At 54.7% G+C, this 189,942-nt stretch carries 151 protein-coding genes and 1 tRNA gene; 99 read left to right on the plus strand and 53 right to left on the minus strand.

The window, feature by feature from the left end; all coding sequences use genetic code 11:
* The first annotated feature begins 536 nt into the window (after positions 1 to 536).
* From VGH19_12150 to VGH19_12185, 8 genes are all read left to right on the plus strand, one after another.
* Positions 537 to 1,208: a transglutaminase domain-containing protein gene (locus tag VGH19_12150; GenBank protein HEY1172116.1), complete on the plus strand. Its 672-nt coding sequence runs from the start codon at positions 537 to 539 to the stop codon at positions 1,206 to 1,208.
* Positions 1,209 to 1,220: 12 nt separating this feature from the next.
* A complete protein-coding gene (locus tag VGH19_12155; protein ID HEY1172117.1) occupies positions 1,221 to 2,339 on the plus strand; it encodes a CHASE3 domain-containing protein in 1,119 nt (372 codons plus the stop codon).
* A gap of 29 nt (positions 2,340 to 2,368) precedes the next feature.
* A complete protein-coding gene (locus VGH19_12160; GenBank protein HEY1172118.1) occupies positions 2,369 to 2,947 on the plus strand; it encodes a DUF1802 family protein in 579 nt (192 codons plus the stop codon).
* Between the two features lie 19 nt (positions 2,948 to 2,966).
* The gene (locus tag VGH19_12165) at positions 2,967 to 3,569 is read left to right on the plus strand and encodes a Maf family protein (protein ID HEY1172119.1); all 603 of its coding nucleotides are present in this window, start codon (positions 2,967 to 2,969) and stop codon (positions 3,567 to 3,569) included.
* 245 nt (positions 3,570 to 3,814) lie between these two features.
* Complete coding sequence (locus VGH19_12170; protein HEY1172120.1) at positions 3,815 to 8,011, plus strand: TIR domain-containing protein; 4,197 nt, start codon at positions 3,815 to 3,817, stop codon at positions 8,009 to 8,011.
* A 47-nt stretch (positions 8,012 to 8,058) separates the two neighbouring features.
* Entirely contained in the window at positions 8,059 to 8,916 is an 858-nt protein-coding gene (locus tag VGH19_12175) for an ABC transporter permease (GenBank protein HEY1172121.1), read from the plus strand.
* Between the two features lie 3 nt (positions 8,917 to 8,919).
* The gene (locus VGH19_12180) at positions 8,920 to 9,717 is read left to right on the plus strand and encodes an ATP-binding cassette domain-containing protein (GenBank protein ID HEY1172122.1); all 798 of its coding nucleotides are present in this window, start codon (positions 8,920 to 8,922) and stop codon (positions 9,715 to 9,717) included.
* 8 nt (positions 9,718 to 9,725) lie between these two features.
* On the plus strand, positions 9,726 to 10,964 hold the full coding sequence (locus VGH19_12185) for an MlaD family protein (protein HEY1172123.1): 1,239 nt from the start codon (positions 9,726 to 9,728) through the stop codon (positions 10,962 to 10,964).
* Positions 10,965 to 10,967: 3 nt separating this feature from the next.
* Here the strand turns inward: VGH19_12185 and VGH19_12190 are convergent, their stop codons facing one another.
* A complete protein-coding gene (locus VGH19_12190; GenBank protein HEY1172124.1) occupies positions 10,968 to 12,782 on the minus strand; it encodes a sulfurtransferase in 1,815 nt (604 codons plus the stop codon).
* Positions 12,783 to 12,963: 181 nt separating this feature from the next.
* Between VGH19_12190 and VGH19_12195 the strand changes: the two genes are divergently transcribed.
* Both VGH19_12195 and VGH19_12200 read left to right on the plus strand, forming a co-directional pair.
* Entirely contained in the window at positions 12,964 to 13,338 is a 375-nt protein-coding gene (locus VGH19_12195; protein HEY1172125.1) for a hypothetical protein, read from the plus strand.
* A 111-nt stretch (positions 13,339 to 13,449) separates the two neighbouring features.
* Positions 13,450 to 13,534: transfer RNA gene (locus VGH19_12200), tRNA-Leu, on the plus strand.
* 45 nt (positions 13,535 to 13,579) lie between these two features.
* Here VGH19_12200 and VGH19_12205 read toward each other — a convergent pair.
* Together VGH19_12205 and VGH19_12210 are read right to left on the minus strand one after the other, a co-directional pair.
* Positions 13,580 to 15,517, minus strand: coding sequence for a response regulator (locus tag VGH19_12205; protein ID HEY1172126.1), 1,938 nt, complete (start codon positions 15,515 to 15,517; stop codon positions 13,580 to 13,582).
* Positions 15,518 to 15,727: 210 nt separating this feature from the next.
* Positions 15,728 to 16,231 (minus strand): MarR family transcriptional regulator, encoded by a 504-nt coding sequence (locus VGH19_12210; GenBank protein HEY1172127.1) that lies wholly within the window; start codon positions 16,229 to 16,231, stop codon positions 15,728 to 15,730.
* Between the two features lie 164 nt (positions 16,232 to 16,395).
* On the opposite strand from VGH19_12210, the gene VGH19_12215 reads away from it, so the two are divergent.
* The 6 genes from VGH19_12215 (at position 16,396) to VGH19_12240 (ending at position 24,484) form a co-directional block, all read left to right on the plus strand.
* Positions 16,396 to 18,756, plus strand: a complete 2,361-nt coding sequence (locus tag VGH19_12215; GenBank protein ID HEY1172128.1) for a PQQ-binding-like beta-propeller repeat protein — start codon at positions 16,396 to 16,398, stop codon at positions 18,754 to 18,756.
* A 13-nt stretch (positions 18,757 to 18,769) separates the two neighbouring features.
* Positions 18,770 to 20,350: a PQQ-binding-like beta-propeller repeat protein gene (locus tag VGH19_12220; protein ID HEY1172129.1), complete on the plus strand. Its 1,581-nt coding sequence runs from the start codon at positions 18,770 to 18,772 to the stop codon at positions 20,348 to 20,350.
* A 103-nt stretch (positions 20,351 to 20,453) separates the two neighbouring features.
* Positions 20,454 to 21,536 carry a hypothetical protein gene (locus VGH19_12225; GenBank protein HEY1172130.1) on the plus strand — a complete coding sequence of 361 codons (1,083 nt, stop codon included), beginning with the start codon at positions 20,454 to 20,456 and terminating at the stop codon, positions 21,534 to 21,536.
* Positions 21,537 to 21,549: 13 nt separating this feature from the next.
* Positions 21,550 to 21,801, plus strand: a complete 252-nt coding sequence (locus VGH19_12230) for a hypothetical protein (GenBank protein ID HEY1172131.1) — start codon at positions 21,550 to 21,552, stop codon at positions 21,799 to 21,801.
* Positions 21,798 to 23,234: an aldehyde dehydrogenase family protein gene (locus VGH19_12235; GenBank protein ID HEY1172132.1), complete on the plus strand. Its 1,437-nt coding sequence runs from the start codon at positions 21,798 to 21,800 to the stop codon at positions 23,232 to 23,234. The genes VGH19_12230 and VGH19_12235 overlap by 4 nt, the downstream gene beginning before the upstream one ends.
* Before the next feature lie 56 nt (positions 23,235 to 23,290).
* Entirely contained in the window at positions 23,291 to 24,484 is a 1,194-nt protein-coding gene (locus VGH19_12240; GenBank protein HEY1172133.1) for an iron-containing alcohol dehydrogenase, read from the plus strand.
* A gap of 62 nt (positions 24,485 to 24,546) precedes the next feature.
* Here VGH19_12240 and VGH19_12245 read toward each other — a convergent pair whose 3' ends face one another.
* The 5 genes from VGH19_12245 to VGH19_12265 all read right to left on the minus strand — a co-directional run bounded on the left by VGH19_12245 (position 24,547) and on the right by VGH19_12265 (position 28,607).
* Entirely contained in the window at positions 24,547 to 25,332 is a 786-nt protein-coding gene (locus VGH19_12245; protein HEY1172134.1) for an EI24 domain-containing protein, read from the minus strand.
* Between the two features lie 50 nt (positions 25,333 to 25,382).
* The gene (locus tag VGH19_12250) at positions 25,383 to 26,324 is read right to left on the minus strand and encodes a PmoA family protein (GenBank protein HEY1172135.1); all 942 of its coding nucleotides are present in this window, start codon (positions 26,322 to 26,324) and stop codon (positions 25,383 to 25,385) included.
* Between the two features lie 44 nt (positions 26,325 to 26,368).
* Positions 26,369 to 27,145 carry a hypothetical protein gene (locus VGH19_12255; GenBank protein ID HEY1172136.1) on the minus strand — a complete coding sequence of 259 codons (777 nt, stop codon included), beginning with the start codon at positions 27,143 to 27,145 and terminating at the stop codon, positions 26,369 to 26,371.
* 199 nt (positions 27,146 to 27,344) lie between these two features.
* Positions 27,345 to 27,854: a hypothetical protein gene (locus VGH19_12260; GenBank protein ID HEY1172137.1), complete on the minus strand. Its 510-nt coding sequence runs from the start codon at positions 27,852 to 27,854 to the stop codon at positions 27,345 to 27,347.
* A 45-nt stretch (positions 27,855 to 27,899) separates the two neighbouring features.
* Positions 27,900 to 28,607 carry a hypothetical protein gene (locus tag VGH19_12265; protein ID HEY1172138.1) on the minus strand — a complete coding sequence of 236 codons (708 nt, stop codon included), beginning with the start codon at positions 28,605 to 28,607 and terminating at the stop codon, positions 27,900 to 27,902.
* Between the two features lie 464 nt (positions 28,608 to 29,071).
* Here VGH19_12265 and tal point away from each other — a divergent pair, with 464 nt between their 5' ends.
* Together tal and VGH19_12275 are read left to right on the plus strand one after the other, a co-directional pair.
* Complete coding sequence (gene tal / locus VGH19_12270) at positions 29,072 to 30,034, plus strand: transaldolase (GenBank protein HEY1172139.1); 963 nt, start codon at positions 29,072 to 29,074, stop codon at positions 30,032 to 30,034.
* Positions 30,035 to 30,162: 128 nt separating this feature from the next.
* A complete protein-coding gene (locus tag VGH19_12275) occupies positions 30,163 to 30,615 on the plus strand; it encodes a hypothetical protein (protein ID HEY1172140.1) in 453 nt (150 codons plus the stop codon).
* Positions 30,616 to 30,617: 2 nt separating this feature from the next.
* On the opposite strand, the gene VGH19_12280 is transcribed toward VGH19_12275, so the two are convergent.
* Both VGH19_12280 and VGH19_12285 read right to left on the minus strand, forming a co-directional pair.
* Positions 30,618 to 31,727, minus strand: coding sequence for a prenyltransferase/squalene oxidase repeat-containing protein (locus VGH19_12280; protein HEY1172141.1), 1,110 nt, complete (start codon positions 31,725 to 31,727; stop codon positions 30,618 to 30,620).
* Positions 31,727 to 36,871 (minus strand): hypothetical protein, encoded by a 5,145-nt coding sequence (locus VGH19_12285; protein HEY1172142.1) that lies wholly within the window; start codon positions 36,869 to 36,871, stop codon positions 31,727 to 31,729. Before VGH19_12285 ends, VGH19_12280 begins: the two co-directional genes overlap by 1 nt.
* 360 nt (positions 36,872 to 37,231) lie before the next feature.
* On the opposite strand from VGH19_12285, the gene VGH19_12290 reads away from it, so the two are divergent.
* The 10 genes from VGH19_12290 to gatA all read left to right on the plus strand — a co-directional run bounded on the left by VGH19_12290 (position 37,232) and on the right by gatA (position 44,719).
* Positions 37,232 to 38,209, plus strand: coding sequence for a DUF975 family protein (locus VGH19_12290; protein HEY1172143.1), 978 nt, complete (start codon positions 37,232 to 37,234; stop codon positions 38,207 to 38,209).
* Positions 38,210 to 38,289: 80 nt separating this feature from the next.
* Positions 38,290 to 39,087 carry a 3-deoxy-8-phosphooctulonate synthase gene (kdsA, locus tag VGH19_12295; GenBank protein HEY1172144.1) on the plus strand — a complete coding sequence of 266 codons (798 nt, stop codon included), beginning with the start codon at positions 38,290 to 38,292 and terminating at the stop codon, positions 39,085 to 39,087.
* Positions 39,088 to 39,220: 133 nt separating this feature from the next.
* Positions 39,221 to 39,757 (plus strand): HAD hydrolase family protein, encoded by a 537-nt coding sequence (locus VGH19_12300; protein ID HEY1172145.1) that lies wholly within the window; start codon positions 39,221 to 39,223, stop codon positions 39,755 to 39,757.
* Positions 39,754 to 40,230: a hypothetical protein gene (locus VGH19_12305; GenBank protein ID HEY1172146.1), complete on the plus strand. Its 477-nt coding sequence runs from the start codon at positions 39,754 to 39,756 to the stop codon at positions 40,228 to 40,230. The genes VGH19_12300 and VGH19_12305 overlap by 4 nt, the downstream gene beginning before the upstream one ends.
* 2 nt (positions 40,231 to 40,232) lie before the next feature.
* Positions 40,233 to 40,766, plus strand: a complete 534-nt coding sequence (locus VGH19_12310; protein ID HEY1172147.1) for an LptA/OstA family protein — start codon at positions 40,233 to 40,235, stop codon at positions 40,764 to 40,766.
* 11 nt (positions 40,767 to 40,777) lie between these two features.
* Complete coding sequence (gene lptB, locus VGH19_12315) at positions 40,778 to 41,500, plus strand: LPS export ABC transporter ATP-binding protein (GenBank protein HEY1172148.1); 723 nt, start codon at positions 40,778 to 40,780, stop codon at positions 41,498 to 41,500.
* 33 nt (positions 41,501 to 41,533) lie between these two features.
* Entirely contained in the window at positions 41,534 to 42,496 is a 963-nt protein-coding gene (gene hprK / locus VGH19_12320) for an HPr(Ser) kinase/phosphatase (protein HEY1172149.1), read from the plus strand.
* 46 nt (positions 42,497 to 42,542) lie between these two features.
* A complete protein-coding gene (locus VGH19_12325) occupies positions 42,543 to 42,845 on the plus strand; it encodes an HPr family phosphocarrier protein (protein HEY1172150.1) in 303 nt (100 codons plus the stop codon).
* A 104-nt stretch (positions 42,846 to 42,949) separates the two neighbouring features.
* Complete coding sequence (gene gatC, locus VGH19_12330) at positions 42,950 to 43,234, plus strand: Asp-tRNA(Asn)/Glu-tRNA(Gln) amidotransferase subunit GatC (protein HEY1172151.1); 285 nt, start codon at positions 42,950 to 42,952, stop codon at positions 43,232 to 43,234.
* A gap of 18 nt (positions 43,235 to 43,252) precedes the next feature.
* Positions 43,253 to 44,719: an Asp-tRNA(Asn)/Glu-tRNA(Gln) amidotransferase subunit GatA gene (gatA, locus tag VGH19_12335; GenBank protein HEY1172152.1), complete on the plus strand. Its 1,467-nt coding sequence runs from the start codon at positions 43,253 to 43,255 to the stop codon at positions 44,717 to 44,719.
* Positions 44,720 to 44,727: 8 nt separating this feature from the next.
* Here the strand turns inward: gatA and VGH19_12340 are convergent, their stop codons facing one another.
* The 11 genes from VGH19_12340 to VGH19_12390 form a co-directional block, all read right to left on the minus strand.
* Positions 44,728 to 45,510, minus strand: coding sequence for a DUF2071 domain-containing protein (locus tag VGH19_12340; GenBank protein ID HEY1172153.1), 783 nt, complete (start codon positions 45,508 to 45,510; stop codon positions 44,728 to 44,730).
* 296 nt (positions 45,511 to 45,806) lie between these two features.
* A complete protein-coding gene (locus VGH19_12345) occupies positions 45,807 to 46,769 on the minus strand; it encodes an NAD(P)H-binding protein (protein HEY1172154.1) in 963 nt (320 codons plus the stop codon).
* Positions 46,766 to 47,191 carry a hypothetical protein gene (locus tag VGH19_12350; GenBank protein HEY1172155.1) on the minus strand — a complete coding sequence of 142 codons (426 nt, stop codon included), beginning with the start codon at positions 47,189 to 47,191 and terminating at the stop codon, positions 46,766 to 46,768. Before VGH19_12350 ends, VGH19_12345 begins: the two co-directional genes overlap by 4 nt.
* Before the next feature lie 3 nt (positions 47,192 to 47,194).
* Complete coding sequence (locus VGH19_12355) at positions 47,195 to 48,058, minus strand: membrane bound O-acyl transferase family-domain-containing protein (GenBank protein ID HEY1172156.1); 864 nt, start codon at positions 48,056 to 48,058, stop codon at positions 47,195 to 47,197.
* A gap of 8 nt (positions 48,059 to 48,066) precedes the next feature.
* On the minus strand, positions 48,067 to 48,489 hold the full coding sequence (locus tag VGH19_12360) for a DUF393 domain-containing protein (GenBank protein ID HEY1172157.1): 423 nt from the start codon (positions 48,487 to 48,489) through the stop codon (positions 48,067 to 48,069).
* 180 nt (positions 48,490 to 48,669) lie between these two features.
* Entirely contained in the window at positions 48,670 to 49,206 is a 537-nt protein-coding gene (locus VGH19_12365) for a GbsR/MarR family transcriptional regulator (GenBank protein HEY1172158.1), read from the minus strand.
* Between the two features lie 136 nt (positions 49,207 to 49,342).
* Positions 49,343 to 49,915 (minus strand): protoglobin family protein, encoded by a 573-nt coding sequence (locus VGH19_12370; protein HEY1172159.1) that lies wholly within the window; start codon positions 49,913 to 49,915, stop codon positions 49,343 to 49,345.
* A 275-nt stretch (positions 49,916 to 50,190) separates the two neighbouring features.
* Positions 50,191 to 50,400 (minus strand): DUF3185 family protein, encoded by a 210-nt coding sequence (locus VGH19_12375; GenBank protein ID HEY1172160.1) that lies wholly within the window; start codon positions 50,398 to 50,400, stop codon positions 50,191 to 50,193.
* A 46-nt stretch (positions 50,401 to 50,446) separates the two neighbouring features.
* The gene (locus VGH19_12380; GenBank protein ID HEY1172161.1) at positions 50,447 to 50,608 is read right to left on the minus strand and encodes a DUF1328 domain-containing protein; all 162 of its coding nucleotides are present in this window, start codon (positions 50,606 to 50,608) and stop codon (positions 50,447 to 50,449) included.
* A gap of 223 nt (positions 50,609 to 50,831) precedes the next feature.
* A complete protein-coding gene (locus tag VGH19_12385) occupies positions 50,832 to 52,664 on the minus strand; it encodes an AI-2E family transporter (GenBank protein ID HEY1172162.1) in 1,833 nt (610 codons plus the stop codon).
* Positions 52,665 to 52,745: 81 nt separating this feature from the next.
* Positions 52,746 to 52,955, minus strand: a complete 210-nt coding sequence (locus VGH19_12390) for a CsbD family protein (GenBank protein ID HEY1172163.1) — start codon at positions 52,953 to 52,955, stop codon at positions 52,746 to 52,748.
* 510 nt (positions 52,956 to 53,465) lie between these two features.
* Here VGH19_12390 and VGH19_12395 point away from each other — a divergent pair.
* From VGH19_12395 to VGH19_12450, 12 genes are all read left to right on the plus strand, one after another.
* Complete coding sequence (locus tag VGH19_12395) at positions 53,466 to 53,942, plus strand: hypothetical protein (GenBank protein HEY1172164.1); 477 nt, start codon at positions 53,466 to 53,468, stop codon at positions 53,940 to 53,942.
* Positions 53,943 to 54,017: 75 nt separating this feature from the next.
* Complete coding sequence (locus tag VGH19_12400) at positions 54,018 to 54,170, plus strand: lmo0937 family membrane protein (GenBank protein ID HEY1172165.1); 153 nt, start codon at positions 54,018 to 54,020, stop codon at positions 54,168 to 54,170.
* 58 nt (positions 54,171 to 54,228) lie between these two features.
* Positions 54,229 to 54,519 (plus strand): DUF883 family protein, encoded by a 291-nt coding sequence (locus tag VGH19_12405; protein ID HEY1172166.1) that lies wholly within the window; start codon positions 54,229 to 54,231, stop codon positions 54,517 to 54,519.
* A gap of 9 nt (positions 54,520 to 54,528) precedes the next feature.
* Positions 54,529 to 54,918 carry a phage holin family protein gene (locus tag VGH19_12410; GenBank protein ID HEY1172167.1) on the plus strand — a complete coding sequence of 130 codons (390 nt, stop codon included), beginning with the start codon at positions 54,529 to 54,531 and terminating at the stop codon, positions 54,916 to 54,918.
* Between the two features lie 32 nt (positions 54,919 to 54,950).
* Positions 54,951 to 55,214, plus strand: coding sequence for a hypothetical protein (locus VGH19_12415; GenBank protein ID HEY1172168.1), 264 nt, complete (start codon positions 54,951 to 54,953; stop codon positions 55,212 to 55,214).
* Between the two features lie 7 nt (positions 55,215 to 55,221).
* Entirely contained in the window at positions 55,222 to 56,397 is a 1,176-nt protein-coding gene (locus VGH19_12420; GenBank protein HEY1172169.1) for a hypothetical protein, read from the plus strand.
* Positions 56,398 to 56,494: 97 nt separating this feature from the next.
* Positions 56,495 to 58,618, plus strand: coding sequence for an ATP-binding protein (locus VGH19_12425; protein ID HEY1172170.1), 2,124 nt, complete (start codon positions 56,495 to 56,497; stop codon positions 58,616 to 58,618).
* A 44-nt stretch (positions 58,619 to 58,662) separates the two neighbouring features.
* The gene (locus VGH19_12430; GenBank protein HEY1172171.1) at positions 58,663 to 59,754 is read left to right on the plus strand and encodes a hybrid sensor histidine kinase/response regulator; all 1,092 of its coding nucleotides are present in this window, start codon (positions 58,663 to 58,665) and stop codon (positions 59,752 to 59,754) included.
* Between the two features lie 17 nt (positions 59,755 to 59,771).
* Positions 59,772 to 61,127 carry a sigma-54 dependent transcriptional regulator gene (locus tag VGH19_12435; GenBank protein ID HEY1172172.1) on the plus strand — a complete coding sequence of 452 codons (1,356 nt, stop codon included), beginning with the start codon at positions 59,772 to 59,774 and terminating at the stop codon, positions 61,125 to 61,127.
* Positions 61,128 to 61,381: 254 nt separating this feature from the next.
* Positions 61,382 to 61,696, plus strand: a complete 315-nt coding sequence (locus VGH19_12440) for a BON domain-containing protein (GenBank protein HEY1172173.1) — start codon at positions 61,382 to 61,384, stop codon at positions 61,694 to 61,696.
* 95 nt (positions 61,697 to 61,791) lie between these two features.
* Positions 61,792 to 62,334 carry a hypothetical protein gene (locus VGH19_12445; GenBank protein HEY1172174.1) on the plus strand — a complete coding sequence of 181 codons (543 nt, stop codon included), beginning with the start codon at positions 61,792 to 61,794 and terminating at the stop codon, positions 62,332 to 62,334.
* A 23-nt stretch (positions 62,335 to 62,357) separates the two neighbouring features.
* Complete coding sequence (locus VGH19_12450) at positions 62,358 to 62,846, plus strand: hypothetical protein (GenBank protein ID HEY1172175.1); 489 nt, start codon at positions 62,358 to 62,360, stop codon at positions 62,844 to 62,846.
* A gap of 539 nt (positions 62,847 to 63,385) precedes the next feature.
* Here VGH19_12450 and VGH19_12455 read toward each other — a convergent pair.
* Positions 63,386 to 64,000, minus strand: coding sequence for a hypothetical protein (locus VGH19_12455; GenBank protein HEY1172176.1), 615 nt, complete (start codon positions 63,998 to 64,000; stop codon positions 63,386 to 63,388).
* Between the two features lie 318 nt (positions 64,001 to 64,318).
* Between VGH19_12455 and VGH19_12460 the strand changes: the two genes are divergently transcribed.
* Genes VGH19_12460 through ligD (VGH19_12470) form a run of 3 tightly spaced genes read left to right on the plus strand, consistent with a single transcriptional unit; the run spans position 64,319 to position 67,690 of the window.
* On the plus strand, positions 64,319 to 65,146 hold the full coding sequence (locus tag VGH19_12460) for a Ku protein (protein HEY1172177.1): 828 nt from the start codon (positions 64,319 to 64,321) through the stop codon (positions 65,144 to 65,146).
* A 13-nt stretch (positions 65,147 to 65,159) separates the two neighbouring features.
* Positions 65,160 to 66,770 (plus strand): non-homologous end-joining DNA ligase, encoded by a 1,611-nt coding sequence (ligD, locus tag VGH19_12465; protein HEY1172178.1) that lies wholly within the window; start codon positions 65,160 to 65,162, stop codon positions 66,768 to 66,770.
* The gene (gene ligD / locus VGH19_12470) at positions 66,767 to 67,690 is read left to right on the plus strand and encodes a non-homologous end-joining DNA ligase (protein ID HEY1172179.1); all 924 of its coding nucleotides are present in this window, start codon (positions 66,767 to 66,769) and stop codon (positions 67,688 to 67,690) included. Before ligD (VGH19_12465) ends, ligD (VGH19_12470) begins: the two co-directional genes overlap by 4 nt.
* An 8-nt stretch (positions 67,691 to 67,698) precedes the next feature.
* Here ligD (VGH19_12470) and VGH19_12475 read toward each other — a convergent pair whose 3' ends face one another.
* From VGH19_12475 to VGH19_12490, 4 genes are all read right to left on the minus strand, one after another.
* The gene (locus VGH19_12475; protein ID HEY1172180.1) at positions 67,699 to 76,434 is read right to left on the minus strand and encodes a glucoamylase family protein; all 8,736 of its coding nucleotides are present in this window, start codon (positions 76,432 to 76,434) and stop codon (positions 67,699 to 67,701) included.
* Positions 76,435 to 76,615: 181 nt separating this feature from the next.
* Complete coding sequence (mdoH, locus tag VGH19_12480; GenBank protein ID HEY1172181.1) at positions 76,616 to 78,727, minus strand: glucans biosynthesis glucosyltransferase MdoH; 2,112 nt, start codon at positions 78,725 to 78,727, stop codon at positions 76,616 to 76,618.
* A gap of 5 nt (positions 78,728 to 78,732) precedes the next feature.
* Positions 78,733 to 79,377 carry a hypothetical protein gene (locus VGH19_12485; protein ID HEY1172182.1) on the minus strand — a complete coding sequence of 215 codons (645 nt, stop codon included), beginning with the start codon at positions 79,375 to 79,377 and terminating at the stop codon, positions 78,733 to 78,735.
* A gap of 35 nt (positions 79,378 to 79,412) precedes the next feature.
* Entirely contained in the window at positions 79,413 to 79,574 is a 162-nt protein-coding gene (locus VGH19_12490) for a DUF1328 domain-containing protein (protein ID HEY1172183.1), read from the minus strand.
* 343 nt (positions 79,575 to 79,917) lie between these two features.
* On the opposite strand from VGH19_12490, the gene VGH19_12495 reads away from it, so the two are divergent.
* Positions 79,918 to 81,093 (plus strand): YhjD/YihY/BrkB family envelope integrity protein, encoded by a 1,176-nt coding sequence (locus tag VGH19_12495; protein ID HEY1172184.1) that lies wholly within the window; start codon positions 79,918 to 79,920, stop codon positions 81,091 to 81,093.
* A 29-nt stretch (positions 81,094 to 81,122) separates the two neighbouring features.
* On the opposite strand, the gene VGH19_12500 is transcribed toward VGH19_12495, so the two are convergent.
* Together VGH19_12500 and VGH19_12505 are read right to left on the minus strand one after the other, a co-directional pair.
* The gene (locus VGH19_12500; GenBank protein ID HEY1172185.1) at positions 81,123 to 81,614 is read right to left on the minus strand and encodes a hypothetical protein; all 492 of its coding nucleotides are present in this window, start codon (positions 81,612 to 81,614) and stop codon (positions 81,123 to 81,125) included.
* A gap of 21 nt (positions 81,615 to 81,635) precedes the next feature.
* Positions 81,636 to 82,199, minus strand: a complete 564-nt coding sequence (locus tag VGH19_12505; GenBank protein ID HEY1172186.1) for a DUF3341 domain-containing protein — start codon at positions 82,197 to 82,199, stop codon at positions 81,636 to 81,638.
* Between the two features lie 309 nt (positions 82,200 to 82,508).
* On the opposite strand from VGH19_12505, the gene VGH19_12510 reads away from it, so the two are divergent.
* The 3 genes from VGH19_12510 (at position 82,509) to VGH19_12520 (ending at position 84,833) form a co-directional block, all read left to right on the plus strand.
* Positions 82,509 to 83,246, plus strand: a complete 738-nt coding sequence (locus VGH19_12510) for a PRC-barrel domain-containing protein (GenBank protein ID HEY1172187.1) — start codon at positions 82,509 to 82,511, stop codon at positions 83,244 to 83,246.
* Between the two features lie 46 nt (positions 83,247 to 83,292).
* Complete coding sequence (locus VGH19_12515; GenBank protein ID HEY1172188.1) at positions 83,293 to 84,000, plus strand: nitroreductase family protein; 708 nt, start codon at positions 83,293 to 83,295, stop codon at positions 83,998 to 84,000.
* Between the two features lie 80 nt (positions 84,001 to 84,080).
* Positions 84,081 to 84,833, plus strand: coding sequence for a DUF2238 domain-containing protein (locus VGH19_12520; GenBank protein ID HEY1172189.1), 753 nt, complete (start codon positions 84,081 to 84,083; stop codon positions 84,831 to 84,833).
* Positions 84,834 to 84,842: 9 nt separating this feature from the next.
* Here the strand turns inward: VGH19_12520 and VGH19_12525 are convergent, their stop codons facing one another.
* Entirely contained in the window at positions 84,843 to 85,412 is a 570-nt protein-coding gene (locus VGH19_12525; GenBank protein HEY1172190.1) for a hypothetical protein, read from the minus strand.
* A 130-nt stretch (positions 85,413 to 85,542) separates the two neighbouring features.
* On the opposite strand from VGH19_12525, the gene VGH19_12530 reads away from it, so the two are divergent.
* Entirely contained in the window at positions 85,543 to 86,607 is a 1,065-nt protein-coding gene (locus VGH19_12530) for a putative zinc-binding metallopeptidase (protein ID HEY1172191.1), read from the plus strand.
* 12 nt (positions 86,608 to 86,619) lie between these two features.
* Here VGH19_12530 and VGH19_12535 read toward each other — a convergent pair whose 3' ends face one another.
* The gene (locus VGH19_12535; GenBank protein ID HEY1172192.1) at positions 86,620 to 88,287 is read right to left on the minus strand and encodes an AarF/UbiB family protein; all 1,668 of its coding nucleotides are present in this window, start codon (positions 88,285 to 88,287) and stop codon (positions 86,620 to 86,622) included.
* Between the two features lie 210 nt (positions 88,288 to 88,497).
* Here VGH19_12535 and VGH19_12540 point away from each other — a divergent pair, with 210 nt between their 5' ends.
* From VGH19_12540 to VGH19_12555, 4 genes are all read left to right on the plus strand, one after another.
* Positions 88,498 to 88,863 (plus strand): DUF2934 domain-containing protein, encoded by a 366-nt coding sequence (locus VGH19_12540; protein HEY1172193.1) that lies wholly within the window; start codon positions 88,498 to 88,500, stop codon positions 88,861 to 88,863.
* A 23-nt stretch (positions 88,864 to 88,886) separates the two neighbouring features.
* Positions 88,887 to 89,342, plus strand: coding sequence for a hypothetical protein (locus VGH19_12545; protein HEY1172194.1), 456 nt, complete (start codon positions 88,887 to 88,889; stop codon positions 89,340 to 89,342).
* A gap of 84 nt (positions 89,343 to 89,426) precedes the next feature.
* Complete coding sequence (locus VGH19_12550; GenBank protein ID HEY1172195.1) at positions 89,427 to 90,623, plus strand: HAMP domain-containing sensor histidine kinase; 1,197 nt, start codon at positions 89,427 to 89,429, stop codon at positions 90,621 to 90,623.
* Between the two features lie 255 nt (positions 90,624 to 90,878).
* Positions 90,879 to 91,745 carry a DUF4142 domain-containing protein gene (locus VGH19_12555; GenBank protein ID HEY1172196.1) on the plus strand — a complete coding sequence of 289 codons (867 nt, stop codon included), beginning with the start codon at positions 90,879 to 90,881 and terminating at the stop codon, positions 91,743 to 91,745.
* Positions 91,746 to 91,981: 236 nt separating this feature from the next.
* Here VGH19_12555 and VGH19_12560 read toward each other — a convergent pair whose 3' ends face one another.
* Genes VGH19_12560 through VGH19_12580 form a run of 5 tightly spaced genes read right to left on the minus strand, consistent with a single transcriptional unit; the run spans position 91,982 to position 95,459 of the window.
* Positions 91,982 to 92,215, minus strand: a complete 234-nt coding sequence (locus VGH19_12560; GenBank protein ID HEY1172197.1) for a hypothetical protein — start codon at positions 92,213 to 92,215, stop codon at positions 91,982 to 91,984.
* Between the two features lie 37 nt (positions 92,216 to 92,252).
* Entirely contained in the window at positions 92,253 to 92,810 is a 558-nt protein-coding gene (locus VGH19_12565; protein HEY1172198.1) for a YetF domain-containing protein, read from the minus strand.
* A gap of 1 nt (position 92,811) precedes the next feature.
* The gene (locus VGH19_12570; GenBank protein ID HEY1172199.1) at positions 92,812 to 94,335 is read right to left on the minus strand and encodes an FAD-dependent oxidoreductase; all 1,524 of its coding nucleotides are present in this window, start codon (positions 94,333 to 94,335) and stop codon (positions 92,812 to 92,814) included.
* A 21-nt stretch (positions 94,336 to 94,356) separates the two neighbouring features.
* Positions 94,357 to 94,593, minus strand: coding sequence for a plasmid stabilization protein (locus tag VGH19_12575; protein HEY1172200.1), 237 nt, complete (start codon positions 94,591 to 94,593; stop codon positions 94,357 to 94,359).
* 20 nt (positions 94,594 to 94,613) lie between these two features.
* Positions 94,614 to 95,459: an SDR family oxidoreductase gene (locus VGH19_12580; protein ID HEY1172201.1), complete on the minus strand. Its 846-nt coding sequence runs from the start codon at positions 95,457 to 95,459 to the stop codon at positions 94,614 to 94,616.
* A 160-nt stretch (positions 95,460 to 95,619) separates the two neighbouring features.
* Here VGH19_12580 and VGH19_12585 point away from each other — a divergent pair, with 160 nt between their 5' ends.
* The 12 genes from VGH19_12585 (at position 95,620) to VGH19_12640 (ending at position 122,145) form a co-directional block, all read left to right on the plus strand.
* Positions 95,620 to 95,919 (plus strand): hypothetical protein, encoded by a 300-nt coding sequence (locus VGH19_12585; GenBank protein HEY1172202.1) that lies wholly within the window; start codon positions 95,620 to 95,622, stop codon positions 95,917 to 95,919.
* 483 nt (positions 95,920 to 96,402) lie between these two features.
* Positions 96,403 to 102,918, plus strand: coding sequence for a HAMP domain-containing protein (locus VGH19_12590; GenBank protein ID HEY1172203.1), 6,516 nt, complete (start codon positions 96,403 to 96,405; stop codon positions 102,916 to 102,918).
* A gap of 17 nt (positions 102,919 to 102,935) precedes the next feature.
* The gene (locus tag VGH19_12595) at positions 102,936 to 105,581 is read left to right on the plus strand and encodes a response regulator (protein ID HEY1172204.1); all 2,646 of its coding nucleotides are present in this window, start codon (positions 102,936 to 102,938) and stop codon (positions 105,579 to 105,581) included.
* Positions 105,582 to 105,602: 21 nt separating this feature from the next.
* Positions 105,603 to 107,108 carry an ATPase domain-containing protein gene (locus tag VGH19_12600; GenBank protein HEY1172205.1) on the plus strand — a complete coding sequence of 502 codons (1,506 nt, stop codon included), beginning with the start codon at positions 105,603 to 105,605 and terminating at the stop codon, positions 107,106 to 107,108.
* Entirely contained in the window at positions 107,105 to 110,815 is a 3,711-nt protein-coding gene (locus tag VGH19_12605; protein HEY1172206.1) for a PAS domain S-box protein, read from the plus strand. The genes VGH19_12600 and VGH19_12605 overlap by 4 nt, the downstream gene beginning before the upstream one ends.
* 380 nt (positions 110,816 to 111,195) lie before the next feature.
* Positions 111,196 to 111,720 carry an SRPBCC family protein gene (locus VGH19_12610; protein ID HEY1172207.1) on the plus strand — a complete coding sequence of 175 codons (525 nt, stop codon included), beginning with the start codon at positions 111,196 to 111,198 and terminating at the stop codon, positions 111,718 to 111,720.
* A 538-nt stretch (positions 111,721 to 112,258) separates the two neighbouring features.
* Positions 112,259 to 114,373, plus strand: coding sequence for a hypothetical protein (locus tag VGH19_12615; GenBank protein ID HEY1172208.1), 2,115 nt, complete (start codon positions 112,259 to 112,261; stop codon positions 114,371 to 114,373).
* Positions 114,374 to 114,391: 18 nt separating this feature from the next.
* Positions 114,392 to 115,342, plus strand: coding sequence for an ABC transporter ATP-binding protein (locus VGH19_12620; GenBank protein HEY1172209.1), 951 nt, complete (start codon positions 114,392 to 114,394; stop codon positions 115,340 to 115,342).
* Between the two features lie 15 nt (positions 115,343 to 115,357).
* Complete coding sequence (locus VGH19_12625; GenBank protein HEY1172210.1) at positions 115,358 to 117,124, plus strand: hypothetical protein; 1,767 nt, start codon at positions 115,358 to 115,360, stop codon at positions 117,122 to 117,124.
* Positions 117,121 to 118,890, plus strand: a complete 1,770-nt coding sequence (locus tag VGH19_12630) for an ABC transporter permease subunit (GenBank protein HEY1172211.1) — start codon at positions 117,121 to 117,123, stop codon at positions 118,888 to 118,890. Before VGH19_12625 ends, VGH19_12630 begins: the two co-directional genes overlap by 4 nt.
* Complete coding sequence (locus VGH19_12635; protein HEY1172212.1) at positions 118,887 to 120,515, plus strand: ABC transporter permease subunit; 1,629 nt, start codon at positions 118,887 to 118,889, stop codon at positions 120,513 to 120,515. Before VGH19_12630 ends, VGH19_12635 begins: the two co-directional genes overlap by 4 nt.
* A gap of 4 nt (positions 120,516 to 120,519) precedes the next feature.
* Complete coding sequence (locus VGH19_12640; protein HEY1172213.1) at positions 120,520 to 122,145, plus strand: hypothetical protein; 1,626 nt, start codon at positions 120,520 to 120,522, stop codon at positions 122,143 to 122,145.
* A 1-nt stretch (position 122,146) separates the two neighbouring features.
* On the opposite strand, the gene VGH19_12645 is transcribed toward VGH19_12640, so the two are convergent.
* Both VGH19_12645 and der read right to left on the minus strand, forming a co-directional pair.
* Complete coding sequence (locus VGH19_12645) at positions 122,147 to 123,385, minus strand: PmoA family protein (GenBank protein ID HEY1172214.1); 1,239 nt, start codon at positions 123,383 to 123,385, stop codon at positions 122,147 to 122,149.
* A 24-nt stretch (positions 123,386 to 123,409) separates the two neighbouring features.
* Positions 123,410 to 125,086, minus strand: coding sequence for a ribosome biogenesis GTPase Der (gene der, locus VGH19_12650; protein ID HEY1172215.1), 1,677 nt, complete (start codon positions 125,084 to 125,086; stop codon positions 123,410 to 123,412).
* A gap of 137 nt (positions 125,087 to 125,223) precedes the next feature.
* On the opposite strand from der, the gene VGH19_12655 reads away from it, so the two are divergent.
* The 7 genes from VGH19_12655 to VGH19_12685 are packed head-to-tail and all read left to right on the plus strand — an operon-like array spanning position 125,224 to position 130,445.
* Complete coding sequence (locus VGH19_12655) at positions 125,224 to 126,522, plus strand: hypothetical protein (GenBank protein HEY1172216.1); 1,299 nt, start codon at positions 125,224 to 125,226, stop codon at positions 126,520 to 126,522.
* 7 nt (positions 126,523 to 126,529) lie between these two features.
* Positions 126,530 to 127,606, plus strand: a complete 1,077-nt coding sequence (locus tag VGH19_12660) for a hypothetical protein (protein ID HEY1172217.1) — start codon at positions 126,530 to 126,532, stop codon at positions 127,604 to 127,606.
* A 55-nt stretch (positions 127,607 to 127,661) separates the two neighbouring features.
* Entirely contained in the window at positions 127,662 to 128,546 is an 885-nt protein-coding gene (locus VGH19_12665) for an alpha/beta hydrolase-fold protein (protein HEY1172218.1), read from the plus strand.
* A gap of 40 nt (positions 128,547 to 128,586) precedes the next feature.
* On the plus strand, positions 128,587 to 128,799 hold the full coding sequence (locus VGH19_12670) for a hypothetical protein (GenBank protein ID HEY1172219.1): 213 nt from the start codon (positions 128,587 to 128,589) through the stop codon (positions 128,797 to 128,799).
* On the plus strand, positions 128,796 to 129,050 hold the full coding sequence (locus tag VGH19_12675) for a hypothetical protein (protein HEY1172220.1): 255 nt from the start codon (positions 128,796 to 128,798) through the stop codon (positions 129,048 to 129,050). Before VGH19_12670 ends, VGH19_12675 begins: the two co-directional genes overlap by 4 nt.
* Positions 129,051 to 129,054: 4 nt before the next feature.
* Complete coding sequence (locus VGH19_12680) at positions 129,055 to 130,041, plus strand: SMP-30/gluconolactonase/LRE family protein (protein HEY1172221.1); 987 nt, start codon at positions 129,055 to 129,057, stop codon at positions 130,039 to 130,041.
* Between the two features lie 5 nt (positions 130,042 to 130,046).
* Entirely contained in the window at positions 130,047 to 130,445 is a 399-nt protein-coding gene (locus tag VGH19_12685; protein HEY1172222.1) for a translation initiation factor, read from the plus strand.
* On the opposite strand, the gene VGH19_12690 is transcribed toward VGH19_12685, so the two are convergent.
* The 4 genes from VGH19_12690 to VGH19_12705 are packed head-to-tail and all read right to left on the minus strand — an operon-like array spanning position 130,446 to position 134,940.
* Positions 130,446 to 131,720, minus strand: a complete 1,275-nt coding sequence (locus VGH19_12690; protein ID HEY1172223.1) for an ABC transporter permease — start codon at positions 131,718 to 131,720, stop codon at positions 130,446 to 130,448.
* Positions 131,721 to 131,729: 9 nt separating this feature from the next.
* Positions 131,730 to 132,953, minus strand: coding sequence for an ABC transporter permease (locus tag VGH19_12695; protein HEY1172224.1), 1,224 nt, complete (start codon positions 132,951 to 132,953; stop codon positions 131,730 to 131,732).
* A 4-nt stretch (positions 132,954 to 132,957) separates the two neighbouring features.
* A complete protein-coding gene (locus VGH19_12700; protein HEY1172225.1) occupies positions 132,958 to 133,644 on the minus strand; it encodes an ABC transporter ATP-binding protein in 687 nt (228 codons plus the stop codon).
* Between the two features lie 12 nt (positions 133,645 to 133,656).
* Complete coding sequence (locus VGH19_12705) at positions 133,657 to 134,940, minus strand: efflux RND transporter periplasmic adaptor subunit (protein ID HEY1172226.1); 1,284 nt, start codon at positions 134,938 to 134,940, stop codon at positions 133,657 to 133,659.
* 226 nt (positions 134,941 to 135,166) lie between these two features.
* Here VGH19_12705 and argA point away from each other — a divergent pair, with 226 nt between their 5' ends.
* The 11 genes from argA to glmM all read left to right on the plus strand — a co-directional run bounded on the left by argA (position 135,167) and on the right by glmM (position 146,082).
* Positions 135,167 to 136,471 carry an amino-acid N-acetyltransferase gene (gene argA, locus VGH19_12710; GenBank protein HEY1172227.1) on the plus strand — a complete coding sequence of 435 codons (1,305 nt, stop codon included), beginning with the start codon at positions 135,167 to 135,169 and terminating at the stop codon, positions 136,469 to 136,471.
* Positions 136,471 to 137,073, plus strand: a complete 603-nt coding sequence (locus VGH19_12715) for a L,D-transpeptidase (protein ID HEY1172228.1) — start codon at positions 136,471 to 136,473, stop codon at positions 137,071 to 137,073. The genes argA and VGH19_12715 overlap by 1 nt, the downstream gene beginning before the upstream one ends.
* A gap of 20 nt (positions 137,074 to 137,093) precedes the next feature.
* Complete coding sequence (locus VGH19_12720) at positions 137,094 to 140,027, plus strand: PQQ-binding-like beta-propeller repeat protein (GenBank protein HEY1172229.1); 2,934 nt, start codon at positions 137,094 to 137,096, stop codon at positions 140,025 to 140,027.
* Positions 140,028 to 140,084: 57 nt separating this feature from the next.
* Positions 140,085 to 140,717 carry a phosphoribosylanthranilate isomerase gene (locus tag VGH19_12725; protein HEY1172230.1) on the plus strand — a complete coding sequence of 211 codons (633 nt, stop codon included), beginning with the start codon at positions 140,085 to 140,087 and terminating at the stop codon, positions 140,715 to 140,717.
* 54 nt (positions 140,718 to 140,771) lie between these two features.
* Entirely contained in the window at positions 140,772 to 141,173 is a 402-nt protein-coding gene (locus VGH19_12730) for a VOC family protein (GenBank protein ID HEY1172231.1), read from the plus strand.
* 13 nt (positions 141,174 to 141,186) lie between these two features.
* On the plus strand, positions 141,187 to 141,516 hold the full coding sequence (locus VGH19_12735; protein HEY1172232.1) for a hypothetical protein: 330 nt from the start codon (positions 141,187 to 141,189) through the stop codon (positions 141,514 to 141,516).
* Positions 141,517 to 141,587: 71 nt separating this feature from the next.
* Positions 141,588 to 142,508, plus strand: a complete 921-nt coding sequence (locus tag VGH19_12740) for a hypothetical protein (GenBank protein HEY1172233.1) — start codon at positions 141,588 to 141,590, stop codon at positions 142,506 to 142,508.
* A 50-nt stretch (positions 142,509 to 142,558) separates the two neighbouring features.
* On the plus strand, positions 142,559 to 143,344 hold the full coding sequence (gene folP / locus VGH19_12745; protein ID HEY1172234.1) for a dihydropteroate synthase: 786 nt from the start codon (positions 142,559 to 142,561) through the stop codon (positions 143,342 to 143,344).
* Positions 143,345 to 143,352: 8 nt separating this feature from the next.
* Positions 143,353 to 144,201 carry a diadenylate cyclase CdaA gene (gene cdaA / locus VGH19_12750; GenBank protein ID HEY1172235.1) on the plus strand — a complete coding sequence of 283 codons (849 nt, stop codon included), beginning with the start codon at positions 143,353 to 143,355 and terminating at the stop codon, positions 144,199 to 144,201.
* 1 nt (position 144,202) lies between these two features.
* Positions 144,203 to 144,697 (plus strand): hypothetical protein, encoded by a 495-nt coding sequence (locus tag VGH19_12755; GenBank protein ID HEY1172236.1) that lies wholly within the window; start codon positions 144,203 to 144,205, stop codon positions 144,695 to 144,697.
* Positions 144,697 to 146,082, plus strand: coding sequence for a phosphoglucosamine mutase (glmM, locus tag VGH19_12760; GenBank protein ID HEY1172237.1), 1,386 nt, complete (start codon positions 144,697 to 144,699; stop codon positions 146,080 to 146,082). The genes VGH19_12755 and glmM overlap by 1 nt, the downstream gene beginning before the upstream one ends.
* 17 nt (positions 146,083 to 146,099) lie before the next feature.
* On the opposite strand, the gene VGH19_12765 is transcribed toward glmM, so the two are convergent.
* Positions 146,100 to 148,658 carry a DUF3516 domain-containing protein gene (locus VGH19_12765; protein ID HEY1172238.1) on the minus strand — a complete coding sequence of 853 codons (2,559 nt, stop codon included), beginning with the start codon at positions 148,656 to 148,658 and terminating at the stop codon, positions 146,100 to 146,102.
* Between the two features lie 135 nt (positions 148,659 to 148,793).
* Here VGH19_12765 and VGH19_12770 point away from each other — a divergent pair, with 135 nt between their 5' ends.
* The 4 genes from VGH19_12770 (at position 148,794) to VGH19_12785 (ending at position 157,769) form a co-directional block, all read left to right on the plus strand.
* Positions 148,794 to 149,771: an AraC family transcriptional regulator gene (locus VGH19_12770; GenBank protein HEY1172239.1), complete on the plus strand. Its 978-nt coding sequence runs from the start codon at positions 148,794 to 148,796 to the stop codon at positions 149,769 to 149,771.
* 238 nt (positions 149,772 to 150,009) lie between these two features.
* Positions 150,010 to 156,054 carry a LamG-like jellyroll fold domain-containing protein gene (locus tag VGH19_12775; GenBank protein HEY1172240.1) on the plus strand — a complete coding sequence of 2,015 codons (6,045 nt, stop codon included), beginning with the start codon at positions 150,010 to 150,012 and terminating at the stop codon, positions 156,052 to 156,054.
* 17 nt (positions 156,055 to 156,071) lie between these two features.
* Positions 156,072 to 157,103: a hypothetical protein gene (locus VGH19_12780; GenBank protein ID HEY1172241.1), complete on the plus strand. Its 1,032-nt coding sequence runs from the start codon at positions 156,072 to 156,074 to the stop codon at positions 157,101 to 157,103.
* 72 nt (positions 157,104 to 157,175) lie between these two features.
* On the plus strand, positions 157,176 to 157,769 hold the full coding sequence (locus tag VGH19_12785; protein ID HEY1172242.1) for a uracil-DNA glycosylase family protein: 594 nt from the start codon (positions 157,176 to 157,178) through the stop codon (positions 157,767 to 157,769).
* 3 nt (positions 157,770 to 157,772) lie between these two features.
* Here the strand turns inward: VGH19_12785 and rnr are convergent, their stop codons facing one another.
* On the minus strand, positions 157,773 to 160,361 hold the full coding sequence (gene rnr / locus VGH19_12790) for a ribonuclease R (GenBank protein ID HEY1172243.1): 2,589 nt from the start codon (positions 160,359 to 160,361) through the stop codon (positions 157,773 to 157,775).
* A gap of 142 nt (positions 160,362 to 160,503) precedes the next feature.
* Here rnr and VGH19_12795 point away from each other — a divergent pair, with 142 nt between their 5' ends.
* Positions 160,504 to 162,126, plus strand: coding sequence for a hypothetical protein (locus VGH19_12795; GenBank protein HEY1172244.1), 1,623 nt, complete (start codon positions 160,504 to 160,506; stop codon positions 162,124 to 162,126).
* 48 nt (positions 162,127 to 162,174) lie between these two features.
* Here the strand turns inward: VGH19_12795 and VGH19_12800 are convergent, their stop codons facing one another.
* The 3 genes from VGH19_12800 to VGH19_12810 form a co-directional block, all read right to left on the minus strand.
* Positions 162,175 to 162,696, minus strand: a complete 522-nt coding sequence (locus tag VGH19_12800; GenBank protein HEY1172245.1) for a peroxiredoxin — start codon at positions 162,694 to 162,696, stop codon at positions 162,175 to 162,177.
* Between the two features lie 167 nt (positions 162,697 to 162,863).
* Complete coding sequence (locus tag VGH19_12805; protein HEY1172246.1) at positions 162,864 to 163,907, minus strand: Gfo/Idh/MocA family oxidoreductase; 1,044 nt, start codon at positions 163,905 to 163,907, stop codon at positions 162,864 to 162,866.
* A gap of 182 nt (positions 163,908 to 164,089) precedes the next feature.
* A complete protein-coding gene (locus VGH19_12810) occupies positions 164,090 to 165,013 on the minus strand; it encodes a TerC family protein (protein ID HEY1172247.1) in 924 nt (307 codons plus the stop codon).
* A 109-nt stretch (positions 165,014 to 165,122) separates the two neighbouring features.
* On the opposite strand from VGH19_12810, the gene nhaR reads away from it, so the two are divergent.
* Entirely contained in the window at positions 165,123 to 166,022 is a 900-nt protein-coding gene (nhaR, locus tag VGH19_12815) for a transcriptional activator NhaR (protein ID HEY1172248.1), read from the plus strand.
* 126 nt (positions 166,023 to 166,148) lie between these two features.
* On the opposite strand, the gene VGH19_12820 is transcribed toward nhaR, so the two are convergent.
* Positions 166,149 to 167,036: an SMP-30/gluconolactonase/LRE family protein gene (locus VGH19_12820; GenBank protein HEY1172249.1), complete on the minus strand. Its 888-nt coding sequence runs from the start codon at positions 167,034 to 167,036 to the stop codon at positions 166,149 to 166,151.
* Between the two features lie 195 nt (positions 167,037 to 167,231).
* Here VGH19_12820 and VGH19_12825 point away from each other — a divergent pair, with 195 nt between their 5' ends.
* From VGH19_12825 to VGH19_12835, 3 genes are all read left to right on the plus strand, one after another.
* Positions 167,232 to 169,544, plus strand: coding sequence for a hypothetical protein (locus tag VGH19_12825; protein HEY1172250.1), 2,313 nt, complete (start codon positions 167,232 to 167,234; stop codon positions 169,542 to 169,544).
* Between the two features lie 312 nt (positions 169,545 to 169,856).
* On the plus strand, positions 169,857 to 172,163 hold the full coding sequence (locus tag VGH19_12830; protein ID HEY1172251.1) for an ATP-binding protein: 2,307 nt from the start codon (positions 169,857 to 169,859) through the stop codon (positions 172,161 to 172,163).
* Positions 172,164 to 172,982: 819 nt separating this feature from the next.
* On the plus strand, positions 172,983 to 175,028 hold the full coding sequence (locus VGH19_12835; protein ID HEY1172252.1) for a thioredoxin domain-containing protein: 2,046 nt from the start codon (positions 172,983 to 172,985) through the stop codon (positions 175,026 to 175,028).
* Positions 175,029 to 175,180: 152 nt separating this feature from the next.
* On the opposite strand, the gene VGH19_12840 is transcribed toward VGH19_12835, so the two are convergent.
* The 6 genes from VGH19_12840 to VGH19_12865 all read right to left on the minus strand — a co-directional run bounded on the left by VGH19_12840 (position 175,181) and on the right by VGH19_12865 (position 180,613).
* The gene (locus VGH19_12840) at positions 175,181 to 176,383 is read right to left on the minus strand and encodes a glycosyltransferase family 87 protein (GenBank protein HEY1172253.1); all 1,203 of its coding nucleotides are present in this window, start codon (positions 176,381 to 176,383) and stop codon (positions 175,181 to 175,183) included.
* 186 nt (positions 176,384 to 176,569) lie between these two features.
* Complete coding sequence (locus VGH19_12845) at positions 176,570 to 177,163, minus strand: hypothetical protein (GenBank protein HEY1172254.1); 594 nt, start codon at positions 177,161 to 177,163, stop codon at positions 176,570 to 176,572.
* 25 nt (positions 177,164 to 177,188) lie between these two features.
* Entirely contained in the window at positions 177,189 to 178,880 is a 1,692-nt protein-coding gene (locus tag VGH19_12850) for a sigma-70 family RNA polymerase sigma factor (protein ID HEY1172255.1), read from the minus strand.
* Between the two features lie 99 nt (positions 178,881 to 178,979).
* Positions 178,980 to 179,720: a hypothetical protein gene (locus VGH19_12855; GenBank protein HEY1172256.1), complete on the minus strand. Its 741-nt coding sequence runs from the start codon at positions 179,718 to 179,720 to the stop codon at positions 178,980 to 178,982.
* Between the two features lie 197 nt (positions 179,721 to 179,917).
* On the minus strand, positions 179,918 to 180,130 hold the full coding sequence (locus tag VGH19_12860; protein ID HEY1172257.1) for a hypothetical protein: 213 nt from the start codon (positions 180,128 to 180,130) through the stop codon (positions 179,918 to 179,920).
* A 117-nt stretch (positions 180,131 to 180,247) separates the two neighbouring features.
* On the minus strand, positions 180,248 to 180,613 hold the full coding sequence (locus tag VGH19_12865) for a hypothetical protein (GenBank protein HEY1172258.1): 366 nt from the start codon (positions 180,611 to 180,613) through the stop codon (positions 180,248 to 180,250).
* A gap of 774 nt (positions 180,614 to 181,387) precedes the next feature.
* Between VGH19_12865 and VGH19_12870 the strand changes: the two genes are divergently transcribed.
* The 8 genes from VGH19_12870 (at position 181,388) to VGH19_12905 (ending at position 189,565) form a co-directional block, all read left to right on the plus strand.
* Entirely contained in the window at positions 181,388 to 181,681 is a 294-nt protein-coding gene (locus VGH19_12870; GenBank protein HEY1172259.1) for a hypothetical protein, read from the plus strand.
* A gap of 1 nt (position 181,682) precedes the next feature.
* Complete coding sequence (locus VGH19_12875; protein HEY1172260.1) at positions 181,683 to 184,223, plus strand: ATP-dependent Clp protease ATP-binding subunit; 2,541 nt, start codon at positions 181,683 to 181,685, stop codon at positions 184,221 to 184,223.
* Between the two features lie 142 nt (positions 184,224 to 184,365).
* Positions 184,366 to 185,133, plus strand: coding sequence for an ABC transporter permease (locus VGH19_12880; protein ID HEY1172261.1), 768 nt, complete (start codon positions 184,366 to 184,368; stop codon positions 185,131 to 185,133).
* On the plus strand, positions 185,133 to 185,885 hold the full coding sequence (locus VGH19_12885; protein ID HEY1172262.1) for an ABC transporter ATP-binding protein: 753 nt from the start codon (positions 185,133 to 185,135) through the stop codon (positions 185,883 to 185,885). Before VGH19_12880 ends, VGH19_12885 begins: the two co-directional genes overlap by 1 nt.
* Positions 185,882 to 186,910 (plus strand): MlaD family protein, encoded by a 1,029-nt coding sequence (locus VGH19_12890; protein ID HEY1172263.1) that lies wholly within the window; start codon positions 185,882 to 185,884, stop codon positions 186,908 to 186,910. Before VGH19_12885 ends, VGH19_12890 begins: the two co-directional genes overlap by 4 nt.
* Positions 186,911 to 186,955: 45 nt before the next feature.
* On the plus strand, positions 186,956 to 187,933 hold the full coding sequence (locus tag VGH19_12895) for a PIN domain-containing protein (GenBank protein ID HEY1172264.1): 978 nt from the start codon (positions 186,956 to 186,958) through the stop codon (positions 187,931 to 187,933).
* A 4-nt stretch (positions 187,934 to 187,937) separates the two neighbouring features.
* Complete coding sequence (locus VGH19_12900; GenBank protein HEY1172265.1) at positions 187,938 to 188,186, plus strand: DUF2007 domain-containing protein; 249 nt, start codon at positions 187,938 to 187,940, stop codon at positions 188,184 to 188,186.
* Positions 188,183 to 189,565, plus strand: a complete 1,383-nt coding sequence (locus VGH19_12905; protein HEY1172266.1) for an FAD-linked oxidase C-terminal domain-containing protein — start codon at positions 188,183 to 188,185, stop codon at positions 189,563 to 189,565. The genes VGH19_12900 and VGH19_12905 overlap by 4 nt, the downstream gene beginning before the upstream one ends.
* Positions 189,566 to 189,942: the final 377 nt, after the last annotated feature.

The raw sequence follows: 189,942 nt of genomic DNA on the forward strand, positions 1-189,942 counted from the left end.
GTCTGTCCTTGATTTGAAAAATCGAGGACGACGACGAAGGACGAGAATGACGACGATTAGGCTATTGGAGTGGCTGGCGAGGGTTTCGATCTGGTGGGTGTGGACTGGTGGCTAGAGTGCCGCAGGACAGGATGCCATCGAGAAGAGGGAGCATCAAACGGACGAGACGGGAAGGCGGCTTCGGGGAACGAATTTAGAATTAAGAAAGATGAATGAAGAAAGGGGAAATTGGGGTATAGGACTAATAGGTTTTATGGGGCCAATAGAACCAATAGTCAGCGTAGGGGAAGCCGGTTCAGCCGAGAGCCGCTGTGGTGGGTGAGAAAAGGGCTGCCTCGAAACTTTCGAGGCAGCCTTGGGCGGCGGTTCTGGAGGCACTCCAGAAGAATCCTGGCAATAAGTGTAAAAAGAAATCGCTGTTTTCCGATAGGGAGGATATAGGGTACGAAGTGTTGTGCCGGGGAGAGGGGCTGTCACTATCTGTCAAGATTTGACGTGTTTGATGAATGGGTGGCGAGCGCATCCCTATAGGCAGTGTGAGTGATGTATCGGTGAGTGAACTGAGTGCCAATCGCAGAGAGCGTGTTTCCCGTGCCAGTCTGGTGCGGGGGCTGAGGCGTCTTTTTGTGCATGGGGTCTGGGTTTGGCGGGTGCTGGTGCTGATTAGTCTGCCGCTGGCTTTGTGTGCGGTGAGCCTGGACGAGTTGATGAATGGGGAGAAGATGACGCCGAAGAAGTTCGCCAGTTACTTCAAGGATTTCGAATATAAGTTTCATCCTGAGATCCAGCCGGTGGAGGTGTTTCTGGAAACGCGCAACGGGGATTGTGATGATTATGCATTGCTGGCGGACAAGGTGCTGCGGAAGCACGGGTTCACGACCAGGCTGGTCTCCATCCGCATGCCCGGTTTGCTGACACATGTGGTTTGCTACGTGAACGAGGAAAAGGTTTACTTGGACTTCAACAACCGGGTTTATCTTACACGGACCGAGCGTTGCGATCCTGACCTGCGCGTGATAGCGCAAAGAGTGGCGAAATCGTTTGAAGCCAACTGGACATCGGTTTCCGAGTTCACTTACAGCGAAGGGGTGAAGGAACTGGTGAAGACCGTTTCGAAAACGGATGTTTACGCCGACAAGGAAGAGGACAAGAAGGCGGAGGCCGCTGTGACTGCACCGGCGAAGAAGAAAATAGTGATCGATTTTTGAACCAAACTGACGATGAAAGACAACATCGAGCAAAGAATGATGGCGCTGTTCGGGACTGTGGCCGCGTTGTTGATATTGGTGGCGGTCGTGGCGCTGAAAAACGTGAGCGAAGCGGAGCAGGCGAGCGATTGGGTGAATCATACGCATGAAGTTATCCAGGAGTTTGTGGCGATCGAGGCGACTTTGCAGACGGCGGAGGCGAACTTGCGCAATTACGTCATCTCCGGTGATGGGCGAGATCAGGCGGCTTATCGCGAAGCGTTTTCAGAGGCGGTCGAACATTTGGCTGTGGCCAAATCAATGACGAAGGATGACCCGCGCCAGTTGGAGCGGGTGAACGAGTTGGAGGGATTGGTGGGCAAGCGGGTGGAGTTCGCCCGGGGGTTGGTGACGGCCTACAATGAACAGGGCTTTGGGGCAGCCAAGCAATTGATCGCGGCGGATGCGGCGGATGAGACGTTGCCTGCCATCAAGAAGCTGGTGGTCCGGTTGAAGGAGGAGGAGGCGCAGTTGTTGCAGCAACGGGACCGAGATAATTTTCAGCAGGCCCAATCCACGCGTTGGACAGTGTATGTGGCGGCGGCGGTAAATGTCGCCCTGATCGGTCTGGTCTTCTGGCTCATCAAGGATGATCTGAAGGCACGTCGCCGCGCGGCTGAAGCCATGCGGATGGCGAATGAGCAACTTGAAGAAAAGGTGACTGCGCGCACTGAGGAGATCATCAAGATCAACGAGACGCTGACTTTGGAGAACTTGGAACGCAAATGGTCGCAGTCGATCCTTGAACGCCAGTTCCGGCACTTTGAGCAGATACTGCATTCCATCGGCGATGCCATCTTTGTCATCAGCCGCACGGGGCGAATCATCCGGGTGAATCCTCCCGCAGCGAGGATGTGCGGGAGGAGGGTGAACGAACTGATCGGCGAACCGCTGGCGAGTTTGGTGGTGCCGAAGGAAAATGCGGAAGTGTCCCCATTTGTGACGGCTCTGAAGGAAGGGCGGGATATCGTCGGTGTGCAGGCGACTTTGTTGGTTCAGGGAGGTGCGGACATCAATGTGACTGTGCGGGGATTTCCGGTGAGGGACAACGACAAGGTGGTGGGTTCGGTGGTGGTTTGTGAGAAAAGCTAGGTTGGACGTTTGAACGGGGTGGAGCTAATATGGAGAGAATGAAAGTGGCGTTCAAAGAATGGGCAGTGGTGGTAGATGCCTTGGGTAGCGGTGAGCAGATCATCATTCTGCGCAAGGGCGGGATCAGCGAAGGGCGGGGTGGTTTTCAGGTGGAACATCCGCGATTCGTTTTTTGGCCCACGCTGTTTCATCAGCAGCGGGACAATGTGATTACATCGGCGCAAAAACGTTTTGATGAAATCGCGCCGGGTTTGCCTTCACCTGAAATCTTGCGGCTGGAGTACTTTGCTGAAGTGGCGCATTGGGAGCGATTGGAGTCGTTGGAGGCGGCGAAACGGTTGCAGGGCCAGCATATCTGGCGAGAGGAAGTGATCGCCGAGCGGTTTGACTGGGGCAAACAGAAGGCGATATTTGCCCTGGCGGTGAGGGTACATCGGCTGGCGCAGCGGATTGAATTGCCCGTACGCCCCGAATATGGCGGCTGCAAATCATGGATTGAACTGGTGGAGGATATCTCCACGGACGGTTCCCAACCGGTGCTTACAGAGGCGGCTTTCGCCGAAAAGTTGAAGCGATTCAAGCAGGCTTTGGAAACGGTTTCAGCCTAGGCCAATATTTTTCAATCCCGTGAAAAAACTGCCACAGATCATCCTGGCTTCCGGTTCGCCCCGGCGTTCCTCGCTGATGCGGCTGTTGAGGGTCGATTTCTCGGTCGTGGTCTCCAAGGCGGAAGAATGTGATGCGTCTCATTTCACGCCGCATGAGGTTTGTCAGTTGAATGCGCATCGCAAGGCAAGGGCGGTGGCCAAACATCACCCTGATGCCCTGGTCATCGGTGCGGATACAGAGGTGGCTTTGGATACGGAGATTTTCGGCAAGCCGGGCGACAAGAAGAAGGCTGAAGAGATGCTTTTGAGGTTGGAGGGGAAGACTCATGAAGTGGTGACGGGAGTGTGTCTTTTGCAATTACGCAATCATCAGGAACGCCTTTTCACGGTCAGCACGCGGGTGAAGTTTCACCCTCTTAACCGCAAACAGGTGCGAGAATATTTGAAAGACATCAATCCAATGGACAAGGCGGGTGCTTATGCCATTCAGGAGCATGGAGAATTGTTAGTGGAATCGATCGATGGCTCGCTGACCAATGTGGTGGGATTACCGGTGGAGGCATTGCGGGAAGAGCTGGCGAAGTGGTCAGGCAAGGTCTTGGCTGGGGGATGGAGAGAATGATAGGGCCGATTGACCGGAAAGCGGGGTCAATTTTTGCAAACCCCTGATTTTCAGGACATCAAGCGGGGAAAAATGGCCCGGGAGGAGTACGACATTGTTTGACATCTCCGGAGGAAACTGGCATTTAACGAACCCGTGATTCGCACACGCTCAGCCATCGCATCCGCAGGTTTCGGGAGTTACTCCCAGACTGCAGGAGGATTGGGAAACAAAGTGGTTAAAATAGAGGGGCGCTCACGCTGAACATGTCCACTCACCCGCCAGAGGAAGAGTATAAATATTGGGCGTTCATCAGCTACAGCCACGCCGATCAGGCATGGGCGGACTGGCTGCATAAATCGCTGGAAACCTATGGTGTGCCGAAGGTTCTGGTGGGTCGCACCTCCAAGGTAGGTGTCGTTCCCAAGCGGGCATACCCCATTTTCCGCGATCGTGATGAACTGCCAAGTTCGGCTGACTTGGGCGAGAAGTTGACCCAAGCGCTGATGCAATCGCGCTTTCTTATCGTAGTCTGCTCCCCGCGCGCCGTGGCTTCCCGGTGGGTGAATGAGGAGATCAAGTCCTTCAAATCCATTGGTCGCGAAGACCGGGTGTTGTGTCTCATCGTCGATGGTGAACCTTACGCTTCCGAGCATCCTGAGTTGGGCCTGGAAGAGTGCTTCCCGGAACCGGTGCGTTACAAGGTGGATGCGAACAAGCGCATCACTGAGGAACGCACGGAACCGATCGCGGCGGATGCGCGACGCGGCAAGGATGGTCGTGAGAATGCGAAGTTGAAGTTGCTCGCCGGCATGTTCGGCGTGAACTTCAGCGACCTGAAGCAGCGTGATGCAGAGCGCCGCCATCGCCGCATGCAACTCGCGATGGTGGTCGTCATGCTGGTGATGTGCGGCTTCCTGGTGCTGGCTGGTCAGGCTATTTTGGCGAAGAAGGAAGCAGAAGGGAATCTCGTCCAGGCGAAGATTCAGGAACAACGCGCCAACGAGGAGCGGCAGAAGGCTGACCGTGCGCGTGAGATGGCGGAGAAGGCCCGTAACGACGCGGTGAACGCCCTGAAGAGCGAAGAAATCCAACGCAAAGCGGCAGAGGCGGCGAATGAAGCGGAAAAACTGGCCAAGAGTGAGGCTGAAAAGTCCGCCAAGCTCGCCACCGAGCGCCTTGCCGAAACCGAGATAGCGCGTCGCGAGGAAAAGAAACAGCGCGAGGCTGCAGACGCGGCCAAGCAGGCTGCGGAAGAAGCGGCGACAGTCGCCCAACGGGCGCGTGATGCTGCCCAGGAAAGCGAGCGCAAAGTTTCCCGCGCCTTGTCCGTTTCGTACTTCGTCGAAGCCAGCCGTCTCATCGGGGACAACCGCCAGCCGCAAGGCATGGCCTATCTCTCCCGCTCTCTGAATCTGGATGCAGACAATGCTTCGGCGCAGGCGCGGGTGTTGTCCCTGTTGGCGAACCAGAACTGGCCCTTGCCCCGCTATGGAATTTTGAAGCACGAAGCTCCGGTGCAGATGACCCGTTTCAGCCCGGATGCCAAGAAATTGCTGACCGTGGCGGGCAATGATGTCCTGGTCTGGGATGCCAGCGGCAAAGAACCCAAATTGCTGAAAACGCTCAAGCATTCCAAGCCGGTGCGTTACGCCGCTTACAGCCCGGACGGCAAGCTGTTCATCACCACCGCGGATGATGGCAAGGCGCAGCTCTGGAATGCGGACGATGAATCGAAGGTAGGCCCCGCTTTGGATCACAAAGATTGGGTATATGCGGCACAGTTCAGCGCGGACAGCAAACTGGTCATCACGGCCTCTCATGATAAGAGCGCACGTGTCTGGCACACAGCGACGGGGCAGCCGGCCACGGATTACTTACGGCAGAGCGGGTCCGTCCGCTGGGCATCTTTAAGTGGCGATGGTAAATTCGCGGTGACGACATCGGACAGCACGGCACAGGTCTGGGACGTGGCGAAAGGCCAGCCCTATGGTCCCGCACTGACCCATGATGGCGGGGTCTATTATGCGGCTTTCAGCCCGGATGGGAAATTCATCGCCACCGCATCTGGTGACAAGACCGCGAAGATATGGGGCATGAGCAACACCAACGCGGCCCAGGTGTTAAAGCATAACGACTGGGTAAATCAGGTGAAGTTCAGTCCTGACGGGCGCTATGCGGTGACCTGTTCAAGCGATGGGACCGCCAAAGTCTGGGAAGTGCCGACAGGCAAGCAACTCGGCCAGACGATCCAGCACGGGGCGGCCATCAACATGGTGGCCATCAGCCCCAACGTGCGGATGATCGCCACGGCGTCGGCAGACCGCACGGCCCGATTGTGGGATCTCAAGACGGGCCTGCCGCTCAGCGAACCGATGGAACTGAACGGCGAGGTGAAGTGGGTGGATTTCAGTTACGACGGCCTTTGGCTCAGCGTTGCGGGTGCGGATGGTTCGGTGCGTGTTTGGAGCGCGGTTGACCGGCGGCCCCTTTCACTCGCGCTCAACCACGACACCTCGCTGTTTCAAGCCGTTTACAACCGGGCGGGTGACCGTGTGCTGACGGTGGCTGATGACCGGACGGTGAGGGTTTGGGACACAGCCACGGGCCAGCTCATCGGCACGCCGATGAAGCACGATTATCGTGTGACCACGGCGATCTTCAGTCCCGATGGGAAGTTTGTGGCAACGGCATCAGACCGTTATGCACGAGTTTGGAAATCGGATACAGGGGAAGTCGTGGGACAGCCGATGATGCATGACCGTCAGGTGAACACGGTCGCTTTTCGGAATGACGGGGTGGTGCTTTTGACGGCATCCGAGGATGCCACGGCGAAACTTTGGAATGCGGCGGACGGAAAGCAGATCGGTGCCACCATGCAGCATGACCGGGCCATCCGCATGGCTTCGTTCAGCTCCGATGGCAAGCTGGTGCTGACGGCCTCGGCTGACAAGACGGCAAAAGTCTGGAATGCCGCCACCGGCCAGCCCAAGGGTGCTGTGTTCTCGCACAAAGGCGAGTTGCGGGCCGCAGTGTTCAGCCCTGATGGACGCATGGTGGCTACGGCCTCAGATGACCGTACGGCGCGGGTTTGGCTGACAGACAGCGGAGAAGCGCTTACGCCGGAGTTGCGGCATGATGCACCCGTGAACGCGGTGGCTTTCAGCACCAAGCAACGGTTTGTGGTGACAGTCTCTGATGACCGCACAGCCCGTGTCTGGACCGCCGATGCAGGCAAGCCGGCAGCGGAACCTTTGCGGCATGATTCGGAAGTCAAGGCCGTGAGTTTCAGCTCCAATGGATATTTCCTGGTCACCGTTTCGAAATCTAACGCCGCCATGGTATGGGACACGGCCAGTTGGAAGCCCGTGGCAGAACCGCTTCAGCATGGCGGTCTGGTGCGTGATGCAGGATTCAGCCAGGATGGACGGTTCATCGTGACTGCTTCCGAGGACAAAACCGCGCGTCTCTGGCTAGTGGCCCTGCCGGGCACAGTGCCCGAGTGGTTCCGCCAGTTGACCGAAGGTGTGGCCGGTTATCAATTGGGTGAGGAAGGTGGTGCCAATGCATTGCCTGACTCGGCAGTCAGCATCGCAACCGTGCGGAACGCGATCAGTAATGCTCCAGCGGAAGATATGTTTGCCAACTGGGCCAAATGGTATCTGAGTGAACCAGTGGATCGCTCCGTCATGGCATTTGCCAAACTCCCGACCAGGGATTACCTCGCACAGCGGCTGGCAGCAGATGATGCCGCGATCGACAACGTGCTGCTCGTTCAGCCGAATAATGCACTGGCTTTGGCACGATATGGCCGCAACTTGAAAGATGCCGGTGCGGCGGACTATTTCACAAGCCTGGCCGTCAAGTATGAGCCGCAAAATCCCGAGGCGCTCTGGCTACGGGCGGGTGTCTTGCAGGCCGCCAACCAGTTCGAGCCGGCTTATGAACTGATGAGCAAAGCCATGTCCGTTGACCCCAGGGCAACGGCTGTGATCGGCAAGGAGGGGGCCGAGATCGATCTGCGGAATCGTGATAATAATCTTTCCCGCGGTTGGTTGCCGAAAGGCTGGGTGGATCGCAACCGCACATTGGCCATGAGTGTCGAATACACCAAGCTCCCGGAAGGCCCCACGGCGGGCACAACTGCGCTCGGTATCAAGACCACCGGCAGTGTGACTGTGCAAAGCCAGCTTGCCGGCCCACGTTTTGTAGTTCGCAATCGAGAGCGGCAGACAGTCCGTATCTGGGCCAAATCCGACAAAAATACTTCATTCCTCCTGTCGGCACGCTCTTTCCTTGACCCGAATGAACGGGCCTTTGATCTGAATATCCGTCCTACGGACAAGTGGCAGGAATTCAAAGTGACGGTGACACCGCAAAAGGATTTTGCCGGTGAAGTGCTGCTGCTCATCCCGGGAGATGGTTCCGTGCAGATTGGCGGCATCCAGGTGACGAAGGAATAAAGACGCCTTTATTTGACGCCCCGTAGGACCTCCCTTAGTTTCCTCTTGTGGTTCAGACGTCATCCACCCATTCCGACCGCAATTCCTGGTTCCGGCTGCCCGGACGGATGATCCGGCTGTATCTGGATCTGGTGGGCAGAGCAATCATCGGGTTCGCGGAGACAGCTCGCGGGTTGGGAGCCTTCGCGCTCATCACCTTGGGAACCACCCTTTCCAAGTTCGGCTTCGCCAAGGCTGTGATCCGTCCGCTGATCTTCAGCCAGATTTATGAATCGGGGCTTAAACTGCTTCCCATGATTGCGTTTCTGGGCGTAGCGTTGGGGTTTGTCATCATCGGACAGACGGTGGCGCTGCTGACCAGCGTGGGCGCACAGGGTTTCACGGGACCGGTGATGGTCGCCGTGGTCGTTCGCGAGCTGGGACCTCTGACTACGGCGCTGATTGTGCTGGCTCGCGTGGGCACCACTACGGTCATCGAACTGGGCATGTCCCGCGCCACGGGTGAGATCGAGGCATTGGAGGCTTTGGGCATCGATCCCATCCATCTGCTGGTGGTGCCGCGGGTGATCGGAAAGGCCGTAAGCATCTTTGCGCTGACGATCTATCTGATCCTCATCGCACTGATCAGCGGTTACGCCTTTGTGATGGTGCAGAACGTGCCGCTGACACCGGCCGCATATGTTGAGCAGCTTGCCATGGCGTTGACCTGGCAGGATTTTGTGCTGGTGGCTCTAAAGACACTTTCTTTCGGAGCGATCATCGCGGTCGTGACCTGTTATCAAGGATTGGCCCAGCCATTGCGACTTGAGCAAGTCGCCCCGGCGACCTCCCGCGCAGTGGTGGCGGGGACCATCGGTTGTGTCCTGATAGACGCCATTTTCATCACGCTATTCTTGTTCCTCTAAGCCATGGCTGACACCCTGCCCAAAAAAGAATCATCGGTCTGTGTGAAGCTGGAAGCAGCGGATCTGGGCCTGGAAGGCTGGGATGACAAGCCGCTGTTGAAGGGGGTGAATTTGCAGGTGAACACCGGCGAATTCTGGGTGGCAGGGGGGATGCACCGGAGCGGCAAGAGCACGTTGCTGGCTTCCGTGGCCATGTTGCAGAAGCCTTTGGCCGGAAAAATCGAGGTCTTCGGTGTGGACCCCTGGAAAGTAGACGAGGCGAAATTGATGAAGCAACGCTTGCGCGTGGGGCTGGTCTTCGAGGCTGGCGCACGCTTGCTGCACAAGCTGTCTATCGCCGAAAATGTGGCGTTGCCACTGTGCTATCATCAAGACTGCCGGATGGAAGAGGCACAGGAACGGGTTGCCGAACTGCTCAAGTTCACGGGCGTGGAAACCATGGCCCGTCAACTGCCAGGTGGACTGACGCGGACCTACCGCCAACGGGCCAACCTGGCACGCGCATTGGCCATGTCACCAGAGTTGCTCTTACTGGACAATCCGCTCGCGGGCATGGATTTCAGCGAGCGTGCCTGGTGGCGCGAGACGGTAACTGACTTGGGGCGAGGACATCCGATTGTCGGGAACCGTCCGATGACGATCATCGTGGTGACGAACCACTTGACCCCCTGGGTCGCAGAAGATCGGCATTTTGCCTTGTTGCATGAGAACACATGGCGGCAGATCGGCGGAATGGCGGAATTGCACGCCAGCCGTGAAACGTCCCTGCGCGATGTGCTGGATGAAAAATTAAAAGACTGATCAATCTTATGGCCTTGCAGGATCTGACACCCCGGCTGCGTACCCGGTTAAGCCGTCTCGAATGGACGGTGGGCCTCTTTGTGGCGTTGGCGACTTTGCTGTTGTTGACGGGCTTCGCCCTTTACTTCCGGAACACGGCGGAGAAGCGCGGCTGGTTCAAAACGAAGGTGACGTATTTCACGTTTGTGAGCTCAGCGGCGGGGCTAAAAGTGGGTGATCCCATCAAGCTCATGGGATTCGAAGCGGGCAATATCACTGCCATCCGCGCCCAGCCGCCGGAGGATGCCTGGTTCAACGTCTATGTGGAATTTGAAGTCATGGAGCCGCACTTCGGCTATCTCTGGACGACCGGTTCCGTGGCAAAAGTGGCGGCTGACGGTTTTCTCGGAAATCGCTACATCGAAGTGACCAAAGGCACCGGCGGCACGGCGACTTACGAGCAGAAACAGGTGACCAACTGGTTTTTCGGGCAACGAGTCAAGACCGTCGCCACCTCCATCTGGAATCCCAATGCACTCGGAAAAGACAAAGGCGCCTACGAACCCAGAAAACTGGACTCAAAGTATTGGCTGCCCGTGGAAGAGGCCCCCGCCATCAATGACCGGTTGGAAAAACTCGCCAAACAGGTGGAAGATGCGCTGCCGAACATCCTGAACCTGACGAACCAGCTCGCAGCCACGCTGAACAGCAGCAGCGCGGCGATGTCGAATGCGAACAACATCGTGGTGGATATCCGTCCCGTGGCCTCCAACATCGTCTTCATAACCGAAAACCTCAAAAATCCCAAGGGGTCTTTGGGTGAATGGCTGATCCCGACGAATATCAGCGGTGAACTGGAACTCACCATCACCGCCGCCAAGAACACGTTGACGAACGCCAATGTGGTCATGACGCAACTGGACAAGACATTGGTCACGGCGAACACCACCGTCGGTTCCGTGAACCAGATCGTGACAAATGCGAACGATCATGTGGCATTGCTGGTCTCAAACTTGAACGTGTCCCTGACACACCTTGCTTCCATCACCAGCAATCTGAACGCGCAGGTCCAGGCGAACACGAACATCCTCTCGGAAATATCCTCCACTGTGACGAATGCCGACATCATGCTGCAGGGACTGCGCAAACATTGGTTCCTGCGGGGTGCCTTCAAAGAAGACAAGCCGAAGGATGAGAACAGGAGCAAGGGAACCAATGCGCCCACACGCGGGCCCTTGATACCCAAGGTGCGGGAACAGTGGCAGTGAGACTTACTGTTTCAAACCAGTTGCCACCGTCTCCTGTGCCCATTCCGGTTTTTCAGTCTCGAACATCACGCGCTGTCCGGTAAGCGGATGATTGAGACTCAGCTTCCACGCGTGCAGGCACATGGGCCGGTCATTCACGCTGATGGTCTGCGTGTCGCCCAGATTTTTCCCAGGGAGATACACTTGATCACCGCTGATCGGATGCCCCAGTTCCCACAGATGCACGCGGATCTGATTGGTGCGCCCGGTGAGCGGACGTGCTTCCAGCAGCGAGGTGCCATCAGGCAGTCGGGTAACGACCCTGAATTCAGTTCGCGAAGGAAGCCCGTTGGGTTCATCTACTTCCCGATGGCCGACTTCACCGGGTTCAATGCTGATGGGGGCATCACAGGAAAAAGAGTTTTCCTTTGGATGGCCCAGAGCTTTGACAAGATACGTCTTCTCCACCTCCCCGCGGGCGAACTGCGGTTGGAGCCTGCCTGCGAAATGGCGTGTGCGGGTGAAGATGATGAGGCCGGTGGTATTGGCATCCAGACGATGCGCCGGGCGCGGTTTCTGCGGATGGTAAACAGTGTGGAGTATGCTGAGCAGCGTGTTGCGATTGAATCGTCCGCTCGGATGCAGAGGAAGAGGGGCGGGCTTGCTCACCACGATGATGGCTTCATCTTCATGCATGATGCGGATGTCTGCCCGCACATCGGGTTCGGTGATCGCCGGCAGCAGGTGCAGATAGCGTTCACCCGTGCGGACAACATGTTCGGCGGTCACAGGCAGACGCAGGTTGTTCAGGATGCGGCCTTGTGACAGCAAACCGAGCCATTCTTCACGCGGCACATGCCGCAGGATGGCGCAGAGGAAATCGAGAACGGTCTGTCCGTCGCAGGCAGGAGGAACACTGACGGGGCGGTGGTTGTCATAGGCCACACTGCCGGGCAGGGGAGTGGTGGCCTTGAAAATATCCGCATGCCGTTTGGCGATGCTTTCGGCCATCTGCTCCTCGGTCGTTTTGAAGCAGTATGGACAGGACTTGGATGGGATATATCGTGCGTCTTCCTGGTCTGCACCGGTCAAAGGTGTAAGGCAGTTGAAGCACTGGGATGAATCCGTTTCCTGCAATGCCGGGTCAACACCGACGCGTTGATCGAAGACGAAGCATTCGCCGTCGTAATGCTCCCCGCCGCATTCTTCGAAGTATTTCAGGATGCCGCCATCAAGCTGGTAAATCTGGGAAAAACCTTCCCGCTCCATGAAAGGGCCGGCCTTTTCACAACGGATGCCGCCCGTGCAGAACATCACGATGGGCTGCTCCTTCATGCTGTCGGGCAACTGCCGCACGGCATCCGGAAACTGGCGGAAATTATCGATGCCGATGGGCAAAGCTTTGCGGAAGGTGCCGAGCTTCACTTCGTAATCATTGCGCGTATCAAGCAGCGTGACGGGGCGACCTTCATCCAACCATTGCTTCAGCTCTTTCGCGGAGAGCTTGGGTGAAGTCCGTCTGGCCGGATTGATACCTTCCACTCCGAACGCGATGATCTCCTTTTTGATGCGGACAAGCATCCGGGAAAAAGGCTGGTGATCGCTTTCACTGTATTTCGGCGTGAGCTTTTCGAGGCCGGGAATGCTGCGAAGCCCGGCGACCAGTTCATCGATATCCGCGCGCTCACCAGCTACGAACATGTTGATGCCCTCGGTGCTCAGGAGAATGGTGCCTTTGAGACCCTTGGACTTGCATTGGGCGATGAGGTTTTCCCGCAGCGATTTGAGATCGCTGAGCTCGGCAAACTGATACGTCGAAATGTTCGTGATAACGGCCATTTTTACAGGGTGGAGATAATGGCGGGAAGGGGAGTTGTGGCAAGGACGGAATGTGGAAACGAGGGCGCATGTCCATCACAGCAGGCTTGTGTTTTGCCCGGACTTTACTACGCTGCGTCTGGCGGTCGGTCAGGTTCCAGCGAAGTGCCGGGATTCAGACTGACTGAACAAGGAGTATGCCGTGGAAGCTGAAACACTCGAACGCATAGAAAATGAGGCCCGGGCCAAGATGACCTGGGGTGAATCTCCCGAATCAGTCATGACGTATATCCAACTTCAGGGCGTCGAGGCAGCCGATGCCCTGGTGATGATGGATTCCCTCAAAAAGGAGCGTGCAGCCAATGTCCGCGCTGAAGGCATCCGCAAGATATGCATCGGCAGCGCCATGATCGCCGCACCAATAGCTTACCTCATCGTTAGTCTTGTGATCGGAGTGGTATTGATGAAGTTGATGGCAGTTTTGATTCTGCTTGGACTATGGGGCGTGTGGAAAGTGATCGGGGGTTGCATCAACATCTTTGCGCCGAACTTCGGGAATGAAGATCTGTCGCAATAGACTTGCAGGCGGACATGCTCTGGTGTGCTTTGGAATCAAAAATAGTGGTTATCTTCCAAACCATTTGACACCTGCACACCCTTATGACAATGATTTGTTCACAGTGGTTGTGCCGGTGTGGCGGAATGGCAGACGCAGTTGACTCAAAATCAACCGCCCCAAAGGCTTAGGGGTTCAAGTCCCTTCACCGGCACCACTCTCTTCTCCAAGACTTTTTTCCGTCTCAAACATCCAGCACAATTTATTTTACATCGGGCTTGCCCAACGCCCGGCGGAGAATGTCTGCAAGTTGATTGGGCGAGTAAGGCTTGGACAGAAAGTGAATGCCGATCTCGCCTAGGTTCTGTTCGCTGAGTGTGTCCGGGCTGTAGCCCGTGGAGAGAACGACCGGGAGTTTTGGTTTGTCCTGCCGGACGGTTTCAGCCAGTTCATGTCCTGTCATGCCTTCGGGCATGACCATGTCGGTAAGCAGAAGCTCGATGCGTTCTTTTTCTTTTTTCCACACTTCCAGGGCAGCAACACCGTTTTCGGCTTCCAGCACAGTGTAGCCCAGACGTTCAAGCAGTCGGCGGCACAGGTTGCGGACGGCCACTTCATCTTCCACTAACAAGACACACTCGTTGCCGGACGCCATTTTAGTGGCGATTTTTTTCTCTTCCTTGGCTGTTGCCGGTGTGGTGCTGGCAGGCAGATAAATGGTGAAAGAGGTGCCATGGCCCAATGTGGATTGCACATCCACCCAGCCACCGTGCTGTTTCATGATGCCGTAGACAGTGGCCAGCCCCAGACCAGTTCCTTTGCCCGGCTCCTTGGTCGTGAAGAAAGGCTCGAAGATGCGTTGCAGGATCTCCGGCGGAATGCCCGTGCCGGTATCTTGAGCTGTCAGACAAACATACGAGCCGTCATGCGCTTCCGTCAAATCGGTGGAAGTGATGCTGCGACGGATGACCTTGTGTGTGCGCAAGGTCAGTGTGCCGCCTTTCGGCATGGCGTCCCGCGCATTGACGGCGAGATTCATGATCACCTGTTCCAACATTGACTGGTCAGCTTTCACGGAAGGTATGGAAGGGCTGTATTCGCAGTGAAGCGTGATGGGTTCACCAAGCACACGCTGTAGCATGCGGGTGATGTCGCTGACCGCTTCATTCAAATCCACTTCCCGGACTTGCATCGGTTGCTTGCGGCTGAAGGCCAGCAACTGGCGTGTGAGGCTGGCTGCGCGATCAGAGGCGCGCGCTACCTCCCGCAACGCTTCATGATGTTTGGAATGGAACTCGACATCTCCGAGCATCAGCGCGGCGTGCCCATGTATCACGGTCAGGAGATTGTTGAAATCATGGGCCACTCCGCCGGCCAGCTGGCCGATGGATTCCATCTTCTGCGCCTGCCGCAACTGCTCTTCCAGATGGCGGCGTTCGGTCACATCCCTCGCGATGCATAAAATACCAGTCACCATTTCCGCATCACGGATAACCGTGCTCGTCACTTCCAAAGTCACGTACCCTGCGCCGTGATTGGCCTGCAGCCGCAACTCTATCGGAGGCGGGTTTTTCCCCGATAAAGTCTGCTGTATCCAATCCTTTGCCGCCGACAAATTCTCAGGATGGATGAACTCGATGAAAGTCTTGCCGAGGCATTGCTCGCGCGTCCATCCGGACATTGTCTCACACGCGTTGTTCACAGAGCTGACGTGGCCCTCCGGAGTGAGGGTAAAGATTCCGTCGCGCGCGTTCTCCACCAGTTTGCGATAAAGTTCTTCCGATTGGCGGAGAGCCTGCTCGGCTTCACGGCGCGCCTGGCGTTCTGACATCTCCTGCAAGGCGCGTTGGATGGCGGGGACCAGGCGATCAAGGCGTTCCTTCATCACATAGTCGGTCGCGCCCTGTTTCAAGGTCTCTATCGCCAGTTCCTCCCCCAGGGAGCCTGTGACGAAAATGAAGGGAAGATCTGGAGAATGTGCGCGGGTTAACTGAAGGGCTGCTGATCCCGAAAAACGCGGCAAAGCATAGTCCGCCAGGATGATATCCGGCGGCCGGCTGTGGAGCTGCTCCTGAAATGATTCAGGAGTCTCTACGCGTACCATCTCAGCGGCAAGCGAACCACGCTCCAATGCACGTCCGATCAGTTCCGAATCGAGCGGATTATCCTCGACACTAAGTATCTTAAGTTTGGCTCCCATAATATGGTAGCCGGGTTGCAACTACGCCCCTCTCCTGCAACAAACAGTGCTGCCTATCCCCTTAAATGTGCATGCTGGAGTTCGAAAAAAATTAAATCCCGCATGCACCGCGTCATCCGATGTTTCGCATCGTTGTCCCAACCGCGGTAGCCGGAAGATAGACTGGTATTGCCAAATTGAAAAGTGAAGATGCTGGTCAGAAATTGTTTTTTAACCGCGAGACAAGGAAGATTCAGCCGCGTCACGGCACGCCTCCGCCACCCTGTCCAGCTCCTCGAGAAAGGCTTCGCGCCGCTCTTCGGGCAGGGCGGAGAGGATGTCCGTCTGCAGTTCAACGGCAAGCAGCCGCAGCTCCTCGTATTTCTTTTTGCCAGCCGGTTTGAGCTTGATGCGATAGGCGCGGCGGTCGGTTTCGTGCCGTTTCCGTTCCACCCATCCAGCTTTTTCCATGCGCTCCAGCAGCGAGGCAATGGTGTTGGGATCGCTGCTCATCGCTTCCGTGAGCTGGCATTGGGTCATGCCCTTCGGATCGCCTTCCAACAGGCTGCGCATGGCGGTAAATTGATCCGGGGTGGCACCCGTGTGGGATATGCGGCGGCGGAATGCCTGATTCAAACCATACCAAGCCCGGCGGAGCAGGGGAGGCAGGCGCCGTCGCCCTGGTGAATCTACAGCCTTGGTCTCGGCATCCATTTTTTGCGGAACAGCTTTCATGCTTCTCGACTGTCATGCAGGAATAATACGTATAGGTACTATTTTTGTTGCGCGACTGGTTCAGATGTAGAATAGTGCCTCAACTCTTGGAAGAAAATTGCTGTCTCAAGCGGAAATTTTCTACCCAGTGACGACGTCTAACTATTTAAATGGCCAAACCGCCCATGAAACGTCACGTAGCGTTCTTGACTGGAACTTTCGCAGTCGCTCTCTCCCTCTTGTCGCCCATCACCTCCGCCTCGGCTGCAGTTGGCGGCTGGTTGAACTGGCGCGGTCCCAACCAAAACGGCACTTCCGATGAAAGAGGCCTGCCCGATGCCCTGGACCCGAAGAAACCGCTCTGGGTGGCGAATTTCCGCGGCCAATCCACGCCGGTCATCGCCGATGGCAAGCTCTACATCATGGGCTACATCGACAACGGCCCGGATCTCCAAGAAGGTGTCACGTGCTTTGATGCTGAGACGGGCAAGCAGCTCTGGCAGCATCTTTTCAACGATTTCATCAGCGACATAATCTACCTCCGTTACGCCACCTCGGCCCCGACGATCGATCCCGAGACGGGCAACGTGTTCATCCAGGGGACGCAAGGCATCTTCGCCTGCTTCACGCCGGATGGTAAATTGCTGTGGAAGCACTCCTTGATGGAGAAGCTCGGACGCATGACGTTCCCGAACGGCCGCACACCGTCGCCGTTGATCGATGGGGATTACGTCATCACCCGCTACATCACCAGCAACTGGGGCGCGCAAGGAGCTGCTGGTGATCGCTTCTACGCTTTTGACAAGAAGACTGGCGAACTCGTCTGGGCCTCCAGCCCGGGTGACCGTCCGCGTGATAACTCCTTCTCGTATCCTTTCCTCTCCTGGTATAAGGGCTATCGCGTTTTCTACACCGCCGTGGGGGATGGCAGCGTGGCTTGCATCAATGCCCGCACCGGTGAACCGATTTGGCGCGTGAATCTTTTCAAGGCTGGTATCAACGCCACCGTCTGCGTGCATAATAATGACAAGGTCATCGCTGTGTTCGGCACGCCGTATGAGCCGGGCCAGATGGTGGCCCTGAAGATTCCTGATGTGATGCCGAAACCCGGTGCGGCCGGTCCGGTGGTGGTGGAGCGGTCAGAAGTCGAATTGTGGTCCAATCCCGGTCTCTCCAGTTCCGCCAGTTCGCCGATTTTGGCCGGGGACCGTGTGTATCTGGTGAAGGAAAAGGGCGAGCTTTCTTGTGTGGATGCGAAAACGGGCAAGGTGCTGTGGAATCTCCAGCTCGGCATCGAACAGCGCAATGCCTGCCCGCTGTACGCAGATGGCAAGCTGTATGTGCCCATCTTGGATGACCCAGACACCAAAGGTGACAAGGCCGGCGAAGGTACCAGCGAAGCCGGCACGAAAGGCGGCTTCTACATCATCAAACCGTCGGATGCCGAAGGCAAGATCATCAACAAGGTGAGTCTCGACGGCCGCTGCTTCGGCTCGCCGACAGCTTATAACGGCAAAATCTATGTGCAGACCGCCGAGAAGCTGTATTGCTTCGGCAAAGCGGGCAACAACCCCGGCTTGGCCAAGGCCAAGGCCCCCGAAACGTGGCCCAAGCCCGGTCCGGCGACGCAGTTGCAGATCATCCCTTCGGAAGTGCTGCTCTATCCAAACCAGACGGCCTCGTTCCGTATCCGCTCATTGGATGCCAAGGGCTTGGTGGTGCAAGAGGGCATCGACCCCAAATCCGTGAAGTGGGAGTCCTATATTCCGCCGACGGCCTTGGTTAAGGCCAAGATGGATGCCTCTTTCAACGCCGAGGGCAAGCTGGCTACGACGAAGGATGCAAAGATGTCCGCTGGTGCGTTTGAAGCGACCTTGGGCAATTTAAAGGGTTACATCCGCGGCCGCGCATTGAGCGGCATCCCGATAAAGCAGGACTTTGAATCTTTTATGCTGAGCGAAACCACGACGAACACCGTGGAGGAGCCGACGAAGTTCGCCTATCCGCCGCTGCCGTGGATCGGGGCACGCTTCCGGTTTGAAGTACGCGAAATCGACGGCACGAAGGCGTTGTGCAAGACGATTGAGAACAAGCTCTTCCAGCGCGGCACCATCTTTCTGGGGGACCCGACCATGAAGAATTACACCGTGCAGACGGACATCTACAGCGAAGGCAACCGCCGCAAGATGTCGGATGCTGGCATCATCGTCCATCGCTACCAGATTTTGTTGAAGGGCAATGAACAGAAGCTGGAGATCAACTCCAACTTGGAACGTCTGCGTGTGCCTGCCCCTGAAGCGCCGCCGAATTTCCGGTGGTTGCCCAATACCTGGTATACGCTCAAGGGGCGCGTGGATACCAAGAAGGACGGCACAGGTGTTATCCGGGCCAAGGCTTGGAAGCGTGGCGAGCCAGAACCTGAAGCCTGGACCTTGGAGGTGGAGCACAAGACGGCTCATCAGGAAGGTTCGCCGGGGCTGTTCTCTTTCTCGCCTCAGGAAATGCGCATCTATCTCGACAACGTCAGTGTGACCCCCAACAATTAATTCTTTAGTACAGATGAATACTGGCAAATTCCTCAATCGTTCTCTGGTTGTGCTGGCGGGCATCATCGCCTTGACCGGCAGTGCAGTTGCTCAAGATTGGCCGCAATGGGGCGGCAATGCGCAACGCAACATGTATTCCACGGCCAAGGGTCTGCCGGACAAGTTCGAACCCGGCAAGTTCAAATCCGGCACGGAAGAGATCGATATGGCCACCACCAAAAATGTGAAGTGGGTGGCCAAGCTCGGTTCACAGAGCTACGGCAACACGACTGTGGCTCAGGGCAAGGTTTTCGTAGGCACCAATAACGACAGCCCGCGTGACAAGCAACACGAAGGAGACCGCTCGATCTTCATGTGCTTGGATGAAAAGTCCGGCGATTTGCTCTGGCAGCTGGTGGTGCCCAAGTTGAAGTCAGGCAAGGTTAATGATTGGGAAAGTCTCGGCATTCTTTCTTCGGCCAAAATCGAAGGAAAGTACGTCTATCTGGTAACGAGCCGGTGCGAAGTCATCTGCCTCGATATTAACGGCATGACGGACGGTAATGATGGCTACAAGGATGAGGCCAAATATGTCGTCAAGGATACGGGCAAACCCCCGGCCAAGATCGGAGAAAAGGACGCGGACATCGTCTGGGTTTACGACATGATGGATGAGTTGGGTGTATTCCCGCACAACGCCTCGAACAGTTCACCGCTCATCATTGGTGACACCCTATATGTCTGCACTTCGAACGGACAGGACTGGACGCATGTCAATGTGCCTTCACCGCTCTCACCCAGCTTCATCGCGTTGAACAAGAAGACCGGCGCGCTGGCTGGTGAAGATGATGCTGGTATCGGTTCCCGTCTTTTCCATGGTCAGTGGACTTCTTTGTCCACCGGCAAAGTGAACGGAAAAGACCTGGTGTTCGCTGGCGGCGGCGATGGCTGGCTGTATGCCTTGGATGCCAAGACGGTTAAAAAAGACGATATCGACATCCTGCCCACCGTATGGAAATTCGATGCCAATCTGCCGGAGTACCGCAAAGTGAAGTATCCGGCAGCCGAGGGTCCCAGCGAAATCAACGGCACACCAGTGTTTTATAAGAACCGGGTTTATGTCGCCATCGGCCAGGACCCGGAGCACGGTGAAGGCGTGGGCCGTCTGGTCTGCCTTGATCCGACGAAATCGGGGGATGTCACCGGCTCGGCTTTGATCTGGGACTACAAAGGTGCGCATCGCAGCATCTCCACGGTGTCGATCGATCCCGACACGGGGTTGCTTTTCTTGGGAGATTTCTCCGGGTTCGTACACTGTCTCGATGCTGAGACCGGCAAACTCTACTGGACGCATGACATGAAGGCCCACATGTGGGGCTCCACGATGGTGGCCGATGGCAAGGTATACGTCGGTGATGAAGACGGCGACCTCGTAGTGCTGGGAGCCACCAAGGAGAAAAAAGTGCTCAGCGAGTGCAATCTCGGCGCGCCGGTTTATTCCACACCCATCATCGCGAACGGCGTTCTCTACATCTCGAGCAACACGCATCTCTATGCCTTGCATGACACAGCCAAGGCGAAACCGGCGGCGGATCAAAAAAAGAAGATCGAATAACTGTCGGCTTGAAGAATAACCTTCAGACGTAACCCGCTCCGTGAATCGGAGCGGGTTATGCGATAAAAGAACCAGCGAATTTCAGGCTAATCATAAACAGGGTATGAGCGAAAAGACCATCACGCAGGAACAGATCACAGCGGCACAGACGGATTTGAACGCCCATCTGAAAGAGATTGTCAACTGGCATTTCTCGCCGGAAACGGGTTCACCGTTCTGGCTGGATTGGGCGAAGAGGAACTTCGATCCTCGCAAAGAAGTGCAGACAGTGGAGGACATCAAAAAATTCCCGCATTTCCAGGACGAGTGGTTGCGAGACATGCAACCTGAGGTCTGGGTGCCGGCGGCATTCAAGGGCAAGCCGTTCAATATTTTTGAAACGGGTGGCACAACGGGCATGCCGAAGCAACGCATTGGTTGGAATGATTACAAGGTCGATTACAGTGAGTTCTCCGACAAGGTGAAGGACGAGCATTTCCCGCGCAATCACTACTGGCTGATGATGGGCCCCACGGGTCCGCGCCGTCTCCGTCTGGCCATCGAGCATCTCGCCAACGTGCGTGGCTCAAGTTGCTATTTCATCGATCTCGACCCACGTTTCGTGAAGAAGGTCATCACGAACAAGCAGTTCGATGTGGCCCGTGCTTACATGGATCACGTTGTGGATCAAGCCGTAACGATCCTCAAGAACCGCAAGGTCAGCGGTCTCTTCACGACGCCTAAGTTGTTGGAAGCCTTGGCTGAGAAGATCGACTTGTGGGATGCCGGTATCCGCGGTGTGTTCTGCGGCGGCACGACGATGGCGCCGCAGTATGTGCGCTTCATCGTGGAGGAAGTTTTGGAAGGCCGCATCGGTTTCTATCCGACTTACGGCAATACCCTGATGGGACTCGCTGCGAGTGTGCCGATCCGCGCGGAAGATAACTTCTCCGTCACGTATTACGCTCCACAACCGCGCGCCATATTGCGCGTGGTGGATCCTAACAAGACGGAAGTCACCAAGGGTTACGGTGAATGGGGTCGCGTGGAACTGACCACTTTGACGAAGGAGTTTTTCATGCCGCGCTTCTTGGAGCGTGACGAGGCGATCCGTCGCGAACCGCGCTTCCCATATGCTTGGGATGGTGTGGCCGAAGTCCGTCCGTTCGGTGCGATGGAGAAAAACATCGTCGAAGGCGTTTACTAAACGCACCCTTGTCATGGACGCCGAATCCTCCGCCAAAATGTTGAAGCTGCTCGAGAGCATCGATTCCAAGCTCGATGGCCTCGAACGCATCGAAGACTTGTTGTATGAATTGAAGATGGAGGTCTGCGGCTTCGAGCACGAAGGCACACAATATCCCGGCTCCACGGAGAAAATCATCAATGCCCTCGGTTCAGTAGAGGCGGAACTGGGTTCCATCCAACTGACTTTGGAAGGGCTGGAAGACAAACCTGAACAAGAATCATGAGTTCCGTTCCGCATATCCCCGTCATCCGTCTCGGCCGTAACTACGAGAGTCTCGACAAGATCGAGATCAAGAACCACTCGACTGGCGAAGTCATCGCCACCGTATCGAGTGTGAATGCGGGCATCATCCGCAAGGATTTCAAGAAGATCGGCGAAAGCCGTGCTGCTTTGAAAAAGTTCACGGTGAAGCAACTCATCGAACTTTCGGCCAAGGCAGGTGATCTTTTCTTGAATGGCACGCTGCCGTTCGGTGACAAGGGCCACACACAAACGCCACAGCAATACATCGAGACGCTGAGCCTCACCAGCGGTTTGCCATACGTGATGGTGAAACGAAATATGGCGAAGGTGCATTACGCGCTGACGCACTTGGATGTGATCCTGAACGGTCTCTCTCGCGGACTGGATCTAAGCATCCTGGATAACGGCACCGGCGAACAGTTCGGCACGAAGCTCTCGTTTTTCCCGACTGCAGCAGCGCTGGGCCTCGTGATGCCGAGTAATTCACCCGCAGTGAATTCGCTGTGGCTTCCAGCCATCGCCCTCAAGACTCCCGTGGTCATTAAGCCGGGCAAGGAAGAGCCTTGGACGCCGTATCGTTTGATTCAAGCGTTCATCGCGGCAGGAGTTCCGGCGGAAGCATTTGGTTTCTATCCAACAGATCACGAAGGAGCAGGGGAGATTCTCAAGACCTGTGGTCGTGCCCTCATCTTCGGTGACAAGAACACCACGGCGCAGTATGCGAACAATCCGGCCATCCAGTTGCATGGTCCGGGCTGGAGCAAGATCATCGTGGGCGAAGATTGCATCGAGAACTGGCGTGATTACATCGACGTCATGGTCGGTGCCATCTCGGATAACGGTGGCCGTTCCTGCATCAATGCTTCGGCGATTGTCGTGCCGAAATACGGCGCGGAGATCGCGGATGCCATCGCACAAAAGCTCGGTCCGGTGAAGCCTACCAAGCCGGATGATGAGAAGGCGCGCCTGTCCGGTTTCGCGAATGTGAAGATGGCGGATTTCATCGACGCGCAGATCGAAGATGGTCTCAAGACACCGGGTGCTACGGATGTCACGGCGAAGTATCGCGATGGTTCGCGCAAGGTGGTGTTCGAAGGTGGCACATATATGCGCCCGACGGTGGTGCTGTGCGATTCCTTCCAGCATCCTCTGGCGAACAAAGAGTTTCTCTGCCCTTACGCGAGCGTGGTGCAAGTGCCGCAGAAGGATGTGCTGCACCAGATCGGCTACAGCCTTGCGGTGAGTGCGATCACGAAAGACCAGAAATTCATCGATGAAGCGATGGCGTTCCCCGAGATCGAGCGCTTGAACATCGGGCCGCTTTCGACGATGGCCATCTCATGGGATCAGCCGCACGAGGGTAATATGTTCGAGTTCCTATGGCGTCGTCGCTCGATCGAAAAAGCGTGGTAAAAACTTGAACGTGAGGACTTGGCGAAGCGTCTGACATTCGTAAAATTTAAACCCAGATGACCAGCCAAGCCGCTTTTGATTTTCAGCCCCGCACACGCCTCGTCTATGGTGTGAACACGGTGGACCGCGTGGGTGAACTTGCGGCCGAACTGGGCGGCAAGCGCATCCTGTTGGTGACGGATGGCGGCATCGTGAAGGCTGGTCATGCTCAACGTGTGACAGACAGCCTGCGCAAACACGCGGAGTCCGTGGTCATCTACGACAAGGTCCATGAAAATCCTACGACGAAGGATGTGGACCTGTGTCTCGCGGTCGCCCGTGAAGCCAAGGTGGATCTGATCGTGGGCCTTGGCGGTGGCAGCTCCATGGATACGGCCAAGGGCGCGAACTTCCTGCTGACCAATGGCGGCCAGATGAAAGATTATTGGGGCGTAGGCAAGGCAACGAAGCCGATGCTGCCGCTCATCGCGATTCCCACCACAGCAGGCACAGGCAGTGAATGTCAATGTGCGGCACTCATCGCGGATGAAGAGACGCATAACAAGATGGCGTGCCTAGACCCGAAGGCGGCGGCGAAAGTGGCCATCCTTGATCCTGCTCTGACAGTTTCCATGCCGCCGCGCGTGACGGCATTCACGGGCATTGATGCGATCGCTCATGCGGTGGAAACGGCGGTGACGAAGAAGCGAAATCCGTTTTCGCTCATGTATTCTTTCGGTGCCTTCCGGTTGCTGGTGCCGAGTCTGCCACGGGTGCTTTCCAATCCGGATGACGTGGAAGCGCGCGGGCGCATGTTGTTGGGTGCCGCTTATGCCGGTATCGCGATCGAGAACAGCATGCTGGGGGCGGCGCATTCGGCGGCGAATCCGCTCACGGCGCATTTCAACATCGTGCACGGGCAAGCGGTGGGCATGATGTTGCCGCTCATCGTGCGGTTCAATGCCGCGGAGCCGGAGGCATTGCAGGCTTATGCGGAGTTGGCTTCCAATGCAGAACTGGCCAAGTTGAAGGATGGCAAAGAGCAGGCCTTGGAAGCGCTCATTGCACGGCTGGATGCCTTGCTGAATCTTTCCAAGATGCCGCGGACTTTGGGTGAATGCGGCGTGACGGCGGATGATCTGTCTTTGCTATCGGAGGAGGCGGCGAAGCAGTGGACTGCGAATTTCAATCCGCGTGCGATCACCGCAGCGGATTTTAAGAAGCTTTACGAACAGGGATTTGAGCGGCGGAGTGATGGCGACCAGGGGTAATGACCAAGGAAGCCGGTTGCACCAGCAGGCCAGGGTTTAATGGCAATACCGAATGACGGGTGTCAGATGGGCATAACAGGCGGTTTGCGGTTCTTCTTTTCTTCTTCTATTAAATCCAAGACTGCGAGGGTTCCGGCGATGACGCCGTAGCTGGGAGCGATGAACCAGCCGAAGACGGGGACTGCCAGCAGCATCAAGAAACCAAGGCCCACACCCATCAATCGCGGGCGATGCTTGCGGGTGAATTTCAGTGTGCTGCCAATGCTGTATTGGCGACGCTCCAATGCAGGATCGGCAAAACCTACGCCTGCGAGATACATCTGGACCAGGCTCATGATGAGGAACGAAACGACAGCACCTAATAGCGGAATGATGCCGATGACGAGACAGAATACGAAGACGATGAGGGATATGGTCAGAGATAAAAGGCTAAGGACACTGGCGCGAAAAATCTCTTTCCCGGTGCCTTCCCAAGTGAACTTCGGTGCTTCTACACCACCAGAGACTTTTTCCACGATCTCGGAAATATGACTGAGCAAAGGTGAGCAGATTACCATGATGGCGTTGCGGAACAGCATGAATCCTGCGTAAACGCCGAGCAGCCAAACCATGAGAGTCAGAATTTCCAAAGTGAAGGCAGACTGCAAAAAACCTGGTATCCAGTTTTCGTGCAGGTAGCGGGAGACGGGTCTTAATCCATGAAATGTTGCCCAGATTACGAAAGGGAAATAGAGCAAACTTAGCAAGCCGGGGATGATGATGAAGCGCCAGAGCTTATGCGTCATTACTAGCCGGTGCCCACGCAAATGGCAGCGAAATCCGGCCGTGAATTCCTTCAATTTGCTCATGCGAAGGCAGCTTAATCCAAGTGAACACGGTGACGATTACAAACCGGGCATCACTTTTCCTTTGGCTCGAGATCGGCGAGGGGCAATACGGAGAAGGTTATCCATTGATCCTCCAGCTTCTTCGAGCTGGGCACTCCGTCATGCACATAAAGCCCATAGCGTAGGCGCAAAGGTTTGCCAACGGGGATGGTCAACGGACCATCGAAGCTGACTGAGGCTCCCATCCAGCCGTCATTGCGCACATGCCATTCGCAAGGATGCCCGGGATTGATCGGGTGATCCATGAGGGTGATGCCTTCTTTGGCCTTGGAGGTGATGTTGCCGGAGTAGTCCACCCATTTGGCCGGCTTCCAGAAAATTTCCTTCTCATTCACACCGCCCTCGGAATTGCGCATGAGCCCGCCGCCATCATTCACGCCGATGGTCTTGGCCATGCGAGTGCCGATGGGGCCGAAGGAGGTTTTGCCGAATACAACATCTTTCCCCTTGGGTTCGAACTTGAGATCGATGAGCAGCAGCCATTCTTTCTTTGGCAAGGCGACGACGGCGGTGCGGCGTGTTTCGATCATGAGCACCTGATTGTTCGTGCTGACCCAGTGATTGATGGTGGTGACTGCGGCTTCTGTATCGCTGTCCTCCAGCTTCTCCACCCGTTGATGGATGATCTGGCCGGCATTCGCATCCGCCCAAAAGGACTGACCGTTCACGTCATGATGCGTGATCCAGAGGGAGTTGTGATGACGGTGACCGTGCGGGTCTTGCGGATGGCCCATCCGCGTGAGCGAGCGACCAGCAGGACCGATGACCGGATAGATGAACGGGCGGCGCAAGTCCTTGCCGAAATGGTAGCGGGCGACCTCCTGGCCATCCCGCTGGAAAGAGACTTGATCGTAGGGCAGGGGCAGGGCCTGCATGATGGGGACTTCCGAACTTTGGCTGACGGAAGAGATGGCAAACAGGCTGAGCAGACCGAGCGCGTTCCGGAGATTCATGCCGGACATCGTGATGAAAGCGCTGAGGGAAGGGAAGCAAAAGGCTAACCGGTGAACACGCGCCGCAGGCCGACCAGGGTCAGACAAACGACTGCGGCCACAACTCCAGGGTGAAACTCCGGAACTTTGGGTTTATAATTGATATCGTAAATGCCAATGCTTTGAGAGTCGGGATTTTTCTGCACACCAGAGGAAGCATTGCCGTATTCGAAAGTAAAACTGGTGATGTAATTGGTTCCGAAATTGATGCCGACATTGCCAGAGCCTGAGTTGTTCGGGTTCTCGGCTGTACCGCTCACAACTTGGTTTGTGCCGGTGCCTGATTTGGAGTTGTTGCCTGAAGTGGTGATGGTAGGGGCAATGAGTCCCCCTCCCGTGCCAACGGCGACAATGTCACGGACTTGATCAATGAACGTCTTGGTGCCACCGCCGGAGCCGGTATCGACATCAAATAGCAGGAAATTCACATCGTTCACACCGCCGACATAGTTGAAAGTGACGGTGACAGTAACGGACTGGTTCACATTATTGAAATCCGCCCACAATTCCAAATTGTTGGGTGTTGGTGAGGATCCGAATCCCCCGGTGAAATCGGTGGTGATTTCAGGGCGGTCCTCGATGAAACGAGCAGTATCTCCGGTAATAGTGATGGTGATGTCGTTACCAGCGTTGGCAGGGTCGATATCGTAGGAAGTGGAAAGTGAGCCCGGGGTCCAAGTCACATTGTTCCAATCTAAAACTATGGCGTAACTTGCTGAATATAAGTTTGTTATGGCTAAAAGTAGCAGGCAGATGATGGTCTTTTTTAAAGTTCTTCTCATACATCAACTCGTTTTTATGGAGTTGAGTTAATTATGCTTATATAGAGCAGTTTGGCAAATAAATAGAGTCGTTTGGTGGTGTTTTTAAGGTGTTCTTGGCAATTCTACTTAGAAGAGACCCGCTCAGTTTGACTCAATAAAAAAAGCAGCCCCTAATAAGGGCTGCTTTGCATTCTGTGATGATTTTTTCCGAACTGGCTTACCGGTTGGGAGGTTCTTCACTGCCGCCATTGACGAAGAAATAGGTTGCCCAGTTCTTCCCGCTAAATTCCAAGGGCCCAGCCCAAGCTGTCTCGCGACTGCCGCTGGTCCGTTCAACCACTGCGTGAGAAGCTACAAAGAAGTTGAGAGAACCGATTCCGGAACGAGGAATCGTGTAGAGGGCGGTTGTGGCACCGTTCAAAGATTCGCCGAATTCAAAACGGCCAATTTTGACGTTGCCGCTCCCTGTTTGCGGGATGCTGGCGAAATCAGCTTCCACAGCCAAGTGGGTTTCTTTCAATGACCAACCTTCACTTGTTGTGTAGCGGACGTATATATTGGTTTCATCGCCGGAAACGACGACGAAGCCAGCGGCTTCATGCTGACCTGCCATCAAAGGATAAGAGGCAAGCAAGACTTGGGCGTGGGACATCTGCGTAAACAACAGGCCTCCTGCAAAGGCCAGCAGCGCCAGTGAGCGCAGGAACATGGATTTGAGCTGGTTCATGATTGTGTGTTGAGGTTTGTGTGTCTGGGCTTGGGCGATAAATTTTCAGGCAAACCACCGTGGTATCCGAAATGCAGCGATCAAAAGACAGAAGGCGCCGGCGATCAAACCGGGATGAAATTCAGGAACCTTAGGCTTGTAATTGATGTCATATAAGCCGATACCCTGGGCGAAGGGGTCGGTTTCGCTGTTTGGGCCTTGTCCGTATGTGAATGTGAAGCTGGAAATAGTGTTGGTGCCAAAGGAGACATTCACACTGCCCTGACTGGTAAAGTCGCCTGCTACATTTTGACCCGTTACTGCCTGGTTGGTGCCCGATCCGGAGAGTTGCGTGTAGGTGGTATTGGAAACGGAGATTGTCGGTGCCACCAAGGTGTTGTTGGTTGCGATTGCGGTTATTGCGCGGACTTGATCCACAAAGCCGCGGATGTCTACGGGGTCTTTGCCTTTGGTGGTGCCGGTGACACTGCCCGTATCAACATCGAAAAGAGTGAAATTCACATCGCTTACTCCCCCTACGTAATGGAAGGTAACCGTGACAGTGATGGATTCAGAGGTGTTTGCAAAATTGACGTACAAATCCAATTGATCAGGTAACGGGCTGATGCCGCCTGAAAAATCGTCTGTGACTTGAGGATAGCTACTGCTAAAAAAACGTGAAGTATTACCTGATATGGTTACTGTCACGTCATTGCCGGGATTGCTGGAGTCGATGTCAAAAGAACCGGTCAAGGAGCCTGGAGTCCAAGTCACATTACTCCAGTCAAGTACTACGGCTCTAACGGGCTGAACGATACTCAAAAGTACAGCGGCGCATATCACCCAAAGTACCTTTTTGAAGCACTTCGTCGTCTGTCTTAAAATGGAACTTATTTGAGACATGGTTCTTGGACCCAAGTATTAACGAAACCTGAGCACCCACTACTTGTTTAAATATATTGCATTTGTAAGTAGTTGAGAAAAGCCTATTTAGAGAACAAATATTGCTATTGTGGCACTGGTCTTTAAGGCTCTACGATAGGGCTTTTAAGCTCTGTTTTTGTGAGTGATACGGTTTAAATATTGATTTTTGTGTTTAAATTCTGGACACTTCTACCGGGTTTCACGTATGAATTCTTCTGGGGAAAATCATGCGTGGATTGGATGCCACTTTTTTGATATCTGACTTGCAATGCCGGGTAAGTGGAGGACTCTTAGCACCCCTAACGTTTGAATTTATGAGCGACTTACTTTCTCAGATGAAACAGTTCAGCCTGATCGTGGCTGACACCGGTGACTTTGCCAGTATCCGCAAGTACCAACCTCGTGATGCAACGACGAATCCTTCCCTTATCCTGAAGGCGGCGCAGATGGATGAGTATCAGGACATCGTGAACCGCGTGATCGCGGAGACGAAGAAGGAATCCTCGGGCGTGAACCCGAATCTCGAGCTGGCGATGGACAAGCTGGCGGTGGCGTTCGGTTTGGAGATCTTGAAGATCGTGCCCCATCGCGTTTCCACGGAAGTGGACGCGCGCCTGAGCTTTGACAAGGCGGCGTCCGTCGCCAAGGCACACTCGCTCATCGAGAGCTACACAAAGGCGGGCATCTCGAAGGATCGCATCCTCATCAAGCTCGCGACGACTTGGGAAGGCGTGCAGGCGGCCGCTGAACTGAAGAAGTCTGGCATCAACTGCAATCTGACGTTGCTCTTCTCCTTCGCCCAAGCTGTGGCTTGCGCGGAAGCAGGTGTGCAACTGGTGTCACCGTTCGTCGGTCGCATCCTCGACTGGCACAAGAAGAACTCCGGCAAGGACAACTATGCAGCTGCGGAAGATCCGGGCGTTGTTTCCGTGACGAAGATCTACAACTACTACAAGAAGTACGGCTACAAGACTGAGGTCATGGGCGCGAGCTTCCGTAATGTGGGCGAAATTTTAGAACTGGCCGGTTGCGACTTGCTGACCATTAGCCCGGCACTGCTGGAAGAGATGCATAAAACAAACGGCTCGGTCTCTCGCAAGCTGACGACGGAAGCCGCGAACGCCAGCGACCTGAAGAAGGTTACGTTGGATGAGAAGGCATTCCGCTGGATGCACAACGAAGACGCGATGGCCACGGAGAAGCTTTCCGAAGGCATCCGCCTCTTCGCTGCGGACTCGATCAAGCTGGAGAAGTTCCTGGTGACGAAGTTCCAGTAAAAGTTACTGAAATATTTGCAGGGAAGGGCGGCCAATGTTGGCCGCCCTTTTTGCGTTAAATCTCGCCACTAGACAAATCCGCTGGTGAGGCGTATTGGTGTTTGAGAAACAAGCAGGCATTATTCCCTATGAACACGAAGAAGACGTCTTTTGCGATGCTCGGCATCGGCTTGGCCGTGGGTATGGCGATCGGGTATTCGTTAAATGAGCCTGCGGTTGTTGTAAAAGAAAGAGCAGATATTAGAGAGCGAGAAGCGATGGAAAAGGCGATGAGCCAATTCAAGTCAACCTATATGACGGCGTTGGAGCAGCGACAGCAGGTGTCCCTTCAATCCTCACCAGACAAGTTCCCGAGTTATTTCCCCAAAGAGATAGTGGAGAAAATGGAAAGCCAAGGATTCAATGTGCAATGGCGGGTCAATGAGGGGCAAACTGCGCCTAGCAAGAGCATATTGTATCGGCAATGGAAGATGCCATCCACATACGCTCCGGAATCATTAATGAGTTCCCCAAAGAGATTTCAAAATCATCTGGACCTGATCGATCTTCGCTACACTCCGCCGAACATTGAGCCGTTGTGAGGTCAGTTTTGGTAGATCGGCAGATAGTGATACTTCACCGCGAAACAGAGAATCGCGAGAGATGTGCTGTAAACCTTCCCCGCATTGCGCTCCTGACCGTCGCCGCTGATCCATGAACCGTCCTGTTGCTGGTTCGTGATCAGCATTTTCTCCACGATGTCCTTTGCTTCGTTCGCGTAGACACCGCCGCGCTTCTGCATGCCTTGGGAGAAGTAATAGAGTCCGTAGAAAAACCAGCGCTGGGTGTATTGGATGCGATGCTTGCGCGGGCCACCGCCTTCCGTCATGTCGAGCAGCCAATCGGATGATCCGATGACTTCTGGAGCGTTGTATTCGCCACAAATCTGCAAGGCGAGCAGACCCGCTGCTGTCGTTGCAAACTCGGGACTGCCACCAGGTTGATAGGCAAATCCGCTCTTCATATCCTTAGGCAGACCACGTTCATCGCGCTCGGATTTGTAGCTCTGTTTCAAGTATTCCACCGCCGCATCGATCGCCTCTTTCGGTACTGGCAATCCAGCGTTCTTCGCCGACCGCAACGAAAGCAGTTGCCAGATGGTCACGGAAAGATCGGCATCACCAGACTCCGGTGTATAACGCCAGCCACCGTCGAAGCGCGGGCTGTGTTTCTTCACGCGTTGTGAACGCAAAATGAGCTCGATCGATTTTTGACAACGCTCGCGCAAGAGCTTGTCTTGCGAAGCGTCCACGCCCATGCCGAGCATCTCGCAAAGAGCGAGTGTGATGATGCCATGACCATACATGCGCGAATTGTCCGTATTGCCGAAGTATCCATCCTGCCGCTGGCGATCGGCGCGTAAGAGAAAGTCGATGCCCTTGCGCATGGATAATCCCTCAGGGGTTTTATCCGTTGGCTGATGGCCGACGGAAGCCATGGAGAGCACTGCCAGCGCGCTCATCACACTGCTGTATTGATTGCCGCGCTCAGGATCGAGATAGGCGCCTTCGGCATTTTGAACCGAGACAAGATAGGCGACACCACGCTTCACCGATGCGTCGATCGGATCATCCTTCGCGATTGGCTGCGCAAATAGAGCAGGGCAAGCTGCCAGCCAAACACCCAAAATCATTCCCCAGATACGTGAATTCATTATTTGGACCTCGCGCGCTCGGCCAGCACCTTGAAATACGTTTCTACCATCGTGCGATACTCGCCTGAGAGATTCTCGCGGCGCGCCTCCAGCAATCCTTCCGCCATCTTTGGCGGCAGCTTGCCCCATTCACCGGTCCACATCGCTTCGGCATCTGGCAAGTTAGCGTTGTCGGATGCTTTCGCTGCTTTGAAAGCGCCTTGCATACCGTCGCCGGGCGATTCTGAATCCTGTGAAAGTCCCGGCGTCTGGCCGGAATTTCGCGATTGCGCCATCGATTGCTGCTGCGCCTTCGCGGCATCGGCCATCGCCTGTTGCGCGGCTTGCTGGGCTGCTTGTTGAGCAGACTGGCTTTCTTGGCCCTGACCGTTCTGTTGCTGGCCTTTCTGTCCCTGTTGCTGTTGAGATTGTCCGCTCTGGCCTTGTTGTTGTGCGGACTGTTGCGAAGAATTCGGCGAATTCATCGCTTGATCCAAACGATCCAGAGTACGCGCTTTCCATTGCGACTCAGCGGGAGCGAGTTCTTGCAGCACGCTTTGCAGGTCTGGGGCGGCAGTAGATTTGGTCGCCGGGGCAGGGGAACTGGCATTGGCCATCGCGCTCTTGAGAGCGTTGAGTTGCCCCTCAACGGCGTTCTTTGCAGTATCTACCGCTGGCTTTGCTTCATTGGCCGAAGCGGCTTTCGCCAATTGCTCTGCCGTCTTGGGCAATGCCTGTTCGCCGAGTTCCTGCGTCTGCTTGCCGACCTTCTGTAATGCCTCGCCTTGCTGTGTGCCTAGACGCGCTTCATGACGACCGGAACGTGCAATGTCTGCACCTGCCATCGTGAGGTCTTCGGCCAGCGGTTTTTGAGCCTGGGCTGCGCGAGTCATCTCACCGCTGTTGGAATTGGCCAACGTCTTCAGCGTGTCCGCAAGTTTTTGTGCCTGTGAAGCCAGTTGCTGTGCTTTGCTGGCGGCGGATTCCGATTTGTTCTTTGCCGACTGTGCGGAGGTCGCTTTTGCGTCCGTTGGAGAAGTCTTCTTAAGTGTCTGATCGGCTTTGTTAGCCGCGTTGCGCAACTCATTCGCCGCATCTTGCAAAGGCTTCACGAGGTCTTGTGCCTGCTGCGCCTGTTGCGGTGTGATCCGGTTCAAATCCTTGGGAGCATTGTTCGCAGCTTGCTGCAAAGCCTGGGAGGAGCGGTCCAGTTCCTTGTTCAGATCCGTTTGTGAACTCGCCGCATCCATACGGATGGCTGGCACATCCTGATTGCCCAATTGTCCGGCCTGTTGTGCGAGCTGCTTCATCTGCTCGCCCAGAGAACCGCGCTGCTCGTTTGCTTTCGTGACGTTTTCCAGAGACTTTGCGAGGTCTGCTTCCGTTTGCGCCGCACGTTGCAGACTGTTCTTCGCGGCTTCCAGTGACACATCTGCGAGCTTGTCCAACTCTTTGCGCATCGGCTCGTTTGTCGTCAGTTCCTTCTCCAGTTCGCGGATGAGCTCCTCTGGTGATTTCTGCTGCATCTGCGCCAATTGCTCCGCCTTGTTGTATTGGGAATCCAGCGCACCTTTGATGCCCAGTTCCTCTTCGTTCTTGCGCAGCTCGGCACGGCTTAGTTCCGCCTTGCCCGCTTCCGCGTTCTCATAATGTTCCGCAAGCTGTTGCAATGCCTTGGTCAGTTGCTTTTGCTGCTGAGCGGCGGCTTGCATGGACGCCTTCTGATCTTCGGAATTGCGCGCCATCATGGCCTCACGCAAGGCTGCTTCGGCTTTCGGTGGAGGTTCGCGAAGCATGGCTGCGGCATCATCCGCATCGCGGGAACGCTCCCGACCTTCCTTGGAGGTGATGTCCTGTGCGTTCGCATCACGGCGAATCGCATCTTGCAGGTCTTGCACCTGTTCCGTGAGTTCCTTCTGGTCAGCCAGCTGCTTGCGTGTGACCTCTTGCATCTCTGCAGCATTGCTCGCGCCTTTTTCCGCCGCTTGTTGCGTTTGCGCTTCCAGCTTCTTCGCGTCTTCAGCCAGGCCGGCCATCATCTCGCTCAGCTTCGGAGCTGTGGCCGCGATCTGCTTGCGCGCCTCGTTTACTTCGCTTTGCGCCGCTTCCTGTGCCTGCTTGATGTTCGAGGCCAGTTTTTCAAATTCATTCGCGAGCGGAGCAGCCGGACGGTTGGGGGATTGCCGCTGGCTCATCTCGCGCTGGATCTCCTGCGTTTGCGGCGTGTTCACCGCTTGCTGAGCCGCTTTGCGCGTAGCTTCGGACAACTGAGCCTTCTCTAAATCCTTCGGCGCATTTTGCAGCTTCTGGTTCAACCACTCCCAATCCTTCGTGCGCTGGGTGGTCGCTTCCATTTCCTTGCTCTCATAGCGCTCCTGATTCGCCATCTGCCGCGCTCCTTGGTTCAGCTCGGTGAGAGTGTGCGCACCTTCCAGTTTTTGATACGCCTCCTGGATTTGCTTCAAGCTGGCGGCTGTTTGCTGGGCTTTTGTCTCACTGCTGTTCGCCGCCCGCAACGCGCTCAAAGCTTGGGCTGTTTTGGAAGCATCGGCGACGAATTGTGAATCCGCATCTTTCCGCAGCTCTTCCCATTTCGCGCGATCCTTGAGCTGCTCCGTGGCCGCTTTCCAATCACGTTCCAGTTTTTCTTTGTTCTCTGCGAGCTTCGCCGTTTCCTTCTCGGCCGGTTTGTTCTTTTCCTTCAGCTCGTTGACTTTCTTTTCGTCCTGCGCCACTTGTTCGGCGGCCTTGCGCGCACGATCTAGCTTGTCGAGCGGGCTTTTGGCGAATTGCGCCAGATATTCACGCGCCTTGATGGCATTGCGGGACAGTTCCTGTTCAAAACCGGTGAACTGCTGCGTGGTGTTCTCCAGTCCTTTCTGGAATTCACGCGACGCCCATAAAATATCCTTCGTCTTTTTCTCCGTCAGTGTCTTGTCCACCGCTGTGTGAGATTTTGCCAAGCTCTCCTGCAGCCCCTTGGTGCGGTCCAGATAATGCTTGGGCATATGCTCGCCCATGGCTTTCATCAAGTTTCCCACCACTTGAGCTTCACGCGTGGCACCTTCCTGACGTCGCGCCAGCCGTTCTTGCAACCCGGCATCGCTTGGAGCCGAGTTCAACGGTTGGATGGCTTTCTGCTGTTCGCCATTCAGATATTGCAACGTAGCGAGCGTCAGTCCGGCCTCTGTGGAAGACAGAATATCATTGAACGCTTTGGAAGTACGCTCAGCCACTCCATAAGCGTGGTTCACCTGGTCAACCAGTTCACGTGGCTCCAGCTTTGCAGCTTCAGCGGTATTGGCCGCCGCCAGTTGCTCGAATTCCATGCGTGCCCGGGCGATGTGCTCGTTCTTGAACGCACTGACAGCATGGCCCACCAGCGAGAGATCGGCTGCTTCACGTCCGGCTGCTGCTTGTGGAATCGCTTCTTTCAAGCGCTGCTCCACCTGCGCGAGTTGACGGTCTACTTCTTCCAATGCTGAGCGCGCACCGCTCAATACTTGCTGTCGTGCGAGCGCTTCGCCTTGTTTCAGATCACGTCCGCCATCCTTGCTTACTATCTGGCGGAGATTCTGGGAGATCTGTTCGAGGCTGTCCAAGGTGCGCAGGAACTCACGTTGCGCCTGCATCGCCTTCAAACGCTTCGGATCAAGGCCCGGTGAACTGATCTGCAAGGTGATGGGAACGGACTCGGCGCGATTGCCCTTCACGTCCACGGCGACCATCTTTGTTGTCACGCGATCACCCGGCACCAGCTTCAGATCGAGCAAATCCCATTTACGCGCCAAGGTGGTTTCATTGGTGCGCACAGTCAGCAATTGCATCATCTGCCATTGACCTTCGTTTACCTTCACCATCTGGTTCACTTGCGTGAGGGCAAGGTCATCCTTCGCGGTCGCGGTGAAATCCAAAACTTCATCCGGTGGCAGCACCTGATCCTTGGCCGGTTGTTCGATGCTCACGAGCGGCAGCAGATCGGCTGCCGGGCGTATCTCATACTGCGGGCTGAACTTGTTCTCGAAACCTGTTTCTGCAGAAACCAGCTTCACTGTATAAGTGCCCACTGCAGTCATCGGCACGGCAGCAGACCACTCGTTATCCGTCACACGCGTAAGCGGTATCTCGCTCTTGCGTCCTGCTTGCTCCACAAGCAGCGAACCTTCTTTGATCTTTTGATTAGCCGCGATCTTCACCGTTGCAGAGCTGCCTTCCAGCGCAGTCAGGTCGCCATTGTCCTCGCTGACGGTTTGCGCAGGCATTTGCGCGTAAGCGGGAAATTCATAAGTCTTGTGGAACTTTGCCACATGCGGACGGGGCAGGGAGCTCAGCTTGTAAGAACGGGTCAACGCATCGCCTGCTCGGATACGATATTCCAGTGATTCATTCGCTACGTTTGCAGTGGCTGTGAAGCGGTGCCCACCCGCCGCATTCATCGTGATGCGCTCTTTGCGGCCGTCTGGTTGCGTGATCTCCAGGTAAGCATGCTCCACTTCAGGGCCGCCCAATTCCACGGCGAAAGATATGGGGTCGCCACGTGGCACCGGCGCATCACCGGTGGAAGGCTCCAGCAACTTGATCTTCACGTTGGAGACACGCTCGATATTCGCCATCGGTGCCATTGCCCGAGCCATCAAGCGTGAAAAACCAAGACCCGGCATCAAAGCCAACACACCGCAAGACATCACCACAGCTACTGAGCCGAGCAGCCAGCGCGAGATGAGGCGGTTGGGGAGCAGTTCATCGACCTCAATCTTCTCCACCCGCTTCGTCACGTCCTCTTGCAAGAGTTTGCGGAAGACAGGGGAGTCCCATTGTGCCGCCTCGGCATCGGCCAGTTCCACAGCGGAGATGAGGTCTTCGCGCAGGTCAGGCTTCAACTTCTCCACCATGCGGGCGACTTCACGCGGATTCGGCACCTTGCGCAGATGACGTAAACAACCGAACCACACTACCGCACCAGTCGCCCCATAGACCGCCACACTGAGAAAATAACGTGCGCCTTCCGGCATCAACACCACACGATCCACCAAGGCCACAACTGTCATGCCGCCCAAAAAACTCACCACGCCTTCAGCGGCGCCACGTGTCAAAACAAGCTTCCGCCAGCGACGGCTGAACGCTTCCAGCTTCTGGACAATGACCGGGCTCAGTTGGGTGGACATAGACTTCATTGAATTAGCCACATTTCCCGGCAAAAAGAAACGGTAATCTTGCGCGGTCAATCGTCGTCGTTTTCGTCCTCGAACCGGTCATTTTAAGTTCATGTTCCGTTCTTTCATACGTCTCCAATCTGCCTGAAAGTTTTTGCTGCCGTTAGCCTTCCATCGGCTATATCGGCTGCATCGGCACAAAATTCTCTCTTTAACGACTCCATTCTCCCTCTTTTCGATATTCGATGTTGGGCCATTGGAGGTTCAATGTTTCACTTTCCATCCGGTTACAAACCCCGCTTCCCGCTGGAATCACTTTTCTTTGTCTTTTGCGAAGGTTCAGGCAGGATGCGCAGCAACAAAAGGATATCCATGGACTGGTACTACGCGGTAGACAAGCAACAGAAGGGACCCGTAAACGAGGAACAACTGGCAGAATTGCTCCGGCAAGGTGTGATCCAAGGGACGACTCTCGTCTGGCATCAGGGCATGTCGAACTGGCAGCCCTATGAGAAAGTTGCTGGCACTGCGGGGGCAACGGCAACCCCGGGCATGGTTTCCTCTGTTCCCTCCGGTGCAAGCGATCCCTCCCCGGAAGAATGGGCTGAACAGGTCAAAAAGTTGGATGTGGAGATCACCGTCGGCGAGTGCTTTGGTAAAGGCTGGGAAGCTTTCCAACGTAATTTGGGTGTCACGATCGGTGTGGTTGTGCTGGTCTTTCTCACTTACACGGCTATTAACGCCATCCCTTTGCTGGGGCTTGCCTCAATCTTCATCTACGGACCCCTTTACGGAGGTTTCATGTATTACTTTGTCCTGATGATCCGGGGTGAAGAATGTCGGGTCGGCAATGCATTCCTTGGGTTCGGTCCCAAGTTCGTGCCGCTGATGCTGGCTGGCCTGCTCATCACCATCATCACCTTCATTTGCGTGATTCCTGGCGTCGGGGTAATGTTCGCCGGTATCATCTCCGCCGGCCTGTTCTCTTCCTCGCAGCAAAGCCCGCCCTCGATCGATGCGCTCTCTGCAGGGGCTATCATTCTCATGGGTGCAGGGTTTCTGATTATGATGGTGCTGATGTTCGCTGTGACGGTATTTCTGCAGTTCTCCTATCTCCTGATCTTGGACAAGGACGTGGATTTGATGACCGCCATCAAGCTCAGCGTCCGTCAATCCGCCCGTAAATGGGTCGTTTTATTTTTACTCTCTCTGGCCGGTGGCATAGTCAATTTCTTGGGCGCACTTCTCTGTGGTGTTGGTTTGTTGTTCACCGTGCCATGGTATTTCGCCGCAATAGCTGTTGCTTACGAGAAGCTTTTCCCCGGAAAGACCGCCAAGCTGCCTTACTAAGCTGACGGCATTCACTATCATTGCCACCGGGTGTTCCCGCTGTTAGAACACCCGGCGTGTCAACGAGTTCGTCAGCAAATTTGTGGAAGACGTTAAGCTCCGGAAAGAAGTTCATCCTGATTTCCGGCCCTTGTGTCATTGAGAGTGAAGCGCTCTGCCTGAAAATTGGTTCCAGCTTGAAAAAGACCTGTGACCGGCTTGGCATCGCCTACGTTTTCAAAGCCAGTTACGACAAAGCCAACCGCACCTCCGGCCAGTCCTTTCGCGGACCCGGCATCGAGGAAGGTCTGGCCACCTTGCGCCGTATCGGTGATAAGCTCGGCGTTCCGGTGTTGACGGATATTCACACCGAAGAACAAGCCAAGCTCGCCGGTAAATTTGTCGACATCCTTCAAATCCCCGCCTTCCTCTGCCGTCAAACGGATTTGATCCAGGCTGCTGTGGAGACCGGTTGCGTGGTGAATGTGAAGAAAGGCCAGTTTCTTTCACCTAAGGAAATGGGGCAAGTGGTGAAGAAAGCTGCCGAGTTCGGTGGTAAGAAAATCCTCCTCACCGAGCGCGGCACCACCTTCGGATACAACAACCTCGTGGCGGACATGCGCTCCATACCCATCATGAAGCAGCTCGGTTTTCCCGTCATCTTTGACGCCACGCATTCTGTGCAATTGCCCGGCGGAGGAGGGGACAAGTCCGCTGGCCAACGTGAATTCGCCCCCGTCCTTGCCCGTTGCGCCGTAGCTGCCGGAGCCGATGGCGTCTTCATGGAAACCCATCCTGAACCGGACAAAGCCCTCAGCGACGGACCGAACACCGTGGCGTTGGCAGACATGCCCGCGATCTTGAAAACGCTGCTGAAAGTACGTGAGGCAGTGAAGTAAATGACGAATGCCCAAGCCCGAATGACGAAGAAATGCCCAATGACTAAGCCTCAAGTGGATAGCCATCGTTCATTGGACATTGCTCATTCGTCATTCCTTGGTCATTCGGATTTCGTCATTGGACATTAATCTCATGCCTTTATCCAAATCCGCTCAACTCAAACGCCTTAAAGCCATCCGACTCTTCCTCTGCGACGTGGATGGTGTATTGACGGACGGTACCATCATCATGGGGCAGGGCGTAGAGTTAAAACGCTTCAGCATTCAAGACGGCCTCGGCCTGCGCCTTTTGCAAAAGGAAGGTATCAAAGTCGGCTGGATCTCCAACCGTCCATCGACTGCTACGATTGAACGCGCCAAGGATTTAAAGGTCGATTACTTACACCAGCAAAAAGCAGGCACCAAGACCCAGGCCGCTGAAGACATGATGAAGCAGGCGGGTGTGACGTGGGAGCAGGTCTGCTACATGGGGGATGATATCGTGGACCTGGCTGTGTTGAAGCGAGCAGGCTTTGCCGCCGCCGTGGCAAATGCCATTGCCGAGGCAAAGGATGTCGCGCACTATGTCACGAAAGCTCCCGGTGGTGATGGTGCCTTGCGCGAAGTTTGCGAAATGATCCTGAAAGCGCAAGGTTACTGGAAACCGCTGGTGGAAGAATATTCGCGATGACGAACCGCCTGGACAGATGGCTAAGGCAAAACTGGCTCCTGCTAGTGCTGGCGGTGCTTGCACTGGGTCTGTTCCAAGTCGCCGCGCAACCGCAGATGGGTGGCAAAGGAAAGGGTATCAGCATCCCCGGTTACGATTCTCAAAATCGTCTGAGCTCGCTGCTCTACGCCAAGGAAGCCACTCCAAAAGGTAATCAACTGGTGGATATCAACGGGGTGAAAGCCGAATTATATTCCTACGAGAACGGTGTCAAAACCACCAACATCGTCGTGAATTCACCCAGCTGCCTGTATGATCAAAAAGCCAAAGTGGCTACCTCCGACCAGCCAGTCCAAGCAAGCAGTGGCGATGGTAAAATCAAATTGAACGGCGTGGGTTTTCGCTATGATCAGACGGATTCGAGGATCATCGTTTCTAACAAAGTCGTGATCGAGATCAACCGGGACATGGTCGTGAAGAAACAAGGGAAATGAGCATGAAACATTTGTTTAAATTATTTCTGGCGGTGGTCGGCATCGCCATGCTGGCAAATTCTGCGCTTGCGCAGACGCAGAAAAAGACCAGCTCCATCAAGATCGAGGGCAACTATCTCGAATACACGACCACCAACCGTGTTTCCATAATCACGGGAAAGCCGGTGATGGTGAAAGATATCGAGTCCGGGTTGCAGCTCAACTGCGAAAAGCTGCGTGTGCTCTGGTCCACCAATAACAGCGGTATCGACAAGGCCTACGCTGAAGGAAAAGTCATCATCACGATCACCGACAAGGACGGTTTGCACACCGCCACCGCCGGTCATGCTGAATACGATGGCAAAACCGACATCATCACGCTGACCGATAACCCCGTTTTGGAAGATTCACTGGGCTGGTTGCGCGGTGCGGAAAAAGTTTTGTATGAGCGGGCTGCGAGCAAATTTTCCGCTGTGAACGGGAAGATCCAGATGGAAGTGAAGATTCCGACCCCAGATGTGAAGAAACCGGCTGCACCCGGACAGGAAAAGAAGTAGCAAGGAAGCCGATGAGCCTGTTGCGTACTGAAAATCTGGCGAAGGAATACAGCCGTCGCCGCGTGGTCAATGGTGTCTCCATCAAGGTGGAACCCGGCGAGATAGTAGGCCTGTTGGGTAAAAACGGTGCGGGCAAGACCACGTCCTTCAACATGGTCGTCGGCCTGGTTCGTCCTGACGAGGGAAAGGTGCTTTTTGAGGACAAAGAGATCACCGATCTGCCGATCCATGAGCGCGCGAGAATGGGTGTGGGTTATCTGACCCAGGAACCGTCTGTCTTCCGCAAACTTTCCGTGGAGGAAAATATTCTGGCCATCCTGGAGACGTGCAAACTCTCCAAAGAAGAGCAAAAGATCCGCCTGAAATACCTGCTGGAGGAACTGGATCTGACCGCTTTGGCCAAGAGCAAAGCCTATCAACTCAGTGGTGGCGAGAAACGCCGCTTGGAGATTACCCGCGCCTTGGTCACCAGCCCGCGATTGCTTTTGCTGGATGAACCGCTGGCTGGCATTGATCCGATCGCACAATATGAAGTGGGCAAAATCGTCAAACGTTTGAAAGAGCGTGGACTGGGTTTGTTGATCACCGATCACAATGTGCGCGAGATGCTCAAGCTCATCGATCGTGGTTATATCATCCACAAGGGTGAAGTGCTGGTGCAGGGCACAGCGGAGTTCCTCGCCAACGATCCCAAAGCCCGTGAGATTTATCTCGGCCCGGATTTCAACATGTAGTAGCTTTCTCAGGAGCAGTAAGCGGCACGCCTCATGGATAAAAAACCGTTCAAACAGGATGTCGTCACCGTAGAGCAGTTCTACACCAGCCATCGTGGTGAACTTGATCTGCGCCTCGTCGCGGGTGCCAGTGGTCTCAAGAAGGTCATCAAAGAGCCCACCGTAAATCGTCCCGGTCTCGCACTCGCCGGTTTTACCCGTTATTTCGCCAGCAAGCGCATCCAGGTTATCGGCAGCGCGGAATCCACTTTCCTCAAATCCCTGACGCCTGAAGAACGTGAGAAACGGTATGAGAACATGTTCTCATATCGCGTTCCGTGCATCGTCTATTCACGCAATATTCAGCCGGACCGTGAACTCTTAAAAGCGGCTGAGAAGGCGAATATCCCCATCTTCCGCACTCCGCTCATCACCATGCGCTTCATCAATCTGGCGACCATCTCGCTGGAATGGATGTTCGCCCCGCGCGGCACGGAGATGGGCAGTATGGTGGACATCCTCGGCATGGGTGTCATCGTCAAGGGCGAGAGCGGCATCGGTAAGAGCGAGTGCGTGCTGGCTCTCATCGAGCGCGGTTACAGTTTGGTGGCGGATGACATCACGAAAGTCACTTTATTCGATGGTCGCCGGGTCATGGGCACCAGTGCCGAAATCACCCGTGATCACATGGAAGTTCGTGGTATCGGTATCATTAACGTAGCCCAAATGTTCGGTGTAAAAGCCATCCGACGCGAAAAACAGGTAGATCTGGTCGTCAGCCTGAAAGCATGGAATGACGTCCCAAACGTCGATCGCCTAGGCATGGAGGATGATTTGGTCAAGATATTGGGCGTGGATGTGCCGCACATCACTATTCCTGTCCGTCCCGGCCGCGATATCGCTCGATTGGTGGAAGTCGCTGCCCTGCAACAACAATTAAAAGCTGCCGGTCATAATGCTGCACAGGAGCTCAATGAGCGCTTGATCGCCCGGATGACAAAAGGTGCGAATTTATGAAATCACTTGGCAGTTGGCCAAAGTGGCTTACATATTACCCGCGCGGATGAGCAGTAATCGTAAAACAGACAAAGACGACGATATGGTGACGAAAGAACTCACGGTCATCAACAAGTTGGGCATTCACGCACGGCCAGCGGCCATGTTCGTGAAGGTCGCCAACAAGTTTGACTGCGATATCTTCGTCGAAAAAGACGGCGAGCAGGTGAACGGCAAGAGCATCATGGGCCTCATGATGCTGGCGGCAGGTCCCAGCAGCCGCATCACCGTGCAAGCCCACGGCACCGATGCCGAACAAGCCGTGCTGGAGATCGAAGCCCTCCTCAAACGCAAGTTTGACGAAGAGTAAGCCGTAGCCGCCGAGATGAGGCGGCGGAACTTGCTTTGTATTGCAGGTTTGCTTTCCCCTCAAAAGGCTTGGAACTTGTTTCACCCCTCCCTAATCTTCGCGGCATGTCTGCGGATTTTGATATCCATTACGTGGCCAACTTGGCCCGCATCGCTTTGACTCCGGAAGAGGAAGCCAAGCTGGGCTCCCAGCTCGGCGGCGTTCTCCAATATATTGAGAAGCTGGGCGAGCTGGATGTCAGCAATGTCGAGCCGACCGCACATTCTTTCCCGCTCGTGAACGTGGTGCGTCCTGATGAGGTGCGTCCGTCCCTGCCGCACGATGATGCCATGAAGAACGCGCCGTCCAAAGGTGGTGGTCTGTTCCTGGTGCCGAAGATTGTCGAGTAATTTCAGCGTTTTCCCGTCATGTTGAACCGCCTCACCATTTCCGAAGTTGCCGCGAAACTGTCCCAGCGCGAAGCCAGTGCGCGCGAAGTGACGCAAGCCTGCCTCGACCAGATCCAGCTCGTGGACGGTCAGGTGAAAGCCTTCCTGAGCTACGACTCCGCCGACGCTCTTGCCCAGGCAGCCGCGATCGATGCCGCCATCGCGAAGGGTGCAAACGCTACGGACAAACCCTTGCTCGGCGTGCCCATCGCCATGAAGGACGTGCTCAGCGTGAAGGGACAGCCGCTCGGCTGCGCTTCCAAGATTCTGGACGGCTTCACCGCTGTCTATGACGCGACGGTTGTTGAAAAATTGAAGGCAGCGGGTGCGATCGTGTTCGGTCGTTTGAACATGGATGAGTTTGCGATGGGCAGCTCCACGGAGAACTCGGCTTATTTCACCACGCGCAATCCTTGGGATACCTCACGCATTCCTGGCGGTTCTTCTGGCGGCTCCGCTGCCTCAGTGGCAGCGAATGAATGCATCGCCAGCCTCGGTTCAGATACCGGTGGCTCCATTCGTCAACCAGCGGCTTTGTGCGGTTGCGTAGGTTTGAAGCCCACTTATGGCCGCGTTTCCCGTTACGGCCTGGTGGCGTTTGCTTCCTCGCTCGATCAGATCGGGCCGTTCACGAAAGACGTGCGCGATGCTGCTACCTTGCTGGAAGTGATCAGCGGTCATGATCAGCGTGACTCCACGAGCATCCCTCAGCCGGTGCCGCATTATCGCAGTGCGCTGACGGGGGATATCAAGGGCTTGAAGATCGGTCTCGCCAAGGAATACATGATCGGCGGCTTGGACCCTGAAGTGAAAGCCTCTGTTGATTCCGCTGTAAAGCAGCTCGAATCCATGGGTGCTGAGATCGTGGAAGTAAGCCTGCCGCACACGGAATACGCCGTGGCGACCTACTACATCGTGGCCACCGCCGAAGCCAGTGCGAACCTCGCGCGCTTCGATGGCATCCGTTACAGCAAGCGCGTTGAAGGCATCAATCCTTCCGAGCTTTACAAGAAAACGCGCGGTGCCGGTTTCGGCACGGAAGTAAAGCGCCGTATCATCCTCGGCACATATGTGCTGAGCAGCGGTTACTACGATGCTTTCTATCTGCGCGCCCAAAAAGTCCGCACGCTCATCCGTCAGGACTTCGATAAGGCTTTCGAGAAAGTGGACGTCATCGTTACTCCGACTACGCCTACTGCCGCTTTCAAAGCTGGCGAGAAATCTGCCGACCCGTTGCAGATGTACCTCTCGGACATCTTCACCATCTCGTGCAATCTCGCGGGCAACTGCGGTCTGAGTCTGCCGTGCGGTTTCACCAAGGAACCGAAACTGCCCATCGGCCTGCAAATGCTTGGCAAACCGTTCGGTGAAGAAACGCTCCTGCGCATCGCCCACGCCTACGAACAGGCGACGGGTTGGCACAAGGAACGCGCGCAATTGGGTTGAGAAAACGTTTAGCTGACGATAACTGGCCTTCCCATCCACACATCTTTGGCGATGTTTGCCAGATGTCCACTGCCGGGCTGCGCATGGATGAACCACGCGCCGGATTGTTTCAGCAATCCCTCATCGTGTAGTTGAAACTCCACCGCGCGTTGTTCCCACACGGGATGCCAGATGCGGAATCGTCGTTTTACTCCACAATGGCACGTGTAAGCTGTATATCGTTCCAATAGAAATTCCGCGAGCGATCCGTCTTCACAAGGCTTCGGCGCGATTTCTTGTTGCAACGCCGCATTGATAAACGCTTGGCGGTTTTCACCACAGAGTCTGAGATCAAGGTGCCCCGATGTGTCATCAATCCGGCGGTCAGCCGCAGCGTGGTGATATGGCAATCCATATGCAGGACGCCCAAACGGGATGCTCAACTTGTTCGAGAGAAATTCCTGCATGAAATAGATGCCGGGCTCTCCGCGATGCGTCACATACGCACGCACATTGAGAAAATGACTTCTCGTGAAGGGGCGAAGCACGGTTTCCGTCAGGCTCGGCGCTTTGAACAGGCGCAAACGCTCCAATTGAAAGGATACCAAACTGACAAAAGCCCGCCCCTCATAGAGATCGAGAGGGAAGGGGACTTCACTTTGCAATGCCTCGGCATTCACCTCGAAATGCAGGAAGAACAATCCCACCCAGTCTGCTATGAATAGCGGCTCACCCGGTAGCGAAAGCATCCGCGCCCGTGCTTGGTTGCTCAGGTTTATCGTCACCCTTTGCTCGACGTCTATCGCATTCATAGCTTTCGCCGTCGCTTTCCCTTGCAGCGCAGCAATCTTTGGCTGCGGGTTATGCGAGCATCCTGTTCGCTGTCATCACGGATTGCGTTCCAAATCTTCCAACGCCGCCCTTACTTCACTAAACCTGAACTGAAACCCTTCACGTGACAACCTGTCTGTCACCACGCGACGGCTCTTGTCACCACCTCACGCTCCTTGGCTGAAAAATACTTCGCGAGCAGCCTTCCCAGAAATCCGGTACCACCTGCGATGATGATTTTCGGTTTAATGCATTACCCTTTACTGCCTGGTTGAAGCTAAGCCCTGCCAAAAATCGCCTGCCAGCAAAGGCAATCCTCCCTCCCAAATCCTTTCGGTGCAGGCAGACCTTTTCGAATCTGCGTTTCGCTGAATGGAATGCGGGGCTTTAGATCTTCCGGTAATTTTTCAACATAGGGCAGAGGAATGGTCACGCCTTCCGATAGGATTCGCACTTGAGCCGTAGCGATAAGAGGTATCGTCATGACGCGTTCCAACACCCATCCAAACGCGTAGTGAAACCACAATGGAGCGCGAAAGAAAAATGGCCGTTTGCCCGCGACCTTCGCCACCCGGCGCACCGCTTGGCTTAAAGTCAGTTCCTCGGGTCCTGTGACCGCCATGGTCGCTTTCGCCAGCCGTCCTTTCACCAGTGCTGCCTCTAGAATGGTTGCTACATCTTCCACGGCACAAGGGCGCACCAATTGTTCATTGAAGCCTACAAACGCAAAGACCGGAAACGTATGAAACGCATGGCTCAAATGGTCTAGCATGTGATCGCCATCACCATAGATCACGCCGGCCTTGAGGATCGTGTAATCCAATCCCGATGCGCGGACGATCTCTTCTGCGGCCCATTTGGATTCGTGATAGCCGGAACCGCAGTCGGGCCGAGCACGAAGGAAACTCATGAGAGTGATCCGTTTCACGCCTGCCTTTTGCGCAGCAGTAACCACGTTTCTGGTCCCTTGCACATGTACATTCGCATAGGTTTGTTCACCGATTTCACGGTTGATGCCTGCGCAATGAGCTACGGCATCACAACCTTGGAATGCTTCCGTAAGTGCGGCCTCATCACTGGTGCCAACTGGCCGGAAACTGATGTGCGGCAGTTGCGTAGTGGTGGTGTCACGCTTATCAGCACCGCGTGCGATGAGCACCACTTCATGACCTTCCGCCACCAGCCTCCGGGCCAGATGTTTCCCCACAAATCCAGTTCCACCCGTGATCGCGATTTTCATAGATTACCACCTTTCCATGCCGCTACGGCATACACCGCTGTGAAATAAACAAACACCGCGTTCGTACACCAATAACCTACGTGCATCATCTTGCTGGTGAGGTAAGGCGTCATATCAAAGATGAATACTGCAACGACGATGCGCAACAGCCAGAAGAGGGCGAGGAAGGTCAGCACCCCGCGCGCCATCGTCGTGCCCATGACCAGCTCCGGTGCCATGACGTATGTGAATAGTCCGAACCCGATCACGCAGGCGCCGATGAAGGTGTAATACACCCAGAACAGGCTGTTGATGAAAGGTGGCAACGGCCCCAGATGACGTTTGAGACCGACAACTTGTGGCATGAGCAATCCAGCACTGAGGATGCCGAGATGCATCAAGCCAGCGGCTTTTAGCAGAGCGATAAGGAGTTCAGTATTCATAGATCAGGTGATGGTTTTCAGCATGGGCAAAATGACGTTGTGCAAGAACGGCGGAGGAAAGAGCAGGGCCACGGGACCAGCCGTGACCAGAAACACAAAGCACCAGCCTTTCGCCCCATGACCGAGTTGTAAGCGTTTGCCAAAATCACTGCGTTCCATCTCCACACCCAGTCCTTGCAGCAGAAAGTAAAGGGTTGGCAGACCGTAGCCGCCACCCGCAGGCACGGTGATGACCAGTTCATGGATCAAGCCTGAGGCTAGGAAGACCAGCAGCATGGCGGTGCGCACACCGAACCTCTTCGTGGAAGGACGAAAGATGTAACGGTGCATGAGATCGTGGAAGCCGCTGTTCCAGCGACGGCCCCAGAACTCTGTGAGGCTCGTTGCACGGGTAGGGTTATCCATCAAAGGCCGTACTGCGATGTGTCGTGATTGCCAGCCAAGAGCGAGTAAACGAAATAAGCCGAAGTGCAACAGCAAGATGACGCCCAGCATGCCGATGATTGCACGCGGGATCCAATGCACTTCATTGATTCGTGGCACTACGATCCAGATCAATGCTGCTCCATGTAGCGTTCTGAAGAGGGCAGTGGCCCAAGCTTTCATGTTAGGTGTTATGAAATCTTTTGCCTTCTGCGTGAATGGTTTTGGGTCCATGCCCGGCCACAAGAGCAAGTAACCGAGTGTGCGGAAACCATGCGTCGTGATAAATGCCGGACCGGCCTCCACCAAGGTCAGAACCTTGCAGCCGAAGTAGAGTGCGAAAGCCAAAGCCCACATGAACATCCACGCGGGCAATTGCTCCTTCACGCTGAACGGCAACGCCGTCAGGCACAGGAGCAACAAGGCTGCGAGGATTCTATTCATAGTCGCATTCATGGCATATCCAGAAAGGGGATGGTGCGGTGATAAACTCGTCGATGGATCTTGCAGTGTCCGCCTGTGCAATGCCGGTGCTCCGCCGTGTAACGATAGATACGGTTCAGCAGCGGATAGATGAGCGGCAGCCGCGCCACGGGCACCAGCCAGCGGGTGAGCAGACCATGCCGCGCGAATTCCAGATAAGCCTCCACGCCGCGTAATACCCGGCCATCCGTGCAGAGCAGGTGCATCTCCTCCATCAGGTCAGCTCGCGTCACCTTCAGCGTCGGGGCGACCCATGTGACTTGGAGCGGCATGAGTTCAAACCCGCGTCGATGGAGCAGGGGGCCGAACTGCCGGGCCAGGTTCTGGCACATCGGGCATTCACCATCGAAGAACACTGTTCCGTTAATCGTATCTGTAATTTCAGTATTCACAGAAATTATTTTCAAAAAAATTAAACTTTCTTCCGCCGCTTCAGAATACCCGCTGTCATTAACAACCCGCCGCCGATTACCACTGCGATCACGGGTTGCCTCATCAAGAAAGTCATGACAATGAGAGTCCCTAAGACAAGTGTCTCGAATCCAATGACTTTAGCCAGTGGAGGCATAACATCAGCTCCCGCCGATTCCTAATACCCGCAAAACCTTGTCGCCCAGCTTCACAAAGCGCACCACCGCATTCGTAGGCCAGGCGCGCACCTGTTGATACCAAGCCGTGGTCGTCTCAAAGAAATCCCGCATCGCATGGATGCGCTCGCTGGTGTACGTATCCTTCGCCTTCTCATCTTCCAGTTCGATGAGGCATTCCCGTAGCATCGTGAGGGTGGGATCGATTTCCCGCTTCTTTCGCTCATCTAGCACCACTCGGAACATTTCCCACACATCCTTCATCGATTCAAAGTGATCTCGTTTGTCACCCAATACATGCACCAGCTTCACGATGCCCCAGCCCTGAAGTTCCTTCAGGCTATTGCTCACGTTTGAGCGAGCCACAGCCAGCGTCTCCGCGATCTCTTCCGCGTGGAGCGGCTTAGGCGAGAGATAGAGCAGGGCATGAATCTGAGCCACCGTCCTATTGATACCCCACCGCGTGCCCATTTCTCCCCAATGGAGGATGAACTTCTGCTGAACTGGGGTCAGGGTATTCATGTGTGTTCCGTTATTTCTGTCTAAACAGAAATTAGAGAACATTGGGTCAATTGTCAAGAGAGTGTTGATTTTGAAAAAAGCAAAGAGCAGGCGATGATTTCCGCCTGCTCCTGATTAAATTATGTTGAAGAGCCGATTATTTGGCGTAGTGCCGCACGATCAAATCGTTCTGAATCCACAACAGCTTGCTAAAGGCTCTGATCGCAGCAGCTTTCAGATCATGGGGAATGTCGAATCCCATGATCGTCGCATTCACCGCGTCCGCTACAAAGCCCATGAGGGAATTCATCTGGATGAGCGGAACATCGAGGTGCGGATTGCCCGCTTTTGGGGTATGCATTTTGCCGACGAAATCGAGGTAGTTCACCAACTTGCCGTCATAGGGCGCGGTGACGAGCTTCTCGAGATAGCGGGCGAGGTGCTGCTTGCGGAATTGGATCTGTGGGTGATCCATAGTGAGGGATTCCACCGAGAGAGGCGTGTCTCCTGTGTAGCCTGCCTGGCGTGGGACGAAATGGCGCCAGGTTGCGTCATAGCCGATGAGCTTGGCGTAAACTGCATCCACCAAGCCAGGGACCAGTGGGGCGAGTAACGGAGCTGCACTGTGAATGACTTTGATGTCATCGTCGCTGAACCCGATAAATTCACAGAGATAGTTAAAGCGATATTCCAAGTCTGTCTCCAAACGTGCCTCGTCAATCTTCTTCATTTGTTGTCTTTTATTTAGTTGTGATGTGCTGATGCAGTCAGCATTTGTTCCATCAGAGTGGACCTGTTAGATGGTTTGTTCACCGCTGGGTTTGTTGAAAGATGTACATAATTTGCATCTATTGGAAAGGATTTTCCTGAATGAGCCATGCGGAGTAGGAAGAACGGCGGGGGTCAATGCCAAAATGGCATAGCGTTGAAAAAGTTGCGACGGTGGAGAGCGATATTTAGCTCCACCACCGCCGCAGTTGGTGAACAATCACCTTAAAGCACGGATTATGACTTCAATGATCTTCCGCCCATCGTCATAAAGAAACCGACGATGGCAGAGACGATACCGCCAACCAGCAACCACATGGATTTATCTGTGGGGTTGCCAGTGAATGCCCGGGAAACATCCGAGCTAAATGAGTCAGAAGCCTGTATGCCGAAGACGACCAGCACAGCACCTGCGACTAGCAGGGCGATTCCAAGATACTTGTTCATAATATAGCCTATTATTGATTGTTGAGATTGTTTGGACTCTTGCTGTTTAGACACTGCGGCGACCGCCAATCAGCGCCACCAAGAAGAATACGATAAACACCAGGAACAGGATCTTTGCGATTCCTGCAGCCGCGCCTGCTATGCCGGAAAAACCTAGCACGGCAGCAATCAGAGCGATGATCAGGAAGGTAATGGTCCAGCTTAACATATTTATCCTTTCACTTATTTGTTTTAACTTTCTTACCCTTTAATAGCGTTGAGTGGGCCAACTTCATCTCAGGTGCCTGATGTGTGTGTAATTTGCTTTTTATCAATCACTTGTGAAAATGTGGTAGCACTTCATTGAAGGCGTTGCTGGCAGGATACGTTTCAAAATCACTAGGCTTCATTGCGTTTTGCATGATGAATGATCGGCTTCTTTGGCTGCGACCTCAGGTGGCAGTTTGCAGCTTCGATGAAGAAATGGCCGGTAATTGTTCTTCGCTGGCACTGCTGCAGTAGGCACGTAATTTGACTTGGGCTTCCAGAAGCGTGGTGGCCGATTCCATCAAGTGATTATTTTCAGGAAGTCCTTTGATCTGTGTGACAGATCCCCAGCAGCCTATGACAACCGGTTTCGCCGGCAGTTCTTCGTTGATATGCTGGTACATTCCTTGCGCAAGGAAGTCAGGTTCATCCGAAACTATGCCCAAACAAATCACCTTGGGTGAGAGTGCTGCGAGTTCTGCCGCCCGTTGACTTGCATCCAGATCAGCAGAGATCACAGGCATAAAGATATGTTCACTTCCTAAGCTGTCCGAGAGGAGCAAGAGAGCCATCTCATCGATTGCATCTTGGGCCGGACAGCCCACCACCAATGGCCGGGTGGTGATCTTGGTCTGCGGAGAGTCATCGGGTGTGCTCTTGATACGGCTTTTCTCCATCAACTGCCGGATAAGCAAGAGTATCTGGTGTCTTGTTTGCAGCGGGAGCAACCCCGCTTTCTCATCATGGCGGCACGCCAACAAAGTCGGCAGGATTAGCAGATCAAAAAGTTCTGTGCGCGTATGAGTCTTCAAGAAATCTTGGACGAGCAACAGGGCTTCGTCTGAATTCTGCGCCACAAGTCTCTGATAAAGTGCCTGGTGAGGTGTCAAGGCAGCTCGGCTGCCCAACAGATGGCTGATGAAATTCAGTTCGGGTATGCTCTTGCAAATCACCATCAGACAGACCGTCAACGGTGCAGCGAGCACAAGGCCCAGTGCCCCCCAAAGCCACGTCCAGAAAGCCATCATGACCAGCAAAGCGACTTCTGAAACGCCTATTCCCTGGCCATATATGACAGGCTCGAGCACCATGTTGTTGAGCAATTCCCAGCCCAAGATCAAACCGATCACAATGAGCGGTGAGACCCAACTGTTGAAGACCGCCAGACTCATCAACACGGGTGCCACGGCTCCCAGCACAGGTCCGGCATACGGAATAAAACGGGCTATGGCTGCCATAAAACCCCACAAAACAGCGTAAGGTAAACCGATCAGTGACAAACCGATAGCGATGCCAAACCCAAAGATTGCATTTAATATGCATTGTCGCACCAGATAGCGGCTGACCTTCTGGCTGATCTCTTCAATCGCTTTGGTTGTCATCACCAGGCGTTGTCTTCCAGCCAGATGTACCACACGATCGCGGAGATCTTCCCGGCGCAGCAGCATGAAAACCACAAGCACTACGACCAGACCAGCCGATCCAAGTTGCTCCATCAGCGAATCCAACACCGGATCTTTCTCTGCGATGGTGGTTTTTTCCTGAACTACAACCGGAGCATTTGTGCCGACAGTTGCTTCATCCGTCGTGTTGGTCTTGGATGGCTGATTCTGTTTAAGTTCATCCACAATCTCTTTGGCGATGTCTTTCACCTTGATGAGAGACTCGTTGTTGCTGGCACTACGGATGTCGGATATCTTTTGCCGTATGTTCTCGCGATAAGCAGGCAGATCGTCAGCTAGACTCTTCAGTTCCACCACAATCATCGTGCCTACCGTCGCTATCAGGGCAAAGGTCAGCACCACGGTCAATATGACTGATGGAACTTGCCCCAACCCCCATCTGCGCAATCTTGTGACGACAGGGGATAGGATGAAGGTGAGAAGTATCGCAAGAGCTATGGGAATCAATATCTCTCTTCCAAAGTAGAGTATGCCGATCACCAAACTGCCGCCAGCCAGTAACAGCAACGCCGAGAGGCTTCTTCTTTGGCTGGGGTTTTGATGGGTATGTTCCATGGCGAAATAAGTGAAAATGCAAATCAGGGCCGGGCGAAACGGGGTTTCGCCAAACGGCCCGCGTTCTTGACCGGCCGATAGTTACCGGTTGGTGGATTTGCCATCGCAGGCTTCATCAAGCGCTTTCCGGACTCGGTCTTCCGTTTCACCAGTACGTTTTTGGATGCGGCCTACGAGTTCTTCTTCTTTGCCTTCTACGAAGCGCAAATCATCGTCAGTTAGCTTTGCCCATTTCTGCTTCAGCTTGCCCTTGGCGATGTTCCAATTGCCTTTTACGACTAGAGTACTCATTTGTTTGATTGGTAGATTGATTTACATGGTTTTGCCGTAAATATTCAGTCTTACGGCCCCGATTCATTAAAATGGCGCAGTTTAGGTGCCATTGTTTCTGAGTTTTTACATATCTGGTTGATTTACAATTTGTTGCATCACTTTTTGAGTTATTTCTTTGCTCGGCTACACCTTGCTTTTTGCATAAGTTATTCAAAAAGCGATGCAATCTATCTACCAATGAAGCCAATGAGAGGTTCTTCAGATTGTATGATGAGCGGCCTTGTTACTTGAGGGAGTGAGGCTTTTATGCATATTGCAATGAACGAACGGGTGGCAGTGTGCATTTTTCGTGAAAGTGATTGCTGCAGCAAGTGGATTGTATATCTGTAAACTGCTCTGTTTAAGCATCTTGTGATTTTTTTTGTGGAGGCGCTTGGGCGGTATGATTTGAGCTAAGTAAGTTTGATTAGCACAGGTCCATTTGCCTGATAATCCACAACCTAACCCAACTACAAAGTAGAGCTTAGTATGACCAAGCAAATCCTTCTTTGCCTGACCAATTCTCCTTTGCATGCACACCAAGTCGTGGACTGGCTAAAACAGGAAGGATTCCCTGCAAAAGACATTTCGGCATGTGTTCCTGAAAAAAGAGGAATGATGACAGCTCAAAGGCAATGCGTAGAAATGGGTGGCAATGCATCTCGCAATGGTCATGTTGCTGTTCTCGGGCAGAAGTTTTTGAAATCAGCGAAGTCAGTTGTCAAAGGTTTGGGTGAGAATGCTGGTATCGCGAATTTGTTGATGGCCAAAGGATTCTCTGAACCCGAGGCGCGCAGCTATGAGGTGCATGTAAAAAAAGGAGGGATCGTGATTTCAGTCCATCCTGGCAGCCTTTCTAAGCTCCGCCGGGCCAAGGAAATTTTACAAACTGCCGGGACCCAAAACATCGTGGAATCAGGGGTGGCTCGAAATGGGCGGAATGCTTTGCAAGCGGAATTTGCCTGACATGAAAAACGGGAATGAATGTCAAGGCACGGAACCTGCAGGGCTATAAAGGTGAACAACTAACTTGTTAAAAATATGTTATACACCTTGGCTCTAATACTCGTCATCGCCTGGCTGCTGGGACTGGTTTCGTCATACACTTTGGGCGGTTTCATCCACATTCTCTTGGTCGTAGCCATCATCGCCGTATTGGTGCGTCTCGTCCAAGGACGCGGAGTTCGGGGCTGAAGTCCGGCAGCGATGAAAGCCCGAATGCAATAAAACAAGACCCATGAAAACAAATACCATGAAAAAACATACTGAAGCGGTCTCTACCGATCTGGAAACTTTGGCGGAAGACGCACGCGCACTCCTTGCGGCGACAGCAGACGTGGCAGAGGAGAGGGTGGTCGCGGCTCGGAAACGCATCACCGCCGTGTTGGATAAGGGCAAGGATGCCATTGAACATGTGCAGGATCAGGCCGTGGCGGGGGTGAAGGCGGCGGACAAAACCATTCGTGCCCATCCATATGAATCCATAGGCATCGCCTTGGGCGTTGGCGCACTGATCGGTTATCTTTTGGCACGCCGCAATTAGAATACTCTTATGGATGCATCTCCTGGGAAGTTCGGTCGCATAACATCTCTTGCCAGAAGGATGCTGCACCGGTTTCTCGCCATAGGGGAGAATCGTATTGAGCTCTTCCTGCTCGAGGTGCAGGAAGAGCGTGAGAAATTGGTGAAAGTGCTGCTTCTTGTCGTAGGCATGGCAGTATTCGGCTTGCTGGCAGGCATCGCGCTGACCTTGGCGGTCATGCTGTTTTTCTGGGAGCGCTCACCAGTGCTGGCTCTGGTGATAATGACTCTGATCTATGGTTTGATGGCCGCATATTTGTATCATCGTATGATGGCTTTGCAACGGGATTGGCAAACGTTGCCGGGAACGTTGGAGCAATTGCGAAAGGACCGCGAATGTCTGGATCAAAATCTGCTTTGAACTCCTTGGAGGCGCGGAAACAGCTTTTGTTGATGGAAAGCGAATTGAATCGCATAGAGTGCTGCAATGAACTCGCCACTTTAAAACAGGAAGTATCCGGAGTTGTGGAGGAAGGTCGCTCATTAATTAACACCGCCGGATTCGTCGTGGCGGGTTTCAGGGCGGTGCGCAGTTTCTACACTGATCGAAAGAAAGACCCCGAGGCCGGGGAACAGCCGGGCATATTCTCGCTTTTGCTGAGAATGATCATGACCGGTGCCTCCATTTGGAAAAAGCAGGACTTGGGAAAAGATTGAGGGATTTATGCTGAAACACACATACACGGCATTTCTGGTGATGTTGATGCTAGGTTGCATCATCAGTGATGCCCAGGCACAACTTGACCCCATGGAGCGGAGCATCGTCCATCTGGGATATGATCAATCGTTCAAAGGGCAGGGGCCGCAGGCGGCATATGCGTTCTACTACTATAACGACCCTGATTTCCTGGCGACGAACAAGACTCTCAGGCTTGTCATAGCCCCCGTTTACTTGGATGGTGAATTGGGCTTCAAACAGCTGATTTCTCCGAATACCGACTTCGGCATCGGTTTTAATGGTGGAGGGTTCAGTGATAATTTCTACGAAGTTCGCCAAGGACATTACTACAAAGAAGAGAGTTTTGATGGGCACGCCGGCGGACTTTCCGTGAACGCTTATCACCGGCTTAATCCTGACCATTCCATTCCCTTGAGCTTCGTCGCGCGCACAGGCTTCCGTTATTCGATTTTCGATGAGACTGACAGGACCGCTGGTAACTTCACAGTGCCATCAGACAATAAGGTCGGCTTCGTCCGTACAGGTTTGCGTTTTGCCGGGAAAGAGCCTGTGCTTTACCCGGACTTGGGGCTGGAAGTTTCCCTCTGGTATGAGCGCCAGCAGCGTTTTGACAGTGAAAATTTCGGCTATGCCGGTGAGCGTCCGGTGAAGTCGCACACAGATCTTTATTGGGTATACGCCGGGCTTAATTACGGCTGGACCAATACCGGGCATCACGTTTCTTTCTCTGTCACCGCAGCAGGATCTTCCAGTGCTGACCGTTTCAGTGCTTGGCGGTTGGGAAGTGTGTTGCCTTTGGGGGCGGAATATCCGCTGATTTTACCGGGCTACTACTATCAGGAGTTGACGGCGGAAAGATTCGTCCACCTTCATGCCAGTTACATGTTACCGCTCAGTCCGAGCCGGCGGTGGCAATTTCGCGCCGAAGTCGCCTCTGCGGCCATCGATTATCTGGATGGCTTCGCCCAACCGGATGTATGGCAGACCGGTGCCGGTGCCGGCATCGCCTATTCCCCTGAATCACAAAGCTGCCGGGTCGTGTTGCGATATGGATATGGCTTCAACGCCATTAGAGGGAGTGATGAAGGTGCGCACAGCGTCGGTCTGCTGTTCCAGTATGATTTTAAAGCCAGGAAACGGCTGGCCAAGGCCCGAGAGTAACAAGAATCTCCGCATGCTTTTGCCGGACTGATGTCAGGCGAAAGTGTTTTTGCGGCGGACGTTGATTTTAACTGATGAGCGCTGAGTTTTAGAGACTATGCTGCGTCAACCTGGCAACCAATTCTATAAAACCGTAGTATTGGTATGGCTTACCCTGTCAGTGGCAAGTGTGTTGCTGGCAGCACTGACGTGGTTGCAACTTTCCGAGCGTTTGGCAGCGGCGAGACGGGCGATTGTGATACGGACGGAAGTAGAGCAAGTATTGAAGATGCTGCTGGACGTGGAGACTTCGGCACGCGGGTTTGTCATCACCGGGGAAAATGATTTTCTTGTGCCGATGAAGCAGGCCCAAACTGCGCTTCCCGTCAAATTTGACTATCTCGCTGAGTTGACCCGCAATGACTCCGACCTGCTCAAGCGCATCATGGACCTGCGGGGAAAAGTCGAGCTGCACCTGAGCAATCATGATAAAATAGTGGCGGTACGAAGGGATCAGGGTTATCTGCCCACCAAGGCGCTCTTCAACGATGGGCGGGCCAGAAAATTGATGGATGAAATCAGGGATGAAATTGCCTCTATCCACAGTCTGCGCGCCCATCTTATCTCCGACGAGGGTGGCAAGGAGCGATCCCAACTCAGGCGTGCCAGTCTTACCAGTTTGGTAGCAGGCGTTCTCGGCATAGGTGCGGGGCTTTTCGCATTCTGGCTCGCCCGATCGACTCTGAAGCACCAAGAGAGGGAGCGCGTGCTGGTGGAGGCCAAACTTCAGGCGGAAAGGAACAGTGCTGAGAAGACTGTTTTCCTTGCAAACGTCAGTCACGAGATACGTACGCCCATGAATGCGATCTTGGGCTTTAGTGAGCTTTTGGAGACCGAACTGCGAGAGCCCAAGCCACGCCATTATGCCAAGGCGATCCGCTCCAGCGCCGGCTCCCTGTTGCAGTTGATCGATGATGTGCTCGACATTTCCAAGATCGAAGCAGGAGCTATGGTGCTCCGCCCGGAGCCTACCGACCCACGTGAGCTCTGCGAATTTGTCCGCACGGTATTTGCCGAGATAACAACACGAAAAAAGATCAAACTGATTTGCCATCCCGTGGAGGATATGCCGCGAGCATTGCTGCTGGACCGGCTCCGCTTGCGACAGATACTGGTGAACTTGGTCGGCAATGCCGTGAAATTTACAAATAAAGGCAGCATCGAGATGAAGGTCTCGTTTGAAAAGCAGCAACAAAGCGACAAAGTGACACTTGTTTTCGAAGTTCAAGACACAGGTGAAGGGATACCAAAAGAGAAACTTGACGCCATCTTTCAACCTTTTGTCCAAGGCGATGACGTGCGTGACAAAGAGGGCACGGGATTGGGGCTGGCGATCGTCCGTCGTTTGGCTGATCGCATGGGAGGCACCATCACGGTGGCCAGTATCGTCGGGCAAGGCAGCGTTTTCCATCTCCGGTTGCCGGACATCGCGGTTTCCCCCCGCATCCCCGAATCTTCCGTGGAGCCGGATGAGCCTGTGAATTTCAATGATTTCTGCCCTTCAAAGCTGCTGGTGGCAGACGACAATGAATTGAATCGTGAGCTGCTCGCCGGCATGTTCGCCGGTTCTCATCATGAACTGGTGTTCGCGTCAGGCGGTCTGGAGGCCATCGAGAAAGTCCGAAACATGCGGATGGATCTGGTGTTGCTCGACATACGCATGCCAGGAATGACCGGACATCAAGCGCTGGAAAAGATACGGGAAATACCCGGCACGGAAATGCTACCCGTGATCGCGGTGACGGCCGCCAGCACATTCCAGCAGAATGAATCTGCCAAAGTGAGGTTCAACGCCTTTCTTTCCAAACCCTTTTCCATGCGGCAGCTTTATGATGAACTGGCTCATTTCCTGCCCCGCCAGACGACGGCACAGACACCCGCATTGGTGGTAGAGCAGGAACTTGATCCGGGATTGCTGGGGCAGCTCGTTACACGGCTGCAGCAACTGGCCCAAGATGAATGGCCGGCGCTCTGTGGCACCTTGGGTGTGAATGAAGTCTCGGCATTTGCTGGAAAACTCGAAGCACTGGGCGGAGAGTTCACTTGCGCACCCCTGCATCAATATGCGACGAAACTCGCCGTGTTCGCAAATGCTTACGATGTGACTGAAATGGAAAAAAGACTGCTCGAATTCCCAAAGCTGATCGAGCGTCTGGAAGAGGCTATGCACGGAAAAGTATGAAATTGGGGAAAACATCTGACAATGCGGGGAACGATACGGTGAGCATGCCTGTCTCTGCTCGTGTACTGGTAGTGGATGATCAGCCGGTGAATATACAGGTCGTCGGCAACATCTTGGGTAAACTGGGGTATGAGATCGTGCCCGCTGCTGACGGCACCACTGCGCTCAAACGGATGGCATTGCGGACACCCGACCTCATTCTGCTGGATGTCATCATGCCAGACATGAGCGGTTTCGAAGTTTGCCGTCAGATCCGTGAGAACCCGGCTTGGAAAGATATTCCCGTCATATTCGTCTCGGCTGCGGACGACAAGGAGCTCGTGATCCGAGCCTTCAATGAAGGCGGGGTTGACTATGTCACCAAGCCCTTCAATCACGCCGAACTGCTTTCTCGTGTTAAAACACATCTGACACTTAAAGCCGCCCGGGACCGCTTGTATCAGCTCGCTGAGGACAAGGACGAGCTGTTGGGGATTCTGGCCCATGATCTGAAGAACCACTTGAGCGGAATGCAACTCAGCGCCCAACTGCTGAAGGACCGAATGGGGGCAGTAGAAAACCCGAAGACCATGCGGCTCGTAGATAACATGTGCCAGTCGACCGGACAGTTGCTTGTGTTTGTGAAGGAGTTTTTGGCCAATGCCTCAGTGGATCACGGACTTCAATTGCAAAAAAACCGTGTAAGTATGGCTGAAGCAGTGAACGGCATCGTGCTGGAGCATCAGGAGGCGTCCGCGCGGAAAAACCTTCAAGTCCTCGCCACCCTTCCGCAGCAAGATACTCACGTTTACGCGGACAGCACGGCACTTAACCAAGTTTTGGACAATTTGCTTTCCAATGCGGTCAAATTTTCCCAGCCCGACAAAGAGATCAAAATAACAGTACGTGTCGAAGGTGAACATGTGGTTTGCGTTGTGCAGGATGAGGGGCCTGGGTTTACCCCAGAGGATAAAAAACGTATGTTCCGACGTTATGGCCGACTTTCCGCCAGGCCCACTGGTGGCGAGCCTTCCACCGGACTGGGCCTGAGCATCGTAAAAAAACTTATGCAAGAGATGGGTGGCGAAGTGATCTGTGAAAGCGAACCGGGCGCTGGGGCCACTTTCACCCTCCGCCTGCCGGTGGCACTGAAATGATTTTTGGAGAATGACTTATGGACTTCCTTGTAATTGATGATGACAAAACGTTTCGGGAGGCAACCTGCATCCTGATCGACGATGAGAACCACTACGCTGAAGGCGCGCCGACGGGCGCTTACGCGCTCTCCCGTTTGAAGGAGACCAAGTTTGATGCGGCGCTATTGGATCTTCACCTGGGCGCCGAGGACGGTCTCGATATCCTGCAGCAGATCGTGAAGAGCCATCCCCAGCTTCCTGTGGTGATGTTTACCGCCGAGGGCAATGTGAAAACGGCTGTGGAAGCAATGCGCCGGGGCGCGGTCGATTTTCTGGAAAAGCCGTTTCAGCGGAAGGAATTTCTGATGGTCCTGGCGCGTTTGAACAAATTCCATCAGATGGGACAGCGCATCGAACGGCTCGAACGCGAAGTAAGTGAGACAAAATCACAATCCGGAGAGCCAATCTTCGACTTCACCACACCGCTGATGCAGCAGATGATGGAGGTTCTGCTACGAGCGGCTCCCACGCCAGCATCCGTGCTGATACTGGGCGAAAGTGGCACAGGCAAAAGCGTGGCGGCACGTGCAGTCCACCAGAACAGCCTTGTCGCTGAAAAACCCTTCATCACCGTGAGTTGCCCAAGTCTCTCAAAAGAACTGCTCGAAAGCGAACTCTTCGGCAGTGTGCGTGGTGCCTACACCGGTTCCGTCAAAGATCATTGGGGCAAAGTCAAGGCAGCCGAAGGTGGAACCCTGTTTTTGGATGAGATCGGCGATCTGCCGATGGAAATCCAACCAAAACTCCTGCGCTTGTTGCAAGAACGTGAATACGAACGCTTGGGGGAGAATGTCACGCGTCAGGCAAATGTCCGTGTCATCGCCGCCACCAACCGTGATCTAAGGAAGAGGGTCGCAGAAGGTGCATTTCGTGAGGATCTCTATTTTCGCCTCAATGTGATCAGTGTGGAGATGCCACCGCTAAGAGAGCGTCAGGAAGATCTTGTGAAGTTTGCGCAAAACTACGCTGCCCATTTCGGTTCGCAATGCCGTCGTCCCCAGATCGGATTCGCACCGGAGGCTATCACCTGTCTCCGTGCTTACTCATGGCCGGGCAATCTCCGGGAGATGCGCAACGCCATTGAACGCGCGGTCATACTTGCTCAGGACGACCACATAAAGCCGGAGGATTTCCCGGCCGAGATACGCTCACCAAACACAAGTGCCACAAACGCTTCAGAAGCGGTAGGAACGCTGATCTCTTTGGACAAGCTGGAGGAACTCCACATCAGAAAAGTGCTGGAGAAAGTCTCCAGCCTCGGTGAGGCAGCTTCAGTCTTGGGAATCGATCAAGCCACGCTCTACCGGAAGCGTAAAAAACTTGGATTAGAATAGCTATAGTATATATAGTTATAAAACCAGCCCTGCCAGGGCTGGTTTTTTTATTTCCTTACCGCGATTTGACCTGGGTAGCGTCTTGGAATTTTCATGCCGAATGCATCGAAGTAACTGCAACCCTGCAATACGCAATAAAGTGGGAAGTTTAGTTCTAGTTAAAAGTATCAGCGAATCAACGGGTTGCGCAGAGCGAAGGCTGTGGCACCTGCGTTGCTTAAATCAAGTTGCAGTTAAAGAACAACACAATGGTTATGAAAAACTTCAGTCAATTCATCATGGGTACTGTGCTGGGAATCGCGCTTCTGTCCGCCGGTTGTGCGGGTAGCCGCTCGGAACGCAGCACGGGAGAATCAATTGATGACCGTGCCACGGTCATGCGGGTGAAGAGCGCCCTTCACAACGACGCCATCTATAAGTATCCGGACGTCGAGGTGGCGAGTTTCAAAGGCAGCGTGCAACTCAGCGGCTTTGTTGACAACAACGAGCAGAAGAGCCGGGCCAGTGATCTCGCCAAGAATGTGGAAGGTGTGAAAGAACTTCGCAATAACATCACCGTCAAGCCTTGAGTTCTCGGGCTTACAGACCACAGCGCGCATGTCTTATATGATATGACGCGCTTTTTACTAAACTAATATCACCAAACTTGAAATTGAACCAATACGTGAAAACTAAACCATTATTCGTCGGAACAGTTTTAGCCTTAACCTTGACCTCATCTGCTTGGGCAGAGCATGAGGGTAATGTGCATGATGATGCTGATGGCCCTTATCATGCTCATGAAATGGTTTTCGAAGGTTTTGGTTCTGCGTCATTTGGTCGCGAGACCATAGACAACATCTCCGCAAACCGTATAAAGAATGATGCGCGTTTGGGGGCAGGCATCGGTATGAGCTATTTCTTCACCAAACACGTTGGTGTAGGTGGTGACGCCTTTGTGGAAAATACAGCCCACAGCTTTGTGGATAACGTTTCGGCCAGCGGCATATTCCGTCTGCCAATCGGGACCACCGGGTTGGCTCCCTATATTTATGGCGGCGGCGGTCATGAGTTCGATCTTACCAGGCAGTGGTTCGCACACTTTGGTGGTGGCCTGGAGTATCGCTTCAGTTCGGCGATCGGAATTTTCACAGATGCCCGGTATGTCCTCGTGGACAAGACGGCTAACTACGGCGTTGTAAGGCTTGGTTTTCGCACCACCTTTTAGCCGGACATAGAGAAAGGAATAATATGAAAAAGAAAGTATTGGCTATTACATTTGCGGCGGCAACGGTGTTTGCTGTGGGATGCAAGCCCAGCCCGCAACCAACTCCCAATGACAAACCGGTCAATCAGGGCGTTGATGCGACAGCCCGCCAGGTGGAGAAGGTCCAGAATGAAACGGCAGCTGCAGCGAAAGAAATCAATGAATATGCCTATGCCCAGAGGGCAGAATTCGCCGACAAGATGAAAGTGCAGCTGGCGGATATCAAAAAAGAGATGGATATGCTGGCTGCCCGTCTCGAGAACGCAAGTGAGCCCACTAAAACAGAGGGCAAAGCAAAATTGGAAGCGCTAAAGGTCAAAGTGGCTTCCCTGGACAAACAATTGGATGGCATCAAAGACGCCAGCGAATCGAGCTGGAACGACGTCAAATCAGGTTTCCAGAAAACCTATGACGATGTGAAGGATTCATTCCAACAGGCGCGCCAATGGTTGAGTGACAAGATCGCTCCCTAAAAAGATCGATCTGCTCATAACGCGCCGGGCGATTGCTACTCTGCCCGGCGCGTTTTAATTTGTTTGATCAATGGTGTTCCGAAGTCCCGGCTTCCCGGTTTCTGATGCTATAACGAGTTGTGTTTCCCGTTGTCAGATATCGCTGCAAATCAACCCATCGAAGCAGCCCTAAGTTTCTGACAGCTTGACTGCAGATCAAGAGGAAATGGATTGAGGCTGTCTCAAAAGGTTTCACAGGGAGGATGCTCTATGGTGGAATTTCTCTGGTTGGCCTATCTTTTCTGAAGCGAATTGCTTTCGCTCATCGGGCCGGGCGGATAATCTCGATTCTCCAACCTTATCTCCGTCAGAAGGCGGCGCTCAGCAACTCACTCCTGCATGTCGGATTTAATGAGTTGCTGCCGTTCCTATTAGTCAGTCTTTAATGAGGGGATTGATTATTTCCGGCCAAATCAAAATGGCAAGATGCAAAAAGAGAAGGCGACTGTGTAAGCCGCCTTCAAGTATGGTTTAATTTTATTGTTGGAAGTTTTGAAATATTAACCCACGCGACCGGGGTTAACATTGATCTTGGATACTTTTCCGTCGACACTGCTTACCCAGATTTCGCCGACTTTGAGATCGATCTTGGTGTCTTTTTTGGCTGCCCAGATCGAGATTTTCCAAATGGGGAAACCCTCTGTTCCCTGGGTTAGTGTCATATCCGTTCCCATTACTTTCAAATTTTCAAGGATGGGTTCCCGAAGCGCTATGTCCAAGGCCTTGTCAGAGTCAACTTTGAGTTGGGATGCGTCCATCTCGGCGTATTGCTCAGTGGTCAGGCCTAGTAATTGGACATTGCGCTTCACGCTGACCAGGTTGCCTGCCGTAAACTTGAGTTCCGTACCCGTAGCGAAACGCGATGTGGCGTTTTCCACCGGGGTCAGGCTTTCAAAATACACCACATACCAGGTCGTGGGAGTGGTGCTGCGGGAAGATTTATCCGAGCGGATTTGGACGATTTTGTCCCGTGATTGTTCGATCACGTACTTGTTGCCTTCTTTGGCTAAATCCAAGGCCGTGCGATCAAGGACCGAGGCTGTCAATAAGCCACAAGCCATGACGAGAGTCAGACCTAGAGTTGCGATTTTTGAGAACTGAAATGTAGTTTTCATATGAGATTACCAATCGCAGAATCTATGCCCGAAGTTTCGACCATAGGGAGGAGTTTTGTTTTTGTCTTTGTTTTAAAACAACTTTTATACTGATGACTGGCTGCATAATTACTTTTAAAACAGGACGATAGAAATAAAACCAGCAGTTCTGGAATGCTGGATAACTGTTCGAGAAGAGAGGGGATTAAGAGAAGACTGCTTCGTCATGTTTGCATTTTCTGACAGTCGATGTTTTGCAATGTGCAAGCTTTTGCGTGACATACGCACGTTCGTTGGAGGGCGCCATCAAGACGGTACACACTTTGCTGGTAATGTGCCATGCATGCCATCTGGAAAGGGACAATCAGTTTTGGTTTGGTGACGATACCCGTGTCTCTCTATTCTGCCGTCAAGCGTGAGGAATTGAAATTCCGGCTCCTGCGGAAATCTGATCTCAGTCCCGTAAACTACAAACGCGTAGCAGAAGCCGATGGTAAGGAGGTGGCTTGGGATCAGATAGTGAAGGGTTATGAGTACGAGAAAGACAAATTTGTCGTTCTGAAAGAGGAGGATTTCAAGCGCGTGGATATTGAAGCTACGCAAACTGTCGAGATCATCAATTTTGTGAGGATCAAAGATGTGGATCCATTGCTCTTCCATAAGCCATACTATATGGAGGTCGGCAAGGGCGGGGATAAGGCGTATTCACTGCTCCGTGCTGCTTTGGAGGAGAGCGGAAAGATTGCCATCAGCAAAGTGGTCATCAAGACTAGGGAGCATCTCGCTGCCATAAAACCGGAAGAGAATCGCTTGATGCTGGAGTTGATGCATTTCCCGGGTGAAATACTGTCGGCGGATGAATTCAAAGAACCTGTCGAGCGGAAGGCTGTTGCGAATGAGTTGAGCATGGCGCAAAAATTGATCGAAAGCATGTCAACCGTATGGAATCCTGGGGATTACAAGGATGATTATCGCGAGGCGTTGGAGAAAGTGATTGAGGGGAAACTGGAGCATGGCGGTGCTAACAAGCAGGCGCCGAAACGGAGGACAAAGCCTGCAAATGTGATCGATTTAGCTGCCGTATTGCAGCAAAGCATACAGGAGACTGCTGCCCGGGGCAAGGCGGGCAGAAAAAGGACTGCAAAATCACACAAAAAGGCCGCTTGATTGAAAGTATGCCATGTCTCTCAAGGAATACATAGGCAAGCGCGATTTCTCTGCGACGCCTGAGCCTGACATTGCAGAGTCAACGTCCTATCCGGGCAAGTTCCGCTTTGTGATTCAAAAGCATGCAGCAAGTCGGTTGCATTATGACTTCCGATTGGAACTGGGCGGTGCATTGAAATCTTGGGCTGTGCCGAAGGGGTTGCCCTACAAAAAAGGAGAGAAGCGCTTGGCCGTGCAGGTCGAGGATCACCCAGTCACTTACATCGATTTTGAAGGGGTCATTCCGAAAGGACAATACGGTGCAGGCACGGTGATGGTCTGGGACACAGGTATGTTTGAACCGTTAAGCCGTACGCCTTTAAAAGATCTGGCAAATGGCAAGTTGCACGTGGAACTGCATGGGAAAAAAGTTGAAGGTGAATGGTTCTTGGTCAGGTTGCGTGATAAAGGGCAATGGTTGCTTATCAAAGGTGGAGTAGGTATGAGGCCGCCGAGCAAGAAAGAGGAGAACAGATCAGTGATATCAGGATTGGGGATGGAAGAGTTGGGGAAAAGTGCAAAGGTGTGGAAATCCGGAGCAAGGAGAGAAACGGATCGTCGGGAGCAATCGACCGAGCATGTGGAGCCGAGGAAAAAAGAAACGGTGAAGCCGCATGCCATGAGCGCGTTCATTGAACCGATGAAAGCCCGGCTGGTTAGTGAGCCGCCTGAGGGAGATTGGCACTACGAGATCAAGTTTGATGGCTTTCGTGCGCTTGCATTTTGTCGCGGGAGAAAAGTTGAGCTTTATTCCCGGAATGAAAATGACCTGGGTAGAAAGTTCCCCGAGGTCGTAAAGGCTTTGCGACAGATTTGTTTCGACGACGCGATTTTGGACGGAGAGATCGTGGCTTTGGACAAGAAAGGCAAATCATCATTTCAGCTGTTACAGGCTTATGAAATGGGTTCCGGACGTCCGCCGCTGGCATACTATGTTTTTGATGTGCTACGGTTTGATGGTGAGCAGCTTTTGAGGCTGACGCTGGAAGAGCGTCGTGCAAGGCTTGAATCACTGAAATTGACCGAACCGATCCGTATTTCGCCTTCATTGGGCGATGATGGTGACGGACTTTTGAAGCAAGCGAGAAAACTGGGGGTCGAAGGCTTGATTGGAAAGCGATCCGGCTCCTTCTACGAAAGCGGACGCCGAAGCGGAGCCTGGATCAAACTTAAGCTGCAGCAGGAGCAAGAGTTTGTTGTCGGAGGTTTTACTGAGCCTGCTGGCAGCCGCAAGTATTTTGGGGCTCTTTTGCTGGGCATCCAAGATCAGCGAGGGTTGGCGTTTGTTGGGAAGGTAGGGACAGGCTTTGATGGAAGGCTTTTGCGGCATTTGTACAAGTGTTTCTGTGAATTGGACAGCGACAAGTGCCCATTCCATAATTTGCCTGAAAAAAACCGTCAACATTATGGGAAAGGTATCACCATTTCCCAGATGAAGCTCTGCCATTGGCTAAAACCTGAGATAGTTTGCCAGGTGAGGTTCTCAGAATGGACTCGCGATGGCAGCTTGCGGCAACCGGTATTTCTCGGGCTGCGAGAGGACAAAGAAGCCAAAGATGTCGTTCGTGAAAAGGTGACTGCATGAGTGCGAAAACACAACTCACCATTGAAGGAACCCGGGTAAAAGTCGGCAATCTTGAGAAGATATTTTATCCTTCAACGGGTTTCACCAAAGGAGATGTGATTGACTACTATGTGCAGATCTCTCCTTATCTGCTGCCGCATTTGAAGGACCGTCCCATCACTCTCAAGCGTTATCCGGATGGTGTGAATGGGTTTTTCTTTTATGAAAAGAAGTGCCCGCCACACCGGCCGGAATGGGTTAAGACAGCCAAGGTCCCCCGCTCAAAAGGGGGAGAGATCAATTATTGTGTAATGAACGATTTGCCTGCGCTGGTCTGGGCGGCGAATCTGGCGGATCTGGAGTTGCATACGTTCTTGCATAAAGCGCCAGCCATTCATAAGCCGACTGCCTTGGCCTTCGATCTCGATCCGGGACCACCAGCAGATGTCATTGAGTGCTGCCGGGTCGCACTCTGGTTAAAAGGATTGTTCGATGAGTTGGGAATGAAGTGTTTTCCAAAGACATCCGGATCCAAAGGGCTACAAGTTTATGTGCCGCTAAATTTGGCAGTGACATATGGGCAAACCAAATCATTCGCACACGCGGTGGCGCTGGCATTGGAGAGGCAATTTCCAGATTTGGTCGTGTCGAAGATGCAAAAATCCTTGAGAAGAGGAAGGGTATTGGTGGATTGGAGCCAGAACGATGACCACAAAACTACGATCTGTGCCTACTCGCTACGTGCTAAAGACCATCCTACCGTGTCTACTCCGGTCACTTGGGACGAAGTCGGGAGCGCTCTGAGGAAAAACAAAGCCGCTCTGCTGGTTTTTGAGAGCCAGGATGTTCTAAAGCGAGCAGTCAAATTAGGGGATGTATTTGAGCCGGTTTTGAAACTGAAGCAGAGGCTGCCAGCATTGAAGACACTGGCAACCATTTGATCTTGCTATCAGTTGAAGATGACTTCCACCTGGTGGTTTCTCCCATCATCGATCAGGCGGATCATTGCATCAGCTTGGGTGCCCCCATTCATGATCACTGTTTGCTGTCCGTTCCAATTGTTCGAGCGATTGATGAGGTCGATGTGATACACCGTGTTTCGATATCGATAATGGATACGGTAAGATTTCCATGATGACGGCACGCGTGGGGTGAGGTGGAGCTTGTCGATCTCCAAATTCACTCCGAGCAATGTCTCAGTGATCAGGCGATACATCCAGCCGGCTGAACCGGTATACCAAGTCCAGCCTCCGCGCCCGGTATGGGGAGGCACGCTATAAACATCAGCTGCAACGACATAAGGCTCGACCTTATAACGGGCAGCTTTTTCCGATGTGTCTGTGTGCAGAACAGGATTGATGAGAGAGAAGAGTTCCCATGCGCGGTCGATATCGCCGGCTTGGGCAAAGGCCATAACAGTCCAGATGGCCGCATGGGTGTACTGCCCGCCGTTTTCACGCACTCCAGGCACATAGCCCTTTATGTAACCTGGTTCGAGGTGTGATTTGTCGAAGGGTGGATCGAACAACTGGATCAGTTTGGCTTCACGGCGTACCAAGCGATGCTGTACAGCTTCGAGGGCTGTCCGGCAACGCTCAGGATCTCCGGCCTGAGAGAGCACAGCCCAGCTTTGAGGAAGGGCATCGATCTGACACTCTGGATTCAGAGCAGAACCGAGCGGTTCACCGTCATCAAAATAGGCGCGCCGATACCATTGCCCATCCCATGCATTGCTTTCGATATTGGCCTGCAGTCTCTTCGCTTGCTCATCGCATTCCTTTTCGAACGCCAAATCACTTTTCAGGCGGGCGAGGGGGGCGAAATGCTTCAGTACATCGTATAGGAAAAATGCCAGCCATACGCTTTCACCCTTGCCGTGCTCACCGATCATGTTCATGCCATCATTCCAATCCCCGCAACCTATCAGAGGAAGGCCATGATCGCCGTATCTGAACCCGTTGCGTACAGCGCGAACTGCGTGTTCGTATAGGCTGGCGCTTTCAGAAGAGCGGTTGGGTGTGTCATAGTAGGCTTCTTCCTCGGGCTTCAATGGGCGGCCCTCAATAAATGGGACTTGCACGTCCATCACGCCGGTGTCGCCGGTCGTTTCGACATAGCGGGAAAGCGCGTATGGCAGCCAGAGGTAGTCGTCTGAGAAATGGGTGCGTACTCCGCGATTATGGGGTGGATGCCACCAGTGTTGTACATCTCCTTCTCGAAATTGATGAGCGGCTGCCCGAAGTAATTGTTCTCTAAGAAGTCGCGGTTCGGCATGGACGAGTGCCATGGCGTCCTGAAGCTGGTCGCGAAAACCAAAGGCACCTCCGGATTGGTAAAGGCCGGTGCGTGCCCACAAACGGCAGGAAAGGACCTGGTAGAGCAGCCAGCCGTTTGCCAGCACGTTCAGAGAAGGTTCCGGAGTTTCGAAATAGACCGTACCCAAAGTGCGGTTCCAATAGTCCCAGACGCCTTCCAGAGCGTGTTGGCCAGATTCAGACTTTTGAAATGTTTCGGCGAGCTGTCTGGCTTGCTGGGTGTTTTCTGCACAGCCGAGGGTGAAGTAAACTTCACGCTCCTGTCCTGGGGCGAGATGAACCAGAATCTGCAACGCGCCGCAGGGATCGAGCGCCAAGCCGGATTTGCCTCCCAAGCGCACACGTTCAAGTGCCGCAGGAGAAGAAAGCCCCCGGTTGCGGCCCAGGAATTCAATGCGGTCAGCAGTGAAAGAGCGGACAGGTTCGCTGCAGGTTACAAACGCGGCCCGGTCCGGAAAATCCAGATTGTAAGGATTGCGGGCAAAAAGCGTGTTTGCCTGCACATCAAACTCGGTGGCTATATGCATCGCGTTCCTATGACGGAATTCACCCATTACCCATTCCCAGTATCCATAAGCGGAGAGGGTGCGGGATTGAGCCGAGTGATTGCGCAGCTTGAGCCGGGCCAGCTTGACAGGTCTGTCTGTGGCCACATAAACCCAAAGTTCGGACGAGATGCCTTCTTCTTGATGTTCAAATACGCTGTAGCCGAAGCCATGCCTTGTCACATATGGAGTTTTTCCACTGGCCGGAAGCGGTGTGGGCGACCAGTAGTTGCCAGTGGCTTCGTCCCGGATGAAGAAAGCCTCGCCATTCGTGTCGGCGACAGGGTCGTTGGACCATGGAGTGAGGCGTAGTTCATGGCAGTTCTCGCTCCAAGTGTAAGCCCCGCCGCTTTCTGTGATCAATGTGCCAAAGCCAGCGTTGCTAAGCACATTGCTCCATGGTGCCGGAGTCATCTGGCCGGGACGGAGGGTGATGACATATTCCCGTCCGTCGGGAGTGAATCCACCCAGCCCATTGAAAAAGATGAGTTCCCGCTGTGGCAGGTTCACGGGCAGATAACTCAATGCCCGGGTCTTATTCGTCAACAGGGGAGGAAGAGGGACGGGGCGAATTTGGTGATCAAGCTGTTTGGCAAGCGTTCCGCGTTCGTCTGATAGAACAACCCGTGCAGAGGTTTCCAGCAGCACCAGATCTTCAGATGAAAGCTGATCGAGGCGCCGGGTGAATATGCCGCCTGGTTTCTCAAACAGTTGTGCTGCATTGCTGGAGGCTACGAACGTCAGAATTTGATCGTGAAGAGATTGGCGATAAACAGAATCGTCCTGATTCAAGATGACCAAGTCTGCCAACAGGCCTTTCATGCGCCAATAGGCGTGGGCTTGGACGACTTCACGGATGAGATCCAAGCGCTCAGCATGGCGGCTCTTTACTACGATGATGGGGAGATCGCCTGAGATGCCAAAGCTCCAGAGGTTGCGCTGGCCTTTGCGATTGCTGGAGATGACTGCAGCCGGAGCGCGATGAGTGCCTTGGCTGTAGAGCAGCGCACCGGCGAGACGTCCGTAAAGCTGGGCATTGGTCTCGGTGGCGTTCAGGTGTCGCAGTACGACCAGGCCGTGCGTCCAGGCCAGTTCAAAGCAACGGTCAGCTATGGTCTGGTCTTGATACTTTTCCATCAGCTTATCCAGGCTCTCACGGTCGGCTGCGACGCCCGAAACAAAGGTGAAATGCACCGACTCCTGGCGGGCCAGGCGGACCGCACGCCGGATGGAAATGATGGGGTCAAGCACTGAACCTTCGCTGTTCGCCAATGAGGCTGTGCTGTGCATGGCGAGCGGGGCAGAGGTGTCGCGACCCCGTCCCAAGAAGAGTGAGCGGTCCGTCTCGTAGGATGTTGTGCCGGATTCATTCCCATCGTGCAGCAAGAGATGAAACATCACAGGCAACTGCTCCCCTGATTTGCGGGCGCGTCTTGTGCAGATGATTGCATTACGTTCCGGAATGATCTGTGTCTGGATGAAGAGATTGCTGAAGGCCGGATGGGCAAGATCAGCAGCCATGGTGTTCAAGACGACTTCTGCATAAGTTGTCAGCTCTATCTCACGCGAGGTGCGGGACCGGTTCGTCAAGGTGACGCGTCTCACCTCGACATCATCTTCTGGAGACACACTGATTTCCGTGTGGCTTTCAATATCGTTGACGAGGGAGCGGAACTCGGCCCGTCCCTGGCTGAAGATGGCTTCATAGCTGGAGTTTGCCGCAAAGGTCGGTTGATGTGCGGCAGACCAATACTGTCCGTTTTCCCTATCACGGAGATAGAAGAACGTGCCCCAACAATCCCTTGTGACATCATCGCGCCACCGGGTGAGCGCGGTGCCATTCCAGTGGCTGTAGCCGCCCCCGGAGTTCGTGACGACTACATGGTAGCGATTGTTGGACAGCAGGTGTACTTCGGGGGGGCCTGAGTTCGGATCGCGAAAGACCCGCAATGTGACTTCCTTCTGGTTTGGATTCTCGCGCGATGTGCTGGCTTCCAGTTCGTGCGGATAGAGCACGGACGATTCCTTGGGCACGCGCTCATGCAGGAGCAATTCCGATGATTTGAAGAGCGGGTTCGCATTGAAGCGACGTTGCATCGGTCGATCGTGCAACGTGTAGGCCAAGGCCAGCAGACTCATGCCGTGATGGTGAGCCATGAACGACTGGATGATCGAGTAATCCTGGCCGCGAGGCACGCGCGAAGGCGTGAAATCGAGGGCTTCATAGAAACCGTAGGCGCCTTCGGCGCCCATCTCGCGCAGGCGGTCAAGATTGTTGCATGCCTCTTCCGGCGTGATCATGAGTGACATGAGTGTCGCATAGGGGGCGATGACAACATCTTCCGCAAGGCCTCGTTTGAAGCCAAGGCCGGGGACGCCAAAGGCGCGGTACTGATAGTTGGCCAATGTGTCGCGAAGGTTGTAGCCGGATTCCGAAACGCCCCAAGGCACACCCCTTTGTTTTCCATACTCGATTTGCCGAAGCACAGCAGACCGGCAGGAGAGATCGATCAGGGTGTTTTCGTATGAAGGCATGACAAGCATGGGCATGAGATACTCGAACATGGACCCGCTCCAGGAAATGAGCGCAGGATGGCCTTCTGTCATGGTCAGAAGACGCCCCAAGGTGAACCAATGCCTCTGAGGTAGCTGCCCCAGCGAGATGGCGGCATAGCTGGCCAAACGCGCTTCTGAGGCCAGCAGATCATAGCAGCTCGCGTCCAATCGATGGTCATGGACATTATACCCGATGGAGAAGAGTTCACGCGCGTGATCATACAACATTGTGAAATCCATCCGGGCGAAGGAATCGCATTCCTCAGCCAGTTTTTCGAGGGCAAGCAAACGTTCGCCTGCCTGTTGAGCGCCCAGAACCAGAAGTTTTCTAAACTCGGTCAACAAGGTATGGGCTTCTGGAGATCGTTGCTGTGCAACCGGTAGGTAATTGTCAATCACTGACAATCTCACGGGGGTTTCATTGATGAGCGTGCGCAGGCTTTGGGGAGCAATCGAGTCGTGCCATATTTTCTCAAGTTGGCCCCAATCCCCCCTTGAGAACAGATTGTGCAGAGGTTCTTCCAAGACGAGCCATGGATAATGTGAATCAACACAGTTACGCTGAGCCTGGAGCATGCGCTCAATGGCGGTCTGCCACCAGGCAAATTCAGGATCGGTTTGGGTTTCAGGCAGATCGGCAAGGGCGGCAAAAGAACCGGCCAATGATGCCAGGTGTGAGCGGAACTGGCTGGGGAATTGTGACTGTGGTTTGAGATGGTCACCCCATGTTTTCATGCGACTGATGATTTGCTGGCTGGCAGGCTGGCGGTTCTGCTGCCGCTGGGTGGCATAGTCCATCCACGCCTGGTAGGTATCTTGCAAGCCATGCGCGGCAGGTTTGCTGCTCCATGGCTCTTCAACCGCTTCCAACAGGCCGGAGTGCAAGGTGAGGAGCAGGCCCATGAAGTTGCCATTGTCCACTGTGGAAAGGTAGAGCGGGGGCAAGGGAGCCAGCGAACGGGTGTCGTACCAATTGTAAAAATGACCTTCATAACGTTCCAGCTTACGCAGAGTGTTCAGTGTTTCACGCAGGCGGCGGGCGAGTTCATCCAGGGTCAAATATCCAAAGTCATATGCGGAAAGTGTGCAAAGCATAGCCAGCCCGATATTGGTAGGTGAAGTGCGGGTGGCTAATACGAGCTTCGGATATTCTTGAAGATTGTCGGGAGGAAGCCAGTTGTCTTCCGGGCCGACAAAAGTCTCGAAGAACCGCCAGGTCTTTCGTGACAGCACATGGAGAGACTGGATCTGTCTGTAAGTGAGCCTGTGTGTATCCTCTGCCAATGGTTGGCTGATCCACCATGCGACGGCAGGGGCGAACGCCCACAAGAGCAAGAATGGAAGCACGCCAGACCAACCACTGAAACCTAAGGCTGCAAGGAGAACCCCGATGACAATGGCTAAAGTGGGGGCATGCCACATCGTGAGGAAGAAGTTGCCCAACCCGCCATCACGCTGATCTTCAGTATCGCTGCTGGTCTGCCATTCCAGAAGTTTTTTGTGGGTCAAGAGCAGGCGGACGATTGTGCGGATCACGGCATCCAGGCTGATGCAGGCATCATATGGCAGAAAGCTCACTGCAAGAAATGCCTGGCCCGCATGTCTCACGGCGTTAATGCGAGCGCTCTTCAGGTGGATGAGTACAGGCATCTCTTTCGGTTTTCTGACCAGGTCAGAGACGACAGCCAGTACCGACGGGAAGGCGATCATGCCCACCATGATCAGGCTCCATGTGAGTGCGTGGGCAGGAAAGAGCAACCAGCCGAGGGCAAAAGATATCACCATGGCAGGCGGCACCAGACTGCGGCGCAGGTTGTCAAATATCTTCCAACGTGAAAGATCGCTTAAGGGATTCTTCACGCGCCTGACATCCAATCCGGGAAGGCGGGGCAGCAACCAGGTGGCGATCTGCCAGTCTCCCCGGATCCAGCGGTGACGCCGTTTAGTGTCCGTGCTGTAGCGGCTGGGGTAGTCTTCGAAGAGTTGCACGTCCGTGACGAGTGCGGAACGGGCATAACTGCCTTCGAGCAAGTCGTGACTAAGAATCCGGTTTTCAGGGAACTTGCCTGACACCGCCAATTCAAAGGCATCCACATCATAGATGCCTTTGCCGATGAATGAGCCTTCCTTGAATACATCCTGATAAACATCAGAAACAGTGCGTGTGTAAGGGTCAAGGCCCGGGTCCCCGGAAAACAGTTTGACGAAGTGTGATTTCCCAGAGCTTGGAAGGCTAACTGCGACACGGGGCTGGAGGATGCTGTAACCATCCACCACGATTCCGCTTGAGGAATCGTAGCGGGGCCTGTTCAGGGGATGAGCCATGGTGGCGGCAAGCTGTTGGGCGGCGTCGCGCGGAAGCTGGGTGTCGGTATCCAGCGTGATGACGTACTGGATGCGGGGCAATTGCGATAGGTCGCCTGAGATATGGGAAAAGCACTTGGAGCTGCCTCCACGCAGACAACGGTTCAAGTCCGCCAGTTTGCCGCGTTTACGCTCATAACCCATCCAGACCTGATCCTGTTCATTCCAAAGACGTGGACGGTGGAAGAGGAAGAAGATGCAAGGCCGGTCGTGCCGGTACTTTTTGTTTAGCGCATGAACTCCTTTCATCGCACGATGGACGAGTTCGTCATCAGATGGCATGAATTCCTGGGGGGCATCGCGGAAATCGGTCAGCAGGGAGAAAAAAATGTGCGGGTCACGGTTGGCCAGGTAATGCACTTCGAGGGTTTCCAGAAGCCTGTCGATACCGTCAACGCTCGTGAGCATGGTGGGCACGGTGACCATGGTGGCGTGTTCTGCCGAGAGGCCTTTTGAAAAATCGAGCTTGGGCAACTGTTTGGGAGCGACGAACAGATGACTTAGCCAGTTCACGATCGAGATGCCGAGCTGACTGGCACAGAGCATCAGTAGAACCCCCAGGCCAAACAAGGTGGAAAGGCGGGAGCAGGCTGCGGCAGCGGCCCATTGCAGAATGCCAAGGGTGATGGCGAACGAGAGCACCAGGATGCCGCCGGCATAGAAGAGGAGGGGGTGGTGTTTACCGAATTTCCGAATCTGCGCCATCGGCGAGGGTTTATATTCGCAAATCTCCTCCATCTGATCGAGTCCGTTGCCAATCAGATAATGGCCTACATGCATCAACCGTGCATCCGTCTCGCCATCATGCTGGCGTGACAGATTGATGGCGGCATTGGCGACTTCCAGTTCAGTTTTTCCGCTGCCTTTGGCGATGCGCTCCACCGTGTGGCGATAGGTGTCGCGGGTGGCGAAATCCATGCTTGGGTAGACTTGTGCCGGATCGCCCCGCAGGGCGCTTTCTACAACGCTTTGAGTTTCGACGAACTCGCGCCAATCCATGGAATCCAAAAAACGGAGGCTGCCGATGCTGTTGCCAACGGAGATCTGATTGGCGGCCTGTGACCTGCTCTCGGCGAGGACCAGTTCCTCAATGGCAACATGCTGCTCAGCTAGCCGTTCCTCCATCCAACTGACGGCGACTTTCAAGCGGGGGGATTTCTCCTGGGCGCGGCGCCAGAATTCCGCGACGAATGGCTGTGATAACTTAGGAATTGCCTGAGCCATCCGTCCCACGATGATAATCATTCTGGAAGGATCGGTTTCGGCCGTTTTCAACATCTCTTCGGCCCACTCATCAGCTGCGTCACGTTCCTTGCGCGCCCCGGAGAGCAGAGCGGCCACGCGGCGCAGGTTTTCAATGAGCGCCAGGCGCAGCATGATGGGGAAGGCCCATAGTTCACCCAGTTTCAGGGCAGACACTTCCTGATAGGCAGCTACAAAAGCGCTCAGATGCACCGCATCGATCCGGCCATCGACGTGGGAGATGAGCTCCAAGGCGAGTTCATACACTCTGGGATATTGGGCGGATGAGCCGTCTTTCAGATGAGGAAGCTCACGGCTGAAACTGCGGGGCAAATGACGTCTGGCAGTGCGGATTTGTTCTTCGATCAGATGAAAATTATCGAGCAGCCATTCCCCTGCCGGAGTGATACGGCGGGTCTTCTCGGCGCGGAGAGTGGCTTCGTTGTAGTCTCGCAACAGTTTTTCATTTGAGGCCAGCCGCGGAAGGAGGAGGTTGGGGCCTTTGCCGGGAGCGGGTCTATGCTTTTGTGCCAGGTGGCGGGCATGGCGCTGAAGGACTTCCACACTGTAAAGATCCTTGCGAAATGGGTGCCCGTCGGATTCTGAACAGAGCAGCGAATCCATCTCGTCCATTGCGAACCCGGGATTGAGCAGTGTATTCATAGGTTCATTTCACATTCCTGTGGGTTCATCGCCTTACTTCTTCGCAGGGTGTGTGCCAGCAATCGCAACCCGCTCGTTCCCCTTCATTTACACAAGTTGTGTCAGCATGTGATGGCAGCTATCCTGCAAATTGCATCGAAGCAGCCGGAGAGAGAACCTTTTTGCATGCCGGGGCAGGGTATCAGATGACATTCAAGCTGCGACGGGTGACCAGCACGCTGGCTTCATTGTAGTGCCGAAAAGCGGCCTGCCACCAACTGTGCAAATGGGCTGCGGGTGTGCTCCACAGGCGGCGATGGGACGTCAGTATGCATTCGGCATCCCATAAGATTGCGCGTTTTTCGCGTGGTCCCAAAGAATGCGGGCCATCCAGAAGAAGCCGCTCACCGAGTGTGTTGATGTATTCGCGATGTTTCGGGCTGACTTGACGGCGTTGCCGGAGCAAGGAGACATGGATGGAGTTGATGTACGGGTCGAGCAATACCTGCATCAATCCGTAATCTTGGGCGTAATCTTTGGCCTGGAAGAACGGCGGGGCAGGAACGATGAAGGGGGACTCCACTTCTCGCAGATCCTCCGGTGTCGATATTTCTTCGGCAGTGAGAAACCAGCCGTTTTTGCGGGCTCTTTCGCCCCGCTGAGCGCAGGCGGTGTAACGTGTGAAAAATATCGAGAATACTGGGCCGATGAAGACCAAAGACATCCAGCTCAGATAGCCGGGGTTTATCCATGCTATGATTGCGGCCCAAAGGAGTATCATGCAGATCATACTGCCAAAAGCAGCGAGACCATCACTCCATGACGGGATTTCATCGTCATTTCGTTTTTGCGCTCCCCAGGTGACCATGGAGCCGAGGAACGCTGCGCAAACAAAGCGCGTGTAAAAAAACATCAGTATTGGTGCCAAAAGGAATGAGAACAGGGTTTCGCCCAAGACGCTGCCGATAATCTTCAGTTTGCTGCTGCTGACGGGGATTTGGTTTTTGGATAGATAAAAGTTTGTGGCGAGTACCTTGGGCAGGAAAAGGAGCACGAGCACATATCCAAGGAGTGCTCCGCCGCAGCAATTAGATATCGGTTCACTGGAGCTGGGAGTAGTATCGGAAGCCAAGGCAAGCATCGTATTCAGCAGGAGGAAAAGAAACCAAAGCAACGCATTGGTGTACGACATTATGCCGTTAATGATGTGAATGCGGTTTTGCGGTTTGATGCCCGGTTCATGCAGCAACCAGATATGTTGAAGATTGCCAAAGCACCAGCGCTGTGCCCGCTTGAGGTCCAGTAATAAATGGGGTGGGTTCTCTTCATAGCTGCCTTCCAGATCGTAGGCGAACCATACGGTGTAACCCGAACGTCGCATCAAGGCCGCTTCCACGGTATCATGGCTGAGGATGCGGCGTCCCAGCGGACTGCTGGCATCCAGTTCTGGAATGGCGCAGTGCTTCATGAAGGGGCGCAGGCGTATGATGGCGTTGTGACCCCAGAAATTGCCGCTGCCGAGTTGCCAGAAGTTGGCTCCAGCTTTGAATGACGGACCATAAACATCGATCGCAAACTGGATGATGCGCTGGTATAGCGTTTTCCCAAGGACGGCTTTGGAGTCTGTCTGGATTATGCCCACCCGGGGGTTTTGTTCCATCAGGTTAACCAGTCGTACGAGGGCCGTGCCGGTAATGATGCTGTCTGCATCCAGCACGATCATGTAGCGGAAGAGAGAACCCCAGCGACGGCAAAAATCTGCTATGTTCCCACTTTTATTGTGCAGGGCGATCCGGCGCTTACGGTAGAAGATACGTCCAAATCCCTCAGTCTGCTTGCAGAGTTCCAGCCAGGCTTTCTCTTCAGCGATCCAGTTGTTCGGATTGTTTGAGTCGCTCAGAATGAAGAAATCGAATGCATCGCCTGCGCCCGTTTTCTGAAGGGATTCGTACATCACCTTGATGCCTTGGAACACGCGGCTGGGATCTTCGTTGAAGATGGGGATGACAATGGCTGTGGAGGCAAGTTTATCTTTGAAGATGCCGGGTGGCAGCGTGTTATTGATGCGTGCGTGATCGCCGCCCCGTCTCAGCAGTATGTGACCTGTCACGGCCATGGTAAACCCATATGCGAGTTGGCTCAGAAGGACGATGAAGAGCAGGAACACCAGGGCGGCTGTCAGTTTGAAACTTTGATTGATGGTCCAATAGGCCATGGGCAGCGTACCCAAGATCATAAGCACGGAGCAGACACCCCAAAAGATGATCTGGCGGTTGCGGATCATTGACGGTGTTGCTTGCGATATGGTGAACATACGATTTATCCCATGAAGATGAGAAAGAAAGCGGTGAGGAATGCTGCGATCGCAAATACGGTGAGAAATGACAAACCGCGTTTCCAGCTTTCCGGTAGTTCGATCTCCACAAGCGGGCTGTCATCCAGGGGACGGGGCACCATGCTGGAGAATTGCAGATCAGGCCCGGCTTGAACCCGGCACTGACGCAGGGCGCGTTCGTAATCTGCAGGCACATCTTCTGAAAGAAATACTGACGGGTGTTTCTCCATCGCATCTGTGATGAACAAGGAGAGGCGGCCTTGATGTGAGAATTTATCCTCTGCCTGGAGAACATCTTCGAACCAGGTGTCCATCCCGCTGTACGTCTCCTCCATCGCCAAGGTGGTTAGATTGAGCTCTGGATTGAGACGGTGCTTCTCAGAGGCGGTACGAAGCAAGCGCAGGATGAGCTGGCTTTGATGGATCTTGTTGTAGAGATGCAAAGAACGGAAATAATCTTCGAGCCGGTAATAGGCGGCATTCCATTCTGCTTCAGCACCTGTCTTGGGGAAAAACAGACTCTGATCACGTTCAAGAGGAGCAGTGGGAGCCAACTTTTCTGCAACAGATACAATGTGTTCGAGGTCATCCGCAGCCGGTTCGGTCTCAATTGGCATCAATGAGCTCATGGCTTTAAACCGTTTGTGAGATTGGCATCCCAAGTCTATGCGCTCTTTCTGCTGTTGAGCAGTGAGACAATGAAAAAGACCAGGAAAATGACGAACAGAACTTTGGCAATGGATGCTGCAATGCCTGCGACAATGCCGATTCCCAAGACGGCAGCAATTAAAGCTAGCAGTAGAAAGATGACAGTCCAGTTCAACATACTTCATTGATAAGCTAATAACGGACCGGAGGTTGATGATGATTCAATAACCGCTAAGTGGCACGGCCTGAAGCTCTTCGGCGTGTGTGGTGTCAGAAGAAGCAGGAACCAGTGACATGCAGAATCATGCAGTGCAGTGCAATCGGCACAGTTTTTTTCTAATCGTGGTGTTGGATTCATGGTGTATTTCTTATTGTGATAGGTGCTCGCGCTTTGTTTTCAGGGGTATATCTGCAAGAAGAGGCATGGTGATGATCTGTGGCACTGGCAGTGCTAATACCATTCTGAGGCACGTAAACATGCGGATGCAATGATCACACAGATACGATATTTCGTAAGGTTGTTGAAAGAAGCGGCCAAGTCATGGTCTGGGCATGATGCAAGCCGTTTGGGGGCAGCATTGGCGTTTTATACCATCTTTGCCATCGCTCCTTTGTTTATCATCGTGTTGGCTATCGCGGGCATGTGGTTTGGAGAAGAGGCGGCGAGAAAGCAATTGTTTGATCAATTGAACGCTCTTGTTGGAGAGAAAGGGGGGGAGGCCATTCAGGCGGTTGTGGCGGCGGCGGACAAACCGGCTGCAGGTGTTTTGGCATCTGTGGCGGCCGTAGGTACATTGTTCGTTGGTGCGACGGGAGTTTTCGTCGAGTTGCAGTCGGCCTTGAACACAGTTTGGAATGTAAAACGGGAGACAGGCAGAGGGGTGGTCCATTTCATTAAGGACCGATTGATGTCCTTTGCCATGATTTTGGCGATCGGCTTTTTGCTGCTGGTTTCATTGGTCGTAAGTGCAGGCTTATCAGCATTGGGCAGTCTCATGAGCGGCTATTTGCCAGCGGAAGAGATCATCTGGAAAACGATCAATTTTCTTATCTCCTTAGGAGTCATCACTGTGTTGTTCGCGATGATCTTCAAAGTGCTCCCTGATATTAAGATCTCCTGGAGAAATGTTTGGGGAGGGGCGTTGCTTACGGCGTTTCTGTTCAATTTGGGCAAGTCGCTACTGAGCATTTATCTGGGGAGAGGTAGTTTCTCCTCGGCTTATGGTGCGGCGGGATCGCTCGTGATCATCCTGGTGTGGGTCTACTATTCGGCCCAGATACTCTTCTTCGGGGCGGAGTTCACACGTCTGGCGGATCAGGAATCGCGCATTCGCGAGGCGAAGGCAAACAGGGAAAAGCAGCCGGACAGCAAAGGACATGCGGAATCAAAGGGAAAAATGGTGTGGGTTCATCGAGTGCGGCAATGGTTTAACGAGAGGTTTTCCGAGAAGGCGCGCAAAGTCTTGGTGGGCATCGTCGGTTCCGTGGTCATTCTTGCCGGGGTGATGATGATCTTTTTTCCGGGGCCGGCCTTCGTGGTGATCCCAGCGGGGTTCGCCATCATGGCGATCGAGTTCGAATGGGCCAGAAAATATTATGACAAGGCAAGAGACGGATTGCGGAAGGCGAAGGAATGGGTGCGGTCCAGAACCAAGAAGGGAAAGAAAATCAGAAGCGCTGCTGCGAGCCATCGTTGAGCGGTGGCTCGCAGCTGGGTTTCGGGTAGTTAAACGGCATCAGAGAACAGCTCGGATTTGGCTGACGGCATCTTGATGACGTTTGCTGGTGTAGTGATTTGGGAATGGTGGCTGCAAAAAAAATCCATCGCATTGACGTTGGTAAGGTTTTTCAGGTCATCGCAGGCCAAAGCGTATTCGCTGATGTGCTCGTTCTGATCCTTATCTCCAAGCAGAAAGACAAGTGCCCCTTTGCCTCCTTCGCGGGCGGGGAGCCATTCTTCAAGCCAGCTTTTCACGTGTGTGGGCAGGGCGGTGATCTTGTGAGCGGAGATGATGACCATGTGCGCCTGACGGGCATCTTCGGCCGCGACATCCCGCAACAGGCTGTCACTTAACAATGCGAAATTCCATGCCTCGGTGGTCACATGGCATTCGGGTTCCAGCATGGTGGCCAAACGATCGGACATCTCTTTGGCCCGAAGACCGGCGGGGCGATCTTCATACACGAGGATGAATTTGAAGGAGGGATGGAAGGTCATAGCAGTTGGTGTTGGGCAGGTTCAATGGTTGCCGTGTACGAAATGGACTTTGCGTTTCACTTCGACTTTGACCTTTTCTTCATCTGTGCTGGAGATGTCATCAGCACCCGCTTGCTCGAAGATAGCCTTAGCCCGGTTGATCTCTTCGTTGTTTTCCGTGTGGACCGAGATAAGGATGTTGCCATCTCTGATCTTGCCTTCGTAACGGCGGGCTTCGAATTCTGGAATCCCCATGCCGATCAATGCTCCGGTGATTCCGCCAACTGCGGCGCCCATGGCGGCACCGCTCAAGGCTGTCATGATGGGACCGGCGGCGATGAATGGTCCTACGCCGGGTATGCTCAAAGCACCGATTCCTGCCAGCCAACCCAAAGCGCCCCCAAGGATACCACCCGTGCTCACGCCGGCAGCCGCACCTTCAGGGCTTTTGGACCTTTTCTCATGGGCGAAGTCGCGAGTCGTTTCCTTGTCGGGAAAGAGGGCGGAAATGTCGTTATTGGAAAAACCTGCGTCTTGCAGGCGCTCCACGATGTTTTCTGCCTGCTTACGGCTGGCGGCAATGCAAAAAGCAGATTTTTTGGCCATGGCTGACGGTCTTTCTTGGTTGGTAAAAATTCAAGGCGAAGCAAGAAGAGCTAGGAGAATGCCAAAGGAAATATGGGTGGCTCAATTTAAGTAATCCCTGAAATATTTATACTTCTTTGAGAATCTGGTTTGCCTGGGAAAGGATTGATGCAGGCGAAATGCACCAGCTGACCAACGCCGTTTTGCAATACGCAAAGGAGACATGAGAATTCAGTGAAATTATTTTGCCGAGGTTATGAAACGGCGGGACTGGATGGCATGCTTAAAGCTGAAATAAAATATGTAACTGTCAGGTTTTTGGAGTTGTTTATGAAAGCATATGGTAAGGCGTTGTTGTTTGCGGCAGGGTTGGCTTGTGCATCGGTCATCCAAGGGGAAAGCCGGCAGCTTGTGGGGGTTCCGCAACGAGCGACTGACATCATGGGGATGGAAGTTCGCAACTTGGCGGATGAGAAATTAGGCAAGGTGGAAGATCTGATTGTGAACATCGGGGCGGGGAAAACTTCTTACGTCATCTTGTCGAGTGGCGGGGTATTTGGATTGGGAGATCAGTTGATCGTGGTCCCAGCACAAAGGTTTAATTATCGTGAGCATGACAAGAAGCTGATTTTGGATGCCGACAAGGATTTACTGAAAGGGGCGCCAGGTTACGACAAGCACCGTTTGCCGGATTGGAGCGATGAGGCATGGAATATCAAGCTGGAGGAGTATTACGACCGGTTCGGTCGTGCCCCTGTGGTGACAGAGAGAAATGTGGCGGGGGCAATCAAAGAGGTTCCGGCGAAAGAACGGGTGACACGTGCGGACACCGTTGAAGGGCAGGGCAGTAGTGAGCGAGATGTGCAGATAACACGGTCTATCCGCAAGCATCTGGTGGACAGCAATCTTTCTACGATGGCTAAGAACGTGCAGGTGATCACACGGCATGGGAATGTGACCTTACGCGGAAAAGTGAAATCTGAAGAGGAGCGGGAAGAAATTGTCGCGCGGGCCAAACAGGTGGCGGGCTTGGAGCGTGTGACGGACAGGATTGAACTTTGGAAGTAATAATTAAATCAGCCGGCTATATGGTATAAAGTGAACAATTTTTGTTATGTCTGCAGAACCGAAAAAGAAATTCGACCAGCCCAAGGGGCTGCCACAGGTACAAGTGAATGGGCAACCTTTGAAACCGATCACCAAGGCGATCTTGGATCGCAGGGCGAGCCAGCATTTCATGGATAAACCGGTGCCCAGGGAGTATATCACCGCGATCCTGCAATTGGGGTTGCAAGCGCCTTCGGGCTATAATCTCCAGCCGTGGCGCTTCATCGTGGTGCAGGATGAGGCGAATCGGAAACGATTGCAGAAAGCGGCGATGGACCAGGGAAAAGTCGGCGAAGCTCCCGTTGTGATCATCGCTTATGCGGTGCGGGATGAGTGGCGGACTCATATGCACGAGATATTTGTGGAGGGGAGCAATCGTGGGGCTGGCAAGGAAGAACAGATCCTGGAACAGGAGAAAAATGTGGATGAATTTCTGGGCAGCTTTCCGGCGGCCACCTGGCTGAACCGTCACACGATGATCGCGTATACGACGATGGTTATCGCCGCAGAAGCGTATGGGCTAGATACGGCACCGATGGAAGGATTTGACCCGGCAGCGGTGAAGGAAGAATTTGAACTGCCTGCCCGGTCAGAGGTGGTGGCGCTTCTGGCGATAGGTTTTTCACAGGCTCCCGACAGGCCGTATCCGGGACGCATGCCGCTGGAAGAGATGGTGTGCGCGGAACGCTACGGGCAGCCTTGGGAGAAAGAATAGGGTGCCGTGTTTTTGAAAAGTGACAAAGGTGGATTATCTTGTAGAGCAATCACCTCATGGAATCGGGAATGGGTATGGGAATGGCGCTGAAAAAAGCCAAATGGTTGAAATGGATAAAAGCCCTGCCGCATCAGCAGTATCTAGGATATTTGGGAATCATATATGCGGTGATATGGGCATTGCTCGGGTACTATCCGGTCGACCGCTCGGTCTGGTTGCTGGAGAATGCGCTGGTGCTGGTGGTGGTGCTGGGCTTGGGGTTGGGACGCAACTACTTGATGCTGTCGCGCATCTCCTACACGTTGATCTTCATTTTTCTTTGTCTTCATACGGTGGGATCACACTACAGTTATGCCTTGGTGCCCTATGATGACTGGTCTGAGAAATTGTTTGGGGCCAGGGTAAGCCACCTGATGGGATGGGGGCGCAATCACTTCGACCGGTTGGTGCATTTTTTGTATGGTTTGCTGATAGCGTATCCGATGAGGGAACTTTTTCTGCGGGTGGTGAATGTGAAAGGATTCTGGGGATACTTCCTGCCGCTGGATCTGACGATGTCCACATCGATGATATTTGAATTGATCGAATGGGTGGCAGCGGAAGTTTTTGGAGATGGAACCGGGAATGCCTATCTGGGTTCGCAAGGTGATGAATGGGATGCACACAAGGACATGGCGCTGGCGAGCAGCGGGGCGATTCTGGCAATGCTTATCACGGGGTTGATCAATTGGAAGTTCCAACGTGATTTTGCACGGGAGTGGGCGGATAGCTTGAGGGTTAAGAATCCCAAACCGCTGGGGGAAAATGAAGTGGCGCGAATGGGGGAAAAGTAAGGGTTGTCATCAAGGCGAGCTGCGGATCATGGAGACAACCTCATGCTGGAGGACTTTGAAGTCCTGAGACAGTTCTTTTAGCTGGCGCGACCATTCGGCGTTCGGTTCATAAACGGCGGCGACTTTGCAAAGGTGCCAGGCGTAGCCCATGGACTCGGATTGGGTGAATAGAATATTGGCTTTAAATTCTTTGCCTGAGGAGTGCAGGAGTTCCTGTGTGCGAGTATCGGCGATGGCATCGCGGGTTGCGGTTTCTCCGGGAGGAAGCAAGAGCATTTCAAGGGATATGCCCTGGTCCAGTTGGGCGAAATTTTTTATGAGGTCATCTCCGCGAGCTGATGTGTCGGCAATGCGTTTGATCAGATCTTTGAGTGCAGGGCTTTCCTGTTTAATGATGAGTATCTTTGAGAGGTGACGCTGTTTTCCCAGCAGATCGTGCAGCAGACTGTAGCAATTGGACCGGACGGTGCGTTTTGGGAGCCGCGTCGTCTCCGGTTTGACTTCCGGCTCTGGTGGCGTGGATTTGCAGCCGGCGACGAGCACAGTCGCCAAACCCAAAAGAAAGTGTTTCCGGTTCATGGTGGAAATTCTCAGTGCATGAAAAGTGCCAGATGAATCGGTTGGTGATGCTGGATGATGAGAATGCATGCGAGCGTAACAAAGTTGGCCAAAGCCCTGCTGAATGAAATCAGGAAGACGTCCTGATGCGATGAAAACATTTAAGTGTGGCAACTGCGGTGGCGAGATTTTCTTTGTGAACGACCGCTGTGTGCGATGTGGCAATTGGGTTGGCTACTCCCCGGATATCAAGGATATGCGGTCTTTTTCCGTGCCAGCGAATGAAGAGGCGACTTTGGTGCTGGATGACAGGGAATACCGGTTATGTGCGAACTGGCGGCAGCACCAGGTTTGCAACTGGCTTGTTCTGGTGGCAGACAATCATGCTTTTTGCGAGGCATGCCGGTTGAACGAGGTCATACCCGATTTGAGCGTGGAAGGTAATCGTGGTCGCTGGCACAAGATGGAACTCGCCAAGAGGCGTTGTTTTTATACGTTGCAGAGGCTTAGCCTGCCGTTGACATCTGCAGATGGGAGGGGACTTAGATTTCGTTTTCTGGCGGAATCACCGAATGAGCCATTGGTGCTTACGGGGCATAATGGCGGGCTTATCACGCTAAACATTTCCGAGGCGGATGAAGATAAACGGGAGCAGCGCAGAATCCGGTTGCGTGAGCCATATAGAACGCTGATAGGTCATTTTCGACATGAGCTGGGACATCATTATTGGGATCGATTGATTGGAAACACATCCTATCTGCCCATGTTCCGGAAACTTTTCGGGGATGAAACAGTGGATTATGGAGCAGCACTGAAAACTTATTATGAACAGGGACCAAATCCCGAAGTGGTGAAGGCAACGGTAACAGCATATGCAGCGGCGCATCCTTGGGAAGACTGGGCGGAAACGTGGGCGCACTACATGCATATCACGGATATGATGGAGACGGCCGCGTCGTACGGGGTGACATTGCAGACTCCAAAGTATCGTGAATTGATGAACCCACTGCCGCCGCGGAACAAAGGGGCGCCGGCATCGGAAGAGTTTGATGCGATGTTGCGACAATGGATCCCGCTGACATGTGCTTTCAATTCGATCAATCGCGGGATGGGGTTGCAGGATTTGTATCCGTTTGTGCTGACGTCAGCGGTTTGTGACAAGTTGCGGTTTATTCACGAGGTGGTGAATAAACGCAATGCGCTGGAAGGTGCCTGACGAAGCCTTTGCTTATTTGTTTGAAGGTGGACGTTTGGTATCGCGGAAGAATATTTCGAAGAGGAGAAATACTCCACCAGCGGCTGCGCCAAAGAAGCAAAGGATGGCGAGACCGGGATAGCCGAAGAGTTCGAACTTGGTCTTCACCTGCATGAGCAGGGCGGCACCGATGATGAGAGCGGCGAGAACCAAGCCGGCGGCGATGCGATTGGCGATCTTTTGAAGACCATCGAGAATGTAGAGAGTGTCGTCGTTGCGCAGTTTCAGTTCGATCTCACCTTTGCCGACGGCATCGAGGACTTTGTTGAGGCGAGTGGGAAGCTGGCGGGCAAAGTCTTTTACCTCCAGCATCGCTGCGAAGACATTGCCGGTGGTGAAATCTTTTTTCACCCGTTGATTCAGGATGGTGTGGACGTGATCGCGGATGGCAGCGTTGGGATTGAAATCCGGTTCGAGCGATTTGCCGATCTGATGGAGTTGCAGGAGGGTCTTGCCCAACAGAGTCAATTCACTGGGAACGTGCAAACCAGTTTCACCAGCAACGCGTGTTATCTCCAGCAAGCTGCGGCCTGGGTCGAGCTGCCGAAGATTGTTATCCTGCATCTCAGCGACCAAAGATCCCAAGCGACGGGTGAAAGCAGCCTCATCGAAATCATCTCTCGTACGGCTGATCTCGATCGCAACACTGGCTGCGTCTTCGCTACGACCTTCACTGATGGCGAGAAGGAGTTTGATAAGGCTCTCTTGCATGCGGGGCATGACATGGTCCACCATGCCGAGATCCAACAGGGCGACACGCATGTTGTCCGTGAGCAACACATTGCCCGGGTGTGGATCGGCATGGAACACGCCATCGACGAGGACTTGCTTGAGATAGGCTTTGAACAATTCATCGGCGAGGGCCTGACCATCGAAATCCAAGCGCAGCAAGGGACTGATTTCGGTGATTTTCTGGCCGTGGATGTAAGTCATCGTCAGCACGGCACGGGTTGTGTATCCCGCAATCGGCAGAGGAGTGATGATGTGAGGAAATTCGCGCAAGTTTTCGGCAAACACGGTCATGTTGCTGGCTTCGTGTTCGTAATCGAGTTCCAAGACCAAGGTTTTACGGAACTGCTCCAAAACTTCGCAGAAGTGATGGCGCTTGCCGACTTCGGTGTGATCGTCGAGAAAGGAAGCCATCTCTTCCATCACTTCGAGATCTTCGGCGATCTGTTTGCGGATATTGGGGCGTTGAACTTTTACGACGACGGGACGGCCATCGCGCAGTACGGCTTTATGAACTTGGCCCAAGGAAGCAGCAGCCAGTGGTTCCTGGCTGAATTCACGGAAGGCTTTGGATAAGCGAACACCCAGTTCTTGCTGAACGATCTCCTCTACTTCCGCATAGGGGAACGGCTTGACGTTGTCTTGCAGGCGGGAGAGGGCTTTCAAATAGGGTTCAGGAAGAAGGTCAGCGCGGCTGGATAGGACTTGGCCCAATTTGACGAAGGTAGGGCCCATCTTTTCGAGATCACGGGCCAGTTCTTCGGGAGCGGGTTGATTGTCGGTGGTCAGTACTTCTTCATCCCGGATTTCTCCGATCTTGGCCAAGGTGCGGAAGACATCCGAGCGACCATGGCGCCAGAGGAGCATCACGATTTCCTTATAACGCGGAAGATTTTTCGTTTTAAATAGCATAAAGCTTTTGCCCTTGTTCGGTTTTTAGCGCGAAGCATGCCAAGGGTTGTAATGGGGATTTCGCAAGTATTCCTGCCACTCGTAGTGCAATTTGAACTGTTAAGGGACCGTTTATTGCATATCACCATGTTGTGGGGCGTTAGAACTCTGGAAGTTTAAGGAAAGGAGGCCAGACGGGGGCATGGTACGTTTCGTGCGTTAAGCTAAGGCATGAACTCAGAGGAAAATCGTTTAGAGACGGAGTCTAACAATACGACCTATACCCCAACGCATGATGAGATCGCGAAGGAGGCGTACCGGTTGTATGAACAAAATGGCCATCAAGAAGGCCATGATCTTGAGTACTGGCTGGAGGCAGAGACGACCCTGGGCATCCGGGGAGAAGCAAAACCTGAAAAAGTTTCCATGACACCGATGGAATTTGCTGAAGCGAAAGAGGCGCATGAAGGCCATCATAATGAAAAATTTGAGCAGACGCGCAAAAACGCCGCCACACGCCAGGAAATAAGGCAACAAACCAGTGCGATGCGCGATGCGCCACGACAATCACAACGGCCGCAGCGGCGGAGCGCTTGAGAAAATCAAAACAGGAGCAGGTTATGAGCAAACACAAGCATACTATTTTTTGGGCCAACGTAGCCGCTTTCGAGAAGAAGGCAGACGCTGATGAATTTCATGCGCATCTAGTGCGCCATGGTGTGGAGGACGCGATCGTGTATGACGAACGTAATCTTCAGAACTGGTGGTTCCTATCCCTGCCAAAGATTGGGGTGAGAGTGCAGGTGCCTAGCGAGGACTTTTATGAAGTGGCGGAGAAGGTGAATGCTGATCCGGTGGCGAAGCGCATCTTGAAGAAAGCGGTGCATTGTCCTTCTTGTGAATCGTTGAAGGTGGAGTATCCACAGATGACGCGGCGGTTCATACTGCCTACTTTGATCGCTCATTGGTTGGTGCTCTTGGGCATCATGAAGCACTCGTATTATTGCGAGGATTGCCATTACACCTGGACGAAGAATCGGGCTTTCAGAGGAGAGGTGCAGTCCAAGGTGACATGAAATTTGACTGCAAATAATGGGATTCGCCAAGCCTTGCCTCGTTTCTCTCAACCGGGGAAGGCATCACGGGTGAAGATAGCATAGATGCAGAAGAGAAGACGGTATGCCTTGCCAAAAGGAGTCCAGTTTGCTCTGTTTGTAGTCGCAACATCATTGTATCAATTGCCCGGAGAGTGGGGACACATTAACGATAGCAATACGATATCAGGTTTTTCTGTGGCATTAGACATCACAACGATCCGCCTGGTAGGGGCTGACAAAACCACGGCGCAAATCTTCAAGGAAGCGGTTCAGACCAGTTTTCTCAAGGCCAAGCTCCATCATCACATCAATCTTGCCCGGTTACCGATTTCTCCTGAGCCGACACCGCATGAAGTCATTGTGTTGGCCGGAGATAGTGTGATTGAGGGGAAGAATATGACTAAGGAGGTGAGCTCAATCGGACTGCCGCTTTGGGCGATCGTTGTTATCGGAGAGGGAGAACAAACGGATCATGTTGAGGTGATCGACAGTGCGAAGATTGATGTAGCGCGAGTTGTACAAGCATTGCGGTCTGTCAGTTTAAGGTATCAGCTCATGCACGAGAATGCCCGGTTGCGAGGGGATTTGCTTACGATGGTGGGACGGGTGAATCATGATCTCAAGACGCCTTTGAACGGAGTGCTGGCGGCGGGTGAGGCGATGCGGGAAGTTTTGCATGAACGCGATCCGGCTGCAGCAGCGATGGCGAACGGGTTATTCAATTCAGTCGAAGAAATGGTGAGATTGATGAACCGTGTGAGCTTTATGCTCAAAGCCACACTGAAGGGGCAACCTTTAAAGCCGGTGCCGATGGGGGATGTGGTTTGGACGGTGTTGCAGCGGATGGAGGGAAAGATTCAGACCAAAGGATTGAAGCTCACCAAGCCGCAAGAATGGCCGCCAGTTAATGGCGTGGAAGCGTGGTTGGAGGTGGTCTGGGGTAATCTTATCAGCAATGTGCTACAGCATGCGGACAAGGCGACGTGTATTGAATTAGGCTGGTCGGATAACGATGGTGAATATGTCTTTTTTGTTGGTGACAATGGCGGTGGAGTAAATCCGCGCCGGCGAGCAAGCATTATCAGAAGATTTGAATTGTTGCACACGACTGAAACAGGGAACGGAATGGGATTGCCCATTGTGCAGCGTCTGGTGGGTCTGCACGGCGGATGCGTGAGTTACGAAGCGATCGAAGAAGGTGGTTCACGGTTTTTATTTACGCTGCCGAAATGTTCGAATGAGCAGGGGCAGTTTCGGTAGCCAAGGAGGGTGCATTTCTGAGGCAAGATTGATGCTAGAGGGGATGCGGCTGTGGGATTTTCGCAGAGCAGGTACGCGCTTTGCAACGGAGGACAGAGATGGAAACCCCTTATTCAGAAAATGAGTGCTTGTGCAAGCACCGTGTTTTTAACGGTCTAGGAAAAGGAGAGACGGAATTTTCCCGGTGTGGCATAGCGAAAGCTCCAATTGAAGTTGTCCATGTAAATGAACAACTAACTAACCAATGTAATCGTTATGAAAAAGAGCATTATTATCCAAACCTCGTTGCTGGCAATTTCGTTGTGTGTGCCAGCACTCTATGCTGATGACCTGCGAAAACCCGCACAAGTGCATATGCAGGATCGGAAGGATTCGGTGAAACCGCCGATGCCGAGCAGCCGTGATGAAGTGCAGCAGAATCAGCCAATTACGCAACAACCTGCCCAACAACAGACATCATCCCAGCAGTTCGTGAATGATGCGATCTCATCGGGAAACCGTGAGGTGCGCTTGGGTGAAATGGCATTGCAGAAATCTGAAGATGCCAAGATCAAGAGCTTTGCTCGTGATATGGTACAAGACCATGCCAAGGCCAACACGGAGTTGAAGGAGATCGCGCAACGCAAGGGACTTTCCGTGCCAAGCCAGGAAGATTGGAAGCAAGATACGGGAACGGTGAAGGATAATTACTCCACCGAATATTCCACGACTTCCGGCAATGATTATGTCCTCCAAGAGCCCACTGCTCCGGTAGGCCCGGGATCGCTGCCTGACTCTCCTGCGCTGGGAAGTGAGGATCGAATCCAGGACACCAGCAAGCGGGCGAATAGCAAGGACGTTGCTGGCATAGAATCAGAACAGGCCAATCCGTCAGACAGTGATGGCAGCCGCTTGAGCGGATTATCGGGTGTTGAGTTTGACCGTGCCTTTGTGAAGGTGATGGTGAGTGATCACAAGCAAGCGGTAAGCAAGTTCGACTCGGCGGCGAAGAGCCTGTCGGATGCTGAACTGAAGGCTTTCGCAAGCAAGACGCTGCCGACATTGCGTACTCATCTGGAGCATGCGCAGCGACTGGATCGTGACTACAGCAGTGGAACAGACGAGATTTCGTCTGCCAAATAATGACTATCAGAATCCGAATAATCGAGCATAGTCTAGTTACAGGACCTTGGGGGCAGATGTTCCCAAGGTTTCTTTTTTTGTGAATAAGTGGTGGAATAGATGGAAGTTGTGAACATTCTGAGTCTGTCCTTTTGACAAGTTTAATTTCAGGGTTACTTTGATCGCTCCCACAGGGAATGAAAAAGCCCCGCTGAATGCAGCAAGGCGTGGTTCTTCCCCAAATTTATCCGAGTCTATCAGATACGGTCACGTACACCGCGCGAGCCCCAGAGGGTTGCGCAGTGGGCACAGCAGAAGATGGTGTTGCTGGCCTCTACTCCGTGGCCGATGATCTTGCAGTTACAATGCGGACAGATCGGGGCGAGCAAGTGGATGGCGCATTCGAAAGAGTCAAAGGTGAAGTGTTTTCCGCCAGTGACGATATCGAAAGTTTTGTCGTATTCATTTCCGCAGGTGGCGCATTTTCCCATATGATTTTCCTTTGTTGTTAGAGGTGGATTTTGAGATTTAAGAATGGAAATGGACATGGATGGTTTTGCCATCTTCTTGGGAGGTGATGGTGATGGATGGGTCTTGGCGTTGGATGCTGATCTCGCCGTTACGTTCCAAGATGGCGACTTTTACCTGGCTTAGATCAGTCAAGGCATTGAGGCGTAGGTCTTGTTTGAGATCGTGATCACTGATGCAATTGCGGGCCAAAACTTCCTTATACGGTTGACCGTTTTCCACAAGTGGTTCAGGACAGCCTTTCACCCAACATCCAAAGGCGTGGAAATGATAGGTGAGCCAGGCCAAAACGCGGTGAAGAAATACTACCAGGAATCCCGCGAGGATGGTGCCCCAGAAAGGAGCAGGACCGTTGATGCAACGGGAGAGCATTGAGGCGAGGATGAAGCCGAGGAGGACATCGAATGTCGTTTTGCCCGCCAGAAAACGCAGGCCGGCGATGCGCATCATCAACAGCATGGCGAAGAACAGAATGAAGGTGCGCGCGAGAATCTGGGCGATGGTGAGTTCATCGGGTGCCAGCCCCAATCCCAAGTTTCTATTGAAGAATGCTTCCATCTTATGACTCGTTCTTGATGAAGGGTTGCAAAGGTTTTTCGGCTGGGCCGCTGAGGACTTCGCCGGTGGGGGCGAAGCGGGAGCCGTGACAGGGGCAGTCCCAAGTTTTCTCGGCATCGTTCCAAGCGACGATGCATTTCAGGTGAGTGCAAACTGGTGAACAGAGAGTGAGTTTGCCTTTGGGATCGCGATAGGCGGCCACTTTGCGGCCTTTTATTTTTAGGAGTTTGCCTTGATTAGCGGAAAGGGTACGGAGTGATTTGCCGTCGACACTTTTCAAGCGGCTTTGTATCAGCAGGAGGGGAAGGTCTTTGTTTTCTTTGAGATAGTTCAACGCTGAGCCGCGGATTTTTTTGCGGTGTGGGTCGAAAAGTTTTACCCAGGCGTTCTCTCGTTTCTCAAATGCGTCCAAGGCCATGATGGCGGCGAAGGTGCCGAAAGTCATGCCGTTGCCACTGAAGCCAGTGGCGACATATTGGTTTTCTCCGAAGTGACCGATGTAAGGCAGGCCATCGGTGGTCTCGATCACTTGGCCGGACCAACGATGATCTACTTTGGCTTTGGGGATGAGATGTAGGAGTTTCTTCTCGATCCGTTGATAAATGGCGGTGATATTTTTTGCCTGACCGGTTTTGTGATCTTCGCCTCCGTAGATGGCGTAATCGAAGCCCCGATGCTGATCGATGCGGAGGTAGTGGTATGGCTCGTCGGTATCCCAGAAGCTCGCTTCCGGCCAGATGCCTTGAGGTATGCGGGCGCCGACGGCGTAGGAGCTATAAAGTGAAAGCTTAGTTTGCAATAGAGCGGAGGAAAGGGCTGTGGCATTGCCGGAATGGGGATTGTGCGTAGCCAAGAGAATGAACCGGCAATTAATTGAATATTCATCGACCAAGATTTTCAGGGGTTCTTTTTCGATGGTGGTGACTTCCTTGTTCTCAATGACCACACTGCCTTTGCCGGGAATTGCTCTGACGAGTGATTGCAGATACTTGCCCACATGGAATTTGGCCACGTTGGAGAATTGAACGCCGGGAGTATTGAAATTTGGGATCTTAGTCTGGTATTCGGCACTAAAACCAAACTCGCTGGCGAGTTGAGCATCTTTCGTGAGCGCGTTGATTTCCTTTGCATCGGGTCTCTTTGAAGGACTGTGCAAGTAGCCAGGAATCCAATGGAATTCGCAGGAGATATTTTCTTGCTGGATATTGGCGGTGATCTGATTGATGGCAGCCGCTCCGGCTTCCCAAGTGCGGCGAGCTTGGTCACGACCAAAGTTTTTCACCAATTGATGCAGACGGGTATCGGTGACGTAGGTGAGATGACCGGTAGTGTTCAGACTGTCGAAGCCGCCAAAGTTACCTCGTTCGATGAGAGCGACCTTGTAGCCACGTTGCTTGAAGAGATAGGCGGCAGTGATGCCAGTGATGCCAGCGCCGATGATGGCGATATCGACATTGTGATCGCCTTTGATGGCGGGAAAGCGGGGGAAACTCGCTGTCGCTGCCCAGTATGAGGTCGTGTCCACGGTGGCCCTTTTGTGAGTGATCTATTTTTTCTTGGCAGCACCACCGAGGCGGCCGCCTTTGCGAGCGGGTGCTTTGTTAACTTTCTTACCACGACCTGAGCCGGATTTCTTGCCGCCGCCGGTCATCTTGTTCACGGTGGCCCATGCGCGTTTCTCAGCGGTTTTATGACTTACTCCGCGTTTCTCGTAGCCTTCCTCGATGTGCTCGGCCTGGCGCTTCTGTTTATCTGTGTAACTGGATTTATCGCCGCGTGGCATGGGTGTTCCTTTGTTCGGTTTTATTCGAGATTAGATCCGCCATTGGGATGGAGGACTTGGCCGGTCATGTAGGAAGAGTCGGTTTCTGAGGCGAGGAAGAGAAAGCTGGGCGCGACTTCGGCAGGCTGACCGGGGCGTTTCATCAAGGTGTTCTGACCAAATTTCTCCACGTGCTCAGGAGAAAAGGTGGAGGGGATCAATGGCGTCCAGATGGGGCCGGGGGCGACGGCGTTCACGCGGATGCCTTTTGGGGCGAGTTCTTTGGCGAGGGATTGCGTGAAGTTCAGGATCGCTGCTTTAGAGGCGGCGTAGTCCATGAGGTAAGGTTGCGGGTAGAGAGCCTGGATGGAGGTGGTGTTGATGATGGCCGAGCCTTTTTTCATATGGGGCAGGGCAGAGCGGGTCATGTGGATGAAGCCGAAGAAATTGGTGCGGAAGGTTTTCTCGAGTTGCTCGGGATCGACATCTGCGATGCCGGTGATCTCTTTCTGCTCGGCGGCGTTGTTTATCAAGATGTCGAGGCGATGGAATTGCTCGAGTGTGTCGCCAACTGCTTGGCGGCAGAATGAGGGATCGCCGATGTCACCAGCGATCTTGAGGCAGCGGCGTCCTAGGTCTTTGATGCGCTTAGCGGTTTTATCGGCGTCCTTGTGTTCGTTCAGGTAAACGATGCAGACGTCGGCGCCTTCTTTGGCGAAGAGTATTGCGGTGGCGCGACCAATGCCGCTATCGCCGCCGGTGATGAGGGCGACTTTGCCATTGAGACGACCGCTAGGGACGTAGCGTTTGTTTTCGTCCAAGGGATGGGGCGTCATGGCTTCCTCGGTGCCGGGCACTTCCTGCTGCTGAGGGGATGGCGAGGACATGGGCAAATCTTCCAAGCCGGTCGAGAGGTCCGAGGAGAAGGATAGGGCTTTGGTGGCTTGCATGAGGTGATAAATTGTTAGCCTGCTCCGCCCGATGGGATGCTCGGTTGAAATGCAGAGTGTTGGGACAGCATGGAGCCTGCCATGAAATGAAGGGTTTGTGATCGGAAAGGAGCAGGAGAGGGCTAAGTTTTTTAGGACCAAGGAGTTGATGGCATCTGAGATGGGGATATATGGCAAGGGATGGGTTAAACTGGCGGGGAGCAGCTTGGAAGCGCTTTGCAAAACTGGCGATGTGGATGGCTTTATCTGTGCAAATCGCAAGTGTCAAAGGTCAGAAATCTTCATGAAGACGAATTGCATAATGCCTGCTGGTGTAGGTGCGTTGTTGCAAAATGCATATATTTTCAGTGCTGCGGAGCTGAGAGAGGAGTTTTTTTATTTCTTAACTGGCTTATAATGAATGATTTAAGACTATCGATAGGAGGGAAATGTGGATGGCTTGTTCCCTGCTAAATATAAGGTAGCAGAAGACGAGAGCTACGGCAGCTGTAAGAGACAGAAGGGAAACCTGGAAACGGAAATCAAGCTGTCAAAAAAAGAAGCTCTCGCCTTCTCGCTTTGCTCGTGAATGAACCTTCGGTCGCGCGTCGGCTGGAGGAGGAATTGGGAAATTGATGTTATACGGCGGCCAGATCAACCAACTGGAGTGATGAGCAGACACCTCATGGAACCGGTGTGCTTAAACGGGAAGCAGTTTTCGCCCGCTGTGGAGTTTAATTCTCTCAATCCAGCAATAATAAATTCAAACAGGCCGTCTGGCCAAGACTACCGGCCGTTCCTGATGACCCTAAGTTCACGAGCCAATCGGAATGTCCGGTCTGCAAGCGTCAGGGACATTTCGAGATACGAGGTATCAACGCATCCAACCTGCGGATAATTTATGCCAAAAACAGCCACAGCCACCGCTACCAGCACTCGCGATGACGATTTCATGAAGCAGCTTTTGGCCATGCTGAATGCTGTGGAGGACGGCGATTTTTCGGCGCGCCTGCCATCGGATCTCACGGGGTTAGAGGGTAAAGTGGCGGATCGGTTTAACACGATTGCCGCGCGGCTCGAGCGATTTAACCAGAACTTGCTGCGGTTGCGCCGCCAAGTGGGTGAGGAGGGCAAGATCAAGGAGCGCATGGCGGTGGGTGATTCGAATGGCGATTGGGCCGAGCGTATCGAGGCGATCAATGCATTGGTGGATGAGCTTTCGCAGCCGACGGTGGAAATGGGTCGCGTGATCGGTGCAGTAGCGAAGGGCGATCTTTCGCAATCAATGCCGCTCGAATTGGGCGGACGTCCGTTGAAGGGTGAGTATCTGCGAACGGCGCAACTCGTGAATGGCATGGTAGGCCAGCTCGCTTCTTTCTCTGTGGAGGTGATCCGCGTGGCACGCGAAGTGGGTACTGAGGGCAAACTCGGTGGTCAGGCACAGGTGAAGGGTGTGTCTGGTGTATGGAAGGAATTGACGGAGTCGGTGAACCAGATGGCCGGTAACCTGACGGCACAGGTGCGTAACATTGCTGACGTAACGATCGGTGTGGCGAACGGTGACTTGTCCCGCAAGATCACGGTGGACGTGCGCGGTGAGATTTTGCAGTTGAAAGAGGCAATCAACACGATGGTGGACCAGCTCCGCTCGTTCGCCGCTGAGGTGACGCGCGTGGCGCGTGAGGTCGGTACTGAAGGTAAACTTGGCGGTCAGGCTGTTGTGCCCGGTGTGGCTGGTACGTGGAAGGATTTGACTGACTCAGTGAATGCGATGGCGTCCAACCTTACAGCGCAGGTGCGTAACATTGCCGCTGTGACCACCGCTGTGGCGCGTGGTGACTTGTCCCGCAAAATCACGGTGGACGTGAAGGGTGAGATTCTCGAGCTGAAGGAAACGATCAACACGATGGTGGATCGTTTGAACGCGTTCGCCTCTGAGGTGAGTCGTGTGGCGCGTGAGGTCGGTACGGAAGGCAAGCTGGGTGGTCAGGCGGTGGTGCCAGGTGTGGCCGGTACGTGGAAGGACCTTACAGATAATACGAACCTGATGGCGGCGAATTTGACGGGTCAGGTGCGTAACATCGCTGAGGTGACGACGGCTGTGGCGCGCGGTGACTTGTCGCGCAAGATCACGGTGGATGTGAAGGGTGAGATTCTTGAGTTGAAGAACACCATCAACACGATGGTGGACCAGTTGAATTCATTCGCTTCTGAGGTGACGCGTGTGGCGCGTGAGGTCGGTCAGGAAGGTAAACTGGGTGGTCAGGCAGCGGTGCCGGGTGTGGCCGGTACTTGGAAGGACCTTACGGACAACGTGAATTCGATGGCGAACAACCTGACGACGCAGGTGCGTAACATCGCTGACGTGACGACGGCCGTGGCGAAGGGCGACTTGTCCCGCAAGATCACGGTGGATGTGCGTGGTGAGATTCTCGAATTGAAAAACACCATCAATACCATGGTGGACCAGCTCAACGGTTTCGCGGCTGAGGTGACGCGTGTGGCGCGTGAGGTCGGTACGGAAGGAAAACTGGGTGGTCAGGCAGAGGTGCCGGGTGTGGCCGGTACGTGGAAGGACCTTACGGATAACGTGAACTTGATGGCGGCGAACTTGACGGGTCAGGTGCGTAACATCGCTGACGTGACGACGGCCGTGGCGAAGGGCGACTTGTCCCGCAAGATCACGGTGGACGTAAAAGGCGAGATCCTCGAGCTGAAAGACACGATCAACACGATGGTGGATCGCTTGAATTCGTTCGCTTCTGAGGTGAGCCGCGTGGCGCGTGAGGTCGGTACGGAAGGTAATCTCGGTGGTCAGGCAGAAGTGCCGGGTGTGGCTGGTACGTGGAAGGACCTTACGGATAACGTGAACCTGATGGCGGAGAACTTGACAGGCCAGGTGCGTAACATCGCTGAGGTGGCGACCGCCGTGGCGCGCGGTGACTTGTCCCGCAAGATCACAGTGGACGTGAAGGGTGAGATCCTTGAGTTGAAGAACACCATGAACAAAATGGTGGATCAGCTTAACGGCTTCGCGGCTGAGGTGACGCGCGTGGCGCGTGAGGTTGGCACCGAAGGTAAACTTGGTGGTCAGGCGCAGGTGCCAGGTGTGGCCGGTACTTGGAAGGATTTGACGGACTCCGTGAATGCGATGGCGACGAACCTGACGGGTCAGGTGCGTAACATTGCGCAGGTGACGACGGCGGTGGCGAGGGGTGACTTGTCGCGCAAGATCACGGTGGACGTAAAAGGCGAGATTCTCGAGCTCAAGGACACCATTAATACGATGGTGGATCAGCTCAACGCCTTCGCCTCCGAGGTGAGTCGGGTGGCGCGTGAGGTCGGTTCGGAAGGTAAACTCGGCGGTCAGGCGCAGGTGTCTGGTGTGGCCGGTACGTGGAAGGACCTTACGGATAACGTGAACTCCATGGCGGATAATCTGACGACGCAGGTGCGTAACATCGCTGACGTGACGACGGCTGTGGCGAAAGGTGACTTGTCGCGCAAGATCACGGTGGACGTGAAGGGCGAAATCCTCGAGCTGAAAGACACGATCAATACGATGGTGGACCAGCTGAACGCGTTCGCCTCCGAAGTGACGCGCGTGGCGCGTGAGGTCGGCACCGAAGGTAAACTCGGTGGTCAGGCACAGGTGCAAGGTGTGGGTGGTACGTGGAAGGATCTCACGGATAACGTGAACTCGATGGCGAACAACCTGACCACGCAGGTGCGTAACATCGCTGAGGTGACCATCGCTGTGGCGAACGGCGACTTGTCCCGCAAGATCACGGTGGACGTGCGCGGTGAGATTCTGCAGCTCAAGGAAACGATCAATACGATGGTGGAGCAGTTGCGCTCCTTTGCTTCTGAAGTGACTCGTGTGGCGCGTGAGGTCGGTACGGAAGGCCGACTGGGTGTGCAAGCGGTGGTGCCGGGTGTGGCCGGCACGTGGAAGGACTTGACGGACTCGGTGAATGCGATGGGTGTGAACCTTACGGCGCAGGTGCGTAACATCGCCGAGGTGACTACGGCGGTGGCGCGCGGTGACTTGTCCCGTAAGATCACTGTGGATGTGAAGGGCGAAATCCTCGAGTTGAAGAACACCATCAACACGATGGTGGACCAGCTCAACGCCTTCGCCGCTGAAGTGACGCGCGTGGCGCGTGAAGTCGGTACGGAAGGCAAACTCGGCGGTCAGGCGCAGGTGCAAGGTGTGGCTGGTACGTGGAAGGATTTGACCGACTCTGTGAACGTCATGGCGAACAACCTGACCGATCAGGTGCGCGGTATCGTGAAGGTGGTGACCGCGGTGGCGAACGGCAACCTGCGCCAGAAGCTGACAGTGGAGGCGAAAGGTGAGGTGGCCGCCTTGGCCGAAACGATCAACAACATGACGGACACGCTGGCGATCTTTGCCGAACAGGTGACGAACGTGGCGCGTGAGGTGGGGGTGGATGGCCGGTTGGGCGGTCAGGCGCATGTGCCTGGTGCGGCGGGTACATGGAAGGATTTGACGGGTAACGTGAACCTGCTCGCGGCGAACCTGACTACTCAGGTGCGCGCCATCGCGGAAGTGGCGACGGCGGTGACGAAAGGTGATTTGACCCGTTCCATTCAGGTAGATGCGCGTGGTGAGGTGTCCGAGTTGAAGGATAACATCAATACGATGATCTACAACCTGCGCGTCACCACGGAACGTAACCAGGAGCAGGACTGGTTGAAGACGAACCTCGCGAAATTCGCCGGTATGTTGCAAGGCCAGCGCGAACTCTCGACCGTAGGTCAGCGTCTGCTTTCCGAATTGACGCCGCTGGTCGACGCGCATCAGGGGACGATCTATCAAGTGGAGCTGGAGCAGGCTGGAAACCCGAGTCTGAGATTGCTGGCGGGTTACGCCCAAAGAAACAATCAGCCGGAGCGGATACTCATCGGTGAAGGGCTGGTGGGACAGTGTGCGCTGGAGAAGCAGCGGATCCTGTTGAACGATGCCCCGGCAAGCTATACGCAGATCCATTCCAGTCTGGGAAGCGCAGGGCCGGCGAGCATCCTGGTTTTGCCGGTGTTGTTCGAGGGAGAAACGAAGGCGGTGATCGAACTGGCTTCATTGAGGCACTTCAGTGTTACGCACTTGTCATTCCTCGAGCAGCTTACGCAATCGATCGGTGTCGTGCTCAATACGATTGAGGCGACGATGAGGACGGAAAGCCTTTTGCAGCAATCGCAGCAGTTGACGGTGGAGTTGCAGTCCCAGCAGAAAGAGCTGCAACAGACGAACGAGGAGCTGGCCGAGAAGGCGCGTCAGCTGGCGGAACAGAATGCGGAGGTGGAACGCAAGAACCGCGAGGTGGAGCTGGCCCGCCGGGCGCTCGAAGAGAAAGCAGCGGAACTGGCGCTTACCTCCAAGTACAAATCCGAGTTCCTGGCAAACATGTCGCACGAACTGCGGACGCCATTGAACTCGATCCTGATCCTTGGCCAGCAGCTTTCCGAGAACGGACAAGGAAACCTGACGACGAAGCAGGTGGAGTTTGCACGCAATATCCATTCTTCGGGGTCCGACCTGTTGAACCTGATCACGGACATCCTGGATCTGTCCAAGATCGAGTCTGGCACGGTGAAGGTGGAGGCTGAGGAGTTAGGCTTTGGGTCCTTGAAAGATTCGATCGAGCGCAACTTCCGGCATGTGGCGGACGCAAAGAGCCTGCCGTTTCATGTGGAGTTCGATGCGGGGTTGCCGAAGCTGTTCAGCACGGATCCGAAACGTTTGCAGCAGATTCTCAAGAACCTGCTCTCAAATGCGTTCAAGTTTACAGCGCAAGGAAGCATCGCGGTGAAGGTGGGGATGGTCACGGAAGGGTGGACACCAGGGCATCCAGTATTGTCTCTTTCACCACAAGTGGTGGCGTTCTCGATCAAGGACAGCGGCATCGGCATCGCGCCGGAGAAGCAGAAGCTGATCTTCGAGGCGTTTCAGCAAGCTGATGCAGGAACGAGCCGCAAGTACGGCGGCACGGGGCTTGGCCTGGCCATCTCGCGCGAACTGGCCACGCTGCTGGGCGGTGAGATCCGTCTGGTGAGCGCCTTGGGCGAGGGCAGCACGTTCACGCTTTATCTGCCGCTCTTCTATTTGCAGCCGGCGGAGGAGAAGAAGCGCAGCAGCAGTGCCGATACAACTATCATGACCTTGCCGTCTTCGGTGCGTGAAGATGCGGTGGCAGATGACCGTGAAAACATCCAGGAAGGTGACCAGGTGCTGCTGGTGGTGGAAGATGATCCACACTATGCGCGGGTGCTGGTGGGATTGGCGCGGGAGACGGGCTTCAAAGTGCTGGTGGCAAACCGCGGTTCCACGGCGCTGGCGATGGCGCGGCAGTATCAGCCTACGGCGGTCACGCTGGATATCTTCCTGCCAGACATGCTGGGCTGGACGGTGCTCAACAACTTGAAACTATCTTCCGAGACGCGACACATCCCGGTGCAGGTGATCTCAGTGGAGGAGGAGCGGCAGCACGGGCTGGCGCATGGAGCTTTCTCCTATGTGGTGAAGCCGGCGACGACACAAGGTTTGGAGCAATGCTTCAGCCGCATCAAGAACTTCGTCACACCGCGTGTCAAACGGCTGCTGGTGGTGGAGGACAACGAGATCGAGGCGCAGAGCATCGTGGAGCTGTTGCATCATGATGATATCGAGATCGTCACAGCGGCGACGGGCTCGGAGGCGTATGAAAAACTGCTGGACCGCCCGTTCGACTGCTGTGTGATGGATCTGCGCATGCCGGATATGAACGGATTCGAGCTGCTGGAGCGCATCCAGGCGGATGCAAACTTGCGCGAGATTCCGGTGGTCGTGTTCACGGGGAAGGACTTGACCCGGGAGGAGGAGCGGCAGCTCAAGACGATGGCGAAGAGCATCGTGCTGAAGGATGTGCAATCGCCGGAGCGGTTGTTTGACGAGACGGCGCTGTTCCTGCATCGCGTGGTGATGAGCCTGCCGGAGGGCAAGCGGAAGATGCTGGACCGTCTGCATGCCTCCAATGAGATTCTGCGCGGGCGCAAGGTGTTGATCGTGGATGATGATGCGCGAAACATCTTCGCCCTCACGACGATGCTGGAGAATCACGAGATGGAGATCATCAGCGCCACAAACGGTCGAGATGCAATCGACCTGTTGCAGGACAAGCCGGACACGGAGGTGGTGTTCATGGATATCATGATGCCTGACATGGACGGCTACCAGACGATCCGGGAGATTCGCAAGGATCCGAAATTCGGTGCGCTGCCGATCTTCGCGCTGACGGCGAAAGCGATGAAGGGCGACCGGGAGAAGTGCCTGGCGGCCGGTGCCTCGGATTACATCGCGAAGCCGGTGAACACGAATGAGCTGTTGTCTCTGTTGCGTGTGTGGTTGTATCGGTAAAAAGGGGATCAAGGCACGTGAACGAACCGGTCAACATCCTGCTGGTAGATGACGAGGTGAGGAACCTTGAGGTGATCGAGTCTGTGCTGCAATCACCGGATCACCGGCTGGTGCGGGCGCAGACTGCGGATGAGGCGTTGATGTCGCTCATCCGGGATGAGTTCGCGGTGATCGTGCTGGACATCCAGATGCCGGTGATGAGCGGGCTGGAGCTGGCGCATCTCATCAAGCAGCGCAAGCGCACGCAGCATATCCCGATCATCTTTCTGACGGCGTATTTCCAGGATGACAAGGATGTGATGGAGGGGTATGGCCTGGGCGCGGTGGATTACCTGAACAAGCCGATCAATCCCCAGATATTGCGGTCCAAGGTGGCGGTGTTCGTGGAATTGTTCCGCAAGACGCGGGCATTGCAGACGATAAATCACGCGCTGGAGCTGGAAGTGGCGCAACGGCAGAAGGCGGAGGAGGCGTTGCTGAAGTCCAATCTGGAGCTGGATAATCGCGTGCGGTCGCGCACGGTGGAGCTGACGGCGGCGAATGACAGTTTGCGGGCCAGCGAGCAGCTTTACCGGGCGATCGGGGAATCGATCAACTACGGCATCTGGGTGTGTGATCCGGCGGGCAATAACATTTATGCGAGTGAATCGTTCCTGAGGCTGATCGGGCTTTCGCAGCGCGAGTTGTCCGAGCGGGGTATCCAGTCGGTGATGCACCCGGAGGATTGGGAGTCTGGGAAGGAGGCGTGGGATCAATGCTGCCGGGCGGGGACGTTCTGGGAGCGGGAGTATCGGTTCAAGGGGAAAGAGGGGTTGTGGCATCCGATTCTTTCACGGGGTGTGCCGATACGGAGTGAAGGGGGAGGCATCGTCCGGTGGGCGGGGATTCATCTGGACATCGCGGCGTTCAAGCATACGGAGAAGGCGTTGCGGCATCAGACGCGTGTGCTGGAGATATTGCACCGGGCGAGTGTGTCGTTGGTGGCGGAGAGGGACATCCGGAAGATAGCGCAGTGTGTGACGGATGCGGGGGTGGAGATCAGCGAGGCGGCATTTGGCGCATTTTACCATCCGGTGAGCATGAGTGAGGAGAAGGTATTGTGCACGTTGTCCGGCCCGCCGCCTGAGATATTCCTGGGGTTGGAGGGGGAGGATGTGGAGAAGATTTTTTGGCCGACTTTGAACGGCGTGGGAATCGTGCGGGTGAACGATTTGAGGACGGACGTGCGTTTCAAGAAGCTGGCGAAGGGGGGCAGGGGGAAACAGGCTTTGGCGGTGCGCAGCTATCTGGCGGTGCCGGTGGTTTCCCGCAATGGCGAGATATTGGGGGGGCTTTATTTTGGACATCCGGAGGAGGGGATGTTTCCCCCGGCGTGTGAGGATGTGTTGCTGGCGCTGGCGGCGCAGACGGCGATCGCGATGGACAATGCAAATCTTTATCTGGCGTTGCAACGTGAGCTGGAGCAGCAGAAGCGGACGGAGACGGCGCTGTTGCAGAGCCAGGACCGGCTTTCCGGGGCATTGCGTGCGAAGGATGATTTTCTGGCGGCATTGTCTCATGAGTTGCGGACGCCGCTGAATCCGGTGTTGTTGCTGGCGAGCGAATCGGCGGAGGACAAGACGTTGCCGGAGCCGGTGAGGGCGAATTTCGAATCGATCCGCAATTATGTGGAGATGGAGGCGCGGCTGATTGATGATCTGCTGGATCTTACGCGCATCACGCGGGGGAAACTTTCTTTGAGCATCCATGTGGAGAGTGTGCATACGCTGGTGCGGAATGTGATCCATATATTGCATGGAGAATTGGAGCAGAAGAAGATCTCGCTGGAACTGAAGTTTGATCCGGGCGAACCGCAGGTGATGGGGGATGCGGTGAGGCTGCAGCAGGTGTTTTGGAATGTGCTGAAGAACGCGGTGAAGTTTACGCCGGATGGTGGACGTATCTGGGTGGAGACGAGGGTGGACAGTGTGGGGGGGCGGGTGCTGACGCGGGTGAGCGATACGGGCATCGGTATGACGGCGTCTGAATTGAAGCGGATTTTTGGGGCATTCTCACAAGGAGATCATGCGAGCGAGGGGAGTTCACACCGGTTTGGGGGCATCGGGCTGGGGCTGACGATATCACAGATGCTGGCGGAGCTGCAGGGAGGGAAGATCCGGGCGGAGAGCCAGGGGCGCGGGCAGGGGGCGACGATCGAGGTGGCGTTGCCGCTGGCGTCCGCCTCCGCGACGGCTCCAAAGGAGCTGTTGCCGCCGGTGAAGCCGACGGTGGTGGAGGAGCGCCCAGTGAGGGCGGACGGCAACAAGCGGCGGGTTTTGCTGGTGGAGGATCATGAGGCGACGAGAACGGCCTTGATCTACCTGCTCTCCCGTCGCGGTTACGAGGTGGTGGCGGCGGGATCGGTGATGGAGGCACTGGAACAGGCCAAGCGCCATGAGATCCATCTGTTGATCTCGGACATCGGGCTTCCGGACGGGACGGGTTATGATGTGATGCTGAAGCTGGGGGGGGAGGGATTGCCGGGCATCGCTCTTACGGGTTACGGGATGGAGGAGGATACGATGCGGAGCCAGAAGGCGGGTTTTGCGATGCATTTGACGAAGCCGGTCAAAGTCCAGGCGTTGGACCAAGCACTGGCTTCGCTTAAGCTGGCTGGTAAATAAATGAAGAGGAAAGGAAGTTTTATGGCGGTCAAACTTATGAGTGATATTATGAGGTGCCAGACGGGGACGGAAGGACTGGACAATATTTTGGGAGGCGGTCTGCCCAGGAACCGGGTGTATCTGGTGCAGGGCGATCCAGGGGTGGGCAAGACGACGCTGGCGATGCAGTTCCTGATCGCGGGGGCGGAAATGGGGGAAACCGGGCTATATATCACGCTTTCGGAAACGAAAGAGGAACTTGAGCTGGTGGCTTCATCGCACGGGTGGAAGCTGACCAAGATACGGCTGTTCGAACTTTCCGCGATCGAGGAGAAGTTGAAGGGGGAGACGGAGACGACGTTCTTCCATCCATCAGAGGTCGAATTGAACCGGACGACGAAGATTTTGCTGGATGAAGTGGAGCGGGTGAAGCCGGCGCGGGTGGTGTTTGATTCGCTTTCGGAGTTGCGGATGCTGGCGGAAACACCGTTGCGTTACCGGCGGCAGATATTGCAGTTGAAGCAGTTTTTTGCGGGCAGGAAATGCACGGTGCTCTTGCTGGATGACCGTTCATCGGGTGCTGAGGATCTGCAGATAGAGAGTATCTCGCATGGTGTGATCTCGCTGCACCGCACGGCGCCGGAATATGGTGTGGCGCGGCGGCGGGTGAGCATTGAGAAAATCCGCGGGCAGAAGTATCGTGAAGGCAATCATGACATGATCATCAGGAGGGGGGGGGTGTTGATATTCCCGAGGCTGGTGGCGGCGGAGCATCATTCAAAATTCAGGAAAGAGGCGTTTTCGAGCGGGATAAAGGCGCTGGATGCGCTGTTGGGCGGCGGGTTGGACCGGGGAACATCCAATATGTTCATGGGGCCTCCGGGGTCAGGCAAGTCGACTTTGGCGATCCAGTTCGCGTTGCAGGCGGCCAAACGGGGAGAGAAGGTGTTGTTGTTCATCTTTGACGAGACGAAGGAGAATCTGATCACGCGCACGAAGGGGCTGGATATGGATCTGGCAGCTTTTGTGGGGAAAGGGTTGATCCAGATCGAGCAGATTGATCCAGCGGAGATCTCGCCAGGTGAGATGGGCCACCGGATCAGCCAAGCGGTGCTGAAGAAGGGTGTCAAGATGATCATCCTGGACAGCATCAACGGCTATCTGAACGCAATGCCGGGGGAGCGGTTGCTTAACCTGCAATTGCATGAATTGCTGGCGTTCCTGAACCAACAGGGGGTAATCACGATCATGGTGCTGGCGCAGCAGGGGCTGGTGGGGAGCATGCAGAGTTCAGTAGATCTGACGTATCTGGCGGATTCGGTCATTTTGCTGCGTTACTTCGAGGCGCATGGCGAACTGAGGCAGGCGCTTTCGGTGGTGAAAAAGCGTACGGGCGGTCACGAGCGGACCATCCGGGAGGTGAAGATATCGAAAGGCGGTATTGAGGTTGGCAAGCCGTTGACGGCGATGCAGGGGGTGTTGACGGGTGTGCCGACGATTATTGCGAAGGAGTTGCCGAAGCAGGAGGATGGCGGAAAAATCGAATGAAGCGTGATTCTTCCAGAGCGGGGGGAAAGCGGACGAACGGAGAGGCACCCATGCAGGGGGGGGGGCGGGATGCGCCGTTGCTGGTTTTCATTTTGGCGCCGACGGGAAATGATGCGGGGTTGTCCGCCAAGTTTTTGGACGAAGCGGGCATGGGTGTGGTGGTTTTTCCCAATGTGGATGCGTTGTGCGCGGGGATGAGAGAGGGATGTGGTGCGCTGCTGTTGGCGGAGGAGATTCTGACGGAGAAATCCATTTCCTGTCTGGTGGAGATACTGGGGGATCAGCCGACATGGTCAGATATCCCGGTGACGATCATCAGCAGCGGTGGTGAGGCGACGCAGATGCAGTTGCGGAGGTTGAGGCTGTTCGAGCCGGGCGGCAATGTGACGTTGCTTGAGCGGCCATTCCGGCCTGGTACGCTGGTGAGCACGATGGAGGTGGCGTTGCGTTCGCGTCGCCGTCAGTACGAGGTGCGGGACCTGTTGCAGGCGGTGTGGAGCAGCGGGGAGAGGTTGAGGAGTTATTATGAGAGCAGTCATGACTGCATCAAGGAGCTGGATTTGCAGGGGCGGGTGCTCTCGATGAACAAGAACGGTTTGCGGATGCTGGGATGCAGGGATTTTGAGGTTTTCAGATTGAAGAGCTGGCCTTCATTCTGGAAAGGGAAGCAGGGGAAGGTGGCGAAGGATGCATTAGCGGATGCGAGGGCTGGCAGGGTGGGGAGGTTTCAGGGGGACTCTCCGACTCTGGGCGGCGAGATGAAGTGGTGGGATGTAGTGCTGTCTCCGATTCTGGATGAGGCGGGCAAGCCGGAGCGGATATTGGCGGTTTCGCGCGATGTGACGCAGGACCGGGAGCAGCAGGAGGCGGTGCTTTCTTTGAAGGCGAAGATCGAGCAGCAGGCGCGGATCTATGATACCACACTTTCGCACATCAATGAGGCGGCTTATATATTTGACCGGAAGATGCGGTTTGTTTACGTGAACCAGCGGGTGCTGGAGATTTTGGGACGGCCATTGGACGGGGTGATCGGGAGGGGGTTCGTGGAGCTGGGGTACGAGCCGGGATTGGCGGCGAAGTTGCAGAGGGAGATACGGACGGTGTTTGAGACGAAGGGGACTGTCCGGGATGAAACGCCTTTCAGAAAGCCGAACGGTGATGTGGGATATTATGAGTATATCCTGAATCCGGTGACAGGGGCGGATGGGGAGGTGGATTTGGTGGCGGGGTCGACGCGTGATATAACGGAGCGCAAGCAGCATGAAGCGGAGCTGGCGCGGATGGTGTTCCAGAAGGAGGCTGATGCGCGGCTGTTCGACACGATTCTTTCATCCATCAATGATCTGGCTTACACGTTCGACGTGGAAGGGAATTGGACTTATGCGAATGAACCGTTGCTGAAGTTGTGGGGGCGGAAGCTGGAGGACATCCGGGGAAAGAGTTCGTTGCAGCTGGATTATCCGCCCGAACTGGCAGAGAGGTTGAAGCAGCAGGTGAAGCAGGTGGTGGCGACGAAGAAGCCGTTTCGTGGTGAGACGTATTTCACGGATGCAGCGGGGGTGGAGGATTATCACGAGTATATCTTCAGCCCGGTGTTCGGGCCGGATGGGAGGGTGGTGGCGGTTTGCGGCACGACCCGTCTCACGACGGCGCGGAAGCGGGCGGAGGCGATAGCGGAAAGCCAGCGCAAAGTACTGCAATTGATGGCTGAGGACATGCCGTTGCCGGCCATTTTGGCGGAGTTGATGCGTATGGCGGAGCTGGATTGTGAGGAGAGAGCTTTCGCTTCTGTCCTGCTGATGGAGAAGGATGGCAGGCATCTGCGGCATGGGGCGGCGCCAAGTTTGCCAGCGGATTATGTGGCGGCGATCGATGGAGGGGAGATCGGACCGAAAGCAGGTTCGTGCGGGACGGCGGCATATACGCGAAAGCCGGTGTATGTGGAGGACATCAAGACGGACATCTTGTGGACGGATTTCAAGGAGCTGGCGTTGGCGTTTGGGTTGAGAGCGTGCTGGTCCGTGCCGATCTTTTCCACAAGCGGTGAGGTGTTGGGAACGTTTGCGGTGTATCATCCGATGGCGCGGCTGCCGGGCGAGAAAGATCTGAGGATGGCGGAGACGGTCACGCGCATGGCTTCGGTGGCGATCGAGCAGGCCCGGGCTGGTGAAGCGTCGCGAAGACTGGTGGCGATCGTGGAGTCATCGGATGATGCGATCATAAGCAAGGATATTAATGGGATCATCATGACGTGGAATCGCGGAGCGGAGCGGTTGTTCGGCTACCGCCCTGAGGAGATCATCGGCAAGCCGGTGACGATGTTGATCCCGGCGAATCAGTTCGATGAGGAGCCGAACATTTTGAAGCGGATCCGGCGCGGTGAGAAGATCGAGCATTACCAGACGATCCGGCAGCGGAAGGATGGCAGTTTGATGGAGGTGGCGCTGACGGTTTCGCCGATCAGGGATGCCGCCGGGAAGATCATGGGTGCTTCGAAAATCGTGCGGGACATCACGGAGCAGAAGCAGGCGGAGAGGCGGCTGGAGCGGGCGCATCAGGAGGTGCTGGCGGCATCTCATGCGAAGGATGAATTTCTGGCTTCACTCTCACATGAGTTGCGCACGCCGTTGAATCCGGTGTTGTTGCTGGCGAGCGAGGCGGCGGAGAATCCGGAGTATTCGCAGGAGGTGAGGGAGCAGTTCGCGACGATCCGCAGCAATGTGGAGCTGGAGGCGAGGCTGATCGATGATTTGCTGGACATCACACGTATCACCCACGGGAAACTATCGCTGAGCAAGGAGCCGCTGGATGTAGAAGCGGTTTTGCGGGCGGCGATCGGAACGGTGGAGGCGGAGGTGGCGGACAAGAAGGTGATGCTGGTGCTGGAGCTGGAAGCATTGCCAGCGACGGTGGAGGGGGATGCGGTGCGTTTGCAGCAGGTGTTCTGGAATGTGCTGAAGAATGCGGTGAAGTTCACGCCGGGAGGAGGGAAGATAACCGTGCGTTCACAGAAGCGGGATGGTGTGATGGAGATCCGGGTGTTGGATACGGGGATCGGCATGACTGGGGGGGAGCTGGCAAATGTGTTCGAGGCGTTCACGCAGGGTGAGCATGTAGGGGCGGGGGGAGCGCACCGGTTCGGCGGGCTGGGGCTTGGTCTGGCGATCACTCGGAAGCTGGTGGAGCTGCATGGGGGTGAGATACAGGCGGAGAGTGAAGGCCGTAATAGGGGGGCGACATTCATCATCACATTGCCGCTTACAGATGCGGTGGTGGTGGTGCGCCCAGAGCCGGAGAAGATGTTGTCGGAGAGGATGTCTGCCAACAATGGCGGCGGGCATCCCTTGCGGGTGTTGCTGGTGGAGGATCACGAGCCGACGCGGACGGCGTTGAAACTTTTGCTGACGCGGCGGCATTTCGAGGTGATCACGGCGAGCAATCTGGCGGATGCAAGGTCGTTGGCGGATAGGGAGGATTTTCAACTGTTGATCTCGGATATCGGGCTGCCGGATGGAACGGGGTATGAGTTGATGGCGGAGTTGAGTGAGAAACGGAGGGATCTGCCGGGGATCGCGCTGACGGGTTACGGGATGGAGGATGATGTGGTGAACAGCCGGTTGGCGGGGTTCAAGGTGCATCTGACGAAGCCGGTGAGGGTGCAATCACTGGAGAGTGCGTTAAGTGCGGTGTTGGGAAAGAAAGTGTGAAATTTAGAGCGGTTTTAAAAAATCCTGTAGCCGGGTGGCTGAAGAATGAGAAGGGCGGTCTTTTTGGGTTCTGGCTTCGTTTCGGCTCAGTCACAGGGTCCTTGGAAACTGAACTGCTCCTTCGCCAAAGCCTCGCCAGAACCCAAAAATCCTCGCTCCACCCGGCTACATCAATTTTTTAACCGCTCTAACGTTTTATAGGGAGGGGATTTCATGCAAATTGTGCAGAGGGAGCAGACTTTGTTTGCGGTTGAGGGGTGTCGGGTTTTAGCCAGTTGTTGCAAGTGCTTGATAGACAACCGATGTGTGATTTGGAAAGTTCGGCATGGGAAAAGCTAAGTAGTGAGGAGTGTTTGGATCACATTTTTTCTGATGTTGTTATGGTCACGACATTAAATATTTTTCCGGAAGCACAGAGCAATCATAGCATCAAAGTGGTTTGTGCGTGTACGATGGAGTGCCCGGCGGAGCGGCTGTTCGCGTTTTGGAGACAGTTGGAGAACATGCCGCGGGTGTTGCCCAGCCTGATCTCAGTGCAGCAGGTGACGAGGACGGAATCGCACTGGGTGGCGAAAGGGCCAAGGGAAGAATACATCGAGTGGGATGTGGAGATAGTGCATGAGGTGCCAGGGCAGTTGATCGCGTGGTGTACGAAGGAAGGGTTCGAGCCGGCGCATGCGGGAGCGGTACGGTTCGGGCCGGCGGCTCAGGGGGAAGGGACGGAGGTGACGGTGTCTCTGGAGTATGATGAGCCGGATGAGGATATGGAGCCGGTGGTGACGAGGTTGTTTGGGAGTGAGCCGGGGGCACAACTGGCGGATGATTTGCGGAGGGTGAAGGCAATGGTGGAAGCCGGTGGGAACCGGGTTGGAGCCGGGGACAGGCGGGTGGTGGCGTTCAGGTAGGGGATTTTAATTTGCCGGATGTGAGGATGATTTTGTTTCCGGTGCCGCTGGGGTGTTAACGGGTATCGCTATGGTGTTCTCTAATGGGTTGTAGAAAATATTTTAATTTTAGGGGTTGCGTATTTTTTGGGAGTGGTGGATAGTTTTTTCAGTGGTGGCCGGTATCGGCTGCCTGCGGCGGTCTGACCAGCGGTGGTTTGGCGGCTGAAACAAGGTAAGGAGGCTGTTATGGGTAATGGTGTTTCATCCACGGATTGTCTCCCCAAGGCAGAGGAAGTGTCTATTGGGGATGAGAGGGTTTCTTCCGGGAGGAAGGAAAAACGGGATGGGGAAGGGCTGGGGGCAACTGGCGATAAGAAACGGAAGCCTCGCTATGGTCTGAAGGGAAGCCGACGGGAGGTAAACCGGATTTTCCGGATTCTTTGAATTGCTTCTTGGGGTGGAAGTCATTTTAATCCGGGGAGTTCCAATGAGAGAGGGTGTCAAGCCAAGAGATGGGGGAGGATGCTTGCAAAGGGTCATACATATTTATCAATGGATGAGATGGCTGGTGGCCATCGTGCTGGGGCTTGGTCTATTCGCCGGTGAGGCACGGGCGGAGTTCGAGTTCGATGTGAAGTTGGGCTATGATGGTACAGTGCGGGAGGCAAACTGGTTTCCGGCGGCGTTCGAGATTTTCAATGATGGGCCGCCTTTCAGTGGCGTGATCGAGCTGATGAATGAGCAGGCGGGCAAGGGGCAGGTGCGCCGTATCCCGGTGGAGCTGCCCACGAATACACGGAAGCGGATCGTGGTGCCGGTGTTTGCCTCGGCGGGGAAGTATTCGCAATGGCGGGCAGTGGTGTATGATGAGCGGGAGAAGAAACGTGCGGAGGTGAAAAATCTGGGCATCCGGAAGGACTTGGAGTGGAACGCGATGTTGTTCGGAACGGTGGCAAGGACGTTTGGCGGGCAACCCATATTGCCTGATATGGCGAACAGCCAGGGGGATCGGGGTGCGGAGGTGGTGAGGTTGGATCCGGCGTTTTTGCCGGATGGACCGATCCCGCTGGAGGGGTTGCAGGCGATCTATTTGAACTCGGAGCGGGCGTTGGAGATCAGCGCGCAGCAGGGAGCGGCATTGATGGCGTGGATGCAGGCGGGCGGGCATTTGATCATAGGGATGGAGCAGCCGGGTGATCTGAACGGGTTGCCGTGGCTGGCACCCTTAATGCCGGTAAAGTTTGGCGGTTCGAGGTCGGTGGCGGCGGGGCAGGTGCTGGATTCTTTTGCGTGGGTGGGTACGGGGAGTCCGCATGCGTTCAATTATGCAAGCTCGGGCCGTAAGCGGGATGAAGCGGCGGAGTTCCGCGAGGCAACGACGCCCGTATTTCAAGCGACGATGTTGGACGGGAAGGAGCTGGTTTCTGCGAGCGGGTTGCCGCTGGTGATCCGCGCAGAGAGGGGACGCGGCTTGCTCACGGTATTGACGTTCAGCCCAGAGAGGGAACCATTCCGCTCGTGGAAGGGGCGAAATTATTTCTGGGCGCAATTGATCGGGGTGCCGCCTGCGTGGTTCACGGAGAACACGCATAACAACCAGTCTTATTTCAACAACCAGAGCATCGACGGTGTAGTGGGTGCGATGATCGATTCCAAGCAGGTGCGCAAATTGCCGGTGAGCTGGCTGCTGTTGCTGCTGGCGGTGTATCTGGTGGTGATCGGTCCGCTGGATCAGTGGTATCTGAAGAAGATCAACCGGCAGATGCTGACGTGGATCACGTTCCCCTGTTATGTGGTAGGTTTCTCGCTGCTGATCTATTGGATCGGTTTCATGCTGCGCGCGGGTGAGAGTGAGTGGAATGAACTGCATGTGGTGGATGTGATGCCGCACGGGGGCAAGGTGGAGCTGCGTGGAAGGACTTACGCCTCATGCTATTCGCCCTCCAATGCGAAATATCCGGTGGCGACGGATGTGGCGCATGCGACGTTCCGGGGTGAATTTCAAGGGGCCTTTGCCGCCTCCCAAGAGGCTGGCCGGACGGCGATCACGCAGATGGGCAAGGGTTTCGCAGCGGAGGTGTTCGTGCCGGTGTGGACGAGCCAACTGTTTGTGAGCGACTGGTCGCAATCCGGCGAAGAGCCGCTGCAGATGGAGGTGACGAAGAGCGGCGGGCAGACCTCGGTGCGGATCGAGAACAAGATGAAGGCGACGTTGGAGCGGGCATGGATCGTGGCCGGTGACAAGGTGTATGAGGTGTCGAGGTTGCAAGCCGGCGAACGGAGAGTGGTGAATCTGAGCAGTGCCGGGCAGGCTTTGGAAAGTTTTGTGCAGCAGAACACGTCAAACTTCGGCACGGCAGTGGAGCAGCGGCGCAATGCGTTCGGCAACAACCGGGGAAATTTCCTGCCTAATCCGCCGGTGCATCTGGCGGCGGCTTCCTTCCTAGGCAAGCTGGAGGAGAAGAATACGCCGAACAACAACAATCATAATTACGGAGCACGCTTCATATTGCCGGAGGGATTTGATCTGAGTGGGAATGTGAAGCGCGGGCAGATCTGTCTGCTGGCGTGGGCCAGCGGCGAATCACCCATCCCGGCATTGAACAAGTTTGAGACGCGCCGGTCCACACGCGACACGTTATTCCGCGTAGTGGCGTCCGCGCCGCAATAAGAAACGAGCGAGTGACTTATGGCAACTGAAGCAGCAAAGATTCCAGCCGTGCAGACGTTCGAGCTGACGCGCACGTATGGTGCGATGACGGCGCTGAGCCAGCTTAATCTGACGGTGAACCAGGGGGATCTGTTCGGGTTCATCGGTTCGAATGGTGCCGGCAAGACGACGACATTGCGCATTTTGGCAACGTTCCTCACGCCATCATCGGGTCGCGCGGAGATACTTGGTCATGATGTGGTGCGGGATGCGGATTCCGTACGGCATGTGATCGGTTACATGCCGGACTTTTTCGGTGTGTATAAGGACATGGAAGTGACGGAGTATCTGGATTTCTTCGGTGCATGCTATCGCATCCCGAGCGGCAAGCGTGAGAAGACAGTGGGCGATGTGTTGGAGTTGGTGGGATTGAGCGAGAAGAAGGGGGCACTCATTGGAGCCTTGAGCCGGGGCATGCAACAACGTCTCGGTCTGGCGCGTGTGCTGATCCATGATCCGAAGCTGCTCTTGCTGGACGAACCTGCGAGCGGTCTGGACCCGCGGGCGCGCATCGAGATGATGGCGATCCTTGAGGAGCTTCAGCGGATGGGGAAGACAATCATCATCTCGTCGCATATCCTAAGTGAATTGCAGACGTTGTGCGATCGTGTGGCGATCATCGAGAAGGGCAAGCTGATCTACAGCGGTCCGGTGCAGGGTGTGCGGGACCAGATGAGCGGGCGCATTTTCTGGGTGAAGGTGATGGATGGGATGGAGCGCGCGAAAGAATTGTTGAAGGCACATCCTGAGGTGACGGAGATCGAGCCGGTGGAGGAGCAGCTCAAGGTGACCTTGAAGGACCACGAGACGGATGCTTCGTTCATCGCGCCGATGCTAATCCAGGACGGATTAAAGCTGGTGGGATTGCGGGAGGATGAATTGGGGTTGGAAGAGGTCTTCATGCGGGTGACGCGTGGAGAGACTCAATAGCGGAAGGAGGATTTGATGGCTGCACACCTATCAAAGATAGGGTTGGGGTGGCTGCCGATAGTGGAGCGGGAACTGAGGGTCTCAGCACGGCAGAGCGGTTTGCATTGGGGGAGGTTTGCCGCAGTGGCGGCAGGCATCCTGGTTTTTGCGGTGATGCTTTTCCAAATGCGGGATCACCCGCCGCAACTGCTGGGGGCGAAGGTCTTCTACTATCTGGTGATGTTCATGATGGGGCAGAGCCTTTTCGCAGGGGTGGGCATGCTGGACAGCATCAGCAAAGAGAAGAGGGAGGGGACATTGGGGCTGCTTTTCCTGACGAGTTTGCGCGGCATCGATGTGGTGATGGGCAAGATGGCGGCAGGTTCGTTGAAGATCATTTACCGGATGCTGGCGTTTTTGCCCATCATCGGAAGCGCGTTTCTGCTAGGCGGAGTGAATTGGCAGTCATATTTGACAGCGGCGATCATCTGTTTGTCGGTGGCGTTGCTGTCACTTTGTTACGCAGCTTTCTGCTCTTCTCTCGGACGGGCTTATTGGGTTTCGTTCGGCTTATGGATGACCGGCATGTTGTTGTTATGTTTTGTGCCGCCGCTGTTGCTGACGTTGTTGCAGGTGCTTAACCTCAACTTTCATTTCATCCCCAATATCACTAATTGGTTTCCATTGCTTCAGATCAGTCCGATCGGGCTGTTTTTCAGCATGCAGCACCCTCTGATGGGAACGGGCTCGTTTTATATAGGCGGTTTTTTGCTCGAGGTGATGAAACTCTATGTGCTCCTGAGCGTGGTGTTTTTCGCGGGCAGTTGTTACTATACAGTGCAAGCGTGGAAAGACCGTGAAAAGAGGAAGGCACCTGCGCCGGAAAAAAAGACAGCGGTATCCAGGCCTGTGGCATGGACGGTGAAGAATCATTCACCGCTTTATTGGTTCATCACAAGGCAGCGTTCGAGCAAGGTCATCGCGGTGACTGTGATCATGGCCGGATTGGCGATGCTATGCTTTGCCTGGTTGATGACGCCGGAAGAGTATCGCTCACTAGGCTGGGGTGTGCTGCTGGTGGGCGCGGGACATTTGGCGGTCGTGTTGTGGATGGCTGCGGAAGCGGCCGCGTGGACTAACAAACTGCGGCAGACAGGTGAATTGGAATTGCTGCTTACCACGCCGTTGGCGATCCAGGAATTCTGGCGTGGTTATCAACAGGCGCTGTTTCGGAAATCCTTGATCCCAGTGGGACTCTTACTCTTCGCTTATTGGTGCTTTGCGACTTCCACCACGGGGACATTTTATGCGGTGAGCGACTGGGTGTTGCGTTTGCTGGGCATCATGTGCATCGGCCTGTTGCTGCCGTTGAACATGCTGGCGGCCGGGTGGACGGGGGCATGGCTTGGCAGCATTTCCAAGAATGAATTCACTGCTGCTGCGGCGGCTGTGGGGCTGGTGTTGGGAACAGCGGTCTTGGCGGTAGCGGTGCTATATTTTATCGCCGGGATCTTTCCGGACATGCCTACAGCGGCACAATACTTCAGCCGTTCATCACGTTATTATTACTATTACAATCCTCCAGCTCGTGAATGGCAGTTCCTATTGTTCTGCGGGTTGCCATGGTTTTTTGTGGTGAGGGCCAGTTTGGTTTTCTTCAAGTGGTCACGGTCGCATTGTTTGGCGTTGCGTCATGCTGTTCAGTCGGAAGATCTCAATGATATTGGATGGAAACGATACTCCAGGATTTTCCTGCAATCGTTTTACCGCCGTCCCGTCTCGTTGATGGAGGATAAGCCGTGAAACTGGGACGTTTCTTTCCCGTAGTTGGACGAGAGTTGCGTGTGGCGGCCCGGCACAAGTCCACTTATTGGAACCGGGTTCTGGCAGCGAGCATAGCGTTGATCATTTTCTTCCTCTGCGGCATGGCGACGATGCAGGCTCCCGCGCATATCATGGGGATGGTCTTGTTCTATGCCATCTCCGGTTTGTCAGGATTGCTCTGCGCCGTGGCTGGCAGCGGTGTGGCGGATGCCATCAGCAGCGAGAAACGCGAAGGCACGCTAGGGTTGCTCTTTCTGACGAATCTTACGGGCTATGATGTGGTGGCTGGCAAAATCGCTGCGGGATCGTTGGGAGCAGTTTACCGTCTGATCGCCATCATCCCCGTGCTGGCTATCACGTTCTTGCTCGGCGGGGTGGACATGGACGCCTACTTGCGCGTCATTTTCGGCTGCGCAAACCTGATGTTTCTTTCGCTGGCTGTTGGGGTTTTCTGGTCCTCACGAATGGTCACGTCGTGGGCCGCTATGCTGGCATGGCTGGCGACCATGGTTTTTTTGATCTTAGGCTGGCCGATATGCATGTTGATGGTGCACGAGCTTCTGGATGGCGGCATGTATTATGAACTGCTTTGGGATTCGCAGTATCGGTATTACCTCCTGGCTGTCTTCACTCCTTCACCGGGATTCAGCGCGGTGCTGGCAGTGGGGCCGCAGCAGTTTTTTGGGCAGTATAATTGGGGGTTCTGGCTGTCTTTGGGCGTGCAACATATGATGGCGTGGACTGCTTTGATCATCGCATGCCGCCGCACCCAGAACACTTGGAAGCTGCAGGAAAAACAACCCGTCGCCCGGCCGAAAAACTGGATCAGCACCAGAGAGCTGCTAGTGCAGGCTTTTAACTGGTTGCGCTGGCGCCGGAAGAAATTGCAGCATGAGGAGCCGCTTGCCTGGCTGGTGTGTCGAAGCCGGTTGGGTTTGAACATCACGCTCACCGTGCTGGCTGCCAGCACGTTCATCTATGCGATGGGCTTGATCTTCGACCCGCATGATTGGGCGGATGACGATATGTTCACGCTGGTCATGACAGCGAGCCATATCTGGATGCTGGCCTGGATGGCGGGTGAAGCTGCCACATGGATCTATCGCGACCGTTATTCTGGTGCGATGGAATTGATTTTGGCGACTCCGCTGAAGGTGGAGGACATCCTGAAAGGGCATTTCCAAGGACTCAACCGTAAGTTTCTTTTGCCAGTGACATGGGTTGTCTTGGCCGATGTCATCTTCCTGTGTCATGATGACAATTTTCGTTATTATGGTGATCGGCATTGGTTCATCAGCGAATATTTCGGTTACATTTTATGGTCTGCTTACATCCTCATGTTGTTTTTCAATCTGTATACCATGCGCTGGACGGCGACATGGATGGGCATAATTTCCCGGAATGAATTCACCGCTACCTCCTCGAGCCTCATGTGGCTATGCCTGCCCACTTGGGGCCTGATAGCGGGCGGAGCGATCAGCATCGCCTTGTTGATCGAGGTTTTCGACCAGCAATGGCTGGATGATTTGATGGATCATTTTCAGGAATGGCATTTTCTTATCCTCTGGTTGATGATCGCCAGCATCAATAATTTGGTGCTGATCCGGTTGAGCCGTCGTGAATGCCAGCGTCTGCGCGAGTATGCCGCCACGCGGCCAGAAACGGGTTTTTGGGCTCAATTAAAATATGCAGCAAGCTTGTTTCGTCGGCGCAGCCTGCCAGAGTCCGGGGGAGCGAACGGATGAAAGTCTTTCCGGTAGTAGAACGGGAACTGCGTGCTGCCTCGCGTCGCCCCGGCACTTATTGGGTGCGGTTTGTGGCGGCAGGAGCGGCGATGTCCATCGCCGCTTGGATTCTGCTGGTGACTTCTGACGGCACACAGTCCGCCCAACTTAGTCATGGAATATTCATCTCTCTGTCCATTTTCGCGTTCATCTACTGCCTTTTTGCCGGAGTCAGAAACACGGCTGATTGCATCAGTGAAGAACGTCGGGAAGGGACTTTGGGGTTGTTGTTTTTGACGGACCTAAAAGCTTTTGAAGTTCTTTTCGGCAAACTCGCGGCGACTTCGTTGAATTCCATATACGGTCTGGTGGCCATCTTCCCGATGCTCGCATTACCGCTGCTGCTTGGTGGCATGACGTTGGAGCAATACGGTGTGATGCTTTTGGTGCTGCTCAATACGCTCTTCATCTCGTTGGCAGTGGGGTTATGTGTTTCCACCATCGTCGAAGGCGAACGCGCGGCGATGATCTTGACCATCGTCGGAATGGTGTTCTTTTGTGTGGGCTGGACGATAGTGGGCTGGTTCTTGATCGAGAAGGTGCTGGGTTTGGACGGGCAATTCGAAAAATGGTGGTCTGAGGCTGCATTCGGCTGGGTATCGCCAGTTTACACATTCAACGAATTGCTTGAGTCGTTGGATCAGCCCAGAATAAATGAATCGGTCTGGTACTCTTTGCTCATGGTCCATATCGTGAGTTGGCTGCTTGTATTCATCGCGCAATGGCGTTTGCCAAAGATATGGCAGGACAAGGCGGAAACCATCCGCGGCCTGCGTTGGAAGCAGCGTTGGAGGCTCTGGGCTGATGGCGATCGTGACCAGCGCGCAAGCTATCGCAGTCGATTGCTGGATGAATCTCCTACGATGTGGCTGGGATCACGCAACCGCCTTAAACCGATGTTTGTGTGGGGCACCTTGGGCACGTTGGGTCTGTTGTGGCTTTGGGGTTATGTGGAGAATCCGAATGACTGGTTGGATGAAGGCGTGCATCTGATGACAGGAGTGATACTGACGACGGTGGTCAAGATATGGGTGGCGATCGAAGCCGCACACCGTTTCAATCGCGATCGGCAGAGCGGTGCATTGGAACTCATGCTCTCCACACCCCTTTCCGTTCCAGAGATAGTCTCCGGCCAGTTTCAGGCGTTAAAGCGTCAATTTCTTTGGCCGGTTGTGGTCATACTGGGGATACACTTCCTGTTCATCCTCTCGGAAAAGGCCAGCGGTGGAATGGTGACCTGGTGGCTCGGAGCCATGGCGATGCTGGTGGCAGATCTGTTCGCGATCGCTTACATCGGCATGTGGCTGGGCTTGAACCACCGCTATGCCACCCGGGCGACTGGCTCCACCCTGGCGAGGGTGTTGCTGTTGCCCGTGCTCATCATGATAGCGTTCTTTACATTCATGGCATTGGCCTCCCGGAGCGGAGGAATGGGGCGCATGGAAAATGTGGCCATGGCGGTATGGTTGATGGCAGGCATGGGGGTGAATCTTTTCTTCGGCTTGCGTGCATGGCACGGATTGCATGACCAGTTGCGTGACCTGGCGGCATCACGCTTCGATTCCCACCAGATTAAGAAAGGATGATGCGTTGACCTTTCTTCCCATGGTTGAACGCGAGTTGCGAGTGCTGGCCCGAAAGCCTGCGACGTATCGGTGGCGTTGGTTGATCGGTGGACTGGCTTTCGGGATGGCCCTGTTCCTCATCACCATAATGGGGTTGGTGGGTCAGCCGCGCGGATGGGGAGAAGCCTTGTTCTGGGTGCTGACAGTTTACGCGGCCATTGTATGCTTGCTTGCGGGGATGTTTGGCACTGCGGATATCATCAGTGAAGAAAAACGTGATGGCACTTTGGGCCTGCTGTTCCTGACGGATCTGAAAGGGTATGATGTCGTCATCGGTAAGTTCAGTGCTGTGGCACTGAATGCCTTCTATTGGCTGCTGGCGATCATCCCGGTCCTTGCGCTGCCCCTGCTGATCGGTGGTGTCACTTTCGGTGAATTTGTACGGGTCTCATTCGGTCTGGCGAACCTCTTGTTCTTTACTATGGCTGTCGGCACATGGGCTTCCTCCCGTTCCATCGAGATTCAAAGCAGTTTCCTGAAGGCCTCATCGGTGATGATTCTCTGCTGCTTGCTGACACCGATGATGTATCTGGCTCCTTACGGGCTGGTATCATGGGCGTCGGTCTTTGGAAGCAGCTTCAACTTGGGGGCCACTTACGAACGATTGGCAGTGCTTACGTTCAGTCCAGTTGTCGCACTGCTCAGTTCAGGCGACGATAAATACACCAGCAGCCCGGCGATCTATATGTGGTCTCTGCTGGGATCGCATTTGCTCGCCTGGAGTTTGTTGCTAATGGCAGCTTGGCGACTGCCCAAGATATGGCAGCAACCTGCGCGTGAAGCCGGAAACTGGGTAGCCTCAAAGATCACTCTGGCACGGAAATCAACGACCTTCGATGAACGCGCTGCGATGCTGGATGAAAACCCGATGTTGTTCCTGATGCGTCCTACGCGGGGGATGAGATTGGCGATCAAGGGCCTGATTGCATTGTCAGTCCTGATCGTGCTGGTGGACATATTCCTGATCGACGAGGCGAGTTTTCTCCATGTCCCGTTCAGAGGCGGCATCATCCGCTGGGCCGTGCTTTTTCCATTGGAGGTGATGCTGACATTTCAGGCCTGCCGTTTCTTCACATATGCCCGCAGTTCCGGGTTGTTTGAGTTGCTTGCCAGCACACCCCTGACGGTGAAGCAGATCGTCTCGGCCCATTGGACCGTGTTGAACCGGACATTCCAGTTGCCGTTCGCCCTCGCATTCATTTTCATGCTTTTTGGTGGTGTCAGATTTATGTTGGACGAGATGAACAGCGGCATGTCCAGCTCTTCGCCGTTTTTTTTGCACGGGATACAGATGTTCACGGTAGTGATGGGTGTCGGATTGAAGGTGCTCGATTACTTTCTGCTGGGCTGGATGGCCGCGTGGATGTCTTTAAAGCTGAAACGTCCCGGCTGGGCGGCCTTCTTCACGCTTCTGTTCGCACTGGTCATCCCGGGCTTTCTTTGCTGGCTGGGCTATCTGTTCAAGCCAGTGCTCATAGCGGTGTCACGCCACTATGTGGTCTATGAATTGCCTCGCCTGGTGCGCATGCAATTTGATGCCCGCATGCCTGTGGCAGCAGCGATCCGCACAACCCCGCCACCTATTCGCTAGTTCACTTCACCGTGACTTTGGGCGGATATGCGTAATCCTGCCATAGCCGGTCCAATTCTGCTTTTTCAGGCACACCATCCGCCACAATGAATCGATAGCGGGCAGTCAATGGCTTGCCGGGTTCGATGCTCCAATCACCCAGTTGCGAAGGTGCAAAACAGGTCTGCGGGTTCTTGGGGTTCACGCGAATGGGCTGAGGCGAGCGGAAGTTGCCCGGATGATCCATCAAGGTGATGCTAGCCAGCTCACCATCTGTCTTTCCGCTGATACGGATCCAGTTGATGCGCTGCTCGTTCATCTTCACGCGATCGGTTTCACCGCTGGAAATCATGAAGGAAACATTATCTTTTTGTTCCCATTGCGGGTTCGCCCGAAAGCCCAGTCCGCCATAGTAATACTTCGGCAGCTTGAGCGGTTTATCCGTGGCGCAGCTTTGCACCGAAACGAGATCGATCACATGCAGTTTGGAACCGGGCAGGGCATAGGTCTTCACCTGCCAGGTTTCATCCAATACCGGTGCGCCTGAATCCAGAAACTTATGTGAACTGCTGAAACCCGCATGAACTGGGCCGCTCCAGGTGTTCTCTAGTTTATCGAAATCGATCCTTGCCGTCAGTTTGTCTCCTTTGCTCTGGTTCCAGAAATCCGGTGCGCTCTCTCCAAACTCCGTGTGCGTCCAGGCGTACCAGATACCGCGATGCCACAAATGATCTGGCGGATAATCGCCCGTTACCGTTTTGCCTGAAGGCGTGAGGATGGGATGCAGATACGAATTATGCCGGTAAACTGGCTTGATCTCAGGGCGGGGGGCTTCTGTGTCAGCCATCTGATAGCTGAGCACCTTTTTGCCGTTGTTCTGCAGGTCGATCGCCGTTCCTGATCTCTTGGCACTCGCCGACGGTTTTTGCTTGGCTGTCTTGACCGTCAGTGTGAGCGACTGATTCTTGGCTAGTTTATCCAGGACAAAAGATGCCTGTCCCTTGTCATCATTCTGTAATGAAAAAGTGCGTCCATCTTTAGCCTTGAGCTGGTAATGCTTTGAATCCTTTTTGTCCCACGCAACGGTGACGACGCAATCCTGCCGGTCATGCTCGCCAGCTTCGACGGTGAGAGACTTGGGAGCAGCCTTTGCATCAAGATATGGAAAAGCTGTGCAGATGATCGATAGCGCGACAACGCGACTGTAAAATGCCGAGGGGAACATTCCGCAAGGTGTGCGCCTCGGCAGCGTTTCCGTCAAGCTGAATGCATGTGGTTGCGTCGGTTAAGTCTTGAACCGTCGCGTCGGCTGCTTGATGCGTTGGGGACGCCCTTTGCGTTTGGCGCGCGTTGGCGGCATATAACGCTTCTTGATCTTGCCGTCTTTATCCCGCTCGCGTTCGCTCGGACGCTTGCGCGCCTCGATCTTCTCCGCATGCGACTTGAGCTTGAACTTCCGCACCGGATCGATCGTTTTCGGACGCGCTTTGGGCACGAGTATCAGCGGGCAACCTTCAAAGCCGAACGCCTTCCGCATCTGATGTGAGAGATACTTGTAATACGCATCCGAGAACAGTTCGTCCCGGTTCACGAAAAGCAGAAACGTCGGTGGAGCTTGGCGCACTTGCGTGGCGTAATAGAATGTCAATCGCGTTCCCTTTGCGCTCACCGGTTGCTTGCGCTCGATCGCGTCTTGCAACGTGCGGTTCAAAATAGACGTCGGGACCTTTTGCTTGAGCTGTGCCGCTACATAGCGCACCGCTTCAAGCAAGCGGTCCAGATGGAAGCCTGATTTGGCCGAAGTAAAGATGACCGGTGCGTAATCCAGGAAGAAGAGTTGCGATTGTACCCACTCGGAGAACTCGCCGAACGTCGTCATCAATCGCCCGCCACGATCATAATTCTCCTCCTTGGAGCGTTTCTTGGCCTGCTCTTCACGAGCCTTCTTGACCTGCTCGGAAACAAGATCCCATTTGTTGATCACCACGATGCACGCTTTGCGGCATTTGATGATGTGATCCGCGATTTTTTTGTCCTGCTCGGTGATGCTGACTTCTGCATCGATGACCAGCACGACGATGTCACTGCGATCAATCGCGTCTTCCGTGCGCTTCGCGCTAAAAAACTCGATGCTGTCATCCACGCGCCGTGCCTTGCGGAGACCGGCGGTGTCGATGAGCAGATACTGCTGGCGGATGCCATCCGTCTCCACTTCGAAAGGCACATCCACCGCATCCCGCGTCGTGCCAGGGATTTCACTCACGATCACGCGCTCAGACTGGGTGAGCGCATTGATGATCGAGGACTTGCCCACATTGGGCCGTCCCACGATCGCCAGCTTCAATGGTCCTTCCGGAGCCTTCTCGCCTTCAGCCAAGACTGGTTTCTCTTCCGGCACGTAAGGCGGCAGTAGGGCGACAGAAGCCTCGATCAAAGCATCAATGCCCATGCCATGGATCGCCGTCACCGGGAAAATTTTTGAGAAACCCAACCGGCTGAACTCCACGGACTGGCCTTCTACACCCGCATGGTCCACTTTGTTCACCGCCAGTAAAATAGGCTTACCGCTTGCGCGCAACCGTTTGGCCACTTCAAGGTCCAACGGCACAATGCCTTCCTGCACATTGACCACGAGAATGATCACGTTTGCCGATTCAACCGCCAGATCCACCTGTTCCACGGCTGCCTTGGTGATCACATCCTGCGCTTTCTCGCCGCGCATCAGACCGATACCACCCGTGTCGATCATGGTGTAGGGACGACCACGCCACTCCGCTTCGGCTGTGACACGATCACGCGTCACACCGGGTTGATCATGTACAATAGCGAGGCGCCGCCCGATAATGCGGTTGAACAGGGCGGACTTGCCGACATTCGGCCGTCCTACGATGGCGATAATTCCAGACATCGCGCCCAGCATGGGGCTGGAAAGGCTTTCGGCAAAGGGAAAAAACTTGGGCATTCGAGATATAGAGCTGGACCTTGGACTAAGGGATTATGAGTCCTCTGCTCTATCCGCTGACCAAATTGGCAATAAAACGGCTGATTGCAGGCTTGTGAGCGGGCATCGTTTCACGGTTAATTGGCAAGATAACACGCATGAGTCGTCACCTAGCATTATCACGTCGGACCGCCATCAAAGCAGGAGTGGGTTTTGTCCTGGCTGCCCCATTCATATCGCGAGCGGAGACTTCCAAGGCCGAAACCGCCGCCCAATCTGCTCACGTCGAACTGTGGCGTCGTTTGATCGATAAGCACGATGTGATGCTCGATTTCGCCGACCTCGATGGAAAAGTGATCATACCCACGCCCGAAGAGTGTCGTGAAGGCAAGCCCAATGCGCTCGGTTGGTGGAGCCCGATCGAGAATGGCGGGTTCTTTAACGGCCTCTATATCGAAGCCATGGTGGACCGCTGGAGTGTCACCAAGTCCAAGTCTGATGCCGAGAAAGTCCGCCGCATGGCCCGCGGCCTCATGAAACTCGCCTCTGTCAGTTCGGTGAAAGGTTTCGTAGCCCGTGGCATGGGCACCGATGGCGTGAGCCATTATCCGATGGGCTCCAATGACCAGACAGCTCCTTGGCTCTCCGGTCTGTGGCGTTATCTGCAAACAGATCTGCCGGATAAAGCAGAGCGGGCGCAGATCGTCGCCAAGGTGATCGAGACGGTGGAAGTCATCATCACGTTGGGCTGGAAGATGCCCGCAGAAGAGCCCTTCAAGATTCGTGGACAATTTCACGAGATCAGTTGGGAAAGCTCACCCCGCGTTCTGTTCGTCCTTAAATGGATGCACCAGCTCACTAAGGATGCGAAATGGGACAAGATGTATCGACAGGCGATGCAAGAGGTTGGCGGTAAGAAGAACATCTCCCGCTTGGCTGCCTGTGAAGGCGGCATGATCTTCGAGCACGGTCCCCGTCATTCATGGACCGCCTCCATCCCGAACTCCTGCCTGCGCGCCCTATGGGAAATGGAGACAGATAAAGAATTGAAAGCCGCCTATACGAAGGGCTTGCAGGCAGGAGCCACTGTGGCGATGGAAAGCCTGCCCATCGGCATGCAGTTCAATAATGATGATGTTAAAAAATTCGAGCACGACTGGCGGGTGATGAACCAATGGTGGAAACCCCAGCAAACGGAACAGGAAGCTGTGGCACTGGCCCAGATGCAGTTGCGCGAATACGGAAAAGTGGCGCCACGTCGCGGTCAGGAAGTGAACGGCGTGCGCGAACCAGCCTTTGCTGCTTGGGTAGTTTCACTGGCACCCGATAAGACGATATTGAAGGAACGCCGCGAGCAGTTGGAAAAGATCGTGGCGCATTACCGTTACGAACGGTTGCTCTACTCGCAATTCTTCCCGCTGGAGAACGTGTGGTGGAGACTCCGTCGCGAATTCTAAACTGAGAATGAAGACGAGAACGTCACCGACATTGTGGCTATTGTTAGCGTTCATCGGCTTGTCCACTTCGCTACAAGCTGCGGATTCAGCACGTATAGCTCCATATCCGCCGAGTCCGGTAATTCAATCGATCGAATGGGCACCAACCAATAGCATCATCATCCAGGCCAAAGACGGCGATAACTGGCCGGTGACATGGGCGGATGATGACGCGCTGTATACGACGTGGGGTGATGGCACCGGCTTTGTCCCGAAGGTGAAGGGAAAGCTGAGTTGTGGGTTCGCGCGAGTCATTGGCGGACCGGATTTTTTCAAAGGCGAGAATATCCGCTCAAACAGTGAACAACTGGGGCAGGGCCGGGATGGACTGAAAGGCTGGGGGATATTGTCAGTGGAAGGGGTGTTGTATCTCTGGTTTGGTCACGCCGATAAGAAAGGCGGTGAAGCGCAATTGGCCTGGTCCAAGGATCACGCCAAGACATGGACCTTTGCGGATTGGAAGTTTCCTGAATTCGGTTTGGTGGGCTTTATTAATTACGGCAAGGACTATCAAGGTGCCCGCGATGAGTTCGTCTACGCCTATTCGCATGACGGCCCGAAAGCGGACACGCCCGCCGACCGTTTCATCATGATGCGAGTTCCTAAAGGCAAGATCGCTGAAAAAGCTGCATGGGAATTCTTTGAAAAGTTGGACGCACAGGAGAAACCAGTGTGGACTAGGGATATTGCCAAGCGCGGCGCCGTCTTTACCCACAAAGATGCCTGCTTGCGTTCAGCGATGACTTACAACGCGGCTTTGAAGCGCTATTTCTGGTGGCAGCACATCCCTTTGCCGGCCGGAGCAAAGGACCGCGGCGATACTCGATTTATCGGCGGCTTTGCCATCTATGATGCCCCAGAACCATGGGGCCCTTGGACCACGCCTTATTTTACGAGCGAATGGGATTTCGGTCCGGGTGAGCATGGTGATTTCCCATCCAAATGGATGAGTGCGGATGGAAAGACCATGTCTCTTGTCTTTTCCGGTCATGATGCTTTTTGCGTGCGGCGAGCTACGGTGAAGTTGAAAGAAGCAGCCAAATGACCGGTCCACTTGGCGGTTGCACGGTGAATCCTGAACAGAGATAATTTTGAAAACCATGAATCATCTGAAAACGATTTTGCTGGCAGTGTTCTGCTTTGGTACAGCACTGACAGGCTCAGCGGCGGATAATAAACCGAAGCTTTCCTCCTATCACGAAGTGCAAGCGGGCGTGCCGACGGGAACGCTCACGAAATACACCAACTTCACCTCGCAGATTTTCACGAATACGACACGCGATTGGTGGGTCTATGTGCCCGCGCAATACAAGAAGGAGAAACCAGCGTGCGTGATGGTATTTCAAGACGGTCACGACTATGTGAACCTGAAAGGCAATTGGCGCGTGCCGACGGTGTTCGATAACCTCATCGCCAAGGGCGAGATGCCGGTGACCATCGGTATCTTCATCAATCCCGGTCACAATGGTAGCTACAAGCCTGAGAATGCCTGGCGCGTGAGCAATCGCAGCTTCGAATACGATTCCTTGGGCGACCGCTATGCGCGTTTCCTCGTCTATGAGATTCTGCCGGAAGTGAAAAAGCTCGGCTACAATATCACCGATGACCCAGAGGGCAGGGCGATCAGTGGTGCCAGCTCCGGCGGCATCTGCTCCTTCACTGTGGCGTGGGAACGGCCCGATCAGTTCCGCAAAGTGCTGAGCACCATCGGCAGTTTCGTCGATCTCCGTGGTGGTCATGTGTATCCTTATCTCATCCGCAAGACGGAGAAGAAGCCCATCCGTGTTTACCTGCAGGACGGCAAGAATGATTTGGATAATCCCTTCGGCAACTGGCCGCTGGCAAACCAGATGATGTCCTCTTCACTGAAATACATGAAGTATGACCACCGTTTCGATTTCACCGAAGGTGAGCATAACAGCAATGCAGCAGGACCTTTACTGCCCGAGGCGTTGAAGTGGTTGTGGACGGGGTATGGTAAATAAGCGCGTTGAAATTGCGGTTTAGCCCGTTTACATTATCGATATGTCCACTAAGGAACTGATCAGGACTGCGAATGAGCTGAACTCGGAAGAGAGAGTCTTTCTGGCTGCTTATTTGAAGCATTTGGCACGGGTAGATGACCCGGCTTACCGCACGCAGTTGACGCAGTTGAATGAGGAGATTGACAGTGGTAAACGGTTCACACTCCAGCAGGTGAAACGCTTGCATAAAGCACTGGAAAAAGAGGGGCTGTGACATCGCGCTGGCAATTCGTTCTGAACGAAAGTTCTGTGGATTTCCTGCTGGCGTGTCGTGCGCCAGATCGACGCAGGTTGCTTCGCGTTTTAGACCAACTGGCGGATGATCCTTATCATGCTGGCGATTTTGAGTCTGTTGATAATGTGGGGAGAACGATCCAGATCAAACGTTCTGGATATTATCTGATCTCGTATTGGGCTGATACGGGGCCAAAGGAGTTGCGGATCATCAATATCGAAAAGGTCTGATTGTATGGTGAATAAACTTTTTTGTGTCGGCTTCATTGCTCTCTTGGCGAGTTTGTCTGTGGCCAAAGGACAAGACCTTTCAGTAGACATGACCCTGCACCGCCTCGTTCTATCGGATACGAAATGGGAAGTAGTCGCCGATGGCCTTGGCTTTGCCGATGCGCCTTTGTCGGATGACAAAGGTAACTTCTACTTCTGCGACATGCGCAGCACACCGCCAGTGATCTGGAAAGTGGCCCCGGATGGTGCGAAATCCAAAGTGATCGAAGGTATTCCCGTGAGCGGAATGAAGTTCGGTCCCGATGGCCGTCTCTATGCCGGTGCTGGTACAGGCAAAGACAAGCACCTCTCGGCATTCGAGTTGCCCAGCGGCAAAGAAACGATTCTCGCTAAGGATGTTGCTCCGAACGATCTCGTAGTGACACACAAGGGCTACATCTACTTCACCGAGACGGGCAAGAAACAGATCGTGTTCGTGAATGCGAAGACCGGTGAATTGAAAGTAGCAGATACAGGAACAGTCACTGCACCGAACGGCATCGCACTATCGCCGGATCAGCGAACCCTGGCCGTTTCCGATTCACGTGGAAGACACGTGTGGACTTACTGCATCGAACCCGATGGTAAGCTGACTCCTGGTGTTCCCTTCATGACCATGCGCACGGATGTGGACCTAAACGCCAAGAGCGCAGATGGACGCACTCCCGTATATAAAACGGCCAGCGGCGGTGACGGCATGAGTTCCGATCTGTATGGACGTATCTATGTTTCCTCGGCAATCGGTGTGCAAGTGTTCGATCCCACTGGCCGTGAGTGTGGTCTTTTGCCCAAGCCATATGAAAAGGGCATGACCAGCGTGCATATCGGTGGTCCTAACGGCGAATACATCTACGTGACCCAGGCAGACAAAGTGCTTCGTCGCAAAGCGAACGTGAAAGCGTTCTATCCATGGCTCGGCCCAGTGGAAGCAATTCCACTGCCGGTGAAGTAGTCCACATGAGTGATGGAAAACGCATTCCGACGGATGGAGGCGAGGCGTTGAGCCAGAGTCCATTTGCATCGCTTTCAAGTGATGGCTTACCGGAAGGAGCGGAGGTGCCTTTGGCAGTCACTCCTGCCAAAACCTCCCAAAGGGGAACACCGAATAAGAATCGCGGGCGCGTCGATATCATCCGTCAGAAAGCAGGGCGGGGTGGTAAGACCGTGACGGTAGTAAAAGGCTTTGTCGGAATCGGCCTGCCTGAGAAAGAACAGCTCGCCAAGAAGATGCAGAGATCATGCGGTGTTGGAGGCACGGTGAAAGACGGGCAGATAGAGATTCAAGGCGACAAGCGCGACGAGGTTGCCCGTATTTTGAAAGAAGCCGGATTCAGGCCTGTCTTTGCCGGTGGCTGATCACTCGTAGCGCAGCGATTCGATCGGATCCAGGTTTGCCGCCTTATATGCCGGATACGTTCCGAACACCACGCCCACTGCAGAACAGATCAGCAATCCCAATGCCACCCAATCCACAGGAATGACGGGTGGTGTCTCGAAATAGATCGCTGCCGCATTGCCGCCGCCCACACCTAAGATCACGCCGATCAACCCGCCGATCTGGCAGATGACCACGGCCTCCATGATGAATTGCGTAAGGATGTTCCGCTTCTTCGCCCCGATCGCACGTCGAACACCGATCTCGCGCGTGCGTTCCGTAACGGACACGAGCATGATGTTCATGATGCCGATGCCCGCCGCGAGCAGGGAGATGGAGCTAATCACCGTCACGCCTACGCGCACCGCAAAGGTCAGGCTGCGGAATTGTTCGATCAGCGAATCATTCGACATGATCTCGAAATCATCCGGCTGACCTGGTTGCACCTTGCGGACAGCGCGTAGAATGCCACGTGTCTGCTCGATGGTGTCATCAAATGCCTGTGCGCTTTCCGCCTGTACCAAAATTGAAAGACTGCGCCATCGTGCGCCATAGCGATTCAATCCTGTAGACATCGGGATGGCCATAAAGTTGTCCTGTCCCGCCCCGCCCATCCCGCCCTTGGCTTCCAGATAACCGACGACCATGTATTTCACGCCGTCAAACTTCACTTCTTCGCCCACGGGTGAACTGTGCGGGAACAGTGATTTCGCCAGATAATTGCCGAGCACGCACACCGCTCGCGCACTCTCCATATCGCCTTGGCCGAAGGCGCGCCCTTGCTCGATCACCCAGTTCTTCGCCTGAAACACACCGGGCGTCACGCCGTTCAATTGTACGTCAGGGTTCGTTGTAAAATAGCGCGAGGAGGCTTCCGAACTCATTAAGCCAGTCTCGGCGCCAATGGTCTTGGCCATGGTTGCACGACGCTCCAGTGCGTGCACATGCTCCATCATCAGATTCTGCCGACGGCGATACTTTTCCCAGCCGCTCGGGCCTTCGAAGGAGATGCCCGGCCAGCGGCTTACGGCGAACGTATGCGTGCCCAATCCGCTCAATTCCGATTCCACATTGCGTTGCAAAATACGCATCGCCGTCATCACGACGATGATGGAAAACACCCCGACCACCACGCCCGAAAGGGTGAGGGTGGAACGCAGCTTATGCGCCGTGACCGCCGCGATCGCCATACGAAAGCTTTCCACCGCCTCTCCCCAGAGGACGCGCCACGCACGGCTTTTATTCTTGTTAGCCACGGTAAATGATTATTCCACTCGCAAAGCTTCCACCGGATCCATCTTCGCCGCCCGCCATGCGGGAAAGAATCCGGCGAGCAATCCGGTGATCAGTGAAACTCCCAGTGCCAATCCGATGACCATCGGTGAGATCCGCATCGGTAGAACATTGGAAGCGCCTATTGCTGCCAGCCAGGCTAACGCCAATCCAATCAAGCCCCCCAGCAGACAAATGAGTGCTGCCTCCAAAAGAAACTGGAGCATGATGGCGCGGCGCTTCGCCCCTAGTGCCTTTCGCAGGCCGATCTCCTTGGTCCGTTCCGCCACACTCACGAACATGATGTTCATGATCCCGATGCCGCCGACAAAGAGTGACAGGCCGGTGATGAACAGCCCGACTGCGGCGATGACACCGCCCACACGCTGAAAGGTGTTGATGAAGGCTTGCTGTTCGTTGATGGCAAAATCATCCGGATCTTCCGGAGCAACGTTGCGCAACTTGCGCATGATACCACGGAACTCCTCACGTGCCTCGGGCAGTTTCTTGATGTCATTCACCTTGATACGGATCATCACGTTTGGCCGCCAGCTTATGACTTGATTGAAACGGGTGATGGGGATGAACACCTGATTATCGAGGCTCTCCATGGAGAGAAAGCTGCCGCGTCTGCCGATCACGCCCACGACTTCAAATGTGCTCTCGCCGATCCTCACACGTTCTCCCAATGGTGAAGCAAAGGGGAAGAAATTGGACGCCACATCGGCACCAAGCACGCACACGGGTCGCGCACCATCCACTTCTGCCATGGAAAGAAATCTTCCGGCTGTCAGGTTCAATCCGCTGATCAAAGCGGTTTGTTCCGTGGTGCCGACAATAGTGACCGAAGTGGCTACGGCATCGTTGTAGCGCACCGTCCGCCGTGAAAATGTCTCAGCCGAAACGGCCATGGCGTGCTGAGATTGCTTCGCCAGTGCCTTGGCTTCCGCGATCGTGATGTCCCGGCGATTTCGCATCTTCCACCAAGGCTCCTCATTGAACCACGGATACTTGTCGATGAAGACCACATCCGCACCGATGGCAGAGATGCTTTTGAGGAACGCCTGGTTCAATCCATCGATCGCTGCCGCCATCAGGCTCACTGTAACAATGCCTACCACGATGCCGAGTGTGGTCAAAGCCGCACGCAGTTTGTTGGCGCGGATCGCATCTAGTGCGATCCACAAGCCCTCAAACAGTTCAGCGATAAATCTCATGGCATCATTTCGCCAGCACTTCATCGGCGGCGATGAGGCCGTCCAAGATGCGGATCATGCGGCGGGCATGTCGTGCGACTGCCTCTTCGTGTGTTACCACGATGATGGTGTTTCCCTTCCGGCTTAGTTCATCAAAAAGTGAAAGGATTTCTTTGCCTGTGCGGGAGTCCAGATTTCCTGTCGGCTCATCAGCCAGCAGGATTGAAGGATTGTTCACCAAGGCGCGTGCAATAGCCACGCGTTGACGTTGACCGCCGGAAAGCTCGTTAGGTTTGTGTTCGACACGATCAGCGAGGCCTACGTGCGTTAGCGCAGCCAAAGCCCGATCATGCCGTTCATCCGCCGGCACACCGGCATACACCATGGGTAGCTCCACGTTGCGCAAGGCACTAGCGCGAGATAGCAGATTGAAACTTTGGAAAATGAACCCGATCTCACGATTGCGCACTTCAGCAAGTTCATTGTCATCCATCTCGCTGACATCCGTACCGTTGAGTTCATAGCGGCCGGAGCTAGGTGTATCGAGGCAGCCGAGCATGTTCATCATCGTGGACTTGCCGGAACCGGAGGGCCCCATGATGGCGACATATTCACCACGCCCGATGGACAAGGACACCCCACGCAAGGCATGCACCGTCTCCGCGCCCATGTCGTAATGGCGGGTGATGTCAGTTAAACGGATGAGGCTCATGGCTGGGCACGCTTAAGGCTTCTTCTCTTCGTTGGCTTTGGAATCGCCAGTGCCAATGGCCACTTTCTTGCCGTCCTCCAGATCGCGATTGATCGCTTTGTAGCTGCCCGAGACGACTTCTTGTCCCTCGCTCACGCCTTCGGTGATCTCCGCGTAATTCTGATCACTGATGCCGCGCTTCACCGGCACCATCTTCACGGTGTCACCTTCTTTTAAAAACACGACCTCGATAGGCTTGTTCGCATTCTCTTTTTCCTTCTTGGTGGCAGCAGGCGCGTTCGTGGAAGCGGTAGCAACCGCATTAGTATTTCCCTTGGGCGGACGCGTCGTGACGCTTTGGAAGGGGACAGTGAGGACATTTGTGCGATAACGCGTTTCGATCTCGGCGGTAACAGACATGCCAGGGCGGAAGATTTCTTTTTCCTGCACGCGGATGCGGACTTCAAAGCGCGTCGCTTCCTGCTGCGTACCGAGGGCCGAAGTCTTCGCAGTGTTGGCGATCTCCGTTACGATGCCGGTGAACTTACGATCACGGAACGCATCCACCTCCAAGCGAGTCTTTTGTCCCACGGCAATCAGCACCACATCGATTTCACCGATGTCCACGCGTGCTTCCATTTCTTCGAGATTGGAGAGCGTCATCACGTCTGTACCTGCCATGGTGGCGGTGCCTACGACGCGTTCACCTGCTTGAGAGTTCAGCTTGGTCACCACGGCATCGAGGGGGGAGTAGATCGTCGTCTTTGCCAGTTCTTCCTCGGCACGAGCTAATGACGCACGAGCAACATCCGCTTGATGAGTGGAAGCGTTCAACTGAGCTTGGGCCACATCGAAAGCTGTCTTGGCTTCCAGATATTGTGATTCCGAGATCAGGGCTGATTTCTTTAGATCACTGGAACGCGCATGTTCGAGTCGTGCTTTTTCCAGGTTGGCCGCAGACAGATCCTTGTTCGCCAACACAGCTTTGAGATTCGCCTCGGAGGAATTGCGGCTGGCGGTGTAGAAGTCCGGTTTGATCTTCATCAGCAGATCGCCTTTTTTCACGACCTGACCTTCCTTGATGGGCAGTTCGATGATCTCACCGCTGACTTCCGGGCTAATCTTCACTTGGAGGACAGGTTGGATGCGGCCTGTGGCTACGACGAGTTCCGTCAGGTCGCGGCGCTGGACCTTCTCGGTCTGTACCTCGACGGGCTTTTCCTCTTTGTGCGTGTATTTCCACCAGCCTGCACCGCCGCCAATAGCGATCAGCGCGAGAAATATCCACCAGCCTTTTGAGCTTTTTTTACGGGCCATGTGCTTAAAATGATAAGGCGATTACGTGTCTCGGGCGCTTTGCACCCCTTAAATGGAACTCACTAGAAGCAAAAAGGTTCAATGCAGATTGCGCAAGCTCTATACGGTTCATTTTTCCAGTTGAATCCTTCGGCACAAGTCCCGTTAATGGTCGTGCGTTCGGCAGCGTCCGAGTAACAACCCCGGGTGGACCGGTCTCGCTACCTTCCGAACGCATGATTCCAGAGTGAAACCAACGGATCTGCGGGGCATCCTGCAATACATCCCGCGCTACCGGGAAAAGACGTTCGTCATCAGCATCGATGGCGCGATCGTCACGGACGAGAACTTTGCCAACATCCTGCTGGACATCGCCGTCCTGCGCTCGCTGAACATCCGTGTCGTGCTCGTTCACGGTGCCGCCGCGCAGATTCGCTCGCTCGCCGAGCAGCAAGGCGTGCCTGCTTCCGATCTGGATGGTTCCGGCATTACAGATGCGGAGACACTGAAGCTTTCCCTCACCGCAGCAAATCGCCTGACGCACGAAATCCTCGAAGGACTTTGCACGCATGACATCCGTGCTGTCTGCACGAATGCCGTCATCGCGCATCCGAAGGGTATCATCAACGGCATCGACCACCTCTTCACCGGCAAGGTGGAGCGTATCGATGTGGAGATGCTGCAATCGCTGCTCACTCAAGGCATGGTACCAGTCATCCCGCCTCTGGGTTTCGATGGCGATGGCAAGACGTATCGTGTGAATTCAGACGCCGTTGCTGGCGCGTTGGGTGAAGCCTTAAAGGCGACGAAAATCCTTTTCATCACCAGCTACGATGGCTTGATCCGGCAGGGGCAAGTCATCCGCCAAGTGCAGGTCAGCGACTTGGATAAGATGCTGGCTGCTGGAAGAAACGAATTTCATCCAGAGTTGCTGTCCAAAGCGGTTCACGCGGCTGCCGCTTGCCGTGCGGGCATTCCGCGAGTTCATGTCATCAATGGTGAAGTCGATGAAGGGTTGCTGGCGGAAGTGTTCTCCAATGAAGGCATCGGCACGCTCGTGTATGCGAATGAATACCAGCAGATCCGCAAGGCGATGAAGAAGGACATCCGCAGCATCCTCGCGCTGTCGAAGAACGCGATGGCCAATGCGGAATTGGTGAAGCGCACGCGCCCGATGATCGAAAAGAACTTGGGCGATTACTACATCTTCGAGATTGATAAAAACCCGGTCGCTTGCGTGGCTCTGCACACTTATCCCGAAGTGGGCAAGGGTGAGTTGGCATTCCTGTTTGTCAGTCCATCGCACGAGAACCAGGGCATCGGGCGCAAACTCATCCAGTTCGTGGAGACGAAGGCGAAAGAGATGGGTTTGAACACTCTCATCACGCTTTCCACACAGGCATTCAGCTACTTCCAATCCAAAGGCGGCTTTGTGGAAGGTAATCCTGCGGATCTGCCCAGTATGCGGCGCGAGAAGTATGATAATAGTGGGCGTAACTCCAAGGTGCTGGTGAAGCCTCTGACACCCGCGGCTATGGCGAAGGCCAGTTGATGCAACTTCCGCCCGGCAATATCTTTCATTATCCCTCGGCGCTCAAATCCGAACGCCGGTTGCCGAAAGAGTTGCCGTTGCGTGCGAAACGGCAGAACGTCGCTCCGACCAGTTTCATCCTCTGCGCTTCCATTCGTGAGCAACGCATGGATTTGTTCTCGGCTGATCTGCCGTTGCGCCCGACATGGAATTCGTATCTGTTCACCCGACGTTACCTTGTTTCTACCTCGCGTTTTGGCATTGGGGAGACAGAGAATTCGAATTATACACCACGGGGTTTGCATAAGATTGGACGCAAGGTTGGGGGTGGCTGGCCAGTGGGCACGGCGTTTAAGAGCCGTCAACCGATCGGCAGTACATGGCAGGGGATGCCGAATGCACCGATTGCCCATCGCATCATGTGGCTCGAAGGGTTAGAGCCGGGTTTCAATCGTGGTGAAGGCGTGGATACATTCAAACGTTATGTTTACATCCATGGCTTAGGGAATGAACCCAGCCTGGGGCGGCCTGATTCCCACGGCTGCATCCATCTTTCCTCGTCGGACATCATGCCGCTCTACGACCGTTTACCGGAAGGCACACTGGTCTGGATTCAGCCGTGAGAGGCTGGTAGGTTGCGCGCGTGTCGCTGACTGCCATTCAATCTCGAATCATCCATTATTGGATCGCAGTCGTCTGTCTGGCGTTCACAGCGGCCCTTCACGCACAGGCTCCCAAGCTGCTTTGGACCGCTGATTTGGGTCATCGCATTCAGTCTTCTCCGGCTCTTGGTGCAGATGGAAATATCTACATCGGCACAGATGATGGCTTTATCCATGCCATCAAACCGGATGGTAGCATCGCCTGGACGAGTCGCAGTGAAGCCGCTGTTGTTTCAACGCCTGCCGTCGATACCCAAGGCACCGTTTACTTTGGTTCCATGGACAAGCTGTTCTACGCGGTGAACCCCGATGGACGAGGTAAGTGGTTCACTTCTTTGCGCGCGGAGATAGCGAGTTCTCCGGCGATCACGGCTGAAGGAGATGTGATTGTCGCTACAACGCAAGGCGCTGTGGTTTGCTACAATGCTGCGGGTAATGAACGCTGGCGCTATGCGATCAATGAACCGATTGTTTCTTCTCCCGCTATCGGTGCCGAGAGGATGATCTATTTCGGCGGGCAGGATGGAAATCTCTACGCGCTTCGCCTAAATGGCGCGCTCTTTTGGCAACAAAGCCTGGGCGAACGCATCAACGCTTCGCCCGCCGTTGGACCTGATGGAAATATCTACATAGCTACTGTGACGGGCAAAGTGGCTGCCATTTCTCCATTAGGGAAAATATTATGGGAAAAGAATCTTAATAGTCCGGTCCGCTCGTCTCCTGCGCTTACTTCAGATGGGCATATCCTCATTGGAACGGATGAAGGCAAGCTCTTCAGTCTGCAACCAGATGGGGTGATCGGTTGGACATTTGAAATACCGGGTGTGGATGTTTCCATCCGCTCGACTCCAGCGGTGACACAGAATGGTGTTATTCTTTTCGGAAGTTACAATGGCAACCTTTACGGTGTGTCGGCTGCTAAAGGCCAGTTGCTTTGGACCCAAAAGACCGGCGATAAAATCTCCGCGTCACCCTTGGTTCTTCCAAACGGAACCATCGTCATCGGTTCATGGGATGGAAAAGTCTATGCCTACGCTGGCACCAGTGACTTGGCGACCGATACGTGGTCATCATTTCGTGGTAATCCGCAGCGGACGGGCTTGGCGGTCCTTAGCAATGCACCAGCGGCTCTGAAACTGGCGCTGACTCCGGCAGAGAAAATATTGCTATCGCCAGCAACAGTAGCCGTACAAGTAGAACCGCAAGGTGTCATTGAAACTCCCACGGCAGTGCGTCTTTTGGTGAACGGAAAGCAGTACTCGCAGCTTACTGCAGCGCCTTTCACTTGGACTTGGGTGGAAACCAATGTCGGTGTTTTTAATATCGTAGCCGAGGCTGTTTTCCCCAGCCGACCTGTTTTGCTCTCGACCACACAGACAGTTGCTGTGCAAGCGATGTCATCGGATACCATCAAACCTAAGCTGGAGATCAAGGCTCCAGATTCCAATCCACGCGTCATGATTCCGCAGCTTACTCTATCCGGTACAGCGGAAGACAATATGGGCGTCAGTCGTGTGGAGTATCAGTTGAACAAAGGCGTGTGGCAGGCGGCCAATGGCACGACAAATTGGACGGCGCCTGTTGCTCTTGTCGCTGGTGAAAATGATGTGATTGTTCGTGCAGTCGATGCAGTGGGCAATACTTCTGCGGAAGAGAAACGGACTTTCCGCCGGATCGTGATGGCTACACCGGCTGTGGATATCATCGGCGAAGGCTCGGTGAAACCAGATCTGCGAAAAGGGGAGCTGGAAGTTGGCAATACTTATACGGCTACCGCTGAACCAACGGAAGGCTGGCTCTTCATTGGTTGGAGCGGCAGTGTGACGAATACGAGCACTAAGTTATCCTTCACCTTGCAGACAAACACGGTATTGCGCGCCGAGTTCAAACCTAACCCTTTTAAGATCATAGCAGGAGATTTTCACGGGCTAATTTTTCAAACAAATGCGGTTACTGCCGGTCATGCGGGGCACTTTACGCTTACGACATCGGAGAAGGGTGCGTTCAAAGTCCGCCTAATTCTTAGCGGGGTGATGCACAATCTCAGTGGGCAGTTCGATGCCGATGGTCTGGCAAGTGCAGTCATTTTGGATGAACGCCAGCAGGCTTTGAGCATTCGATTTAACCTGAACTGGCGCAACACACCTAACCTCATCACTGGCAACCTGACTACGGAAAGCGGTATGGCTGAGGTTTTGGGCGACAGGCTTGCTTTCAATGGAAAAGACCGGCGCACGCCTTACGCTGGAAACTATACGGTGAGCCTTTCTTCGCCGACGAATGCGGGCAATCCTTCAGGCAATGGTTATGCATTGGTGCAAGTCGCGGAAGATGGTCGCATCCAGATGAAGGGTCTTTTGAGCGATGGCACGGCTATTGAACAAACGACCTATATTTCTCCGGAAGGATTGTGGCCGTTTTATCTCGCACCTTATGGCAGCCGCAGTTTGCTCACAGGTTGGCTGCGTTTTGGTAGCGAATCGTTCGCTGATCTGCATGGTAATTTACAGTGGATACGGCCTAGTGTGGCAGGGACTAACGCATTTGCGCCCGGTTGGCAACGGAGCCTGACAGTCATCGGTTCCAAGTATATTCCACCCGCGCGCAAGCAAACGGTGTTTGGATGGAAGGATGGATTGGTAGGTTTGAAAGGAGAGGGATTGCCTGATTTGATCGTGTTCAAACTACAGTTCAAGGATAACAACGACATCATCCTCAATGGGGTGACGGCTGATATCATGAATCTGAAGGTATCGGCTGACACCGGCCATTTCACTGGGCAGTTCGTGCATCCGGATTTCGACAAGCCCGTGCCAATGGAAGGTGTAATGCTCCAAAAGCAGAATCATGGGATGGGATTTTTCCTCACGCCCAAGGCAGGTGGCTCAGTCTTCATCAGTCCCTCCAGTCCTTAGTTTTCTTTTCCTGCTGTCATTCTTGATACTTTGAGGTAGTATGCAGCCACTATTTCGATGCGAGTTCGTATCAAGATTTGCGGGATAACGTCCGTGGCAGATGCCCAGGCCGCAGTAGAGGCCGGAGCAGACGCTATCGGGCTGATGCTTTGGGGGCCGAGCAAGCGGTTTGTGACCAATGCGCAAGCTGCTGAGGTCGTGCGTTCTCTTCCGCCATTCGTCAGCAAAGTAGGGGTATTCGTTGATCCAAACGCTGGTGAAGTCTTCCGAGCGGTCGAGGAGATCGGGTTGGATACCATCCAACTTCACGGAGCGGAGACACCGGAGTTTTGCCGCCAGTTCGCTGCCTTGAAGGTGATGAAGGCGTTTCGTATCAAGGATGCATCCTCCTTGGCGACGTTGACGGATTACAATACGGACGCGTGGTTGCTGGATAGCTATGTAGCGGGTCAGCAAGGTGGAACAGGGGCTGCGTTCAACTGGGACTTGGCCGTGCAGGCAAAGGACTCAGGCCGTCCTATCGTGCTGGCGGGTGGCTTGACCCCTGAGAACATCGCAGAAGCGGTGCATGAGGTGTGGCCTTATGCGGTGGATGTCTCCAGCGGGGTAGAGTCTGCCCCAGGTAAAAAAGACACGGAGCTGATGCGGAGATTTGTTGAGGCGGTGCACGGCATAGATAGCTTGGATTGATATTGGGGCGCGGGCTGAGTTGCTCTTCTTGGATGTCCGGCTTACACTCGCGGCATGAGTTTAGCCAAGAAATTGCTGCATACCCGCTATCGCCTGAATGATCTCGAGAAGTCGGTAAAGTTTTACAAGGAGATCCTCGGCTTAGAAGAAGTGCGACGGCACAAATCACCACGCGGCTCTGAACTGGTGTTCATGAAGACGCCTGAGAGCGAGGAATTGATCGAGCTTTGCTATTTTCCCAGCAGCGGACCGGTGGTGGTGCAGACAGATCTGACGCATCTGGCCTTTGAGGTGGATAGCCTGGAGGAGTTCGGCAAACACTTGGAGAAACACGGCCTGAAATATTCTGATGGCCCCACCTTGCGGCCGGATGGCAATGGCGGCTTTGCTTTCATCGATGCGCCAGAGGGGTATGAGATCGAGCTGATCCAAGCGCCGAAGAAGTTCTTTAGCTGAGTTTAATTCGGAGATGAGTGAAAAGGTCCAGCGAGGGATAGATGCTAGGCATCGTTTAAAGAAACGATATCGAAAGCTTTTTACTGAACTTTCAGCCCTGTTGTTCCGTCATGATCCCATTGGTATCAGTTTCGATGACAATACTGATGAGTATGAGCTAGAAGTGGGGACAATTCTGCCTCGGCTTGCTACATGTTCATCTAAAGACGACGTGCAGCGAGTGGTTTATGAGGAGATGGTCAATTGGTTTGACGCCGAGATTGCTGGGAGTTTTGAAAGCTATCAACTAGTTGCGGAAGAGATCTGGATGATTTGGAGACGGGAAGATGGTGTGGATCGATAAGTCTCTTAATATTGCGACGGGAAAGGTCGTGAGGTTGACAGTCCCGGCGTTCCTTTCCGATACTCCTCTTTGTGGCGAGAGTTTATGATCTGGCGATGACGCACAAGCTGGACGCGGATGATTATTTCATTCACCGCGTGCAGGAGGCTTGTGCCCGTGCCGGGTTGAACTTTTTCCTCATCGAACCCGCTTGGGCGGAAGAGTACCTTGCCAAGCTGGAGCGCAAAGAGATCTGGTCCCGAGTGGTGCTCAATATGCAGAGCGAACACCATGATCCGAAAGAGGTGTTTCATCGCATCATCCGTCGCTCGCAAGAAATGGGGGCCAAAGTGATCGACCCGCCGGACGTGGCCATGGCGGCGTGTCATAAAGCGATGGCGCATCAGCGATTGCTTTCTGCCGGACTGGATGTGCCTCCGACCGTCATCTTGGATCAAGATACCGCCGGGCAATGGCCGAAATTGACGGCTGAACAACTGGCTTTGCTGGAACCGCCCTTCGTTATCAAACCTGCTTTGGGCTATGGCCGGAAAGGCATTCTCCTGAATGCTCAAGGCAGCGAAGATCTGCAGAAAGCGGCGACATCTTGGCCATGGGGACCGTATCTGTTGCAGAAGCGCATCGTGCCGCGTGACCTCAATGGTGAACCGGCCTATTTCCGTGTCTATCATGTCTTCGGTTCCACCTGGATCAGTTGGTGGAATTGCTTCACAGATAAGTACCGTCTGGTGACCGCTCAAGAAGAGACAGATCTGAAACTGGCACCGTTGCGCGAGATAGCGAAGCGATTGGCTCAAGTGACGGCTATGAATTTCTTTTCCACAGAAGTCGCACAGACTGAGGTGGGTGGGTTTGTCCTCATTGATTATGTGAACGATCAGTGTCATTTATTGACGCAGACCGCGAGTCCGCAGAATGGCGTCCCGGATGAACTGGTGAACGCCATCGCGGTGAAACTGGTCGAAGCTGCCAATCGACTGCGTAAGGCATGAAGTGGCGCTGCTGCAATATTGAATATGTTTTCCCACGACCGGCTCTGGTCATGGGCATATTGAACATCACACCCGATTCCTTCTCCGATGGCGGCCGATTCATCGATTTGGACGGAGCTGTAGCGCATGCACAAGAGATGATCCGCAATGGCGCAGAGATCATCGACATTGGCGGTGAATCTACCCGTCCAGGAGCACCAGAAGTATCCAGTGAAGAAGAAAAGCGGCGAGTTCTGCCGGTCATCAAGCGATTGCTGGCGGAAACAAATGCGACCGTTTCGATCGATACCCAAAAAGTCGAAGTCGCCCAAGCAGCTCTGGAAAGCGGGGCGCAGATTGTAAATGACATCGCGGCGAATCGGGAGGACGATGCCATGTGGCGGTTGGTGGCGGAAAGTGGCGCCGGTTACGTAACCATGCACATGCAGGGAACGCCGCAAACGATGCAATCGAACCCGCATTACACAGACGTGGTGGCAGAAGTGAACGTTTTTTTTGCCGATCGATTGAAACGGATGGCAGCGGCGGGCGTATCACTAGAGCAAACAGCCTTGGATGTAGGTATTGGATTTGGCAAAAAACTGGAACACAACTTGCAATTACTGTCCGGTCTGCGGCAGTTTATCGGGCATGGGAGACCATTGCTGTTAGGCGTCTCCCGGAAGTCTTTTATGAAAACTCTTTTGGGGCTGGATGTCAGTGAACGTCTCCCCGCGACTTTGGCTTGCACAGTGGATGCCATAGGGCAGGGGGTGAACATCATCCGGACGCATGATGTGGCTGAGACCACGCATGCCATCCGCATGACAGAGGCGATCTTTCAACGACGGCGGTAGGGAAAAGAATGTGGCAGATCATCCAGTTTGTATGGCGGCCAGTGCTGGAGATTCTCATCCTTACGGTGGGAATCTACTACGTGCTCGTCTTCATGCGCGGTCTGCGTGGCACGCGTGGCTGGGCGGTAATCACCGGGTTCGTGGCCTTGTTGCTCACGCTGGCATTGGTCACCAGCATTTTGGATCTGCGAGTCTTGCGCCTTTTGCTCGGTACTTTCTCCACCTTTTTCGTTTTGGCGGCATTGGTGATATTTCAACCAGAATTGCGCCGTCTGCTCGCCGAATTGGGCAACCAGCCTTATTTCAATGATCCTGGAGAGGAACGCGAGAATATAGAGGTGCTTATCGAAACGGTTGAGCGGTTGGCAGATGTACGCATTGGAGCACTGATAGCCATAGAGCAATCCATTCAGCTTGAGGATCTGGTGGAGTCGGGCATCAATGTGAATTGCGAGGCCACACCGGAAATGCTGGAGACGATTTTCTTTCCGAACAACGCCATCCATGATGGTGGCGTGGTGATGCGTGGTGATAAGATTTTGAAGGCTGCGTGTATTTTCCCGCTCACGCAGAAGCAGGGATTGGAGAAATCAATGGGCACGCGCCATCGCGCTGCCATCGGGATGTCAGAGGAGTCGGATGCCATTGTAATCGTGGTATCAGAGGAAACCGGAGCGATTTCATATGCATACAAGGGACATCTCGAACGGAGGGTGACGGTAGAGGTATTGCGGTCATTCCTGACATCCATTTTGATCAAGCGCCGTGAAAGCAGGGCGCGCAAGCATTGGTTCAGGCTCTTGTGGAGGCGCATTCAGGAGAACGTGGCTGCACAAAGCCGGAGAGGAGGCTCCTGATATGGCCGTTCAGGATCTTATAGTGAGGGATTTCTGGTGGAAGATGCTTGCCTTTGTGCTGGCTACTCTGATTTGGGCGAACTTTGGTGGCAAGCTGGATGACCGATTGGAAGTGGATCAGTCCGGACTCCATCTGACAGAGATCGGAAGAGAAACCAATGTTCTTCCGATCATGCCTCGAGACGTAACTGTTGGTGTTCTGAGGTCGGCAGATTCCTTGGATTTGTTCAAGGTGGAACCAAGCCGGGTCAAAGTGGTCATCAAAAGTGAGGCAGGACGTTTGAAAACGCTCAACCCTAAACTAATACTTGCCTTCGTGGATGCAACAGACATGAATGAAAAGCCAATCGGAACGGCAACCACAAGGCCAGTAAGTCGTATAGTGCAGTTGCATCTGCCTTCAGGTGTTGAGGCGGTTTCCGTAGAGCCGATGTCCGTTATTGTAGAGCGTATTTCACACGCGAATGCGCCAGAAACAGATTCTAAGAAAAAATAATGTCCTCCTCCAATCGTCGTATCTTCGGCACGGACGGTGTCCGTGGTCGGGCCAATGTAGAACCGGTGACAGCGGAGACCGCCTTGAAACTGGGCCGGGCCGCTGCTCATGTGTTCAAACATCTGGAGAGCCAGTCGCGCAGCCGCGGACGCCATCGTATCGTCATCGGCAAGGATACGCGCATCTCCGGTTACATGCTGGAGAACGCCATCTCGTCCGGCATTTTGTCGATGGGCGTGGACGTGCTCTTCATCGGGCCACTGCCTACGCCGGGTGTTGCTTATGTGACACGTAGTTTGCGTGCTGATGCAGGCATCGTCATCACCGCCTCCCACAATCCTTACGACGATAACGGCATCAAGTTCTTCGGTCCTGATGGTTACAAGCTGGAAGATCCAATCGAAGAACGCATCGAGAACTTGGTTTTCAGCGGAGAGATCGAAAGCATCCGTCCTACCGCAGATGAGATCGGCAAAGCCGTTCGTATCGAAGACGCGTTGGGCCGTTATATCGAATACGCCAAGGCGTCCATCCCCAAAGGCATGACCTTGGATGGCATGCGCATCGTGGTGGATTGCGCGCATGGTGCCGCTTACAAGGCGACGCCTTGTGTGCTGCGCGAACTGGGCGCTGAGACTTACATCTACGGCAATCAGCCGGATGGTAAAAACATCAACAAGGATTGCGGTTCTATGCATCCTTCGTTGCTGTGCCAGAAGGTGCGGGAACACGGTGCGCACATCGGCATCGCACATGACGGCGATGCAGACCGTCTCATCTTATGTGATGAAAAAGGCCGTTTGATCGACGGTGATGATATCATGGCCATCGCTTCTCTCGACATGTTGGCGAGCGGCACCTTGGCGGAGAAGACGCTGGTTTCCACGGTGATGAGCAATGCCGGTCTGGATGCCGCCATCGTGCAAGCCGGTGGCAAAGTCATCCGCACGGCTGTGGGTGACAAGAACGTCATCGATGAAATGCTGAAATCGGGCTACAACGTGGGTGGCGAACAGAGCGGTCACATGATCTTCCGTGATTACAGCACTACGGGCGATGGTTTGGTAAGCGCATTGCAAATCTTGAAGATCATGAAGGCGAAGGATAAATCGCTTTCTGAATTGGCTGCCTGCTGGACGCGTTATCCACAATTGGTGACGAACATACGCGTGCGTGAGAAACTGCCTTTTGAAGAACTCAATGATGTGTTGGACCTCGTGAAAAAAGCGGAAGCAGAGGTGAAGCCCACGGGCGGTCGTGTGTTGCTGCGCTATTCCGGCACGGAGCCGAAAGCCCGCTTGCTCATTGAAGGCCGTGATAGTGCCACGCTCGAGAAGTGGTCCCAGCAGATCAGCACATCGATTAAGCGGCAGATCGGAGATTAGCCCTTAAAAGCCAAACTTTAAGCCAGCGCGCCGATTCGTATGAGGCAGAGCGCTGGCTCTTCTTTTGCTTGCGATTCTGTCAGATCCACTAGGAACTCGGCCACCCAATCGTTGTGTTCATCCGCATCGATGAGCATTTGCTGCACGCGCCACGTCTTTTTGTCTTCTGAAACAGCAACGTATGTATGACGGGCATTGCGCGCTTCAGGATCAAGGCGCAAATGACCGTGAACTGCGAAGTAAGCCTCAATGGCCGTGTGCAGACGATCGGCGTTCCAAGCCGTTCCATCAGCATCATCTGAGAAGGCGAGTTGTCCTAGGGCAGTTTCGTAATCTTGATTCACGAGCCCACGTAAAAAGCTGAAGATGCGGGTGCGGATGGAGGCGGTGAAAGCTTTCGTATCGCGTGTGATGTCCTTGTCGGCTTCTTCGGCTCCGGGCGGACGGATTTCCTTTGATTCGGCGCGTTGATACTGCGGATTGCGCATCTTTTCCCATTCATCCAGCAGACTGGAATCCACCTGACGGATCATGGTGCTAAGATACACCTCCATCTCGCGCAATTGATCGTTCTTCGCGGCATCAGGAACGGTTTGCGAAAGCACTTTGAAGACGCTGTTGATGTGGCGCAGCAGGACGCCTTCCGCGCGCTGCAATTCGTAGAGCTTGATGTAATCCGCAAACGAACGGAATTCCTCAAACATCTCGCGGACGATGGATTTCGGACGGATGTTTTCCTGGCCGATCCAAGGATGCTTGTCGGCAAACGCGTTGAACGTGGAATAGACGAATTCGCGATTCGGTTTCGGATACTCGCACTTCTCCAGTTCTTCCATGCGCTTATCGTAGTCGAGACCTTCCATTTTCATCTCGGCCATTTTGTCATCCTTCACGCGGTCGAGTTGCTTGCGCAGGATGATGTCGGGGTTTTCCAAGATGGATTCGACCAGAGTGAGCAGAACTAGTGCATAATCCGGTGCCTGCGGGTCCATCAATGGAATGGTATCCAGCAGATAGAGCGAGAGCGCCTGATCCATCGAAAAGTCTTCCTGCAAAGTGACATTCACACGCAGCTTCTGGCCGGGAGCTTGCGCCTGCTCGGGGGTGATGAACTCGATGATCTTGCGGTCGAGCAATGAACGGAACAATTGCCAGGCTCGGGCAGTGTGCGTCTTTTTGGCTTTCGGCGTTTCATGCGAACGACGTATGAGATCGCGCATGGCCACACAACCATCGCCCTTACGGCTAAGTACATTCAGCAACATGCCGTGCGAGACTTGGAAGCGTGAGGAGAGGCGTTCAGGCGGCGCGGCAATGAGACGCAGGAACGTGTTCTTGTCCCAATTGACGAAGTTCTTTTCCGGCGGCTGACGCTTCACCACCTTCTTGCCATCGCGCGCGGCTTTCTCGGCCAACTTCAGATTTTCAATGACGTGTTCCGGTGCTTGGGCGACCACCCAGCCGAGGTCGTCATAGCCTTTACGGCCCGCGCGTCCGCTCACCTGATGAAAATCACGGGCGCTGAGGATGCCAGTCTTTTGGCCATCGAATTTGCAAAGGCGCGTGAAGAGAACGGTGCGGATGGGGACATTGATGCCCACGCCCAAGGTATCCGTGCCGCAGATGACTTTCATCAGACCGCGCTGGGCGAGTTGCTCGATGAGAATGCGATACTTTGGCAACAAACCCGCGTGATGCAGGCCGATGCCGTGCCGTAGCCATTTCTTGATGTCGGGACCGTAGGGGCTGGTGAACTTGAAGCCTTCAATCGCATTGGCGATGGCGGCCTTCTCATCCTTTGAACAGACATTGATGCTCGTGAAGTCTTGTGCGCTCTGGGCAGCTTCCAATTGAGTGAAGTGAACGACGTAAACGGGAGCCTTGCCATCTGCGATGAGACTTTCGAGAGTTTTAGCGAGAGGCAATTCGGAATAGGCGAACTCTAGCGGTACAGGGCGCTCAACAGAAGAGACGGTCACGCTGGGGCGGCCATTGAGCTTGGTCAGTTCTTCTTCGAAGAAAGCAGTTTCTCCCAATGTGGCGGACATCAGGAGGAAGCGGGCTTGGGGCAGAGCGAGCAGGGGAATCTGCCACGCTACGCCGCGTTCACGGTCTGAGTAGTAATGGAACTCATCCATGATGACTTCACGGACGGAAGCCGCGGAACCTTCCGCAAGCGCGATGTTGGCTAGAATCTCAGCCGTGCAGCAGAGGATAGGGGCATTATGATTCACCGTGGCGTCACCGGTGCTAAGTCCGACATTCTCCGGGCCGAACTCACGACAGAGCGCCATGAACTTCTCATTCACCAATGCTTTAATGGGACAGGTGTAGATGGAGCGTTTGCCTTGGGCAATGGCTTTGAAATGGAGCGCAGCGGCAACGAGGGATTTGCCGGAGCCAGTGGGTGTGTTCAGGATGACGTTTTTCTCCTCGAACAATTCGAGGATGGCCGATTCTTGTGCGGGGTAAAGTTGCAGGCGGCGGCCTTCAGCATAGTCGAGAAATTTGCCAAGGAGCGCCTCGTTGCTGAGGTTCTCATCGCGCGGAATCAGGTCGTATAAAGTCGCAGACACGTTGGCGGGACTGTACGGGGTGAGTGGAGTGATGAGAAGTGCAGAAAGCCTGAAAATATGGGGCTGAAATGCCTCTGTTTCAGATGAGAGAATGCTTTCCTAAGTGGCTGGTGTTGCATACCTTCCCGGGCAACCATGAATTCGGCCCAACAGTTGTTGGAGTACTTGCGTACCCTGCACTTTGAACCGCTCACCATTTCCCGGGCGGTGGATTCCAAACGCCGGTTGGCGCGCGATTTCGATCCCAGCTTCCCGCTCATCATCCAGTGCTACTCTTTTCCGGCTTATCGCGAGATGTTGGGAGCCAATTGGCTGAACTGGCATGAGCATCTGGAGATGATTTTGCCCGTGACGGGTTCAGGGCGGTTTCGGCTGGGCGATCAAGTGATGGACTTTGCGCCGGGCGATCTCTTGTTGGTGGATAACCAGAAGATGCATGGTATGCAGGACTTGAGCGGAGATCATCAATCACTCGTGATCTTTTTCATGCCGGAGTTCATCTACCGCATGGGTTCTTACCAATGTGATGCGGCGTTTCTCTCGCCGTTCTTTGAACGAGCGGATGCGGCGATGCCGATCTTGCGGGCGGGTGATCCTCAAGCGTCGGGCATTCATGCTGCCATAGCGGAACTGGTTAAGACCTATCAGAGCATTGGTGCCGCTCAGGATAAACAGGCCGCTTGCAAGCTGCATCTGCTGCAGGTGCTGCACGGTTTGAGAAAATACTTTCAAGTGCAGGGGACGGTGAGTCCGGGATACGCGCAGCAACGGCAGAGAGTGGACCGTTTGAAACGGCTGTTCGATTTTCTCAATCAGAATTTCGCGCAGAAGCTGCGTGTGTCGGAAGCGGCCACAATGGTTGGGATGAGCGAGACGCGGTTCAAAGATTTCTTCAAGCGGACGACTGGATCGACGTTTGCACAGTATGTGATCCAATTGCGGTTATCGCGGGCTTCGCAACTGTTGCGAGATACTGATCTTTCCGTGGCAGAGATCGCCGGGCAGACTGGCTTCTGCGATCAAAGTCATTTCGATAATCGTTTCAAAGACAGCTTCGAGATCAGTCCCAAGGAATACCGTCAAAGACATCAGCGACGTTTACAGGCAGCTTGATCGGATCGTTGTTTTTCGCCCGAAATCAGGACATGTCCATCCTGCGTATTGAGTGGACGTTTTTTGCAAACATTTGGACAAATAATCCAAGACCAAACGCAAAATCGGGTTTACCGTCCCGCAATCCCGATAGCCTGATGGCAGACGTATGGCTCCTCATCTCCTGAGGCGTTTTCGCAGGAACAGGTCGCTGCTGCCTGAATCGACGAACAACATAATGTTGCTCCGTTTTCCAACCATGAAGACCACCTCTACCGCGTCCCTTCGTGCCTTGATCTCACCTGCCTGGCGCTCGGCTTGTGCCTTGATGCTGCTTGCCTGTGCGGCGACAGCTTCTGCGCAGATCGTCCAGCCGACTTTCACTGCGGGGCAGATCAATACCATCGTCACCACCTTCAACCAGACGAATGCGGGCGATCGCGTGACCATCGCTGATTACCAACACGGTCAGCTTTACATGGCTGCTGGGTCCGCAGGTACAAACGTGCGGGACAGCTGGTGGAACATAAACAATCCGCTCAGTCCGGTGTTGGTGCAATCAATCGTGGGCAACCACGACAAACCGCACAATATCGCGTTTTGGAAAACCTATTTCACGGAGGCAAATAATGGCACGACGTTGCGCATCTGGGATTACACGACGCGCACACAGGTGGGCACACGGAATGGCACGGTGAACAGTCTCTGGGATTTCGTGCAGGCGCCATATGCGTACACCGGTTCGCATGGTTACACGACAGGTTCGAAGATCGAGATATGGAATGTGGATAATCCATCCAACATCATCAGCCTTGGGGCGGTGGATACAGGAACGACGCCAGGTTTCCAGATCGGTGCGGTGAATGCGCTGGGAAATATTCTTACCGGTTCCGGCACAGAAGCGCCGGGCATCGCGGTATATGACATCAGTGATCCGGCGAATCCATTGCTGCTGGATAGCCGGGTGGATGGAACGAACATGAACTACACCGCGCTGATCTATGGCAGCCGCGTGTATAACTGCGAGCGCGCTGGCATCCGCGTTTATGATTTCAGCAATCCGAATAACATCCAGCTCGTGGGTAGCGTAGCGACAGGTGGTCAGCCGCGTTACTTGGTGTTCAAGGATGGCAAAGGCTACTGCGCTCCGGGCAACAACACGATCAAGGTATTCGATGCCACGACTTTGACGGTCACACAGACAATCATCCCGGACGGCAAGGTGATGGATTTCGTTTATCCACTGGGCAACATGCTCTTGGTTGCTGGTGGCGGGAGCGGTAATGCCACGAATGGTGCGCGGTTCATGGCTTTGCAACAGGCACCGGATACGACAGGACCAGCCGTAGTTTACGGTTTGCCGACGAATAATGCGGTGAACATCGGCCTGAAATCCCGCATCGGCTTCTCGATGAGCGACCAGATCGACGTGAACTCGCTGACGACCAATACATTCATCGTGCGTCCGGTGGGCACGACGACACCGATTCCAGGCACTTATTCCACGATGATGGGCTTGATCAATTTCTCGCCGCTAAATCCGTTGGTGGGTGGCGTGACATATGAGGTGATCCTTACGGCGGGTGGTGTGAAGGATGTAGTAGGCAACGGCATTGCGGCCCAGCACCGCATCACCTTTACCACCGTGCAACCAGTGATTACTTCAGATGGATTGAATCATCGCTGGCCGATGGATGGCAACTTGCTGGATGTGGTGGGCGTGAATAGCGGGGCGAACAACGGGGTGACGTTCACCAATGGATTCAATGGTCAGGCGGGTGCGTTCAACGGAACGAGCCATGCAAATCTTGGAGCCATAAATTTCAGCAATAATTTCACGATCTCGGCTTGGGTGTGGGTGAATACGGGCACGACAAATATTCAGACGATCATGGCGAATTCCTCCGGCGGCTTGAGCAATGGCTTCCGCCTCTTCGTGAATACTTACAACACGGCCGATCGTTCGGTGATGTTGGAGACGGCGAATGGAACAGTGATGGATTCTGCCCGCACTGGCGGCGGAGTGGTGACGCTTGGGGCCTGGAACCATATCGCCGCGACAGTGAATCGCACGAGTGGCACAGCGGCGATCTATGTGAACGGCACAAACTTTACGACGGATGGCACGATCAGGACAGATTTCTCCATGAACGCGGTGACGCACATGGGCCAGTTCACGAATAACAGTTTTCGTCTCTCAGGCCGGTTGGATGAGGTACGCACCTATAATCGTGTATTGACCTCAGCAGAGATCGGTACGTTGAACATCATGACGCATCACTGGCCGATGGATGGAGATTTTGTGGATTATGTGGGCTCGAACAACGGCTTAAACTTCGGTGCAGGTTTGACTAATGCAGCGCGTATCGGCACGCAAGCCGGTGTGTTTGATGGGGCCGATTATGTGGATGTGGGTGCGTTGAATTTGGGCAATAACTTCTCGATCGCCACTTGGGTGCGATTGGATGTGGGGGCCACGAATATCCAGACTTTGGTAGCAAACTCTGCCGGTGGTGCAAGCACGGACGGCTTTCGTCTCTACGTGAACACCTTCAACACGAGTGACGGGGCAGTGGTTCTTGAAACAGGCAACGGCACAGCCAATAACAATGCACGCACCAGCACGGGGGTGGTGGGAACAAATGGCTGGGCGCATGTGACCTTGACGATGAATCGCAGCAGTGGCACGGCCGTGATCTATGTCAATGGTGTGAACGTGACCACGGATGGTAGTGTGGTAACAAACTTCACCAACAGTTCTGCCATCCATTTGGGGCAGATGGCCAGCGCGGGATTCCGTTTGCGCGGGCGTTTGGATGATGTGCGAATCTATAACAAAGTGTTGTCACAAACAGAGGTGACGACCTTGCTCACAGCCAGTGGCAATACCCCGCCAGTCATCACTTCGCTGGTTTCTTCAGCAAGCAAATCATTGGTTAATGCGAACGTCACTTTCACGATCAATGCCACAGATGCGAACAATGATGGATTGAGTTATTCGTTCGATTTCGGCACTGGAGCAGGACAGCAGCCGTTCACGTTGAACAAGTCGGCTTCCTTCACTTACACGAATGCAGGTCGCTACACGGTGTTTGGTCGTGCGCGGGATGCCAGTGGCACGGTGACGACAAGCATGGTGCAGGTGGTTCACTACACGTTGACGGCGACCAATGCCGTGGCTTCGAGCCAGATCATCTATGACAATTCACGCACCAAGGTGTGGAACGTGAATCCGGATTCGGACACGGTGACGCGCATTGATGGCAATAGTCTGGCGAAGGATTTCGAGATCGCCGTGGGCAAGAAGCCCCGTTCGCTCGCGTTACGCCCAGATAATTCCGAAGTGTGGGTGACGTGTGAATCTTCTGATGAGATCTATGTGCTCAATGCGAACACGGGAGCATTGGTGCAGACGATCGATACACCACGGGGTTCTCGACCGATGGGTGTGGCTTTCCAGCCGAACGGGGCGGCGGCTTATGTCACTTACATGAACACCGGCTTGTTGGCGAAGTGGAATCCTTCCACGAAAGCATTGGTGGGCACATTGAATGTGGGACAGCAACCGCGGGCCATCTCGATCTCCGGTGATTCCACGCGCATCTTTGTGGGCCGCTTCATCTCGCCGGTGAATCCATTCAATCCGGGGGCGGAAGTGGGTGAGGTGCGTGAAGTGGGTGTGGCCAGCTTCACGGTCACTCGGACCTTTACGCTGGCGCACAGCACCACGCCGGATACGGAATCCTCCAGTCGTGGCACACCGAATTATCTCACGCAGATGGCGATCTCTCCGGATGGACGGCGGCTGTTTGTGCCGTCCAAGAAGGATAACGTGGATCGTGGCACCTGGCGCGACGGCAATGCTCTGACGCATGACCGAAGTGTGCGGGCGATCGTCTCGCAACTCGACTTGATCAACAATAACGAGGCACTGGCATCGCGAGTGGATATCGACAATCGCTCGTTCCCGCACGGCGTGGTGTTCTCCCCAGTGGGCGATCTGGCGTTTGTGGCCATGCAAGGCAATAACGAAGTGCTGATCTTGAACGCTTACACAGGTGTGGCGGTAAGCGGTTTTAAACTGGGGAATGAGTTGTCGCCGCAGGATTTGGTGATGAAACCGGATGGTTCACGACTCTACGTGATGAATTTCATGACGCGGAGTGTTTCCGCTTATAACATCTCAAGTATCGTCGCAGGGACCAGTTCCGAGGCCACGCCGTTGGGCGTAACGAACGTGGTCGCTACGGAAAAGCTTTCGGCCACGGTGCTCAAGGGCAAACAGATCTTCTACAATGCCGCGGATGAGCGCATGTCTGCCGAAGGTTACATGAGCTGTGCATCCTGCCATCTGGATGGCGGTAGTGACCGGCGTGTGTGGGACTTCACGGATCGTGGCGAGGGCTTGCGCATGACGACCGGATTGGAAGGGCGTCGTGGGATGGGCCATGGACGCGTGCATTGGTCCGGTAACTTCGATGAGATTCAGGACTTCGAACTGGATATCCGCAATGCCTTCAATGGTACGGGCTTTATCACGAATGGCGTACCGAACAGTTCGTTGGGAGCAGCGAATGCAGGACGCAGTGCCGACCTCGATGCATTGGCGGCGTATGTGGCTTCACTCACGAAATTCAACCGCAGTCCTTTCCGTAATGCGGATGGCACGCTGACCTCAGATGCCGTGGCGGGCAAGGCGATTTTCACGCAACTGAACTGCGCTTCCTGCCATTCCGGCGCGGACTTTACTGACAGTACGGGTAATGTGCTGCGTAATGTAGGGACGATCAAAGCCTCTTCCGGTCAGCGCCTTGGGGCAGCTTTGACGGGCTTGGATACGCCGACGCTGAAAGGATTGTGGGACAAGGGGCCGTATTTGCATGACGGTTCGGCAACGAACTTGATCGATGTCATCACTACGCAGAATCCGAGCAACCAACATGGGGTGACGAGCGGATTGACGACTACGCAACGAAATCAGTTGGTGGCATATTTGCAACAGATCGATGATCTGGAAGTCGGTGGCATGACGCATCTGTGGCCGTTCCAGAACAATGTGAACGATGTAGTGGGGACGAACAATGGTACAAACAACATCATTGGCTATACGAGTGGTCAGGTTGGGCAGGCGGCCCAGCTTAACGGGACGAACTTCGTAGGTGTTGGCCAGATGAATCTGGGTAGCAACTTCACGATCGCTTCCTGGGTGTATATCGACCCTGCAGCGACGAATATTCAAACCATCATGGCGAATTCCGGTGGGGGTTCTTCCACGGATGGTTTCCGTTTGTTCGTGAATACTTGGAATACAAGTGATGGGGCGGTGAACTTTGAAACGGGTGATGGCACGGCGGGTAACGGTGCGAAATCTTCCACCGCCAAGGTCATGCCCAGTGCGTGGAATTTCGTGGCGGTGACGGTGAACCGGACCGCAGGGACGGCGGCCATCTACGTGAATGGCACGAATTACACGGCGGATGGCAGCATCACGACGAACTTCAATGTCACGAATGCAGTGTTCATTGGGCAAATGGGCAACGCGGGCGGCAATCGCTTGCGGGGCATGCTGGACGAGGTGGCGATCTTCAATCGCAGTCTGACGACGAACGAGATGTCCATTCTGATGAGCGGAGACAATTCGCAGTTCTTGATGAGCATGATGGGCGGCGGAGGAGGAGGTGGCAGTTCCATGATGTTGATGCAGATGCCTTCTGGTGGCGCGAAAGAGTCAGCGCGTTCTACATCGTCCGGTGGAGCATTGCCGCCGCCATGGCTGGCACAGGATATCGGTGCAGTCGCTGTTGTCGGCAGCGAGAGTCATGACAATGGCAGCTACACGATCAGCGGTTCAGGTTCCGGCATCTGGAACACGAAGGATGAGTTCCGTTACGTCTATCAAACTGCCACGGGCGATTGCGATATCCGTGCGCGTCTGAACGGTGTGGACGGGGATGTCCTGGCCCGTGCAGGTGTGATGATCCGTGAAACGCTGAATCCAAATTCAGCCCATGCTTCCATGTTGATCACAGGTAAGCGACAAGCACTCTTCGAACGACGCTTGGGCACGGGTGGAACGACATCGGTCGCGAGCGTAACCGTTCCGGAAGGGGATGTCTGGGTAAGGGTGCAACGCTCCGGGCAGAAGTTCACTACTATGGTGTCCAGCGATGGCGTGAAGTGGGTGGTGATTGGTTCAGTGCAGATGTCCATGTCGCAAAATGTTTACATCGGTCTGGGAGTAAGCAGCCATGTGGATGGAATCATCAGCACGACTACGTTGGATGACGTGACCGCAGTTCCTTGATATCTGCTCAGGTCAATATGTTTAGCCTTCATACAATCAACAAAAAGACCGTGCTGGCAGTTGGTGCCAGTGCGGTTCTGCTGGTTGTGTGGGCGGTGCGGAGCGTATTGGACAAAACTCTGGTAACGACGGAGCGGACGGTAGCTCAGGAAATGGTGAAAGAAATGGACTCGGCGGCGATGACCATACGCCCGCGCAGGTCAGGAGAATTCTTTGCTGCACAAAAGGAAAAGCATATCGAACGGTTGCTCAAAGGAATCATGGCGGAATTGCCTGAGCGGGATGAGTTAAAACGGAGTGAATACTTTGTTCGAAAGGTCGAAGAACTGGCAGAGGAAGATGCACCGTCAATTCTACAACGATTGGATGATCAATTGCGCCATTCCGAATTTGGCACGTTGTTATTGCGTCGATGGGCTGCGAGCAGTCCGGAAGCTGCTGCATTGTGGGTATTGGGGCTTCCGGAGGGAGCAGAGAGGGAGGAGTTGTTGATCCAAGCGGCCATTGTCTGGGGAGGTCAGGATCATAAGGCGGCGAGCGAATGGGCGGGAGGATTGGCGGAGGGAGTGGAGAAGCAGAAGGTCTTACAAGTCGTGGTGGAAGAAACCATTCGGCAAGATGCTCCGGCAGCTTTGGCTTTGCTGGGAGCATTGGCGCCAAGTTTTGAACGTGAACAGCTTGCCGTTCGTGCGCTCAATGAATGGGCGACGCAAGAGCCGGTGGCGGCTTTGCAGTGGGTGGCGACACTTTCCACTCAGAGCGAACAGCAAATCTATAAGGCAGGCATGGTGCCGGTGATAGCCAGCATCGATGGAGCTTCCGGGGCACGACTGGTGACATCGTGGTTTTCACCCGGCCAGGAACAGCAATGGATGGCTGTATCCGTGGTGCAACGCTGGGCGCAGCAATCGCCAGAAGCGACAGCGGAATGGGTGATGAAATTTCCCGAAGGTGCCATGCGGGTGGCTGCGCTGGATAATCTGAAACGCATCACGGATTTGAAGATTTCAGAAGATGTTCAGACTGCAGATATTTCAACACCGCCTTGAGCGGAGTTTCGGAGAGTTAACGGAGGATAACGGCTTTTTGCGTTTTGATGACGGAGCGGATAAGTTTGCGGTGTGGCGAAGCCGGAAACATTGGAACAACTGCTCCAGCGGGTGCGGGCTTGCACGGTGTGTGCAGGGCAGTTGCCTTATGCACCCAAACCCGTCTTGCGTGCGCTACCTTCGGCGAGATTGATGATCGTGGGGCAGGCGCCAGGTCGCAAGGTGCAGGAGACGGGCATTCCGTGGAACGATCCTTCAGGAGATCGTTTGCGTGATTGGTTGCAACTCAGCCGGGATGAGTTCTATGACGAGTCACGCATCGCTATCATCCCCACGGGGTTTTGTTATCCGGGCAAGGCGAAGTCAGGTGATGCGCCGCCCCGTCCGGAATGTGCCCCTTTGTGGCATCCGCTATTGAGAGCGGCTTTGCCTGAGGTGAAGCTGACGTTGCTTGTGGGCAGTTATGCGCAGGCTTATTATCTCGGCAAGCGCAGCAAAGGCAGCCTTTCCGATACGGTGCGTGCGTTTAAAGAATATTTGCCGGAATTTTTCCCGTTGCCGCATCCGAGCCCGCGCAACCGGCTTTGGCTGCGGCAGCGCCCGTGGTTTGATACGGAAGTGCTGCCCGCTCTGCGCGAACGGGTGAACCGCATTCTAAATAAATGAAGTTTAACGGCGACGGCGGTTGCCCCCACGACTACCACCACTTCTCCCGAATGAGCTGCTGGAGCTGGGCAATGGAGCGCGGCTGCCTTGGGCGGACATGAACTGGCTGCTGCTGGAGGGCAGGGTGCGTTTGCTGCCGCCTCCGCCTTGACCGCTTGGGCGTTTGGAACGGGAAGAGTGATCTTGCGAACGTGAGGGTTTACCGTGTCCCGAAGGACGATCGGAGAATTTGCCACCACGATCCTGACGATCAGAAAACTTGCCGCTGCGTTCTGGGCGTTCAGAGAATTTACCCCGGCGTTCCGGTTTGCTGAAACGATCAGATTTGCCGAATTTACCGGGACGTTCCGGTTGCGATTGTTCGTAACCACGTTGAGACGGGCGCGAGCGTGCCGACTCTTGGGCAAACTTTCCTTTGGGCTTGGCGGCCTTGGCATCGGTGGCGAGCTTGAAGTCCACTTGCTTCTTGAAGCTGTCCACCTTGGCAATCTGCACTTCGACCTTGTCACCCAAGCGGATGACTTTGCGGAAGCGGCGTCCTACGAGATTATTGCGCTGGGAATCGAAGACATAGAAGTCGTCCTCAATGGAGGAAAGAGGCACGAGGCCGCTCATGGCAAGGCCGGTGACATCCACGAAGAAACCGAAATTGCGAACGTCAGTGACCAGAGCGGGATAGCGCGGGGGCGTTTCCATCTCCAATTGCGCGCGGAGATAGGCGTACATCTTCACGTCTTTGCTGTCGCGCTCGGCATCGGCGGAATTACGTTCTGTCTCGGAGATGTGTTCAGAGGTTTCCTTGAGCGAATGCTGCTTGCCATGACCGGTCTCGAACAAGGCGCGATGTACCACGAGATCCGCGTAACGACGAATGGGCGAGGTGAAGTGCGCGTATTTCTCCTTGGCCAATCCATAGTGACCGAGTGGCTCCATGGCATAACGCGCGCGCATCAATGACTTCAAGAAGCCGATCTTCAAGGCAGGGCCGATGGGCAGGTCCTTGAGCTTGGCCATGAGCTTCTGGATCTCTTCCTTCTTGCCGAGGTTACCGCAGGGGATGTTCTGGCTCAGGACGTCTTCGCGGTATTCGGCGAGACGTTTCGGATCCGGCTCCTCATGCACGCGGTAGATGGCGGGCGTGTTACGGCGCATCAATTCACCGGCAACGGCTTCATTCGCCAAGAGCATGTATTCCTCGATGAGTTGATGGGAGACGTCGTTCTCCATCTTCTCGAGACGAAGGACTTTGCCTTTTTCGTCGAGGCGGATCTTGGTTTCCGGGAAATCTAGTTCCAGCGAACCGTTGGCAAAGCGAAGGCGGCGGATCTTTTGCGCGAGCTGATGGGCGTGATGGAGCATGCGCTCGATATCGTCATCAGCCGGTTCACGTTGCAGGATGGCAAGGACCTCCTGATAGGTGAAGCGGCGGTGGGAGTGGATGACAGCGGGATAGAAACGGCTCTTCAACACGCGACCATCATCGGAGACGAGGAATTCGACGCATTTCGTGAGGCGATCTACGTGTGGCTTGAGCGAGCAAAGTTCATTGCTCAGAGCCTCGGGTAGCATGGGGATGACGCGGTCCACGAGGTAAGTGGAGTTGCCGCGCTTGCGTGCCTGATCATCAAGCTGCGTGCCGGGCTTCACGTAATGAGAGACATCGGCGATGTGGACCCAGAGCTTCCATTGGGTTTGGGAGACGCGCTGGAGGCAGATAGCGTCATCGAAGTCTTTGGCGTCATCAGGATCGATGGTGATGACGAGGTGTTCCCGGCAATCTTCGCGTCCGGCGATCTCTTCCGGCTTCACGGCGTTGCCGTAAGCACGGGCTTCAGCGAGGACTTCGTGCGGGAAGCTGAGGGGGAGGTTGTATTGGCGCAGGACGGAGAGCATGTCCACGCCTTCAGCATCGGGTGCGCCGAGGATTTCAACGATTTCGCCTTCGGGATTCGTGTGGCGTGATTCCCATTCTTTCATCTCCACGACCACTTTATCGCCGATGTTCGCCGGGCGGCCGACATCACGCGGTTCGGGCACGTAGACGTCATGCGGGAAACGCGGATCATCCGGAATGACGTAGAGGAACGAACGACCACGTTGCAAGGTGCCGACGATGCGGAGGCGTTTGCGGTCAAGAATGCGGATGACTTTGCCGGTCGGTTGCTCGGTCGATTCGCGCAGACCTTTGGCCTTTACATTCAGGCGCACGAGCACGCGGTCGCCATTCATGGCGGTGCTGGTGTCGCTTTCACTGATTGAAATCTCGCCCAGGTTGTCATCGTCCGGGCGTAAGAAGCCTCTGCCGCTGCGATTGATGCTGATGCGGCCGGGGATGAGGTCGGCTTCCAGCGGTTTGATGTAGCGGTTGCCTTTGACGCGCGCGATCTGGCCGCTGTGCTCCAGTTGTTGCAAGGCTTGTTGCAATTCCTGCTGGCGCTTGGGCGGGAGGTGCAGGAAGCGCAATAACTCGGGCACATTGGCCGGGGTGTAATTCTTCTGGCCAAGCAACTGCAAGACACGCTGGTCCAGTGGTTCGTGGCGGGGAGACGCGGGCTTGCCCGAACGTTTAAGGGGGAGATTCTGATCGCTCATTCTATGGTCTGTTCGCTCGTTCTTTGGCGTTTTGACCAATGTGCGCCAAATCCGGCCGCACTGCCAGCACGGATTCGAGGCAGTGTTCCGGCGGTTCCCGGACTGGAGGCATTATTCGATTGAAAAGAGAAGGGGTGAAAGCATGATTGGCGGCGTTTTGGATACTGCGATTGCCAGTGGAAAGTCCAGCGCGGCCGATCTTTCGGCGACCGCTTGTTGCAAATGGGCGTGGCTGGTGATGGTGGCGTTCGGGGTGCTTATCCTTTGGTTCACTTTCAAGGACATCCAGGATCCGTTGCTGGACCGGCATTCACACCGGCAGACGTACACGCTCATTTCAGTCCATTTCATGTTAAGCGAAGGGGCGTGGTTTCCCCATATCACGCCGGTGCAGGGTCCTGAATGGGCAATCCCGATGGAGTTTCCTTTTTACCAATGGGCGGTGGCCGGGGTCGTTAATTTGACGGGGCTGTCACTGGAACTGGCGGGTCGGTTGGTGAGTCTTTTGTTTTGGTGGCTGGTGTTGTTTGAACTGTTCCGGGCACTGCGCCATTTTGTGCCTGGGCAGCTTCAGCGGACTGGTTTGGTGCTGATGGTGGCGGCCGCGCCGACATCGATTTACTGGTCCCGCAGTTGTCTGATCGAGGCGATGGCGCTCTATTTCTCAGTAGCATTCGGCGCACGTGTTTTGAGCGCCGTGACCTTGAACAGGGCTTCCGACTGGGGCTGGGCGATGCTGTTTGGCGGTCTGGCGGCTTTACAAAAGATCACCACTCTGTTCGTGATGGAAGTCGGGGTCGGGCTCGCACTGCTCTGGTGGTGTGGGCGGCGGTGGAAAAGCACTGACACGCGACCAATCGCAAAGAAATACCTGTGCTGTTTTCTTCTGCTCGGGGGGTGGACGCTGGCGGTGGGAGCGGGCTGGGCTTACTGGGCCGACGGGGTCAAGGAGCGCAATGTGATGGCCCGGGAGATGACTACGCAGGCGGGCTTAAGGGCATGGAATTACGGAACTGTGGAGCAGCGGCTGGCGCCTGACACCTGGAAACATCTGGCGAGCAACATCACCTTGGGGTTGTCCGGCAGCACTCCGGGCATGGGCTACAAGCTGCCGCTGCTGCTGTGGGCGGTGAGCTTAGGACTGACACGCCGCCGGCTCGCCGAGCAAGGGCTGCTGGTGATGGCGTTCCTCTCGGGGCCGCTGGTGTTCCTGAATCTCTATTACGTCCATGAGTATTACCTGATGGCCAACGGTTATCTGCTGTTGCTGGCGTTGGGAACAGCCGTCGTGGCACTCTGGGAAGATCCTCGCCGCCGGTTCAGGCAAGCGGGCTGGTGTTTAATGGTATTGTTGGTCGCAGGACAATTGCACGCGTATCCGCGGTATCGTTCGTTGCTCCTGGCGGAGGTTCCCCCGAGGCGGCAGTTCGAAGCGGAGTTCCGAGCGCTGCTGGACGGACGGCTGCCACCTCAGGAAACTTTGCTGGTGTATGGACATGCGGCGGATTCCGCCGTTGCGTTCTATGCGCGTCGCAAAGCAATCATCGATGAACCCAACTGGCCGCCCGAAGATGTACGCATGCAGAAAATGCTGGGCAAACTGGCGCCTGATGAACGCATCGGGGCGATGATAGTGGCGGGTGAGCGACGGACGAACAAGATGTTTCTGCGGGAGCGGATAGAGGCGTTTGAGCTGGAAGAGACACCGAAGGGCAGTTTCTGGGGGGATGTGTATTTCAGGAAGCAGCCATCATCCTTGAAATGAAAAAGGCCCGCCTATGTGGGCTGGCCTTTTGCAAGGGAGCAGGTGTGTTCACTTCTTCAGCTTGGCGACGGCGTCTTTCATCTCGGCGAGATGTACATCGGCCTTGGGCACGTCGGTGACGTGGACGATCTTGCCGTCTTTATCAATAAGGAAAGATGCGCGGCGGGCGATATTCTTGCCCGCTTCCCGGCGGACGCCATAGGCATCGGCGATCTTGCCATCCGTATCGGCGAGCAGAGGGAAGTTCAGGTTATGTTTAGCGATGAAAGCCTTGTGGCTCTCGGCGGAATCGAAGCTGACGCCGATGACCTCGACACCATCTTTCTTCAGATCACCCATGCGATCGCGCAGGCCACAAGCCTGGGTGGTGCAACCCGGGGTGTCATCCTTCGGGTAGAAGTAGAGGAGGATGGCTTTTTTGCCGGTTTGGTCGGCGAGCTTCCAGGGCTTGCCGTCCTGGTCTTTGCCTTCCACGGCGGGGGCCTTATCGCCGACCTTGGGCGTGGCTGCCTGGGCGTTGAGGGCCAGCACCGCCGCAGCGGCGCAGGCGAGGAGAGTTCGTAACTTCATATAGCGAGAGTGGTTATATGTATGTGTGCTTGGGAACGGCGGCAGGCTAGCCGAACGGTTCCCGGTGTCAAATGTCCCTCATTGGACGATGGGGAGGGTGATTTGGTTCAAAGGGAAAGAGTTTCAAGTTTTCAGTGTTCAGTTTTCAGCGGGAAAAAGCCATCGGCCTAATCTTGGCTGGAGGGAAATGTGAACTCAACTATAGCACCCGTACGGATGGATTGTTCCTCCGCTTCACAGAGCAGGAGATCATTCAAGGCATCCATGCCCGTGACGACGGTGGGCTGGGTGCCAGTGCGGATGCAATCGCGGAAGTGGGTGAGCTCGCCGATGTAGCCATCGGGGCCATCGCAGGAGATGATCTCAGGCGGCTGACCTTTGACGAAGAGTTTGAGGGCCTCCTTGCCACGGGCGAGGTCGAAGTCGGCGGTGGCGCGCTCGAAGTTCACGGTGTAGGCCTTGTTGAAGCCGAAGCCGTCGGCAAAAGCCCAAGAGCCTTCTGCATGGACCATCACGCCGCTATCGTAAGTGTATTGGGCGAGGACGTGATCGACGGCTCCGCTGAGGCTGGAATAGCCGGTGGCGTAAACACTCTTCGGTGCGCCGAAGCACCATTGCACGAAATCGACATCGTGGATGTGGAGATCAAGCAGGGCACCGCCGGATTTCTCGCCTTCGAGGAAATTGTGCTGCCCCCAGCCGGGAGGTTGGGCCACGCGGCGGAAGCGCGCGCCGAGGACTTTGCCGTAGATGCCACTATCAATGGTCTGCTTGAGCCACCACCAGCCGGGCCACCAACGGGCGCACATTGCGGGGAGAAAAACGCGATCGGTCACGCTGGCGACGGCGAGGATCTCGCGGGCTTGCGCGGAGGTGCGGGCGAGGGGTTTCTCACAGATCACATGCTTGCCCGCTTTCAGCGCGGCGATGGCTTGGTCTTTGTGCGCCAGCGTAGGTGTGCAGATGTCGATGGCGTGGATGTCGGGATTCGTGAGCATTTCGGCGAAGTCGCGATAGCCACGCACCTGGGTCATGTCGAGCTTGAGCGGTTCTTGCGTGCCGATGTTCCCGGCGACATCGGAGAAGTCACCGTCGAGGCGGCGTCCGCTGGGACTGCAAAGGGCCGCGACGCGAATGCCTTCCACCTGGCGGTACGCCTTGATGTGTGTGGCCGCCATGAAACCTAGACCGACAATGCCGACGTTGATCATGGGGAAATCTTTAACCACAGATGATCACAGATGCACACAGATTTGTTTTGCAGTCAGGTTCTGCATCATATAGCCGCAGAAATGCTCACGGCGGTCCTTCATCCGCGTTCTGTGGATTATCTGAGCAGTTCTTTTGACGCTCCCGCCGCCCCTTCATTTAATCCGTCTGTGAAGTATTCAGGCTAGGGCTTGTTGGGTTTGTGAATCAGAGAAGCGACCACTGAGGCGATGAGAATTCCGGCGACGACGGCGAGTGAGAGCAGCGTGTCCAGCTTGTAGGGGGTATGGACGAGCAGCATCTTGATGCCGACGAATATCAAGATGATGCCCAAGCCGAGCTTGAGGTAGTGGAATTTGTGGATCATGCCTTCCAAGGCGAAATAAAGGGAGCGCAGACCGAGGATGGCGAACACGTTCGAGGTGTAAACGATGAAGGGGTCTTGCGTGACGGCAAAGATGGCAGGGATGGAATCGACAGCGAAGATGAGGTCGGTGACTTCCACGCAGATCAAGACGACGAACAGGGGTGTGGCCATGCGGATGCCATTTTCTTGAACGAAGAAGCGGTCGCCCTGGAAACTTTTAGTGACGGGGTAAACGCGTTTGAACCAGCGGACGACAGGATTTGCTTCTGGATGAATCTCTTCGTCATTCTTAAAGATCATCTTCAAACCGGTGAGGATGAGGAAGCCGCCGAAGACGTAGATGATCCAGCCAAATTTGGTGATGAGCACCGCGCCCAGTCCGATCATGGTGGCGCGCATGACGAGCGCGCCGATAATGCCCCAGAACAATACTTTGTGCTGATACTCCCGGGGGACGGCGAAGTAGGTGAACAGCAGGGCGATGACAAAGACGTTGTCCACGCTCAAGGATTTCTCGATGACGTAGCCGGTGAAGAATTCGAGCGCCTTCTCGGAGCCGGAAAAATGCCAGATGCCGGCATTGAAAACCATGGCCAGCGTGATCCAGACAGCGGTCCAGGTCAGCGATTCCTTGAGGCTGACGATGTGGGATTTGCGGTGAAAGACACCCAGATCGAGCGCGAGCATGCACAGCACGAAGGCGTTGAACCCCACCCATAGCCAGACATTGTCAGTATTCATGATTCAGTGATTCCATTTCAGACAAACACCCAGTATGGGGGTAAAACATGATTCCACTAATACGAAGTTTTTAATTCAATATTCCAAATAAACTAACTATAGGTCTTCCATGGACTGGTTGAACTATCATCATTTGCGGTACTTTTGGACGGTGGCGAAGGAAGGGAGCTTACGCATGGCAGCGGAGAAACTGCATGTCTCGCAACCCTCCATCTGCGCGCAGGTAAAGGCGCTGGAGCAGTCGGTGGGAGAAGATCTTTTCAGGCGGGAGGGGCGGAGCCTCGTGCTGACGGAGACGGGGCACATGGTGTTCGGTTATGCGGAGGAGATATTTTCACTGGGGCAGGAGCTGGCCAGTGCGGTGAAGCAATCACCGACCTTGCGCAGGCAGAGGTTGAATGTGGGGATCGCGGATTCATTTCCCAAGTTGTTGAGCTATGAGGTGCTGAAGCCTTTGCTGGAAAGCACACCGGCGGTGTTCCTGAATTGTCGTGAGGGCAAGAGCGAGGAGTTGCTTGGGCATCTGGCGACGCATCGGTTGGACATTGTATTGATGGATGAACCGGCGCCGACGACGCTGAAGTTCAAGGCGTTCAACCATGCGTTGGGGAGTTGCGGGCTTTCCTTCTGTGCGCAGAAGCATTTGGCGAGAAAATTGAAAGGGGCGTTTCCGAGGTGTCTGGATCAGGCACCAGCACTGCTTCCAGCGCAGTCGTCCAGCATCCGGCGGTCGTTGGACAAGTGGTTTCAATCGGTGCGGGTGCAGCCAGCGGTCATCGCGGAATTTGATGACGCGGCGCTGACGAAGGTGATGGCCACGGGCGGTGCGGGTTTCATTGTGGTGCCGACGGTGGTGGAGAAGGAGGCGGTGGAGCGTTACAAGTTTCAGGTGCTGGGCCGGACGAAGGAGTGCCGGGAGCAGTTCTTTGCGGTCACGGCAGAGCGGAGGATGAATCACCCGGCGGTGGTGAAGCTGACGGAGCAGGCGAAGAAGGGGTTGTTTGAGTGAGGCGAGAGCCTCCTGGCGCCGGGTGCTACGGCTTAATGGGGAAGGTTTTCAACCGAATGGGGTCAAGCGAATGAGGGGAAAACATCGAGCATTGAGAAGAGGGAGGTTAGCGCCGTCTGACGATGGCTACGGTTTAGTGCGGGACCATTCGAGGCCGGGGCGGTCCACGCGGAATTGGACTACGCGGCGGTGTTTGGCTTCGGTGACGTAGGCGGTGCGACCGTCTTTGCCGCCGAAAGCGATGTTGGTGGGATGGGGGCCGAGGACGTCGATCTCTTGGAGTATTTCGCCTTTGGGCGAAAGTTTCACGACGGTGCCTTTGCCGTGGCGGGTGATGTAGAGGTTGCCATCGACATCGCAGCGCATGCCGTCGAAGCCGTGGTCATCGAACTTTTTCAGGAGGCGTTTGTTGGCGAGTTTGCGCTCGGGGGTGATGTCGAAGGCCCAGACGTTGCGTTGCACGCTTTCGTTCACATAGAGGGTTTTTCCATCAGGGCTGACTTCGATGCCGTTGGTGGTGCCCATGTCAGTGGCGAGGCGTTCGGTGGTGCCATCGCGATCAATGCGCCAGAGCTGGCCAGTGCTGGCTTTCCAATTCGGATCGCTGGCGTAGAGCGTGCCATCGGCGGCGATGGCGAGGTCATTCGGCTGATTCATCGCGGAATTGTGCGCGAAGACGGTGATCGCCTTGGTCTTAGGATCGATGCGGAGGAGGTTGTGCTCCACGTAATCGGCGACATACATGAAACCGGCTTTATCGAAGCGGATGCCGTTGCCGGTGCTCTTGCCGGGCAGGGTGACGAAGAGTTCGGTTTTGCCGTCGGGCGTGACTTTGCCGATGGTTTGCTGGCGGGCGAAGTTGACGGCGTAGAGATCGCCTTTCGCATCGCAGGCGGGGCCTTCGATACCGCCGGTAAAGCTGTTCGTCTCCGTCAATGGCTTGGCAAGGAAGAGGGGCTCGGCGGCGGACAACAGGGCGGGGATAAGAATCAGGAGTGTCAGCAGCGCTGGCATGAGGCAAGAGTAATGCCATGATGGCGGCAACGGCAACGGTATATCTGCTGGCTGGAAGTACGGCAGCACGAGGCAGCGTGCTTGGTCGTTCCGCTGGGCCAGCCAAACTGGCCTATTGCTTGCAACCGGGCACGCTTGCGTTTTGCCGGATTCTTTGACACCGTAACGACTGGTTCAACTATTCTGTCACGCTGTATGAAACAATTTCTGCTTTGCCTCCTGGGTCTCGTTCTTGTGGCGGTCCAGGTCCAAGCACAGCCGGTGATCATCGGTGGCAGTGATCCATTGCGCGGTGGTGGTGGCAATACCATACGTAATCTGCGGGTGACGGAGAAGACTGCCGATGGCACGGAGGCGGTGCTGACGATGGAGTATTCATATGATGGCAATCTGGGTGCCTCGGCGTTTGTGGTGCCGGTGATCCAGAAGAAGGGTGAGAAAGGGGTGTCCGCATGGTTCGGAGCTGATCCGCAAACGGTGGGACGTGGAAGGGGTTTGATCAGTGTGAAGGTGCGTTTCTTCAATGATGAACCGGGAGTTCCTGCACAGCTTACGACGGACTCAGTGAGGGTCATGCTGATGAACAGTTCGAAGCGTGCGGTGATCACGTCCATCCCGTTCCTTACGACGGTGCAGTGGGGCAGTGCGGATGCGAAGAAGCTGGCGGTGGCGGAAAGTTCGGAGAAGCCAAAGACCAAGGCGCAGATGGAGGCGGAGGCAGAGGCGGCAAAGATCGAGGCTTCACGGCTGAAAGCGGAATCCGAGGCGAGGGCGCGTCAGGAATTGGAGAAGCGTGCGCAGGCAGAAGCCAAGGTGCGGCAGGAAGCGCAGATAAAGGCGGAGGCGGAGGCGAAACGCCTGGCGGAGGAAAAGGTGAAAGCCGAAGCAGAGGCGAAACGATTGGCGGATGAGCGTAAAATGGCGGAAACCAAGGCGAAAGCGGAGGCGGAGAAACGAGAACAGGAACGCATGAAGGCCGAAGCGGATGCGAAGCGATTGGCGGAAGAGAAGGCGGCGGCGGAAGCCAAAGCAAAAGCGGAGGCGATTAAGCGTGAGCAGGAGCGTTTGAAAGCTGAGGCGGAAGCGAAGGCCCGGGCGGAGGCGGAGGCAAAATTGAAGGCAGCTGAGATGGCGCGTGAGGCGGAATTGAAGCGGTTGGCGGATGAGAAACGCAAGGCGGAGGAGATGGCGAAGGCGGAAGCTGAAGCGACCAAGCGCAAAAAACTGGAAGAAGAAGCGAAGATGCGCGCGGCGGCAGAAGAAGCGGCGAAGAAGAAGGCGGCGGAAGAAGCCAAGAAGGCAGAGGAGATCCGGTTGGCATCCGAGGCGGCAGCGAAGGAAGCAGCGCGTTTGAAGGCGGCTGAAGAAGCGCGGATGAAGGAGGAGGCGAAGGCGCAGGCGGATCTCGAAGTGAAGCAGAAGGAATTGGAAGCGAAGATCGCAGCGGTGAAGGCGCGCATCGCCGAGGCGGCGGCGGAGGAGGCGAAGGCGAAGGCTTTGGCAGAGGCTGCGCAGAAGAAAGCACAGGAACTGGCGGATGCGAGCGAGAGCGAGAGCAAGAAGGCCAAGGTGGCGGAACAGCAAAAGCTGGAGGCCGAAGCGAAAGCCAAGGCAGAGCGTGAAGCGGCGGAGATCGCGTTGAAGAAGGCGGAGGAAGAGGCAGTGGCGCTGGCCAAAGCGAAGGAGCAAATCAAGAAGCAGGCGGAGGAGGCGGCGAAGCTGGCCTCGAGCGCGACGGCAGTCATCGAGATCCCGCCGGACATCAAATCTCAGGTCTTGAATCTGGATGTGGTGAACCGGAGCCTGGACCGCAGCGAGATGACCATCGGTGTGGAGTTCGATTACAATGACAAGTTCGGTTCCAAGCCCTTGTTGGGAGTGGCCGTGGCGAAAACAGGTCTGGCGGAGGCGAGCGAGTATTTCACGGCTGAGCCGATGGAGATCAAGAAATCGCGCAAGGAGACGGTGTTGGTGCCGGTGAAGTTCCAACCGCCTTCCGGCAGGGCGGCCAGTTTTAACAATTATGCGACGGATCGCATGTTGATCTATATGGCGGACGGGGCGACGGCCAAACAGGTGAACCTGTTCGCGGCGACAATGTTCCTGGTGTGGCGTCCGCCCACTGCTCCCGCAGCTGGTCCGGGCACAACAGCAGCAGCTCCGGCCAAGGCGGTGACGGGGACGGTGGAGATCGACGCGGTGCGACAGGAGGATGTGTATACGGGGTACGTGACGGTGAAGTATTCTACAACGGGTAATTCACAGTTGCGGGTGAAGCTGTATCCCAAGGGCAAGCCGGCGGGCGCGGAGTGGTTCAAGGTGGATGTGACGCCGGTGAAGCAGGGCAGTGGCCTGGAGCTTTTCAAGGTGGCGGTGGATCCGCTGGCGAAGACGGAGTATGACCTGATCAACATCGATGTGATCGAGGTGGATCTGTTGAATGAGAGCGGGCAGGTGATCGCGACGAAGCAGATGGCGCAGACGATGAGCTGGGTGAAGCCGAGATAAGTGTAAAGTTTTCAGTTTCAAGTGTTCAGTTGGAAGCAGGTTTCGCGTTTCGAGTTTTTGCGCTTTGGTAGGCGATCCCCATGGGATCACGCTGTGGTAGGGTTTTCAAAGAAAGCTGGTTTTTCTTCGTGGGGTTCCTTGAATATCGCAAAAGCTGGGCTATTTGTTCCCGACGGGCTTTTGCTGGAAGGGTGAGGAAATGTTTTCTGAGAGACACGAGGGAACCGATGGCAGGTCAGGAGCGGTGAGGGCTGGAGTATTTGTGCCTGTCAGCGTTGCCGCTGTTTTGAGGTTCATGGAGGAGAGGTGGCGATGAATAGGGGACATTCCATACACCGGCGGATGCAACGGGTGATCGTATTGACCACCGGACTCTCGTTGGTGCTGGCGTGCGTGGTTTTCGTGTATCTGGAGTGGAGCAGTTCAATGGCGCAGGAGAGACAGTCGGCATTGAGCACGGCACGGATCACGGCGGATGCCTGCAGTGCGATGCTGGCTTTCAACCGGCCGGAGGAGGCGAAGAAGCTGCTGGATGCTTTCCGCGCGGAACCGGATGTGCGCATAGCGGCCCTGTATGATGCGAAAGGAAAGCTCTTCGCCGAGCACCGTGCATCCGATGCGGTGATGCCGACGCCGGTATCTCCGGAACGGGAAGGTTCCCGGGTGGTGAGCCGAAGGCTGGCGGTGTTTTATCCGGTGATAGAGGACGGCAAACATTTCGGCACGTTGTTCCTTCAGGTGGATCTGCGGGATACGTATGCCCAGATGGAACAGTATGCATGGATCACATTGCTGATCTTCTCGTGTGCTTTGGGAGGCGCCTATTTTATCGGGCGGGCTTTGCAAAGAACGATATCAAATCCGATCCTTTCGCTGGCGGAAACGGCGCAGTCCATTTCACGGGAGAAAGATTATAAGGTGCGGGCACGGACAGGGCAGGAAGGGGAACTGGATATCCTGACAACGGCGTTCAACCAGATGCTGGACACAATCCAGGACCAGCAGGCGCAGTTGCGGGTGGAATTGGCGGAGCGAAAGCGGGCGCAGCAATCAGAAGCGGCGGAGAGGGAACTGCTGGCGACGACGCTGGAGAGCATTGGTGACGCGGTGATCGCGACGAATGCGGAGGGCAAGGTGACATTCCTGAACGGGGAGGCGGAACGGCTGACGGGATGGAGCAACCGCGACGCAGCCGGGCGTCCGTTGCCGGAGGTGTTCAGGGTGATCAGTGAGGAGAGCCGTTTGCCGATCGAGAATCCGGTGGACAGGGTGTTAAAGACCGGGGCGGTGGTGGGTTTGAAGCATCAAGCACTCCTTATAACGAAGGATGGGCGGGAGACACCGATCGACGACAGTGCGGCGCCGATCCGGCAGGGCGGCGGACCGATCAACGGGGTGGTGCTGGTGTTCCGGGATTTCACCGAGAAAAAGCAATCTGCGGATGAGCTGAAGAAGGCGCACGACCGGTTGCTGGCGGCATCGCGGGCGAAGGATGATTTCCTGGCGGCGTTGTCGCACGAGCTGCGCACACCGCTGAATCCGGTGTTGTTGCTCGCGAGCGAGGCGGCGGAGGATATGAAGATGCCGACGGAGGTGAGAACATTGTTCGCCACGATCCGGAACAATGTGGAGCTGGAGGCGAGGCTGATAGATGACTTGCTGGACATCACGCGGATTACGCATGGGAAACTGGTGTTGAACCTGGACTATGTCGATGTCCATTCGATCCTGGGGGATGCGATGGCGATGGTGCAGGCGGAGCTGGACCAGAAGCGGATCACGCTGAGGGTGCGATTGGGGGCAGAACAACCGGTGATGAAGGGGGATGCGGTGCGGTTGCAACAGGTGTTCTGGAATGTGTTGAAGAACGCGGCGAAGTTCACGCCGGAGGGCGGAAATGTGACGGTGGAGACTGCCACCATGGAGGTGAATGACAAGGTGAGCATCCGCATCACGGATACGGGCATAGGGCTGATGCCGGAGGAGCGGGAGAGGATATTCGATGCGTTTTCACAGGGGGAACATGCACGAGGGGGAGGGTCGCACAAATTCGGCGGATTGGGGATGGGGCTGACGATCTCACGCAAGCTGGTGGAGTTGCACGGCGGGGCCATCCAGGCGATGAGTGAAGGGCCGGGTAAGGGGGCGATGTTTGAGATCGTGCTGCCGGTGCGGCAGACGAGGGGGAGCGTTGATAGCCTGTCAGAGACAGCCGTATCGACGGACACGGAGAGGATTCGGAGAAACACAGAGAAGCAGGCGGGCTTGCGGGTGCTTTTAGTGGAGGATCATGAAGCGACCCGGGAGGCGTTGAAGTTCCTGCTGACGAAGAGGAAACTGGATGTGACGGCGGCAGGTACGGTGGGAGAGGCGATGCGCGCTACGGAGGAGAATACGTTTGATCTGGTGATCTCTGACATCGGTTTGCCGGATGGAAACGGGTATGAATTGATGGGGGTTTTGCGCAGGAGGTATGGACTGAGGGGGATCGCGCTGACCGGGTATGGGATGGAGCAGGATGTGGCGCAGAGCAGGGAGGCCGGGTTTGTGGCGCATTTGACGAAGCCGGTGAGGATGGAGTCACTGGAGAAGGTGTTGGGGGAGGCTGTCAAGGGGTGAGCGTGGGGATGTGAATCAACCGATGGGGTCAAATGAATAGAGGAGAGAGTTAACCACGAATGGCGGGGAGCTTCGGCGGTTGTCGGAGATTGCCGACCTCCGAAAAATAGTCGGGGCACGCGGGGATGGCCGGGTTTCTTTCGCCGTTCTCTATTTTACAATTGTAGCGCGTTGAATTGGAGGCGCTTATGTTAAATCGTTTTTTTCTAATGGATTTTTGTTGTGTTCTTTTCGGGTTTTGATAATTTGTGTGCAGTGGCGAAGGGCCGTTAAATGTCTTGATGGCGGCGCTGCGGTGAATAAGGAGGCGGTATGGTCAGCCAGGAAAGTGCCAGACGGGAGAAGTGTCGTTGGGGGAATAGGTCTTATGGGACCGATGGGTCTAATAGGTCATGGGAACGTTCGATGCTGGCTGCATCCGGGGGCCGAGATTTTCAATTTTCGACGTTCAGAGGAGGAGCATTCAGTCAGGGACGGGGTGGAACCCGTCCTTACCAGGGGGAGGTTTTGGAATCGAGGACGTCGACGATCCGAAGTGAGGTTTGGGGCTTTGACGATTGGGGGAGGATGAGTAGATTGCTGCCAATGTTTTTGTTTTCACGTCCGCATGAAAGGAAGGGGGCACCCCTCATCCTCAATCCTTCTCCCCTCCGAGGGGAGAAGGAGGATTGGCGTGGCGTGGTTTCAAAGTGTGTCTCGTTTTCGGCTGCGGGTTGGTTGTTGTTAGGGGCAGGTTGTTCGCAAACTGCCAAAGAGTCCGAGGGCGTTACGAGAACAGTGGCTTTGACCAATATCACTACGAATTCCTCTTCTGTTGTTATGTCGCATAAGCATACGAATCGGTTGGCGAAGGAGAAATCGCCGTATCTGCTCCAGCATCAGCATAATCCGGTGGATTGGTATCCGTGGGGCGAGGAGGCGTTCGCGAAGGCGCGGAAGGAGGATAAGCCGGTGCTGGTGAGCATCGGATACTCGACGTGTCACTGGTGTCATGTGATGGAGCGGGAGTCGTTCGAGAGTGAGGCGGTGGCGAGGGTGTTGAACGAGCATTTTGTGTGCATCAAGGTGGATCGCGAGGAGCGGCCGGATGTGGACAAGATCTATATGACGGCGGCGCAGGCGTTGACGGGGAGTGGCGGGTGGCCGTTGAATTGTTTTCTAACGCCGGAGTTGAAGCCGTTTTATGCAGGAACTTATTTCCCGCCGGAGCCGAAGTATGGGAAGCCGAGTTTCGTGGAGCTTTTGCAACAGATCCATCAGGTGTGGGTGACGCGGCGCGCGGATGTGAATGAGCAGGCGGAGGATCTGACGAAGCAACTGGCGGCGTACACGATGCCGAGCAAGGATACGAATGCGCTGCTGCACGCGTCGATCACACAGAAGGCGTTGGTGTCGTTGAAGGAGGATTTTGAGCCGACGTATGGCGGGTTTGGCGGGGCGCCGAAGTTTCCGCGGCCATCGCAGCCGTTGTTTTTGTTGAGTGCGGGTTCGCGGCAGAAGGATGAGGAGGCGTTGAAGATGGTGCTTTTCACTTGCGAGAAGATGGCGGCGGGCGGGATGTATGATCAGCTCGGCGGCGGGTTCGCGCGTTACTCGGTGGATGCGCAGTGGCTGGTGCCGCATTTCGAGAAGATGCTCTACGATAATGCGCAACTGGTGCAGCTCTACCTGGATGCATATCTGATCAGCCGCGAGGAGAAGCATGCGGAGACGGTGCGGGATATCATCCGGTATGTGCTGCGGGATATGACGCATGCGGAGGGCGGATTTTATTCGGCTGAGGATGCGGACAGCGAGGGGCAGGAGGGGAAGTTCTATTGCTGGACGAAAAAGGAGTTGGAGACGTTCTTGAGTGCGGACGAGGCGAAGGTCGCCATCCGATACTTTGGAATCACGGAGAAGGGGAATTTCGAGGATCATAGTCATCCGCAGCCGCTGAAGAATCTGAATGTGTTGAGCATTGTGGATGCGAAGCTGACGGCGGAGGAAGCGAAGTTGCTGGCGAGTGCGAAGGAGAAGATGTTCGCCACGCAGAAGAAGCGGGTGCGGCCGCATCTGGATGACAAGGTGTTGGCGTCGTGGAACGGAATGATGCTAGGGGCGATGGCGCGCGCGGGGGTGGTGTTGGGCGAGGAGAAGTTTCTTACCGCGGCGGAGAAGAATATCGCGTTTCTGAAGGGCAAGCTGTGGGATGAGAAATCGAAGACGTTGTATCATCGCTGGCGCGAGGGGGAGCGGGATGAGGTGCAGCTTTTCGATGCGTATGCGTTTTTATTCGCGGGATCGCTGGAGCTGTATGAGGCGACGTTGAAGGCGGAACATCTGGAGTTCGCGATCGCGCTGGCGGACCAAATGATCGCGCGGTTTTATGACCAGGAAGATGGCGGGTTCTTCCAGAGCGTGGCGACGAAGGATCTGATCGTGAACGCGAAGGAGGATTATGACGGGGCGATGCCGTCGGCGAATTCGGTGGGCGCGCTGGCGTTGCTGAAGTTGGCGGCGATCACGGACAAGAAAGAGTATCGCGAGAAGGCGGAGGCGACGTTGAAGTTGCTATCACCGCGCATGCAACGGATGCCGCACGCAGTGCCGTATGCGCTATTGGCGATGGATTTTTGGACAGAGGAGCCGCGGAGGGTGGTGATCGCGGGGGACGCGAAGAGCCAGGACGCGAAAGCGTTGTTGAAAGCGGCGCATAGTGTTTATCAGCCGCACAAGGTGGTGCTGGGGAATGTGGGGCCGGTGGAGGAGTTTGCGAAGACGTTACCGGCGAAGGATGGGGCGGTGGTGTACTTGTGCACAGGGATGACGTGTCAGCCGCCGACGAAGGATGCGGGGAAGGTGAGAGAGATGCTGGGGAAATGACGAAGCCGGTTGCACCGACGGGCCAACATGAGGGAGAAAGGGAATATAGAGGGTGTTTTTTTGAGGGCCGATTCTCTTGAGGGGGCGGCAGTGAAGACCGAAGCTAGGTCAAAGCGGCAGCTTTGCCTCACCTTGATAAGGTGGCAAAGGTGCTATTGAGTGGAACGACGGGAGAAGAAGTCCTTGGTCCATGAGGGGGCGGACCAAGCGAGAAAGTAGGCGAGGGTAAAGAAGGCGAACCAGTTGCAGAGTTCATCGAAGGTGAAGGCGATGAGGTAGCCGTCGGGAACCTGGCGGAAAAGTTTCACGATGAACATATGCCAGAAGGAAAGAAGAATGGCGGCGAGGGTGAGCTTGGAAAGGAGGGCGATATGGCCGGGGTGCCTGGTCCAAGCGACGAGTTGGGGTAGTGTCAGAATGAGAAAGCTGAGGCGGTAGTCCCAGTTGTTGCCGAGGAAAAAGGTGCCGACGTAGATGGCTGAGCCAGCGCGGAAGGCATCGAGGTTGAGGGGGGCGTCAGCGGCTGCCGCAGGGAAATCCCGGCGACGGAGGCCTTGGATGGCGAAATAGAGGAATGGAAGGAGGAGGAGATGAGAAATGATTTTTACGATGGCGCCCCAGTTGGCATCGCGCTCGAGGATGGACATCCAATAAACGTTGGTGCCGTAGCTGAGGAAATTGGAGCGAGGCGTGGTGATGCTGAGGAGGCAGATGTCTTCCATGGTGGCCAGCGTGTAAAGCATCGCGACCACGAAGAGAACGGCGGAGTAGCGGAGGAATTTCTCACGGCCGAGTCCAATGAGAAAAAGCCAGGCGAAGATGGGGTAAAGTTTCAGCATGAAAGCGAGGCCGATGACGAGGGCGGCAAACATCGACGAGCGCTTAACGGAGGTGACGGCGAGGGTGATGAGGAAGAAAATAAAAAGATCGATGTTTCCGCGCTCGAAGCAAAGGAGTGTGGAGGGGGAGAGAATGGAGAGCAGTATCACGAACAATGTCCTGTTCTTCACCTTGGGAAGGAGCAGGCATATGCCGACGAAAAAACTGACAATAAGGGTGAATCCGAGAAGATTCGTGCAGGTGGAGTCAATGCCGAGTGCGAACAAAAGCTGCCAGACCCGAGGGTAATTAAGCGGACGTCCCCAAGGGTCGGCGGGGTTCTCGATCATGGGATCGTAACCGGCGGCGTACGATTCGGCGCCGTGGGTGATGACGCGGGCATCGGCGAAATGAGGGAACATGTAGGGGACATTCCAGATGTCCCAGGTGGCCTCGGGTCCACGGGAGTCAAAGAGGATGAAGAAAAGGACGACGGCAGCAATGCAGGCGCAGATCGCGTTGATCCTAGATTTCATCGACGAGTGGATTTAGACAGGATTTGCAGGATGGACAAGATAGATTCCGGGGGAAAGAGGGGAAAACATCGAACGACCAACATCCAACTTCCAACATCGAAAGAAGGGGTGGTTAGAGCCTGCGGTGTCGGCTGGGGAGGGGCCTCCTGAACGGCGGCTACGAGCTTGGGTCGAGAACGACGACGATTACGAATGGGAGCGGGAGAAATAGGCTTTGGTTTCGGTGCGGCTGAGAGAGTGGAAGGCGTAGGCGGTGGTGAGGGCGAAGATCAGGGTGACGGTGAAAACGTAGAGGCGGGCGATGTCGGGGATGGGGACGCCATTGGATTTGAGCTGAGTAAAGGGCACAAAGCAGATGAAGATGATGAACCAGAGGGTCAATATAGCAGAGGCGATGCGGGCGAGCCACCACGCCCAGCGTTGAGCGAGGACGAGGCCGAAGAAAAGAGCGAGGGCGGGCAAAAACAAAACGGAGGTCCAGTAGAGGACACGACCACCGTGATTGACGAGTCCATCGCTGAATTCCAAGGCACAGAAAGCGAGGAAGAGAATGCAACTGGTAATGACCATGCGCACAGGAGCGGGCAGGGGAATGGAGGGTTGGCGGGAGTATCGCCAAGCCAGAACGAGACCGGTGATGAGTGATATGGCGGCGATGATGGTGACGGTCAACGCCATCGGCTCACCAGAGGAGATTTTGCCGTGGCCGATCAAGGGGACGAGGGACGCGGCGGCCATGGTGGCGAGCAAGACACTGATCATGAAGGGCAGGCGTTTCATGGAGCCTCTCTTGCGTCATCAAACACTATTTTGCGATAGGAGCCATAATGGAGCGGTTCATGAGGAGCATGGCGCGGCTGTTATCCTGAGCTTCTTTGCGGAATTTCGTGAACTTCTCCTGTTCCTCGGTGTTGAGGAAGGTGGCGCGATTGGAGACGCGGGCGTAGATGTCATCGAGGAGTTTCAGGCTGATATCTGTTTGTTGTTCGGAGGCGATGTTGCGGAGGTTCAACATGGGAACGACCTGATAATCCGCAGGCAGACCGGCGGCGGCCAAGGCAGCTTTGGTTTCTTCCCGCATGAGCTGGGAGAACTGTTCTTTCTTCGCGGTCTTGGCTTCTTTGTCACCCGTGAGGTTCGCCTGAAACTGTTCGGCGGAGATAAAGGTGATGAGGTCTTTGGAATAAGCCTGATACTGTTCGAAGCCTTCCTTGCCGAGGAGCGTGAGCAGTTGATCATCCAGGATTTTATCTTGAGCGTTGAAGATACGGTTGATCTCGGCCAGAGAGTTTTTGTCCTGAAGCGATTGGGTGATGAGATCGATGTTATCCATGATGCCGTTGGCGAGCAGTTCGTTGAACTGATCGGACGTTTCGGTCTCGAGTTTCTGCTTTTTGGCGAACTCGCTGAAGAGCGCTTTCATGCCCATCTTTTGCTGGGACTGCATCATCTTGCGGGTGGCGGGATCGGATGTGATCTTGTTGATCGCACTTTTCTTGCCGATGGTTTCGTTATCGCGGCGCAAGACACCGACTTCGCCGCGCAAACGCAGGACTTCGTTGTTGGTCTGCCCCTTTTTCGCTTCAGCGAGCTCGGTAAGAAGAGCGTTCTGGCGTTTCGTGGCAGTGTCGCGTTCGCGTTGCAAGACGGCGAGCTGTTCCTGCATCGTAACCTGGTGCTCATGCAGGGCGGTATTCTGATTCCGCAAGTCGGTCACTTGCCGGTGCTCGTAGATGAGGGCACCGATGGTGGCGGTGAGGGCGGTGGTGACGGCGAGTTTTTGAAAGGTGGTCATGGCGATGGTCTGGGTGACGGTGGTCGTGACAGTGGTGGCGGCGGTAGCAGTCGCCGTGCTGCTCAAGGCAGAGGCGGAAATGGTGAGAACAAGCCCGGCAGGTGCGGCTTGAACGGCGTTTGCAGTGATGAGCAACACGAGGCCGCTGGCACCGATCTTCACGCCGCGTTGAGCAAAGGAATCACGCAGGCGATCCACGGCGCGGCTGACGCGTTTCTGGGCGGCTTCATCACTGATGCCAAGGGTTTGGGCCATCTCCTTGGCGGATTTGCGCTCGAAATAACGGAGCATCACGGCGTCGCGATCCGGTTCGCTGAGATCACCGAGGGCGGCGTCGAGGTGCGGGGCGATGTCTTCCCAAGAGGCATCGTTTTCAGCGGACAACAATTCTTTCATGGCGGATGCCTCCTGTTCGCGAGCGCGACGACGGACATCGGTGCGGACGGTTTGGGCGGCGATGTTCTGGGCGGTGCGATGCAGCCAGCCGGAGAGGACCGGGTGATCGGCGAGTTGCCCGGCGCTTTTGGCGAGAGCGACGAAGGCACCTTGCGTGACGTCTTGGGCGAGATGGGAATCGCAGACCATCCGCAGGGCGGCGGAATAGACGAGATCCATGTGGCGGCGGACAAGCTCGGAAAAGGCCGGTTCCGAGCCTTTTTCGGCATAAGCACGCAGCAATTGTGTGTCAGTCTGGTCGTTCACTGTATCTGATAGTAGCCGCTGGCGGGGAAATCGGACAGATGGGAATTATGAATTAAGAAGTATGAATGATGAAAGAGGAGATAAAGCCATAGTGTGCCATCACAGCAACTCCTTCAGCACAGATTTCAGTTCTTGGGCGGAGAAGGTGAGTTTGACGTCACATTTGCGGCATTGATAGGGGACAGTGCCTTTGAGCGAGGTCATGGGGCCTTGGCAGGTTGGGCAATAGACAGAGGTGCGGAAGCCGGTCGGATGTTTTCGGAACAAGGCTCCTCTATGAGGAACAAAAACCGGGGTGGCATCACGAGGTTCGCTTTGATCTGGATGCAATGACTTGTGGATGAAATCATCGGTCACACGGTCTTTTCTGGCGGTTCCCCAGTAGCAGTCGATCCAGCGGATAGTTTCCAGTGCTTCGGTGGTGCCGATGTTGATCAAGGCCTGCACGGAAGTTTTGAAGATGCCGTAGTTGCTGTGGCGCAAAACGGGTTGGATGATGCCGATCAGACGGGGATCATTTGGAACAATCTTGAGAAGAGCCACGATGGTAGGTTCGAAATTAAGTGGTGCGCCGTCCACCCATGGCGCAGTGGCGATAGTGATCAAGTCTTCGACTGCATCGTTCGCCTGCGGCCCCAATTTACCAATACTGACGGCTGCCCAGTAGCCTACGACTGATTCCGGGTCATGCAATGCACGGCGTAATGTCGGCAGATCGGCGATATCGGGACGATAACGGCTGTAAGCGTCAAACGCCTCCATGCGGTGAAAGCGATTAAAGTCATCCAAGACAGCGGCTAGCTGCGCTAAGGAGGGCTTTGGCGGCTTGGCTTTGGGCATGGCAGAACTTCATGGTGCCGATAAGAGGCGGATTAGCAAGGGTGAGGTGCGGTAGCCGCTGGAGGGATGATTTCAAACGAGTGATGAAAACGCAGAGTGCTACGGCGGACGTCGCGGACTGCCGGCTGGAATCCGGCAGCACGGGGCTTAGTGCTACGGCGAACTGTCCCGCTCATCACCCGTTTAAAATTGTACCCTCATTTAGCAGGACTGTCCTTCGTCTCACCGATCGCTTTGCTGAGCATGTTATTGGAGGCCAGCAATGGTCCGAAGAGGAACAAGGGGATGAGTATTTGCCATGGGAATTTGGTAGAGGCCAGGGAGATGCTAAGGATGCCGGGGATGACCATGGCGGCGAGCCAGAGCAGGGTGTTCCACTTCAGCATGCTTTTCTTTTCAGCAGTCGTCATAGGTTGTCCCGGTTGTTTGTTTCACGGTGAATTTGTGGAGCGACTTCTTATCCTATAGTAGCCGCAGGCGAAAAAACAGACAGTGATAATCCTCACCGTCACAAGTGAAGCTATACCTTAATCAACCATGCTGCCCAAAAGCAGAAGACCGCCACCGCCCAGCAGGGTGAGGCAGGAAAACACGATGCCCAAAATGGAGAACAGCTTTTTGCGGTCCTGTTGGAAGAGGCCGCCGATGCCGATGCCCAAGGCCAGAAGATTCATGCCGAGGATTACAAACAAGCCCAGGCCCAGGAATATCGCGACCGGGGAATTCTCATCCATTCCACCGGGACGTGAGGATTCCAAAATGCCTGCTATGACAATCAGGGCGACGAAGGAGATTCCCACCAGCATACTGAGAACGAACGATGCGATGCCAAGCGCGGAATGTTTCTGTTCCCTGTAAACTTCTCCGGTCTGTGCTGTATGATCCATTTCCATGCGCGATTTCCTGTTGTGCTCCTGTGATTGGAATTATTATTGGCTCAGGGAATGGATGTGTCCAGTGTGGTTTTGAAAAAGTAAAGAGAGCAGTCGAAATAGTCCATTTCAGCTTATTTAGAGCGGTTTTAAAATGCTGTGGACGATTGTTGTGTGCTGAGGTCAGGAACTGGCTTCACGGGAAATAAAGAGGGATAGTTTGGGTAGGGAAAATCTTCGGAGAATTCCTCAAAGCCGAACTCATCCCAAAATCAGAGCACCTTCTTCACTGTGGTATGTCAGCTCGCAATCAAGGTGATGAAAAGCATAGTGAAACCGAGTGTAGTTGGTATTGGTCTATACGCGTGCCTTGGAAGGTTTCAATCTTAGGGGGCTGAAACAGATGGCAGGCTCAATTGAAAAGTGAAAAACGTGAATTCTTGATGCTGAAAAATTAGGGCGAAATTGCTGGTTTCGTTCGTTAGTTGCTGGTTTGGAGTGGTTTAGGTGTCTGAAATAAAAGTTATCCACAGTATTCACATGGACAGCCAATGTCCTACCCCCTCGGGTAAGGTGCGAGGTATGAAGGTCGAAGTAGGAGGAAAAAGGGGAGTCGACTAAGAGGCGAGTGGGGCAGACGAAGCAAGGAGGGAAAGGTCGTCAGTGAGAGGAGTGAAAGAGGAGGTTTGCTCCTCTCGCTGATGATCGGGGACCGGTTGCACCGGTGGGCCGATAATGAAGGAGGCGTATTGAACATCGAAAGAGGGAGTGGTGACTAAGAGTGGGAAATCTAAGATGATCTCGAAGCAAGGGCAGAAGAAGGGCGATTTTGAAAAATCAGTAGTTTTGCTGAACTGGCCGAAGAAACTGTCGATAGGAGAGTTAGCATTGGGAATTGAGGGAAAATGGATGAAGCAAAAAAACCGTCATTTTCTGCAAGTTTTCGGTGGATTTGCGGAAGGCTTGCCTTACAGTCCGTCTCGGGCGGACGAAGCCCGTTGTCGGCGGAAACCATCCGGCTTCTGTCGTAACTCTTCCAATCCGTCCAGCGGTGCTGGACAAACCACTATTCCGAAAGCACTTTTATAATATGAGTGATGAAGCCATGAATAATTTCACGCCAAGGGCTCAGCAGGTGCTCGCTCTGGCGCGAAAGGAAGCTGACCGGTTTAACCACAACTTTGTGGGCACCGAGCATCTGCTGCTCGGACTCATCAAGTTGGGCCAGGGTGTGGCGGTAAACGTCCTGCAGAAGATGGGGCTCGACCTGGAAACGGTCCGCATGGAAGTGGAGAAGCAGGTGGGAACTGGGCCGGATCAGAAAGTCATCGGCAACATCCCGTATACGCCGCGTGTGAAGAAGGTTTTGTCCCTCGCCGCACGTGAAGCCAAGGCGCTAAATCATACCTACGTAGGCACAGAGCATATACTGCTAGGCCTGCTCCGTGAGGGTGATGGCGTGGCGGCGCGCGTCTTGAAGAATCTCGATGTGGATATCGAGCAGACGCGGCAGGAGATCTTGAAGGAGCTGGATCCGAACTTCAGCGCGCAAGAAGGTGCTGAACCGCCGCAAGGTGCGGGCGGTGGCGAACCTACCGGTGGTCAACCGGAAGGTGCGGGTGCTGGTGGTGGCAAGGGCGACAAGAAGGGCGAGGCGAAGACGCCTGCTCTGAAAGCGTTCGGTCGCGACCTCACAGAGATCGCCCGCAAGGGTGAGATGGACCCGGTCATCGGTCGTAAGAACGAGATCGAGCGCGTGATCCAAATCTTGTGCCGCCGCACGAAGAACAATCCGGTGCTGCTGGGTGAAGCTGGGGTGGGCAAGACGGCCATCGTGGAAGGTCTCGCGCAAGAGATCGCCCGGGGCAATGTGCCGGAGCTGCTGCGCGACAAGCGTGTGATCACGCTGGACTTGGCACTCATGGTCGCTGGCACGAAGTATCGCGGTCAATTCGAGGAACGCATCAAAGCGGTGATGGATGAGATCCGTCGCGCGAAGAACATCCTGCTGTTCATCGATGAGTTGCACACGATCGTGGGTGCTGGCTCTGCCGAAGGCACGATGGATGCCTCGAACATCATCAAGCCGGCCTTGAGCCGTGGTGAGATGCAATGCATCGGTGCCACGACGCTGAACGAGTATCGCAAGTACATCGAGAAGGACGCCGCGCTGGAACGCCGTTTCCAAAACGTGAAGGTGGAAGCGCCTTCCATCGAGGAAGCCATCCAGATATTGAAGGGCCTCCGTCCGAAGTACGAAGAGCATCACAAGGCTGAGTTCACGGACAATTCCGTGGAAGCAGCGGTGAAGCTCTCCGAGCGTTACATCACGGGCCGGTTCCTGCCGGACAAGGCGATCGATCTTTTGGATGAAGCGGGTGCGCGTGCGCGTATCGGTGCCATGACGCGTCCGCCGGATGTGAAGTCCATCGAAGACGAGATCGAAGAGATCAAAGTCTCGAAGGAACGTGCGATCCGTGAACAGGATTTCGAAGGTGCGGCCTCCATGCGTGACAAAGAGAAGCATGCGAAGGAGAAGCTCGAGAACATCCTTACCGAGTGGAAGACGAAGCGCGATGAGAAGCGCGTGGTCGTGGATGAAGATGACATCTTGAACGTTGTCGCCAAGTGGACGGGCATCCCGCTCAAGCGCATGGAACAGAGCGAAGCTCAGCGTTTGCTGAACCTCGAGAGCGAACTCGCTCGCGTGGTCATCGGCCAACGCGAGGCAGTCACAGCGTTGTGCAAAGCGCTGCGTCGCTCACGTGCGGACCTCAAAGATCCGAAACGACCGATCGGCACGTTTGCGCTGCTTGGGCCTACGGGTGTGGGCAAGACGTTGCTGGCGAAGTCGCTGGCCGAGATGATGTTTGGCGATGCGAAATCGCTCATCCAGCTCGACATGAGCGAGTATATGGAGAAGTTCACGGTGTCGCGCCTCATAGGTTCGCCGCCGGGTTATGTGGGCTTCGAAGAGGGTGGCCAGCTCACTGAGCAGGTGCGCCGCAAGCCTTACTCTGTGGTGCTTTTCGACGAGATCGAGAAGGCGCATCCGGATGTGATGAATATGCTGTTGCAGATCCTGGAAGAAGGTAAGTTGACGGACAGCATGGGACGCATCGTGGATTTCCGTAACGCGATCATCCTGCTCACGTCGAACGTGGGCGCGGAGACGATCAAGAAGCAGTCCACGATGGGTTTCGGTGCCGCGAGCGACGAGACGACTTACGAGCGCATGCGCGAGAAGATCGTGGAAGAATCCAAGCGCGCGTTCCGTCCGGAGTTCCTGAACCGGTTGGATGATGTGATCGTCTTCCGCCAGCTTGGCAAGCCGGACTTGTTCGAGATCCTTGGCCTCGAAGTGAAAAAGGTCATGGAACGTCTGAAACACCGGAACTTGAAGCTGGAACTGGACGACAAGGCCAAGGATTTCCTGGCCGAGAAGGGTTTCGATCCTGCGTATGGCGCGCGACCGATGCGCCGTGCGGTGGAGCGTTACCTCGAAGATCCGCTCGCCGAAGAGCTGCTCAAGGGCCATCTGACCGGCACCGAGCCGGTGCAAGTGACCGTGCTGGACGGCGCGCTGGTGTTCAACCAGAAGGCTGCGGCCGAAGGCGCGCTCTCGAGCTGATTGAATCAGTTCAGAGCGGTTAAGAATTAGCAAACGAACGCCATCCGGTCATCGGATGGCGTTTGTGTTAGGGAGGTTACGTTTGTGCGAGCGCGTTTATGGAACTTGGTAAAACTGGGACATGTGTTAAAATGAGGGGAAAATGGCAAACCGAGCTGGGCTGGAATATTGGATAAGCGGGCTGGGACGGTTGACGATCTTGCTTGGGGAGGTGTTCAAGTCCCTCTTTACGCAAAGGTTCAACTGGGACGGTTTCATGCAGCAGATGCACTTCATCGGGGTGAAGTCACAGTCAGTCGTCTTGATCACTGGGGCCTTCACGGGAATGGTGTTGTGCGCGCAAACTTATTTTCAATTCCACAAGGTCCACATGGACTCGGCTACTCTGGCCGTAGTGAGTGTGTCCATGTGCAGTGAACTCGGTCCGGTGCTCACCGCGCTCATGGTTGCAGGACGTGTCGGTGCGGCGATGGCGGCCGAGTTGGGCACTATGAAAGTCACCGAGCAAATCGATGCCCTTCGTACGTTGGCGACACATCCCGTAGATTACCTCGTCGTCCCGCGCATGCTCGCGACCCTTATCGCGATGCCCTTGCTCACTATCGAATCCATTTCCATCGGCATCGGAGCCGCGTATGCGATCGGGGTGGGCTTGCTGGATATCGATGCCGCGTATTCGTGGCAATACGTCATCAAATATACGGATGTGAACGAGATATTCACCGGCATCATCAAGGCCACCATCTTCGGTGTCTGCATTGCACTGATCGGTTGTTACAAAGGCCTCTTTTGCGAAGGCGGTGCGGAAGGCGTGGGCAAGGCCACCACTGAGGCCGTTGTATACGCATCCATCACGGTGCTGATGAGCAATTTCTTCCTCACGTTGTTGTTGAACCACTTGTTACCCTGATGATCGAGACGCGTGAACTGTGCAAGAAATTCGGCTCCAATGTGGTGCTGGAGAAGGTGAGCTTTTCCGTACCGGAGTCGCAACGTCTGGTGATCATCGGCCGAAGCGGTACGGGCAAGAGTGTTTTACTAAAGCACCTCATCGGGCTCATGGAACCGGACTCGGGCGAGGTCACCGTGGATGGCGAGAAGATCACGGGCTTGGAAGAGCGCGAGCTTTTGCGTGTGCGCAGCAAGTTCGGGATGCTATTCCAGAGCGCGGCATTGTTCGATTCATTGAGCGTGGCGGAAAATGTCGGCTTCGTTTTGAAAAACGAAAGGAAACTTTCTGAGTCGGAGCAGCGCGAGAAAGTCAGTGAAGCGTTGGAGATGGTGGAACTGGCAGGCACGGAGGATAAGAGACCGTCTGAACTTTCCGGTGGCATGCGCAAGCGTGTCGGTCTCGCACGAGCGATCGTCTATCACCCTGAAATCATCCTCTACGATGAACCGACGACCGGCCTTGATCCGATCGTTTCCGACAGCATCGACAAGCTGATCCTGCGCGTGAACGAGAAGCTGAAGGCCACAACCATTGTGGTGACGCATGATATGCGCTCGGTGAAGACCGTCGCGCAACGGGTGATCATGCTGAGAAAAGGTCATATACACGTGGACACCACGCCGGACGAGTTGTTCTCATCCGAAGATCCGGTGATCCATCAATTCGTGAACGGCATCTCCGATGCCAAAGACAAGGATTTCGATCCATGAGCAAAGACAAACGAGAATGGAAGGTCGGGCTGTTCGTCATCATCGGCCTAGTGTTGCTGGGCCTTTTGCTGATGAATTTCTCCAAAGGCGCGAGCCTGTTCACCTCCACCTATGACCTGCGCATGCGCACGTCAAACATCGGCGGTCTGATCCCTGGCGCTAAAGTGGTGATGGCGGGTGTGCCCGTCGGCACGGTCCACAAAATAGAGCTGGAACAGGGTGGCAAGACGGTCATCGCCTTGCTGAGGATACTCAAGAAGTATCAGATACACGGGGACGCGCAGTTCTTCATCGAACAAGCAGGTTTCCTGGGCGATCAGTATGTCTCTGTGAAGGTGGACAAGAATGAAGCTCCATTGTTAGGCGATGGGGCCGAGGTCCAATGTCAGGAGCCTTTCAACATGCAGGAAGCAGCGCGCTCGGCTCAAGGGCTTATCGAGCGTGTCGATAAGATGGTGCAGCAGATCAATACTGCGGTGGATCGCGTGGATAAAGGGCTGCTTTCGGATGCGACCTTAAAGAGCCTCACCACCACCATCACCAATCTGCAAAGTGTCTCTGAAAAAACCGTTTCAGCGGTTGGACGGATAGAACAACTAGTGGAGACAAACGCACCCACATTGACGCGCTCTTTGAACAACGTGGCGGACTTCAGTGAGAAACTTTCTACGATGACAAACATCGTGAACTTCACCGAACGCCTGAACAAGGTGGCGGATGAGTTGCAGTTGACGATTTCAGAGAACCGAGGCGATATCCGGGAGGCGGTGAAAAACCTGGAAGGCGCGACAGAGTCCGCCAATGCCATCATGAAAGACATCAAGGATGGGAAGGGCTTGGCGGGCAGTTTATTGAGTGATGAACAATTACGGGTGGAGTTTGGTCAAATAGTGACCAATATCTCGATTTTAAGCAGCAATGTCGCCCGATTTGGCTTGTTGTACAAGCCCAAGGTGAACAAGAGTACGGTCAATCGGCCCGCAGAAAGTGTGAAACAGGTGTTTCCCCGGGCCAACGAAAGATAGCGAATGTCCATTTGGGTCATCAGAGTCCTGTTCTTGAGTCTGTCTATGCTGACTGGCTACGCCATCAGCCAGGTGCGCCCTGATATTATCGAGAACGCGCGGTTGGGGGTTGTGATCGGCTTCGGCTTTGGTGGGTTGCTCGTCGCCATCGATGAAATGCTGAAAGGCTTTTCATTGAGGGCGTTCTCTGCGGCCACCTTCGGTCTGATGTTCGGCAGCCTGATCGCCTGGATGATTGATCGTTCCGGTCTGTTCGTCCATGCGGAGGAAGCCAGCCGCTGGATGATCCGTCTCTGCCTGTTCGTAGGGTTCAGTTACATCGGCATGGTGCTGGCGATGCGTAGCAATAAAGAAGATTTCTCGCTCATCATCCCATACGTCCGCTTCGCCTCGCAGAACAAGCCGGATAATCTCCTTCTGTTGGATACGAGTGTGATCATTGATGGGCGTATCGCAGACATCATCGAGTCCAACTTCTTGGAAGGCGTCGTCGTGGTGCCGCGCTTTGTCCTGCGTGAACTGCATCAGCTTTCTGATTCAGGCGATTCCATCAAACGCAGCCGTGGCAAACGCGGCTTGGAAACATTGAGTCGCATCCAGCGGAATTCCAAGAATGAGGTGAAGATCCATGAAGGCGATTTTCCCGAAGACAAGGAAGTGGACTCCAAGCTGGTGAAATTGGCGAAAGCGACGGGCGCGAAACTTTATACGAATGATTTCAATCTGGGCAAGATCGCTGAACTGCAATCAGTTCAACACGTGAACATGAATGATCTGGCGCTGGCCTTGAAGCCGGTGATCCTGCCGGGTGATACGTTCAGCCTGAAGATTGTACGCGATGGCAAGGACAAGGGGCAGGGCGTGGGTTTCCTGCCGGATGGCACGATGGTGGTGGTGAACAATGGCCACGCTTTCATCGGTGAAAAAGTCGAGGTTTATGTGCTGAACCTGCTGCAGACCGGAGCAGGGGTGATCGTGTTCACCGAAATACGGAACAATAATCCGTCCGCAAACGCAGCGTGAGCTTATGTCTCTCGTCAAAGTTTATATGACCTTCAGTTCCGCAGATGCACAGCTCGTCTGGTCGCGGCTGGATGCGGCGGGCTTTCACGCGACGGTGTTTCATGAAGGCGCTGCCATGGCGCTGGATGGTTACGCTCTGGCTGCGGGCGGCATTCAGGTGAAGGTGCCTGAATCTGAGGCTGAAGAGGCCCGCGCTTTTTTAGATGCTCCGGTAAGTGAGCTGCCGGGCGATGATGATTCTGCTGCTTCATGAAGTCTTCCAATTCCGTTTTGTTGCGCCGCTTGCAGGCTCAACTTCCTGCCGGTGAATTGCGTCTCGATAACGAGACGTGCAAGGCGCATTCCGGGGACAAGTGGTTCGCCACCGGCATGCCTGAGGCCGTGGCGCTCTGCCAAAGCGTCGAGACCGTCAGCAAGGTTTTAGCCTTTGCCAACAAGCATAAGATTTACGTCACGCCACGAGGAGCCGGTGTGGGTTACGTGGGTGGCTGTGTACCGAAGCTCGGCGGTATTGCGCTCTCCGTCGCGCAGATGAATCGCATCAAGGAGATCAACGGTCATGATTTCGTTGCGGTTGTCGAGCCGGGTGTCATCACGGGCAAGCTCCAATCGGAGGTGGAAAAGCAGGGGTTGTATTATCCACCTGATCCAGCGAGCCGTGCGGACTGTAGCCTTGGTGGTAACATTGCGACGAATGCCGGTGGGCCGCGCTGCCTCAAATATGGTGTCACACGGGATTACGTCCTCGGTCTTCAGGTGGTGTTGGCGGATGGACGAGCCATTCGCTTGGGCAGCCGCACGCACAAGAATAAGAGCGGTTTCGATCTTTCGCGCTTCTTTGTGGGCTCGGAGGGGTTGCTCGGTGTGGTGACGGAAGCGACGTTGAAGCTCATTCCGCTGCCGCCGTTCCGTTCCTGCCTCTCGATTGGTTTCCGCTCGATGAAGGATGCGGCTAAGGGTATTCGCACGGTATTCGCTTCCGGTTTTCTGCCATCAGCTCTTGAGGTTGCTGATGCCTTTACACTCGCCGCTGCGGAGAAACGCACGGGCAGCAAGATGCTTTCTGGTTGTCGCGCGCATCTGATCATTGAGTTGGATGGTCAGGAGAAGAGCGTGCGGGGTGAAGTGAAAGCGTTGGTAAAGATTCTATCTTCGCTCAATCCGCTGTTCATCCAGCGGGCGAATGGTGCGGAAGATTGCGAAAAGATATGGCAATTGCGCCGTGAGTTTTCCTATTCACTTCGCGACACTGGCCTCACGAAGCTGAACGAAGACATCGTTGTGCCTCGTGGTGAGTTGGAGAATCTGTTCAAACTGGCTTCGGGCTTGGAGAAGAAACATGGTTGCCCAGTGGCGTGCTTCGGTCATGCAGGCGATGGCAATATCCATGTAAACGTGATGGTGGATTATAATCTGCCACAGGCTAATGAGCGGAGTGAAGCAGCGCTGGATGAGTTGTTCCAAGGCGTGCTGGCCCTCGGCGGTGTCATCACCGGTGAGCACGGCATTGGTCTGGCCAAGAAACCGTGGTGGCCGTTGGCCGCGAATCAGGATGTGCGCGATCTGCACTCAGCGGTGAAACGTGCGATGGACCCGAATGGTATTCTGAATCCCGGCAAGTTCGTTGAGTAGGAGATTGGCCGCAAGAAGCGCAGAAGGCGCAAAAAGACGGCAGAAACAAGTCTGCTGCTTTTTCAGTCCCGGAGGGAGGTCTGCCGGTAGCCACTGGTGACCAAAGGGAACCCGTGGTATGGAAGTGAGAAAGACGAGCCCCGGATGGGGCGATTGATTGAGGAAACTCAGAGTCATCCGCTCCTTCGGAGCGGGCAAACTAATTATCAATCCTTTCCACTAGTTGCGCTACGCTTCACTAGAGCATTTTAAATAAAGTTATAGCCACAAGAGGCGAACCAATTGAGCGCATCTTGTGGGGTCACGGCTGCCAAGGCTTGGCCGATGGCTGCCAGCAGTGCAGGTTGGGTGCGGGCTTCCAAGCTGCGGAGGATCTG

The sequence above is a fragment of the Verrucomicrobiia bacterium genome, from assembly GCA_036405135.1.
Taxonomy (GTDB): domain Bacteria; phylum Verrucomicrobiota; class Verrucomicrobiia; order Limisphaerales; family JAEYXS01; genus JAEYXS01.

Excerpts from the sequence above, each read along its gene's own strand:
- VGH19_12840 (HEY1172253.1), bottom strand. The coding sequence starts at position 176,383 with ATGAAATCTAGGATCAACGCGATCTGCGCCTGCATTGCTGCCGTCGTC.
- hprK (HEY1172149.1), top strand. The coding sequence starts at position 41,534 with ATGGATAAAAAACCGTTCAAACAGGATGTCGTCACCGTAGAGCAGTTC.
- VGH19_12500 (HEY1172185.1), bottom strand. The coding sequence starts at position 81,614 with ATGACCTTCCATCCCTCCTTCAAATTCATCCTCGTGTATGAAGATCGC.
- VGH19_12245 (HEY1172134.1), bottom strand. The coding sequence starts at position 25,332 with ATGAGCAAATTGAAGGAATTCACGGCCGGATTTCGCTGCCATTTGCGT.
- VGH19_12770 (HEY1172239.1), top strand. The coding sequence starts at position 148,794 with ATGAATTCGGCCCAACAGTTGTTGGAGTACTTGCGTACCCTGCACTTT.
- VGH19_12905 (HEY1172266.1), top strand. The coding sequence starts at position 188,183 with ATGAAGTCTTCCAATTCCGTTTTGTTGCGCCGCTTGCAGGCTCAACTT.
- VGH19_12440 (HEY1172173.1), top strand. The coding sequence starts at position 61,382 with ATGAAAAACTTCAGTCAATTCATCATGGGTACTGTGCTGGGAATCGCG.
- VGH19_12355 (HEY1172156.1), bottom strand. The coding sequence starts at position 48,058 with ATGAATAGAATCCTCGCAGCCTTGTTGCTCCTGTGCCTGACGGCGTTG.
- VGH19_12610 (HEY1172207.1), top strand. The coding sequence starts at position 111,196 with ATGGTCACGACATTAAATATTTTTCCGGAAGCACAGAGCAATCATAGC.
- VGH19_12540 (HEY1172193.1), top strand. The coding sequence starts at position 88,498 with ATGAACTCAGAGGAAAATCGTTTAGAGACGGAGTCTAACAATACGACC.
- VGH19_12180 (HEY1172122.1), top strand. The coding sequence starts at position 8,920 with ATGGCTGACACCCTGCCCAAAAAAGAATCATCGGTCTGTGTGAAGCTG.
- rnr (HEY1172243.1), bottom strand. The coding sequence starts at position 160,361 with ATGAGCGATCAGAATCTCCCCCTTAAACGTTCGGGCAAGCCCGCGTCT.
- VGH19_12420 (HEY1172169.1), top strand. The coding sequence starts at position 55,222 with ATGCTGAAACACACATACACGGCATTTCTGGTGATGTTGATGCTAGGT.
- VGH19_12885 (HEY1172262.1), top strand. The coding sequence starts at position 185,133 with ATGATCGAGACGCGTGAACTGTGCAAGAAATTCGGCTCCAATGTGGTG.
- VGH19_12475 (HEY1172180.1), bottom strand. The coding sequence starts at position 76,434 with ATGAATACACTGCTCAATCCCGGGTTCGCAATGGACGAGATGGATTCG.
- VGH19_12155 (HEY1172117.1), top strand. The coding sequence starts at position 1,221 with ATGAAAGACAACATCGAGCAAAGAATGATGGCGCTGTTCGGGACTGTG.
- VGH19_12370 (HEY1172159.1), bottom strand. The coding sequence starts at position 49,915 with ATGAAGAAGATTGACGAGGCACGTTTGGAGACAGACTTGGAATATCGC.
- VGH19_12680 (HEY1172221.1), top strand. The coding sequence starts at position 129,055 with ATGGTGAATAAACTTTTTTGTGTCGGCTTCATTGCTCTCTTGGCGAGT.
- VGH19_12565 (HEY1172198.1), bottom strand. The coding sequence starts at position 92,810 with ATGGAAGCATTCTTCAATAGAAACTTGGGATTGGGGCTGGCACCCGAT.
- VGH19_12525 (HEY1172190.1), bottom strand. The coding sequence starts at position 85,412 with ATGAACCGGAAACACTTTCTTTTGGGTTTGGCGACTGTGCTCGTCGCC.
- VGH19_12535 (HEY1172192.1), bottom strand. The coding sequence starts at position 88,287 with ATGCTATTTAAAACGAAAAATCTTCCGCGTTATAAGGAAATCGTGATG.
- VGH19_12530 (HEY1172191.1), top strand. The coding sequence starts at position 85,543 with ATGAAAACATTTAAGTGTGGCAACTGCGGTGGCGAGATTTTCTTTGTG.
- VGH19_12280 (HEY1172141.1), bottom strand. The coding sequence starts at position 31,727 with ATGAATTCACGTATCTGGGGAATGATTTTGGGTGTTTGGCTGGCAGCT.
- ligD (HEY1172178.1), top strand. The coding sequence starts at position 65,160 with ATGTCTCTCAAGGAATACATAGGCAAGCGCGATTTCTCTGCGACGCCT.
- VGH19_12380 (HEY1172161.1), bottom strand. The coding sequence starts at position 50,608 with ATGTTAAGCTGGACCATTACCTTCCTGATCATCGCTCTGATTGCTGCC.
- VGH19_12395 (HEY1172164.1), top strand. The coding sequence starts at position 53,466 with ATGACCAAGCAAATCCTTCTTTGCCTGACCAATTCTCCTTTGCATGCA.
- lptB (HEY1172148.1), top strand. The coding sequence starts at position 40,778 with ATGAGCCTGTTGCGTACTGAAAATCTGGCGAAGGAATACAGCCGTCGC.
- VGH19_12450 (HEY1172175.1), top strand. The coding sequence starts at position 62,358 with ATGAAAAAGAAAGTATTGGCTATTACATTTGCGGCGGCAACGGTGTTT.
- folP (HEY1172234.1), top strand. The coding sequence starts at position 142,559 with ATGGGCATATTGAACATCACACCCGATTCCTTCTCCGATGGCGGCCGA.
- VGH19_12520 (HEY1172189.1), top strand. The coding sequence starts at position 84,081 with ATGGCGCTGAAAAAAGCCAAATGGTTGAAATGGATAAAAGCCCTGCCG.
- VGH19_12290 (HEY1172143.1), top strand. The coding sequence starts at position 37,232 with ATGGACTGGTACTACGCGGTAGACAAGCAACAGAAGGGACCCGTAAAC.
- VGH19_12485 (HEY1172182.1), bottom strand. The coding sequence starts at position 79,377 with ATGAGCTCATTGATGCCAATTGAGACCGAACCGGCTGCGGATGACCTC.
- VGH19_12160 (HEY1172118.1), top strand. The coding sequence starts at position 2,369 with ATGGAGAGAATGAAAGTGGCGTTCAAAGAATGGGCAGTGGTGGTAGAT.
- ligD (HEY1172179.1), top strand. The coding sequence starts at position 66,767 with ATGAGTGCGAAAACACAACTCACCATTGAAGGAACCCGGGTAAAAGTC.
- VGH19_12425 (HEY1172170.1), top strand. The coding sequence starts at position 56,495 with ATGCTGCGTCAACCTGGCAACCAATTCTATAAAACCGTAGTATTGGTA.
- VGH19_12860 (HEY1172257.1), bottom strand. The coding sequence starts at position 180,130 with ATGACGACTGCTGAAAAGAAAAGCATGCTGAAGTGGAACACCCTGCTC.
- VGH19_12275 (HEY1172140.1), top strand. The coding sequence starts at position 30,163 with ATGAACACGAAGAAGACGTCTTTTGCGATGCTCGGCATCGGCTTGGCC.
- VGH19_12215 (HEY1172128.1), top strand. The coding sequence starts at position 16,396 with ATGAAACGTCACGTAGCGTTCTTGACTGGAACTTTCGCAGTCGCTCTC.
- VGH19_12700 (HEY1172225.1), bottom strand. The coding sequence starts at position 133,644 with ATGAGCCTCATCCGTTTAACTGACATCACCCGCCATTACGACATGGGC.
- VGH19_12695 (HEY1172224.1), bottom strand. The coding sequence starts at position 132,953 with ATGAGATTTATCGCTGAACTGTTTGAGGGCTTGTGGATCGCACTAGAT.
- VGH19_12755 (HEY1172236.1), top strand. The coding sequence starts at position 144,203 with ATGGCCGTTCAGGATCTTATAGTGAGGGATTTCTGGTGGAAGATGCTT.
- VGH19_12285 (HEY1172142.1), bottom strand. The coding sequence starts at position 36,871 with ATGTCCACCCAACTGAGCCCGGTCATTGTCCAGAAGCTGGAAGCGTTC.
- VGH19_12830 (HEY1172251.1), top strand. The coding sequence starts at position 169,857 with ATGAATAGGGGACATTCCATACACCGGCGGATGCAACGGGTGATCGTA.
- VGH19_12880 (HEY1172261.1), top strand. The coding sequence starts at position 184,366 with ATGGCAAACCGAGCTGGGCTGGAATATTGGATAAGCGGGCTGGGACGG.
- VGH19_12620 (HEY1172209.1), top strand. The coding sequence starts at position 114,392 with ATGGCAACTGAAGCAGCAAAGATTCCAGCCGTGCAGACGTTCGAGCTG.
- VGH19_12895 (HEY1172264.1), top strand. The coding sequence starts at position 186,956 with ATGCTGACTGGCTACGCCATCAGCCAGGTGCGCCCTGATATTATCGAG.
- VGH19_12235 (HEY1172132.1), top strand. The coding sequence starts at position 21,798 with ATGAGTTCCGTTCCGCATATCCCCGTCATCCGTCTCGGCCGTAACTAC.
- VGH19_12300 (HEY1172145.1), top strand. The coding sequence starts at position 39,221 with ATGCCTTTATCCAAATCCGCTCAACTCAAACGCCTTAAAGCCATCCGA.
- VGH19_12605 (HEY1172206.1), top strand. The coding sequence starts at position 107,105 with ATGAAGCGTGATTCTTCCAGAGCGGGGGGAAAGCGGACGAACGGAGAG.
- glmM (HEY1172237.1), top strand. The coding sequence starts at position 144,697 with ATGTCCTCCTCCAATCGTCGTATCTTCGGCACGGACGGTGTCCGTGGT.
- cdaA (HEY1172235.1), top strand. The coding sequence starts at position 143,353 with ATGTGGCAGATCATCCAGTTTGTATGGCGGCCAGTGCTGGAGATTCTC.
- gatA (HEY1172152.1), top strand. The coding sequence starts at position 43,253 with ATGTTGAACCGCCTCACCATTTCCGAAGTTGCCGCGAAACTGTCCCAG.
- VGH19_12340 (HEY1172153.1), bottom strand. The coding sequence starts at position 45,510 with ATGAATGCGATAGACGTCGAGCAAAGGGTGACGATAAACCTGAGCAAC.
- VGH19_12325 (HEY1172150.1), top strand. The coding sequence starts at position 42,543 with ATGAGCAGTAATCGTAAAACAGACAAAGACGACGATATGGTGACGAAA.
- VGH19_12835 (HEY1172252.1), top strand. The coding sequence starts at position 172,983 with ATGTCGCATAAGCATACGAATCGGTTGGCGAAGGAGAAATCGCCGTAT.
- VGH19_12685 (HEY1172222.1), top strand. The coding sequence starts at position 130,047 with ATGAGTGATGGAAAACGCATTCCGACGGATGGAGGCGAGGCGTTGAGC.
- VGH19_12230 (HEY1172131.1), top strand. The coding sequence starts at position 21,550 with ATGGACGCCGAATCCTCCGCCAAAATGTTGAAGCTGCTCGAGAGCATC.
- VGH19_12405 (HEY1172166.1), top strand. The coding sequence starts at position 54,229 with ATGAAAAAACATACTGAAGCGGTCTCTACCGATCTGGAAACTTTGGCG.
- VGH19_12515 (HEY1172188.1), top strand. The coding sequence starts at position 83,293 with ATGTCTGCAGAACCGAAAAAGAAATTCGACCAGCCCAAGGGGCTGCCA.
- VGH19_12660 (HEY1172217.1), top strand. The coding sequence starts at position 126,530 with ATGAAGACGAGAACGTCACCGACATTGTGGCTATTGTTAGCGTTCATC.
- VGH19_12655 (HEY1172216.1), top strand. The coding sequence starts at position 125,224 with ATGAGTCGTCACCTAGCATTATCACGTCGGACCGCCATCAAAGCAGGA.
- VGH19_12415 (HEY1172168.1), top strand. The coding sequence starts at position 54,951 with ATGGAAAGCGAATTGAATCGCATAGAGTGCTGCAATGAACTCGCCACT.
- mdoH (HEY1172181.1), bottom strand. The coding sequence starts at position 78,727 with ATGTTCACCATATCGCAAGCAACACCGTCAATGATCCGCAACCGCCAG.
- VGH19_12590 (HEY1172203.1), top strand. The coding sequence starts at position 96,403 with ATGCCAAAAACAGCCACAGCCACCGCTACCAGCACTCGCGATGACGAT.
- VGH19_12795 (HEY1172244.1), top strand. The coding sequence starts at position 160,504 with ATGATTGGCGGCGTTTTGGATACTGCGATTGCCAGTGGAAAGTCCAGC.
- VGH19_12260 (HEY1172137.1), bottom strand. The coding sequence starts at position 27,854 with ATGAACCAGCTCAAATCCATGTTCCTGCGCTCACTGGCGCTGCTGGCC.
- VGH19_12855 (HEY1172256.1), bottom strand. The coding sequence starts at position 179,720 with ATGCCCAAAGCCAAGCCGCCAAAGCCCTCCTTAGCGCAGCTAGCCGCT.
- VGH19_12410 (HEY1172167.1), top strand. The coding sequence starts at position 54,529 with ATGGATGCATCTCCTGGGAAGTTCGGTCGCATAACATCTCTTGCCAGA.
- VGH19_12430 (HEY1172171.1), top strand. The coding sequence starts at position 58,663 with ATGCCTGTCTCTGCTCGTGTACTGGTAGTGGATGATCAGCCGGTGAAT.
- VGH19_12345 (HEY1172154.1), bottom strand. The coding sequence starts at position 46,769 with ATGAAAATCGCGATCACGGGTGGAACTGGATTTGTGGGGAAACATCTG.
- VGH19_12900 (HEY1172265.1), top strand. The coding sequence starts at position 187,938 with ATGTCTCTCGTCAAAGTTTATATGACCTTCAGTTCCGCAGATGCACAG.
- VGH19_12435 (HEY1172172.1), top strand. The coding sequence starts at position 59,772 with ATGGACTTCCTTGTAATTGATGATGACAAAACGTTTCGGGAGGCAACC.
- VGH19_12185 (HEY1172123.1), top strand. The coding sequence starts at position 9,726 with ATGGCCTTGCAGGATCTGACACCCCGGCTGCGTACCCGGTTAAGCCGT.
- VGH19_12665 (HEY1172218.1), top strand. The coding sequence starts at position 127,662 with ATGAATCATCTGAAAACGATTTTGCTGGCAGTGTTCTGCTTTGGTACA.
- der (HEY1172215.1), bottom strand. The coding sequence starts at position 125,086 with ATGCCCAAGTTTTTTCCCTTTGCCGAAAGCCTTTCCAGCCCCATGCTG.
- VGH19_12365 (HEY1172158.1), bottom strand. The coding sequence starts at position 49,206 with ATGAATACCCTGACCCCAGTTCAGCAGAAGTTCATCCTCCATTGGGGA.
- VGH19_12460 (HEY1172177.1), top strand. The coding sequence starts at position 64,319 with ATGCATGCCATCTGGAAAGGGACAATCAGTTTTGGTTTGGTGACGATA.
- VGH19_12305 (HEY1172146.1), top strand. The coding sequence starts at position 39,754 with ATGACGAACCGCCTGGACAGATGGCTAAGGCAAAACTGGCTCCTGCTA.
- VGH19_12825 (HEY1172250.1), top strand. The coding sequence starts at position 167,232 with ATGAAACAATTTCTGCTTTGCCTCCTGGGTCTCGTTCTTGTGGCGGTC.
- VGH19_12250 (HEY1172135.1), bottom strand. The coding sequence starts at position 26,324 with ATGAATCTCCGGAACGCGCTCGGTCTGCTCAGCCTGTTTGCCATCTCT.
- VGH19_12810 (HEY1172247.1), bottom strand. The coding sequence starts at position 165,013 with ATGAATACTGACAATGTCTGGCTATGGGTGGGGTTCAACGCCTTCGTG.
- VGH19_12705 (HEY1172226.1), bottom strand. The coding sequence starts at position 134,940 with ATGGCCCGTAAAAAAAGCTCAAAAGGCTGGTGGATATTTCTCGCGCTG.
- VGH19_12505 (HEY1172186.1), bottom strand. The coding sequence starts at position 82,199 with ATGGCCAAAAAATCTGCTTTTTGCATTGCCGCCAGCCGTAAGCAGGCA.
- VGH19_12890 (HEY1172263.1), top strand. The coding sequence starts at position 185,882 with ATGAGCAAAGACAAACGAGAATGGAAGGTCGGGCTGTTCGTCATCATC.
- VGH19_12490 (HEY1172183.1), bottom strand. The coding sequence starts at position 79,574 with ATGTTGAACTGGACTGTCATCTTTCTACTGCTAGCTTTAATTGCTGCC.
- tal (HEY1172139.1), top strand. The coding sequence starts at position 29,072 with ATGAGCGACTTACTTTCTCAGATGAAACAGTTCAGCCTGATCGTGGCT.
- VGH19_12550 (HEY1172195.1), top strand. The coding sequence starts at position 89,427 with ATGCAGAAGAGAAGACGGTATGCCTTGCCAAAAGGAGTCCAGTTTGCT.
- VGH19_12805 (HEY1172246.1), bottom strand. The coding sequence starts at position 163,907 with ATGATCAACGTCGGCATTGTCGGTCTAGGTTTCATGGCGGCCACACAC.
- VGH19_12510 (HEY1172187.1), top strand. The coding sequence starts at position 82,509 with ATGAAAGCATATGGTAAGGCGTTGTTGTTTGCGGCAGGGTTGGCTTGT.
- VGH19_12205 (HEY1172126.1), bottom strand. The coding sequence starts at position 15,517 with ATGGGAGCCAAACTTAAGATACTTAGTGTCGAGGATAATCCGCTCGAT.
- VGH19_12375 (HEY1172160.1), bottom strand. The coding sequence starts at position 50,400 with ATGAACAAGTATCTTGGAATCGCCCTGCTAGTCGCAGGTGCTGTGCTG.
- VGH19_12580 (HEY1172201.1), bottom strand. The coding sequence starts at position 95,459 with ATGTCCTCGCCATCCCCTCAGCAGCAGGAAGTGCCCGGCACCGAGGAA.
- VGH19_12225 (HEY1172130.1), top strand. The coding sequence starts at position 20,454 with ATGAGCGAAAAGACCATCACGCAGGAACAGATCACAGCGGCACAGACG.
- VGH19_12670 (HEY1172219.1), top strand. The coding sequence starts at position 128,587 with ATGTCCACTAAGGAACTGATCAGGACTGCGAATGAGCTGAACTCGGAA.
- VGH19_12310 (HEY1172147.1), top strand. The coding sequence starts at position 40,233 with ATGAAACATTTGTTTAAATTATTTCTGGCGGTGGTCGGCATCGCCATG.
- VGH19_12870 (HEY1172259.1), top strand. The coding sequence starts at position 181,388 with ATGATCTCGAAGCAAGGGCAGAAGAAGGGCGATTTTGAAAAATCAGTA.
- VGH19_12400 (HEY1172165.1), top strand. The coding sequence starts at position 54,018 with ATGTTATACACCTTGGCTCTAATACTCGTCATCGCCTGGCTGCTGGGA.
- VGH19_12600 (HEY1172205.1), top strand. The coding sequence starts at position 105,603 with ATGGCGGTCAAACTTATGAGTGATATTATGAGGTGCCAGACGGGGACG.
- VGH19_12875 (HEY1172260.1), top strand. The coding sequence starts at position 181,683 with ATGAGTGATGAAGCCATGAATAATTTCACGCCAAGGGCTCAGCAGGTG.
- VGH19_12780 (HEY1172241.1), top strand. The coding sequence starts at position 156,072 with ATGTTTAGCCTTCATACAATCAACAAAAAGACCGTGCTGGCAGTTGGT.
- VGH19_12545 (HEY1172194.1), top strand. The coding sequence starts at position 88,887 with ATGAGCAAACACAAGCATACTATTTTTTGGGCCAACGTAGCCGCTTTC.
- VGH19_12820 (HEY1172249.1), bottom strand. The coding sequence starts at position 167,036 with ATGCCAGCGCTGCTGACACTCCTGATTCTTATCCCCGCCCTGTTGTCC.
- nhaR (HEY1172248.1), top strand. The coding sequence starts at position 165,123 with ATGGACTGGTTGAACTATCATCATTTGCGGTACTTTTGGACGGTGGCG.
- VGH19_12210 (HEY1172127.1), bottom strand. The coding sequence starts at position 16,231 with ATGAAAGCTGTTCCGCAAAAAATGGATGCCGAGACCAAGGCTGTAGAT.
- VGH19_12625 (HEY1172210.1), top strand. The coding sequence starts at position 115,358 with ATGGCTGCACACCTATCAAAGATAGGGTTGGGGTGGCTGCCGATAGTG.
- VGH19_12735 (HEY1172232.1), top strand. The coding sequence starts at position 141,187 with ATGAGTGAAAAGGTCCAGCGAGGGATAGATGCTAGGCATCGTTTAAAG.
- VGH19_12220 (HEY1172129.1), top strand. The coding sequence starts at position 18,770 with ATGAATACTGGCAAATTCCTCAATCGTTCTCTGGTTGTGCTGGCGGGC.
- VGH19_12575 (HEY1172200.1), bottom strand. The coding sequence starts at position 94,593 with ATGCCACGCGGCGATAAATCCAGTTACACAGATAAACAGAAGCGCCAG.
- VGH19_12240 (HEY1172133.1), top strand. The coding sequence starts at position 23,291 with ATGACCAGCCAAGCCGCTTTTGATTTTCAGCCCCGCACACGCCTCGTC.
- VGH19_12615 (HEY1172208.1), top strand. The coding sequence starts at position 112,259 with ATGAGATGGCTGGTGGCCATCGTGCTGGGGCTTGGTCTATTCGCCGGT.
- VGH19_12715 (HEY1172228.1), top strand. The coding sequence starts at position 136,471 with ATGCAACTTCCGCCCGGCAATATCTTTCATTATCCCTCGGCGCTCAAA.
- VGH19_12635 (HEY1172212.1), top strand. The coding sequence starts at position 118,887 with ATGAAAGTCTTTCCGGTAGTAGAACGGGAACTGCGTGCTGCCTCGCGT.
- VGH19_12775 (HEY1172240.1), top strand. The coding sequence starts at position 150,010 with ATGAAGACCACCTCTACCGCGTCCCTTCGTGCCTTGATCTCACCTGCC.
- VGH19_12725 (HEY1172230.1), top strand. The coding sequence starts at position 140,085 with ATGCGAGTTCGTATCAAGATTTGCGGGATAACGTCCGTGGCAGATGCC.
- VGH19_12730 (HEY1172231.1), top strand. The coding sequence starts at position 140,772 with ATGAGTTTAGCCAAGAAATTGCTGCATACCCGCTATCGCCTGAATGAT.
- VGH19_12255 (HEY1172136.1), bottom strand. The coding sequence starts at position 27,145 with ATGAGAAGAACTTTAAAAAAGACCATCATCTGCCTGCTACTTTTAGCC.
- VGH19_12555 (HEY1172196.1), top strand. The coding sequence starts at position 90,879 with ATGAAAAAGAGCATTATTATCCAAACCTCGTTGCTGGCAATTTCGTTG.
- VGH19_12385 (HEY1172162.1), bottom strand. The coding sequence starts at position 52,664 with ATGGAACATACCCATCAAAACCCCAGCCAAAGAAGAAGCCTCTCGGCG.
- VGH19_12845 (HEY1172254.1), bottom strand. The coding sequence starts at position 177,163 with ATGAAACGCCTGCCCTTCATGATCAGTGTCTTGCTCGCCACCATGGCC.
- VGH19_12390 (HEY1172163.1), bottom strand. The coding sequence starts at position 52,955 with ATGAGTACTCTAGTCGTAAAAGGCAATTGGAACATCGCCAAGGGCAAG.
- VGH19_12865 (HEY1172258.1), bottom strand. The coding sequence starts at position 180,613 with ATGGAAATGGATCATACAGCACAGACCGGAGAAGTTTACAGGGAACAG.
- VGH19_12350 (HEY1172155.1), bottom strand. The coding sequence starts at position 47,191 with ATGAATACTGAACTCCTTATCGCTCTGCTAAAAGCCGCTGGCTTGATG.
- gatC (HEY1172151.1), top strand. The coding sequence starts at position 42,950 with ATGTCTGCGGATTTTGATATCCATTACGTGGCCAACTTGGCCCGCATC.
- VGH19_12455 (HEY1172176.1), bottom strand. The coding sequence starts at position 64,000 with ATGAAAACTACATTTCAGTTCTCAAAAATCGCAACTCTAGGTCTGACT.
- VGH19_12560 (HEY1172197.1), bottom strand. The coding sequence starts at position 92,215 with ATGGGAAAATGCGCCACCTGCGGAAATGAATACGACAAAACTTTCGAT.
- VGH19_12800 (HEY1172245.1), bottom strand. The coding sequence starts at position 162,696 with ATGAAGTTACGAACTCTCCTCGCCTGCGCCGCTGCGGCGGTGCTGGCC.
- VGH19_12190 (HEY1172124.1), bottom strand. The coding sequence starts at position 12,782 with ATGGCCGTTATCACGAACATTTCGACGTATCAGTTTGCCGAGCTCAGC.
- VGH19_12170 (HEY1172120.1), top strand. The coding sequence starts at position 3,815 with ATGTCCACTCACCCGCCAGAGGAAGAGTATAAATATTGGGCGTTCATC.